The following is a 226,769-nucleotide window of genomic DNA, read 5'->3' as shown; positions in this document are numbered from 1 at the left end:
TTTCCGCCATGCACATCGCGTTGCTCGCCCTCGAGGGATTTTGGGACACCGGGCTGACCGTGACGCTCGATGCATTCACGATCGCCAACAATTTCGCGGCCGCCCAGGCGGGTGGTGCGCCCCATTTCGACGTGTCGATCGTCGGCGTGCGGAGAAAAGTCCGCTCCGGGCAGGGCTTTGCGCTCCCCGTCAAACCCGTGACGCCCGACCTGAAGCCGGACTGGGTCATCGTACCGGCGTTGAATACAAGTCGGCCGGAACAGTTGATTCCGGCGCTTGACCGCCGCGACGTCAGGCAGGCGGTGGAGCAGCTCCAGTCCTGGTACGCCAATGGCGCGCGCATCGCCGCGTCCTGCATCGGGACGTTCGTGCTTGCGGAGGCGGGGCTGCTCGATGGACAGGGAGCGACGACCACCTGGTGGCTGTCACCGCTGTTCCGTCAGCGCTATCCGAACGTCAGGCTCGATGAGAAACGCATGCTGGTGACGTCGGATCGCGTCGTCACGGCGGGCGCTGCCATGGGGCATCTCGATCTCGCGCTGTGGTTCATACGTCAGGCCAGTCCCGAGCTTGCCGCCGTGGTGTCGCGTTATTTGCTGGCCGACCTGCGCTCCCTGCAGGCGCCGTTCATCATTCCCAATCATCTGGCGCAGGCCGATCCGCTCATCCAGCGATTCGAACGCTGGGCCCGCGAGCATCTGAAGCAGGGTTTTTCGTTGCAGGAGGCCGCAAGCGCACTTGCGACCAGCGCGCGAACCTTGCAGCGCCGCTGCGAGGCGGTGCTCGGCAAGTCTCCGCTGTCCTACTTCCAGGACCTCAGGGTCGAGCGCGCGCAGTCGCTGCTCCATGGCAGCAGTCTCGATGTCGATGCGATCGCCGCCGAGGTCGGTTACGAGGATGGCGCGACGCTCCGGACGCTGTTGCGGGAGCGCCTCGGACGCGGCGTGCGCGAGCTTCGTGCGAACCTGCGCTGACGGTCCGCGCCTACGTCCGCGCTTCGATCACGATCGCCTGGATCTTGCCGTCAACCGCGCCGGAGCCGTGGCGCGACCGGAGTTCTGCGGCAACGAGATCCGTCGCGGCCTGCAGCTTGCTCGCATCCCTGGCCTCGATCTCGCTTCGCAGCGGCGTGCCCTGGCAGAGCGCGGTCGCGGCATATTCCGCCGACGGCGCGCGGCCGGTTTCAGTTCGCGTTTCGATCGAGATGTCGCGAAAGCCGGCACGCTCGAGGTCGGATCTGATGAGCGCCTTGTCGTGATAGCCGTGCGGCGTTCGGCTCATGAAACGGGGCGGGTCGTCGGGAAACATCCTGGCGAGCGCGGCCGTTGCTTCGTCGCTGAGCACATTGTCCTCGATGCGGTCCCACACGTTGAACACGAACGTGCCGTCGTCCTTCAGCACGCGCTTCACTTCGCCGTAGGCCTTGACGCGGTCCGGAAAGAACATCGCGCCGAACTGGCAGCAGACCACGTCGAACTCGGCATCGCCAAAGGGCAGCGCCATGCCGTCCGCCTGGCGCCAGGTGATGCGGTCATCGTCGCCTTGCCGCTTCGCCGCGACCGCGAGCATCAGCTCGTTCAGATCGGTCGCGACATAACGGATGCCGCGCGGCAGCGCCGCCGCGACTGCGCGCGTGACCGCACCGGTGCCCGCGGCGATCTCGAGCAGCACGGAGGGCGAGCGCGCCGCGACGCGTCTTGCGATGTCCTCCGCATAGACGGAGAAGATCATCGGGACCAGATATTCGTCGTAGATTTTTGGAATCGATCCGGCAAAAACCTTGTCAGTGCTGGACATGCTTGCCTCGCTGAAGGTTCGGACACGAGGCTGATGTACCACAGATTGCGCTCTACCGCGCCAGCAGCGAGGTGACCCCGCCGGCGAAAGCGCCTACGATCTTGCTACGACCTCGCGGATCGGCCGCGTACCGTCCCAGCTCAACGCCGCCTGCCGGACTTTTTCGAAGAACGGCCCTTTGGTGCCGCTGATGTCGGAGATCTCGATGATCGTTCCCGGATGGGCCTGCGTGTCGAAATAGGCAAAGTGTCCCTTGTCGCCGCCGATCTGACCCTCGTGGCCGATCCTGTAGCCGAGCCCGATCGCCTTGTCGTAGAGCGACTGATAGTCGTGACTCCAGTAGGACATGTGCTGGAGGCCTTCGTGGCCGGCGTCGAGGAATTCCTTGTAGAGCGAGGGCGCGTCGTTGCGCTGCTGGATCAGCTCGATCTGGAGATCGCCTGAGTTCGCCAGCGCAATGCTCATCTCCACCGCGGAATCCTGGCCGCGATGGCGGAACCAGTCGGTCTTGACGCGGTCCATGTAGTACCAGGGACCGACGCCCATCACCTCGATCCAGTGCTTCATCGCGGCCTGGATGTCCCGCACCACATATCCGTTCTGGCGCACCGCGCCAAAGATGCGGCTCATGCCCGCGCTCCTGTTCTCAACCTAGTCACTCTAGGCTATCGCATGTGACAGCGGGAGGCCGCTGGACGAGCGGGGCCTGCATGGTTCGAGACGCCCGCCTTGCGGGCTCCTCACCATGAGGGTCTGATATCCCGCCGCACAACGGGACCTCATCCTGAGGAGACCGCGTAGCGGTCGTCTCGAAGGATGGCCGCACGCGAGTCTCCCGTCACGTTTGTCTTCACATGCAATAGCTTTGCTATTCACTTCACCTCGATGCCGGCGTCCTTGGCAACCTGCTTCCAGGCCGCGATGTCGCGGGCGTTGATGTCGCGCTGTTCGTCGCCGGGCACGAATTGCGGCGTGATGCCGAGGCCCAAGAGCTTCTCCTTCACCTCGGCATCGCCGAGCGCGTCCTTGAGCGCCGCCGACAGCTTCGCGGCGATCGGCGGCGCAAGGCGCGCGGGCGCATACATCGCCCACGACAGGCTGCGGTCGAACGGTACGCCTTGCTCCTGGTAGGTTGCAACATCCGGCAGGCTCGGCGAGCGCTCGCCGCAGGCGGCCAGTGCCTTGATCGAGCCGTCCTTCACCAGCGGCGTTGCGGTCGCCATGTCGAGCGTCGCCAGCGAGATATGACCGCCGAGCAAATCGCCGGCGAGCTTGGCGATGCCGTTGAACGGCACGTGCTCCATCTTGATGCCGGTCTGCTGCATCAGGATCTCCGCGCAAAATTGCCCGGTCGATCCGATCCCCCAGCTACCGTACTGGATCGGCTCGCCCTTCTTCGCAAGGGCAATCAGCCCCTTGATGTCGTTGGCGGCAAAGTCCTTGGCCGCCACCAGCATGATCGAGGACGTACCGATGCGGCCGATGGTCGTAAAGTCCTTGATCGAATCGTAGGGCAGCTTTGGATAGATCGCCGGCGCCAGCACGTGCGTGGTCATGCCGCCGACGGTGATGGTGTAGCCGTCATTCGCTGATGTCGCGACCATCTGCGTGCCGAGCGTGCCGGCAGCACCGGTGTGGTTCTCGATATAGATGCTCTGCCCGAGCGTCTTGCCCATCTTGTCGGCGAGCAGCCGGCCGATCACGTCGCCGCCACCGCCGGCCGCGTAAGGCAGCAGCATGCGGATCTTGCGGGTGGGGTAGGCGGCAGGGTCTTCGGCATGCGACGGCAACGTCGCCGACAGCAATGCGAGAAACGAAAGCGTGACGGTGCGCAGCATCATAATGGCATTCCCTAATCCTCGAAACGAAATCTGTAGGCATCGCCGTGCCTGATCACACGGCCCGCGGTCGGGGCCGGAAAATGGCCGGTGAGCAGATAGCTCGGCGTGTCCGCAAGCTCTTCGAGCAGCGCCATCCGCGTCGCGACCGCGGCAGCCGGATCGACATCGGCGGCGTTCGACAGCCACGGCGCCGCGCACTGGATCGGATGATGGATGACGTCGCCGGACATCACCGCGTGATCATGGCCGCCATTGAGATGGATCTGCATATTGCCGGCGGTGTGGCCCGGCGCCGGCGCGAAGCGCAGGGCGGCGTCGCGATCCCCAAACAGGCGATGATCGGTCTCGACCAGCTCGGCAAGGCCTGCGGCGACCACCGGCAGCACGGAATCCTCGAACGAGCCATGGTTCACCGGGCTCTTCGGCGCGGCATTGTGCGCGGCCTCGAAATGCCGGTACTCCTCGCGGCCAATCAGGTAGCGCGCATTGGGGAAGGTCGGCACCCAGCGCCCGTCGAGGAGGCGCGTGTTCCAGCCGACGTGATCGACATGCAGATGCGTGCACATCACGAAGTCGACCTCTCCGGGCTTCACGCCCAGCGCCTGCATGTTCTCCAGGTAAGGCTGGTTCAGATTGTTCCACGCCGGCACGCGGGGCCGGTGCTTGTGATTGCCGCAGCAGGTGTCGACGATGGCGGTCCAGCGCGGCGTGCGCACGAGATAGGAGTGATGGCTGAGGATGAAGCGGCCGGTCTCCGGCTCGATATAGCGGTGGTCGAGCCAACTCCGGTTCTCGGCGATCACCTCGTCGGTGACGTTGGCGAACAGCCATGTCTTGTCGAAGGCGAGCGAAGGGATCTCGCTGACGAGATCCACCCGCATGCTGCCGATTGTCACCTGCCGCATCGGCTCAATTCTTCAGGAGGTCGCCGAACGGCACCCAGCGCGAGCCGTCGAAACGGATCAGCTGCAGGCTCGTCATCGGTGTATAGCGCTCCGGCGAGTTGTTCACGGCGGTGCCGTTGATCAGCATCGGCAGGTGCACGTCCTTGAGTGACGTCGCCTGCTTCATCACATTGGCGCGGGTGAGGTCGTTGCCGGAGGCCTTCAGCACCGTCACCAGCGTCTGGGCGATGGTGTAGCCATAGACATTGAGCCAGTCGCTCTTGTTGGCGTCCGGCAGGTACTTGTCCATGAACGCCAGCCATTCCCTGTAGCCGGGGTCATCCTTGTTTGCCGGATCGGTCGCGTCCTTCAGGTACTGGCTGGAGATGACACCGGTGGCATTGTCCTTGCCGGCCGGCTCCAGCACGCCGCTGATCGAGGCGGAGACGTTGGAGATGATGGTCGTGGGCTTCCAGCCGATCTCGCCGATCTTGCGGATCGCCTGCGCCGCAAATTTCGGCGTCGCCGCCACCAGCACCACATCGGCGCCCGCGGTCTTCAGTTGCAGGATCTGGGTGTCGACCGTCGGTGCCGAGGTCTCGTAAGCCGCGCGCGCGACGATGGCCTCGCCGCCGCCGAGCCCTTCTTCCAGCGCCTTCAGATAGTCCTTGCCGAGATCGTCGTTCTGGTAGAGCACGCCGATCTTCGCAGTGGCGTGGCTCGCCTTGATGTATCTGGCGTAGGCGATCGCCTCGTCGCGATAGGTCGGCTGCCAGCCGACGGTCCAGGGGAAATTCTTCGGGTCGTCCCACTTCGCCGCGCCCGAGCCGAGGAAGAGCTGCGGCACCTTGCGGTCGTTGAGATATTTGTGCACGGCGCTGTTGGTCGGCGTGCCGACGCCGCCGAAGATCAGCAGCACCTCGTCGCTCTCGACTAGCTTGCGCGTCTGCTCCACCGTCTTCGGCGGGCTGTAGGCATCATCCGCAATGATCATCTGGATGCGCCGCCCGTTGACGCCGCCGTCGTCGTTCACCTTGCGGAAATAGGCTTCGGCGGATTTTGCGATCTGGGCGAAGGCCGACACCGGGCCGCTCAGCGGTGCGGTGGTGCCGATCTTGATGGTCTTGTCGTCGGCGCCGGGATCGTATTTCGCGGTTTGAGCAGACGCGGTGCTGGCCGCGAGCAGCGGCAACAGGATGCAGGCCGCGGACAAGCGAAGGCGGGCAAAGCGCGCCATGACGTCGTCTCCCCAAATTTGCTCTCCGCCTCTCATTGGTGCGGAGTTGAAACGCGAGAACAGCGCCCGAAGTAGACTTGCGGGCCGCGACCGTTGCCGCCAGACTGGCGAAACGAACGATCGTTCGCACGGTTGACTAGCGAACGATCGTTCGTTAGTCAAGCCGTCATGGCTGTCCACACCTCCAGCGCGGCGGAAGCGGCTGCGCCCACGACCCGCGAGCGCATCCTGTCTGAAGCGCTGAATTTGTTCGCGCAGAGCGGCTATGGCGGCGCCTCGATGCGCGAGCTCGCCCGCCGCGTCGGCATCCGCGAGAGCAGCCTCTACAATCATTTTTCGGGCAAGGCCGCGATCCTGGAAGCGATCGTCAGCGAGCACGGCCCCGCAAGCTCAGCGAGCCGGCTGGAGGAGCCGCGCTACAAGCAGCTCGCGCGCCAGCCCGCTGCGTTCTGCCGGCAGTTCGCGCTCGACCTCGTCGAGCAATGGTCCGACCCGCGCGAGCACCAGTTCCAGAAGGTGATCACCGCCGAACGCAACCGCGTGCCCGGCATCCGCGCCAAATTCGCCGATCATTTCTACGCGCGCGAGCAGAGCATGATGACGGACTATTTTCGCGGCTTTGCGCTCGCCGGCCTGGTCTCGACCACCGATCCGCGCGAGACCGCACGGCTGTTCGCGGCCGGTCTCATCTACATCCGCCTCGAGCACTACGTGATGGGCGCAGCGCCGTCGCCGCGGTCGAAGGTGATCGAGGCGATCGACCGCTATCTCGCCTTCTTCCTGTCGCTGATTTCGGCGGACGGTGGCAACGACGACAACAAGAAACGAAAAACAAAGGGAGAGGCGCGTGGCAAGGCTGCCCCTGATTGATCCGGAGACGACGAGCGGCGACATCCGCGCCTCGTTCGACCGCATGCCGGTCAAGCTCAACATCTTCCGCATGATGGCCCATGCCGAGGCCAACATGATCCCGGCAATGCGGCTCGGCAATTCGATCCTGCACAAGCAGAAGCTCAGCGCGGTCAACCGCGAACTGCTGATCCTCCAGGCCGCGCAGCTCGAAGGCGGCGCCTATGAATGGCGCCAGCACGTGCCGATCGCGCTCGGCGTCGGCTGTACGCAGGCGCAGGTCGATGCGGTCGAGCGGAGCGACTACGACGCGGCCGCATTGAACGAGGCCGAGCGCGTGCTGCTGAAGTTTGGCCGCGAGGTGGTCGAGAATGTCCGCGTGCCCGAAGCGACCTTCGCGGCTGCTCGCGCGCATTTCAGTGACCAGGAGATCGTCGAAGCCATCGTCGCGCTCGGCTTCTACATGATGATGGCGCGGCTCACCGAGGCCACCGAAACCGATCTCGATCCCGCGGCCGGCATGAAGGTCTATGACGGCGGCAAGAAATAGGCGGCTGGGATGAGCGAGACCGAGAGCAAGCCGGAGCGCTACGTTCGTCCGCCGAGCGCGGAGTCGTTGGGCGAAGCGCCGGGCAGAGGCCGCCTGAAGAGCCGCCGCATCCTGATCGTCGGTGGCGGCCAGCGAGTGTTCGACGCGGCCACGGATCCGATCGGCAACGGCCGCGCCATGAGCATTCTGTGCGCGCGCGAGGGCGCGAAAGTCGCGGTTGCCGACCTCAACCGCACCTCCGCGCAGCAGACCGTCAAGCACATCACCGATGAAGGCGGCGAGGGCTTTGCCATCACGGCCGACGTCACGAGCGAAGCCGACGTGACGCGGATGATCGAGGAAGCGCACCGCGCCATGGGCGGCCTCGACGGCATGGTGCTGAACATCGGCACCTTCGGCAAAACGGGGCTCGATAATGTCAGCCCAGAGGAGTGGAACAGGATCTACGACGTCAACGTCCGCGGTCCCATGCTGTGCTGCCGCGCCGCGATGCCCAAGTTCGACAACGGCGGCTCGGTCGTCTTCATCTCCTCCATCGCCGCGCTGAAGGCGGGATCGCAGATGGCGGTCTACGATTCATCCAAAGCAGCGCTCGGCGGCCTCATGCGCAACATCGCCCATCTCGGCGCGCGCCGCGGCATCCGCGCCAATCTCGTCTATCCCGGCCTCGTTGACACCCCCAACGGCCGCGAAGCCGGCGCCGGGCGCCCCAACCGCGGCAAGGGCCACGTCCCGTTCGGCCGTCAGGCGACTGCCTGGGAGATCGCCTACGCCGTGCTGTTCTTCCTGTCGGACGAAAGCGTCTACGTCACCGCGCAGACGCTCGCGGTGGATAGCGGCCTGAGCGGGATGTAGCTCTTATCGTCATGGCCGGGCTTGACCCGGCCATCCACGACTTATTCGCAGCACCAAGAACGTGGATGCCCGGGTCAAGCCCGGGCATGACGAATTTCAATCGTCGCCACAATCACCCGACCTCATCCCGAGGTGCTCACCTTGCGATGCACCCGCATCGCAAGGTGAAGCCTCGAAGGATGGGCCACAGGCGCGCTCGCAGCCCATCCTTCGAGGCGCGCAAAAGCGCGCACCTCAAGATGACGTCGCTGGGTGTAGGTGCCGCGCCACCCCAGATTCACATTGCGCCTGCTAGCCATTCCCTCTAATTGTCTTGGACGAATGACCAAAGAAAATGGTCGCGTGACGAGGACGGGAAGCGCAGGCATGTCGCAGGATGGTTTTGGACTGGCAGGTGTGATCGGCATGCCGGTCGCGCACTCGCGCTCGCCGGTCATTCACAATTACTGGCTGAAGGCCCACGGCATCCGCGGCAGCTATGTGCCGCTCGCGGTCAAGCCGGAGCGGCTCGGGGATGCGCTCGATGGGCTGATTGCGCTCGGCTTCCGCGGCTGCAACGTCACCATGCCGCACAAGCAGACGGCGATGCCGCTGCTCGCCCGCGTCAACGAAACGGCAAAGCGCATCGGCGCGGTCAACACCATCGTGGTCGAGCAGGACGGCACGCTGTCCGGGTTCAACAATGACGGCAACGGCTTTGTGCAGAGCCTGCGCGATGCCAGGGCGGACTGGCGCGGCGATGCCGGGCCGATCCTGCTGCTGGGCGCGGGCGGCGCCTCGCGCGCGGTGGTCGTGGCACTGCTGGAGAACGGCGCGCGCGAGATCCGCATCGCCAATCGCACGGCCGAGAAGGCGGAGGCGATCGCCAGGGAATTCGGCGCCGCCGTCAGCACCATTGCGTGGGATGATCGCGCCGCCGCGCTCGGCGATGTCGCACTGCTCGTCAACTGCACCGACCGCGGCATGGTCGGCAAGAGCGCGCTCGAGATCGACCTGTCGCGCCTGAATCCTACGACACTCACCGCCGATCTCATTTACACCCCGCTCGAGACGCCGTTCCTGGCCGAGGCCCGCGCGCGCGGCTGCGTCACCGTGAACGGGCTCGGCCTCTTGCTCAACCAGGCCCGGCTCGCCTTCAAGGCCTGGTTCGGTGTCATGCCCGACGTGACGCCCGAGCTGATCAAGGCGATCGAGGCAACGTTCTAACCTGCGTGCCGGGGAGTTTTGCGCCATGACACTGCCGGCGTTCCCCAGGATCGATTGCCACATCCACGCCATCGATCCCGTCCGCTTTCCCTATTCGGACGACACGCCGTACCGGCCGAGCGGGCAGGAGATCGCACCCGCGGCGCAGCTTCTCCGCGTGTTCGATGCCTTTGATGTCAGGCACGCGCTGGTCGTCGCCACCAACACCGGCTACGGCAGCGACAGCCGCATCCTGCTCGACACCTTGAAGCAGGGCGGCGGCCGCTTCAAAGGCGTCGCCGTCGTCGAGAACGACGTCGATATCAAGGAGCTCGAACGGTTGAAGGCCGCCGGCGTCATCGGCATCGCCTTCAACGTGCCGTTCCACGGCGCCGACTATTATCTCAAGGCCGCGCCGCTGCTGGAGAAGTTGGTCAGCCTCGACCTGTTTCTTCAGATCCAGGTCGAGCACGACCAGTTGCTCGCCTTGCTGCCGCTCATTGAAAAGTCGAATGTGCGCCTGGTGTTCGACCATTGCGGGCGGCCCTCGGTCGCGCAAGGGTCACAAGGCAAGGCCTTCCAGACGCTGCTGGCGATCGGCCGCGAGCGCGACGCGCATGTGAAGCTGTCGGGCTATTACAAGTTCTCGCAGCTGCCGCATCCCTATGAGGACACCTGGCCGTTTATCGCTGCACTGGTCGAGGCCTTCACCCTCGACCGCTGCGTCTGGGGATCGGACTATCCGTTCCTGCGCGCAACCGAACGGCTCGATTACGGCCCGCTGCTCGCGGTGCTGCCAAGACTGTTTCCGGACGCGAGCGACCAGCATCGCCTGCTGTGGCGAACGCCGGCGAAACTGCTCGGCTTCGACGGATCATAAAAAGAAGGCGAAGGGGAGGAGAACATCATGAGGAATCTTTTAGGGACATTCGCCGTCGCGATCGCGGCGGCGCTGGGCACCGGTGCCGCGCAGGCACAGAGCACGGTCTACATCCCCGACGTCATCGAGCTCTCCGGCCCCGGCGCGGTCTCCGGCACCAACTGGCGCGACGGCGTCGCGCTCGCGATCGACGAGATCAACAATGCGGGCGGCATTCTCGGCCGCAAGATCCAGACCGAGCATTTGGACACCCAGAGCAATCCCGGCATCTCGCGCGCGCAGGTGCAGAAGGTCCTCGACAAGGACCCTTACATCGTGCTCGGGCCGATCTATTCCGGCTCGGTCAAGGTCAACATGGCGCTGACGCAACAAGCCGAGATCCCGCAGATCGTCGGTGCCGAGGCCGCCGACATCACCACGCAGGGCAACCCCTGGGTGTTCCGCACCGCTTTCGGCCAGCAATTCTCGATGCCGAAGATCGCCAACTATCTGCACGACAGGCTCAAGGTGAAGTCGGTGGCGCTGGTCTGGGTCAACAATGACTTCGGCAAGGGCGGCCGCGACAACTTTTTGAAGGAGATGAAGGCGCGCAATGTCGAGGTCGCGGCCGATATCTCGACCGAGCAGGGCCAGGTCGATTTCGGCTCCGACGTCATCAAGCTGAAGGGCGCCAAGGCGGATGCCGTGTTCGTCTACACCAACGAGGAGGAGAGCGCGCGCTTCCTGATCGAGGCCAAGCGGCAGGGTCTGTCGACGCCGCTGTTCGGCGAGACCACGCTGCTGAGCCAGAAGGTGGTCGAGCTCGCCGGTCCCGCCGCCAACGGCGTGCGCGGCCATGTCGGCCTGTCCGCCGACGCGCCGGTGCCGGCGATCGAGGAGTTCACCAAGAAATTCACCGAGCGCTTCAAATACCGGCCCGACCACAACGGCATCAAGGGCTACACCGCTGTCTATCTCGTCAAATACGTCACCGAGAAGATCGGCAAGTTCGACAGAAAGGCCTTTGGCGCTGCAATGAAGGGCCTGACGCTGACGCCCGACAAGGCGCCGGGCATGCTGATGGAGGCAAGCTGGGACCAGAACGGCGACATCGACCGCGCCAGCTTCCTCGCCGAGATCGTCGACGGCAAGCAGAAGATCGTCGAGACCCTGCCGAAGCTGAAGGGCGGGAAGGAGTGAGCCGCGCCCCGCACCTCGCGTGAATTCAGCGTGAAAGACCACCAAGCCACGTCTTGCCAGGGAGTCCATCCCGCGCGATAATGCCCCGCATATTGAAGCCTGAAGTTGAGCTACGCCGGTTAGCCGGCGATTGATTTCGTCAGAACCATCTGTTTTCCGGAGCGGTCATGCGCCAGCTGAAGGTGGACGGAAAGCCGCATGATGTGAATGTCGAGGGCGACATGCCGCTGTTGTGGTGGCTGCGCGACGAGCTCGGCAAAACCGGCCCGAAATATGGCTGCGGCATTGCGATGTGCGGCGCCTGCACGGTGCATGTCGGTGGCCGGCCGGTGCGGTCGTGCTCGCTCAGGGTCGGCGACGTCAAGGACGACGCCGAGATCACCACGATCGCCGGGCTGGACACGCAGGCCTTTCACGCGGTGCAGGCGGCGTGGATCGAGCATCAGGTGGCGCAATGCGGCTATTGCCAGCCCGGGCAGATCATGGCCGCGGCCGCCCTGCTGCAGGCCAGGCTGGTCGAAGGCAATCCGCCGCTCGCCGAAAAAGATTTCGACGTGACGGTCGATCACGTGATGTCGGCCAATCTGTGCCGCTGCGGCACCTACACGCGCATCCGCGCGGCGATCAGGACCGCTGCCGCTCGGCTGCAAGGACAAAAGTCGTGAAGCGCGCGCGCGGTACGATCTCGCGGCGCCTTGCACTGCTCGGAGCGGCCGGCGTGGCGGGCGGCCTCGTGTTCGGCTTCTACTATACCGAGCCATTCCGCGTGAACCGGCGCCTCACGAACGGCCTCAAAAAGGGCGAGCACATGCTGACGCCCTATGTGCGGATCGACCAGAGCGGCGTCACCCTCATCACGCCGCGCGCCGATCTCGGCCAAGGCGCCTATTCGGTGCAGGCGGCGCTGCTTGCCGAGGAGCTGGACATCGCCTGGAACGACATCAAGGTCGATCCGGGCGCGCCGAGCTCGGTCTACGCCAACACCACGGTCGTCCGGGAGGGCGTGCCGTTCTCGGTGCTCGGGCATTTCAATTCCGTTGCGGAGATCATTGGCCAGGGTGCCGGCAAGATCCTGGGTCTCGAACTGACGGGTGGCTCTTCCACCGTCGCCGACGCTTGTCAGAAGCTGCGTGTGGCCGGCGCGACCGCGCGCGAGGTGCTGCTGCTTGCGGCCGAGAAACAGACCGGCGTAGCGAGGAGCAAGCTCGTGACACGGGACAGCGCGGTGATCCTGCCGGACGGAAGCGCGCTCAGCTACGCGTCTCTCGCGGAGACGGCGGCGACGATCGAGGTGCCGTCCGGCATCGTACCGAAGGATCCGAAGGATTGGCGCTATCTTGGCAAGCCCACGCAGCGGATCGACATGATGGCCAAGTGCATGGGCACCGCGACCTTCGGTATCGACATCCGCCTGCCCGGCATGGTCTACGCCACGGTCTGCACCAATCCGCGCCTCGGCGGCGTCCTGCGCAGCTATGACGATTCGAAGGCCCTGAAGGCGAGGGGCGTGCTGAAGATCGTGCCGGTCAAGGGCGGCGTCGGCGTCATCGCCGACAACACCTGGCGCGCGTTCGAGGCCGCGAGGCAGATCGAATGCCGTTGGGGTAACGCGCCCTATCCGGCCAGCAGCGCGGCGATGTTCGATGCGGTGCGGGCGTCCTTCGTCCCGGAGTGCCGCCTGATCATCTCCAGGAACGACGGCAACGTCGATGCTGCTTTCGCCGCCGTCAAGCCGATCGAGGCCGAATACCGCGTGCCCTATCTCGCCCACGCCCCGCTCGAGCCGATGAATGCCGTGGTCCAGCTCAGGGACGGTCGCCTCGACATCTGGACGGGGACGCAGATTCCGGCGTTCCTGGTCAAGACCGCGCGGGAGATGACCGGGCTGCCGGAAGACGACATTCACGTTCACGCGCAGCTCTGCGGCGGCAGCTTCGGCCGCCGCCTCGAGGACGATTATGTGCGCCAGAGCATTGAGCTCGCGATGGCCTATCAGGGGCCGCCAATCAAGATGACATGGACGCGCGAGGAGGACATGACCCACGACCTCCCGCGGCCGCTCGCCGTCGCGCGCATGCGCGGGACGGTGAAGAATCGCCAGGTCGAGGCCTATGATCTCGCCATCGCCGCGCCGTCCGTGAACGCCTCGCAATTCAGCCGGCTGAACCTGCCGTTTCCTTTGCCCGATGCGGCGATCGTGGCGGGCGCCTGGGATCAGCCGTTCGCGATTCCGAATTACCGTGTGAGAGGCTATCGCGTGCCAGAGCTGGTGCCGGTCAGCTCCTGGCGCTCGGTCGGTGCCTCCGGCAACGCCTTCATGCACGAGTGCTTCCTCGACGAGCTGATCCATGCCGCGGGCGCTGATCCGCTGGAGGAGCGGCTGCGGCTGTGCGCGAACAATCCTGTGTACGAGCCATCCTACAAAGTGCTGAAGGCCGTCGGCGAGATGTCGAACTGGGGCAGCAATCCCGGCGCCAACCGCGCCCGCGGGCTCGCCTTCACGCTGTCCTTCGGCGTGCCCGTCGCCGAAGTGGTCGAGGTCGAGAAGGTTGGCGATGCCATCGCGATCAGGCGCGTCTTCGTCGCCGCCGAAGTCGGCAAGGTGCTCGACCCCGACAATCTGAAGAACCAGGTCGAGGGCGCCGTGATCTGGGCGCTCGGCCACGCCATGAATGCCGAGCTGACCTATGAGGACGGCCAGGCGATGCAGACGAACTACCACCAATATGAAGGCATGCGCCTCTATCAGGCGCCGCAGATCGAGGTCAGGCCGCTGGAAAACACCGGCCTCGAACACATCCGCGGCATCGGCGAGCCGGCCGTTCCGCCGGCTGCGCCCGCGCTCGCCAACGCCATCTTCGCCGCGACCAATAACCGGGCGTACGAGCTGCCGCTGATCAGGCATCCGAACATCAGGTTCGTCTGAGGGGAGGGGCCGATGATCCGCTATGCGCTCGCCATCCTGCTCGTTGCGGGTCCCGCGCAGGCGCTGGCCGAGGAGTCCGCGCCCGGCCTCGCGCTTTGGGGCAAGATCCACGAGGTCTTCTCGCACCCGCGCTGCGCCAATTGTCACGTCGGACCCGATCGTGTGCCGATGTGGTCCGGGCCTGAATACGGAGCCACGCCGCGGCCGCACGGCATGCGCATCAGTGCCGAAGGCGGCGACGACGGCATCAACTATCTCGCCTGCACGACGTGCCACTCGAAGCAAAACTCTTCGACGCCGCACGGTCCGCCGGGGGCCACGAGCCCAAAGGGCGAGGCGGAGTGGCAGCTCGCGCCGGTCAAGATGCAGTGGTTCGGCAAGTCGAGTGCCGAGATCTGCAAGCAATTCAAGGACCCCGAGAGCAACGGCCATCGCGAGACGATCGCCAAGCTCATTGATCACGTCACGACCGAGCCTCTGGTGCGCTGGGCATGGACGGTGGAGCGGGAGCGACGGCCGCCTTATTCGGCGGAGCAGCTCGGCAAGCTCATCGAGGAGTGGGGCAGCGCAGGCGCGCCTTGTCCGTAGAGCGAGTTGCGCCTATAGCGGGTTGAGAGTTTCACCGCGCATGGTGCGCGGATGACATCGGCTTACCCGCTTTTCCAAGACAGCTTCACCCCATGAAAACCACGCTGCTGACCTCCGAAGACTATACCCGCTCGCCCTGGAAGAACGGCGGCGGCATCTTCACCGACATCGCGGGGGCGCACCGCACCGACGCGCCGGTGAAGGATTGGAGCAGCCTGCTGTGGCGCTTCGCCTCGACGCCGATCGTGGCGCCCGGTCCCTTCTCCTACATGCCCGGCATCGACCGCTTGCAGATGGTGGTCGCCGGACGCGGCCTGGTGCTGAAAGCACCGGGGCAGGAGTTCGACGAGCGTGAACCCTTCACGACCGTGCGCTTCGCCGGTGAGCTCGAGATCGTCACCGCGCTCGAGGCAGGGCCCGTCGAAGTCGTCAATCTGATGGCGCGGCGCGGTGCGGCGGAGATCGCGCTTGTGGCGCTCAGGGAACCCGGCGAACGCGAGCTTGCCGCCGGCACGCATCTGGTTTACGCGGTTTCCGGCGATTGCGGCATTCGCCTCAATAGCGAGGATTTTGTCATCCCCGGCGGTTGCACGCTGAAGGTCGAGCTGACCGGGGCGGCCGGGCTGGCCTTCGTGTCGGGACTTGCGGTGCTGGCGTCGATCCAGCTCGTCGGCTGAACGGCCAGCCCCCGGCCGCTGCGTACAATCTACGCAACTGGCCAGGTTGACGCCGCGTCGCCGGAGCACGATATCTGCCCTGATGCAGGATCGCCGCGAAGGGCAGGATATGAGCGCGCCAGACACAAAACCCTCCGCCACGCTGTCCGACGGCGTCGTCGACTGGCTGATCAACGGCACGCGCGACCAGCGCTTTATCGACAACATCTTCGCCGAGATGTGCATCCGCCTGCAGCAGGCGGGCATTCCGCTCAAGCGGGCGACGATGCACGTCCGGATCCAGCATCCGCAATGGCTCGGCGCCGGCTTCCTGTGGTCGGACGGCATGCGTGAGGCGACGATCACGCGGGTGGACTTCGACGTCGTCGAGCGATCCGAGTTCATCGGTAGCCCCATCAATGAAATGATCGACGGCGCGACCGAGCTACGCGAAAGGCTCGAGGGCGATCCGTCGCTCGGCCGCAAGCATGCGATCTATGACGAGATGCGCGCGAAGGGCCTGACCGATTATGTCGTCTGGCCGCTCCATCACACCCTTGGCAAGCGACATTTCGTCACCTTCGCGACCGACCGGCCCGGCGGATTCGACGACGCGCATGTCGCGGCCTTGAAGAATGTGTTGCCGGTGCTGGCGCTGGTCAGCGAGATCCGCATCAAGAACCGCCTGGCGCGAACGCTGCTCGAGACCTATGTCGGTTCCCATGCCGGCGAGCTGATCCTTGCCGGTGCCACCAGGCGCGGCACCGGCACCACGGTGCGCGCCGCGATCATGATCTGCGACTTGCGGGATTTCACCAAGATCTCCGACAATTGGCCGCGCGACGACGTCATCGACCTCCTCAACGATTATTTCGACGCGATGTCCGAGCCGATCGCCAAGCACGGCGGCGAGATCCTGAAATTCATCGGCGACGGCCTGCTCGCGATCTTCCCGCTCAGCCAGCCTGGTGCCTGCGCCAACCTGCTGCATGCCGTCAACGAAGCCCGCGACGCCATGGCCGCGCTGAACGCGCGCAACAACGGCACCGGCCGCGCGCCGCTGAACTACGGTATCGGCGTCCATGTCGGCGATGTCATGTACGGCAATATCGGATCAATGAGCCGGCTCGACTTCACCGTGATCGGCCCCGCCGTCAACATGGCCTCGCGCCTGGAAGCGCTGACCAAGCAGATCGGGCGAAGCGTGCTGCTCTCGCGCGACTTCGCCGAGCTGGTCCAGCCGAAATTCGAGCTGGAGCGCGTCGGCAAATACGAGGTGCGCGGCTTCAGCGATCCGATCGAGCTGTTCGCGTTTCCCGGCTGACACGCGCGAGGTCGGGCCGGTCCTCGTTCACTTATCTTCATGTTCGGTCAGGGCCGGCTTGAATGCCTGCGCCCGCGATCAGGCCTGCCTTGTCGCGGCATTTTCCGAGATCGAACGAAAATCCGGACGCCGGGCGTTTTCTGCTCTGCCGGTTGCGCAAACGCACGCTTGCACGGCTCGCCCTTCATCAGCGAGGCGGCACGTCGTGCGGATGGGCAAATGGAGAGGCCCGGTTGAAAGAGATTGCCGCGCAGGACTCCTAAGGTGGTTTCGTTGGCGACATCCGGCGTGACAACAGAGGAGGCTTCAATGCCAACCTGCTCCGAAACCCTTCACAGTCGAACCGGGCGATGCGCAGTCTGCGACGGCAAATTCGGCCTCGTCCGGTACTACGCGTGGCACAGGCCTCTTTGCTCGAAGAGGTGCGTCGAACGTTTCGCGGCGCGCCGTCAGGATGATCGAAACTGGGTGGGCCGTTTCCCGATCGCCTTCGGCAGGCCTGCAGAAAACCCTATGAGGATCCCATGACGCTCCAGATGTCACGACGAGGCAAGGAATATATGGAAACGGCGCAGAGCCTGCTCCGCGCGGCCCGCAGCATGACTGACGATGCGGTTGCGGCACGGCTGAAGATGCTGGCCGAGGATTATCAGCGCCGCGCCGAAAAGGCTTCGACCGCCGATGCAGCGCGGCCGGTGACGCGCTCGGCCGCCAGAAGCGGGTACGACTGGTCGAAGGAGCTCGCGTGAGATGATCCGGATCATTGCCGTGCTCTGTCGTCTTGCCTCTCCGGCGGACTGCCATGAACAGATCGTCACGACCTCGGACTTCGCCGATGTGACGATGCAGTCCTGCCTGATGGGCGCGCCGCAGCTCGCCGAATGGATGGCGCAGCACCCGGCCGAACGCCTGGCCGCCTGGCGCTGCACGATCGGCGGGCGAGGCGACGGCAAGGGAGCCTAGGCTGCGGAGACCCGAGCAGCGTGCCGGCAAGCACCGTTGCCAACGCGGCAATGTCCGATTACGTTTTGGCCCAGGTCAGCCAGACGTTCCTGCGATCGGCCGCATGGTCATGCCAAAATTCCTTCGCATCGGTCTCCATCAGTCGAACGTCTCCGGGTACACGTCGAAGGCGTGGTGTGTCAGGCGCGTCGGCTCGATGATCTTCCTGAAATGGGGCGCGGTGGAGGTGGACGGCGCTGGCAAGGGGCGCAAGGTCTACTGGAGCCGTACGCCGCAGGAGAAGACGGTCCGTTGCGGCAGCGCAGAGCGCGCCCAGGATTACGCGAAATCCGCGATCGCGCGGCGCCGCAGCCATCGCTATGAGCCGCTCAGCGGGTCCATCACGAACCGTCCCCGATCGGCCGCGTCCAGCCCCGAGCTCAAGCAGGCGCTCGCCACCATCCTGATCGTCGACATCGTCGGCTCAACCGCGAAAGCAGCAAAGCTCGGCGATGCCCGCTGGACCAAGGTGATGGGCCACTATTACGCCGCGGTGCGCAAGGAGCTGAAGAGCTCGCGCGGCAAGGAGGTGACGACGACCGGAGACGGCGTGCTCGCGACCTTCAAGGCGCCGGCCGCCGGCATCAATTGCGCGACCGCGATCCAGAGGGCCGTGCGCACGCTGGGCCTCGAGATCAGGGTGGGGCTGCATGCCGGCGAGTACACCATCAGCGGCGGCGAGATGGTCGGTCTCGCCTTCCACATCGGCACGCGCGTCGCGGCCAAGGCGCGCGCCGGCGAAGTCCTGGTGTCGAGCGCGGTCAAGGACCTGATGAAGACGCCGTCCACGATCCGCTTCAGGGATCATGGCAGCCATCAGCTCAAGGGCGTGCCGGAGCGGTGGCGGCTGTACCGGGTGGAGGGCTGAGGGCTGCGCGTGCAGCCAGCCCTTCGTCGTTCGCTACGTCGCGGCTGCGCCACGCGGACGCCAGGTGCTCCAGTTCGCGCCGAACGCTGTCCACGACGCTGGCCCAGTCGTCTCGTTTCGGCTGCCGGAACAGCCGCATCGAGCGGTACCACGGGCTGTCGTCGCGGTGGAGCAGCCAGCGCCAGTCCGGGTTGAAAGGCAGCATGGTCCAGACCGGCGCGCCAAGCGCGCCGGCGAGGTGAGCGACGCTGGTGTCCACCGTAATCACCAGATCGAGACAGCCGATCAGCGCCGCCGTGTCACAAAAATCCGTGAGATGATCCGTGAGGTCGACGATATCAGGACGTTCGTCGAGGAAGGCCTTGTCCCGATCCCGGGGGCCCTTCTGCAAGCTGACGATCTGAACGTCGCAATCGAGGAGGGGAGCAAGCGTCTCGAGTGTGATCGATCGGTCGTGATCGTTCTTGTGCGCCGGATTGCCCGACCAGACGAGACCGACGCGAAAGCGGTCGCGCCCGCCAAGCCGGTCTTCCCACGCTTTCACGCGCGCCACGGGGGGCCCAGGAAGGTACGGCTCCGGGCTCGGGATCGTATCGAGCCGTGTCTTGAGCGCCAACGGCAGGGTTCCCAGGGGACAGTGGAGGTCGAACGGCAGCGACGCCGCGGACGGTCGGCCGACACACATTGCGACCCCGGAGACCTCGGCCAGCAGCTGCTGGATCGGAGCCTGGACCTCCAGGATGACCCGTGCTCCGAGCGCGGCCACCATGGGGACATAGCGCGCAAACTGGATTGCGTCGCCGAATCCCTCGTCGGCATGAAGCAATATGGTCTTGCCTTCGATCGGTTGGTCGCCAAGCCAAACAGGTTGGGAAAAACCACGATTGAGCAAACCGACAGGAAGTTTCCAGCGCGCTTCGCGTCCAAGCCAGCCTTGCTCGAAGTCCCCCGTCAGCAACTGTAGTGTCGCAAGATTGTAGGTCGCCACCGCATTGCCCGGGTCGACCGTCAGCGATCTGCCAAAGGTCGCGAAAGCTTCATCCAGCAATTGCAGATTCAGCAATACCAAGGCCCGGTTGGAAAGGGCTCCGGAAAAAGCCGGTTGAAGCTCGAGCGCCCGATCGAAACACGCCAAGGCCTGGTCCATTCGGCCGAGCTTCACATGAAGCACGCCAAATTTGTTGTGCGTGTCCGCCAGGCTGGGGTCGAGCGCAATGGACATCTCGTAGGCGGCCTCCGCTTCCTCGAACCGCTTCATCTCCTGGAGGCAATCGCCGCGAATTTGATGCAGGAGTGCGAAATTTGGGTCCGGCTTCCCGGCTACATCAAGGCATTCGAGCGCTTCCGCATACCGTCCGAGACTGAACAACAGGCGTCCGCAGCTGTTCGCCGCTTCCAGATATTGCGGATACAGCTGTAATGCCCGCTGGAAGTGCAGCACAGCCTCGTCCGTGCGCCCGTGTTGCCGGTGCATATGGCCGAGGTAGTTCGCGACGACTGCATCCAGCGGTTTGGCGATCGGGGCCTTGCTCTGGAGTTGCCGTGCTCCCGACCGCCATTCGGAAACCAGCCCATCGAGCTCGCGTCGAACGCAGTCCACGACGCTGGCCCAGTCGTCCCGCTTCGGCTGTCGGAACAGCCGCATCGACCGGTACCACGGGCTGTCGTCGCGATGGAGCAACCAGCGCCAGTCCGGGTTGAAGGGCAGCATAGTCCAGACCGGCGCGCCCAGCGCGCCGGCGAGGTGAGCGACGCTGGTGTCGACTGCGATCACCAGGTCGAGACAGCCGATCAGCGCCGCGGTTTCGCTGAAATCCGTGAGATGATCCGTCAGGTCAACGATATCACCGCGTTCGGCGAGGAAGGCCCGGTCCTGATCCCGGACGCCTTTTTGCAGCGAGACGAACTGGACGTCGCAGTCGAGCAGGGGCGCGAGCGTGTTGAACGCGATCGATCGATTGTGATCGTTGTTGTGATCCGGATTGCCCGACCAGACGAGGCCGACGCGGAGGCGATCGCGGGCGCCAAGCCGGTCTTCCCACGCCCTCACCCGCGCCGCCGGCGGGGCAGGAAGGTAACCGTCCGCGAACGGAACCGTGTCGAGCCGCGTTGCGAGCGCCAGCGGCAGGCTTCCAAGCGGACAGTGCAGGTCGAACGCGGTCGAAGCCGCGGCCGATCGGCCGATACATGCTGCGACACCGCTGATGCCTTGCAGAAGCGGCTGGATCGGCGGCGGCACCTCCAGGATGACCTGAGCCCCGAGTGCGGCCACCATCGGCGCATAGCGCGCGAACTGGATCGAATCGCCGAATCCCTCGTCGGCATGCAGCAGCATGGTCTTGCCTGCGATCGGCGTGTCACCAAGCCAGAGCGGTGCGGAAAAGCCGCGATCGACGAGGCCGAGCGAGGCTTTCCAGCGCGCCTCGCGTCCCAACAGGCCCCGCTCGAAATCTCCGGTCAGCATCTGGAGCAGCGCGAGATGCCAGATCGTGTGCGCATTGACCGGATCGGCCGAAAGCGCCGCGCCGAGTGCCGCGAAAGCTTCGTCCAGCAATTGCATGCTCCACAGCGCCCGCGCCTTTTCGGTCAGCGCTGCGGGGAAATTCGGACGAAGCGCGATTGCGCGATCGATGCAGGCAAAGGCCTGCTCCATTCGGCCCAGCCGCGAATGAAGAGTGCCGAGGTTCTTGTGCGTCTCCGCCTCGAGGGGGGCGAGCGCAATCGACCGCTCGAAATCGGCCTGCGCCTCCGCGAACCGGCCCAGCCGCTGCAGGCAAAGCCCGCGCGTCTGATACAGCGGCGCGATGCCAGGATTGTGCCGCTCGAACAGGTCGAAGCATTCCAGCGCTTCGGCGTAGCGGCCGAGATGAAACAGCGATTGGCCCTGCTTCAAGGCCTCAAAGTACTGCGGCAAGGCTCGTGGTGCGACCGTTTTGGACTGTTGCTTGGCCGCAGCCCGGCGCTCTTGGCGATTCATGTGGTGACCAGAAGGAACCAGGTAAAAATTGCTGACCGCGCTATGTGCGCGGAATCCACCGAGTACGGCCGTAGCGTCCCGTTGCGGCAGTTTCTGGCGCGAAGCTGGTGTGAAGCTGATGCGGGTTGAACGCTCCGTGATCGCCTGCAGCCCTGTTCGGAGCAGAGGTCACGAGCGGCCCGACTGAATTCTTGGTCACGTTCGATGCTGGGCCGTCGAATCCGCCTTCCGGCTCGCATTTGCGACGATTGCACGCGCCTCAGCCAAATCGAAAACGACTTCGTGAGTTGGGAATAAGCACCGGGCTACGCACGTCTAAAGCATGATCCGGAAAACTGCGCAGCGGTTTTCCGAAAAGATCATGCGCAAACAACAACCCCAAGCGCGATGATGATTCATCCTGATCTCATCGCGCTTTAGGGGTGGATTGGATCTCTTGCCTTGCGGGAGATCACCCAATCGAGAAGGAGTAGCCACGATGACATCATTCAAAAATCCCGTGGGGTCGGTGCTGTTCAAGGCCCTGTTGACCGGACTGGTCATCACCGCAATCTCTGGCACGCCGCTCCAGGCACGCGAGCACCGCGCCGGCGATCGACACGCCGAGCACAGCGTGGGGTCCGGCAGCTCTCGCATCGAGGGCGACCGGTCGATCGCGACGCCGGCCTACCACGCATTTGCGCCGGCGCCCTCGGAGCAGCCGGGCGGCGTTTGCGACCACGGGGATAATCCGATGATATGCTGAACGGCGGACGTAGTGGAGCGGGTTACGATGGCAGCGGACTCAATTCACGAGCCTTTGGAGCTGTGAAGACGGCCGAGCCGTTGAATGCACTGTCACCGTGATAGCGGCAGGACTCGAACCTGTGACCCGACCGTTATGAGCGGCCGAATGTTGGTCAGCTCCGTTGATCCCCGGCGATTCTGTTCGAGCCCAATTGCCTTCGTTGCGTCTCGTGCCTGAAGGCCCTAAGTCGGCGATCGACAGCGTTTGGTAGCGCAAACCTTCAGACAAACTCGCAAGTTGCAGAAGGGTCCAAGAGCGGACCAAATCGGCCATGATTGCTCTCACCATCGGCCTTTCTCGTCTGGAACCTGATCCAGTCCGGCCATCCGGACATGGGCCGGACAGCGGCGCGCTTAATGGGCGCTTAATGCTTTTGCGCAACAGATAGATCACCAGCGCGGAATTAGTCCTAGTTACGAGTGCGAGCCGAGCTCCCGAGGAGGGGAAATCGGATGGGACTGCTTTTTGTCGGAGTGCTGGCAGGAGTCCTGATCGGCTTTGGCTGGTTTGCGCCTTCCCGGGGGTATTTCCTCGGGTGCGCGTCACGCCCCTGTTTCGACAGGGTTGCTATCGCCCAATCCGCGCAGCCAATGCCGAAGGCGTTGGCGCCAGAGCCTGCGGTTGTCAGATCGAGTTCCGCAACGCCGGCAAAGCCCGGCAAGACATCAACTCCGAAGAAACGCGGATCGACCGAGGTTGCCAAAGCTTCGTCCCCGCGAACGAGGATCAGCGAACGGCCCGCGGAAATGCCGGATCCTGCTCTGGACAAGGCGAAGGTTGCGATCGCGACGCAGATGGGAACTCCGGAAACGCTCGAACTCAGCGACGTGAAGCGCGCAACGCGAAAGAACATGCTTGGACGCCCCGTGGATACGATTTGCGGGCGCGCGAAAGGAAGAAGCGCGTCAGGCGGCGAGACTGGAGAGAGGCCGTTTCTGTATCTCGTGAAGGAGGATGAAGCATATGTCGTCGACGGCAAGTCAGGGTCGGCGGCGTCAACGGCGTATCGAAATATCTGCAATTGAGGGAATGCGTCGACTGCGCCACGGCGTGGTGCGCGCCCAAATGTTTTGAGCGGAAAGAACTTCCACCCAGGTGTCAAGTGATCCCGCAGTGGATGCGGCACTAACGGCGGCACTGCGCCGCTCTCGTGTTGATGCATTCAGGATGAATGCGGGCAGCAGGGAGACGCAATACGGAATGGGAATATCGCGGAAGTTCTTTTCATCTCGAGGACATCATGCACGACATAACCAACCCGTCAAAACGGCTCAATGAATCGCTTCACTTGCCGGTTCTGGTGATCATCGAGCCGCTTCTGCTGCCTCGTACATGCATTCTGCAGATCCTCAGGAGGGAGTTGGACGAACTTGAGATCCTTGACATGGCAACGGCCCAAGGCCTGGACTGCACGTCGGCCCGCGATGTTCGTCTGGTGATGCTGAGTATCGCGGACAAGCCCATCGGCGATCCCTCGGTTGAGGACGATCTCGCCTTCGTTGCGGAGTGTTGTCCCAATGCCGCCACTGTGGTCCTGTCAAACCATGACGACGAGCCGACTGTACAGGCCGCGATGCAGCGAGGCGTGCGCGGCTTTCTTTCCTCCTCGCTGCCGATCGAGATCGCGATAGCTGGCCTGCGCCTTGTTCTTGTCGGCGGCGCCTACAGGCCGTTGCCCGTGGCCGGGATCAACAGGATACCGGATTTCGAGCCGCCTGATGCGCGCGGGCCCGCATATCTGATGAACGAGGGAGCCAGAGTGGCTATCGACAGGAGCGTGAACGATCTCACGCCTCGTGAGCAACAGGTTCTGGCGGAACTGGAGCTCGGCCTGCCCAACAAGCTGATCGCCGCCAAACTGGGCCTCTCGGAAAGCACAGTCAAAATGCACATTCAGCATATCATGAGGAAATGTGCCGCGCACAATCGCACGGAAGCCGTCCTCCGCTGGCGCGGCCGGTTGCCCGCGCACAGTCGCGATCACGACGGCGGCGCAGCTCCCATGCACGAGACCTAGTCTTCTCTGAATGCACCACGGAAGCTGTCGAGCAGGGGCCTGAGCGCGTAGAGAGCCACGGTGCCGCGCCCCGTCGTGATGAACACTTGAACCGGCATGCCGGGGACGATCTGGATGTCGTTCGCCGCGATCTGCCCGTCGTCGATCCGGATCTTGGTCGCGTAGTATGGTTGGTCGGTGCGCTTGTCGAGGAGCCGGTCTGCGGATACGTGCACGACGGTCCCCTTCAGGCGAGGTACGCGGCGCTGATTGTACGGTACGAGGTGAACCTCGGCGTGGAGGCCGGGATGAACCACATCGATGTCCTCGGGCCTCAGGCGCGCGGTTACGATGAGACGGTCTTGCCGGGGCACCAGGTCCATGAGCGGAGCACCCGCTCCGATGACGCCGCCGGCCGTATGAACCCGCAGATCGGTTATCACGCCGTCCTCGGGCGCCTTGACCTCCGTTCGCGATAGCTGGTCCCTTGCCGCAAGCAACCGCTCGCGGAGCTGGAATATCTGGTTCTGTGCTTCACGAAGCGACTGTGCGATCTCGTTCTGTCTCTCGCTCTCGAGCTTGAACAAGGTGGCCTGCTGTTCGCTGATGACCTGCCCGGCGCGGGCAATCTGCGCGGCGGTCTCGCCGCGGCGGCCCTCGACCTCGGCCAGCTCCCGCTGCAGGTTCAGAAGCCGCGGCCGCCGTTCGAGTCCCTTGTTGACGAGGGTCGCGACCATATCCAGTTCCTCCCGAACGATGTCGACCCGCTGCCCGGTGGCGGTTTCCTGAGCCTTGAGACCTTCGATCTCCTTCTCGACTTGACGCCTTCGTTCGCGAATGACCGCAATCTGCGACTCGTGAACCTGCAGGCGCGCCTGGAAAATGAATTGCTGCGCCGACACTGCAGCGGCGGCCACTCCGCTCTGCCTGCTGTCCTGTTCCAGCGCGTCCGGGATTGCGATCTTATCGAATCTCTGCTGCTCGGCTTGAAGCCGTGCGGCACGAGCAGCTGCATCCCAAAATTGGCCTTGAAGACTTTGCACCTCCGAGCTCGCCCTTGTGTCCTCCAGCGCGATCAGCGTTTGGCCGCTGCGCACGATATCGCCATCCGAAACCAGGATCTTGCTGACGATACCGCCTTCCAGATGCTGGATCGTCTTGCGACTCGATTCCGATTCCACGACGCCGGACGCGATCGCGGCGCTCTCGAGCGGCGCGAGGCTCGCCCATGTCCCGAGCCCCAGCATGAAGCAGAGCACCAGCAGATTGCCCGCAACGGTGATACCGCGAAGCCTTCCGCGCGGAGAGATCGGCGTGGGCGTCGAGCACCATGGAAATTCCAGAGGCTCGAAATCGTCGATCGCGGTCACCACGACGCCAGATCGTCGGGCGGGCGGGGGGCTTGTCGGCGCTCGCATGAGCTGGTCCCAGATCATGGGAAGTCTCGAGACGGTGGGATGCTTCCATATGGTGAGAGAATTCCAGATCATGGCGCAATCTGCGAAGTAACCTGGGGGCGGCTCAGGTGCCGTTCAAAGATGTCCTCGCTGTCGCCGAACGCGGCGACCGCACCGTCCTCCATGATGGCAATCTTGTCCGTGGCGGCGAGGAGACCCATCCGGTGAGTGACGACGACAAGGATGACGCCTGCGAGCTTCATGCGCTCGATCGCATCCAGGAGCATTCGCTCGCCCCCGTAGTCCAGGCTGGCGTTGGGTTCGTCGAGAACGACGAGGCGTGGACTGCCGAAGAAGGCGCGGGCGAGACCGAGGCGCTGCCGATACCCGCGCGAGAAGGTTGCTTCACTCTGAACCACCGTGTCGTAACCCAGCGGCAAGCGCATGATCGCCCCATGGATACCGACGAGCTTGGCCGCTTCGATGACCTTCCGCCGATCGGCATCTTCAAGGCGTGCGATGATGTCGTTGATCGTGTCGCCGAGGAGGTTGATGTCCTGGGGGAGATATCCGAGGCGGTCGCCGTTTCGGCCCTCGCGAAGCAGCAAGACGTCGGTATCGTCGAGGACGACACGGCCACGCGTTGGCATCGACAGCCCGGCGATCACCTGGCCGAGCAAGGATTTGCCCGACCCGGATGGACCGATAATGCCAAGGCATTCTCCGGGCATGAGGCTGAACGAGACGCCGTTCAGGAGAAGATGGTTGGTCCCCGCAAGCCGCACGTCGACATTGTCGACGACGAGGCCGCTTCGCGCCTGCAGTGGAGCATCCTCCGCGCTCTGCTGCCGGGCGACGGGGAATGCGGCAAGAAGAGCGCCGAGCCGCTGACAGGCGCTCACGGCCGACACGAGTGATTTCCAGCCTGCGACCGCGCTTTCGACCGGCGCGAGCGCCCGGCTGAACATCAGCGTGGCAGCAAAGATGATGGCCGGGCTCTTCCCGTGATCGAGGACGAGCCATGCGGCGGCGCCCATGATCAGGACCTGCGACAGCGCGCGAACCGGCTTGGCGGCCAGCGAGACGATCTCGCCGCGCCGGAGCGCCACGTCGTGCTCTCGGCGCGCGTGCTGCGCGTCACGGTGGATCATGCGCGCAGCGTTGTCGAACATCCCCATGGCGCGGATCATGTGGATGTTGCTCGCTGCAGTCTGGAGGCGGCCGCAGCTTCTGGACAGCGCGGCGCCGGATTTGAGCAGAACGTCTTCCGTGACCAGCTCTCCGGCAATCGTGAGCGCGAACAGGAAGGCGACGCAGCAGGCGCCCACCGCGCCAAGCAGGGGATGGATCAGAAAGAGGACAAGGAGGAACAAAGGCGCCCAGAGCGCGTCGAACAGCATCGGACATGCGCCGGACTCGACGAACTGGCGCAGCACGGTGAGATCCCGATATGCGCCCGACGCCTGGGTCCAATCGCTGCGAAGCGCCGATTCGAGGCCGGCCGAGAGCACGCAAGGACGAAGGCGATCGTCGAGCCAGGCGCCAAGGCGTCCAAGGACGGCGCGCCGCAATGCATCGAATACTCCGCCGACGACCACCGTGATCGCGACGATGAGCGTGAGCAGGAGCAACGTGTCGCCGCTCCGGCTCGACAACACCCGGTCGTAGATCTGAAGAAGATAGATGGAGGGCGCGAACAGAAGCAGGTTGTAGCTGCAGCTATACGCGAATACGAGACCGAGCGGTCCCGCGCAGGACCGCAGGGCCGCGTGCAGCGGCGTCCCGATCTGCGGCAGGATGGGCAACCGAATGGGCGGCATCAGCATGATCGTCACCGCCTGAAATCGAGGTCCGGCGCACTTGGCCGATGGCCAAAATCATCCGCCAACGAGTTCGGCGGGGTATTGGCTCGAACTTCAGGACCGGTGGCGGCGGCCACCGGTCCTGCCGGACGAGCCGGTGGTCAGAACGTATCGAGATGGAAGCTGACTTCGCCGCCGAGCGCGGCGTTGCCGTCTCCGCCATGGCCGCCGACGCCGGCCACGACTTCCTGATGCTGGTCCACCCAGAGCTTGTTGGTCTGGGTCGCATCCGTATTGGCGTAGACCTTGGAGGTATCGTAACCGCTGTAGGACTTCTGGCTTCCGTTCGACTCGGCGTCGCCGCCATGGGCCTTCGAAAAATACGAGGCCTTCGCGTTGGCGCCGCCGGCATCCCAATCTGCCGTCTGTTTGACGTGATCGCCGGTGTTCACGTGCACGTCGGCACCGACTGCCTTGTTGCTTGGATCGAAGTTGACCGTCGGCTTGCTGATGATGGCTCCCTTGAAGGTGCCGTCGCCACCATTTCCGACGTTCTGACCACCGGTGCTGATCGATTTGAATTCGATCGAGTCCGAGATGTTGATCGCTTTGGGCATCATGTGTGCCTCCCTCTGTTGGCTTTCGTGCATCATCCATCCCGATCAGGCGGACGCGCGCGGCAAGTCTGATCCGGCCACGCGCGATGGCGATAGATGTCAAATCGGACACCATCCGGCTTGGTCGATCTACGTACGAAAGTATGGACATTCGTCGCGCAACACCGGAGCTCGAGACATCCGGAGGGCCCCGCAGGGCGAGCTCGCATGTGCAGAGCATCGAGGCAGCTCGCGATCGGGCTTGCGCGAGCGGCACGATGTTCCGCTATCCCATCAGGTGAAGATCCGACAGAAGATGGGCGGCGAGATCGCCACCCAGCGCGAGATTGCCGTGGCCGCCGTCCCCGCCAACGCCGGCGATCTGGATCGCACTCTGGTCGATGTGCACGTTGTTGACCTGATCGGCTACGGCCGTCGAATGGGGACCTGCGATTGAGATATTGATGGGTGCATAGATCGCGACGCTGACATCGATCAGGCTGCCGGCAAAATATCCGTTGCCGCCATTGCCTGCGCCGTTCGAACCGGTCGCGATCGTGTCGGAGCCGCCCCAAAGGCCATGGGATAGGAGGTTTGCATGGCCGCCCGCCGCGGCGTTGGCGTTGCCGCCGTGCCCGCCAATGCCGGCGATCTGAATGATGGATTGATCGAAATAGGCGTCGTTGGTCTGGACCGAATGAGTGTTGGAGCCATAGCCCGCGACTGCGATGTTGATCGGGTCGTACACCACGACGGAGGAATGGACGAGCCCGCCGTAGAACGCGCCGTCGCCGCCATTGCCGGCCTGGCTTCCGCCCGTTTGAACGTCCCCGACGCTCCCGCCGTTGCTTGATCCCCAGCTGGGGTCGAGCGTCATGACGCTGCCGCCGGCGGCCACGTTGCCATTTCCGCCACTTCCGCCGACGCCCGCGATCTGGGTGGCCGACTGATCGATGTCCACCGTGTTCGATTGACTTGCATGCGCAGTGCCGCTCGAGGCCGCCACCGCAATATTGACCGGATGATAGATCACCACGGGAGCGTCCACGATCGCACCCGAGAAATGACCGCTGCCGCCGTTTCCGGCGCCGTTGTCGCCGCTCGCGATCAGGCCGGCGGCCAAGGACGTACTGACGCTGCCTCCCGATGCCATGTTGTCATTGCCGCCATGGCCGCCGACGCCGGCCATCTGAAAGGCGGATTGATCGACATTCAAATTGTTGGACTGGTTGGCCAGGGCGACCGAGCCGTATCCCAAACTCACCGAGATGTTGATCGGTTCATAGACCAACAGGGACGCGTGAATGAGACTTCCGTAAAAGTAACCGTCCCCGCCGCTCCCGGCCGTGTTGGCTCCGCTCCCGACCGCAGCAATGCCCATCCCGGGATGGGATGCGGGTGTGATGGACGAGACATCCACGCTCGCCGCGTGATTGCCGGCGTGGCCGCTTGTGTCGACCCCCGATGTGGGATGTTTGGATTGAATCGGGTCGGAGTCACGATACTGGGTATTCGCGCTCGCGGGGTGCGCTTCAGGACCTGCAGATTGACCTAAGAATTGACCTGCAGACGGGCCGGGATCATGGACCAGGGCGCCACCGCCGACTGCATCGGTCGGGAACGGCGCGCTCGGTGCCGGACCCGCTTCGTCGTCACCATCGTACCCATCGTGCCGATGAGAGGCGTGATGCAGCCGGATCCCATCCGACATCCGCGAAAAATCCATCCTAGCCTCCCTCATCGCAATCGCTCCACGCAATCGGACGGGTTCTGCACTCCGGACAGAATGTCATCCTGCGAAGGTCGAAAGCCCAGTCGTCAGTTCGGATGTAGCGCTTCGTCTGGCAGCCGGTACATCGGCTACATCCGTTCGGGTAAAGTTACCGCCTTTGCAACTATGCGTGCGCTGATGCTTGCAAGTGCGACCTTGAGGAGATGGCGAAAGGTCGCTTGCGTCTCGCCTGCGGCCAAAATGAATCCACCGCGTTGCCGGATTTAAGTCGCATTGCGACCCAGGTCACGGCCAAGACTCCCGTCCGGGCAGGGGGCGCAACACCGGGGTTTTTCATGTCCGGTCATTTGCGAATTTGTTACGCCGCTTTTGCACTTCTTGCGGGTCTGTCGACATCATCCGCGTTTTCGGCCTCCATTTCCGAACTCTTCAATGTCGGTCCCGCCTCAGCCCCTGCGCCCGCTCCCGCGGAAGCGGAGTGCTTGACGCGGCCCGGCAAGTCGACCGCCGATGGCCAGCACTGGGTCTATCGGTTGGAAGGCCGGCGCAGATGCTGGTTCCAGGCCGGCGAAGGAACAGAGAGGGTGAAGAAGCTGGTTCAGCAACGCGCCGCCAAACATCGTGTCGCTAGCGCCGAAGAGAACCAGACCGCGGCGCACAAGCGGAAGGTGGTGGTGGATGCGCGCGCGGAGCTGCCGCGCTCCGCAGCTGCGGATGCGTCCCGGCCGAGCCCGTCCGTGCTCGCGCAGGTGGTTGATGCCAGTCCCGTCCTCGCCGCCGGGATCGCAACCCGCGCGTTGCCGGTCCCCCTTTCCAAACGCGACCGGCTCACGGCTGACGAGATCGCGCTGCGCCAGGTCGACGTTGAGGCACTGCTGGCGGCGACGCCGGCCGCCAGTGACGTCATTGCCGCTGCGGCGATGCCGCTCGCACTTTCCGCCGCCGAGGCGGACGATGACGGATGGGTCTGGACCTGGCTTGGCATGCTGCTGATGGCTTTGGGGCTTGTCTCCGTCGTCAGCGCTGGTCGAATCATTCGATGGGATGTGCTGCTGCACCGGCTATCATTCGCTTGCCAGCGGCTGGCGGCTCGTTTCAACAGCCTCGGCGCATGATCTAGGATCGCAATTGCGGTGACAGTGTCGTTGATTCATGAGCCTTCGAATCCAGGAAACGGCCGGAGTCATTGAGTGCTCTGTCACCGTAATCCCGACTTCAGACATGCGCGGATGTGCGGGTCACGCAACGGTGAGCGTACCGATCTGCCGTTCGCGCAGCTGTGATTTTCCACTGCGTGTCATTTCTCGAGCGCGTACCTATCTAACTCCCATCAAAAAAATTCGAAGGAAACGCTTTCGACAGAGCAGCTGATTCTGCCAGCGCGAATGCTCCGCACGAAACTACAAACGTTCGGAGCACGATTATGGTTAGATTCAGGACTTCCATCATTGCAGCGATTATATCGATTGGCGCGATAAGCTCTGCAAGCGCCCAGTGCCCGACATGGGCGACTCAAAATCCAGCTTCGTTTCAGGCCCAGTATCCCAATAGGGATATTTTGAACGACTGTGAGTTAACGCCAGCAGGCAGAATGGGCCTCGAACTCCCCGGCGGGGCGGCTCCCTGGTTTGGGCCCAACAGGGCTTATGGGGCAATGCCTGGCGTTGCTCAGCACCACGGCTTTCAGCACCGATCGCGGTGAGTATCTGAAGATAAACCCGAATGGTCGGATTCCGGCCCGTCGATCGCGATATCGAGAAGTCCGAGACATGCGATGAACGCGACATTGCTCAAGATGGCCGTGATCGTGAGCTGGAGCATCGTCTTCATGCAAAACGTGGCGAAGACGAGAAGAGATGCGAGACAGCCGGCACCTTCAACCCAGGACTTCGAGCCGCAGAGCAAAACGTCTGAGCAGCGCATTTCCGCGTCCTTCTATCAACTTGCCCCTGAAGAGCGCGACGACCCCCGCACATGTGCTCAGCGGACCTGGATACCGAAGCAAACGCAAAAAATCAGATGCTGATCGGCTAAAGCATGATCCGGAAAAGTGCGAAGCGGTTTTCCGAAAAGATCATGCGCAAACAACAACCTAAAGCGCGATGACGATTCATCCCAATCTCATCGCGCTTTAGAAGAATCCGGCACTGAGATCCAGCCCATAGGTCATCGACAGCAGCCACACCAAGAGGGCGGCTCCACAGAACAACGCGGTCTGCTCGAGGACGTTTGCCTGCAATGACGATGCGGGGAACACCCGGACAAAAGCGTTTGCGATCGCAGCAGTTGCAACGGCGCGCATGATGATCTCCAGGAGTTGGCTAATGACTGGGCGTTAGCGAGCGTCGTGCTTCGCGCACGAGCTCACGATTCCATTCTCGGCGACGGCGGGCTTCTTCGATCTCCCAGAATGCCCAGACAAAGCAGGCCCCAAGGCAAACTGAAATCAGCATGAGCAAACATGCCCAATCGCTAGCGGTCTGGATCACACAATTTCCAATGCAAATGAAATCTCGGCTCCAGGCAAATGGTGCGTCAACAGCGCCCGATCAGGGAATGTTGATCGCCGGCAGCGGGCCGGTGGGTCGAATCAACGCTTTAGCGGGTTGCTCCTGCGCGAAGGCCGCGAGGGCAATCAAGACGGCGCAGAATAGGGCGATGAAAAAGCCGAGACGCCATCGCCGCTCCGTCCGGTCGTCGTCGGGCGTGTCAAGCCGGCGCGCGCCCGTTGCTGTGCGCATCGTTAATCTCCGAATATCGTGACGGTGAGAAGGCCAGTCTTCCCAACACCCGCACTGAATATCGCGCCACTTGATGCGTCCGGGAACTACCTAGAAAGGTGGTCCGGTGTCTCCTATGCTTGCTCGAAGGTCGGTGACCTGCGCACTCGTTTCGGGGGGGGGACATGTATCTATCCACGGATTCCACCAATCCGCAGAATCAAGATGTCTATGCACTTTGGGATCGGCTGGCCGAGTTCTCCGTCGGCGACGGCGACGCCGCACTGACACATCTGCTGGCCGCACTGCGCACCATGTTGTCGGCACGCAATGTGCTATGGGGTGTGGTCGTGCGATTGCCTTCGCCGAAGCGGGCCGATCCCTTGCTCGGCTGGCGTCCGCGCCTCGTCCGCGTGCTGGATCCGATACCGGCGGTGGCGGCATCCGTGCAGAAGCAGTACGATAAGCTGTGGTCCGACAACGTCGACCTGTCTCAGATCCTATCGATGTCGGGAGATGAGCCGTTCCGCGTCCGTCTGCTGTTCGAAGCACTGCCGCCGGAATGGTTTGAGGGCGAGCACTATCGCCGGCACTATCTGGACGTCGGCTTCGCCGACAGCATTTCCGTGCGCATCGCGCTCAACGCCGACGTGAGGATTCGCCTGTTCGTATTTCGCGACACACAGTCACCACGCTTCTCGGCGCAGGACGCCCAGCGTCTGGGCTTCGTGATGCGCGCCTTGCGATGGTTTTGCCGGCAGCAACTGCTCAGTCACGGTTTGCTCATCGCCGAGGCGCCCCTGACGCCTGCCGAACGCAGGGTGTTGCTCGCACTGCTCGACGGGGACACGGAAAAGCAGATCGCGCAGAGGCTCGACCAAAGTCCGAACACCACGCATTTCCACGTCAAGTCGATCTACGCCAAGTTCGGCGTGAGCAATCGCTCGGCGCTCACCGCGCTGTGGCTCGGCAAGCTGCGATAACGAACTTACACAGTTGATTTGCTGGTGGGCCCCGGCAGCATTATTTCGCGCTCGCGAAAACATCCGCTGCGTGGACCACCTTGCCGCCCACGACCGTCAGCAGCGACGTCGTGGCGCCGATTTGCTCGACGGGGACGGACATGAAATCCCGATCGAGAATCACGAAGTCGGCGAGCTTGCCGCTTTCGAGCGTGCCGCGCCGCGTCTCGTCGAAGCAGAACCAGGCGCTTCCCACCGTGTACAGGCGCAAGGCATCTTCGCGGCTGGGTGTTTCGTCCGGGCCGCGCGTCGATAGTCCGCCGACGGTCTGGCCGTCGAGCATCCATTGCAGCGCGACGAACGGATTGTAGGATGCGACCCGATGCGCGTCCGTGCCGGCTCCGACATGGACGCCCGTGCGCAACGCCGTGACGATGGGCGGCATGCTGCGCGCGGCTTCGCCCGCCTGCGCCACGATGCGGTCGCCTCCGAGGTACATGGCGTCCTGCATGGTCCAGCCGACACCGAGGGCCTTCATGCGCGCCAGCGTTTCGGACGAGGCGTTGTCGAGATGGGCGATCGACCAGCGCAGCGGCGCGATCGGCGTCTCCTTGTTGACCTCTTCATACAGGTCCAGGAGTTGGTGGACGGATTTGTCTTCCTGCCAGTGGATGGTGACGGTAAGCCCTTGTTTGGCTGCCCAGCGAACGATCTCGAGGAACTTGTCCCTGGCGGCCGCGTCGGGCGCGTTGTTGTTGTACATGGCGCCGGTGATCCGCTCGCCGATTCCGTTGAATCGCAGCATGTCGTCGCCGAATCCCATCGGCAGGAACGGCGTGAGACTCTTGTACTCCTCGAATTCCGCGCCGACATTCTGCGCGAACAGGCTGAAGGCGACTCGCACCGAAAGTGATTTCTCGCGCCAAAGCTTTTGCAAGGCGGCGTAGTGGCTGGGATAAATGCTGAAGCCGCCGGGATCCACGATACCGGTAATTCCGAGGCGATTGAGCTCGGTGAAGAACTGCCGGGTCCCGGCGACATTGTCTTCGAAATTCGGCCTCGGCAGGCGATCGAACAGCGCGGAAATGCTGACAATGGAGCCGTTGAACCAGCCCGTGGTCTCGCCCGATGCGGCGCGCTCGGCCGTGATTCCGGCCGGCAACTGATCCGCGGATATCCCGAGCGCTTGCTGCGCTTTCGGCGTCATCAGCACCGCCGAATAGAACAGCTGGATGTAAGCCGGATTGTCGGGAACTGCCGACATCACCTCGGCCAGGGTTGGCCGCCGCTTCTCCGCAAACTGCAGCTCGCTCCAGCCACCGGCCACGATGATCCAGGACGCCGGGCGCGCTTTTGCCGCCTGGCGCAAGCGTTCCATGGCCTCTCGAACCGTTTTTGCGCCGATCCAGTTGACCTCGGTTGCGTAGGTCAGGCCGGCGCGCACGGCGTGAATATGGGAATCGATCAATCCCGGAATGATCGTGCGTCCGCCTGCGTCGACGCGGCGCGTCGCGGGCCCGATCAGGCCTTCCATGGCATCGTTGCCGCCAACTGCAACGATCTTGCCTTCGCGGACCGCGAGAGCCTGCGCGATCGTCGATGCAGAATCCAGCGTCACGATTTTTGCGTTCGTGACAACGAGGTCGGCCTTTTGTGCGTAAGCCAAATTGGCCCAGCACGAGATCACCAAAATCGCCAGAACCTTGCGCATGTTCAGTCCCAAAATGAGAGAGCCAGGCGTGAGAGAGGCAAGAGAAGGTAGCCGCGGCGCCACACATCCGCCGCTGGATGCACGCGCGAATGTCGCGTGTCGCAACGGGGAGTGTGGTGATCTTGCTCATGTCTGGCTTCAACAAAATCAGCCAGTCCACCGGAAAATTCGGTAAGGGCCCAAGGAATTGATTTTACAGCCCGCCTTCGCCCGTTGGGCTTCGGCGCCTCAGCCTTCGCCCGTTTCGCAGCAGTTCGTCCGTCTTCGCTCTCACTTCGTCTAGGCTACGCCGCACACCACGCTCCGCCCCTCGTTCTCCGCGCGGCTGCGTCACGCGTAGCCCGTAGGGCGAAGCGTGGTGGGCCTGGCAGGACTCGAACCTGCAACCAGACCGTTATGAGTGACGGGATAAAGGGCGTGTTCGTTGATTTTCTTACGTTTTCATTCTGGTTTGATCGCGTTCGTCGCGTTTCGTCTACGCCGTTTCTGGTGCGAAACTGGTGCGTGGTCGCCAGCCAGCGATCAGGCAGTTGTCAAAACGTCTCGGTAATCTTGCTCAGGCGAGGGGGGCGATCCGGGTCAAATCCGCGGGCGCATGCCGCCTGCTCGATCATCCGATAGGCCGGAACGAGCATGGTGATCGCGTCGGTGACAGGGTCACCCTCGGCCAACCAGGGCAGCGAGCCATGCGGTCCGCCGCAGAGATGCAGCGCGATCTTTTGCTCACGCAATTCCTCCGCAAGTGCGTCAACCGTGGCCGCCGTTTCATCCATGAGGCGCATCATGACGACGGGCGTGCGCGACGACAGCGCCGCTCGTGGCCCATGCTGCAGCTCGGCGGCGCTCAGGCCGATGGAGGGCAGGCGCAGGATTTCCGAAAGCTTGAGCGCGATCTCCTTCGCCGAGCCCAGGGCCAGGCCCCGAGCCGCCACAAACACAGCTGACGCCTTGGCGAGATCATCAGCGATCTCGGACCAGTCGAGCGCCAGCGCGCGGTGCAGGCGCTCGGGCAGCCTGTCGAGGGCTGACCGCAGCGCACGATCTTGTGCCAGCTCGGCAACCAGTCCGGCACTGGCGGCCATCGAGCCGATGACGGTCTTTGTCGCCGCTACGGAGTGCTCTTGGCCGGCTTCGATCGGAACGACGAACTCCGCTTCGTCAGCCACCGGCGACGACGTCGTATTGACGATGGCAACGGTGTGGGCGCCCGAAGCGCGCGCCCACCTTGTCGCTGCGACGAGATCCGGGCTGCGCCCGGATTGCGAGATCACGATGAAAAGCGCATCGCGCAGCATCAAGGGCGTGCGAAATGCCGTGATCACCGAGGGAGCACTTGCTGAAACGGGAAGGCGAAGCCGCGTCTCGACAAGGTATCTCAGGAAAACCCCGGCATGTCCGGAGCTTCCCCGACCACACACGACGCACAAGGGGACGGAGCCAAGCTCAATTCGCTGCGCGATGTCGCGCGTGGCGGGACGGCTACGAATGATTTTCGCGACGGTATCGGCGCTTTCCCCGATTTCACTCGCCATCGCGGATGTTGTCATGACTCAACCGCTCCGCCTTGCTTGCGTGCCGCCGGCGCCTTGGGAGGCTGGTCACGATGCGAGTCCCGGTGCGAGTCCGGATTCCCGGCGAGCTCGGCAAACACGCGCCGGAGATTGCCGTCGCCGTCTTTCAGAATGGTCTCCGCATCAGTCCTGTCGACGCCCAGCGCCAGAAGGACCGCCGTCTTGACGTCTCCTTCGGCCTGCTCCAGCGAGCGTGCCGCGTGCGACGGATCGCAGTCGGCGATTTGCGCCACCATGGCCTCGGCGCGCCGCTTCAGCTTGGCATTGGTCGGCTGCATGTTCACCATCATGCCGCGATACACCCGGCCAAGACGCAGCATGATTCCCGAGGAGATCAGGTTGAGCACGACCTTCTGCGCGGTGCCCGCCTTCATCCGCGTGGAGCCGGCGATCAGCTCGCGGCCGGTCTCGATCAGGATCGGAAACCTGGCCGATGCCAGCAGTGCGGTGCCAGGGTTGTTGGCGACACCGACCGTCACTGCACCGCAGGAGCCTGCCTGCTGCAGCGCCGCGACCGTGAACGGCGTCGTCCCGCTGGCGGCTACCGCAATCACTACATCATGCGGCGTGAGCCGCGCGGCATTGATCTGTGCGACCGCATCATCGATGTCATCCTCCGCACCCTCGATGCTGGCGACGAAGGCACTGTCTCCGCCGGCGACGATGAAGCGGACGCGCTCTTTGGGCCAGGCGAAGGTCGGCGTCAGCTCGGCGCCGTCCTGGACCGCCACGCGTCCCGAGGTGCCGGCGCCGACGTAGACAAGGCGACCGTGATCGCCCAGCGCCGCTTGGGCCGCTTCGGTCGCCGCGGTGATCGAGGGGAGGGCATGACCGATCGCAGCGACCGCCGCAAGCTGACCCTCCCACATCGCTTCCATCGCTGACGTCAGCGGCCATGCATCAAGGTCGGCAAATCTTAGATCGACGTCTTCGGTGGCCATACTGTTGATCCAAGCGCCATCAAACGCGGAACTTCGGAGCCTGTTCATGGTCGGTTTCTCTCCCGGGCAGGGCCAGCGTGGGTAGGTCCAGCCGCCCTCGCGCGACCAGTAACGCTCCGGCTGTTGCGTCGGCGTCAGGACGCTTCAGGCGGGTACGCAGGTCGGGCGTCAGCCACGGCGTAATGGCATCCGCGAGCCCACCCACCAGCGAGAGCCGATAGGTTCCTCTCGCCAGGAATAGATCGAGCAGATCGCCAATGGCATCGGCGGCGCGTTCGACAATGCGGCGGCCGACCGGATCGCCCTGATTGGCGTGCCGCATCACGATCGGTGCGAATGCGGCGTAGTCCGTGGCTCTGGCTTGTTCGGACCAGGCCACCGCCTGATAGGGATCATGGTCGAATGCGCCCAGCACCTCTTCAAGCAATGGCGTCAACTCGCGGCGGCGATCCGCAGCCCGCAGCGCCAGTCGGACAACCTGTAGGCCGATGTCGGCGCCGCTGCCTTCGTCCGACACGGGAAAACCGTAACCGGCGAGACGGATCTCGCGGCCGTCGACCAGGCCGACACCGACCGAGCCCGTGCCGGCCACGACGATTGCCCCGTCCGCGCCGCTATGGGCGCCAAGACAGGCCGCGAGGCCGTCGCCGATGAAGTTAACGGACGCAAAGGGATGCGCGATTTTGCTGAGCGCCGCTTTCGCGCCCCGGCGGCCAATACCGGCAAGGCCAATACCGGCGTGCATTTGCGCGAAATCCTCGCGGCTCAGTCCGGCCTGTGTGGCCGCAGCTTCCGTGGCCTCCATGATGGACGGCCAGGCCTTGTCAACGCCAATCCGCGTCGTGGCCGGTCCCGAGTTCGCTTCTCCGAGCGCCGTGCCGTTTTCGTCTTCGATCCGGGCGCGACAGCGGGTTCCGCCCCCATCAATGCCGAGATACGTGGTACCTTTTGTTCCCATGGAACGTTAACGCGAAGGTTTCGCTTCGGGTCCGCACAAGGTCCCCGTGGCGTACATATGAACTCTTTTGGCAGAGACGCCTCACGAGTCCGTGACGGCCATTCCCGGATCGATACTGATGGGCCACGCTGGTTCTACCTCTCTCACGATTGCCGCACAGCACATCTTTGATGGGACCGACATGCACGGGCCGGGGTCGGTCACGATCTCGCAGGGACGGATTGAAAGCATCAGCTTCGAGGAGGCCGCGCCGGCGTCAATCCGCCTTCCCCACGATGCGATCCTTGCACCCGCATTCATCGACATCCAGGTGAACGGAGGCGGGGGCGTTCTTCTCAACGACCAGCCGACGGAGGCCGGCGTTCGACGCATCGTCGAGGCGCACCGCAAGGCCGGAACCACGGGCTGCTTGCCTACTCTCATCACCGATCGACCCGAGGTCGTCGAACGATTGGCCGTAGCAGCCGAGGGGTGCCTCGATATTCCCGGCGTGCTCGGCTTTCATCTGGAAGGTCCGGCGCTCAACAGGTCTCGCAAGGGCATTCATCCGGAAGCCGAGATACGCGTGCCCGATCGGCGCGACCTCGCCGCCATCAAAAGCTTCGGGGATCGCGGCCGCTCGATGGTGACCTTGGCCCCGGAATGCGTGCCCGCCTCCATGATCGATGAATTGGTCGGCGCCGGATTGCGTATCGCAGCTGGCCACAGCGATGCCAGCGCAGCCGAGATCCGGCAGGCGGTCGATCACGGTATCTCGGGGGTGACCCATTTGTTCAACGCCATGTCGCAGTTGAGCGCCCGGGAGCCGGGCCTGGTGGGCGCCGCGCTGGAGGATGACCGGCTGTTTGCCGGAATCATCTGCGACGGCATTCACGTTGACCGCGCCGCTTTGCGCGTTGCCTTCCGCTGCAAGGGACGCGATCGATTGATGCTGGTCAGCGATGCCATGCCGTTGGTAGGCACGGACGACCGGCAATTCCTGCTGCAAGGACGGCAGATCACGTTGCACGACAATCGCCTGACCGGCAGTGATGGCACACTCGCGGGCGCTCACCTCACCATGATCGAGGCGGTCCGCAACGCTGTTGCGCTCGTTGGAATCTCCCTCGTCGATGCCCTCATCATGTCGTCCCGGACGCCCGCGGCATTTCTGGGTCTTGGGTCCGCCCTTGGACGGATCGCGCCCGGATACCGCGCGGATCTTGTCGCCTTTAATCCGAACTTTGAGGTCGTCGGCACATGGATCGGCGGCGTCGGTTCGATGGGCGAGGCAGCCACGGCTTCCGAGCGAGGCTAGATGCGCAACCATCCCATCATCGTGCAGAAATATGGTGGTGTCTGCCTTGAAACACCGGCGAAGATTCGCGCGGTTGCGCGCAGTCTCGCCGACCTGCACGGCCGCGGTCATCGTGTCGTCGCGATCGTCTCCGCCATGGGCACGACCACCGACCAGTTGATCCAGATGGCTCATCAGGTCAGCCCGACTCCCAACCGCCGCGAGCTCGATATGCTGCTGACGACGGGTGAGCGCATCAGCATGTCCCTGATGAGCATGGCGCTTTCCGATCTCGGCGTGGCTGCAATCAGCTTCACCGGCAGCCAGGCTGGCGTGATGACAGACGACTCCCATTCCGCCGCACGCATTCTGGATGTTCGGCCCGTTCGCGTGCGTGAGGAGCTCGATCGCGGCCGCGTTGTCGTGCTGGCAGGATTTCAAGGTGTGAACCCGGCGACCAGGGAAATCACCACCCTCGGCCGGGGCGGCAGCGACACCACGGCGGTTGCGATGGCTGCGGCGCTGAAAGCCGAACGCTGTGAAATCATCAAGGAGGTCGACGGCATTTGTTCGGCGGATCCGCGCATCGTGAAGGACGCAAAGCCACTCCGGCAGGTCGATTTCGCATCGCTGTCGGAGATGTGTTTCTGGGGTGCAAAGATCCTGCATTTTCGCAGCGTCGAGCTGGCGCAAAGTCAGGACGTGCCTCTGGTCCTCAAGCAGTGGGGTGGCGTCGAGCACAGCACGCAAGTGATGAAAGAGGTTTTGGGCATGGAAAACGGGAAGGTTCTGGCCGTCAACTCGATAGCGCGCATCGAGCATGTGGAAATCGATTCCAGCGATCTCAATCACGGTTTCGAGAAACTCGCGCAGCATCTCAAGCAAAACAGCCTGTCCTGGCCGCAGCTCCTTGCATCACACTTCGCCGCAGGAAAAACCAGCATGACCCTGGCCTGCGATACGGAGTGGCTGGATGCCCTGCTGCGCACGCTGGAGCACGCCAACGACCTTCGCAGGCGGCGCGAGGCTTCGAGCTCGGTGAGTCTCACCTGCTTCGGCGGCGTTTCGTCGGAATTGCCGTTCAGGGCGTTGCAGGTTCTCAGGGGTCACGGGATTGTCCCCGACACCTACGTTTTGTCGCCGCATTCGGTCAGTCTGCTCATCCCCGCGGAGAGCCGGGAAGCCGCAGTGAAGGCGTTGCATTCGCTTGTTCAGCAGACATAGGCCGTTTGATTTCATTGGTGGGCCCGGCAGGACTCGAACCTGCAACCAGACCGTTATGAGCGCAGTGAGCTAACGGAAAGATCCAACGAAATCAGAGATCATCGTTTCCTTTCGTGCTCGTGCATGTTTGTTCGCGGGGTTTCTGTGGGATTTCTGGTATGCGGAACGCTGATCAGTGGGTTCTTGAAGGAACACAATACGGCAGCAGTATCTCACTGGGTAGGTCGCGCATGACCCGTGGCGGACGAAGTTCACCACTTGCGCGCACTTCATGGCCGGCCACTCGCTTGCCTTAGCAGGCCGTCGATTTGCTCGCGCCATAGCGGGTTGCGCGCCCTGAGGTGACCAATGATCGCGGCGGATTGAGCGGAGGTCTGCTCTGCAACGAGATATTGTCTTGCTTCGTCCATCCGGCCGCTTGCTGCCTCGCAGACCGCCATGACCTGAAGGGTCAACTGCGCCGCCGGCCGAATCTTCAGCGCCTGCGTTGCGGCTTCGACGGCCTGCGCGGTCTCGCCGGTAAACAGGTGCGCGAGAGCCAGCAGGTCGAACCAGACGAAATTGTGCGGGTCGTGCGAATTTAGCCGCAGTCCGTTCTTTAGGGCGGCCTTCGCCTCCGCGGCCTTGCCGAGGTAAAGCCTCGCCATCCCCTGCACGAGATACGCTAGCGCAAAACTCGGGCTGAGCTCGATCGCCTTCTCAGCGGCCCTTTCAGCTTGCTCTAGTCGGTTGGCCCCGCAGCTTGTGATCGCGAGGCCGTAGTGGGCGTAAGGGTTCTTCTCGTCGAGGTTGATCGCGGTGAGCGCCGCCGCCAGGCCCTCCTGGCACACGGGCTCGGGATCCTCGCTCCATCCCCATAGCGCGATTCCGCCGGACACACGCGCAAGCCAGATGTACGGATCGGGCGATCGCGGCTCAAGCTTCGCGGCAGCGCGGAAGAGATCGCGCGCCTCAGCATGAGTTTCCGGTGCGATGTGGTGGAAGTACCATACGCCGCGGCGCACAAGATCCCATGCCGTCATGCCGCCCGTCTGCATAGCGTGCTGACGCGACTCGGTCTTGAGCAGTTCCGGTTCGATCGCGCCGACGACGTTGTCGGCGATGGCGTCTTGGATCGCGAAGATGTCCGCGACGTCGCGCTCGTAGCGATCGGCCCAGATGTGGCTACCGCTCGTGGCGTCGATGAGTTGCGCCGTGATGCGCATGCGCTGGCCGGCTTGCCGGTGGCTTCCTTCGAGCACGTAGCGCACGCCGAGCCTGTTCGCGATCTCGCGCACGTCGATCGTTGAATCGCGGAATGCGAAGCTTGATTGCCGCGCGACGACAAAGAACCAGCGGAAGCGCGTTAGCGCCGTGATGATGTCGTTGGCGATCGCGTCGCCGAAATGCTGCTGATTGGGATTGCAGGAGAACTCCACGAACGGCAGCACCGCGATCGAAGGCTGATCGCCTGATGGACGGGTTGCGACCTGCGCAGCAGCAGCTGCCGCAAGACGTTCCGGCCCGTCCTCGACAGCGACCGACGGGCCGGCGAAGCGGTAACCACGACGGGGCAGTGTCTCGATCCAGGTCTCGCCGCCCGGCTCCTCAGCGAGCACCCGTCGCAGTGCCGCGATTTGCACCGGCAGATTGCTCTCCTCGACCGCAAGTCCGTTCCAGGCCGCCGCGATAAGCGCGTCCTTGGAGACCGGCGCGCCCGCTTGCTGCACCAGCACACGCAGCAGCGCAACGGGCCGGCGTCCAAGCCCGGTCACCTCCGTGCCGCGGAAGAGGGCTTCCGCGGCCTCATCAAGTCGAAATGAGCCAAACCGGTAGTTAGTCGTCATCATATGGCTCGATTCAAAATCATTTCCGAAATTCTTCAGCGCGGCTTCATGACTTCGCACCGACCGACCCGCAAGCTGGGGTCACAAGATAAGCATGGCCAAGGGAACGTTGCGATGACAAGCATGAAGGACCGTATCCACAAGACCAAGGACCTGCTCGGCGGATATCTGTGCGTGATCCCGTCCGCCGTCGTGACGCAGGCGCTCGCCGCGGCGGGGCCGGACTGGCTGGTGATCGACCAGGAGCATGCCCCGATTGGCATGGAAAATCTACATGCGATGATCGCGGCCACGGCGGGCACCGCCTGCTCACCATGGGTGCGCGTCGTCAAGGGCGATGAAGCGTGCGTGAAGCCTGCGCTCGACGCCGGTGCCGAGGGCATCATGTTTCCGCTGGTGCGCACCGCCGCGGAGGCCGCCGAATGCGTGGCATTGACGCGCTATCCGCCGCACGGGCGACGCGGCTGGGCTCCGTTCATCGCGCATTCGCGGTGGGGCGTCGAGCTGCACGACTATCTACCGAAGCGTGGGTCCGAGACGGTGTGCGGTCTCCTGATCGAAACCAAGGCCGCCGTCGACAATATCGAGGACATCTGCAAGGTGGAGGGCATCGACTACATGATCGTGGCGACGTTCGACCTTTCGACGGAGCTCGGCGTGCCCGGCAAGTTCGACGCGCCAATCCTGCTCGACGCTGTGAAGCACGTGGAGCAGGTGGTGCTGAACGCCGGTATCGCGCTCGGCGCATCCGCGCTCACGCGCGAGCAGGCGCAGGGCAACATCCGCCGCGGTCACCGCATCCTCGTCTACGGGTTCGACGTGCTCATGCTGAAGCAGTATGCGCGCCAGGCGGCGGAGTGGGCGAATAGCTAGGGATCGTCTTTCTTTCTGACCCGAGCATTTTCGACTGGAGTCTGCCTCGCCCTTTTGAGACCTGCCAACAGTATCGAGCAAGTCCGAGTTCGCGTTCAGGCGGAAATCGCGCGGACGCTCCGCGCCGTCCCTTTTCCGCACCTTATCGCTAACCTGGAAGCGTGCCGCTTCAGCGGCAATTGTTTCTGTGGGCACGCGCCGTGTAAAAAATGCGCCGTTGTAAGTTGTTGGTCTTATTTGGTGGGCCCGGCAGGACTCGAACCTGCAACCAGACCGTTATGAGCGGGAGAATATTGAACAGCGTTGTTGATTTTGCTGCGTTTTCGTTTGATTTCGTCCGCGTTCGTTGCGTTTCGATCAGGTTGCTTCTGGTGCGAAACTGGTGCGGCTGGTCTGAGCTTTCAGCTTCTGTTTTCCGTATCTTCCGCCTTAATTGAGCTGCGGGATGAGGCAAAACGCTAACCTAGGATTGGCGTTATCGACCGTTGCGGCGCGTTGCACGCCGCTTCTTGCGGGAGTCGGGCGGACTCGCCGCGGAGGCCCGCTGATCCTCCTGCAATTTGAGCGTAGCCTGCACATGTTCGGCCAGCTTCAACGCGCTATCAGCGTTTGACGCAAGCCGGGACAGCAGTTGGGCCAGCATTTTGAACTCCTCGCGCGTCAGCATTCCAAATAGCGCGTCGTTGACCGGTCGCTGCAAGGCGGCAAGACGGGTCAATAGGCTCATTCCGTGCTGGGTGAGGGCAAGCTGCACCCGCCGCCCGTCTTCGGGATGGGGGCTTTTCTCGAGCAGGCCGTCCGACACCAGTTTGTTGATCTCGTTGGTGACGAAGGCGCCGCTCAGATACAGCCGTTCGGCGACCTGATTCACGCCCATCGGTTCTTCCGCAGTCGAATTCTTGATCGCGATCAGGATCAGATACTGGGTGGGCGACAGGTCGACAAAGCCCGCAAATATTTCGCGGCAGGCTTCCAGACTGCGTCCGAACGCGAAATAGTCGTAGAGCAGCCCGCGAAGCGTGCGGTCTCCTTCCTTGTCGAGCAGCTCGGGTTTCGACGCCGTCAAGAGTGCATCGGTCACGCGGTCAATCTCCTCGCCAAATCATGGCATTGCGAGCTTGCTTAAAAAGCACGCATGCGCCCGCCCAGCAAGTAGGCTTGACATTCCTAAATAGCTTTGTCAGAAAGCTACCTGAGAATTATAAATCAGGTGCGAGGCGACGAGGCGGGAGTCCATGGAGGATCGTGCATTCAGGCGTGCTCTCGGCGAATTCGCCACCGGCGTGGCGGTGGTGACCGCGCGCGGCAAGGGCGAAGAGCTGATTGGCATGACCATGAGCTCGTTCAATTCGGTCTCGCTTGATCCGCCGCTCGTTCTCTTCAGTGTCGATCGCAAGGCGCGCAGCCTGCCCGCGATGCTGGATGCCAAGGGCTTTGCCGTGAACATCCTGGCGCGGGACCAGGAAGCCATCTCCAACCAGTTCGCGCGCGCTCTCTCGAACAAATGGGACCAGGTGAAGACGTCGGTCGGCCATGCCGAGGCGCCGCTGATCTCGGGCGCGATGGCGCATTTCGAGTGCGCGCCCTACGCCAATTATGACGGCGGCGACCACGTCATCTTCGTCGTCCGTGTCGTTCGACACGCGAGCCGCTCGGAGGCAGCCGCTCCCCTGATCTTCTTTCGCGGCCGATACCGCGATCTCATCGATGAAACCCAGCGCGAGCCGACTTGGCCGCTTCCCATTCACTACTAGTTTCGAACCGGAGAAACCGCGATGCGCAGCGCAAAGGAATATTTGTCAGGCCTGAAGGACGGCCGGACCATCTACATCAACGGCGCCTCGGTTGGCGATGTCACGACGCACCGTGCCTTCCGCAATCTCGCCAGCTCCATGGCTGGCTTGTTCGACTTCGCGAGCGCGCCCGAGAATGCGGAGCTGATGACGTTCGATACGGGGGCGGGCCGCGCCAACCGCATCTGGCAGCTGCCCTCGTCCTATGCCGAGCTCGTGACGCGGCGAAAGGCGCTCGAGGCGTGGGCCTCGCTGCATGCCGGCTTCATGGGCCGGGCCCCGGACCATGTCGCCTCCTGTATCTCCGGGCTCTACATGGGACTCGACGTCTTCCAGGCCCATGATCCCGCGCGCGCCGGCGCGCTCGAGAGCTACTACCGCTACGCCCGCGACAAGGACCTCTACCTCACCTACGTCATCATCAATCCCCAGGCGGATCGTTCGAAGGGTGCGGCCGAACAGGCCGATCCGTTCCTCACCGCCGGTGTCGTCGATCGCGACGCCGAAGGGATCACGATCCGCGGCGCCAAGATGCTCGCCACCGGAGGCGTGGTGGCCGACGAGGTCTTCGTCACGACCATCCAACCGATGCGTCCGGGCGAAGAGCGTTATGCGATGTCCTTCGCGATTCCGATGAACACGAAGGGCCTGAAGATGTTGTCGCGCAAGTCCTACGAGGATGCAGCGGGCGCCGTGTTCGACAATCCCTTGTCGAGCCGTTTCGACGAGAACGACTCGGTTCTCTATTTCGACGACGTGAAGGTTCCGTGGGACCGCGTCTTCATCGAAGGCAACGTCGAAATGTGCCAGAAGCAGTTTCACGCGACGCCTTGCCACGTCTATCAGAACTACCAGGCGATGGTGCGGTTGAGCGTGAAGCTCAAATTCCTGACCGGCCTTGCGCATCGCACCGCCGACATGAACGGCGTCACCCAGTTCCCGCAGGTACGCGAAATGCTCGGCCAGCTCGCGGCGGAGACCGGCATGGTCGACGCGCTGGTGGCGGCGATGGAGGCGAAGGGCGCGCAGGCCGGTCCCTATTTCATCCCCGACCGGCACACGCTGTATTCGGCGCAAGTGCTGACACAGCAGCTCTATGCTCATGTCATCAACACGCTTCGCGAGCTCGCCGGCGGCGGCATGATCATGCTGCCCTCGTCGGTCGCGGACTTCGACAACGCGGAGATCGCGGGCCTGATCGGCAAGACCCAGCAGTCGCCGAAGGCCAATTCGCATGACCGCGTGAAGTTCTACAAGCTTGCCTGGGATGCCGTGGGCTCCGAGTTCGGCTCTCGCCACCAGCAATACGAGATGTTCTACGCCGGCGCGACCTTCGTCACCAAGGGTCACTCCTATCGCACCTACGACTGGGCCGGCGCCGACCGTCTGGTCCAGACCATGCTCGATTCCTACGACCTCAACGGCGTCTCGACCGCCAGCAAAGCCGCCTGAATCAGGAGACAGCTCATGCCCGTCAACAAGAAGCACGACGAATTCTACACGCTCGACATGACCACCGGTTGGGAAGTGCCGGCAGGTTATCCAGCCGGCATCCAGCAGAAGATCATCTCGGGTGGCCTCGACGAGGAGAAACGCGGCGGGACGCGGACCCGGCTGCTTCGCTTCGCGCCGGGAGTCTACACCACGGCGCCGTTCTCCCACGAGTATTGGGAGGAGGTCTATCTCGTCTCGGGTGACCTGATCGTCGGCAACGATGCGAACGGCGAGGGCGGCAAGAGCTTCCCGCCGAATACCTACGCCTGCCGGCCGCCGCATGCGCCGCATGGGCCGTTCAAGTCCGTGAACGGCTGCCTGCTTCTGGAGATTCACTATTTCGATCCGGTGTGATTCCGGATCGCTGCTGCACAACATCATTCGACCGGCTTAGGGGAAGCGAAATCATGACGTTCAAAGGTGTCTCCATCGTCGTTGCGCGTTGGCTCTCGTCACTTGAGTTGCCGTTCCGGCTGGATCGAGGCTTGCCGCAGGCCAATCTTCGATTGGTGGTGGACGGTCTTGCCGGCGCGCTCGCACTCGGCGTCGTGGTCGCCTCGCCGGTCGCCGCACAGGAGAAGCCGAGCTCGTTGGGGCTCGGCATCTTCACGTTCACGTCGGGCCCCGCTGCGGCCTACGGCATGCCGGGCAAGAACGCGGCCGATCTCATGATCGACGAGATCAATGCTGCGGGCGGCATCGGGGGCGTGCCGGTCAGCGCGACCTATGTCGACGAGGCGCAGGGCGCGCAGGGCGTGATCGCGGAGTATCGGCGGCTCGCCGGGGACGCGAAGAACCAGGTCATGGTTGCCGCGTTGTCGAGCGCGAATTGCCTGGCGCTGGCGCCGCTCGCCGAGCAGCTCGAGGTTCCCACCGTGGGCTGGAACTGCGACACCCATCAGTTGCTGATCGACGGCAAGAGCAAATATGTGTTCCGCCCCAACGGCAACACGGTGCCTGAATTCATCGCCTACGCGATCTACCTGCTGGACCGCAAACCGGACGTGAAGACGATTGCGATCATCAATCCGGACTATGCGTTCGGCCATGACGCGGCCAAGATTTTCATCGCCGCGCTGAAGGCGTTGAAGCCGGACGTCGAGATCGTCGCCGAACTCTATCCGAAGCTCGGCTCGCCGAACTACCAGACCGAGATTTCCCGGCTCGCCACCGCGCGACCGGACGTCGTCTTCTCCAATCTCTGGGGCGCGGACCTCGAGAACTTCGTTCGCCAGGCTGCGCCGCGCGGTGTCTTCACGAGCAGTCAGGTGATCCTGGCACTCGGCGAGACCGTACTGCAACGCGTGCCGTTGCCCGACGGCGTGATCGTCGGCGTTCTCGGCGACGGCTGGTGGATGTCGCCGGACGCCAAGGCCAAGCCCGAGACGGTGAAGTTTGCCGACGCCTACAAGGCGCGCTTCGGCGAATATCCGGTATTCCCGTCGATCAAGATGGCCAACGCGCTGATCTACGTGAAGGCGGCCTACAACACTGCGATGCAGAAGAACGGCGGCAAATGGCCGACGCGCGCCGAGCTCGCCGACGCCATGAAGGGGAGCAAGGTCGGGACCTTGACCGGCACCGCGCAGACGCGCGCCGACAATGACGGTCTCGTCGACCAGATCGTCGGCGTCACCGCGAAGACGCCGGGGCAGCAGTTTCCCGTGATCGGCGACATGGTCCGCTACAAGGGCGACAGCCTGATGCCGCAGGCGGGCCAGGATCCGCTGGCCTGGATCGCGACGCTCAAGCCCGAGTTCGCAAAAGGTCTGCCGAAGCCTGGAAGCTACAAATAGGCCCGCGATCGCGTTTCACTCGACGCCAACAACGCAAGGCTCAGGCCGATGTTGAATGCAATCATCCCCTTGCTGCTGGACAGCCTCGCGAGCGCCGCGTTGATCTTCTTCGCGGCGGTCGGCCTGACGCTCGTCTTCAGCGTGCTGCGAGTCCTCAATGTTGCCCACGGCAGCCTCTATTCGATCGGCGGCTATGTCGCGGCCTCGATCTGCCTGTTCATCGCGAGCCGGCAGCTCAATCCTTATCTATCGTTCGCGGCGCTCCTGTTCAGCGCCGTGTGCGTTGCGGCGATCTTCGGTCCGTTGATCGAACGGGGGCTGGTCCGCTGGACCTATGGCAAGTCGGAGGCCGTGCAGATCCTGATCACGTTCGGGCTGTTCCTCATCCTGGAGGATCTGCAGCGCGTGATCTTTGGCGTGCAATCCTTCTACGAAGACGCGCCGATGCGATTGCTCGGGACCACCTCTATCGGTGGCGTCGTCTATCTCAACTACCAGATCCTCCTGGTTGGGATGGCGTTCCTCGTCGTCATCGGCCTGCGGCTCTTGATCAACCACACCCGGCTGGGGCGCCTGATCACGGCCGTGGTTACTGATCGCGAGATGGCGCAGTCGATTGGTATCGACACCAACCGGATCTTCATTCTGGCGCTCTCACTCGGCGTGTTCCTGGCAGCATTGGGCGGCGCGCTGGCGACGCCGACGTCCGGCATCGCCCCGGGGCTCGGAGCCGATACGATGGTGCTTGCTTTTGCCGTGGCGGCGATCGGCGGTCTCGGACAGATCGAGGGGGCCGCCCTGGCCTCGCTGATCGTCGGCCTGGCGCGCGTGCTCGCGATCTATCTGGCGCCGTCGCTGGATGCCGTCGCGCCCTATGCCGCGATGCTTGTCGTTCTCCTGATCCGTCCCTACGGGCTGTTCGGATCGGTGGCGGCGCGGAGGATATGATGCGAACGATCATTGCCGCCGCGGCGATCCTCGTCCTCGCGCTGTTGCCTGTGGCCGCGCCCTGGCTTCAATTCGTCCTGACTCTAGCGATCGCCAAGGGCTTTGCGGCGCTCGGCGTCGCCGTGCTGCTTCGCGCCGGGCTGATCTCGATCGGTCATGCGATGTTCTTCGCCGCGAGCGCCTATGGCGTTGCGTTCCTGGCGCGCGCCGGCATCAATGACCTTGCGCTGCTGCTGATCCTCTCGGTGTTGGCCGGGGCGCTCGTCGGCGTGGTCGCCGGATCGTTTCTCGTCCGCTATCGCGCGATCTTCTTCGCGATGTTGAATCTTGCGGTCTCCATGGTGTTCTACGCGCTGTGCGCCAAGCTGTATGGCGTCACCGGCGGCACCGACGGCATGCCTGTGCCAGTGCCGGCTGTGTTCGGCGTCGTCCTCGGCGAACCGGCGTTCAAGAACGTGCTGTTCTATCTCAGCCTGGGGCTGATGGTGCTCGTCGGCCTTGCCGTGCAGCGCTACCTGAACAGCCCGCTCGGGCATGCGCTTTCGGCCGTCCATACCAACGAGATTCGGCTCGAATATCTGGGCATCCCGGTCTGGGCGGTGCTGCTGATCGCCTATGTCGTCTCGGCGGCGCTCGCCGGCCTTGGCGGCGCGCTTGCCGGCTTTGCGATCGGTCGCGTGGTCCCCGATTTCGCGTTCTGGACCGCATCCGGTCACCTCGTTCTGATCGCCGTGCTTGGCGGTATCGGCGGTGTTCCGGGCGCGTTCATCGGCGCCTTGTTTCTGGAGTTGCTGCACAGTGGGGCTGTGACCGTCACGGATTCCTGGAATTTGATCGTGGGCATGACGCTGATCATCGTGATCATGTTCATGCCGCAAGGGATCTATGGATTGTTCACGCGCAAGGAGGCGGCGAGCCTATGACGCGTCCCATCCTGGAAGCCAGAGGTCTCCACGTCTCGTTCAACGGGGTCAAGGCTGCCGACGACGTCAGCATCGCGATCCACGAGGGCGAGTTCCTCGCGATCATCGGCCCGAACGGGGCAGGCAAGACGACTCTGCTCAACATCTGCACGGGCTATATCCGTCCGAGATCGGGCAGCGTGCTGCTCGACGGTCACGACATCACCCGCCTGTCGCCGCGCGCTATCGCGCGCCGTGGTGTCGCCCGCGCATTCCAGATCCCGCAGCTCTTCTCGGCACAGCGCGTGATCGACAACATGATGCTGGCGCTGGCGGCAACGGATGGCCTGTGGAGCGCGATCCGGCCGCTCGAGACCGCGAAGCGACGTGACGAGGCAACGGCGCTGCTCGACCTCGTCGGTCTCGCTGGCGATGCCGACCGGATCAGCAGCACGCTTCCCGAAGGCCATCGCAAGTTGCTCGACATTGCCGTTGCGCTGGCGCTGCGGCCGCGCCTCCTGCTGCTCGACGAGCCGACCAGTGGCGTAAGCGCACTCGAACGCTTCCCGCTGATGGAGGCCCTGATGGGCGCGCTGCGCCAGCGCCGCATCACCGCACTGTTCGTCGAGCACGACATGGACGTGGTCGCGCGCTACGCAAGCCGGGTCCTGGTGTGGAACGCCGGCAACATCATGGCTGAGGGGCGGCCCGACGAGGTGTTCAGCAACGCGCAAGTCCGCCGGCGCGTCGTGGGAGTTGCCTGATGCTCAGTCTCGACAAGGTCAGCGTCTCGATCGAGGGCGTCCGCGTGCTGCGCGCGGTCAGTTGCGAGATCGTCGCGCGCAAGACGACTGTGTTGATCGGCCGCAACGGTGCCGGCAAGACCACGACGCTGCGCGCGATCATGGGGCTCATCGCGCATGACGAGGGTTCGATCCGGCTCGATGCCGACGATCTCGGCCGCAGGCCTGCCCACACGCGCGCCCGTGCCGGCATCGGCTACGCGCCGGAGGACCGCCGCCTGATTCCGGAGTTGAGCGTCGAGGAGAACATCCGTCTGCCGGCGCTGGCGTTGAAGCTCGATCGTGCCGAGATCGCACGCAGGCTCGACGAAATCTATCAGCTGCTGCCCGAACTGCACGTGATGCGCGCCAGGCCCGCGGGCGGCGTGTCCGGCGGGCAGGGAAAGATGGTCGCGCTGGGCCGCGCGCTGACGGTGGCGCGCAAGGTTCTGCTGCTCGACGAACCCTTCCAGGGCCTGGCGCCGGCCCTCGCGCTGGACTATGCGCGCACGCTTGGCGAGCTGCGCAGGCATCGTCCGGACCTTTCCATGCTGATCACCGAATCCTCGCCGGCGCTGCTCGATCGGATCGCCGACACGACGCTGCAGATCGAGCGCGGTGAAATCCTGACCACATCGACCAAGAGTAGGCCCTCCCATGCTGCTGCAATTTGACCGCCTCGCAAACGACAGGACCGACCGCGTCAGCGTCGAGATCGACTCTCTCGTCATTGCCGGCTGGGCGGGCAGGGATGCCGCGGCGATCGAGCACCATATCGAGGAGCTCGCCGCGCTCGGCATTCCGCGCCCCTCGACGACGCCGCTTTATTACCGCGTCGCCGCACAAACGCTGACCCAGGATACCTGCCTCACCGTACTCGGCCCTGACAGTTCCGGCGAGGTCGAGCCCGTCATTGTCGCCATGGCTGACGGGCTCTGGGTCGGCATCGGATCTGACCATACCGATCGCAAGGCGGAGGCGTCGGGCATCGCTCTGTCGAAGCAGCTCTGTGGCAAGCTGGTCGGCTCGCGGCTCTGGTCTTATGCCGATGTCGAGGCGCATTGGGATGAAATGATGCTTCGCTCGTGGGCGACGATCGATGGCAAGCGGACGCTCTACCAGGAGAGCCCCGTTTCCTCGCTCAGGACGCCGCGCGATCTCATCCGCCGCCACACCGGTTCGGCCACCCTTCCGGCCGGCACGTTGATGTTTTGTGGGACGCCCGGTGCGATCGGTGGCATCCGGCCGGCGACGCGCTTTGAAATGGAGCTGGATGATCCCGTGCTCGGCCGCAGGTTGACGCACAGCTACGATGTCGATGTGCTGCCGGTCGTCTCCTGACTGTCGCACTCAGGTGCCGTTCTATGACAGCCACAAGCGATCGAGAAAATCCGTCTGCCGTTGCGCGGCTGGAGCAGGCAATTGCGCGGATCCAGTCGCCGCAAGCCGAGAACGTCTTCACGGCGGTGTTCGCGGATAGCGCCCGATGGGAGGCCGAGGCTGCCGACCGGCGCGCCGCGACAGGTCGCTCTCGCGGCCCGCTCGATGGCCGCATCGTTTCGGTGAAGGCGTTGTTCGACATTGCCGGCACGGTCACGAGCTCCGGATCGGCCGCGTTGCGCCGTCTGCCACCGGCTGTTGAGGACGCTGAAGCCGTGAGACGGCTGCGGGCTGCAGGTGCCATCGTCATCGGCAAGACCCAGATGACAGAATTTGCCTTCTCCGCGCTCGGCACGAACCCACATGATGGAACGGCAGGCAATCCGCGAGACCGCGAGCGCGTGCCGGGCGGCTCGTCATCAGGCGCCGTGGTGTCGGTGATCGATGGCATGGCCGACATCGCCATCGGCAGCGATACCGGCGGTTCTCTCCGAATCCCGGCCGCGTTGTCGGGCGCGGTCGGTTTCAAGCCGACCAGCGGTTTCGTGCCGACCGCCGGCGCATTCTCGCTATCCTCGAGCCTCGATACGATCGGCCCGATCGCCGCGAATGTCGCCGATTGCTTTGCGGCTGATCAGGTGCTTTCAGGTGAAGGCGCGCCATCGCGGCTGCGCCCGGCCCCTCCCGGCACGTTCCGCCTTATCGTTGCCCGCGGGCGGTTGTTTCATCGCTGCGAGCCCGACGTACTCGGCGCGTTCGAGGCCGCCATGGAGCGGCTTCGATCTGGTGGCTTGCGGATAGAGGAGGGATCGATCGAGTCTGCTCTCGATGATGTCGCGGAGATCGACAAGATCGGCACTTTTCCCTCAATCGAGGTTGGCGCGACGCTGCGCGGTCTGGGCCTGCCCGGGCTGGACGGTGTCGATCCCCGAACGCGGGTTCGCATCGAAGCCGGCGCTGGCATCCTCGGCACGGACTATGTGCGCATGGTGCGGCTGCGGCAGGCGGCGATCCGGTCCTTCGAACAGCTCTTCGGCAACAACGAGGTGTTCATCCTGCCGACGACGCCGACCCGTGCGCCGCTTCTCTCCTCCGTTGCGGAGGATGCGACATTTCACGAGCTCAACGGTCTCGTCCTGCGCAATCCACGCATCGCCAACTTGCTCGACTGCCCGTCGATTTCGCTGCCATTGCCGCTCGACGGTCTTCCCGTCGGCCTCATGCTGATCGGTCGCAGGAACGCCGACCGGCACTTGCTGGAGATCGCGGCCAGCGTAGAAACGCTGCTGCGAGGACATTTGCATACTGCATAGCCCTTTCGCGCGAAGGGCCGCCGAATCTGCGATCGCGTGGAGAGGCTGTGGCGATGCCGCCTGTGACCGGACTCAGGCGACGTGGCTTTAATCTTCACGTCCCGCTGCAACTACTTCAATTCCAGAGTCGTCAGGAGGCGTTCCGCCGCTTTCAGATCCGCCGTGTCTTGGCCTTTGAACCACGCGATCATTTGTTCCAGGAGGATCCGAGCGTCCTCGCGTCGTCCATGAGCGCTCATGAGCTTTGCCAGGTCGGCCGTGGCCCGCAGTTCGCTCGCCCGCGCGCCTTGTTGACGACTGAGTTCGAGCGAACGGTCGAAGAGCCTTTCCGCTTCCTCGACGTCAGGCTGCCGCATTGAGAGAAGAAGAACGCCTTTCACCCGCAACAACTCGGTCATATAAATGAGGTCGCCGTTCATCTCGACCAATTGGATGCCGTCATTGATCACGCTCATGGCTTCGTCAAATCGGCCGGTCGCGGCGAGCCCTTCCGTGAGCGAAAGATTGAATGGCGAAGCCATCATCCCGTACCGTGCAGCGCGAAGCTCCTGCACGCAATTCTGCAAGGTATCGACTCCGATTTGAGAATCGCCGCGGCTGATCGCCAGCAGCGCTTTGATACCACGCCCGACCAACACCTGTAGCGCCAGGGAATGGGCCCGGCCATTGGAGATATACCAATCCGTGACTTTCTCGGCAGTCTCCAGATCGCCCGTCCAGAGGAACAGCAAGACGGCGTGGATTAGAGTCAAGCTCAACGTGATCGAGTGCTTGATGTGACGGGCATCCTCAAGGATGAGGTGCGCTTGTTCGGTGGCCTGACGCGGATATCCCTGCAGGCATAGTGTGCTCGCCAAACCCATGGCGGCCGGGGCGGCAACGTCAAAGCCGAAGTAGACCTTGCTGGCGCGCTGTGCGCGTGACCGGTTTTCTATCGCTGTCTCAAATTCCGCTTGGGCGCCCCTGAGATCGCCAGTCAGGTAAAGTGAGTTCCCCAGCACGAAATGCGCCAACGCGAAGGCGGCCGGGTCGCCGAGGGCTTCGGCTACTGCCAGACTGCGCTTTGCGCATTGCAGTGTCAGCTCGCGATTGCCGCCTCGAAAGTGGAAGATGTTCAGCGCGCTGAGCAACCACATTTGATAAGTTAGATCGCCGCGAACTTCGGCGATGGAAAGGCTTCTATCCAGAGCCGCGCGCGCCTCGTTGCCGCCGCCGCGCGTGAACATCAGCGAATAGCCCAGGGCGGCCTGCAAACGCATTTCATCGGACGTTCCGCGCCTGGTGTCGTCGAGGACCAGCAGGGCCTGCTCCGACCAGCGATAGCATTCGGGCAGCATGGACGTTGCCAGCAGGACGGGCCCGGCGGCGACGGCAAGTCCGATTCCGATGTCGACTTTTTGCGAGTCGCGAGAGAATGCCCATTCCAGCGCCGTTCGCATATTGTCGATGTCTCGAACGTAACGGGGCAGATCATTGAGGTCCACGGATGGGCCCGCGGCGGCCAGTGCAAACAGATCGCGATAGAACTCAGCGTGCCGACGAGCAACCTGTTCGCCCTCACCACTCTCGGCCAGCTTGTCGAGCGCATAGGCCCGAATTGTCTCGAGCAGTCGCCAGCGGCCGAACGATGCCGATGCATCCAGGGATACGAGCGACTTGGCCACCAGGCTTGCGATCCCCTCGGCAACCATGGTGGCCGTCACGCCGAGATCGCCCATGACCGCGGTCGCCGCTTCGAGCGTGAACCCGCCGGCGCAAATTGCCAGCCGACTCAACAGGGCCCGTTCGGCCTCTGGCAGCAATTCGTAGCTCCAATCCAGCGCCGCACGCAGGGTCTGGTGTCTCGGCAGAGCCGTTCGGCGGCCGGCTGTCAGTAGACTGAAGCGATCATCTAGAAGGTCAGTCGTCTGTTGAAGTCCCAGCGTCGCGACTCGCGCCGCCGCAAACTCTATGGCGAGCGGAATGCCGTCGAGGTGCCGGCAGATCGCGGCAATGAATGGCAGGTTTCCAGGGCCCGCCGACGAGCCGGCATCGAGGGCGATCAGTCTGGCATTGAACAGCTGAATTGCGCTGTACCCGCGAATGACATCCTCGTCGTCCTGGCGCAAAGGTGGCACGTCGAGCGGTGGAACGCGATAGGCGTACTCGCCCTCGATTCTCAGGATTTCCCGGCTCGTCGCGAGCACGGACACATTCGGGCATAGACGGACGATCGTTTCCGCAAGCTTCGCTGCGGCATTGATGAGGTGGTCGCAATTGTCGAGCACGAGCAGCAGCCTCTCTCTGTCGAGAGCCCGGGCTACGGATTCGGCGGAAATCACGCTGCCCGCGAGCCTCAGTCCCAGCGCGACGGAAACCGCGGCCGGCACGAGTGCCGGGTCCGACAGCGAGGCCAGCTCGACGATCCAGCAATCGCCCTCAAGCGCCGGAAAGATGCTGCGCGCAACCTCGAGAGCGAGTACGCTTTTTCCGATTCCGCCTGGCCCGGTCAGCGTGACGACACGATAAGCCGACAGGACATCCAGCAGATGCTGGCGCGGTTCGCTTCGGCCGATCAGAGCCGATGCTGCAATCGGCACATTGGATCGAAATGGCGGTTTCGGGTTGCGTTCAGCGTTATCGAACCGATGTTCCGGCTCGGGCGCCTCCAGCACGTTCCAGCGTCCCAGCAGGCGATAGCCACGGCCGGCGACCGTCTTCAGCAGGCCGCGGTCGGCGCCAAACGCCTTTCGGATGGCCGAAATATGAAATTGGAGGGTGTTTTCCTCCACGACCGCGCCGGGCCATACGCGCTCCATCAGGTGGTACTTGCTGACGAGCTTGCCGCCCGATCGAGCCAGAATTTCGAGGATCTCGAATGCACGGCTCCCAATCGGCACGGAGGCACCTCGGGACCGCAACTCGCGCCGGGCCAGATCGACTTCCCATCCATTCGACGCGTGAACGGCCTTTGGGCTTTGCTCCGTCAAGTCGGCGACCCCAGTAGATCGAGTAATCCTCAGAACTTCTCAGCACACGCTCAGGGAATTCACGCGCGAAACGAGCTTAAACTTTGCGCGTGGCGGTGAGCATCGGACGGTCGAACAAGTCGTCAACACAGCGCGGAACTCGCTCGAAGTGCTCTGGATACGCGCTCGACCGTCGGAACGGCAGAGGTAACACATGCGACGCACCCTTCTTTTTTCAGCAATCCTTCTTGGAGTGACGGTTATGACGCAAACGACACAAGCCGCAACACCAGATCCCGCAACCGATCCTCGCATCGCCCCGCAGGTTCGTGCGTTTCTGAAAGAAATCAACAAGGACTCAAGTCCTTTCTGGGAGCTTCCTCAACCGAAGCCGCAGGACATCTTGACCGGCCTGCAGAATAAGACCCCGGTCGACATGTCGGGGGTGAGGACGACCGAGCAGACCATCACCCAGGATGGTCAAACCGTGAAAATCTACATCATGAAGCCCGAGCAGATCTCCGGTAAACCGGGTGTGCTGCTGTTTATTCATGGTGGCGTCTGGATTGTCGGAAATTTCCAGAACCACCAGCGCCTTTTGCGGGACCTGGTCGTCGGCTCGGGCCAGATCGGCGTGTTCGTTGAATACACCTCCTTGCCCGAGGCGCGGTTTCCCACCCAGCTCAATCAATCCTATGCTGTGTTGAAGTGGGTGGCGAGCCATGCCGAAGAGTTTGGCGCGGATGGCAGCCGGATCGCGGTGGCCGGCAATTCGGTCGGCGGCAACATGACCGCAGCGCTGACGCTCATGGCCAGGGACCGCGGCGGCCCCAAGATCAGTCACCAGGTGCTGATGATCCCGGCGACCGACGCCAGCGTGGACACTCAGTCCTACCATGAATTCGGCACCGGTCGGTTCTTGGCCCGCGCCTTCATGAAGTATGGCTGGGACTTGTACGCACCGGACGCCGCATCGCGCGACAACCCTTATGTTTCGCCATTGCGCGCCAGCCTTGAACAACTGCGCGGGCTTCCGCCGGCGCTGGTCATCACATCGGAGAACGATCCGCTGCGCGACGAAGGCGAAGCTTACGCCCGTAAGCTCAAGGAGGCCGGGGTTTCAGTGATCGCTACCCGCTACAACGGTATGATCCACGACTTCGTCTTGCTAAATGGCATTCTGACCGATCCCGAGCCGGAGGCTGCGATCCGTCAGATGTCAGCTGAGATCAAGGCTCAGCTCGCGCGTTAGTCCCGATCAGTGAGGAGGGGCGACGTGGTCGCTCCCTCCTGGCTGTTGACCCGTGAGTGGCAACGAGAAACGTCTTTGGTGCGGTGACCAATAATCGGTGAAATGAAAGTCTCTGCTCATAATGATTAATTCCACTGGTGGGCCCGGCAGGACTCGAACCTGCAACCAGACCGTTATGAGCGGCGGGATAGCGATTGGCTTCGTTGATTTTGCTAACTTTTTGTTTGAATTTGGTCGCGTTCGTTACGCTTCGGTTGGGTCGTTTCTGGTGCGAAACTGGTGCGGTAACGCCTGCTTATGCGAGCCGAGCCTGATATCCGAAAGGTCTCCATCGAAGGACTCTCAACGATGATCATCGATCGACTTTACCCTCTCAAGGCTGAAACAGGGGTTCGATTCCCCTAGGGAGCGCCAATGATTTCAACGACTTAAAGCTTACCTCGAAAAGTCGTCGAATATCCGTTGAATAAGCGCCGACGAACGTTGGCGAACTCCGCCACACAAATTCTGTGGTCCCATCACCTAGCTCTCTCTGTCTTAGTTGATACCTAACGTGACGCGCGAAGCGGATGGGACGCCACTATACCTCGGTTGCGCTTGGCGCGAGACGGACGCCGAAAGCGCTGTTGGCAAGCTCGTAGCCTACGCACTTATGTGCGTACTTCGCACGTCTGAATAGGAAGCGCTTGTTCTTTTCCTGGGCACCAAATAACTCAAGCAGAAAGCGTCGGTGTTCAGCTCCGCGTGTCAAAAGACAAACATCGGCCCGCTCATCTCCGAGTATCGCAAAATGAACCTTCGCCGGATCTAACGCATCAAATGCTGTTTGGAGTTCGGCTTCTTCACGATCCATGCGCCTTGCAGCTGCTCGGCTGAATTCCGTGGCAGAAAGGTCGTCGTCCTAAGAACGAGATAGACAAGGTAGAAAACGCCGCAGGATACTGGATCTGATCGCTACATGGCTCCAGCTAGTGGCTGGCATACGGCAAGGCTGCTAGGTGGTAGTCAGGCGCTTAAGGTTGGCCGCGATCACACCGGTGAGTTCCGCGGTTGGCATTGAACGTAAGCGCGCGAGTTCTTCGACGGTCATGGCTACGTCGCCTGAACGGGCATCGCGGCCGTCTATTTTGGCAAACGGACCGTCCGTCTCGGTTAGGAGCCGATCTAGAGGCAGCGACATCACCGTCGATCGGTGTCGCTCGTTGCGCAGCATTTCGCGGTTGATCGAGAAGTACATCCCTAGCTTGGCCGCGCGGGCTGCGTCGGATTTGCTTCCCGTAAACCAGTGGAGGACCGGTACTCCACGTGTTGGAGGAAGCAACGCTTCGATCATGTCGATGACTACTTTTGCGGCCCTTACGCTGTGGATCGTCAGAATCTTCCCGCCTTGGTCGGCGCAATCGCGGAGGACGGTTTCAAAAACCTTTCTCTGACTTTCGAATGAAGCATAGAAGGCTGGTCCCGCGTCGAGGCCGACTTCGCCGACGTAACGGGCTCGTGCCAGGTATTCCCGCCAGATGGGAAGTTCATGCGCGCGTTCTTTCACCAATTGGGGGTGGAGACCGAGCGCTGCACGGACGTACTTGGTCGGGGCGGCAAGTTCTTGATTACGTGGCCACGCACGTGGCGTGGTCGTCACCGCAAGCGTGAATATCTTCAGGCGTTCACTCTCGGCGACAGCGGCAGCGTGATTGCGATAGAGATCGAGATGGCAGTGGAAGTCGACGAGATTGGAAATCACGAGGTCCTCAAGAGGGACGAGTTCGAACGCCGGCCAACAGCGACCCGACTTCTTCAAGGCCGCGTTTGTAGACCGCGGCCAGTTCGCGGAGTGCCGCGGGATTGTCGTTCAATGGACCCGGTTTGTGAATGAGGAATTTTTCGACGCCGGGGCGCGCGGTCAACCGGTCAAAAGCATATTGGAAGGAGCGAATTTGCTCGCCAGCCGCCGTCAGGGGATCCCACTCCTGCGCCCGAAGGTCGGGGACGGTGTAGGTCGTCTTGTCCTTGATGGATGCGACCGATGCCCGCCGTATCAGGCATGGCAGGCAATAGCCGCAATGCTGGGTCGGGTATCCCTGCCATCGTCCCTTCGTCGGTGACGCGCATGACAGCGTCTCGGGTACGAGCTCTTCCAATAGCTTTGGATTACTACAACCGCGGACCATCTCACCCTTGGTCTTGTTCCAATATGGGTTCTCGATCCGTCCTTGAATGCCCAAGATGCCGAGCAGCTCATTCCAGCGAGCGATGTAGAACGGGTGGGTCGTTCGGGTGCTCAAGGCGCCAAGACGGAGGGTGTCGAGTGGAACATTGAGAGCGATGAGCCCGTTCTCGGGCGCATGCATCACGAAATTGGTGCGCAAGCCGGTACCGGCGAAGACACCGAGCGCGAAGAAAAGAAAGGATCGGCCGCGCGTGCTGTCCTCGGACCCGACGTTTCGAACGAGCTGTTTCGGGAACGCCATCCAGGTACGGAGCCGCTCGAAAGGAAGCGACTTGTATTGCTTCTTCAGGCGATCGAAGCAGTCATCTTGCGCCTTGCTGACAGCAGGCTCGCCTGCATGACTGACGAGCAGCGGGATGCGCTTGGCCTCGAGTTGATCTATGGCCCCGATCAAGCTGTCCAGTCCGCCTGAGAAGAGGCTCACACCCGTGAACGGCGGCACGATTAGGTCGGCTTGCGGGACGATTTGCGCGAAGCTCGACGGGCGCGGCCGAAATTGAATCGTCCAGCGATCGCCTGTGAGGAAACTCAGCATGCGTTGCAGGACCGGGACGGCGGCATTCCAGCGCGTGACGTCGCTTACGGGGACGACGACGCGGATTTCGCGCGTCCAAGCATCCTGAGATTCAGTTGCGCGGGAGATGCGCGTATCCGCAGCATGAATCTGCGCGGCGAGGACTGCGAGATCCAGTGCGACCTCGCTCGGGAAGACATGCTTTGCCTTCAGATCCGTGAGCGCCGCGCCAATCCCGAAATCGAGGACTTTGTCGTAGGCCACGAGATCGAAACGTGTCGGTTTCTCACCCAGCTCGGCGGCCGCCAGATTTGCCCGATCTCCCGGACCAAAATGCCCTTGGATGAGATGCCGGGTCATCGTTCGCTCTCCGCATCGCCAAGTGTTTGCAGGAAGTCGTAGGCAGCTTCATAGACGGCATCGACGTGTTGGAGGGCTTGCTGCGGTGTCAGAGCGCTAGCCGTCGGGCGGGCCGCACCCAATGCATCGCTCACGGCGCGTTGCACGAAATCATACAATTGCGCCTGAACCCGTTCGACGGCGGCGGTGTCTGTCGGCAGTTTGATGCTGTTGTTGCCGATGTCGTTGCAGATGCGCGCCTCGATGGCATGGGCGGCGAACATCTCAAAAACAGTCTGCATCTGATCCGGTGTCAAGGCGTTAAAATCGGTGATGCCTTGGTCCGCGAGATCGGCGATCGTGTCGATGAAAGCGTCACGCGCGATTCCTTCATCGACGGAGCCGCCGGGTGGACAGATATATTCGGCGAGCCCGAGGAAGACATCTTCGATGGGGCGGCCCGCGAGTGCCTGAAGATTCAAGGCGCGTAACGCCTCGACCGGACCGCGCGCTTGTGCGTCGGCGAGGAATGAGTAGAGACGCGCGCCAGCTTGTCGCGATGACCCCATGCGACGGGCGGCTTGGCGCGCGCCCCCGGCTGCAGTCGACACGTAACCTGAAACGGCGCGACCGAGAGCCGCGCGATCGGTCCCACCCGAGCGCGCAAATCTGGAAAAATTGGTGCGTGGTGCCGTGAAACGTGATGGCATCGGCGCCTGCTGCGGTGGTACGTTCGGTACGGTCAGCGGCAGCGCGGGCAGTGCTCCCGGTGCGGCCCCCGGCGCGGCAGCGGGAGCTGGCGCGGGTATGACCGGTGCAGTTGCTGCCGCCGGATCGTTCAGCCAGCTCGGCACGAGGGGCGAGCCGTTGCCTGCGCCGCCATAGGAACCGGAAGTCCCCATCAGGCGCTCCGGCTCTTCATCTTGCGCGCTGCGATAGCTGCATTAGCCAAGGGCGATTTCTTCCCGCTGGTCGCCCACTCTTCGATGAGATTGGTGAGCCGCGTGGCCGCTGCCTGATCGGTCACCACACCTTGCCATCCCGACACGGGCCAGGCGCCGCACCGCTCGACGGGAAGCGCGCCGAGGAAGTCGAGCAGGTTTGTCTGAAGCACGGGATGGGTCTTGACAAGGACGCTGAGCCCATCGATCCCGAGCGGGGCGGTCATGAACGAGTCCTCGCCCATGATCCGGCTGCGCAGCGCCTCGAAGACTTGGGCCGCTTCCGGCTCTTTCAGAAGCTTCAGGTCGGCATCGAGGCTCTGGACGGCCAGTTTCGGTCCGAGCAGCTTTTCGACCACGCCAGCGAGATGGCCGAGCGCTGACGCCGCGCCGAAATAATCCTTCCGGTCCTTGGTCACGAACAGATAGGGACGCAGATCGACGTTGGCCAACGGAGGAGGAACCTGCGACCAAGCCTTGATCTGCGGTGACGCGAGCCATTCGGTGACGAGGGCGCTTTCTGCCACATCGCCGCTTTCCTTGGCCTTGCCTACCTTCGTATCGGCCGTAGCTTTCTCGCCGGTCGCTGCCTCCAGCGCGACGAGGTCGTCGCAATAGCCTTTCGGGTGAGCGGCGGCGGCGAATGCGATCTGATCGAAAAGGCGCGGGATGAAGCGCTCCGCGAGCATCAATCGGGCAAGCACCGGCAGCTTGACGTCATTGCCGTAGCCACGGGCGGTGGCGGTTTGCTGCCGTAGCAGCAGGGTGTTGAGAAAGCGTTTGATCTGGCGCGGATTGCCCTTGGCACCGCTGGCGAGGATAGGTCCGATCTGGTCACTTAGCGTGACCGCGTTCTGGACGGCAGGCTTTACGTCGCCGAGCGCGGCCTTGATGGCGGCAAAATCGAGCGGCGCGCTTTCCCAGGGGCGTTTTAACCGCTCGCGCGCTACCGCGATCAGCTTTGCGTATTGTTCATCGGCTTCGCCCAGTTCCGCGCCGATCAGGAGCAGCGTCACGTAGATGCGGGTCTCGGTCTCGCCGAGCGCCGGGATACGAAAGGGAATCTGGATCAGCTTCTCGAGATAGTTGCGCGCGTAATCGCGAGGCCCAGTGGTTTCCGGCAATTCGGGGAAATGCTTACGGACCGAATACTCGATCATCGCTTCGTCGGCCGCGACGACGAAGGCGGTTCCGGAAGTGAAGACGAACAAGCGGATGGCTTCGAGCGTCTCGATCGCGGTATCGGGCAGGCAGCGATCGAGATCGTCGACGAGGACGACGAGCTGCTTGATCCCGGCATCCTTCAGCAGTTTGTCGAACGCTTTACGGAACTCGGCGATCTCCTCGGGGACATTCTTCGCTTCTGCGGGCTTGATGACGGATTTCACGCCCTCGATAGCCGCGGAAATGTTTTCCTTCGTTGCCAGTTTGGCGGGATCGGCGAGGATGTGCTGAAGACCGTTGGTGATGGCCGAGATCTGATCGGGTGTCGGCATGCCGGTAAAGGCAGTGAACGCAAGGCCGCCGGCATGCTTGGCTACTTTCAGCCAATCGATCCGCGCGAACAGGTCCTTGACCCCTTCCGTGGCGCGCGTGAGCACAGGACGTTTTTCGAGAAGGCCTGTGACGACGCCTTCGATCAACGCGATCTTGGCATCCTCGAAGCCCTGGAAGCGCCAGCTGTTGAACTTGAGACACAACACATCGCCGCTGCCGCCGAGCCCGGCCTCGATCATCTCGAGGATGCTGGATTTACCCGCGCCCCAGTCGCCATGAACCCCAACGGTTACGGGATGTGCGCGTTGCGCCTGCAGCAACGCGATGATCGTCGCCGCGATGGCCTCGTTGTTGAGCAGGTCTATCCGCGTCTCATTGTCGGGAAGGATCATCCTTGGCCCTGAAAAAATGGTCAAAGGGAAATATGGAGTCCCGCTCTTCTGTCGAATGAAGAGGCGGCGCCTTCTCATGGAGGCTGAAAGCCAAAGCCGACGCAACGAGAAGATGCTACATGGCGAGGAAGTGAGCCATAAGTAATTGGTATAATAGCATTAATTGGTGGTCTGGGTGGCGATACGATCTGACTCCCGCGAGGCTGTCCGGTCCGATTTTTCTGCGACTCAGGGACCGATCCGCTCGATGAGCGGACCGTCTTCGCCGATGGCGCGGAAACGGTAGAAGCGGACGCCGTCCTGCAGATAGTTGAATTTCTGGCGTGCGAGCTGGAAGAATTTCTCGTCACACGTCGAGACGATGAATTGGCGGGTGCCGAAGTCCGACTTCAGCAGACCCATGATCAGGTCCAGCAGCGCATAGATGTTGAGATCGTCGAAATGCGTGACGGGATCATCGAGAAAGACCGGCGCCAGCGCCGACCAGTTTTGTCCGCTGCAGGCCGTCAGGAAGAGACCGAGCTGCAATGTTTGCTTTTGAGACTCGCTGAAATAGTCGACGGGCCGCAGCTCCACACCATGCCGCTTGACCGTGACCGAAATCTCGGACTTGCGGTGTATGATCTCGACGTCGTCGAAGCCGTAGACCGATCGAAGCCGTCGCTGAATGACCGACGTCCGCGGGCCGTATTGGCGCGTGAAGTTGGCGATGGCCGCGGCCTGTTCTTCGGACAGAATCTTCTCAATCGCTGCGAAGTATTCCCGCCAGGGCTTGCGCGTGTCCCGCGATGCTTTCTTCTCGGCGACGAGTTTTTCTTTCGCCGCAATGGTTGCTTCAAGTCGGGCGAGCGCGGCGGCGGTCGTTGCTGCATCAAGGCCGATTTCGGCACTTGCAACACGTTGATGTAGCGCGCGCAGGCGGGCAAGCGCCTGCGTCTCTTCACCCAGTTTTCCCATCAATTCCTGTTCGTCGGAATCTTCCGGCAAATCGGCGTCGGCAAGCCGCGCTACGATGGCCTTGCGTGCTTGTTCGTTCTCGTTGGCGCGCGTGCGAAGGATTGGGAGCTGGCCTGTGAGTTCCGCGATGATGCGTGCCTCCGCATCGAGCAGTCCCTGTAGCCTGGTCTGCTCCTTTGTTGCGGTATCGTGAGATTGGCGAAGCTCGTCGAGCAGTCCCGAGCGATCTTGCTCCGCCTCATTCAACTCATCATCGCTCGAATCCAGCGTCACGCCGCTCAAGCGCGGGTCGCTACGCAATGTCGTCAGCCCTCTGCGTATTCGCTCCAGTTCAGTATTCACCGTGGTCCTCGCCGACTCTTGCTGGGCGACTGACTTGGTGAGTGCGTCGAGGGCGGCCTTCGCCGCGTCGGCGGCATCCGCGGCCGCCTTCACGGCAGCATTGCTGTCTTCGATATCCTTGCGTGCTTCGGTGGAATTGGCCGCGATCTGTCGGGTTAGCTCAGTCAAACCTGCAGATGCATTCAAGCCGAGGCCATCTGCAGTGTTCGTCCAGGCATTGATCTCGCGATCACGCGTGATGCGATCGTTCGCGAGTTGCGTCAATTGCGCTTGAGCGGACTTTTGGGCCTCACGATTTCCTGCCAGCTTGCGGGTGATTTCCCGGATACGCTGCCGCAGCTCGGCAAGTTCGGTGCGTGCCGTCCCCGCGCTATCGAGCGTCATCTGATCCTGGATGTGACGGACCAGCTCATCTTGGCTTCCGTGATCGAAGCCGCACAGAGGGCAGTTGCCGTCCGCGATATGTTTTTGCAGCTGGGAAAGTAATTGCCGAAGCTCGGACTGGCTGCGATCGGCATCAGCGATCACCCGTTCGAGCGCTGCCTGCTGCGGGGCGTTCGAATCCAATTGCGCTTGAAGCGCTGGCTCTGCTGCGCGCAGCCCCCGCAAAGTCTCGTTCAGGGTCGCTTCCTGCCGCCTGATTTCGGCGAGACGGTCGGTGCTCGCCTTCCACGGCCCCAAAGCGGCACGAAGTGCTTCCAGATCGACGAAACGTTTTCTCGCCGCAGCCTGCCATTCAACGGACGTCGCGAGCTGATTGGATTTTTGCTGCAGTTCGGTTGAGGCGGTTGCCGACCGGTTGCGGTCAGCGGCGATTGCAATCGTCGCCTGATTGAGCCGTCCGGTTTGTGCATTGAGCGAGTTGAGCGCGCTCGCGTAGCCCGGGCGCTGATCGCGCACCCATTTGAGATTGTCGAGCGCAGATTGTGCTTGCCGGATCTGGGCGGCTAAACGAACGGTCGATCGACCGCGAACGAGCGGTGTGCTGCACCGGCAACCACGGTGTCGGGGTTGATCTGGACGAACGAGTGAATGCACGCGCCCCTCTCGCGGAAATACGTGTCGCGGAAAGGGTTCAACAGCTGGCTGCCCCGGAACTGTTGACCGCCCTTCGCGACCGTCGGCCGCGAAGCCAATTCCTTAAACAGCGTTTGTTGTGTGAAGACCACGCTGGTGCCGCCGTAGTCTGCGGATCGGCCGGGGACGGGCTTGCCTGCGCTATTGGCGAACACGAGGCATGTGCGGTCTCGCCGGACATTCGGAACGATCGTTCCGTCGAAGAAAGACGCTACTTCTCCCATGAACGTTGGGTGCGACGGCGCCGTGTTGCATTGAATCACGAACATCCATGAAAGCGACAGCTCGCCCTCGCCAGCTTGCAGGCCGAGATCATCGAGCGCCCATCGCCACGACCGCTTGGCGCCGATCGTGGCGATCCAGTCGAAGCAGATCAGCGATGAAAAGCGGTACTTCTGGCCATTGGACAAACTTCCCTTGAAGGAAAAGATTGATTTGCCGCGGTACATACTTTGATAGGAGATAGTCTGCTCTTGCCAGGCTGGCCAAAGCTTTGGCTGCAGCCAGCGCTCGACCGTTCCATCTTGGGCCTTCGTCCAGATGACCGCGCAGTTGATCCATTCGCCGTCGCCGATTTGGTCTAGCGCGTTATGCGCGGTGTCGAGGTGGCTATCCGCGCGACCGGCCAGGCTTGCGAAATCGGCCTTCAAGAGCGCATCTACCCCGCCGATGACGATCGTTCCGGTAGGCCACTGCTGGTCCGCGAGCGCGGCGTCGATCAGGTCGACGCCATCGATGCCTGGGATGCTGTATTCCGGGAAGATCGTGAAATGTGTTTTCTCGGCGTGATGCGGGGCGGCCCGCGAGACGTTCAGCGTCGCGGTCAGGTTGGCCAGGAGTTCGGGTTTGCGGGCGGCGACGGTCCTGTAGGGTTCCTGTTGCGTCAACGTCAGATGAGGTTGGGCGATCACCATGCCCACACGATCATGCGGCAGCAGGATGCCCCGCTCGGTTAGGTCTACGCGTGAGACGTGGATCATGGCGGAACGAACTTGCAGGAAGGCGTCGAAGTGTTGGATTTCGACTTGGTTGGACCACGAGAATTGGCTCCGCCAGCAAGCTGTGGCCGCCGCTCCTACAACTTATAAGCTAGGCGGTAACCCGCACAAGAGCGTTGCTTAGGGTGCCGCGCACCCCCGTCACGGGTGGCCGACGAACGCCACCCTCGATCGATGCCTGCCTGATTCCCGAGACCTGCTACATCTAGGGAGGAAACAATCGAACGGAAGAGCGACCGGACCCAAGTCTTGCTGCGTCGGGTTGGAGTTGCGCCCCTAACTAGCCGAAATATTGAATATTTTGGTGATTTGGCTGGCGCAAAGGTTTGCTTAGCGAACCCTTCGGACGTGATCATACTGGTCCGAGCGCGGCGGCGGCGGAGCCGTTGGCGGGGATTGGGCTGACGGCGGCGAGTTTGAGGTGCTGCTTCCGCAGCGAGATTTCGAGGAGGTGTGGCAAGCCCTGATAGTGAACCTTGAACTTGGCGCGGAGCACTTGCGCCTGCCGTCGTCCGTGGCCGAGGCTACCGAGGAAATAGCCGCTGGAGTTTCCGCTTTGGCGACCTCCGGATCAACGACGGGGCGTTTGCGGCAGACCACGGGCGTGAATACTGGCGTCGCGAGAGGTAGCGCCCCTTCGCAAGCGCGTACGGCAAGCGCGGTGAAATGCCGCATTAGGATCGAGGCCCTCTTGGGCCGGGACGCGGCTTCGCGGCCCGGTGCACGAGAACCCCGACACGCGCCAGCGGACGCGCCTTGAAGCCAATCGCAGGAAACGTACTTAATGTGCGATCCGGTTCGCAGAATCGAAGGAGTGGTGTTGCGTGATAATTTTCTGATCGTGGCAGTCGGGCATCCCAAGGGAGATCGGCCGCTTCTTCGTGCGCGACGCGTTGCGCGAAGCTTTTCAAGCGCTAAGGACCGACCAGGAACTGCTGGAGCCCGTCGAGCGCGATGCCGCGTCGCGCCTTGCGATGGACTCAGACCGGCAGGGCGTGCCGGGAAGCCCGGATCTTGCGGCAACAATCTTCGAGAAGAGCGAGCAGGCCGAGGTGTTCCTGGCCGACGTGACCCTTGTCGGCGAAACACCCGACGGCAAGAAGCTCATCAATTCCAACGTCGCGATCGAATACGGGCATGCGAACCGCGCGCTCGGTGCGCGGCGCGTGCTGATGGTGCAGAACCTTTATTACGGCGATGGTGACGCGTTGCCGTTCGATCTGCGGCAAAAATCCTGGCCGTTGAACTATACGCTCGCGCCCGGTGCCTCGAAGGCGGAGATCAAGGCGGAGCGCGACAAGCTGAAGGCCCAGTTCGTCGCGGCGCTCCGCCCCTATCTCGCCATGGCCGCGGCCGCGGCGCCGGAGCATGTCCCGACGCCCACGAGCCTCACCAAGGCCGTGTTCTTCCAGCCGGGCGAGATCCTCGCAGAGAACCATGCGCCGGCGCCGGATGCGATCGATTACCGGTTCAGCCAGCGGCACGCACTCTATCTGCGCCTGATGCCGGTACGGGCACGCGCGGCAGACCTCAAACTCCCCCGGCTTTACGATGATGTCCTGAACCGGCGCGTCGATCTGCTCCTGCGCAATCTCTATATGGGCGTCGGCGACCGCAACGCGTATGGCGCGATCATCTACGAGCCACACGGCACGGCGACCGAGCCCCGCGCCTTCACGCAAGTTTTTCCAACCGGCGAGTTCTGGGCCGTGACCACGGAGATGTTCGTCCATCACCAGGGCGACGATCTGATCCCGACCACAAATGTGCAGAACATCTTTGGTCGCGTGCTGGAGAATTTCGTGGGACTGTCCAATAGCTACGGCAACGGCACGCGGCTGCGCGTGATCATGGGCGGCGTCGGCTTGCGCGGAAAACGCCTCGGCATCGGCCGGCATCAGATCAGCCAGCCGATCCAGGTCGATGAACGGCAGGTCGCGGTGGAGTTGCCGACGGGATCACAGGACGAACGCGACGCTGCCATCGCGGCGTGGTTGGCCGAGCTTTATGACATTGCCGCCGTGCGTCACGGAGACGAGGAATAGCCGGCACGAACCCGCGACCGGTTGACGCCCGACAGGGCTCTAACTTGTCGCGGCGAAGCCTGATCCATGCGATGATGTGAAGATTCGTCCCCTGTCTTCGTGATGCCATGGATTTTTCTGCCGCGCTCGAACGCATCCACGACCACATCGAGAATGACCGCGTTGAAAACGCGGTCATGGCTTGCCTGCGCGTCGCGCGCGCAAGCAAGGATTCCTTGTTCGCCTCCATTTTCCTTCGCGAGCTTTACCCCAGCAAGAACGAGATCGCGCGGGCGCTCTTCACGGAGACGCAGCACCTCAACGATGAGGCCAAGAAATTCATCTTCGAGCGGTCGCTGGAGCGTTTTCTCGAGTTGCACACGATCGAGGGCGTCGATCCAGATACAAGCAAGGCTGAGGGCGACCGCGCCAACGTCCTGATGGCCGCGGCGGGCGAGATCGAGTCCGAGATCAAGCGTTGGCAGGACACGCTGGCCGACCTCGTTCCACCACCCGGCCTGTCGCAGTACGACATGGCGGAGTTCACGGCCAGCGCCATGGAGCAGAAAGGGATCGTGCGCACGCGGCTTGCCGGGCTGCATACGATCAAGGCCCGTCTCAAGACCCGCTGCCTCAACTACGCGCTGGAGATCGAACGCCAGCTCGAAGCAGGACGGCAACAGGACAACTTCCTGCACAGCGTACAGGGGGAAGTGCACAATTACTTCAAGGGCCGGTCCGACGACGTCGTGCAGAAGTTGATCAAGGCGAGCCAACTGGCCGCCTCGAAGGATGGCGAGGATTGTGCGCTGGTGCTGACCGAGGTGCGCCGCGCGATGAAGGGGGCAGCCGATCTATTCTGGCCGGTCACGAGCGAGGAGCCGGTCACTTGTGCGGATGGGCAACAGCGCAAGCTCGGCGATCAGCAATACCTCAACCGGCTGCAGGAATTCATGCGGGTCAAGCTGCGCAATTCCAGCGCGCGGGATCTGCTGATGGCCGAGCTCGACCATCTGGACGTCTTCTTCCGTCGGCTCAACGACCTAGCCTCCAAGGGGGTCCATGCCGAGGTCACTGTGGCCGAAGCGCGCCAAGGCCTGGTCAGTCTTTATTTCTTCCTGTCGAACGTGATCCGGCACCTCGTCTCGGCCGAGCCGCAGACAGCCTGAGGGCTTCCCCGCGGGGCAGGGCTCGCCCTACTATCTTAAGGCATGGGCATGTGGAACTGGCTGACCGGATCTAAGGATGCGCCGCGTGGCGATGCGGACGAAGAGGATTTCGACTTCGGCAATACGATCCATATCGCCTCGCATGATTTCATCGGTCTGCGTGCGCGCTCGCCGAACGGGCGGTTCACGCTCGCCTGGGCCGATGGCGGTCCCGATCAATCGCGTTTCGGGCGTTATCTCCTGCTCGATGGCAAACGGGTGATTGTCGAGGGCCGGATGCCGCGCCCCAATGATGGGGTGGTGACCGATGCCGGCGTCTTCATTCTAAATGACTGGGGCGGGTTGGAGACACTTAGCGGGACCTTCCATGCGTTCGGCGCCGATGGGAACACATTGGTGTCACGCCATTTCATGGCCAACCTCTTCAACAACGGCATCTCGGCCGACGGTCGCTTCGCGGCCTGCCAGACCGCCAACGCACCGGGCACTGATGGCAACCGGCTCACCGTGTTCGATCTTGAAGCTGGTCGGGAGATTGGCGGCTTCCAGCCGGAATCGGGATGGGCCAAGGACTATGCGTTCTTTCCCGAGACCCGGCGTATCCGCCTTCTCTACCACGACGGTGGCGCGTTCGATTACGACTTCGAGGGCGCGTTCGTTGACCGGACGAAGTGGCTGGCATTCGGTCTCACGCAAGGCAACATCTTCGTCATCGAGACCCTGATCGCGGAGATGGATGGCAAGCCGAGCCCCGAACTTGCCAGCCAGGTGTTGCCCGCGATCGACATCGCGCTCGGCAAACTTCGCGTCGACGATAATCGCACTCGGGCGCGGCTGCTGCGATCGCGCGGCACCTGCCTCGAGGCGCTCGCCGACCTCAGGGAGGCACTGGCCTGCTACGACGAAGCGCTATCACTCGATCCCAAGGTCGGCGTGAAACGCAGGGCCGACGCTTTGCGCAAGGTCGTTTAGCAACAGCCCGCCTTAGATCCAGTTCAGTGTGGGTAATCGCAGTCGGGCTCGGCCACACGGCGTGATTATGTTGGCGGCCGGATCGAGTCTTCCTTGACGCCGCGGGCGACGACTCGGAGGCTCCTGTCCGGAAGCGGCCGCTGCAGCTTCAGGGCCTCGTCTGGAGAAGCCGTCATCCAGGCCTCTACCTCGTCCGGCGTCGTCAGGATCACCGGCATTGCCTTCGGGTGGATGGCACCGACCTCAGCGTTCGCCTCTGTTGTGAGGAACGCGAAGAGGTCGTTGGTCGTCTCACCTTCCTTGACCTTCCGAACGGACGTCCAGTTGGTCCAAATACCGGCGAAGCAGGCGAGGGGACGGGTCTCATCGAGCGCGAACCAGATGTCGCCGCCCTCGGCCTTGTTGAACTCGCTGAACGAGTTGAACGGCACCACACAGCGGTTTTCAGTTCCCAGCCATCTCATCCAGTGCTTGCTTTTCACGTTGCGGACGTTGGTCGTTCCGCCGTCCGGCTCCATTCTGAGCAATTCCTTGAAATCGACTGTCTTGCCTTTGGCCTGCAGTTTCTCGGCTCGCTTCTTCGTGGCGTCCATCAGCGCCTTTGATGACGATGGCATCCCCCATCGCGCCATAGCGAGCTCGCGGCCGTCGGCTCCGTTGCGCACGATCGGCGCCTTGTAGTCGGGAAACACCCCGGGCATCGGCGCCAGATTGCCGACGTATCGGTTCACGACACGGAACAGCGCGCTGATCGCGGCTTGGTTTGTCGTGATCGAATAAAGATTGCAGATGTGGACGGCCCCCCACTTGTCAGGATGGTAGCAGACTTTTGACCTGATCGCTTGCTATCAGATGTCCGGCCTGTTTGCGCGGACAAAGTCCGCTGGCCAAGATGGTGTTCGCTACGCACGCTCCAAGCACATAGGCGACCTTGATGATGCCAGTGTAATCTACGGAAGCTCGCGCGTATCGACCGATCGGTCCTTCCATCTACTGCGTCCTGCAAGTTCGTGGGCTATCCGCCGAGCAACCTCGCTCGCGGTGCCGATTTCAGATCAGACGGGCATGGCGGCTACCGGTCGGTTGTATACTCCGCCCGATATCATCAATCGCCAGGCGATACGGGCGAACTTGTTAGCCAAGGCCACCGCCACCAATTTCGGCGGCTTTCGCTCCAGTAGCGATGCAAGCCAGGGTGTCGGCTTATGACGGCCCTTTCGAATGTGCCTTAGCAGCGCGGTCGCTCCGACAATCAACGTCGATCGGAGCACTGAATCTCCGGCCTTTGTGATACCGCCATGTCTTTGCCGGCCGCCAGTTGAATGATCCTTGGGCGTCAGTCCAAGCCAAGCCGCAAAGTCACGGCCTGACCTGAACGTCTCCGGCGGCGGCGCCTTCATGCTTAGCATGGACGACCCAATCGGACCGACGCCGGGAATCGTCGCGATACGCCTGCTGACGTCATCTTCGCGATGCCACTTCATCAGCTTGGCCTCGATCTTTGCCAGGCGAGCTTCGACTGCGGCATATTCCTCCGCCTGGAGGCGGAAGAGATCCCGCGCCATTTCCGGCAGGCTGTCATCCTCGAGCACCCGCTTGATAAGTGCGGTGACGTTCTGCCGACCGGCGGGGCCGACGATGCCAAACTCAGCTGCATAGCTCCTGAAAGCATTGGAGAGCTGCGACTTCACGCTGACTAGGCGTTCCCTCACGGTCATCAACATGCAGGCCGCTTGCCGTTCCTTCGATTTCACCGGTACAAACCGCATACTCGGCCGGGTGACCGCCTCGCACAAGGCCTCGGCGTCAGCCGCGTCGTTCTTGCCGCGCTTCACGTAAGCCTTCACATATTGAGGTGGGATTAGCTTCACCTCGTGACCGAATGACTGCAGCAGTCGCGCCCAATGGTGCGAGCTGCCGCAGGACTCGATGGCGACGAGAACCGGCGGAAGCCGCTCGAAGTAGCGGATCATCTCGGCTCGCCGAAACTGGCGGCGGACAACCACCACCTCGTTCTCGTCAACACCGTGAAGCTGGAAAACCGACTTAGAAGTATCCATGCCGATACGAACGGGAATGTTCATCAGACTTCCTCTCATCTAGCTGTGACGCCGAGAGCGCCATAGAACCGTGGGGATGAGAGGCCGTCCACACCAGCACATCGGTCAGGATTCGGTTCGAGGGTGGCGCGGCTGCCAAGCCAGTTGTAGCAGAGTCGCGGAAGGACGCCGGCCCGCCTTGGCGCATTTGAGGCAGCGCAGCCGGCTGGCGAGATCGTGCACGAAGGTGGTCGGCGGGTGCTTCATCGCCGCGAGATCCACGTCGCTCGGCGTCTTGCAGCGCGCGCACCTGATCTCCAGCCAGGGGAAGCCTCCGTTCACGGCTTGATCGATGGTCGGCGACGGATCGATCGGTTCACCGTCACTCCACATCCGCTCGTTCCAGCTTTCGCAAAGCAGTCTGTCGGCTTGCTGGATCATCGCCTCGCCTTTGGCCCGCATCTCCGCCGATTGGGTGGCCAGGATGTTAGCCATCGCCCGTGCCTTGCCGAGCTCTTTTGCCAGAGCCTTGCGATCGCCGCCCGACAGGGGCGTAGGGTGATACTTCGGGGCCATCCGGACATCCAGGCGCAAAGAGATCGGATCGGCAAATCCAGAGCGACTACGGCGTCTCGAACGCTGGCCAGCATCCGTCTTCTTCATGCCTGCCGGTGCGCTGCTAGCAGGTGTTGTCGAGCAGCCGCTGCGCAACGTCCTTCCAGAGCGCGTTGGCGCCATACAATCGGACAGCATCGGCCGTCTGGATTTCCACGGTCCGTTGGCAACGGCGGCAGGAGATGCGGAGCACGTGGCGCTGAATTTCGGAGAGACGTCGCTGCCGTATCTGGGCCTCGGTCGTGCCGGCGCGAGGGTCTTTGAGGACGGAGTCCCAGTATCCGGCTGGAAGCGGCGCATCCGGAGCCGCAGGGGAGGGGCTCGGCCTACGGACGGCTTCAGCGGCCAGCTTTTCCATCTGCTTCGGGGTCGGCATGCGCCAGCTCGCAGGTCGGTCGGTCATTTCTCGATTAGAACATAAAGTGAACAAAAGTCGAGTCCGTCCAAGGGCCTAGGTGAGAAAAATCGGCCTGTTGGATCGGTCGCGGTGTCGGAACCAAGGCGCTTCGTTCGTCTTGAATCCGGCATCAGTAATGGAGTTCCCCCGCGATGGCCCCCCGCGCCAACTGGAAAGGCTTCCTTCGTCTTTCCCTCGTCACCTGTCCGGTCGCGCTCTATCCGGCCACCTCGGAATCCGAAAAGGTCTCGTTCAACCAGCTGAACCGGAAGACTGGCCATCGGATCAAGTACGCCAAGGTCGACGCCGACACCGGCGAGGAGGTCGACAACGAGGACATCGTCAAGGGCTACAAGGTTGATACCGATACCTTCATCGAGGTGACCAAGGAGGAGCTTGAGAACGTCGCGCTGGAATCGACGCGCACCATCGAGATCGACGAGTTCGTCGACCGCAGCGAGATCGATCCGCGATATCTCATACGCCCCTACTACCTGCGTCCCGATGGCAAAGTCGGGCACGATGCCTTTGCCGTCATTCGGGAAACCATCCGCGAGATGAACAAGGTCGCAATCGGCCGTGTGGTGCTGACCAATCGCGAGCACATCATCGCGCTCGAGCCTCTCGACAAGGGGCTGATGGGGACGCTGCTGCGCTATCCCTACGAAGTCCGTTCCGCGGATGAATATTTCGACGATATCCAGGACGTCAAAGTCACCAAGGACATGCTTGATCTCGCCAAGCACATCGTCAATCAGAAGGCGGGCCATTTCGAGCCGGACAAGTTCGAAGACCAGTACGAAACCGCCCTCATCGATCTCATTAATCAGAAGCGCGCCGGCAAGCCCATCACAGCGAAAGCGCGTCCTCGAGGTGAGAACGTCGTGGACCTGATGGACGCGCTGCGCAAGAGCATCGGACGAGACGCGACGGGCCCGACAGAGGCGCCGAAGAAGACAGCCAAGAAGCCGCGCAAGGCGGCGGCCGGGCAGAAGGAAATGCTGATGCCAATCACCGGGAAAAAAACGGCGAAGGAGAGCGCGGCGAAAAAGCCCGCCGCAAAGCCGCAGCGAAAGTCGGCCTAGGCTATGGTGAAGCACCGGTCACGCCAGACGGTCACTCCTTCGCCATCCGCGCAGGCTCTGGCGGATGGTAAATCCCATCTCGACGAGGTCGCGTGAGACTATCGCGCTGACCGGCAGAAAGGCGACAGCCGCGAGGCCGAACCAACGGCGCATAGAGCCGTCAACCTCGCGATTTGCAATGAGAAGGGACACTTTGCGCGCTGCAGGCCGCGCCACTGCGGAAGTTTATCAAGTTGCGTGATTTGCTGGGGAGAGTGTTTGGGCAGCGTAGTCTTTCAGCCTAATCAGTTCGGTTTTGGGGGCTTCGGCCAGAGAGGCGATCCATTGGGGGCGAGACGCAGCTATGGGTGCAGTGCACCGTCCGCAAAGTTTAACATGCTTGAATCCCCAACCGGGCGAAACCGCGGTAGAATTAGATTTTCCCTTAAGGGGGCAGCTTATGTTCGACACGGCAACCACCGCGCTTTTGCGCGCGGTTTTGGATGAAGTCTGTGAAAGCGTCTCGCACCGCGAGATCGGGGCACGTACCCACGTCGCGTCGAAAATCCTAGAGGCTGCGACGAGAGGCGAGATTTCTCCCGAAGGTCTCAAACAGATTGGTCGCGACGCCCTCTCGCACGCGCCGACGATGTGGCGCTGATCGCGGAGCGGACGTGAACTTTCAAGTCACCGTCCTGAAGATTTTGGTAGCTTATCCGGACGGCTTTGCCGTGATGGAGGACCTCAAGAGGGATATGGCCATCCTGGCAACGAGTGGCCGCGACTGGGCGGACCGGACCAGGCGCCTCGCGGCCAGAGTGCCCGACCTCGACATCTTCTCACAAGGACTGGTCGAACGGATAAGCGGAGGATGGAAGATCACGTCCAAAGGACGGGCGTTGCTCGAATTGATGGAAGCGCGGCCAACGGCCTTGGAAAGGGCCGAGGCGCCTCCAGTTGTGGAGACGAGTGCGACCTCGCCGGCGCCTGTTCCTCCGCTGCGGCAGCCCACCGATCGTGCCAAGCGACGGCGCGAAAGACGTGAACGTCGACGCGAGGCGCGCGAACGGGCAAGAGCAAACGCCTCTTGAGGTAGCGACTGAGGGAAGAAAGATCCGCCATATGGGAGCAGCGGTTTGATAGTCCCGGACTGTCGATTTGCCTCCCCAGCCCCAAGCGTACCGCCGTTACCTTGTTTGCGGCCATGCCGGCCCCGATCTACTCGGGACGGCGACTGAGCACGGGGTCCTTCTACCGAGCCTGCGAGCGACAATATAGCGAGCAAATGGAGGCCGAACCCGCGCGAGAGAGCTGGCCGGGGTCCTTTTGAGAGGCCGTTGCGCGGTCGGTGAGGCGGTATAGCTAGTTCAGACAATCGCCATAAAGTTCACTGACATGCTCCCCAACAGTCAATCTTCACGAAGGCCGTAATGTCCCAGTACTCACTCGATGTATTGCGTCAGCGCTACGTCGTCGAGAAAAGGCCGCTCGAGGCCAGCGTCGAGCAGATCTTGCGGGCCGACATCCGCGCCGGAGCGCGTGCCATCCTGGCTTCAATCGACAAGAGGCGATTCGACAATAGGTCCGAAGGGCAGCGCCTCCGCAAGATGCTCCGCTTCGAGACCTCTCTGTGGGAAACAGGCCATCATGCCGTGGCAGGGGTGGATGAGGCCGGAATGAGCCCTCTCGCCGGGCCGGTCTCCGCAGGTGCCGTGATCCTGAAACTCGGCACGCGAATAGTCGGGATTGACGACTCGAAAAAACTCGACGCCGCGGCTCGCGAAGAACTCGCGAAGGAAATCAAGGAAAAGGCGGAGAGTTGGTATGTGGCGTTCGTCGAGGTCGAGGAGATCGACGCGATCAATATCTATTGGGCGGGCATCCAGGCTATGCAGCGTGCGGTCCGGGGGCTGGGACTGCCACCGCAGCACTTGCTGATCGATGCGAAACGGTTGAAGGAAATTGACATCCCTCAGCAGGCCATCATCAAGGGTGACGCCAAGTCCGCCAGCATCGCCGCCGCCTCCATCCTCGCGAAAGTCGAGCGCGACAAAATCATGCGGACGCTCGACGTGCGTCACCCAGGCTACGGATTCGCGGATCACAAGGGCTACCCCGTGCCGGCTCATTATGAGGCGCTCGCCAGACTTGGCGCATGCGCGGCTCACCGGCGGTCGTTCGGACCGGTGCGTAAGGCTCTCGGGTTGCCGCCCTTGCCGCCATGGCCTTCGGCATCCGAGCGCGACGCCGTCTGAACAGGTCTACGCTTCGTCTCGGCGGCGCTATTTTCGCGACAACTTCTTTTCGCGTACGACGTCCTTCGCGTTTTTGTCCGACCGCAGCCCGAGATAGACCGGTTGGCGCAGCTCTCCCTTGCTGGTCCACTCCGCGAACTTCACTTCTGCGACCAACGCAGGACGCACCCAGGTCGTGACCTGCTCATCCTTCACCTTGGCGGGAAAGGGCGACTTGGCCGTCTTGAGCTTCAGGAGCTTGCCGTGAAGCTGTTCGAGAACCTGGTGGCTGAAACCGGTGCCGACATGGCCGATGTATCGCCATGCGTCGTCCTCTCGTACGGCCAGAACTAGGGCGCCGAAGAAGGGCCGGGTCCGCCTCGGTGCCGTGAACCCGGCGATCACGACCTCCTGCCGCTGCGCGGTCTTGACCTTCAGCCAATCGGCGGTCCGGCGTCCGGACGCGTAGGGGCTGTCGGCGCGCTTGGCCATGATGCCTTCGAGATGCCTTCGCTCAGCTTCTGCGAAGAACTCGGATCCCTTGCCTTTGCGGTGCTTGCTGAACGCAATCAGCTTGTGGCGCGGCAGGATGCTCTTTAGCCGCTTCTTGCGCTCGAGAAGCGGCAGCGCGCGCAGATCCTCACCGTCCGCGAACATGAGGTCGAACGCGCAGTACAAGAGCTTGGCTTCATGGCGCAGGGCGTTCTGGAGCAGTTGGAAATGGGAGACGCCGTCTTTGCCGATCGCGACGAGCTCGCCATCGATCACGGCGTCCGCCTTCACGCCCTCTAGCGCCTTCGCGACCTCGATATAGGAGTGGCTGATGATCTTCCCGTTACGGCTGTAGAGCGCAACCTTGCCTCGCCGGATTTCCGCGATCATCCGGAAACCATCGAATTTGTCCTCGAAAACCCAGCCGGGATCGTCGAACGGCGCGTCGGTGAGCGTAGCGAGCGTCGGCTGCAGGCGCTTGGGCAGGGTCGACGTCCGGCTCATTCGAGGCCAATCCTTAAGAGCACGTTGCGAAATGCATGGACGTCCTTCAAGGATTAGGGAACGCTTCGGGGCCGCGTCGTGTTCCGCAGGCTCCGTGGCATGCGACGTTGACGCTCGATTAAGGAGGGCAGATCAGACCGATGGCGAGAAAACTGAAAACCTTTCAGACTTCGCTGGGCTTCTTCGATCTTGCGATTGCCGCTCCCTCCATGAAGGCGGCCCTCGAAGCCTGGGGCGCCGACAGCAATCTCTTTCATCAGGGCGCGGCGAAGGAAAGCGACGATCCGGACGTCATCGAGGCGACTATGGATGCGCCGGGCGTCGTTCTGAAGAGACCCGTCGGCTCCAACGGGCCATTCAGGGAGCATGCGGAGTTACCTACCGACCTTGCCAGCGGCAGCTCAAAGAAGACAGGCCGCCGTCAACCACGGAAGCCTTCCAAGCGGGCCCACAACGATGCGGCCGACCGGAAGGCTGCACTTGCTTTCGAGAAGGAGCAGCAGCGGCGGGAGCGCGAACGTGCCAAGGAAGAGGCCGCCCGGCAGAAGGAACGCGAGCGACGGCAGCTCGCCGTCGACAAGGCGCAAGGTGTCTTGGACGCGGCCCGTCGCAAGCACGAAGAAAAGGCGGCTGACATCCAACAACAGCTCAAGGTTCTTGAGGAGCTCGCGCAGGACGAGGAAGCACGTTGGGAAAAGGAGAAGGCCCGGTTGGAAGCCGCGTTACGACGAGCGCGAGGTTAGTTCTCGAAGTGTGACCATCCCGAGTCTCAGGAAATGCGCCTGCTTTGCCGCCGAGATCGGAAATCGCCATTCTAAACTGCCAGGTATCCAGTCTTAGCCGTTGCGCTCTTCCCGCAAGATGCGTTTAAGATCATCCTCGAAGATCTTCTGCGTTGTTTCGAAGAGAGCCAGGAGCTTCAGAGCTTCTGCGGGGTTTGCACCGCCATTGCTGACCATCCGTTGCTGCCTTTCGACGATCTGACGTCCTTTGGCAACATGGTGACGGGCAAGGATGACACGTTCAGGATCATGGGACATTGGTGGCTCCTGCTGCAGGCGGGAGCGCGATTGGTCTCCTCAGCCACCGGTGCCCGCGGCCACTGCCTTTTCCGGTGATGACCAGATCATACTCCGTTTCGCGAATTCGGACACTGTCCAATTCGAGCTGGACAATGTTGAATGGCGCGTCTCGAGCAGGCATGCTCAGACTGGGCAATCGCTTGTAACTATCGGTCGGAAGCCGCCCGCGCTGCGGACTCATTGACCTTCGCGCGGTCCCGCCTGTTCTCCGGAGACAGCTCCATCACCGCTCGATGGAGCTCCGCAGGGATCGTTAGCGGACTATCGAGCGGCTTTTCCGCCCACTCCCAGAAGCGGTCAAAGGCGTCCATTACAGATCCTCCCGAAGCCCCCTGAAAAACGGGTGGCGAACCTTTCCCTCGGCCGACTTCGCCCGATACTCGATCTCGGCCAGAAGCTTGGGTTCGACCCAGATGCCCTTGTGACCGATGCGCTTCGTATAAGGCTGGGTCTTTCGGACGAGGGGTTTAAGCCGTTTCTGCAGATCGGCGGCGGAGGCCTTGTCGAAGCCATGGTCGACTTTGCCGGCGTAGACCAGATCGTCGCCCTTGCGCCGGCCGACGTAGATGCCGTCCCACTTCGTCCCATCGAGTGCGAAGCCGGCAATGGTCAACGTCTCACGCTGTACGCAGGTCTTTTTGACCCAATCATTCGTGCGTCCCGTTGGATAGGCGCTGCCCCGGACCTTCGAGACGACGCCTTCGAGGCCGAGCTTGCAGGCGTGCGCGAACATCTCGCGGCCGTCCATCTCGAAGCTTTCGCTGAACTGGATGTCGGTGCCGCTTAGAATCTTCTTGAGTTCGGCTTTGCGCTGAAAGAGCGGCAGCTTCCGGATATCTCGGCCGTTCAGATAGAGCAGATCGAACGCGACGAGCACGATGCTCTTCGACTTGCCCTTGAGCTCGTTCTGCAGCACCGAGAAGTCGGTCGTGCCGTCGGCGGCCGGTACCACGATCTCGCCATCCACTACTGCCGAGTTCGCCTTGATCCGCCAGGCGTCATGAGCGACCTTCTTGAAGCGATGCGTCCAATCGTGGCCGCGCCGGGTGAAGATCTTCGCCGTCTCGTTGGCCAGATGGACCTGAACTCGGTAGCCGTCGAACTTGATCTCGTGAATCCAGCGCTCTCCGGACGGCACCTTTTCGATGGAGGTGGCCAGGCCCGGTTCGATGAAGCCGGGGAGAGGCGCCTTGACGCCGATGGCTGCCGGCTTTTTGCGCTGAAACGCCACTGAAGAACTCCACGCTACAGCCGATTCAAATTGGCACAGTTCGAATCGTTCCGGAACCTGCGAATCCTTGTCGCGTTGCTTCGATGTCACAACAGGAGGCACCCATGGCGGTAGCGAAGAAGAGCAAAACGGCGCGCGGACGAAAGCAGGACCGGGCACGGGTGGCCGGCGGGCAGGACTACGAGGTGCAGTACGAGGTGAAGAAGACCGGAAGGTCGGCACCGGCGGTGAAAAAGGCTGTCAAGAAGGTCGGCAACGCGCGCAAGCGCGTGGAGAAACGGCTAGGCCGCTGACTCGGAGACGGGCTGGCGTCGATGTTTAGCGTCGGTCCTCCTCGTCAGGACGGCATTCTGGGCAGGTATCACCAATCGAGTCCAGCATGTCGCGAACCGCGGCCTCCGCTGCTTGAGGGGAGACGTCTGCTGGCGGGTCCTGACGGGCGATATTGAAGGCGCGCTCCCGTGCATGCGGATCGGCGCGGTCTTGCATCCAACCGTGCTCCTCGCACTCGCGGATGGCGCCGGCTTCGTTCAGCACGTTGATCGCCCAACCGCGCAGGGTGCGGATCGCCGGCCATCTATGCTTGGTCATCAGCATTGAAAGGTTCTCCCACGCTGAGACGAATCGTTTTGTGCCGCAGGCGTTCCCCATCGCTAACACACGACTGGGATTCGGGATCGTGGGATCTCGTGGTTTTTCGAAGGCTGAATTTTCAGCTTGGCGAGGTGCTAGGGTGGGCAAGAACGAACTGAAGAAACCATTTTTCCAATACTTCAGACGTCCGAGCTCAGGTGGTTGCTCCTTATCCGATTAGCGCGTGCGGCTATCGCCGCACCGGGCTCTCGTGTTGGGGTGGACGGCCCCCTTCCGCCGGTGTGCGTGGCAGGATGGGGTCGTCGATGACCTCAAAACGAAGGAGCCGTCCGTGGCAATTGTTCGAATCGGTTTGGACACGTCAAAAAGCGTATTTCAGCTACACGGCGTTGACGGGATGGAGCAACCAGTCTTGCGGCGCAAGTTGAGGCGCGGCCAGGTTCTGGAATTCTTCCGTCGTTTGCCGCCAGCGTTTGTCGCGATGGAAGCTTGTGGCGCGTCGCATTATTGGGCGCGGGAGCTACGATCGCTCGGACATGAGGTCGCGATGATCCCGCCACAATATGTCAAGCCGTATGTGCAGCGAGGGAAATCCGACGCTGCGGACGCGGAGGCGATTTGCGAGGCGGCAAGCCGACCAAAACTGCGCAAGAACTTCGTGCCGGTCAAAAGTCCTGAGCAGCAGGGCGCGCAGATGCTGACGCGCGTGCGGGCTCAGTTCATCAGTAGGCGCACCCAGCTCGCCAATTCGATCCGCGGCTACGCCGCTGAGTTCGGCTTTACCGCGCCCAAGGGGCTTTCGAGGCTTCCGCAATTGCTGATCGATATCAAGGCTGATGCGACAGTCCCGGACCTGGCGATAGAGTTGATAGAGGCGTTGGCTGCAGAACTGGCGCGCGTCGATGATCAGGTCGTTACTCTCGATAAGAAACTCGCGCAAATCCATCGGAGCAACGAGATGAGCCGAAGACTGGCAACCATTCCAGGAATTGGGCCAATCGGTGCGACGCTGCTGTCAATCAAGGTCGTGGATGCCCGCGGGTTCAAATCGGCAAGAAACTTTGCTGCTTGGCTTGGCCTGACGCCAAAAAATCATTCCACGGCCGGCAAGAATCGACTCGGTGTCATCACGCGCGCCGGTGACGGCATGTTGCGAACCGTCTTGGTAGCTGGCGCGACAGCCGTGATCGCGGATGTGCGACGACGCGGGAGCCGCTCTTGGCCCTGGCTGACAGACATCATCACGCGCAAGCCGCCGAAGCTGGTGGCGATAGCGTTAGCAAACAAGCTGGCGCGGATAGCTTGGAAACTGATGGTTACCGGCGAACGGTACCGGGCTGCGAGCGCGGTGCCGATCCCATCGCCGACATAGACTTTGAACGACAAGCAGAGCTTTGCGCCAGACGGCTAGATCTGACGCTGAGGCCGGAACTTGCAGGAAAGGAAGAGGTGGTACGTTCGGCGCGAGCCGGTCATGTGAGACACTCCGCTCGGTTTACCGGCAGCAAATGCCGCTCTCGTGTTTGGAACTCACTGTCCGCGAAGCCCATCTTGGCCAAGGGTCGTAAGATCCGAAAACAGGCCGGACATATGAGCGCAAGCGATCCGAACATGCTGACCGATCCAATCCTTGCAAGTCGGGGGCCGTCCACATATGAACCGAGCCGCGCAGCGTCTCGGCCTTGCGGCTTCGATCCCTCGCGCTAGAGCTTTGGTGCTCCTCGCCGGGGGCACTCGGGAAAGGGGCTCGCCTGCGGCGATCGCTATCACTGCCCCGTTCCCGGGTGCCGCTATTGAACCGGTCTCGTCGCTGCACTCGGACCGCGTGCCCCTTCGGGTCGCTATGCTCACGCTCTCCGGGTGCCATTTTCCGTTGCGGCGATGCGCCCTTGGGCGCACGCCTGATCGCGAATGAGGCCCTCGGTAGATGGCGCAAGGGCTGAGAGTAAGAGTGCAGGCTGGTTCTTTCCGTGACGGGTTAGAAGTTGCGAGAGAGGCTCGCGGCGCCCGTCGCGGAGACCCGCGATGTCAAACACTACTGCTCGGGCGCGCGCCGGCCAGGACCGGGCAACCCTCTATAACGAAATTACCGACAAGATCATTGCCGAGCTTGAGGCCGGACGCGTCCCCTGGGTTCAGCCCTGGGGTACGTCCGCGGCGAAAGCGCCGCTGGCCATGCCGAAAAACGCGTTGGCCAACCGGCAATACAGCGGCGTTAACATCCTCATACTCTGGGGCGCCGTGATTGAGCGCGGATTTTCCGGTCAAAGTTGGCTCACCTTCCGCCAGGCGCTCTCGCTTGGCGGCCACGTTCGAAAGGGAGAGCTCGGCACCACAGTTGTCTACGCGGATCGTTTCGTGCCGAATGACGAAAGACGACGCGCCGCTGAAACTGGCGAAGACGCGCAGGCGATTCCATTCCTCAAACGATTTACCGTTTTCAACTCCGATCAGTGCGAAGATCTGCCCGACGGCATTGCCACCGCTGCGCCGCCACCGCCGGCTGGCCTCATCGAACCCACGGTCGACGCCCTGATCAAGGCCAGCGGAATTCCGTTTCGGATCGGTGGAGATCGCGCATTCTACGCAACAGCCGAAGACTATGTTCAGGTCCCACCGCCGCAGGCCTACTTCGAACCCATCAATTGGCACCGCACGGCGTTGCATGAGCTCGGTCATGCGACCGGGCATCCCTCGCGTCTCAACCGCGACCAGAGCGGATCCTACGGTACGAAGAAATATGCCTTCGAAGAACTGGTTGCCGAGTTGAGCTCCGCATTCAGCTGCGCCTCGCTCGGGATCGTCCCGACCGTGCGCCATGCCGACTATATCGGCTCCTGGCTTGAAGTTCTGCGCGAAGACGTCAGGGCCATCGTGCGGGCCGCCTCGCAGGCGAGCAAGGCTGCGGACTATTTGCTCGGCTTCGTACCCGGGTCCATTGAGCCCGCGTCGCTGGATTCCGCTGTGGCCGATCATGAGGCGGCGTGATGCTCCGCCTCGTGGCCGCGCGAGAGTGAGAGGAGGGAAGGCTGTTCGCGACGGGTTGGAAGCCGAGAGAGAGTCTCACGGCCGCCCGTCGTGGAGAGCCAAAATGACGAAAGCCGTACAAAAGATCACGCTGTCGCCTTCCCGGGACATTCCCTTCAATAAGCTCGTGCTCAGCCAGTCGAACGTTCGCCGCGTCAAGGCCGGTGTCTCGATCGAGCAGCTAGCCGAGAGCATCGCGCAGCGTACGCTTCTGCAAAGTCTGAGCGTCCGGGCCGTCGTTGATGCAGATGGCCACGAGACCGGCATGTTCGAGGTGCCGGCAGGCGGCAGGCGCTATCGGGCTCTCGAGCTCCTGGTGAAACAGAAGCGGATGTCCAAGACGCAGGCGGTGCCGTGCGTCGTCCGTGAAGGGGGCATCGCCGCGGACGATTCGGTGGCGGAGAACGACGAGCGGGTCGGTCTGCACCCGCTCGATCAGTTTCGGGCTTTCCAGACCCTCCGCGACCTCGGCATGAGCGAGGAAGACATCGCCGCGCGCCATTTCGTGAACCCGGCGATCGTGAAGCAGCGCCTGCGCCTGGCGTCGATCTCGCCGAAATTGCATGACGTCTATGCCGAAGACGGCATGACGCTCGAGCAGCTCATGGCGTTCTCGGTCACGGCCGATCACGCCCGCCAGGAGCAAGTCTGGGAGAACGTCAGCCGTTCCGGTTATGACGAGCCATACCAGATCCGCCGACTGCTCACTGAGAACACCGTGCGCGGGTCCGATCGCCGGGCGCAGTTTGTGGGCCTCGATGCCTATCAGCACGCGGGCGGCGGAGTTCTGCGGGATTTGTTCGAGCACGACGACGGCGGCTGGCTTCAGGACGTCGTGTTGCTCGACCGCCTCGTGACCGAAAAGCTCAAAGCCGAAGCTGAGACGATCGCGGCCGAAGGCTGGAAGTGGATCTCGGTCGCCGTAGAGTTCTCTTACGGTCACACTCAAGGGCTACGAGAAATCGAGGGCAAACCTGTCGATCTCTCGCCTGAGGAGCAGGCCACCATCGATGCCCTGAACGCCGAGCAAGCCAAGCTGGAAACCGATTATCAGGATCCAGACGAGCTGCCCGACGAAATCGACCAGCGTCTCGGCGAAATCGAGGCGGCACTGTCGGCATTCGAAAACCGGCCGATGCTCTACGATCCGATCGAGATCGCCCGCGCTGGCGTCTTCATCAGCATCGATTCCGAGGGGCGCCTCTCCGTGGACCGAGGTTACGTCCGGCCAGAGGACGATGTGCCGGCAACTGATTGTGACTTCGGGCAGGACGCCGGTGCGTTGTCGACCGAAGGTCAAGAAGAGGGCGCTTCCGTCCAGCGCAGGGTGATCGCTGTCGCGGGAAGTGCTCCCGATGCTGAAGAAGATGATGAGGATGCGGCCAGGCCTCTGCCGGATCGGCTCATCAACGAGCTGACAGCGCATCGCACGCTTGCATTGCGGGATGCGTTGGCAGAAAATCCTGCGATCGCGTTCCAGGCGGTGCTGCATAATTTCGTGCTGTCGGCTTTTTACCGGTTCGCGTCATCCGGAAGCTGTCTCGAGATCGGCCTTCGCACGCCGAACTTTCCAACTCAAGCTCCGGGGCTGAGAGAAAGCGTCTCCGCCAAGGCCGTCGAGGCGCGGCATGAGGCCTGGAAGGCACGGTTGCCGAAGAGCGAGAACGATCTCTGGGATGCGCTGACGGCTCTCGATGGTGGTTCACAGGCGTCGCTGTTCGCCCATTGTGCATCATTTGCGGTCAATGCCGTCTATGAGCCGGCCAACCGCTACAATCAGGGCCGTGTCTCCGCTCACGGTGTCCGCACGCGTCTCGACCAAGCGGATGTGCTGGCGCGCGCGGTCGGGCTTAACATGGTGCAGGCTGGCTGGCGGCCGACCGTCGACAACTATCTCGGGCGGGTCACCAAGCCGCGCATTCTGGAGGCCGTGCGGGAAGCCAAGGGCGAGCCGTCGGCGCAACTGATCGACCATCTGAAGAAGGCTGCCATGGCCAAGGAGGCCGAGCGCCTTCTGGACGGCTCAGGCTGGTTGCCGGAGCCGCTACGTCTCGTTGATCCCGATGCAGCGCCGGTGGGGCAGGAGGGCGAAGCAGGTCCGCTGCCGGAATTCCTCGCCGACGATGAGGATCTGGAGAACGCCGGCGATGATGACCCGCAACAGCTCGACGCGGCTGAGTGACACAAAGCGGGATGGCTTCGGCCATCCCGCAGTTGCCTGGGGACCGGTGTGCAGCGCCGGTCCCCATTTTTATGGGCGAGGGCTGAGAGGGAGAGCAGGGCCGGGAGGGGTTTGAGCCGTCGGGTCAAAGGAGAGCGCCTGATGGTTCGCCCCGCTCCTGCTCTCTCGAGAAATCCAGTCATGACCGAATCTCTCGCGGGCGGCGCTGCCGCCGCGCCGCTCTCAATGCGTGCCGCTGCTACTCTCACCTCCGCCGCCGTCAGGGCGGCCCGACACCTCTTGACTGATCTCGAACGCGGCCGTCGCATCGATGCCGCCGTCCTGCGTAGCGCCATGGAGGCGGCATTCGGCGCCTCGGACGCGGACGGCGCCTGGAACTGGAAGACCGCCTATGACGTCTGCGAGGCGGCAACAGTTCTATTTCTTCGCAAGTTCGGTCCGGCCATGCGCGCCAAGGCTGGCTCGACGGCTGCCATGCTGCCAATGCTCGCGAGAATCGCGAGCTGTCTGCCGACCCATACGCGGCGTTCCGAAGACAGTCAGGCGTTTCAGCAATTCTCGACGCCGATTTCGCTTGGACTGGCGGCATGCACCGCTGCCTCTATTACGCCTGCCGACCGCGTTCTGGAGCCGTCCGCGGGCACAGGCCTGCTCGCAGTCTTTGCAGAGCTCGCCGGCGGCGCCTTGGTGTTGAACGAGTTGGCCGAGGCCCGCGCGGAGCTGCTCGATCAGCTATTCGCGGGCGTTAAGGTCACGCGGTTCGATGCCGCGCAAATCGATGATCACCTCGATGCGAGTGTCACACCTAGCGTCGTCCTGATGAACCCGCCGTTCTCCGCGGTAGCGAATGTCGATCGACGGATGGCGGATGCGGCTCTCCGCCACATCGCTTCGGCGCTGGCGCGTCTCTGCGACGGTGGGCGCCTCGTCGCCATCGCTGGTGCAAGCTTCGCGCCGGATAACCCGACATGGCGAGATGCCTTTGTTCGCCTCCAGGAACGCGGGCGCGTGGTGTTTTCTGCCGCCATTGACGGGACCGTTTACGCCAAGCACGGCACTCAGACGGATACTAGGCTGCTTGTGATCGACAAGCTGCCCGCTGCCGATCCGACGGCTTTTCCTGCCTCGCCAGGCATGGCGGCCGATGTCGCTACCTTGCTTGGCTGGGTGAATCTGCATGTGCCTCCAAGGCTGCCCGTCACCACGCCATCGGAGATCGCTGCTATCGGGCGGCCAGCGATGTCGCAATTGGTCGGCGCCGTCGCACCACGCCCATCGTCCACTTCGAGAGACACCGCGCCAGTAGGCGCAGAACTGATCTACGAGACGGTCGAATGGTCCCCGCCGGAAGGCGCCCGGCTGACCGATGCGCTTTATGAGGAATACGGACTACAGTCGATCTGCATTCCCGGATCATGCGCACATCCGACCAAGCTCGTGCAGTCTGCCGCGATGGCGTCCGTTGCGCCACCGAAGCCATCCTATCGTCCGCACCTGCCCGCCAATGTCATGGACGACGGAGTTCTGTCGGATGCTCAGCTGGAGAGCATCATCTATGCCGGCGAGGCGCATTCCGAATTCCTGGCAGGCGCTTGGACGGTCGACACGACCTTTGACCTTGTGGCCGCCGCGCGCGACGACACCGAAAATGCCGTCCGCTTTCGCCGCGGCTGGTTTTTGGGCGATGGCACCGGGGCGGGCAAGGGGCGGCAGGTCGCCGGGATTTTGCTCGACAACTGGTTCAAGGGCCGCCGCCGTGCGGTCTGGATCAGCAAGTCCGACAAGCTGATCGAGGATGCGCAGCGCGATTGGTCCGCGCTCGGCATGGAGCGGCTGCTTGTTACGCCACTCTCGCGCTTCCGCCAAGGCACGCCGATCCGGCTCGCGGAAGGCGTCCTTTTTACCACCTACGCCACGCTACGGACCGACGAGCGCGGTGAGAAGCTTTCGCGTGTCAGGCAGATCGTCGAATGGTTGGGTTCGGACTTCGACGGAGTGATCGTCTTCGACGAGAGCCACGCCATGCAGAATGCGGTCGGGGGCAAGGGCGAGCGCGCCGACCAGGCTGCATCTCAGCAGGGGCGCGCCGGCCTGAGGCTCCAGCACGCCTTTCCAAATGCTCGTGTGGTCTACGTATCGGCGACGGGCGCAACCACGGTCCACAACCTCGCTTATGCCCAGCGCCTTGGCCTTTGGGGCGGCGCCGACTTCTCGTTTGCCACGCGTGCCGAGTTCGTCGAAGCCATCGAGGAGGGCGGCGTCGCGGCGATGGAGGTGCTTGCGCGGGACCTCAAGGCGCTCGGTCTCTATGCGGCTCGCTCATTGTCCTACGAGGGTGTCGCGTACGACCTCGTTGAGCACCAGCTTACGCCGGAGCAGGTTCGCATCTACGATGCCTATGCCGGTGCGTTCAGCGTCATCCATAACAATCTCGATGCGGCGATGCGGGCCGCCAACATCACCGGTGCAACTGGAACGTTGAACGGGCAGGCCAAGTCTGCGGCACGCTCCGCTTTCGAAAGCGCGAAGCAGCGCTTCTTCGGCCACCTCCTGACTTCGATGAAGACTCCATCGCTGGTCCGATCGATCGAGCACGATCTTGAGGCTGGACACGCCGCGGTCATCCAGATCGTGTCGACAGGCGAAGCGCTGATGGAGCGCCGGCTCGCCCAGATCCCGACTGAAGAGTGGGGCGACGTCCAGGTCGACATCACGCCGCGCGAGTATGTCCTCGACTATCTCGCCCACTCCTTTCCGGTCCAGCTCTATGAGCCCTTTACCGACTCTGAAGGTAACCTCTGTTCCCGGCCTGTCTACCGCGACGGCCAGCCGGTCGAGAGTCGGGAAGCCGTCGCACGACGCGAGCGCCTCATCGAGAAGCTTGCATCACTACCGCCGGTACCTGGGGCACTGGATCAAGTCATCCAGCGCTTCGGCACCGAACTGGTTGCCGAGGTGACGGGCCGCTCGCGCCGCATCGTTCGCAAGGGCGACCGGCTGGTGGTCGAAAATCGAGCCGGTTCGGCAAACCTCGCTGAGACATCGGCTTTCATGGACGACGTCAAGCGCATCCTCGTGTTCTCCGACGCCGGCGGCACAGGGAGGAGCTACCATGCCGAACTGTCGGCCCGGAATTACCGCCTGCGAGTCCATTACCTGCTCGAGCCCGGCTGGAAGGCCGATGCCGCGATCCAGGGCCTCGGCCGCACAAACCGGACCAATCAAGCGCAGCCACCGTTGTTTCGTCCCATCGCGACCGATGTGAAGGCCGAAAAGCGCTTTCTCAGCACCATTGCCCGCCGGCTAGACACGTTGGGTGCCATTACGCGCGGCCAGCGCCAGACGGGCGGGCAGGGCCTATTCCGGCCCGAGGATAACCTCGAAAGCCAGCATGGGCGCGATGCATTGCGCCAACTCTACATCTTGCTCGCGCGAGGGAAGGTCGACGGCTGCTCGCTTTGGAGGTTCGAGGATGCGACCGGTCTGAAGCTCATGGATGCGAATGGGCTCAGGGACGAGCTGCCGCCGATCACGACGTTCCTGAACAGGTTGTTGGCGCTCACCATCGACCTCCAGAATGTGCTGTTCACCGCCTTTGAGCAGCTCTTGACCGCTCGGATCGAGGGCGCGGTCGCGTCGGGTACCTACGACGTCGGGCTGGAAACGCTCCGTGCCGAAAGCTTTGTCGTCACTGACCGGCGGACGATCTACGCCTATCCGGGCACCGGCGCCGAGACCCGGCTGCTCACGATCACGCAGCGCCAGCGCAACCATCCTGTGGGTCTGGATGATGCTCTTGCTCATGTTTCCGATCGTCAGGCTGTCCTGCTAATCAATGAGCGCTCGGGACGAGCCGCCGTGCAGGTCCCGACGGCGAGCGTCATGCTCGACGACGGCGAGATCGAGCGGCGCGTCCGCCTGATCCGGCCGATGGATCAGCACACGGTCCCCTTGGACATGATGGCGGAGAGCTACTGGCTCGAAGCGGATCGTGAACGCTTCGCTGCGGCCTGGCTGGCGGAGCTTGCTGAGGTGTCTGAGTTCACGGAATCTACGATCAACGTTGTGGCGGGCTTGCTGCTACCAATCTGGAAGCGGCTGCCGAACGAATCGACCCGGGTCTATCGCCTTCAGACCGATGCGGGCGAACGCATCATTGGACGCAAGGTTTCGGCCGCGTGGGTCGCAAGCGTCCTTGCGACGGACGCGCCTGCGCTGACACCAGGCGCTGCCTTTGCCGCGCTGATGGAGGGACGGACCGTCCTCGAACTCGCGGAAGAACTCCAGCTTCGCCGCGTTCGGGTGATGGGGGCTTACCGCATCGAGCTGTCGGGCTTCAACGACACGATGCGCGATCGCCTGCGGGCTTACGGTCTCTTTGGGGAGATCATCTCCTGGAAGCTCCGTATGTTCGTGCCCACGGACACGAGCGGTGTCGAGATCCTGTCGAGAGTGCTCGACACCTATCCGGTGGCGCGCATCGGCGAGCGGGAGGCCGCCTGATGTCCCGCGATGCTTCCGAACTGGCACGCCGCCTCTCGCGCGAGGCTGAGGCGGTGTGTCGACACTATCTCTCCAATGGCAGGCGGGCGGGGCGGTACTGGCTGGTCGGCGACGTTCACAACACGCCGGGCCGCTCGTTGTTCGTGCGGCTGCACGAATCGCTGAAGGGACCCGCTGGGAAATGGACCGACGCCGCAACGGGCGAACATGGTGATCTCCTCGACATCATCCGCGAAAGTCTGGCCTTGCGAGACTTTCGCGAGGTCGCCGAGGAGGCGAGGCGGTTTCTAAAGCTGCCTCGTTCAGAGCCGCAATTCGCTCCGAAAACCATTCGTCCAGTCGTGCCGGCCGGATCGCAGGAAGCCGCTCGTCGGCTCTTTGCGATATCCAGCCCGATTGAAGCGACACTAGCTGAGGCGTACTTGCAGCGCCGCAGAATTACTTGCATCAACCATGGTGGCAGCTTGCGCTTCCATCCTCGTTGCTACTATCGACCAGACGAGCATTCGTCGATCGAAACCTGGCCGGCGATGATAGCCTGTGTCACCGACCTCGATGGACGGATCACAGGCGTACACCGCACTTGGCTCGATCCAGACGGTTTTGATCGCGTGCGGCTCGGCAAGGCTCCGATCGACACGCCGCGACGCGCCATGGGTGACCTTCTCGGCAACGCCGTTCGCTTCGGCGTGGTCGATGATGTGCTCGCTGCCGGCGAGGGAATCGAGACCATGCTGTCACTGCGTTACGCACTGCCAGCCCTGCCCATGGCCGCCGCGCTTTCGGCCAATCATCTCGCAGCCATGTTGCTGCCGTCTGGCCTGCGTCGGCTCTATATCGCCCGCGATGACGATGCTGCCGGAGATGCCGTACAGGCTATTCTTACGCAGCGCGCGGAAGAGGTCGGCATTGAAGCGATTGCGCTGTCGCCTCGGGTGGGCGACTTCAACGAAGATCTGCACATCTTCGGCCTCGAGGCCCTCCGGGCAGCGTTGCGGCTTCAACTCGTACCAGAGGACGTCGTCCGATTCCTGCATTCTCCGGCAGTAGCCGCGGAATAGCCGCGACGTGTCGCTCGGCGTCAGCAGGTCGGTCATAGCGAGGCCACTGCCGGAAGAGGACGCGACCACGGGCCTTCTAGAGGGCGATCGGACGGCAAGCGGTTCGGGCCGGCAATGGCTGCGACCGGCTATTTTCCGCCGCGCGTCGGCGATGGGAAGACACATTATTTATCTGCCCGGCGCGCTTTGCATCGCGAAGCAAAATAGCCGGCCTCCGCCATCCTCCGCTGCGCTTCGGCCCTCCGCTCTGCTCCGGGTTCTGGCCCGTTCCGCCTGCCGTCTGAGTGATCGCCACGAAGGCCGCGATGGTCGCGGCCGATCCGGCAAAGGATCGCCTTAATGACCGATCACGATGACATCGAACCGCCGCACGCCGCATCTGCGACCGAACACGTTCTTACCGAATTGCAGCTCTTCGGTTACCGCCCCTTCGACGACCAGCCTGATCCACGGCCGCTTCCCGAGGGCAGGATCATTACCGGTGCCGTCGCTGACATCTTCGATGCCCTGGTCGCCACGTTGAGCGACACGCGGCTCGAGCCGGACCTCGACGATCTGCTCTGGTCGACCGTCAACCTGTTCCATCGTGCCGTCGACCGCATCGGTCGCCAACTCGACGACAACGAACAGGCGCAACGCAAGAGTCAGCGCGAGCAGGACGGCTCCGAAGTTCGATCGGTCGAACTCGAGCGCGTGACGGCGGAAGGCATCACATTGATCGAGCGTCGCGACTGCCTGGAGCTCTTCCGCGACCAGGCCATCGAGCGCTTTGAGACACACACCGGTTCATTCTGGCGCCCTCGATCGGGATCGCTGGTCAACCACCGTACGCTGACCGCAGCGATGATCGACTCCCGCGACTTCATCGCGGCCAAGCGCCGCGCCGAGACCGAGGTCATGTTGCCGCCAGGACCGAAGATCGCACTCACCGGAGGGCTCGACTTCAAAGACCATCATCTGATCTGGGATCGCCTCGACAAGGTTCACGCCAAGCATCCCGACATGGTCCTGCTCCACGGCGGCTCCCGGAAGGGGGCCGAATTGATCGCCTCCAAATGGGCGACTACCCGTAAGGTGCCTCAGATCGCCTTCAAGCCCGACTGGACGAAACATGCCAAGGCAGCGCCGTTCAAGCGCAATGACGCCATGCTTGAACTCCTGCCGATCGGCGTCATGCACTTCCCGGGCACAGGAATCCAGGACAACTTGGCCGATAAGGCGAAGCGGCTTGGCATCCCGGTCTGGATGTTCGGCGGCGCGTGAGCGCCGCCTTCTCAACTGAAGCCTTCGAGGCGAAATTGCTCACGCCGCAACTCCGCCTCGTTTCGGTCTCATATCCAGAGTTGCGCCGTGGTGGTGGTGGAAGGCGCAACTCGTACATCTATGCACATGGAGCCACCACCATGCTCGCTATTGGGCTTGTTCTCAATACACTCGGCATCGGCCTATTCTGCTGGGCGATTTTCGCGCTCGCAGTGTATGCCCTGCCGTTTTTCGTCGCACTGAGTATCGGGATGACCGCGTTTCAGAGCGGTGCCGGCCTCATCGGCGCGCTGCTTCTTGGAACGACCGGCGGTGCGCTGACGCTTGTCCTCGGCCAGATCGCCTTTGCTGTTACTCGGTCCTTGGCCTTGCGCATCGCAATCGCGACAGCATTCGCTGTTCCCGCCGCCGTCGCCGGCTATCATGTGGTGTTCGCCGTGTCCCATATCGGGGTGCCTTCGCTGGCCTGGCGTGAAGTCTTCGCTTGCCTGGGCGCGGTTTGCATTGGCGTTACGTCATGGACGCGCTTGATTGTTTTGGCGAAGACCGGCCCGTTCGAGCCGGATGGGGTGGTGGAGAACCCGTCCTAACCAGTTCTTACGGCCACATGGCCCGAGCGGACGACCCTTTTCCGGCTTCATCGTCGAACAGGTGCGCGTAAATCGGCGCGATGAACGGGGGATGATCGAAACCTGAGCGCGGAGAGGCCGTCCTGCTCGGAACTCCTCGATCAAGCTGCCGACATTCGGTCTGGCCCACGCAGCCGCGGCAGAGCGATCCTACCTCGATCGATTCTTGGGAGACGATGCCGCCCTTTGCAGGAAATTGTTTCTCTTTCTGCCCTGAATGGTTCCGACCTCTTGTTCATCAAAACCGAGATAGCCACGCTTCTCCAGAGATTGTGGTTCAGCACGCGGACGCACGTGGCCTCGTTGATGGCTTGATCTGGCCGAAGACCGGCTTCGCCTCGATCGTCTGAGCCGCAACGCCGTTGATGCGACTTTCTTCCCCTGGGCTTCGCCCATTCCTCGCGAGACAAGAAAGTCGCCACAACGACGTCCTTCGCTGCGCTCCGGCCCGAGCGGGTGCGTCGCCGATCGTCCTCGGCCCTAGATCGCCATCGAGGCCGCGATGGTCGCGGGCTCGAAACACAACAGGAGAAGTGACATGGCTAACATCGGTTCTTTCAAGAAGGTCGGCAACGAATTCCAGGGCGAGATCGTGACCCTGAGCCTGAAGGCCAAGGGCGTCCGCATCGTCGCCGAGACCAACCGGTCCAACGAAAACGCTCCCAGCCACCGCATCTATGTGGGCCGGGCGGAGATCGGCGCAGCCTGGTCGAAGCGTTCCGAGGAGGGCCGCGATTACCTCTCACTCAAGCTCGACGACCCCTCGTTCAACGCGCCGATCTACGCGAACCTGTTCGACGACGAAGGCGGTGAAGGCTACACCCTGCTCTGGTCGCGGCCGCGCAAGACCGGCGAGTAAGAGCGCCCCACCAAGCCCCGTCCGGTCCGCCGGGCGGGGCGCTTCGCGGTCGGCCTGAAGGGGCTTACGATTTGCTAAGCCGCGGAGCCTTTTTGAGCAGGTCCCCCGGTTCGACCCCCAATGCTTCAGCAATTTGTCCGAGCACGGTGACGCTTGCTGATACATCGCCGCGCTCGATGGCGCCGACGTAACGGGCGCTTAAACCCGCGCGCTCGGCCAGCTCCTCCTGCGTCATTTGTAGATCGTGGCGTTTCCGACGCAGATTCACAGCCATGATCTCTTTGAGATCCATGGCGATATGGGAACTGAGCCGGAACGATCGTTCTAGGAACGATCGTTCCTATTCGTGTCCGAACATGCTATCGAGGGTGGCGGCGTTACGTGCGCGACCGAACTCGGCCACCGATCTACCAAACGAATATTCAGGATTCGAACGGGGGGCGGAGGTCTGGATTGCGACCAAACCATGGCGTAGCCTATAGGCGTTCTAAAAGCGGGTATGATGCAGAAGCCATCCCTAGATCCAGACGTAGCTGACAGTGCGCCGAACGAGCCGCTGCTGACTGCCTATGACGAACAGCATGTCGTTACGTACATGCGCCTCCTGCAGGCGCAGGGCGAGGGGGCGGACTGGCGCGAAGTTGCTCGAGTGGTACGAAGCGATGATCGAAAGCAGCCCAGATGGTGAAGTGACCGAGGAATTCAGGAGGAAAGGGGGTATCTGCTTTCGCCCATGACCCACAGAGGTCCTTCGACGAGCAGACGATCTTTTGGGCGCCTGAGGTTCTAGCGGCGGTCGTTCCGGTCAAGGTTGCCGGGGCTGCCGATCGCAGTTCAGCGTCTCAACCGCTGCTTGACCTTGCAGGAGGTCAGGTGCGCCGCGCCGCCGACGGCTGGCACGCCGTGCTGCGCATCGGTTCGGCGGACCACCGTGTCTGGTCCAAGGGCCCGCCGGTGCTCGGCGCGTCATATGCAGCCGACTTGCCGTTCGACGGCGATTTCGGCGCGCGTGCCTATGCAGCCCGGCGGCTGTGGCGCGCGATGAATGGACGCGCGCCGGGGCCTGCATTTCATCAACTATCGAAACATCGACGCGAACGCTTGAGCGCAGCGATCCGTGCGCTTGATGCTCACAGCGCCGGCGGTAGCTATCGCACGATCGCCGAGGCGCTGTTCGGCAAAAAGCGCATCCCCGATCGCGCCTGGAAGACGCATGATCTGCGCAATCGAACAATCCGCTTGGTGCAGGGCGGCCTCGCGTTGATGCGTGGTGGTTACCGGAAACTCCTGCGTCCCGGGCGCAAAGACCAGTAGCGCAGTCCCTCAGGGGTGCCGAAAATCGCCCCTTCCATATTCGGCATCCCTCTCCGAGATCCTGCTCCTCCATGATGACCGCACACACGCCGGTCTAGCCAGTCGTAGTGCGCTGTCCTCCTGGAGTTCTTAAATGCCCGATCCGATGGCCGGTCTTCCCCCGCGATTCCTGCGTACACCTGAGGCCGCGCGCTATCTTGGCCTGTCCGGTCGCACGCTCGAGAAACATCGCACGTACGGTACTGGACCGACGTATCGGAAGATCGGCGGACGTGTTGTCTACGCCGTCGATGACCTGAAAGCGTGGGCCGACCGCGGCGTCAAGACATCGACGTCCGACCCCGGAAAGGGGACCGTGCTGCCGGCCAAGAAGCATCCCGCGCTGCGCCCGTATGCGGGTCAAGAACGCCGCTGATTGCCGCGTAAGAGCAGTGACCATGCGGCGCAAGCACCATTCCGAGCGCGACCAGCTTGAGCTCTTTCGGGCGCTGCCCGGTGATCTCGCGCCCCGCGATGCGCAGGATCTGATGGCATATCCGTTCTTTTCGTTGGCAAAGACCAAACGCACTGTGCCGATCGATTTCCGTGCCGGAGCGGTCGCAATTCGTGTCGAAGCCGTGCCTGAGCACGGCATGGCGACCATCTGGGATGCAGACGTTCTGATCTGGGCTGCGTCCCAGATCGTCGAAGCCCGTGACGCCGGCTTGAAGACGTCGCGCCTGATGGCAGCAACGCCATACGAGATTTTGACGTTCGTCGGCCGCGGCACCAGCGCGCGCGACTATGACCGGCTGAAGGCTGGTCTCGATAGACTTCAGTCAACGACCGTGCTGACGTCGATCCGCCAGCCGATGGAACGTCGACGGCATCGCTTCTCCTGGATCAACGAGTGGAAGGAAACGGCCGATGCAAATGGCCGTCCATTTGGGCTCGAGCTGATCCTGCCTGATTGGTTCTACGCCGGCGTCATCGATGAAGCGCTCGTGCTGACGATCGATCGCGCTTATTTCGATCTGACGGGCGGGCTCGAGCGCTGGCTTTATCGCCTCGTGCGCAAGCATGGTGGACGCCAGGATGTCGGCTGGAGTTTTGATCTTCTGCACCTCCATGCCAAGTCCGGCATCCTCTCGCCACTCAAGCATTTTGCTTACGACGTTCGTCAGATCGTCCAGCGCCAGACCTTGCCCGGCTATCAGCTCGTGCTCACGCGCGATCCAGATGGCACCGAGCGGCTGAACTTCACGCCTACGCCTGTCGATCCCTTAACGGCCCGCTTGCGCCGCCGCGGTCTCATTCCAAATTCGGAGGACAACCTGTGAATCAGCTCGTGCTATCGGGGACCGCAACCCTCGTGCTATCGGGGACCCGAACCTCGTGCTATCGAGGACCGGAATCGAGCTTAAGAGCTTGTTTCTCCGCGCTTTCCCGCTCCTCTAACTTTACTAACATACTGACACTAACTTCTTGTTGTGAATCAGTATGTTGTGAACAAGTCGGCCGCGCGTGCAACGAAAATGCCTCAGGCATTCACTCTCTCACGCGCAAGGCTTCGCTGCAATGCGATTCTTGTCGCCAACACACGCGCGCCAACGCGATCGCGCGCAAATCTGCGCGATCACCAGCACCGGCATCACCGCATGACGTTCGTCGCTTTCCTTTGCGGCCACTCGCTCGTCGAGGAGAACTCGCTAACATCCGTGGTTGGCACGACGGCCACCACAAGCCGGAATCTGGAGAATGGGCGGTCAGGCTAACCAGCGCCGTGCTTGATGGCTTCAAACGTCGTCATGAAGCCGCCGGCAAGAAAAGTTGCGATCTCACCCAAATCCCCGTCCCCTCGGGAGACGCTGCTCCGCTTTGGCGGAAGGAAAAGGCGCGCGTGGAAGCGGCCGGGTCGCGGAGGCCCTTACATCACCGCAGCGACCCGGCCGCGCTTGCCGCCGGCGCCAAACCGGAAGGTGGTGCCATCGACCCAGATCTTGTGCAGCAGCACGGCGAGCGCGCGCGCCACGGCGGTTGCCGCGCGCTTCAGACCCTTCTTCCTGGCCAGCCGCAGGCCCCACAGCCGCAGCTTGAAGTTCTTCGGAATGCGGGTGAGAATCGCGACCGCCGCCTCGTACAGCATCGCCCGTGTCAGCTCGTCGCCGCATTTGGAGATGCCGCCGATCCTGTCGGTCTGTCCGGATTGGTAGCGCCGCGGCGTCAGGCCGAAATGCGCACCGACATTGGTCGACTTCTTGAATCGCGCCGGATCGTCAACGGTGGCGCGGAACGTCAACGCCACGAGCGCGCCGACACCGGGCACGCTCATCAACCGCCGCACCGCACTGTCGCTGCGCGCCGCCGCCAGGGCGAGGCGGTGCAGTTTTGCCAGCTGCAGCCGCATCGCGCTTCTAGCGTCCAGCAATGGCGTGACGATCGCCTCCAGCTCCTTCTTCCCGGCCATGATCTCGCGCACCCGTGCGTCAAAGCGGCCGACCGAGATCTCGCCGACTTTCAGGCCGAACGGGCGCAACAGGCCGCGGATCATGTTCTCCATGTCGAGCACCTTGCCGAGCAGCGCCTTGCGTCTCACGAGCAGCGCGCGCAGCGTCTGCGCGCCTTCCGATTTGACATGGACCGCACGGAACCAGCCGGTCCGCATCATCTGGGCGATGCCTTTGGCGTCGTTGCGATCGGTCTTGTTCAGCATGGCGTTCAGCGCCGCCTTGGCATGCCGGGTCTCGATGCAGATCACGGGCAGGCCCTTTTCACTGAGCGCCGTGAACAGCCAGGCCGAGTACGAGAAGGCTTCCAGCCCGACGCGCTTCAGGTGGATGCTCCATTCCGCCAGGAACAGCTCGATTGCGTCCGGATCGGTGTCGAGTTTCGTCTCCCGGACGACCTTGCCGTCGCCGTCCACCACGCAAATATTCGTCGCCTCCAGCGACACGTCGAGCCCTGCATAAAAGTCCATCATGCGCCTCCGCCGCCGATCGCCGGAACACACCATGCATTCCGTTCGCGAATCGTTGCGAGGCATTTTCGCAGCGGCACGGCCGGCGAGGGGGCACCGGTCAGTACCCCGGCTAACAGGAAATCCTTCGGATTTCTTCTAACGGAACAGGCCGAAAGCCGCATTGGCGGCGCCCCGCAACGGCAGCCCGACAGGCCAGCCTGCCTTTGCAGGCCATACACACTCTCGACCAAGCCCAAGCTCACGACCGCCAACTCCAGCGTCGGGGAGCCGTGGCATGAGTGATCTCACGGAAGTGGAAGTGTTGTGGCTCGAGAAGCGCATCGAAAACCGCGTTCGGTTCGGTCGCATCGTCGAGGAACGGAAGCTTGATCGCCATCGGCGTGTCCTGTCATTCGCGCCGGGTAGCACCTTTGCCTTCGTCCGTTGGACCTCGAACGACTTCGGCACGGCCATTTCGCGGATCGACATTTTGCGCGCAATCGCTCCGCGACAGCGCTGCTCGACCGTCCCTTATGTGACACCCGGCGGGGAGATTTTGCTGCGCCTGTCTGGCTGGCCGAAGGTCGAGCGAGTGCTGCAAATGATCGATGCCGTTGAGGCACTCGGCATCGATCCAGCTGATGTCGCGCCTGATCATTGGCATCACGTTCATAACCGTCTTTCCGTCAACGAAAACCCGCGCCCATATACAAAAGCGCGCCATCAGGCCTGGCTTCATCGCCAAAAGGTGATGCGATGACGGGCCGCCTAATGATGCTGGCTGTGACGACTGGGGTCGCTGCTGCGCTCATCGCGACGATCGTCCTGGAGCCGCTTCCGCTTTACATCTGGAACGTATCCGCAAGCGTGCCGATCGGTCTCTACCGCGTGCGACCGGCGGACCAATTTCAAGTCACTGAATTGGTCGCCGTGCAGCCGCCGGAACCGCTCGCGACATTCCTCGACTTTAACGGCTATTTGCCCATTGGCGTCCCGATGCTGAAACGCGTGCTCGCCCTTCCGGGGCAGAGTGTTTGCAGAACCGGCCTCACGATTTCGGTCGACGACATAGCAGTCGGCGAGGCAAAGGATCGCGACGGACGCGGCAGGCCGCTGCCGAGATGGCAGGGCTGCCGCGTCGTCGGAGACGGCGAGCTGTTTCTGATGAATTGGCAGTCTGACGATTCTCTTGATGGCCGGTATTTTGGATTCTTGCCGGCGTCGGCGGTGATCGGCCGTGCGATGCCGGTGTGGACGTGGGACGAGTGATTGTGCGTATTCGATGTGTTCTCCCTGTCATTCCCTTGTTCGATCGATTGCGGGACCATTCCTCCGCCTCGATCGATGTCTGCAAGGCTGGCGCGAGTCCGATCGCATGCTGGGGTCAGTTGGGCACGCGCGCTTGTGCTGTGGTTCCCCTGATGCTTCTTCTGACCGCGTGTGGCAGTGTTGCTTTGGCCCAGAGCGGATCAACCGCCCAGCCGGGGATCAGCCGGAGTGCTCACTCATTTGCCGGCTTCATCAATGAAGCCTCACAACGCTTTGCGATCGCGCCGAACTGGATCCGATCAGTCCAAAGCATCGAGAGTGCTGGTGACGTGCACGCCAGATCGCCAAAAGGCGCAATGGGCCTGATGCAAATCATGCCGGCGACCTGGGCGGAACTTCGAGAGCGCTACCATTTCGGGAACGACCCCTACGACCCGCACGACAACATTCTGGCCGGCACGGCCTATCTGCGCGAATTGCTCGATCGGTATGGCTCGCCTGGCGTGTTTGCCGCGTACAACGCGGGACCATCTCGCTATGAAGAGCATCTCGCAGGCGGCTCTCTGCCTGACGAGACGCGAGCATACGTCGCAAAGCTTGCAAATCTGCTTGCCATCGACCTGCCGCCGAAATGGACTTCCAGCGGACAGTCATCAGCAGCTGCGACGCTATTCGTCACGCGATCCGATCTCATGAAAACGCGCGATCAGATGCTGGCGCTCATGCCGTCGAGCGGTGTCAGGACCGCATTCTCGGCTTCCGATGTTTCGCGCATGGTTCCCCGGCCTATTGGCGTGTTCGTCCCTCGATCGGATTCGGGAGTATCGCAATGACCAGGAGTGCTAGTTCGCAAGCTGATGGCGTATGGGCGATGCCTTCGGCCCGCGCTCTACTCGTCGCTTCGCTCCTCACCGAGCCACCCTTCGGGTGTCTCGGCCCTTCGGGTAACGATCGCTATCGCAAGCGCTCGGAAGCCGTGGGGCCCTTGCGAGTTGGCTGCCAAGTTGCGGCGGCTATTTCGGGAACCGGCGAGAGACCACGACGCCACGACGGCAGGGCGGCTCTTCAAATCGGGCTTCGAGAGATCGGTGCACGGGAATAAGACGGCCGTGGCCGAATCCGGAGCCTGGTGCAACGACTTGGAAGGTCGTTGCCACACAGGAGAGCTCCGATGAAACTGTACGTTGGATTGGACGTCGGCCTTGAAGAAACCAGCGTTTGCATCGTCGATAGCGAGGGTCTTACGATCCGCGAAGTTAAGGTCAGCACGGAGCCAGAGGCGATCCGCTCCGCTGTGGAGGGTTACGCGGATCGCCTCGATAGGGTCGGGGTCGAGGCGTCATCGCTGGGTATCTGGCTGTATCGCGAACTGCAGTCAGCCGGGCTTCCAATCATTGTCGTGGAGGCGCGCCACATGCGCGTTTCGCTATCGACAATGCGCAACAAAACCGACCGAAACGATGCGCGCGGCATCGCGCAAATGATGCGGTTGGGCTGGTACCGCGCCGTGCATGTCAAGAATATCGACATGCAAAAAATGCGCACGCTGCTGACGAACCGGAAGCTGCTCAAGCGCAAATTGATCGACCTCGAGAACCATGTTCGGGGCGCACTGCGGGCCTATGGATTGCTCGTCGGAGCGGTCGCGAGAGGTGCCTTTGAGGCCCGCATCCGCGAGCTGATCGAGCACAGCGACCCGATTTTTGTGATGTCGATCCAGGTCATGCTGGACGTGCGTCGCGCCCTCCTCGAAGGTTACGATCGGCTGCATCGTGTGCTCCTGCAGGTGGTCCAGCATGATCCTGTTTGCCGGCGTCTGATGACGGTTCCAGGCGTCGGTCCGGTCGTTGCCTTGTCATTCAAAGTCGGCGTTGATGACCCTCATCGCTTTGCCCGATCCCGCACGGTGGGCGCCCATTTTGGCCTGACGCCGAAGCGCCACCAGTCCGGGACGTCGATCGATTTTGAGGGGCGCATCAGCAAACAAGGCGATATCTCCGTGAGGGAGGCGCTGTGTGAAGCTGCCGCAAGTCTGCTGCTACGGGTCAGAAAATGGTCGGCATTGCGGGCGTGGGGCCTGCGAATTGCCAAGCGGTCGAGCATGCTGTGTGCGATAGCCGCGGTCGCGCGAAAGCTCGCGGGTATTCTCCACCGGATGTGGGTCAGCGAGACCGATTTCCACGTCGGATTCGGTGCCAAGATCACGCAACGGCTGCGCCTAAAGCCGGCGCAGTAGCAGCTACATAGACGAGCATAGGAAGGCGCTGGGACTACTCCCAGCATGTTGAGGAGGGAACGAAATTAGAGATCCGCGCGCGCGGTGAGCGTCCCCTGGCGGGGCCGCGAAACGGGGAATGTCCGCTATCTCTTGCCTGCTGCCGCCCTTCGGGGACGAGAGCGCCGGACTGCTTGGACAGCCCTGTTCACGAACCTGATGAAGAGCATGCGACGGCCGAAGTGCTGAACGCGAAGGAACGCATGGACCCCGCCTGGTGAAGGCCACTGCAACGCGGTGTGGTGACGTTTGTGCGTCGTAGATGGAGGGAAGCAGCGATGCTTATTTTGCGAGGACTCGAGGAAAAACCTAGGAATGAGTTGACTTTGCCCGCCCGATTAGGAAGGCGAGATAAAAGGGGCTCGCCGGTCGAACCGCAAGCCATTGGCATGGCTTGGGTTCTGGCGTGCCGGTCGGTCGGGGCGCGTGCCGCGCTTTGCATTTTGACGAATGCAATCAAAGGCGTTTTCGGCACCGTGTGCACTTTTGATCGTTTGGAGGCCCTGCCGTGAGCGTGGGCGACAGCGACCTGCGTATTCGGCCTGGGCGCATCCGCAGTACCCGAGCGCCTAAGCCGAAGAGCTTCATCAACCAGGTGCTGAGGGCGGCGAAGAAAGCAGGACACACCTCGGGTCAGACCGTAGCTGGCAGGCGTTCGGCGGCCTATGGGCGCTCCACGTTTGGCCGCGGGCGCCTCGCGTTTAGCCGCGCCAGATTGTTCAGCCCGACGCGGCGCGTCGTGGTGAAGGCGCGCGTGGTTCGTCACAAAGGGCGAGCCTTCCGTTCAGCGCCACTGACCGCCCACCTCTCATATCTGAAGCGCGACGGCGTGACCCGAATGTATGGTCCGGCCGTGGGGTGCAAGAAGATTTCGACGATCCGGTAGATGCGGTCTTGCATCAATGTATCCGGCCTCTGTTTGGAGCGCAGTGCTCCGGGCCATCATGGATATCAGCGCGCATGTGATCTGGTTAGCGGACAGGCCTCGACCGGGCCATTTGGGTCACCAGGGTTCACATGTGCCGGGAAGACCGATTCTCCATCGTCGTCTCATCCTCTCGCAGACCTCGGCGGGTAAGGGTTGTTACGTCATCGATAGCTCCTCACTTCGCGCTGTTCCTTCGTTCGTGCCTGGCGGCCGTTCCTTCGTCCCGGCCTGCGCGCGCAGACGCGCCGCGCGCAAGGGGCCGTCAAAGCCGGCCGTCGTGCTGTCCTGACGTCTTGCTCTCCTGCTGCCAGGCTGCGCCTTGACGGCCCCGCGCACGGCGCGAGGATCAAGCAGGTCGGGACACCGTCTCCTCCATCTTGACGCACGCGAAGGCGCGTCCCTTGTTGAGGACCGCCCAGGCGATCCGGGCGAGCTTGTTGGCGAGCGCAATCGCCAGCACGTTGTGGTGCAATCGCTTCTTGGCGGCTTCGATCCAAGAGTTGAGGCCATAGCGCTCCCAGCACTTGACCTTTACCAGAACAACCCACGCGGCTTGCACGAACAGCGCGCGCAGGTAGCGATTACCGCGCCTTGATATACTGCCGAGGATCGTGCGGTCGCCGGTCGATATCTGCTTCGGAACAAGTCCAAGCCAGGCGCCGAAGTCGCGGCCTTTCGAGAACACGTCTCCGGTGCCGATCGCAGCCACCATTGCGCTCGAGATGATTGGGCCAATGCCAGGCACCGTCATCAGTCGCTGGCAGGCCCTATCTTGACGGGCTAGTGTTTCGATCTCGCCAGATAGACCCTCGATACGCTCATCCAGCCGGCGCCAGTCTTCCGCCAGACCCTCGATGATGGGCAACATGCGAGGCGAGAGCACATCAGTGCGTGTTGCCAAGATACCTGGCAACTCGAACCGCAGGGAATGCGGGCCTTGCCGCACGGCGATGCCCCGTTCCAGCAGGAACGCACGGATCTGATTGATCGCGCCGGTACGCTGACCGACCAATCGATCGCGGACGCGGTGCAGTGCCTGAAGGTCGAGCTGATCGGCGGTCTTGGTCGCGACGAACTTCATGGTCGGGCGTTGGACAGCCTCGGCGATGGCTTCCGCATCTCGGAAGTCATTCTTCTGTCCCTTCGAATACGGGCGCACGTATTTCGCTGGCATCAGGCGGGCGTCGTGGCCAAGTACTTGGAGTTTGCGGCTGAGATGATGGGCGCCTACGCAGGCCTCCATACCGATCAAGCACGGCGGCAGGTTGGCGAGCCGCGTTTCCACCTGGCCGCGCGACCACTTCTGCCGCAGCACGATGGCACCGCGGTGATCCTGACCCACGATGTGGAACGAGTTTTTGCCGATGTCGATGCCGATCACGGCGATCGCCGCGTTGAGTTTCTGAGACATGGCGTGCTCCTTGTCTTGAGCGCCCCTTGCCAGCTTCTCGTGCTGGCAGGGCCGGAGCACGGCCGGACCATCCCATTAGCGGGGAGCGAGCCGAGATGTTCGACGCCGGCAGTGACCGTGCCGATGGCGTGGCCTTCGCGCAACGGTGCCAGGACGATCGCCATCATTTCAGGTTCATCGTATCACCGGAGGATGCGGGCGACATGACCGATCTGAAGGCCTTCACCCGTGATCTTGCCAAGCAGATGGAGACCGATCTCGGCACGCGGCTCGATTGGGTAGCTGTCGATCATTGGAACACCGACAACCCTCACGTCCACCTTCTCGTTCGGGGAGTAGATCAGGACGCGGCGGACCTCGTGATCTCCCGCGACTACATCAGCCAGGGCCTGCGCTCACGCGCCGAGGAACTGGTCGCCATCGAGCTGGGTCCAAAGCCGGAGCGCGAAATCCGCAATTCGCTGGAGCGGGAAGTCAGGGCGGAACGATGGACGCGGCTCGATCGGGAGATCCGGCTTGCGGCAGATGAGGCTGGCTACATCGATCTCCGGCCCGAAAATCCGGGCACGCTCGATCCCGAGATCCGGAGATTGATGGTTGGCCGCCTTCAGTACCTTGAGAGGATGGGCCTTTCTGCATCCGCTGCACCAGGGGAATGGATGGTCGGGCTCGAGGCCGAGCGTAGCTTGCGCGACCTCGGTATGCGGGGCGACATCATCAAGACCATGCACCGCGCCTTTACCGAGCGTGGAGAACCCCGCGGCGTTGCCGACTTCGTCATCGAGGGTGGACAGCCGACGTCCCAGATTATCGGACGCCTAGTCGACCGTGGACTGCATGACGAGCTGACTGGCGAGGCCTATGCCCTGATCGACGGAACAGACGGACGGGCGCACCATGTGCGCTTTCGAGGGCTCGAGGCTTTCGAACATGTTCCGCCGGCCGGCGGCATCGTCGAAGTCCGACGCTTCGGTCAAGCCGGCGATCCGCGGCCGACCGTGGTGCTGGCGACCCGCTCCGATCTCGATCTTGCCGAGCAGGTCACTGCTAAAGGGGCCACTTGGCTCGACCACAGGCTGGTCGAACGCGACCCGATGCCACTTGCCATGGGCGGATTCGGCCGCGAGACCCGCGACGCCATGGAAGCCCGAACCGAGCATCTGATCCAGCAGGGCCTGGCGCGGCGGCAGGGCCAACGCATCATCCTGCAACGCGACCTCCTGGACACGTTGCGTCGACGCGAGCTGGACGAGGTGGCCGCAAAAGTCTCAGCCGACACCGGCTTGCCTCATGTGAACGCCGCCTCTGGGGAGCATGTGGCGGGCACGTATCGCCAGCGGCTGACGCTCGCCTCGGGACGCTTCGCCATGATCGATAATGGGCTCGGCTTCCAGCTCGTGCCCTGGTCGCGCGAACTCGAGAAGAGGCTCGGCCAACACGTCACCGGTGTCGTGAAGGACGGCGGTGGTATCGAATGGGGCTTTGGTCGCAAGCGCGACCTCGGCCTCTAGCAATCTCGCCAATTCAGTTGCGGAAGGACGCTCGGAATGTCCGGAACCAAAATCCTCTGGGGACAGGTGATCGTTGTCGGCCTGATCGTCTTGCTGGCCATCTGGGGAGCAACCGAGTGGACGGCCTGGCGACTTGCCTACCAGCCCGAGCTTGGCCGGCCCTGGTTCGAACTGTTGGGCTTCAAGATCTATTATCCGCCGATCTTCTTCTGGTGGTGGTTCGTCTACGATGCCTACGCGCCTCAGGTCTTTGTCGAGGGAGCCTTCATCGCGTCGTCGGGGACCTTTGTTTCGATCGCTGTGGCGATCGGCATGTCGGTCTGGCGGGCGCGCGAGGCCAAGAATGTCGAGACCTATGGGTCGGCGCGCTGGGCTAATGCGGAAGAGGTTCGAGCGGCCGGACTTCTCGGTCCGGATGGTGTGGTACTGGGCAAGCTCGATCGCGACTACCTCCGCCATGAGGGGCCGGAGCACGTGCTGTGTTTTGCTCCCACCCGGTCCGGCAAGGGCGTCGGACTCGTCGTTCCCTCGCTGCTGGCTTGGCCGGGTTCGGCCATCGTGCACGATATCAAGGGGGAGAACTGGCAACTGACCGCGGGTTTCCGCGCGCGGCATGGCCGTGTCCTGTTGTTCGACCCGACCAACCCGAAATCCTCGGCTTACAATCCGCTTCTCGAGGTCCGGCGCGGGGAATGGGAGGTTCGCGATGTGCAGAACGTCGCCGACGTCCTGGTCGACCCCGAAGGCTCTCTCGACAAGCGGAATCATTGGGAGAAGACCAGTCATTCGCTCCTGGTCGGCGCTATCCTCCATGTCCTCTATGCCGAGGTGGACAAGACCCTGGCCGGTGTCGCCGCCTTCCTGTCCGATCCGAAGCGGCCGATCGAGGCGACGCTGAAGGCAATGATGACCACCGCGCACCTTGGCGAGCAGGGCGCCCATCCCGTCGTCGCCTCGACTGCACGCGAACTCCTCAACAAATCGGAGAATGAGCGCTCTGGCGTCCTGTCCACCGCGATGTCGTTTCTCGGGCTCTACCGCGATCCCGTGGTGGCCCGGGTGACCTGCCGCTGCGACTGGCGGATTGCCGATCTGATCGCCGATCGCCGCCCGACGACGCTTTACCTCGTGGTGCCGCCCTCCGATATCTCGCGGACCAAGCCGTTGATCCGCCTGGTGCTGAACCAGATCGGCCGGCGCCTGACCGAAGATCTGCACGCCCGCGACCGCCGGCATCGTGTGCTGATGATGCTTGACGAGTTCCCAGCCCTTGGGCGGCTCGATTTCTTCGAGTCCGCGCTCGCCTTCATGGCTGGGTACGGCATCAAGAGTTTCCTGATCGCGCAGTCGCTCAATCAAATCGAAAAGGCCTACGGCCCTAACAACGCGATCCTGGACAACTGCCATATCCGCGTCAGTTTCGCGACCAACGACGAGCGGACAGCCAAGCGGGTGTCCGATGCACTCGGTACAGCGACTGAGATGAGGGCGATGAAGAACTACGCCGGGCACAGGTTAAATCCCTGGCTGGGGCACCTGATGGTCTCTCGGCAGGAGACGGCGAGGCCGCTGCTGACGCCAGGCGAGGTCATGCAGCTTCCGCCGATGGACGAGATCGTCATGGTGGCAGGGACGGCACCGATCCGGGCGAAGAAAGTCCGCTACTACGAAGATCGCCGGTTCACCGAGCGGGTTTTGTCACCGCCCGATCCGGCGAGCGCCGGCCGATCGCCGCGAACGGACGGATGGTCAGCGCTCGGAACGCTGAAGCCGACGGGAGGTCCAACTAACAGGGCCGCCGAGGCCGAGGAAGACACGGCGAACAGCGGCCTTCGTCGGGAGCCCGAACTCCCCGATCACGTCGCTATCGTCAGGGAAACAATCGAATCGACACCGGCAGAAGAATTTGCCGTCGTTCTTGACGACGATGAGGACGCGGTCCGCCAATCTCGACTGCTTCGTCAGCAGATGCGTGGCGTCGTCCGCCAGGTTGCCATGGACCCGAATGACGGTATGGAACTCTGAGGCATGCGCGACAGGATGAACGTTTACTTTCCGCCAGAGCTTCTGAAACAGATCTCGGAGCTCGCCGATCGCAAGAAGCTTTCACGGTCTGCCATCGTGGAAGCGGCTGTCGCATCGTTCCTGTCACCGGACGGAGCGGATAGACGGGAGGCAGCATTCACCCGTCGCCTGGACCGGCTATCGCGCCAGATGCAGAGGCTGGAGCGTGACGTCGGTCTGACGGCTGAGACCTTGGCCCTTTTCATACGGTTCTGGCTGACGATCACGCCGCCATTACCCAATGAAGTCCAGGCGGTCGCGCAGGCAAAAGGTCGGGAGCGCTTTGAAGGATTTGTCGAGGCGCTCGGGCGCCGTTTGCAAAAGGGACAGAGCTTCCTGCGCGAGATTCCAGAAGATATCCGCCATCAGGAACCGGCCGAAGATGCTTAATTGAACCCGTAGAAAGACCCTTTCGCCGGTCCCTTCTTTTTCTACGCCAGCCTACGACTGCAGCGATTTAGCCGAACCGACAAAAGCTGGACGCGCTATCGGCTCGAGTGAGCTGAGAGCAAAGGGGGCCAGCATGCAAATCTCAACAGCATGGCGTCGAATCGCGCGCGTTTTTCTCCCTTTTGTAGCTGGGTACTATCTCTCTTATCTGTTCCGAACGATCAATGCCTTGATGGCTAGCCATCTCAGCTCGGATACTGGGGTTGGGGCTGCCGATCTCGGGTTGCTTACGGCAGTGTATTTTCTTGTTTTCGCGGTCGCTCAGATACCCATCGGTATATTGTTGGATCGCTTTGGTCCGCGTCGCGTCCAGAGCATTCTGCTCTTGCTTGCCGCAGCAGGCGCCGGCCTCTTCGCGATATCGACTGACTTCCTCTCGCTTTTGATCGCGCGTGCAATGATCGGGCTTGGCGTGGCCGCGGCGTTGACCGCAGGGCTGAAGTCGATCGTCCTTTGGTTCCCCAGGGAGCGTGTCGCCTTGCTTAACGGCTACATGGTCATGCTGGGATCGTTAGGAGCGGTGACTGCCACGGTCCCCCTCGAATACCTGCTCGCCTGGATGGGCTGGCGGCAACTCTTTGAGGTCCTGGCGGCCGCTACCGGTGCGACGGCCATTCTCATCTATACCGTCGTGCCTGAGCGAGGCATTGTCCCATCAACGGCGCGCGTCACTCTTAGCTCCGTTTTCAGCGATCGAAGGTTCTGGCGAATGGCCCCGTTATCGGCGACTTGCATTGGATCATCCTGGTCCCTGCAGGGTTTGTGGGCGTCGCCGTGGTTGATAGACGTAGAGGGGTTTGATCGCGACAGTCTGGTCCGACAGCTGTTCATAATGTCGATCGTATTGAGCGGTGGTGCCTGGTTGTTCGGTATGGCGGTCCACTACACCAAACGAAGAGGAATCGGGGCGGAGGCGATATTGGCCATGGTAGCAGTGCTGTTCATCGCAGCGGAGTTAGCCTTGATCCTGCGAGCGCCTCTGCCGTCCATTTGGCCCTGGTCTGTTGTCGCAATTGTCGGAACAGCAACCGTGGTCAGCTTCGCGGTCATAGCGGATTACTTTCCGCCGGAGCTGGCCGGTCGCGCCAACGGCGCCTTGAACGTCTTGCACTTTGGTTGGGCGTTTCTGGCACAATACGTGACAGGTCTTATCCTGGAGCAATGGTCTGCGAATGATGGCCATAGGCCCGTCCAGGCCTATCAAGTCGCGTTCGGTCTCAACGTGGCACTGCAGATCGCGACGTTTGTCTTGTTCGCGCTGCCCTGGTGCCGATCCATCGTTTCATGGACGAGTTCAATCCTCTTCTTCAAGCCGGCTGATGTTTCCTACGGTGTCGAGTCAATTGGGTTATATGAGGATTCGGTCATCCTTCTGCCCGCGGATGACGATGCGGAGTGGTGAGCAGCAACCCGTGGCGAACTGATCCGATTGAGTAGGCCTAGAGACCAGTTCTCTGTCTTTCTTTTACTACGCCAATCTACGATCACTGAAAGCCATTGTTGCACCAAGTCCATTGGTGCCTTTTTTAATCATTCCCATCTGAGGGGCGCCTGTGGACGCTCTCATTCGGTGGGGGCGAACGGTGGCAATCCATACGATTCAATCGGAAGCGAGTTCGCGCGGCGCACGAATGCTGCGCAGCGCGCTCAGCCCGGCGATTGCCAGTTACCTCGAAGATGAAGCGATCATCGAGGTGATGCTCAACCCAGATGGGCGGCTGTGGATCGACCGGTTGTCGAATGGCCTGATCGACACAGGCGAAACGCTCTCCGCAGCGGACGGTGAGCGCATTGTTCGCCTGGTCGCGCATCATGTCGGCGCTGAGGTGCATGCCGGCTCCCCACGGGTTTCGGCCGAATTGCCTGGGACCGGCGAGCGCTTCGAAGGTCTGTTGCCCCCGGTCGTTGCGGCACCGGCCTTTGCGATCCGCAAGCCCGCAGTCGCTGTGTTTACGCTCGACGACTACGTCGGCAGTGGGATCTTGACCTCGGAGCAGGCCAAGATCCTGCAGAACGCGGTCGCCGCACGGAAGAACATCCTCGTCGCCGGCGGGACATCGACCGGCAAGACGACCTTGACGAACGCCCTCTTGGCGGAGGTGGCGAAGACCTCCGATCGGGTCGTTCTGATCGAAGATACACGCGAACTCCAATGCAAAGCGCCCAATCTCGTGGCTTTGCGGACCAAAGATGGCGTGGCCACGCTATCGGACCTCGTTCGCTCCTCGCTGCGACTGCGTCCAGACCGTATTCCGGTCGGCGAAGTTCGCGGTGCCGAAGCGCTCGATCTACTCAAGGCATGGGGCACAGGCCACCCCGGCGGCATTGGGACCATTCACGCGGGCAGTGCGCTTGGTGCGCTGCGGCGGCTCGAGCAACTCATCCAGGAAGCCGTCATCACGGTTCCGCGCGCCTTGATCGCCGAGACCATCAACCTCGTTGCCGTGCTTGCGGGGCGCGGCGCCGACCGTCGCCTCGCTGAGCTCGCCCTCGTCACGGGGCTTGGTGCCACCGGCGACTACAACCTTTCATCAGCAGGAGACTGACATGCGTCAGCAATTTCGCTTTTTTAGAGGTGCATCGTTGGCCGCCTTCGGCGCGGTGCTTTTGGCGTCGGCGCCGGCGTGGGCGGCTGGCTCGAACATGCCGTGGGAGCAGCCACTTAATCAGATCTTGCAGTCGGTCGAAGGCCCGGTCGCGAAGATCATCGCCGTCATCATCATCGTCGTGACCGGGCTCACGCTCGCGTTCGGTGACTCGTCAGGTGGTTTCCGCAGGCTGATCCAGATCGTGTTCGGTCTGTCGATCGCATTTGCCGCCTCGAGCTTCTTCCTGTCGTTCTTCTCCTTCGGCGGCGGCGTGGTGATCTGATGGATGAACTGGTCACAGGCTTTGTCGTGCCCGTTCACCGCGCGCTCACCGAGCCAATTCTGATGGGCGGCGCGCCGCGGTCGGTTGCGATCGTGAACGGCACGCTTGCGGCAGCCCTTGGGCTGGGATTGCGGCTCTGGATCGCGGGTCTTGTCCTCTGGTTCATCGGCCACATGGCCGCCGTCTGGGCCGCCAAGCGCGATCCAGCCTTTGTCGACGTCGCGCGCCGACATCTGCGTATTCCCGGCCATCTCAACACCTGAGCTCGATAATATGATGAACCTTGCCGAATACCGCCATTCCAACGCGCGTCTTGCCGACTTCCTGCCGTGGGCCGCCTTGGTCGACGAGGGGATCATCCTGAACAAGGACGGCTCGTTCCAACGGACGGCGAAGTTCCGGGGACCTGACCTGGATAGCGCAGTGCCGGCTGAACTCGTCGCCGTCGCGGGTCGCCTGAATAACGCCCTGCGCCGCCTGGGATCTGGTTGGGCAGTCTTCGTTGAGGCGCAACGCCATTTTGCGGGTGCTTATCCGCCGAACACCTTTCCGGATGTCGCGTCCGCACTGGTCGACGCTGAGCGCCGAGCTCAGTTTGAAGAGGCGGACGCTCACTATGAATCCAGTTACTTCCTCACCTTTCTTTACCTGCCCCCCGAGGAGGGGGCCGCCAGGGCGGAGCGACTACTCTATGAGGGACGCGATCGGAGCGTTGGAGCCGACGCGCACGAGGTGCTGCGCGGGTTTGTCGGTCAAACCAACCGCGTACTGCAACTCGTCGAAGGCTTCATGCCCGAATGCGCCTGGCTCGACGATCAGGACACACTGACCTACCTGCACTCGACGATCTCGACCAAGCGTCACCGCGTTCGGGTGCCCGAAATTCCCATGTACATCGATGCGCTCTTGGCCGACCAGCCGTTGACCGGCGGGCTAGAGCCAATGTTGGGCTCAGCCAATCTTCGGGTCCTGACGATTGTCGGCTTTCCGGGCGCTACGACCCCGGGGATCCTGGACGACCTGAATCGTCTGCCATTCTCGTATCGGTGGTCGACCCGGGCAATCATGCTCGACAAGATCGATGCCACCAAGCTTCTGACCAAGATTCGACGGCAGTGGTTCGCCAAGCGAAAGTCGATTGGCGCCATTCTCAAGGAGGTCATGACGAACGAGGCGTCGACGCTGCTCGATACCGACGCCCACAACAAGGCAATAGATGCCGACGCGGCTTTGCAGGAACTGGGGTCGGATCAGATCGGGCAAGCCTTTGTCACTGCAACAATTACCGTCTGGGATCGCGATCCCAATGCTGCCGACGAAAAGCTGAGGTTGGTCGAGAAGGTCATCCAGGGCCGCGATTTCACCTGTATGATCGAGACGGTGAACGCCGTTGAAGCGTGGCTCGGCAGTCTGCCCGGGCACGTCTACGCCAATGTGCGGCAGCCGCCGGTATCGACCCTCAACCTCGCCCATATGATTCCGATGTCGGCCGTGTGGGCCGGCGAGGCGAGGGATCTGCACTTCAAGGGTCCGCCGCTTCTGTTCGGCAAGACCGAGGGATCAACGCCGTTCCGATTCTCACTCCACGTCGGCGATGTCGGTCATACCCTCGTGGTGGGGCCGACAGGCGCTGGCAAGTCAGTGCTACTCGCGCTGATGGCGCTACAGTTCCGCCGCTATCCGAACTCTCAGGTTTTTGCGTTTGACTTCGGCGGTTCAATCCGGGCGGCCGCGCTCGCCATGAATGGCGACTGGCATGATCTCGGCGGTGCGCTGTCTGCCGGAGACGAGAACCCCGTCGCCCTGCAACCGCTGGCCTGGATCGACGATTCCGTCGAGCGGGGGTGGGCGACGGAATGGATCGGCGCGATCCTGGCGCGAGAAAAGCTTGAGATCACCCCGGAGGTCAAGGATCACCTGTGGTCGGCGCTGACGTCTCTTGCCTCGGCGCCGAGGGAGGAGCGCACCCTCACGGGCCTGTCGGTTCTGCTGCAATCGAACTCCCTGAAACGCGCCTTGCAACCTTATTGCCTCGGCGGTCCATCCGGGCGCTTGCTCGATGCTGAATTCGAGCGCCTTGGCGAGGCCTCGGTGCAGGCATTCGAGACCGAAGGCTTGATCGGAACGAGTGCTGCGCCGGCCGTGCTGGGGTACCTCTTCCATCGCATTGGTGATCGTCTCGACGGCCGGCCAACACTCCTGATTGTCGACGAAGGCTGGCTTGCCCTCGATGACGAGGATTTTGCAGGGCAACTCCGGGAATGGCTGAAGACGCTTCGGAAAAAGAACGCGTCCGTTATCTTCGCCACCCAGTCGCTTTCGGACATTGATGGATCTGCGATCGCGCCGGCCATCATCGAAAGCTGCCCAACGCGATTGTTGCTGCCGAACGAACGGGCGATCGAGCCGCAGATCACTGCCATCTACCGCCGCTTCGGCCTCAATGACCGCCAGATCGAGCTTCTGAGCCGGGCAACGCCAAAGCGCGACTACTATTGCCAGTCTCGTCGCGGCAACCGGATGTTCGAACTTGGTCTTGGCGAGATTGCGCTCACATTTACCGCAGCCTCTTCCAAGACAGACCAGGCTGTCATCACGCAACTCATCGCCGAACATGGAGCCGACGGCTTCGTGCCCGCCTGGCTCCAGCACCGTGGCGTCGCCTGGGCCCTCGACCTGATCCCCAATCTCGTCAATCTGGAGAAACCGCTATGAAGCGTCTTGGTCTGTTGGCGGCCGCTGGCACTGTCGCGCTAGTGCTTGGCGTCGCGGTGCCCGCACGGGCGCTGATTGTCTTCGATCCCAACAACTATGTTCAGAACGTCCTGACCGCCGCGCGGGAGCTCCAGCAGATCAACAATCAGATCATCTCGTTGCAGAACGAGGCGCAGATGCTCATCAATCAGGCGAAGAACCTGGCAAACCTTCCGTATTCATCGTTGCAGCAACTGCAATCCTCGATTCAGCGGACCCAGCAATTACTGGGCCAGGCGCAGCGCATTGCCTACGACGTCCAGCAGATCGATCGCGCGTTCTCGACGAACTACGCGCCGGCCGCTGGAAACCAATCCAGCCAGTTGCTCGTCACCAACGCTCAATCGCGGTGGCAAAATACTTACGCGGCAACACAAGACGCGCTTCGCGTCCAAGCCGGCATCGTTGACAATCTCGACACTAACCGCATCCAGACGTCCGCGCTCGTAACGTCAAGCCAAGGCGCTAGCGGCGCTCTGCAGGCAACGCAAGCTGGCAATCAGATCCTTGCGCTGAACGCGCAGCAGCTCGGCGACCTCACCGCTGTCGTGACGGCGCAAGGCCGGGCGCAGAGTCTTGAATCAGCTCAGCGCGCCTCGGCCCAGGATCAGGGACGAGAACAACTTCGGCGCTTCCTGACACCTGGGCAGGGCTATCAATCATCCAACGTGCAGATGTTCCACTAATGACCGACTTAAAGGCATTCAAGGCTTTGTCGCTGCTTACGACAATCGGCCTAGTAGCCGTCGCTGCCTGCACGATTCAGCTGCGTGGCGGAGACAATTCTCCGCCGACACCGAAGGCGGAGCAGACGACCGATGCAACCAGCTCAGACCTCGCGCGCTGCCGCGGCGTCACTCCGGAAGAAACAGCGGATTATCGGCAATGTAAGGGCGTTTGGGCCGAAAACCGGCGACGCTTCTTGGGCAAGAAAGCCGGTGCCGCTGTTCCAGGCCAAGAGGAACCGCCCGTAACGTTGGCGCCCGCCCCAAAAGACCAGAGCCGGATCCCGCAAGGATATCCGCAACCGGTGACGCCCGAGGCGAGCAAGCCATGACGGGTACGGGGATCATCGACCAGTTCTTGGAAACGTTCACGCGTTATATCGATAACGGCTTCGGGCTGCTGCGAAGTGACGTCGGATATCTCGCCACGACTCTTGCCGCGATCGACATTACGCTTGCTGCGTTGTTCTGGAGTTGGGGGCCGGACGAGGATATCATCGCCCGTCTCGTCAAGAAGACGCTCTTCGTGGGCGTCTTTGCCTACCTCATCGGCAACTGGAACAGCTTGGCGCGCATCGTCTTCGAGAGCTTTGCCGGTCTTGGCTTGAAGGCATCTGGCACAAGTCTCTCCGCGTCGGACTTCCTGCGGCCGGGAAAGATCGCTCAAGTCGGACTCGACGCCGGCCGTCCGCTCCTCGACTCGATCTCCAACCTGATGGGCTACATCAGCTTCTTCGAGAATTTCGTCCAGATCGTCGTTCTCCTGTTCGCCTGGGTCGTGGTGTTGCTCGCCTTCTTCATTCTGGCGATCCAGCTCTTTGTCACCCTGATCGAGTTCAAGCTCACGACGCTTGCCGGCTTCGTGCTCATTCCGTTTGGCTTGTTTGGCAAGACCGCCTTCGCAGCAGAGCGGGTCCTGGGCAATGTCATATCCTCCGGAATCAAAGTCTTGGTCCTGGCCGTCATCGTCGGGATCGGATCGACCCTGTTCTCGCAGTTCACCGCTGGCTTTGGCGGCAATCAGCCAACCATCGAGGACGCGATGACACTGGTGCTCGCGGCGCTCTCCTTGCTGGGCCTCGGTATCTTCGGTCCGGGTATTGCAAACGGCCTGGTGTCGGGCGGACCTCAGCTCGGTGCCGGTGCCGCGGTTGGAACGGGCCTTGCTGCCGGTGGCATTGTTGCGGCGGGCGCGGGTCTTGCCGCCGGCGGTGTTGGTCTCGCTGGCGCCGCAATTGCTGGGGCCGCGCGCGGCGGGGGCGCCGTCTGGAGCGGAGCGTCCGCCGCCTATCGAAGCGGAGGCATTGCTGGCGTTGCCGAGGCTGGCGCCTCGGCTGCCATGAGCCCGTTGCGTCGTGCAGCCGCCGCACTCGGCGGAGGTGGGGAAACCGGTGCGTCGGCCGCGAGCACTTCGGCCGAAGGGCAACCCGATTGGGCGCGACGCATGAAGCGTGCCGAGACTATTCGGCACGGTGCATCAACAGCCGGCCAAGCGGTCCGCTCAGGCGATCATAGTGGCAGCGGCTCATCCGTCGATTTGTCTGAAGGAGAGCGCTGACACCTCACCCTACAGCGCCTCAAAATCCGAGCCACCGCACGACTTGAAACCGATCACTCGATACCAGGGGCAACCATCGATGTTCAAACGATCATCAGTACACTACGGGCGAATGCCCGAGCCGACTACGCCTTATCAAAAGGCAGCTCAGGTTTGGGACGAACGCATCGGATCGGCGCGAGTGCAAGCGAAGAACTGGCGCCTGATGGCATTCGGTTGCTTGATGCTTTCAGTCGGTCTCGCGGGTGGACTTGTCTGGCAATCAAATCAAGGCTCGATCACGCCGTGGGTGGTTGAGGTCGATCATCTTGGAAAGGCCCAAAGGGTTGCGCCAGCTAACATCGACTATCAGCCGACTGATGCGCAGATTGCCTACCATCTGGCGCGCTTTATCGAGGATGTCAGGAGCCTACCTGCCGACGGAATCGTTCTGCGCCAAAACTGGCTTCGGGCCTATGATTTTACAACCGATCGCGGCGCGGCTGCGCTCAACGACTTCGCGCGCAACAACGACCCGTTCGCAAAGCTGGGTAAGGCACAAATCTCCGTCGAGGTCTCGAGCGTCATTCGCGCCTCTTCGGAGAGCTTTCGGGCGGCTTGGACCCAGCGCACCTACGACAACGGTTCGTTGAGCTCGACTGAGCGCTGGACTGCAATTCTCTCGATCGTCATCGAGACGCCCCGCGACGCCGAACGCCTGCGCAAGAATCCGCTTGGCGTTTACGTCCGCGCGATCAACTGGTCAAAGGAGTTGAGTCAGTGACCAAGACGCAATTTGACGTCAATTCGAAGCGCAGCAAGCTCAATTCGGCTTGGACCGTGTTCGTGAACTCGAAGCGTGCAGTTCTGTCCGCTATTCTGCTTTGTCCGTCGGCGCTCGGTGGGTGCGCGACCTACATTCCGCCGGAGATCAGCTATGACACCGAAGTGCCTCCGCTATCGGCGACGCCGGTGGCTGTCAACGACAGATCGCGATCGCTTCACGTTCCACCCCTCTGGAAGCCCGCTCTCGGCGGCAAGTCGGGAGAGAAGGAAGATGCTGAACCCGTGAGCCGGGTTGAGACAGCAAATAGCGCAGCCCGGGTCGAACCGCGCAAGCGGGGCTATTTCAACGCGGCGCAAATCTACGCCTACAGTCCCGGCGCGCTCTATCAGATTTACGCCGCGCCGGGGCAGATCACGGATATCGCGCTCGAGGAGGGAGAACAGTTGACGGGATCAGGGCCGATCGCGGCCGGAGATACCGTACGCTGGGTCGTGGGCGATACCGAGAGCGGGAGCGGGGACACACGGCGTGTCCACATCCTGGTCAAGCCGACCCGAGCTTCGATCGAGACCAACCTGGTGGTCAATACTGACCGGCGCACCTACCTGATCGAGCTACGCTCCCGCGAGCGGCCATACATGCCATCCGTTGCCTGGTACTATCCTGAGACGGTACGCGAACGGTCGCGTTCAGCTGCTCTGAAGCCCGTCCTTCCGGATCCGGCGCAGCGAATCTCCCGCTATGCCATCGAAGGCGACAGTCCTCCCTGGCGGCCGCTCGCCGCATATGACGATGGCCGCAAGGTCTATGTCGAATTCCCGCAAGGCATCGTGCAGGGCGAGATGCCTCCGCTCTTCGCCATCGGTCCAGACGGCAAGACTGAACTCGTCAACTACCGCGCTTACGGCAACGTATTGATCGTCGATCGGCTATTTGCTGCCGCGGAACTGCGGCTTGGCGGCGAGCACCAGCAGAAGGTCCGCATTGTTCGGACCGACGGGAGGCCGTCGTCATGAACACCCGGAATGGAAACGATCAGGAACAAGCCGCTCCGCCTGAGACACAAGAGGATCAGTCCAGGAGCTTCCGCTTGAGAGCAGAGCATCCGCGCGTGACGCGATTGTCGCGGAAGATCCTGGCCGGCGGGAGCGCAGTTGCATTACTTGTCATCGGCGGAGCGGTGCTGTGGTCGCTGCAGAGCAATCATCCACGCAATCAAGCGGCCGATGAGCTTTACAGTACCGACCATCACAATGTTGCCGACGGAATTACGATGCTGCCGAAGGACTATGCCGGCGTTCCGCGCCAGCCAATCCCGCAGCTTGGTCCGCCGCTCCCCGGCGATCTTGGTCGGCCGATCCTTGCCGCTCAGGGCCAGTCACCGGCGATCGGCGCCGATCCGGAGCAGCAGCGCCGGGAACAAGAGACCGAGGCAGCCCGCACCAGCCATTTGTTCGCTGCGATCAATGGCGGAGCGCGTCCGCCCGCTGCGGCGGTTGAAAACGACCGAGTCACGCCACCGAATGCAACGAGCACTGGCGATGATGGATCTGCGCAGAACGGCCAGGACCGCAAGCTTGCCTTCGTGAACGCCTCTGTGGACCGCCGAGCGGTAAGCCCTGACCGTATTGCCAAACCCTCTTCACCATACATCGTGCAGGCTGGGACGGTGATTTCAGGGGCGCTTATCACCGGGATCCGATCGGACCTTCCAGGCCAAGTGACCGCGCAGGTCATGGAGAACCTTTTTGACTCACCGACCGGCCGCTTTCTGCTTGTGCCCCAGGGAGCGCGTCTGATCGGGGTCTACGATAGCCAGGTCGCTTTCGGCCAGTCCCGTGTCCTGCTCGTCTGGACCCGGTTGATCATGCCGAATGGACGTTCTATCGTTCTCGAGCGGCAGCCTGGCGCTGATGCCGCAGGATATGCAGGCCTCGAAGACCAGGTCGACAATCACTGGGGTGAGCTGTTTAAGGCTGCGGCACTGTCCACGTTTCTGGCGGTCGGGACCGAACTGGGAGCCGGCTCTGATACCAACAGCAACGACAGCGCAATCATCCAAGCATTGCGGCACGGCGCCTCGGACTCACTGAACCAGACCGGACAGCAGGTAGTTCGGCGCAGTCTCAACATCCAGCCCACGCTGACCGTGCGACCTGGTTTCCCGGTTCGTGTTCTCGTCAATCGCGACCTCATACTTGCGCCATATGGAGGATAGGGATGCCCAAGCTTAGAATAGGAGAGCTTCCAGACGACAAGCCGGTCAAAGTGAGTGCGGAGCTGCCCGCGGCCGTGCATCGTGATCTCATTGCATATGCAGAAGTGCTTACGCGTCAATGTGGTCAACTGGTCGATCCAACTAAACTCATCGCCCCAATGTTGGCGCGCTTTATGGCCACTGACCGAGAATTTTCTAAACTGAAACGTGAAGGCCACGTACCGGCCACCGGCGAAGGACAGTGATGCTCGTGGTTTCCTCGAAGCCGTTGCCCACGCTAAATAGTTGCCAGCACAGCGAAACGTTGCCGAGTTGGCATCAAGAGCTGAGATATGGCGTCGCAAAGTGCTTTCGAGTTTGCCCCGAAACAGCTCCGATTGCCAATTTCTCCCAGTTTTCAGCGCGGGGCGCGGGGGCGTCGACGTGCAGTTATTCGGTCATCTTTCGCGTTACACTGCTCCGGCCATCGACACTGACAGGCACGTCACCCTCGATCGTGGCCCGACGTACGACGCGATGCTGGTCCCCGTAATCGTTGACCGCGTAATGCTGCGTTGCGCGGTTATCCCACAGCGCAATATCGCCCTCTAACCAATTCCAACGCACAGTGTTTTCGGGCGCGGTGATGTGAGACTGGAGCAGATCGAATAGCTTTTGTCCGTCGTATTTGCGGATTCCAATAAAGTGCTTCACCAAGGCGCCGAGCACTAGCGTCCGCTCGCCCGTTTCGGGATGGACGCGTACGACGGGATGCTCGGTCTCAAAAACCGTTCTGGTGAACACCTCGTCAAAATGTTTCTTGTCGACCTCACGGACCCGCGCGATCCCGGCGTAATCGAAGACGTTGCTGTGAACGGCCCATAGGGCCTCGGCAAGCCGTTGTAGCGGCGGCGGCAGACCAAGATAAGCGGCAGCTGTGTTCGACCATACGGTGTCGCCTCCGAACATTGGCATTACAACGGCCCGCAGGACCAAAATCTTGGGATAGGCGTCGGCGAAGGTCCCATCCGCATGCCAAACGTCGGCACGACCGCCGCCGCGAGTGGAGTCCAGTTCGAGGAGCGACGCCATCCCTTTGGTAGCACCGAGCATCGGATGTGGCACTAGCTTTCCGAGACGAGCGGCAAAGCGCTCATGCTCAGCGTCATTGAGATGTCCTTGATTGCGGAAGAAGATCACCTTGTGCTCGAGCAATAAGCTGTTGATCGCGGCGATCGTGTGGTCCGGTAAGTCGCCTGATAGCTTGATATTTTTGACTTCGGCACCGATGCGCGCTGCACGTTTCGCAACATCGGTGCTCGGAATGGCGCCTCCGATCAAAGCGTTTGTGCTCATCTTTGCTTTTCCAAGCCTTTGCAGTTCTTCCTCACCCCTTGGGACAAATGATCTTCAGCAAGCATCGTGCCAAGCAAAACGCAAGTATGTACTCGATCATGGGCAGTAAACGAATCGTGGCATTTGGCACGAGTCACTCGAACTGAGCCAGTGGTTGGGCCGAGTGACGAAAGAACTCGCTCACCGAGCCACCCCTTCGAATGTCGAATCGCGAAGCGACACCAGGAGCGAGCAAACGGCAGGTCTTGAATGGCAATAGATTATGGTGGTCATGAATTATGTAGTCCGGCCCTGCCGCGCGGAAGCGCCCCTCGAAAACAAATCATCCCACGATTGATCCGTTGACGAGACCGAGATTGCGGGCAAGTTCCGTCCCAACTGGCATATCGCTCACTATGACGATGACGGTTCTTTCTGGGGACAAATCATTGGCCTGCATATACAAGCGTCGCGGCTCTTGCTTGCTCATGCTCCTAGACTGAGTTGCGCGGCCCGCAACTCGCTGAGGTGAGTCTCCATTCCAAGTCGTTGTCACTTGTGCGCGAATTGGTTCAACAATGTAATTGCTTCCGGGGGGCGAGATGGAGTTTGCAGAGCGTGAGCATTGCTGCCTCCGCGGCTCTTTTCTGGATTGCTTTGTTTTGAGCAATGGCCATCCCGGGCGGCGCAGGGAGCCGCAGAGTCGAATGGGCTTTCGAAAGTCTGGACGCTTACTATGCGCGTTGTACTGGACCTGACACAGATTGTGCCTCTGTCAGAATACGGACAAGTGTCTGCATAGTGCGGCAAGCCCGAGCTGACGTTTCCGTTCGTGAATTTCGCGAGTTAATTGATGGCCCGACCGCTGGGGTTCGTGAGAGCTGTAGATGTAAGATGGCTGCGGCGCTGCTGGTCATGCACATTTTCGTCTCAGTCCTGAACCAAGATAAGAGCTGCAACTTCCTGGTCCCGTGCCAGTTTGCTCGCCGCTAGGCCGGTGGCGATACCAATGCGATCAGGCGTGGGGCGGTTTTGGCTCATCTTGCGTTTGCCTTGGACCATGGTGATAGGGATGCGCACGCCGACGATTTCACGCAACTGGGCGCCGATGAAATCCGCCGGGGCATCGCTGACGGCCCAGGGCGTCGCACGTGATGTCTCATGGATATTCGTCAGACGCGTCACAACCTCAAGCAGGCGAGTGGGATCCTCGAAGAACTCAATCGGCCCATGGGCGTGGACCGCGATGTAATTCCATGTCGGAACCACATGTTCAGCTTGTCGCTTGCTAGGATACCAGGATGGCGTCACATAAGCCTCTGCGCCAGTAAAGATTGCCAGAGCTTCTCCGATCGGGGCCGTGCGCCATTGCGGATTGCCCTTCGCCAAGTGCCCGTATAGTGCGCCGTGTTCGCCTTCGCTCTCGTCGAGGAAGAGCGGAAGAGGCGTCGCAAGTGGCCCATCTGATGTCGCTGTGACTAGGTTGGCCAATCGGGCGCAGTGGATTGTCGCTCGAATATTCTCGATGTCGTCATCTCGAAAGTGGGTTGGTATGTACATGAAGGCTCTCCGTTGCAGGTCGTCGAGATAGACGCAAGTCGATATGCGAAAAAACTGCCAGTTTTAGTCGCTCCCGTAGAGCTTCTCCGCTTCCTCTTTCGACGTGACGGCTTCGGATTTATTTGGGACACGGGCAATTCCACTCAGCCGCTTCAGTGCGTGAAGCTGCCGTTGGGTTGGTGTTTCCGTAGCTATTTTCCTGCGGGCTGAGCCAGGCATCCATGGACCTTCAGAGCTCGTACCCCGGCTCGCCTGTATGAAGCGATCCGGCAGCTGTCCCTCGACCCGTACCGAGTCGGGTTAGGCGAACCAGTCCTTGATCTTGGCAAGATCGACACCGAGCTCTAAAGCCGTCTTCATCGTCTGAACGCGTCGGTGGGTAGAAGTCGAAGGTGATCGCAACCAACCGGTCATTAAAACACGAGAGTTCCCGTCTATGGACGCCTCGCCCGAGGGCAATCGGCCGAGGAGATTGTCGATTCCATCGCTGACGCGCGATCAGGTTGAGGCCGCGACCGAATACGCCGTAGCGAGGGTGCCCCTATCTCCCGCGGAAGCGGGCGCTGGCAGAGCTAGCCGGCCTCGGGTTCGATGATGAAGCCGAGGCGGGCGAGGTTGCGCCGCGCCGGATTCCGCAACCGCGTATTTCATCGACGAGAACGCGGTTCTTGAGTTTGGCAATGGTGCCAACGCGAACGTGCGCAAGTGGCTTGCAACATGGTCCTAGATTAAAGCGCGCTCTGCGCGAGCGCGGCGCCCCCGGAACAGGAATTCGCCCGAGGGCATCGCCGTGTGCAGGTTCTCGGTCAGCGAGTGGAACGCACCCAATTGTCCTTCGAGCGAGGTCACGATGGCGAGCCGAGCAGCGCATCCCGCTGCAGGCCCGTGTTCTGAGACGCGCATGAGGCCAACCAACATAGGCGGATACCCATCTAAAATAGGTTTCCGTATGGTAGCGCATGGCGACAGAGTTTCCGCATATGTTTTGCGGCACCAGGCGCTTAGCCTAGGAGGCTACTACAAGATTCGGTAGCTGGCTAAAGCCAACTTGACGCCCTACGGTTCGGTTGCCTTCCCCGCCGCATCATCGACCAACAGAAGTGAACGCAAGCGCACGTAAAGTCGGTGACCGCAGCGCCTGTGGGCACCTTGCGCCCCTCCATCGCTTAGAGAGTGAAGTGCTACCGTGTCCGAACAACCCCTGCCGATGCTGCCGATGTGGCGCGTCGATCACATCGAGCCCTCGCCCGAGATGTTGGCGCTGCGCGCCAACGGTCCGATACACCGCGTGCGTTTCCCGTCTGGGCACGAAGGCTGGTGGGTGACAGGCTACGACGAGGCCAAGGCGGCGCTGTCGGACGCGGCGTTCCGGCCGGCGGGAATGCCGCCGACGGCGTTCACCCCGGATTCGGTGATTCTTGGTTCGCCGGGGTGGCTCGTGTCGCACGAGGGGGGCGACCATGTCCGGTTACGCACGCTCGTCGCGCCGGCCTTCAGCAGCCGCAGGGTGAAGCTGCTGACGCCGCATGTCGAGGCGATCGCTGCGCAGTTGTTCGAGAACCTGGCGGCCCAGCGCCAGCCCGCCGACTTGCGGCGCCACCTCTCGTTTCCGCTTCCGGCGATGGTCATCAGCGCCCTGATGGGCCTGCTCTATGAGGATCACGCCTTTTTCGCTCGGCTGTCCGACGAGGTGATGACGCACCAGCATGAAAGCGGCCCGCGCAGGGCGTCGCGCTTGGCCTGGGAAGAACTGCGCGCCTACATTCGCGACAAGATGCGGGACAAGCGCCAGAATCCGGGCGACAACCTGCTGACGGATCTGCTCGCGGCGGTCGACCAGGGCAAGGCGACCGAGGAAGAAGCAATCGGCCTGGCGGCAGGCATGCTAGTGGCGGGGCACGAGAGCACCGTCGCGCAGATCGAATGCGGCCTGCTGGCCATGTTCCGCCATCCGCAACAGCGCGAACGCCTGGTCGGCGATCCATCCCTGGTGGACAAGGCCGTGGAGGAAATCCTGCGCATGTATCCGCCGGGCGCGGGCTGGGACGGCATCATGCGCTATCCGAAAACCGACGTGACCATCGCGGGCGTGCATATTCCCGCCGAGAGCAAGGTGCTGGTCGGCCTGCCGGCAACGTCGTTCGATCCTCGCCATTTCGACGCGCCGGAAATCTTCGACATCGGGCGCCAGGAAAAGCCGCACCTGGCGTTCTCTTACGGTCCGCACTCCTGTATCGGCGGAGAGCTGGCCAGGCTGGAACTCAAGGCGGTGTTCGGTTCGATCTTCAAGCGCTTTCCCGCGCTGCGCTTGGCCGTCGCGCCCGAACAATTGAAGTTGCGCAAGGAGATCATCACTGGCGGGTTCGAGGAGTTCCCGGTTTTCTGGTGATGTGCGGACGCCGCTGGGGACGCAATCGTGTCCGCGGTTTGCCGGCGCACCTGCCTGCATCGCTCAGATCAGCCAGCCAACAGGTAACGAAGATGGACGTGCAAGAAACCACGGCAGCATGCCGGGACGCGTTCGCCGAACTGGCGTCGCCAGCGTGGATCCACGACCCGTATCCGTTCATGCGGTGGTTGCGCGAGCACGACCCGGTGCATCGCGCGGCGTCGGGCCTTTTTCTGTTGAGCCGCCACGCCGACATCTGCTGGGCCCTCAAGGCCACGGGCGATGCGTTTCGGGGACCGCCGCCGGGCGAACTGGCGCGCTATTTTCCGCATGCGGCGACCAGCCTGTCGCTCAATCTGCTGGCCTCCACGCTAGCGATGAAGGACCCACCGACGCATACGCGTCTGCGGCGGCTGATCTCGCGCGATTTCACCATGGGCCAGATCGACAACCTGCGGCCGAGCATCGCGCGGATCGTCGAAGCGCGGCTGGACGGCATGACGCCCGCGCTGGAGCGCGGGGAGGCCGTGGACCTGCATCGGGAATTCGCGCTGGCCTTGCCCATACTGGTCTTCGCCGAACTGTTCGGGATGCCCCAGGACGACATGTTCGGGCTCGCCGCGGGCAACGGCGCCATTTTGGAGGGCCTGAGCCCACACGCCAGCGATTCCCGGCTCGCCGCGGCGGACGCGGCCAGTGCCAAAGTGAAGGCCTACTTCGGCGCTCTCATACAGCGTAAGCGCACCGATCCGTGCCACGACATCGTGTCGATGTTGGTCCTCGCACACGACGATGATGCCGACACGCTTTCAGATGCGGAGTTGATCAGCATGTTGTGGGGCATGCTGCTGGGTGGCTTCGTCACCACTGCTGCGACCATCGACCATGCGGTCCTGGCGATGCTGGCCTATCCCGAACAGCGGCACTGGCTGCAGGGAGACGCCATGCGGGTGAAGGCATTCGTCGAAGAGGTCCTGCGTTGCGACGCGCCCGCCATGTTCAGCTCCATTCCGCGTATCGCCCAGCACGACATCGAATTAGGCGGGGTGGTGATCCCGAAGAACGCGGACGTACGCGTGCTGATCGCGTCTGGGAATCGCGATTCCGACGCCTTCGCCGATCCCGACCGCTTCGATCCTTCCCGGTTCTACGGCACTAGTCCCGGCATGTCGACCAACGGGAAGATCATGCTGAGCTTCGGCCACGGCATCCACTTCTGCCTCGGTGCGCAACTGGCCCGGGTGCAGTTGGCCGAAAGTTTGCCGCGGATTCAGGCGCGCTTCCCCACGCTGGCATTGGCCGAGCTGCCGACCCGGGAGCCCTCCGCATTCCTAAGGACGTTCACCGCGCTGCCGGTGCGGCTGCGTGCGCAGGGGCTGCGATGCGAGTCTTAGTCGACCAGGATCTGTGCGGAACCAGCGGACAGTGCGCGCTGACGCTACCGGGTATTTTTCGCCAGCGCGAATCGGACGGCGTGGCCGAAGTGTGCGGGGCGACAGTTCCGCAGGCGCTGCACGCGGCCGTGCGTCTCGCAGCCAGCCAGTGCCCGGTCGCCGCCATTCGGGTCATCAGAAGCGAAGCTAGCCGTGAGGAGCGCGCCAGCGCCGACAGTGCGCCTTCTCCAGCGGACGCGGAGCGGCATGCCGCGAGAGACCAACGCAATCCAAGAGGACACGATGGGACGGTTTGAAGGCAAGGTGGCCGTGGTGACCGGCGCCGGCGCCGGGATCGGCAAGGCATGCGCCCTCGCAATCGCGCGCGAGGGCGGCAAAGTGGTGGTCGCCGACATCGATGGTTCGGCGGCCACGGCTTGTACCGCCCAAATCGCGGCCGAGGCGGGCCACGCGCTGGCTCTGGCCATCAACATTGCCGAGGCGCAGGCTGTGGCAGCGCTGTTCGATGCGGCGGAGCGGCACTTCAGTGCGGTCGATCTCCTGGTGAACAATGCGGGCGCCATGCATCTGACTCCGCGCGACCGCGCGATCCTCGACCTGGACCTGGCGGTCTGGGATGAGACCATGGCAACCAATCTGCGCGGCACATTGCTCTGCTGCCGGCGGGCCATCCCTGGGATGATCGCCCGCGGCGGTGGCGCGATTGTCAACATGTCGTCGTGCCAGGGGCTCAGCGGTGACACCACGCTGACGTCCTACGCCGCATCGAAGGCGGCGATGAACATGCTATCGGCCTCGCTCGCCACCCAGTACGGTCATGCGAAGATCCGCTGCAACGCGGTTGCGCCGGGTCTCATCATGACCGAGCGTCTCCTGGCCAAGCTGGACGAGTGCATGCAACGGCATCTGCGCCGGCACCAGCTCCTGCCGCGCGTCGGCCGCCCCGAGGACGTGGCCGCGCTGGTGGCGTTCCTACTCTCTGACGATGCTGCGTTCATCACCGGCCAAGTGGTGTGCATCGATGGCGGCATGCTGGCGCATGTGCCGACGTACGCCGACGGTGGAAACAGCCGCGCCGCGCCGCCTTCCGGCGAGACCGCCGAAGCGGCTGCGTCGCCGCGCTGGTGATGGACATGCTGCTCAACCCGCTGAACCGTCGAGATCGGCTGCGGCACGACATCCCGGTCGTGCCCGGCGCTTTCCCCTTGGTCGGGCACCTTCCCGCTATCGTCTGCGACCTGCCGCGCCTGCTGCGGCGTGCGGAACGGACGCTGGGCAGCCACTTCTGGCTGGACTTCGGCCCGGCCGGACACATGGTGACCTGTCTGGATCCGGATGCGATCGCACTGCTCCGCCACAAGGATGTGTCCTCGGCGCTGATCGAAGATATCGCGCCCGAATTGTTCGGTGGAACGTTGGTCGCCCAGGACGGCGGCGCGCACCGGCAGGCGCGCGGCGCGATCCAGGCGGCGTTCCTGCCCACGGCGCTGACCCAGGCGGGCATCGGCGAGCTGTTCGCGCCCGTCATCCGGGCGCGGGTGCAGAGGTGGCGCGACCGGGGCGACGTAACCATCCTGCGCGAAACCGGCGATCTAATGCTCAAACTCATCTTCAGCCTCATGGGAATCCCCGCGCAGGACCTGCCGGAATGGCGTCGCAAGTACCGGCAACTTCTGCAGTTGATCGTCGCGCCCCCGGTCGACCTGCCCGGACTGCCCTTGCGGCGCGGTCGGGCCGCCCGAGACTGGATCGATGCGCGGTTGCGCGAGTTCGTTCGCGACGCGCGCGAACATGCCGCGCCCACCGGGTTGATCAACGACATGGTGAGCGCCTTCGACCGGAGCGACGATGCGCTCTCCGATGAGGTCCTAGTCGCCAATATCCGCTTGCTGCTGCTCGGTGGTCACGACACCACGGCGTCGACTATGGCCTGGATAGTAATCGAGCTGGCACGGCAGCCTGGGCTGTGGGACGCTCTGGTCGAGGAGGCGCAACGGGTGGGCGCGGTGCCGACCCGGCACGCGGACTTGGCGCAGTGTCCGGTCGCCGAAGCGCTGTTCCGCGAGACGCTGCGCATGCATCCGCCGACGCCGCTCCTGGTGCGTCGCGCAGTGCGTGAATTGCGACTCGGCCAACGGCGCATTCCCGCGGGCACCGATCTATGCATCCCGGTGCTGCATTTCTCGACCTCGGCGCTGCTGTACGAGGCGCCTCATCAGTTTCGCCTGGCGCGGTGGCTGGAACGCACCGAGCCTATCCGGCCGGTGGACATGCTGCAGTTCGGGACCGGCCCACACGTCTGCATCGGCTACTACCTGGCATGTCTGGAACTGGTGCAGTTCTGCGTCGCCTTGGCGCTGACCATGCACGAGGGCGGGACGCGGCCGCGGTTGCTGAACGGCGTCGAAAAAGGCCGCCGCTATTACCCGACCGCACATCCGTCCATGACTATCCGCATCCGATTCTCATGAGCTGGGCATCACATGCCCCTATGGTGAGGCAGGGGCGCTGGCGAGGCGCGGGATTGCTGCACTCGGCGCGCGCTCGGTGCGACGCAGACAACACCGCGGCGGCTCGCCTGTCAGGGACAAGGACATGAACAACATGCAGCCCGGCTCTACGCCACAGGATGACAGAAGTGGTGATTCCGCGCTCGGCGGATTGGGCGCGCAGGCGCGGGGCGCATCCGGCGGGCTGCTGCCCGAGATCTGGATGCATGAGGGCGCAAACCGGATCGAACAGGTGCTGGCGCGTCTTCTCTGCGCCCAACACGACGGTGAGACCGAGCTGATGGCGGCGATGCGCTACGCCACCTTGCATGGCGGGAAGCGCACCCGCGGCTTGCTATGTCTGGCTGCCGGCACACTGGCCGACGCGCCGGCGCACATGCTCGATGACGTTGGCGCCGCCATCGAGATGATACACGCCTGCACCCTGGTCCACGACGATCTGCCCGCGATGGACGACGACGTGCTTCGCCGCGGCCTTCCGACCGTGCACGTCAAGTTCGGCGAAGCTACAGCGATCCTGGTCGGGGATGCGCTGCAAGCGCACGCCTTCCTGACCCTGGCGAGCCTGGACGCGCCGGGCGACAACCGTATCGCGCTCGTGCGCGAACTGGCGCAGGCGGTGTCAGCCGAGGGTGCCGCCGGCGGGCAGGCCTTGGATCTGTCTCTGGTGGGAAAGCACGTCGAGCTGGACAGGATCGTGGCGATGCACCGGATGAAGAGCGGAGCGCTAGTGCGCGCGTCCGTTCGCATGGGCGCCCTATGCGCTCTAGCGGAGAATGCCGCGCACGCTGCGCTGTACTGTGCGCTCGATCACTACAGCGCCTGTTTCGGCCTGGCGTTGCAGGTGATCGATGACATTCTCGACGTGACAGCGGATGCCGCGACGCTGGGCAAGACCCCCGGCAAGGACGCGGCGGCGCAGAAGCCGACCTGCGCGTCGATCATGGGACTGCAGGCAGCACGCCAGTTCGCGCTGGATCTGTTGCGCGATGCCGGGGAGGCCATCGCGCCGCTGGGACCGCGTGCGGAACGGTTGGCGCAACTCCTAGAGCGGGCCAACGCGTATCTTTTCAAGCACGCGCCATGCGCATGAGCGCGCCCGTCCGGATGAAGACGCCCTCGTGCCGCTGCGATCGACGGCGAGAGATGCTGCACTTTGTCCGAGTCGCCGTGCCGATCGCAGCGGTTGCCCGCCCCGGCGCACGCGGCGCCCCGCGCGCAAGCCTACGCGGCGGACCGGCGCGAGCATCGGGGACCTCGCCACGCCGGAGCAGGGCGGCCGTCCGGCGCTGCCTACGCGACGAGCATGCGGGCGACATGGGCTGCGTCTGCCCGATCCCGGTTCTCTTCAATCGTCTGCATAAGGAACATCCATCGTGAACGCGCTGTCCGAACAGATTCTTTCCGAATTGCGCGGCCTGCTGAGCGAAATGAGCGATGGCGGCAGCGTCGGTCCGTCCGTCTACGACACGGCGCGGGTGCTGCGCTTCCACGGCAACGTCACCGGTCGGCAGGACGCATACGCGTGGCTCATCGCGCAGCAACAGGCCGACGGCGGATGGGGAAGCGCGGACTTCCCGCTGTTCCGGCATGCGCCCACCTGGGCAGCGTTATTGGCATTGCAGCGCGCCGATCCTCTTCCCGGTGCTGCCGACGCTGTCGGGGCTGCAATCCGGTTCCTCCAGGTCCAACCCGATCCCTACGCGCATGCGGTGCCGGAAGACGCGCCGATCGGCGCGGAGTTGATCCTGCCGCAGTTTTGCGGTGAGGCCGCATCCTTGCTGGGTGACGCGGCGTTTCCGCGCCATCCAGCGCTGTTGCCGTTGCGACAAGCGTGCCTGGACAAGCTGCGGGCATTGGCGATGTTGCCGAGCGGTCATCCGTTGCTGCACTCCTGGGAAGCCTGGGGGACGTCGCCGACGACCGCATACCCGGATGACGAGGGCAGCATCGGCATCAGTCCGGCGGCCACCGCCGCGTGGCGTGCGTACGCCGTGACGCGGGGAAGCACGCCACAGGTCGGGCGCGCGGATGCGTATCTCCAGATGGCATCGCGGGCGACGCGCAGCGGCATCGAAGGCGTCGTTCCCAACGTGTGGCCGATCAATGTGTTCGAGCCATGCTGGTCGCTGTACACCCTTCATCTGGCCGGGCTGTTCGCGCATCCCGCGCTCGCCGAGCCGGTCCGCGTGATTGTCACGCAGCTCGACGCCCGCCTGAGCGTGCGCGGTCTGGGTCCGGCCTTGCATTTCGCGGCTGATGCGGACGACACGGCCGTTGCGTTATGCGTCTTGCACCTTGCAGGCCGCGACGCGGCGGTCAATGCGTTGCGCCATTTTGAAATCGGCGAGCTGTTCGTCACCTTCCCCGGCGAGCGCAATGCCTCGGTGTCGACCAACATCCACGCCCTGCATGCGTTGCGACTGTTGGGAAAGCCGGCCGCCGGCACCAGCGCCTACGTCGAGGCCAATCGCAACCCGCACGGTCTATGGGACAACGAAAAATGGCACGTTTCGTGGCTGTATCCCACCGCGCATGCGGTCGCTGCGCTGGCGCAAGGCAAGCCCCAGTGGCGGGACGAGCGCGCGCTGGCGGCGCTGCTGCAGGCGCAGCGCGGCGACGGCGGCTGGGGCGCCGGTCGCGCGTCCACATTCGAGGAAACCGCCTATGCGTTGTTCGCATTACGCGTGATGGACGAGAGAGAAAACACCACAGGGCGCCGGCGCATCGCACAGGTGGTGGCGCGTGCGCTAGAGTGGATGCTCGCCCGCCATGCGGCGCATGCACTGCCGAAAACGCCATTGTGGATCGGCAAGGAACTGTATTGCCCCACTCGGGTCGTGCGCGTGGCCGAACTCGCCGGCTTGTGGCTGGCGCTTCGTTGGGGGCGGCCCGTCCTGACCGAAAGAGCAGGAGCGACCCCATGATCCCGGCAGAACGCGCGCTGCATCAGGTGCTGGAGTGGGGGCGTTCCCTGACCGGGTTCGCTGACGAGCATGCCGTGGAAGCGGTCAGCGGTGGCCAGTACATTCTGCAGCGTATCCGCTCGAGCCTGCGTGACATCAGCGCCCGCACCGGTCGCGATCCGCAGGACGAAACACTTATCGTGGCGTTCTATCGCGAACTGGCGCTGCTGTTCTGGCTCGACGATTGCAACGACCTTGGCCTGATCGTGCCGGAGCAGCTCGCCGCGGTGGAGCTGGCGCTGGGGCAGGGCGAGCCGTGCGCGCTCCCCGGATTCGAGGGCTGCGCTGTGCTGCGCGCTTCGCTGGCCGCGCTAGCCTACGATCATCGCGACTATGCTCAGCTTCTCGCCGATACTAGGCGCTACTGCGCGGCGCTCCGCGCCGGACACGCGCGGGCGGCAGGGCCGGAACGCTGGTCCTACGCCGAGTACCTGCATAACGGCATCGATTCGATAGCCTACGCCAACGTGTTCTGTTGCCTGTCGTTGCTGTGGGGGCTGGACATGGCGACCTTGCGCGCGCGTCCGGCGTTTCGCCAGGTCCTGCGACTCATCTCTGTGATAGGGCGCCTGCAGAACGATCTGCACGGACGCGACAAGGACACGTTGGCCGGCGAGGCCGACAACGCGGCGATCCTGCTGCTTCAGCGCTATCCAGCTATGCCTGCGGTGGAGTTCCTCAACGACGAGCTGGCCGGCTATACGCGCATGCTGTACCGGGTGACGGCGGAAGAGTGCTTTCCGGCGCCGTGGGGATCGTTAATCGAGGCCATGGCGGCCATGTCCACGCGGTACTACCAGACCTCGGCCACCCGCTACCGAAGCGACCCTCAGGGGCGAGACCAGCGTTCGCCGGCCTGAAGTCGCAGGAGGCGCGCCGTGCGCGCGCTGCCGCGGTCCGGTCCGACGCAACGCCGTGGCCCGATGCGACGGATCGGAGCGAGCATGAGCAATACCGCTCTGTGCCGGCGCAAGGACGACGATCTGGAGATCGTGTTGGATCCGCGACACGACGTGACCTTTGCTGGTTTCGGTCTGCGCATCTTCACTTCCGGCCAAGCGTAGCTGCGTCATCCAATACAGATTACTAGGCCGCTCGCGCCGCTATACCATTGGCTTGCATGGCGTCTGGACCGGCCAAAAGCCGAGGCAGGAGGCGAAGGTCCAATTGGGGCGTATCGCACAGAGCGACAATCCCGCGGAGGAACGCCAGCTCTCGCAAGGCGATCACCGTCAAGGAGCTCTGCGCTCTTTACCTCAACTATCTGAACGCCGGCCCTATCCTAGGAAAGGGTGGACGGCCGAAGAAGCCCAGTACCATCATCACCGATACCCGCCGCATTCGAGCGCCATATCATCCCGCTTCTTAGCAAGCGGCGCGTGAGACAAACCAAGCAGACATCAAAGGTACTGAAGGATATCATGGCCGGCAAGACGCGAGCCTCGGTCAAGACAAAAAAGCTACGCGGGAAAGTCATTGTTCGCAGTGGCAACGCGGACGGCCGGGCTTCTTGGCGGCATTCTCACGTACGCCGTCGAGGCGGGAATCATCGCCATCAATCCCTGGTCTGAGAAAAGCGGACAACGTGCGGAGCCGCCGGCTCAGAGAAGCCGAAATATCGGATAATTGGCGAGATACTGCGAAATAGCAGCAAGAAGGACGGGAAGTACGTCACGACGGCCGACATCATCCGCCAGATAACCGGCTGCCGGAGGAGCTAGGTGATCGGTCTGATGTGGACCGAGGCCGATAGACGGCTAAGGCGGCGACCTTAGAGTCCCCCTTCGATCACACGGAAACGAGGGCGCCCATTTTTGTACGGCGAAACGGCACCGGCGTGCGTTGTATCGGTCACGCTGAGCGCGCCTGCAATTTGGGCAGACAAAAAGGTGGGCAATTATCGATTCCGGAGTGTCTCGCACCAACTCCGACCGAAACCATCTCATGGTGATCCGACAATTCGGACAGCCCGGGAGTTCGAGGTGCCCGAGCGCGTTCTCTCCCGCGCGTACTACACGCGGAAAATGCCCCAGCGGGACACTCGGGTAAAGAGCAGACAGCGCCTGCAGACGGGCTCGATTGATAAAAAATGATCGCGGCCCTTCTTGGCTCCGCGGTTCTCCGAGGCAGACAGCGCCTCGTCGATCGAATTGCTGACGTGGTCGCCCTCGAACATGACGTTCGATGACATGACGTCCTCGCTGACCAGGCGCTGCTAGTGTCCTGAACCAGAAGTTCGCAACATCGCCTCGTGTTGTACCGGGGCATTGTAACGGCAGAAGCGTTCGATGGAAGCAAGGATGTCATCGGCTGACTTTGTCCATCGGAACGGCTTGGGATCTGCGTTATGTCGTTCGATGAACGAGGCGATGTCCGCCCGAAGGGCGGCTACGCTCCGATAGACACCGCGCCTGATCTTCTTATCGGTAAGAAGCGCGAAGAAGCGCTCGACCTGATTGAGCCATGACGAACTGGTCGGGGTCAGGTGCACATGCCAACGCGGCCGTTTAGCCAGCCATTTCCGGATCAGCGGGGTCTTGTGGGTAGCGTAGTTATCCATGACGAGATGGACGTCGAGTTGGCGCGGCACAGCGGCCTCGATCTCGTCCAAGAACTTGCGGAACTCGGCGGCACGGTGCCGTCCGTAGCACTTGCCAATAACCCGTCCGGTCGCAATGTCGAGGGCGGCGAACAGCGATGTGGTGCCGTGCCTTTTGCAATCGTGGCTCCTTCGGGCCGGCTGGCCGGGACGCATCGGCAACATCGGCTGACTGCGGTCCAGCGCCTGGATTTGCGACTTTTCGTCTACACACAGAACGATGGCGTGTGCCGGCGGCGAGACGTAAAGGCCGACGACGTCGCGTACCTTGGCCACGAAGTTCGGATCGGTCGAGAGCTTGAATGTCTCCAGCCGGTGCGGCTGGAGCCCGAAGGCCCGCCAGATACGTTGCACCGTCGACACCGAAAGGCCGCTGGCCTTTGCCATGCCGCGGGAACTCCAATGAGTGGCATTCTCTGGGCAGCTTTCCAGCGTCCTCACGATCACGGCTTCGATGCGACCATCGTCAATGGTGCGCGGCGCCCCCGAGCGCGGCTCATCGTGCAGCCCGGCCACGCGCTGCTCCACAAACCGCCGCCGCCATTTGCCTACCGTTCCCCGCTCTAGGCCCAGCTTGGCCGCCACTTCCTTGTTCTGACCGCCTTCCGCGCAGGTCAGCACGATCCGGGCTCTCAGAGCCAGCGCCTGCGCCGTCTTTCGCCGCATTGTCAGCGACTGAAGCTCAGCACGCTCATCATCGCTCAATATCAAGGGGACAAGTCGCTGGGCCGCCATCATATCCTCCGTCGCTGTTGAAGCCGCCATCTCTGGCACAGCGACGCGAACCTAACGCGAATCTACGATTGCGAACTTGTGACTCGGGACACTAGAGCCGAAAGGTCAGCCCCTTGCACTTCTTCCCCAGGTTGTCCTTGGCCTGGAGCAAGAACCGCCGCTCGTCGTCATCGAGATCTTCAATCACGGCAAACGCAGCTCGAGCTGCAGCCACGAACGCAACCGACCCGGCGAACCGGTTCAGGGCGCTCCGTTTGCTCCCACCTCCAGCTTTGTTGAGGTGCGTCACGGCGACTACGGCGATGCCCAGGCGGTTAGCCATGTCGGCCAACGAGCCAACGGCTCCAGGACTTCCCGGGTCTCGACGTTGCCGTTGCCATCGCTGCCGCCCATATACGCCGAGATCGGATCGACGATGATCACACTGACAGCGCTTGGCTGCGCAGAAAACCAGCGCCCACCGAGTCATGTGCGCCGACTTTAGTCATGACAGCGCTGCTAACGTCGCGGCTGCGTCGGTTGACTCCGTATGGGTGTCTGCAACACGACCGACGGCTTTGGTGAGATTTAGCCTGTTTGGATTCTTCGACGATTTCGGGCGCCTTCAATTTTCCCGTTCAAAGGATTGGCATGGCGGCCCTCACGCTCGATCTGAAGTTACGTGTAGTGCCTGCGGACGGTCAAACATTCATAGCCTTCCCCCGTAAGGGCTACGGGCCCCTCATATTTGCTCGGGGCCAACATTGTCATCGCAAGAAATTTACACGCCTTCGGTTGCTGCAGCCGATCGGGATCTGATCTTCGTAGTAATCGAGCGCCACCGCGAGCTGTCCGCGCACTACGATGCGGCGGCGTCGCTTTCGGCTGATGGTGCCGAATTTGCTGCCGCCGACGAAGTCACCGGCCAAACGAACCTGGCTCTCACGGAGCATGCAAATGTGCTCATTCGGTCGAAGCCAGCCACGATCACGGGCGTGATCGCTCTGACCAGATACGTCGCCGGACTGCGGGAATGGGAGCTGCCCGATGATGATGCGTGGTACCCGCAATTCTGATGGCGCGGACGCAATGACGCTCGCGCATGCCATAGGCAATCCGCTTCTCCCGCCCGGGCCAAAGTCGAAAACCCCGGTTGGAAGCCGGGATTTTCTTTTTTGCTGTTACAGGCACCAACTCTCCTAAACCGCCGCGGTGCGGTCAGTAGCGCACCTCCGGATTGAGCCGAATTTGACTTCGGCTTCGTTCCGTCCAACGCTCGATCGTAAGCCGCAGGTGTCGGTTGGTCTGCGCTCCTGCTCCACCTCAATCGATTGGTGGAGATCTCACGTCACATAAAGTCTCCATCCGAATCGGACTCTGGTGAAGGTTCATCATCACTCGGCGTTTTGATTTTGGAGAGATACATCGGAGAATTGGTTGCACGTTGCCATTCACCATCCCTGTATCTCCACTGTCTGGACTGGGTGGGATCGAGTACCATATCATTGTGATCTACATGAACGAAGCCCATTTGTTCTGCACGGGCTCTCGCTTCATCATTGGCAGGACGCCAGTTCACCAGCGGCCGTTCGCCGTCTTGCTGTAGTTGGTGCTCAAGCAGAATATCGCCGGCGTTGCCGACGAGCGGATGAGCAACCTGAAAATCCACGATTGATGTGACGTCAGTTCGTCCGGGGAACTGTTCTCCCCACCGTTGGCTGGTGAACTCAGCCGCCATAGGAAATCCGGCTTCCGTTCGTTGGAGGCCGACGCTCCTATTTCCCAGTTGGTAGCTGTAATATCGCGCGGCATCAGAATCCCTTCGGATCGCGTAACTGCTAGCGACATCCGCGGTGCGCCTGGCTCTTTCGGATACAAATTCTGAGTATTCCTGCGGATTGTTGGCGATATGATTGATCTCGTCACCATGAAAACTCCTCACCCGTTCCCGGAATTCGGCTTGGTCGATCTCAACAACGGGAGATCTTGAAGTGAGGTAATAACTCGGCTGCGAGGATGAGCTGGCACCCGAATCCTGCAATCCCATTCTACCGAACGCGTCCGCGAAATAGTCAGCATTCCTGTGCTCCGGGGAGCTCGCGTAATGATACTCATCAGCGGATGGAGCATCCGACCAATTGTTAATTCGACCGCCCATGGCGACCACACTCCTATGGCTGTTGCATTGTGTTCAGGTCATTAGACCTGACGCCGCCGATAAGCAGCTTAGCTGTCCGTAAGCTGACGCCGACAATAAACGGCAGGCAAAATTCTCTGATCGGCTTTGTAGCAACCGGCTTGCAGGACGCCGGCGAAGACCGCCAGATGCATCTGGGGATGTTCGCTTCGTGGGTCGCTCGAGGCCTAATCACCGCTGCCGGCGGCGGGAACCCGGCGAAGGGCCGGTCGTCGCGCTTATGTAAATCTCACATAAGCGGGATTAGGCACACCCCCGTGATTGTGCGCAGCTCGCAGGAAAAGGAGCCTGTATCTATGGGATTCTCGGACGACGTCCGGCTGGCGAATTGAGCATGATTTCGGTCTTTCCTATGGAGCCTAATCAGCTCGATAGGAGATCAGCATGCAAACCGCCACGGCCGCGTGCTTGGGGAGGAGGAGTATTCTTCAACGTTTCGCAATACCAGGAACACTTGCGGCCAGGGCGATATGCGCCGAACACTCAGTGCGACTACCCGCCTCGCCGGTTTCCTTTGGCGAACGCCACCGCGCCGTGCTCCCGCTCGCGCCTTCGTCATCGGAGTACGCTCGCTGGGCTCACTCCAAAAGCTCGGCAGCCCGCCATTGTGAAGCGCGCCCTCAATACAGACGACCTTGTCCATTCCCAATTCCTGTTTCGGCAGATGGTCGCGGCCCCGCTCCTCCTTCAGCACGCGCATAGTAGTTCCTCAGCGCCCCTCCGACGAACAGCGCTCGCTCAGCCTCAATCTTCCACACATCGATCCAGCTATTCGATACCTGCTGCATTGAGCTGCTCCGCGATGCTTTGAAACGACGTCTCAGAGCTAGCGCCCTCGCGGCGCTCGCTACCAATCGTACGATTTTGCACGCCAATCTACGATCTTCCGCCACCCCGATGGTGGCACCTCGGATAATGGGCACGACTGATACGATTGTGAGGATTTATGGAGGCCCGTTTGCTTGGGCGCCGACTTCGATGCGCTGAAGACGCGACCATCGGAGCTCGAGACGCAAAACAGCCGCACGCTTGGTTGGTTGCGGGCTGCTCGGCTTGACTTCGATATTAGAGCGAGGAACCCACGGTCGCGCCAGCGAGTTGCGCCACGAGCCAATCCGCGAAGGCTCGTACCGCAGATCTCTGTCGGCTGGCGCGCGGGTAGATCAGACGATGGCCGACGTAGCGGATATCGTTGGCTCGCGCTGCGAGCGGCGCAACTAGTCGCCCGCTCGCCAGTTCGCGTTCGGCCAGGAGCGTTGATTCCAACGCTACTCCCAATCCCTCCGCAGCCGTTGCGATTGCAAGAAAGCTGCGATCGAACCTCATCCCGTGGAGCGCAGGTGCTTCCAATCCGTTCGCAGTGAACCATTGGTGCCACTGAACCTGCTTCACGTCGGAACGGATAAGGGTTCGATCGAGGAGATCGGCAGCATTCCTGATTGACTTTGCAAGCGCCGGGGAGCAGAGCGGGGTGACCGTCTCCTCGGGGAGAGGAACAATTTCGACGCCCTCAGCACGCGGCGGACCATAGACAATGTCGATATCAAAATCGTCATTGCTGAAACGCACGTAGTCCGTGTTTGCAGCCAGTCGAACCTCGAGCTTCGGATAGGCGGCGAGAAATTGTGCAAGCCGCGGTGCCAACCATTGCGCGGCAAAGCTCGGAGCTGAGTGGACGCGCACCAGTTGCGGTCCGCGCGCGGCGACTTCCTCGAGACCGCGGCGGAGTTGGTCGAAAGCCGCTCCGGTGTGGCGCATCAGATTCTCGCCGGCTGGCGTGAGCCGCACGGATCGCGCGCTGCGCTCAAACAATACGGTCCGAAGCGTGTCCTCCAACTTGCGGATGGCATGACTGACTGCACTCGGTGTCAAGTGAAGTTCATTCGCCGCATCGCGAAACGATCCCGTGCGAGCAGCGGCTTCAAACGCGCGAATTGCCGATATCGGGACATTCGACAGCATTCCATAAGTGAACCAAATTCATCGATCCGTGACAACTGTGCGTTTGTCTGTTGCGTGTCCGCGGGGCATTCCTAGCCTTGCCAAGGAAAAACAATCTACGGGAGGGACTGATGCTGCTCAGCGCTAAGACGGCCATCATTTCGGGCGCGGCATCGCCGCACGGCATCGGGCTGGCCACGGCACGGCGGTTCGCCGCCGAGGGCGCTCGGGTCGCCATTCTCGACATTGACGCGAGCACGGCGGCGGACGCCGCGGCATCGCTTGGCAGGTCCCACATTGGGCTGCGATGCGACGTCGCCGACAAATCATCCTGCGAGCAGGCCGTCGCTCGCGTGATCGAATCCTTCGGAAGCATCGATATTCTCATCAACAACGCCGGCATCACCCAGCCGGTGAAGTTCCTGGATATCTCGCCGGCTGATTGGGATCGCATCCAGGACGTCAATCTGAAGGGCATTCTGTTCCTCTCCCAAGCGGTGATCCCGCACATGCGCGCGCGCAAGTCCGGATCGATCGCCTGCATGTCCTCGGTTTCGGCCCAGCGCGGCGGCGGAATCTTTGGCGGCCCGCATTATTCGGCGGCCAAGGCTGGCGTGCTCGGTCTCGCCAAGGCGATGGCCCGTGAGTTCGGTCCGGACGGCATCCGCGTCAATTGCGTGACGCCCGGTCTGATCGGCACCGACATCACCGCGGGCAAGCTGACCGACGAGATGAGGGCGAAGATCCTGGAAGGCATTCCGCTCAATCGTCTTGGCACGGCGGACGACGTCGCCGGCATCTACACCTTCCTGGCCTCGGATCTCTCCGCCTACGTGACTGGTGCCGTGATCGACGTCAACGGCGGCATGCTGATCCACTGAGCCGGCAAGACGAGGTCCAGATTGATGGAAACGCTGACCAACACGCCCAAGCTGGCGGACCGCGCCTACAACATTCGCCGCAATGCGCTGCGCATGGGCGAGGTCCAGGGCCAGGGCTATATCGCCCAGGCGCTGGACATCTCGGACGTCCTCGCCGTGGCCTATTTTCACGCGATGTGCTACCGGCCTGAAGATCCGTCATGGGAGGGGCGGGACCGCTTCCTGCTCTCCAACGGGCACTACGCCATCGCGCTCTACGCGGCCTTGATCGAGGCGGGCATCGTCCCCGAGGAAGAACTCGAAACCTATGGCAGCGACGAGAGCCGCCTGCCGATGTCGGGCATGGCCTCCTACACGCCCGGAATGGAAATGTCGGGCGGCTCGCTCGGGCTTGGGCTCAGCATCGCCGTCGGCATGGGCCTCGGGCTCAAGCGCAAGAAGTCCGAGGCGCGGGTGTACACGTTGTTCTCGGACGGCGAGCTCGACGAGGGCTCGGTCTGGGAAGCCATCCAGTCGGCGGGCCATTACAAGCTCGACAATCTGATCGGCATCGTCGACGTCAACAATCAGCAGGCGGACGGTCCTTCGACGCACGTGATGGCCTTCGAGCCGCTGGTCGAGAAGCTTCAGGCTTTCGGCTGGTTCGTGCAGCGGATCGACGGCAATGATCTCGATGCCGTGGTTGCCGCGTTCGATGCCGCCAAGTCTCATCCTGCGCCGAAGCCGGGGATGATTATCGCCGACACGCTGATGGGCAAGGGCGTTCCCTTCCTGGAGCAGCGCGAGAAGAACCATTTCATGCGCGTCGAGCAGCACGAATGGCAGCTCGCGCTGGCCGCGCTGGAAGCCGGGAGGCAGGCATGAAGACCGTCAGATCAGCGCCCCAACCGGGCAAGCCGCGCCTGACCACCTCAGCCATGATCGCCTCGATCGCGGTCGAGGGACAGAAAGCGAAGCCGACGCCGTTTGGACACGCGCTCGTCGAGCTCGCGCGCAGCCGCCCCGATGTGGTCGGCATGACGGCCGATCTCGGCAAATACACTGACCTGCACATCTTTGCGAAGGAATTTCCGGACCGCTATTACCAGATGGGCATGGCGGAGCAGCTGCTGTTCGGCGCGGCCTCAGGCCTTGCCGCCGAAGGCTTCATGCCATTCGCAACCACCTACGCGGTGTTTGCATCGCGGCGCGCTTACGACTTCATCCACCAGACCATCGCGGAGGAAGACCGCAACGTGAAGATCGTCTGCGCATTGCCCGGGCTGACCTCGGGCTACGGACCGAGCCATCAGGCCGCGGAGGATCTCGCGCTGTTTCGCGCCATGCCGAACATGACCGTCATCGACCCCTGCGATGCGCATGAAATCGAGCAACTGGTGCCCGCGATCGCGGCGCATCAGGGGCCGGTCTACATGCGTCTGCTGCGTGGCCAGGTGCCGGTCGTGCTGGACGAATACGACTACAAGTTCGAGCTCGGCAAAGCCAAGTTGATCAGTGACGGGAAGGACGTTCTGATCATCTCATCCGGCATCATGACCATGCGTGCGCTCGAGGCATTGCAAACTCTGAAGAACGACCGTGTCGATGCTGCGGTGCTCCACGTTCCGACCATCAAGCCGCTCGACGCCGAGACGATACTGCGTGAAGCCGGCAAGTCAGGCCGCCTGGTCGTCGTTGCCGAAAACCACACGACGATTGGCGGTCTCGGCGAGGCGGTCGCCGTTCTCCTGATGCGTTCAGGCGTCCATCCGCCTTTCCGCCAGATTGCATTGCCGGACGAATTTCTTGACGCCGGCGCACTTCCGACGCTGCACGACCGCTACGGCATTTCCAGCGCCGAAGTCGCAAGGCAGATCAAGCAGTGGCTTTAGCGCACCGGCACTAACCGTCAGTCAGGCCAAATCCGAGTGAAGAGTTCCGCCCGCTGCATGTTGCGGCGGACGAGCGATGGCTGTTGCGCGAATGCGGGCGGTCGAAGAGCCCGGACAGCTGAAAACCAGCGCCGGCTCATGCAGCCGGCACAACGTCAATACAGGATCAGGAGGAAAAACATGACTGTCTCGAAGCCCGGACGCATCAGCCGCCGTTCGATGTTGCTCGCGGCCAGTGCCGTACCTCTCTGCGGGATTCTGACCCGCCCGATATCTGCCGCCGAGTTCGTCTACAAGTTCGCGACCGGACAGGATCCCACTCATCCGGTGAATATAAGGGCGCATCGACCGCATCCGCGAAGCGACCAGCGGCCGGCTGGAGATCAGACTGTTCCCGGCCAATCAGCTCGGCTCCGACACCGAGCTGCTGACCCAAGTTCGCAGCGGCGGCGTCGAGTTCTTCAACCAATCGTCCTCGATCCTCGCCACCCTGGTGCCAAGCGCCGGCATCGTGAACACCGGCTTCGCATTCACCGACTACGACAGCGTATGGAAGGCGATGGACGGCGACCTCGGCACCTACATCCGGGCGCAGATCGCCAAGACACCGATCATGGCGGTGTCGAAGGCCTGGGACAACGGCTTCCGACAGGTGACCTCGTCCGGTCGTGAGGTGCGGACGCCGGATGATCTGAAGAATTTCCAGATCCGCGTTCCGCCCGCGCCGCTGCTCACCTCGCTCTTTAAGGCGCTCGGCGCCGGGCCGACGCCGGTCAACTTCAACGAGGTCTATTCCGCGTTGCAGACCAAGGTTGTTGACGGGCAGGAGAATCCGTTGCCAATCATCCCGACCGCCCGTATCTATGAAGTGCAGAGCACCTGCAGCCTGACGGGGCACGTCTGGGACGGCTACTGGATCCTTGGCAACAAGCGCGCCTTCGAGCGCCTGCCGAAGGACGTGCAGGAGATCGTGACGCGGTCGCGTTCGCATTTGGTCTTGCGACGGTCGGCTATCTCGCCTTGACGACCAGCACGCCCGACGTGGTGATGATCGGACGGATGGACGAGGGCATGAGCCACCTGTTCCTGCTCGCCGTGCCGCTCTTCGTCTTTCTCGGCCTCCTGATCGAGATGACGGGCATGGCGCGCGCCATGGTTAGTTGCCTCCTGGGCCACGTGCGCGGCGGATTGCACTACGTGCTGGTCGGAGCGATGTATCTGGTCTCGGGCATTCCGGCTCCAAGGCAGCGGACATGGCTGCGGTGGCTCCTGTCCTGTTTCCCGAGATGCGGCAGCGCGGGGCCAAACCGGGAGACCTCGTTGCGCTTCTCGCGGCGACTGGCGCCCAGACCGAGACGATCCCGCCCTCGCTGGTCCCGATCACGATCGGCTCGGTGACGGGCGTGTCAATCTCGGCGCTGTTCACCGGCGGCTTGCTTCCCGGCGTGGTGCTCGCGGTCATGCTCGCGGCCGTGGTGTGGTGGCGATACCGCCGCGAGGACCTGTCTCACGTCAAGCGGGCGACGGGGCGGCAGATCGGCCACGCTTTTGTCATTGCGATACCAGCCATCGCGCTGCCATTCGTGATCCGGACCGCCGTCGTCGAAGGCGTCGCGACGGCAACGGAGGTCTCACCATCGGCATCCTGTACTCGGCCTGCGCGGGTCTCTTCATCTACCGCCAGTTCGACTGGCGCCGCATCTATCCGATGCTGGTCGAGACAGCCTCTCTGTCAGGGGCGATTCTGCTCATCATCGGAGCGGCGCCAGGCATGGCCTGGGCGCTGACCCAATCGGGATTTTCTGCCTCTCCGGCCAGGTTCATGACCACCCTTCCGGGCGGAGTTCCGGTCTTCCTTGTCGTGACGATCGTGACCTTCGTGATCCTGGGCAGTGTGCTGGAAGGGATTCCTGCCATCGTCCTGTTCGGTCCGCTCCTGTTCCCGATCGCGCGGCAGGTCGGGTTGCACGATGTCCACTACGCGATGGTCGTCGTTCTCGCCATGGGCATCGGACTGTTCGCGCCCCCGTTCGGTGTCGGCTATTACGCGGCCTGCGCCATCAGCCGCATCAATCCGGACGAAGGCATGAAGCCCATCGTGGGCTACATGGTCGCACTCCTGATCGGCACACTGATTGTTGCCGCCGTGCCCTGGCTGTCGATCGGCTTCCGTTGACAACACGGCCGCGCGCCAGCCGCTCGGCGTGGCTCGCCGGTATCACGCCCTTCAATTTCCCGGTCATGGTCCTGATGTGGATGTTTCCGGTCGCTCTCGCCTGCGGAAATGCGTTCATTCTGAAGCCTTCTGAGCGCGACCCTTCGGCGTCGCTCATCATGGCGGAGTGGTTGAAGGAAGCAGGTTTGCCGGACGGCGTGTTCAACGTGGTGCAAGGCGACAAGGAAGCGGTGGATGCGCTGCTGCATCACCCGGATATTTCGGCGATCAGCTTCGTGAGCTCCACGCCGATCGCGCAGTACATCTATTCGACGGCCGCGGACACCGGCAAGCGCTGCCAGGCGCTCGGTGGCGCCAAGAACCATATGATCGTGATGCCCGATGCCGACATGGATCAGGCGGTGGATGCGCTGATGGGGGCCGCCTACGGCTCCGCCGGCGAACGCTGCATGGCGATCTCGGTTGCTGTGCCCGTCGGCGAGGAGACTGCGGACAGGCTGATCTCCGTGATTCGACTGGGGCCAGGCGAAGGAAGCCTGATCCGATTTTGTAAAGTTCCTGGTCCGGCCTGCCGGACTGGCGATGTCCCGCTGGGACGGTGTTGTGGCGACCTCGTTCATTCGGCTGGTGGCGGCTTGACTGTACTCCGCTGCAGACGTTGAGGCGTCCGACCCGGACTCATCATGAGGCGCTGGGCGACCTCGGAAAGGACCATGACCCCAGCGAAGACATCAACCAGCCCGTACGATTCATGCCTGGCCAGCAGAGCATGTATCAGCCGCGCCCGCGCCGTCTCCGCAACCCCGACCAGCTCCGATGGCGCGGGCGCTACCACCGCGCCATGGGCGAGTTCAGAAATGCAAGCTTGACAACAAACCGCAATTAAAGGGCCGAATGACACCGCGTAGTGTCGACTGCCCGCGGGGCGGCAAATCTCTTCCTGCCGCATGGTTGTCGCGACACGGCGGCCTTTTTGGTTACCGGCGCCCGAAGCATCAGTACGAGACCAGCACGAGGGTGGCGACGAACATGCGCCACGGTTCGAGTTGTGGCGAATTCAGCCGCTTTAGTCGGATACTGGGGTTCGTGGCGCTTCAAAGTAGTCTTCAAGGCTATAAAACTTAGCGCGCTGCACCTCACAGAGTGCCTCATGCCAAAGATTGGATAAGATATCGCAGGTTCAGCTGGTGTGGGGAAAGGCGGTAGCGCTCCCCCGCTACCAAATCTACGATTTTGCACGCCAACCTACGATTTTCTGCGATCCCATACGCGCGTTGATCTTCGAATCAAGGCGAGCGTCATGGACTTTGCGATGGCCAGGCGGACGCGCTCGGCGCAGATCATCGCCGCTAGCGTTGAGGCATGCCGGCCGGAACGATCGTTTGAACGATCGATGAATCGAGAGCTTCGTAGTCGTGCAGAGCGATTGTCGCGTAGAGCTCAGCGCGCGTCTGCATCCGCTCGACCACCTTGTGCGTGCCGCCGTCACGCGCAATCGCCGCGTAAAGTTCGGCCTGCGCCTTGTTCGCCACGCGCAATGAAGAGACCGGCCAGATCACCATTGCGTAGCCCATGGCCTCGAACTCGGCGGCCGTGAAGAACGGCGTCTTTCCAAACTCCGTCATGTTCGCGAGCAGGGGGACGCCGGGCATGCGCTCCGCAAAGGCGCGGAACATCTCGGCGGTGTTGAGCGCTTCCGGAAAGATCGCATCGGCACCCGCTTCCACGTAGAGCTTTGCGCGGGCGACTGCCCCGTCGAGGCCTTCGCTTGCGGCGGCGTCGGTCCTGGCAATGATCACCAGATCGCGACGTGCTTTTGATGCAGCCGCAACCTTGGCCGCCATGTCGTGCGCGTCGGCGATCTTCTTGTCATTGAGATGGCCGCACTTCTTGGGCAGTATCTGATCTTCAAGGTGAAGCGCGCCAGCGCCGGCGTCCTCGAAGACGCGGGTTGCATGCATCACGTTCAAGGCCTCGCCATAGCCGGTGTCGGCGTCGACGAGGAGGGGCAATCCCGCCGCGCGGACGATCTGGCGGACGAAGAAGGCGACCTCATCCACGGTGATGATGCCGAGATCGGGCAGGCCCATCGACGCCGTCATCGCGGCGCCCGAAAGATAAAGCGCGTCGAAGCCGGCTGCTTTGGCCTGCAGCGCCGCCATGCCGTTGTGAGCACCCGGCAGCTGCAGGATGCCGGGCCGCTTCAACAGCTCGCGGAAGCGGCGGCCGGCGGATTCGCGGGGAAGGTCGGCGGCAACGAGATAGGTCATCTTAAGAGAGCTCCGGGATCGTTACGCGCTGCGTCGTGCCTGCGCGGTAGATTTCGCTGTTCGATAGAACACGCTTCCTTCGAACAGCCGTCTGGCGGTGCGGTACACCGCGCCATGAATGGCCCGCGCCTTTACGGGATCATCGGCATGTTCCACGGCTGCATCGACCACGGTCGTACCGGAGGGATGTGCGATGGTGATCGGGCCGTCGCCGGCACGGGCCATCCGGTTCGGAAGCGTGCGTTCGATGCGCACCGCAATGGCAAGGCAGGTGGCGCCTGTGATCGGGACCGCGCGGTGCGGCTGACCGATCGAAATCATCCTGATGCCCAGTGACATGTCGGAAGCCTCAAGCCGCCGACCGGACAACGTCGTCATCTGGCGCGGCGCGACGATCATCGCGACCTTGGGCACGCTTGGGATCTTGGCTGCTGCGGCGACATCAGGGGCAAGGCCCATCGCCACGGACGCCGCGCAGCGAATCGCCTCCATCCGTTCGAGAAACACCGGATCGCTTTCGAGAGCCTCGGGCATCTCGCTGCCGTCCTTGCCGACCGAACTCGCGGCGACGAAGACGCAAGGATTGGCGGCATCGACGAGTGACGCCTCGATCGAACCGAGACCGGGGATATCGAAATGATCGCAGGCGCGACCGGTCGGCAGCAGGCGCCCGGTTCGGGTGCCGCCCGGATCAACGAATTCGAGCCGGACCGGTGCTCCCTGTCCGCCGACGCCATCGATCGTCATCTCGCCGTCGGTCTCGACATCCCCGTCCGCCATTGGGAAACGTGCAACGATGATCTTGCCGGTGTTGGTGTTGTGAATGCGCACCAGGGCCTCGCCGTTCGCTGGCGCCTTCACCAGGCCTTCGCTGACGGCGAACGGGCCCATCGCCGAAGACATGTTGCCGCAATTTGCGCTGTAGTCGACGTCGGCGCTCTTCACGGAAATCTGCGCGAACGTATAGTCGATGTCGGCATCCGGCCGCGTCGGCGAGCCGACGACGCAAACCTTCGAAAGAGACGACAGCCCGCCGCCCATCCCGTCGAGTTGGCGGCCGTTGGGATCGGGCGATCCCATGATCGCCAGGAAGATCGGATCCCATTGTGCGGGATCCGCCGGCAGATCCTGTCTGTTGAACACGACGGCTTTCGACGTGCCCCCGCGCATGAAAGCGGCCTTAAGCTTGTTCTGCGGCATTAAACCTACCCTCTGCATACGTATGTATACTTTGGATACCACTGTATACATTCGTGGAGCGGACTGCTACCCTTATTCTATTCGGTGGACGCTGAGGGCCTCGTTCCAGACAGGCGGCGCTACGCCGAATATCTTGCGCCGTTCACGTGCCGTGTACGGTCGGATGAATCGGACGCAGATCATTGATGGACGGTTTGGCGCGTCTCGCTCGCATGAGCAGCTCACGCCGAATGAGATCAGGAAGACCTCATGAACGACGACATGGTGTTGCCGGACCGCACGAAGTTCGCATCTGCTGCCGACTATGCTTACGCGGCGCTACGGCGTGAGATCGTCGAAGGGCGCTTTGCTCCGGGGCGGCGCATGCGCGAAGTTGAATTGGCGGAACATCTCGGCATCAGCCGAACGCCAACCCGCCAGGCGCTGACGCGGCTCGAACTCGAGGGCCTGCTCGATCTTCGCCCGCGAACCGGGCTTGTCGTGTCCGTTCTCGACATGGATGCGGTCGAAGAGCTCTACGAGATGCGCGCGGCACTCGAAGGCACCGCGGCCGCGATGGCCGCAAAGCACGCGAGTCCGAAAGATTTTGCCGCGCTGGCCAGACTTGTCGCCGAAGGTGAAAAGCTCGATCGCGATCCGCTCAAGCTCTATCGGCACAACAGGGAATTGCACGACGCCATTCAGGTCGCTGCTCACAATCGCTATCTTGAAAAGAGCTTGTCGGCTCTGCAGGATGCGATCGCGCTTCTGGGGCCGACGACGTTGGCCGACAAGGGCCGCTTTGCGGTCGCTCAGGCCGAGCATGCAGCCATCGTGCAGGCGATTTCGCAGAGAGACGGCGAGAAGGCTGACCGCCTGGCGCGCACCCACGTTCTGAATGCGCTCGAGACCCGTCGAGCGATCCTGGCGAAAGAGCGTGAGCTGGAAGCGCGCCGCGAGCAGGACGGTGTCTGAACTGATCCGCGAGCGCTGCTGATCTTTTTGCTTCCAACGGCGCTTCGTTTAGCCTCCTGACCTTATCACTTTCCGTATCAGACTGTTTTCATGGGGTTTTTCCTCGGAAATGGTGCCGTCTGAATTATCTTGCATTCGAATGTATACATTGGTATTCACGAGCATACATAAGCCCAGAAGGCGCAGGCGGGAAGGAACGGAAATGCACGAAGAGTTCGATGTGATCGTCGTTGGCGCGGGAAATGCCGCTCTGGCTGCGGCAGTCTCAGCGAAAGAAAACGGCGCCGATCGTGTCGTCGTTCTCGAGAAAGCCCCCCGCGAAATGCGAGGCGGAAACACGCACTGGAGCGGCGGTGTTCTGCGCTTCGCCTATGACGAGCCGCGCGAGATCGGCGCCCTGCTGCCGGGCATCGAAGACGAGTTCGAGAATTTCTACGACGGCATTTCTCCTTACACGCAGGAAGATTTTCACGGCGATCTCGTGCGCGTCACCAACGGACGCACCGATCCGGCCTTGTCGCGTCTGCTCGTGTCGAATTCGCAGGCGACCGTTCGCTGGATGAAGGACACCGGCGGCATCAAGATGGAGCCGGCGATCAGCCTGTCCGCCGTCAAGAAAGACAACGTCATGGTCTGGGCGCGCGGCCTCGTCGTGCGCGCGGCGCATGAGGGCGTCGGCCTTTCGCGCAGCTGGTTCGCGACCTGCGAACGCATGGGGATCGAGGTTCGGTACGGCAACGCCGTCTCGGAGTTGCTCGTCGATGGCAACGGCTGCGTCGTCGGTGTCAAGACCAAGGACGACGAAGGCGTTCGTTCGCTCGGCGCGAAAGCCGTCGTGCTCGGCTGCGGTGGGTTCGAGGCGAACGTTCAGATGCGCACGCAGCACATCGGTCCCTTGGTCGGCGCCGCAAAGGTTCGCGGCACGCCGCACAACCAGGGCGACGGCCTGCGGATGGCGCTCGCCATCGGCGCCATGCCGTGGGGGCAGTGGAGCGGCTGCCATGCAACGCCGATCAGCGCGGATTGGGGCGACTTCGCGCCGCGCGAAATGACCGATCGCAGCAATCGTCTGTCCTACGTCTATTCGGTGATGATCAATCGCAAGGGCAAGCGCTTCGTCGATGAAGGCGAAGACGGCGCGCTCTTCACCTACGCCAAATTCGGCCGCGCCATCCTGGCCGAGCCGGGCGCCAAGGCATATCAGCTGTTCGACAGCAAGGTGGTCCACCTGCTTGAGCCGCGCTATTCGACCAGCGATCCGATCAAGGCGAACTCGCTGGCAGATCTGATTGAGCAACTCGATATCGATGACAAGGCGCAGGCACTCAGGACCGTCCAGCAATTCAACGATCATGCACGCGCGCCGGACGAGGGCTTCGATCCCACGAAGAAGGACGGCCTCTCGACCAAGGGCCTCGATCTCGAAAAGACCAATTGGGCACTCAAGCTCGACAAGCCGCCTTATTATGCCTACAGCGCGACGGGCGGAATCACCTTCACGTTCGGCGGCCTGAAGATCAACGAGAACGCCGAGGTGATCGGCACCGACTGGCGCCCGATCAAGGGGCTCTACTGCTGCGGCGAACTCGTCGGCGGTCTGTTCTATGACAACTATCCGGCTGGCACCGGCCTTGTCTCGGGTGCCACCTTCGGCAGGATCGCGGGCCGAAACGCTGCGGCCCAGCAGAGCGTCGCGCGAGCCCAGGCGGTGGCATCGTGACCAGCGCCACGATGGCAAGACCAGGCGGATGGGCCGAAAGCCTGGCGGAGCGGATCGGCTCTTACGATTCACGGCGGCGAGATGCCAAAGCTGCAGCAAAGGCCAAGGCGGCGATCATCACAGCGTTCGGCCTGGCGCTGTCCGGCGCGCCAGCCGCCATCACGAAAGCGCTGCTGGGTACTTCCGGCGTCGCGACAAGCGGGCCGGCGCTTGTCTTTGGGACCGAGCGGCGCACAAGCGCCGTCGATGCCGCGTTGATCAACGCCACAGCTGCAGTCGCCGGAGCCGAAGCTTCACGCGATGCAGCGAATGCGGCGTGTATCGTGACGCTGTTCGGGCTCTGCGAGGAGCGTGGAAAGACGGGGCAGCATTTCCTCGATGCGTTGATGTCGGCCGCTGAGATCTCTCCTCTTCTCGCGCCGATGCTGTCGCCCGCGGGCGGCCAGCTCGGATATGCCTTGTTCGGTGAGGTCGCGGCGGCCGCCCGTGTGCTCGAATTGAGCCGCCCGAAGATTGCAGCCGCGCTGCTCATGGCAGGGATGGCGAACGTCGACAGTTCTCCTGCCGGACCGGTCGGAGCGAGGTCGCTTATGATTGGTCTGAGCCTTCGCAGCGGATTGCTGGCCGCTCTGCTCGCCGAAGCCTTGGACGAGGTGTCCTGCGCCGAGATGATCGGGAGCGAAGCAAACACGATCCCGAGTCTGGCCACAGACAGCGGAGCGCCGGGAAAGGCCGCTTTCGATCTTCTCGCAGTTCAATCGCCGCCAGCAGCCGATCTCTGGGATCAGTTCGAGCAGTGGGCTGGCGCCGTTCTGCCGCGCGATCACATCGCTCCGCTATTCGAACGGCTCGAGACGATCGACAAGGTGAGCGACCTCGCGACGGTGTCGCGTCTGTTGCAAGGCCGCGGAGCGCAGGAGGAGGCGCCAAAGAAGGTCGTCTTTGCCGCGCGAGGAACGCACGAGCCGGAGGAGACGACTTGGGTTCCCTGAACCCGCAAATGAATGCGAGGCGGCCAAGCCGCGTCGCAACGACAAGCCTTACCTGACACAACAAGAGCAAGGCCGACAAAAATATCATCTGGGGAGAGATTGGAATGAAGCGTCTTGAGTTGGTTGCCGTACTCGCCGCATCCGTCATGTGTTCTGCGGCTCAGGCCGAAGACAGTGTCACGATCGGCGTGCACGCCAGTTTTTCCGGTGCCGGTGCCGCGTTTGCGGAGGGCATGCTCGCCGCCACCGACTTTGCTGCCGAGGATGTCAACAAGGGCGGCGGGCTCGAAGTTGGCGGCAAGCGCTACAAGATCCTGATCAAGCAATATGACGACCGCTATCGCGCCGCCGACGCGGTCACCGCGATGGATCGCCTGATGATCCAGGACGGAATCCGCTTCGTGGTCGGTCCGATGGGCTCGGCGGCGGCCGTGGCGACCAAGGATCAGACCACCTCCGGAAAAGTCATCACCATGACGCTGGCTTTCACGCCCCGCGCGCTCGGGGCCGATGCGCCGTTTGCTTACCGGCCCGTGATCACCACCGGCGAATTTTCCGATCCGCAGGTGGCCTGGCTGATGAAGAACACGTCGGCCAAGCAGGTCGTGTCGCTGTTGCCCAATGACGAAACCGGACAGCAAATCGGTGTGGCGAACTTCAACTCCTACGCCAAGGCCGGCGCGAAGCTGCAGGTCGAGTATTTCGAGCGCGAGCGCGTCGACTTCGTGCCCATTCTGACCCGCCTTCTGACCAAGGCCGACGGGCTCGAGCTTGGCGGCAACTCTCCGACCACCGCGGGACTCATTCTCAAGCAGGCCCGCGAACTCGGCTACCGCGGTCCGGTGTTCGTCACGGGCGGCGATGTTGCCGCCGAGATGCTGAAGGTGGCGGGCAAGGACGCGGCTGAAGGCGTCTACGTGCACCTGCCCATCGATACCGGCCTGCCGGATACGGCAGCCTATGTCGCCCGCTTCAAGGCCAAGTATGGGCCGAACATGAACGGGTTCAGTCCCTTCTTTTATGCCGGTCTGCAGATGCTGTTTACTGCGATGAAGAAGGCCGGGACCGTTGACGATACGACCAAGATCGCGACGACGCTCGATGGACTGTCCGACGTTCCGACCGCGATGGGCAACGCGGGCTGGACGGGCGAGCAAAAGTACGGGATCAAGCACCAGATCGATCTTCCGTTCTATGTCGGGCAGATGAAAGACGGCGTCGTGACCAAGGTGGCAACCTGCGACGTCAACGCCTGCAAATAAGCGACCGCTGGAACAGGTGGGGCGCGCCTGCGCCTCACTGATACGATTGGAGTCGTCATCCCGTGAGCATGGATATCATTCTGGTCCAGACCGTCGTGAACGGCCTCATGGTCGGCATGATCTATGTGCTGATGGCCATCGGCTTCACCATGGTGTTCGGCATCATGCGCATCGTGAATTTTGCGCATGGCGAGTTCTACATGGCCGGCGCGTTCCTGTTCGCGATCCTTTACGGCAGCAACGGCTTGCCGTTCTCCATCAGCGTCCTGCTGGCCATTGGCGCCACGGCCTTGCTGGGACTGCTGATGGAGCGGATCGTCTTCCGCAAGTTTCGCGGCAACGAGCTGAACGGCATGATCGCATCCGTCGGCGTCGCTCTCATCCTCCAGAACAGTGCGCTTCTGATGTGGGGATCCTCGGCACGCACCGTGCCGCCGGTCGTATCGGGGGTGCTATCGGTCGGCGGCATCGTATTCCCCTGGTCGCGGCTGGTGGTCATCATCGGAGCGATCGTGGCCGTCGTGTCGCTCAACCTCCTGATCGGCCACACAAGGATCGGCCGGGCCATGCGCGCCGTGGCGCAGGACGCCGAGATTGCGCAGGTGCAGGGCATTCGCGTCGACGTCATCTTTCCCGTCGCGTTCGTGCTGGGTGTGAGCCTTGCGGGATTCGCCGGCGTTCTGATGGCCCCGGTGCTGTCGGTCTCGCCGTTTATCGGCCTGGCGCCGACGCTGAAGGCCTTCGTGATCGTCGTCATCGGCGGGCTCGGCAGCGTTCCCGGCGCCGTGGCGGGGGGATTGCTCATCGGCTTGATCGAGAGCTTCGCCGGCACCTTCGTCAGTGCTTCATTGTCCGAGATCCTTCAATTCCTGGTCGTGATCGCCGTCGTGTTGCTGCGTCCGCAGGGCCTGTTGGGCCGAAAGGAGCGTGAGGCGTGAATCCTCCCACAACCAAGCCGATGTCTTATGTCGGGATCGCAGTGGCCGTCGGTCTCGCCGTGCTGCTGCCCTGGTTCGCACCGAACCAGTTCTACGTCCATCTGGCGACAGTCGGCTGCATCAACCTGATGCTCGTGCTCGGCCTTGCCATCATCGCCCGGGCGGGACAGCTGTCCATGGGGCACGGCGGTTTTGCGCTGGTCGGCGGATATGTCTCGGCGTTGTTGTCGATGAAGGGCTGGCCGCCGCTGCTGACCCTGTTCATCGCTGCGGTGGTCGCGGCCGTCATCGCGGCCGCGCTTGGCTGGATCATCCTGCGTTTGCGCGGCGTCTATTTCGTGCTGGTCGCCTTTGCATTCAGCCAGATCGCGGTGCTGCTGGCGCTGGACATGAGCTCGATCACCGGCGGCGCAAACGGCCTCGTCGGCGTGCCCCCGATTTCGATCTTCGGCTACGTGCTTCGCGCCAAGCCGCAATTCTATCCGTTCGCGCTCGTGTGTGCGCTGACGACGCTACTGTTGACCTGGCTACTCTATCGCTCGCCGCTCGGCACGATGATGGCGGCCACTGCCGAGAACCAGCGGCTCACGGAATCGAGCGGCATCGATACGCATCGCGTCCAGGTGATTGCCTTCACGGTCGGATCGGGCATCGCCGGCTTCGCGGGCGCGTTGTCGACGCACTATCTCCGTTTCATTTCGCCGGACTCATATACGTTCTGGGAGTCGGTTTCCTACCTGACCATGCTGGTCGTCGGCGGACGGGACGGGGTGCTGGGGCCCGTGGTCGGTGTTGTCGTGCTGACGCCTCTGCCAGAGCTCCTCCGCTCCACCGAAGGATTGCAGCACATCATCTACGGGGCCGTGCTCGTGCTCTGCCTGATGTTCGTTCCGAACGGCCTCGCAAGCCTCATTCAGACCTGGCGTTCGCGCCAACGGGTTGCGACAACCGGCGCCGCGCGCGTGGCCGAGGAAGTGCCATGAGCATGCTCCAAGTCGAAAGCCTGAAGCGCTCCTTCGGCGGGCTTGTCGCCGTTCGAAACGTATCCTTCGAGGTCAACGAGGGCGACTTTCTCGGCCTTATCGGACCGAACGGCGCCGGCAAGACCACGCTGTTCAACGTGATTTCGGGCGTTCTCAGTCCATCGGCTGGCACTGTGCGGTTCCTGGGACGAGACATTTCCGGCCAGCCAGCCAATCAAACGGTTCGCCAGGGGCTTTCACGGACCTTCCAGGCCGCAACCATCTATCCGGAAGCGACTGTCATTGAAAATGTCGCGCGCGGCACGCTGGCTTCGAACGTGAGCGGCCTGTGGGGAGGGTTTCTCTCGAGCAAATGGCGGGTGGCAGCGAAAGACAAGGCGTCTGGTGTGCTCGATCTGTTCGGGCTGACGCGCCGTGCCGGCCTGAAGGCACGCGAATTGTCCTATGGCGAGCAGCGGCGCCTCGGCGTTGCAATCGCGCTTGCCAGCGAGCCCAGGCTCTTGATGCTCGATGAGCCGGTCGCCGGCCTCAACCCGGAGGAGGCGGCTGAGCTCGCCTCGGTTCTCCGCCGGGTCAAGTCGGAACGCGGCGTGACCATGGTGATGGTCGAGCACCACATGCGCACGGTCATGGGCCTCTGCAATCGCGTCGTGGTGCTGGATCACGGGACGCTGATCGCGCAGGGAACGCCGGCGGAAGTCGTGTCGAACCCAGTCGTCATCGAGGCGTATCTCGGCAAGGAAGCGATCCATGCTTGATGTCCGCGGGATCAGCGTCGCCTACGGTCCGCTCACGGCGGTCCGCAACTTGAGCCTCTCCGTCGCTGACGGAGCGATCGTCTCTCTCATCGGTTCAAATGGTGCGGGCAAGACCACCACGATGAAGGCCATTATCGGCCTCAAGCCTGTGAGCGGCGGAGAAATCTATTTCGACGGCGAGCGCATCGATGGCGCATCGGCTCCTCGGCGCGTCGGGCGCGGGATCGCGCTGTCACCCGAAGGACGCCGTGTCTTCCCGCAGATGAGCGTGCTCGACAATCTGCTGGTAGGTAGCTACTCGCAGAGGGATAAGGCGCACCAGAGAAAGACGCTGGACCAGATCTACGGATATTTTCCCCGTCTCGTGGAACGAAGGAGCCAGATGGCCGGTTCGCTGTCGGGCGGCGAGCAGCAAATGGTGGCCATCGGCCGCGCACTCATGGCGAGGCCCCGCCTGTTGCTGCTGGATGAGCCGTCGCTCGGGCTTGCTCCGATCATCGTCGATGAGATCGCGCGCATCATCGTCGAGATCAACCGCGATATCGGCATGTCGATCATCCTGGTTGAGCAGAATGCAAAGCTTGCATTGAATCTCTGCAACGAGGCGTATGTGCTGGAAACCGGCGCGGTCGCGCTGAGCGGGAAGGGCAAGGACCTCCTGGCCAGCGACTACGTCCGGCGTGCCTATCTCGGCATCTGAATGTATCTGTCCAAAAATTCCGGAGTTTTGTTATGACTGGCTCTTCGACTTTCGGCTTCATCGGTTTGGGCGTCATGGGCGAACCCATGTGCCGGCACCTCGTGCAGAAGACGAAGCAGAGGATCCTGATTCACGACATCAACCCCGAGCCCGTAGCGCGCCTGGTTCAAGCCGGCGCAGTCGATGCCAGCTCGATCGCGGGGCTCGCGAAAGCCGATGTCGTCTTCATTTCCATGCCCAGCGGCGAGCACCTGAAGAAGATTTGCGAGATGCCCGGCGGGATCCTCGAATTCGCGCGCGCGGGCCAGACCATCGTCGATCTCTCGACCAGCCCGTTGAAACTGACCCGCGAGCTGGCCGGCGCCTTCGCCGCAAAGGGAGCCGACTATGCCGATGCGCCCGTGGCCCGGACGCGGGCGGCGGCCGAGGCGGGGACGCTTGCAATTTCGGTCGGAGCAAACGCGGACGTGTTCGCGCGCATCGAGCCGCTGCTGCGTTGCTTCGCGAGCGAGGTGACTCATTGTGGCGACGTCGGATCGGGCCAGGTGGTCAAGATCCTCAACAACATGGTCGTGGTCGGGACCGTGACCGCGCTGTGCGAAGCCGCCGCGATCGCAAATTCGGCGGGTGTGTCGACCGCGACCCTGTTCGACGCCTTCTCCAAGGGCTCCGCGGACAGTTTTGCTTTGCGCAATCACGGCTACAAGGCGGTCTTGGCGCAGGAGTTTCCCGAGCGGGTGTTTTCGACCGACTACATGCACAAGGACGTGTCTTACGCGCTCGATATGGCAAGGGACGCCGGGATCGAAGCGAGGGAAGCCGCACTCGGCGCCAGGCTTCTGACTGAGGCCTCTCAGGCCGGCTTTGGAGCCAACTACTGGCCGGTCATCGTGAAGATCATCGAACGCTCTTCGAAGAAGTCATGATCGATGCGTGAGGGCGATCGAGCCTCGCCTTTCGAGATCAGGAAATTGCAAAAACGATCAATGGGAGGGTTCTGTGCGGGTGTTGTTGTTGACGATCACGCTGCTCCTTTCACACTGGAGCCCGGCGGCAGCAGCGGATGGCTATCCCTCGCAGCGAATTACGGTCATCGCCCCGTTTGCGCCTGGCAGCGGAACAGACGGAGTTGCGCGCATCGTGTTTCAGCGGCTGTCGGAATTGCTGAAGACAACGATCATCATCGATAACCGTGTCGGTGCAAATGGCGCGCTAGGGGCGACGGCAGCTGCGCGCTCTGCGCCCGACGGATACACGTTGCTTGTCGGCGGAACGTCGACGCACGCCGCCAATCCAAGTCTGCTGAAATCGATCCAATATGATCCCATCGCCGATTTCGCTCCGATTTCGCAATTCGGCCTGTTTCCGTATTTCCTGATCGTCGATCCCGGCCTGCCCGTGAAAAGTGTGGCCGACCTCGTGGCTCTCGCGAAGAGCAAGCCGGGCACGCTGACGTTTGGTTATGCCAATGCGCTTGGCCAACTGTCCGGCGAAGCTTTCAAGCGGCGGGCAGGGATCGACATTGCCGCCGTGCCTTATCGAAACAGCCCGCAGGTCGTCACCGATATCATCGCGCAGCGTGTCTCCATGACATTCATGGACATGGCGCCTGCGGTCTCTCAGGTCGAGGCCGGCCAGGCACGCGCACTCGCGACCACGAATCCGGACCGCGCCTCGCTTTTCCCCGATATCCCGACCATGAAGGAGGGAGGGCTCGCGTTCATCAACATTTCCGCGTGGTCGGGACTGTTCGGACCCAAGGACACGCCGCCCGAGATCGTTGCCAGGCTCGCCGAAGGCGTGCGCGAGGTGCTGGCAGAACCGGAGATACGCAAACGCCTCGCCGATATCGGCTTCGAGGCTCAGTGGATCGGGCCGGCAGAGTTCGCCAAGCATGTCAAGGACGACATGGATCTATGGGCGACGACAACGAGGGAAGCCGGCATCGAGCGCCAGTGAGTGATGACATGTCCGAGTATGAAATCTATGCGATCCGGTACGCCAGGAAGGACGAGCGCCGCTCATCGGAGAACTTCATCGAGCACGATGCGCCGGACAGCCCGATGCCGATGGACTTCTTCGTCTGGGCACTGGTCGGCCGGGACCGCACGGTGATCGTCGATACTGGCTTCGACGAGAAGGCCGGCAAGGCGCGCAACTATGCCGTCACGCGACCGGTCGCTGAGGGGCTGAAGCAGATCGGGATCAATCCCGACACCGTGAAAGACGTCATCCTGACCCATATGCACTGGGACCATGCCGGCAACCACGATCTGTTTCCTCAAGCCCGGTATCACGTGCAGGAGCGCGAGATGCATTTCTGCACGGGCCGCTGCATGTGCGATGTCGAGCAGAAGAAGGCCTATAATGCGGAAGACGTCAGTCACATCGTCAGGCGGAACTTCGAAGGGCGCGTGGCGCTCCACGATGCGAATTCCGATTTCGACGACGGAATCTCCCTGCACTGGCTGGGCGGGCATACCGCGGGACTGCAGGTCGTGAGGGTGAAGACGCGGCGAGGTCACGTGGTGCTGGCCTCGGATGCTTCGCACTACTACGCCAACATCCTGCAGCGGCGACCATTCCCGGTGTTGTTCGACACCAAGCAGATGTTGAACGGCTTCGCTGTCATCCAGCAGCTCGCCGATGGTCCGTCCCACATCATTCCAGGCCACGACCGGCAGGTGCTGTCCCTCTTTCCTGCCGCGTGCGCGGGGCTCGACGGAATCGCGCGGCTGGACGCCGACGCTTGCGGAAAGCCGGCCTAAGCCTCAGCCGGAAGAAGGCCGGCGCAGGACACACTCTTTAGATAAGACACACAACGGTTCGCCAGTCGCGGAGACCATCGATCATGCCGAAGAAGTACGGAATTGCCATCGCCAATGAGATCGTGAGCGCACCGAACCAGGAATGGTTGTCCGCCATAAACCCCTATACCCGCGAGGAATGGGCGCTGGTGCCGCAGGCGACCCCGGCGCAAGTCGCCGATGCAATCGCGGCGGCCAGGAGAGCGTATGACTCCGTCTGGAGTAAAACGACCGGGCTTGCTCGGGCGAATTTGTTGAACCGTCTGGCCGACCTGCTCGATGCGCAGGCTGAGCGCATAGCCATCATGGAGAGCTCCGACAACGGCAAGATCATCCGCGAGACGCACGGTCAGATGCATTTTGCCGCGCGCGCCTACCGGTTTTTCGCGGGCTGCGCCGACAAGATTTTCGGTGACACCATTCCGCTGGACCAGCGCGACGTCTTCGACTTCACGCGTCGGGAGCCGATCGGTGTCGCGGTTCTGATCACGGCGTGGAATTCCCCGATGGGCCTGCTCGCCAACAAGCTCGCTCCGGCGCTCGCGGCAGGCAATTGCGTCGTCATCAAGCCATCCGAGCATGCATCCGTGACGACGCTGGAGTTCGCCGAACTGGTCCGGGAGGCCGGGTTTCCGGCGGGCGTCGTCAACGTGGTGACCGGCGACTACAGGACCGGGCAGGCGCTGCTCACGAGCGGCCGAATTGACCGTGTCAGTTTCACGGGGAGTCCGAATGTCGGTCGACAGATTGCAGCGGAGGCGGGCCGCTCGCTAGTCCCGGTGACGCTTGAGCTGGGGGGAAAGTCGCCCAACGTGATCTTCGAGGATGCGGACCTCGATAAGGCGACGGTTGGTGCTCTCGCCGGCATTTTCGGCGCAACCGGACAAACCTGCATCGCGGGCTCGCGGCTGCTTGTTCAGCGTTCGATTCATGATGAGATCGTGAAGCGGCTCGTCGGCCGCGCTCAAAAGATCAGGTTGGGCAATCCGTTGCACAAGACAACAGATATGGGAACGGTGGCGAACGAGCCGCAGTTCGATCGGATTCTCAAATGCATCGGTGATGCCCAGAAGGAGGGCGCGGTCCTCGCTTGCGGCGGCAAGCCCGCGACAGGCGATGGCCTGGGCAAAGGTCTTTTCATCGAGCCGACCATCTTCACCGGCGTTGAGAACAGGATGACGATTGCCCAGGAAGAGGTGTTCGGGCCCGTGCTCTCGATCATTCCCTTCGACTCGGAGGAACAGGCGATCAGCATCGCGAACGATAGCAAATACGGGCTGGCGTCCGGAATTTGGACCACGAACCTGTCGCGCGCGTTGCGCGTCTCGCGGGCGGTCCACGCTGGAACGGTTTGGGTGAACACCTACCGTGCTTCCAGTGCGATGGCTCCGTTCGGCGGGTTCAAGGAGTCGGGATTCGGTAAAGAGCGCGGGGTGGCGGCGTTGGACGAATTCCTGCAGACCAAGAACGTCATGATCGATTTCTCAAACGAAGAGCGTGATCCCTTTGCCCTCAAGACGTAAGGCGAGCATCGCTCGTCGGCTGAAAGGCAAGCGCAACGCATCCCGCCAACAGAGCGGCGCGAATGTACTGCTCCTTGGGATCCCCGGAGACGGGGTTGGTCTTTCCGGAGACTGGCGGGCAAATACGTCAACCCATGCAAAATTGGCGTAACGTATTTGCTGAAATCGATGCCGACGAATTTCGAGCAGCTCGCTCGATGGACCGAAGCTCATTGATTCTGCTGGGTTAGCGCCTTGAAGCCCAAATGATATGGCGCCCGTAACTTGGGAGCTCTCTAACTTATTGATGTTGCGTGAGCGCTTCGAGGACCAGCTGCAATTGGTCGATCATTCGAGACGACGAGAAACGCGCACGAACGGCGGCCATGGTGGCGATGCTTGTACGTTCAGATATGAATTGCATGTCCCAGCGACTTCAGCGCGGCCTCGTGCAAGGCTTCGCTTTGAGTTGGATGCGCGTGGATGGTCATCGCGATGTCCTCGAGGCGTGCACCCATTTCCAGCGCGAGGCTGAAGGCTGCTGACAGTTCTGCTATGCCGGCTCCGACACCCTGGATTCCAAGCAGCAAATGGTTGTCCGCCCGCGCCACGGTCCGGATGAAGCCGTCCTCCCGCTCCAGCGTCAGTGCGCGACCGTTGGCCTTGAACGGAAAGAGATCTGTCTTGATCTCAAAAGCCTTTCCGGCCGCCTCGCTCGGGGACAGGCCGACGGTGACGATCTCGGGATCGGTGAAGCAGATCGCCGGGATCGAAACCCGGTCCCAGGCGCGGCGATGACCGGCAACGATCTCGGCCACCATCTCGCCTTGCGCCATGGCGCGATGCGCCAGCATCGGTTCTCCCGTGACGTCGCCGATCGCGAAGATGCCGTGCATCGAAGTGCGGCATCGATCGTCAATTCGGATGAACGGTCCGTCCATATCGAGATCGAGGTTCTCGAGGCCAAAACCGTTCGTCGCGGGCTCGCGACCGACGGTAACGAGGATCCTATCGGCTTCAAGTGATGTCTGCTCGCCGCTAGCAGTCTCGATCGCGAGTGCCGTGCCATCCGCAACCAGCGCCGTCGCCTTCGCGCCTGTCAAAACGGTGACTCCGAGCGCACCAAGGCGTCTGGCGATGGGTTCGCTCAGGTCGCCATCATATTGCGGGAGAATACGTGGCGCGGCCTCGATGACGGTGACGGTCGAACCCATTTTCGCGAACGCCGTGCCCAGCTCCAGGCCAATGTAGCCGCCGCCGACCACGACGAGCTTGTTCGGGATTTCGGTGAGCGCCAATGCCTCGGTCGACGAGATCACGCGGCTCCCGAAGGGAAGCAATGGCAACGCGACCGGTGCGGAGCCTGTCGCGATCACCACCGTTGCGGCATGGATCACCTGCCGGCCGGATTGCGTTTCGACCTCGATGGTCTTGCCGTCGCGGAAGCGGGCGTACCCGGCCGCGAGCCTGACCCCGGCCTTCTTCAAGAGACCGGCCACGCCGCTGTTCAGACGCCGGACGATGCTGTCCTTCCAGGCGATGGTCCTGGCGAAGTCGAGCGATGGCTTTGCAGTGGAAATACCGAGCGGGCTGTTCTCGGCGGCGCGTGCAATCGTCTCATACTCGCCGGCTGCATGGATCAAGGCCTTCGACGGAATGCAGCCGACATTGAGACAGGTTCCCCCGGGCTTCTGGGCGTCGACGACGATCGTATCGATGCCGAGCTGGCCAGCGCGGATCGCGCAGGTATATCCGCCGGGGCCAGCGCCGATGACGAGAAGCTTGCAGGAAAGTTCGTTCACAGGCTTAGCCTTCGATGAAGATCATGGCCGGCGTTTCCAACAGCAGCTTGATGCGCTGCACGAACCGGGCGGCATCGAACCCATCGATCACCCGGTGATCGAAGCTGGACGACAGGTTCATCATCTGACGCGGCACGAAGGCAGCGCCATCCCAATGCGGACGGATAGCGATCCGGTTGACACCGATGATCGCGACCTCCGGGTGATTGATGATGGGCGTCGTGGCAAGCCCGCCCAGCGCGCCGAGCGAGGTGATCGTGATGGTCGAACCGGAGAGTTCGTCGCGGCTGGCGTTGCCGTTCCGAGCCGCTTCGGCGAGCCGCGCGACCTCGGCGGCGCAACTCCAGAGGTCGAGCGCTTCCACATGTCGAACGACGGGGACCACCAGGCCGGTCGGCGTCTGCGTGGCGATCCCGATATGAACGCCTGCGTGCTGGTGAACGACCCCTGCTTCGTCGTCGAAATGGGCATTGAGATGAGGCTGCTCGGCGATCGCGCGCGCCATGGCGCGCATCAGGAACGGCAACAATGTCAGTCTGGGCTTGCCCGGCTGCTTTTGGCTGTTGATCTTCGCGCGCAAATCCTCGAGCGCGGTGACATCGACCTCTTCTACATAGGTAATGTGCGGAATGCGCGAGCTCGCAATCGACATCTTCTCGGCGATCTTGCGGCGCAAGCCGACGATCTTGATGTCGGTTACCGCGGTTTGCGTCCGATACTGCGCCGCTGTCGTTCCGGTAAGGCCGCGCGCGATATGGGCGTCAAGATCATCGTGGGTGACCCGCCCAGCGGGGCCCGTGCCGCGGATCTGGCGCAAGTCGACGCCGGCTTCGCGCGCGCGAAGCCGGACCGCGGGAGCAGCCAGAGGCCGATCACTGGCGTGGTGGAGCGGCGCCGTGGAGGACCGCGACCTCAATGCGTTGGGCGGCTCGCTCGCCGGCAGGCTCGCGGTGCTTGCGGCATCGTCAGGCTTTTGGGGCGGCGAGCTTGCCGCGCGCGGCGCCGGCTGCGTTTCCGCCGTCGCCGGCTCACTCTTGCCGTCCACCTCCAGCCGAACGAAATCCGAGCCGATGGCGAGCACGTCACCCACCGTGCCGGCGAGCCAGACGACACGTCCGTCCGCCGGCGAGGGGATTTCCACTGTCGCCTTGTCGGTCATGACGGCACCGAGCACGGCGTCCTCGCGCACGATGTCGCCCACTTTAACGTGCCATTCCACGAGCTCGGCTTCCGCAATGCCTTCGCCGACGTCGGGCAGCCTGACCACGCGCTCGGCCATCTCAGGCCTCCAGCGTTTCGATCAATGCACGGCTGACGCGCGATGGGCCCGGAAAGTAGTCCCACTCCTGCGCATGCGGGTAGGGCGTGTCCCAGCCGGCGACACGCGCAATGGGCGCTTCCAGATGGTAGAAGCATCGCGTTTGGACCAGTGCGCAGAGCTCAGCACCGAATCCAGAGGTCAACGTCGCCTCGTGCACGATCACGCAGCGTCCGGTCTTCCTGACCGAGGCTTCGATGGTGTCGAGATCTAGCGGCAACAGCGAACGGAGATCGATGATTTCGGCATCGACGCCGGTCTCGGTCACGGCGGTCTCGGCGACGTGAACCATCGTGCCGTAGGCCAGGATGGTGACGGCGTTGCCCTGCCTGCGGATCGCGGCGCTGCCGAGCGGAATTGCAAAATGTCCGTCGTCGACCTCGCCGAGATCATGCTTCGACCACGGCGTCACCGGTCGGTCATGATGGCCATCGAACGGACCGTTATAGAGTCGTTTGGGTTCGAGGAAGATCACGGGATCGGGGTCCTCGATGGCCGAGATCAGCAGACCCTTGGCGTCGCGCGGGTTTGACGGCACCACCGTCTTGATACCGCAGACATGGGTGAACAGCGCCTCCGGGCTCTGGCTGTGCGTCTGTCCGCCAAAAATGCCGCCGCCGGTCGGCATGCGCACCACCAGCGGGCAGGTGAACTGGCCGTTGGAGCGGTAGCGTAGCCGCGCGGCTTCGGAAACGATCTGGTCATAGGCCGGATACATGTAGTCGGCGAACTGGATTTCGACGCAGGGCTTCAGGCCATAGGCCGCCATGCCCACCGCGATGCCGACGATGCCGAGTTCGCTGATCGGGGTATCGAAGCAGCGACTCGTTCCGTATTTCGCCTGCAGTCCCTGGCTTGCGCGAAACACGCCGCCGAAATAGCCGACGTCCTCGCCGAACACGACGACACCGTCGTCGCGCGACATCATCACGTCCATGGCGTCCCGAATGGCCTCGATCATGGTCCGCCGTGTCATGGTTCAGACTCCGGCTTCCTGGCGCTGGCGGCGCAGATGCGCCGGCATCTCGGCGAACACGCCCTCGAACATGTCGCGTGCCGTAGGCCGCTGCTCGGAATGGAGCGTGCCGTAGCTTTCGGCTTCCTTTTGTGCCGAAACCACGGAGTCGAGGATCTCCGCCTCAGCCTGCTTGTGCCGCTCCTCCGACCAGGCGCCGCGGACGATCAAATGGTTCTTCAGCCTGATCACGGGATCTCCGAGCGGCCACGCTTCGGATTCTGTCTTCGGCCGATAGCCCGCGGGGTCATCCGAGGTAGAATGCGCACCGACGCGATAGGTCACGTGCTCGATCAGGGTCGGGCCGAGATTGCGGCGTGCGCGCTCGCAGGCCCATTTCGCGACCGCATGGACTGCAAGGTAGTCGTTGCCGTCGACGCGTAGCGCCGGAATGCCGAAGCCGAGACCGCGCGCCGCAAACGTGCCGGAGCCGCCGCGTGCGATGCCCTGGAAGGTCGAGATGGCCCATTGATTGTTGACGATGTTGAGCACGACCGGCGCGCGATAGGTCGAGGCGAACACCAGCGCGGCATGGAAGTCGGATTCGGCAGTTGCGCCATCGCCGATCCAAGCGACAGCGATCTTGGTGTCGTTCTTGATCGCGGAGGCCATCGCCCAGCCGACCGCCTGGATGTATTGGGTGGCGAGATTGCCGGAGATCGAGAAGAAGCCGTGCTCCCTGGAGGAATACATCACCGGTAGCTGGCGCCCCTTCAGGGGATCATGCGTGTTGGAGTAGATCTGACAGGCCATCTCGACCAGCGAGTAGCCGCCGGCGATCAAAAGCCCCGCCTGGCGATAGGTCGGAAAATTCATGTCGCCCGGAAGAAGCGCCTTGCGGAAGGCGCAACTCACGGCCTCTTCGCCCATATGCTGCATATAGAACGACGTCTTGCCCTGACGCTGTGCTGTCTGCATGCGCGCGTCAAACGCGCGCAGCGTCATCATGTGGCGCAAGCCTTCGAGCAAATCGCTGTCCGAGAGCGCGCCGGCCCAGGGGCCGACCGCCTCGCCATCGCGATTGAGCACGCGGATGACGGAGAAGGCGAGATCACGAATCGTTTCGGCGTCCACGTCGACGTCGGGACGATCGACCTGGCCTGCACGGGGAATGCGGATGTTCGAGAAATCAGGCGTGCCGCCCGGGCGCACCGCCGGCTCCGGTACGTGGAGCTTGAGCGGCGCATGTTCCGCGGACGGCGCCGCGCCGCTTTGGGGGCTCACAGCGTCACGCATGAGGTTGGGGTCGCGCATTGACTTTCACCTCTCACCTCGATCGCATCGATGCAAAACAACGCGCCGACGCGGCGAGCGAGCCGGTCAACGAGGTCGCGATCATCGATGTCTATGGAAGCCGAGATGCGGCATTCGTTCGCGTCCACCTGCGCGCTGACGGCAGCGAGCCGAAGCCCCGCAACTCGCGTCTGGTCGAGCAGGCGGCCGAGTGCAGCGTGCATATCGCTGGTCTGGAGTTCGAGAAGAAACACCGCAGTGGTCTCATTTTGTTGGTATAGCTTACTGGCAAGATTGAGGATTGTTGTTCTTTTCTTCTGGGTATAGGCTGGAAAAGCGATAAAGGGGTTCTGCATTATAGCTTCAAGTCGAGAATGAGGTTCTTAGTATGTCGCCGGTCGGACGTGCCACGACGCCAGTCAAGGCTCCGCGCAAGGACGCGCTTCGGCTCGACGAGATCGATCGCAAGATTCTGCGCGCCTTGCAGCAGGACGCGCGCCTGACGACGGCGCAACTCGCCGACAGGATCGGCCTCTCCACGACGCCATGCTGGAACAGGCTGAAGCGTTTGGAGACGCAGGGCTATATCGATGGCTACGTCGCGCTTCTTAATCAGGACAAGCTCGGTCTGCCTGAAACAGTCATCATCGAGCTGACGCTCGATCGCCACGACGAGGAGATGCTCGAACGTTTCGGCCAGCTGCTCACGAACTTGCCCGAGGTGATCGAAGCCTATCTCACCACGGGTGACTATGATTACGTCGTGAAGGTCGCGGTCGAAAGCACCGCCGGTTACGAACGCTTCCTGCGCGAAAAGCTCTACCGCATTCCGGGCATCCGCCACAGCCGGTCATCGTTCGCGCTGCGCTGCCTGAAGAAGCTGACCTCGGTGCAGGTCTAGGCAAAATGCGTTCGTGGCGACGAGAAGACGTCACCCGGTGGGACGTCCTCTCGTGTTCGAGTTGAAGGTGCGGCGCGTCAGAAGGCGGTCTTCTTGCCGATGATGCCGACATAGCTCGATCGCACCAAGGCACCCCAGCGCCCGTCCTTCTTAACGATCACATAGAGGGAATCGGCCGACAATATCGGCTTGTCGTTGGCGTCATAGCGCGTGAAGCGCGTGACAAAGTGGAGCTTGTCGTCGGATTTCTGAACGAGCTTGCGATAAGTCCAGGCCGAACGCGCCCATGTCGATGCCTCCGCCAACTGCCTCGCGTCGTTCGATTGCGCATATTCTTCCGGCGTGTTCCAGATCTGCACCTGCCCGCCGGCGATCCGAATATGCGGATAATGGACGGTCTTGGCCCAGGCTACTGCATCGCGCGAGTTGAACGCCTTCATGAACTCGTCGAGATAGGCGCATCCCTGCTTCAACAGCTCGTCGTTTCCGGGATTTACGCACTCGTCGTCTGCCGGGCTTTGAGCGAACGCAACGGTGCTCATGCCAAAGAACGCACCCCCAAGCAGCAGCAATTTGCGAATTTTCACGATTAGACCTCCCTGATTGGCCAAGTCGACTTGGCTTCGTTGTGATTAATACCGCGCCTGTACAACTCGACGTTGATCTACGACGCGCTCCTTGTCGTCGTGCTCGGCGGAATCGGCCTCGGCGGCGGGCAGGGCAGCGTCCGCCACGTGATCGTCGGCACGATCCTGGTTGGCGCTCTCACCAACGGCATGACGAAGGCCTATTTCGCGATTTGGCGTCATAGGGGGCTATGGCTGCGATGCTCATCGCAGCAACCGGCCGGCTGCTTGTCCCGACTACCGCGAGGCTGAGCGAGCGAACCGCGCCCCAACGACGCCCATTGCAACGCTACGCGCAATGCATCCCGCAATAATAATGCATTATCGTTGGCAGGGGCGCGGCGAAAAAGTTGAGAAATCCCATCGCCAGATCGACTTTTCTGCTCCATTTCTCGCCAAATCGACGCCGATCTTCAAACAATAGCCATTGACCGCTCGAAAATAGAATGCATTATGCATTTCATGTTGGTCACCGAAGCTCAGGGCAAGGCGCTGCTCCGCGCCGCTGCCGTTCCCACTCCCTCAAGCTGCGAATTGCATTCGCTCGAGGAGGTTCGCGGTTGCCAGGTCGGCTTTCCTGTTGCGGTCAAGGCGCAGGTGGCCGCCGGCGGCCGAGGCAAATCCGGCGGCATCCGCAAGGCGGCTTCGGCCACAGAACTCGAAGCGGCCTTCGACGCGATCATGGCGATGCGCTTCGCCGGAGAGGCGCCGGCGTCCGTGCTCGTCGAGTCCTGGCTCGACATCGAGCGCGAGCTGTATCTCGCCGTGGCGATCGACAGCCGCGTCGGCGGCTTCAACGTGCTTTATTCGCCGCACGGTGGCGTCAACATCGAGGACGGTCCGCCGCCGCTGAGCTATCCGGTCGGACTCGCCCGCAATTTTCGCGCTCACGTCTTTCGCGCGCTGCTCGAACCGGTCGAGAGTGATCCGAAGGTGCGCGAGCGCGTGATCTCCACGGCGCGCCGGCTGCTCGAGATCGCGCAGGCGAACGAATGCACGACGGTCGAGATCAATCCACTGGTCGTTGCCAAGGGTGGCGCGCTGATGGCTGCCGACGCCAAGATTGTCCTGGACGAAGCCGCGGCCTTTCGCAGAGCCGCCACAGCGTCGGCCATTGCGAGCTCGCGCGACAAGGCGGAACGCGAGATCAGGCTGTGTGAAGAGGCCAATCTGATGCTGGTCTGGCTCGATGGCGAGATCGGCCTGATCTCGGGCGGCGCCGGCATGACGATGGCCGCGATGGATGCGATCGACGGCGCCGGCGCGCAGCCGGCCTGCTTTCTCGACGTCAGCGGTAATCCGACGCCCGCAGGCTTCGGGCTCGCCTTCGATCTCCTCGACCGCGCACCGAACGTGAAGGGCATTCTGGTCAGCATGTTCGGCGGCGGGCTGCACACGGATCGTGTGGCTAAAACGCTCGTTGAGCTCTTGGCGAAGCGAGCGTCCCCGAAGCCGGTAACCGTCCGCCTCAATGGCACGCGCAGCGACCTGGCGACAACCATTCTCGGCGAGGCCGGCCATCGCAACCATGCGACTCTGGAGCTGGCCGTCGCCGACATCGTGCAGAAGGTTGCAGGAGCGCGGTCATGAGCATTCTCCTCGACTCCGACGTGCGCGTGCTGATCGTCGGCATCACCGGCAAGTTCGGGACCTTCTCGGTCAAGGATCTCGCGCAGAGCCACACCCGCGTTGTGGCCGGCGTCGCGCCGGGGCGCGGCGGCCAGGCCATCGAGGGCATTCCGGTGTTCTCGAGCGTCGCGGCCGCGATGCAGGAAACGCACGCCAATGCGGCGCTGATCTACGTGCCGGCCATGGTCGCACTCGATGCGGTGCTGGAGACGATCGAGGCCGGCTGCCCGCTGATCGCCTATCCAGGCGACGGCCTGCCTGTGCTCGATGCGATGGAGATGCGCGCGGCGGCGATCGAGCACGGCGCGCACCTGGTCGGACCGAATTCGCCGGGCCTGATTTCGCCGGGCAAGGCCAAGCTCGGCTTCATGCCGTCGTTCTGCTACACGCCGGGTCCGATCGGTGTGATCTCGCGCAGCGGCTCGCTGTCCTATGAGGCCTGCTTCCGCCTCTCGCAGGCCGGCCTCGGCCAAACCAGCGTCGTCGGCATCGGCGGTGATCCCGTGCGCGGCGTCAATGCCGCCGAGGCCATCGCGCTGTTCCACGATGATCCGGAGACGCGCGCCATCATCTATCTCGGTGAGATCGGTGGCTCGGAAGAATACGCGCTCGCCGAATATGCCAAGCGACCCGATGCAAAGCCTTCGGCGGCGCTTCTGGTTGGTCGGACCGCGCCCGCCGGCAAGAAGATGGGACATGCGGCCGCGATGATCGGCTCCTACGCCGAGAGTTGGGCCGCCAAGGTCGAGGCACTCGATCGCGCGGGCGTCGTGATCGCGCGCGACCTCGATGGCCTTGCGGCTGCGGCCGCATCGGCACTGGCCCGCGCCATGAAACCCGCAGCCTAGAAAAACCTCAACTCATACAGGGAACGGAGACCACAATGGCAGACGTCATGGAAAAAGAGGTCGGTCACGCGCCGGCGGAAGGAAAGATCACCGACGAGGCGATCGCGCAGGCGCGCAGCATGATCGGTCTGCAGCTTCGCCCCGAAGGGCCGTATCTCCAGGACGCGACCGAAGACACCATCCGCAATTTCTGCAACGGCATCGGCGATCTCAATCCGCTCTATCGCGATGCCGAGCACGGCCGCCAGAGCCGTTACGGCACCAATGTCGCCCATCCCATGTTTCCGATGGCGTTCGGCTGGATCGGCCGCACCCGCTGGGGCTTGCCCGGTGTGCACGGCTTCTACGCCGGCAACGACTGGGAGCTGTTCCGCCACATCCGTCCGGGCGACCGCATCACCGCGATCGAGCGCGTCGTCGGCATCGAGGAGAAGGAGAGCAAGTTCTCCGGACGCCTCGTGCTGCAATATGTCGAGGCGACCTATTCCAACCAGCGCGGCGACCTCGTGGCCCGCGCGCTCGGCACCTGCACACGTCACGAGCGCAAGGCCGCGCGCGACGCCGGAAAGTACAAGGACGTCAAGCCCTACGAATACACCGCGGACGAATTCGCGGCGCTCGATGAAGCGATCCTGAAGGAAGACGAGCGGATGCGGGGGACCGCTGTTCGCTACTTCGAGGATGTCAATGTCGGCGACGAATTGCCGCCGATCGTCCGTGGCCCGCTCTCGCTGATGGACACGATGGGCTTCCTGGTCGGCTGCGGCCGCGGCCACACTCACGGCATCGTGCTGAAATCCGCGGTCAAGCATCCCGGCCATTTCTTCCGAAATCCGGAGGCCGGCGGCGGCATCGAATATACCGGCATCGGCCATCACCGCGAGTCGGTTGCGAAGGAGGTCGGCGTTCCCGGCACCTATGATTACGGCCCGCAGCGCTCGTCGTGGCTCGCGAGCCTCGTCACCAACTGGATGGGCGACGCGGCGTTCCTGAAGCGCGTGCGCACCGAGATGCGACGCTTCAACACCATGGGTGATTCCACCTGGTGCAAGGGCAAGGTCAGCAAGAAATACGTCAAGGACGGTTTTGCGCTGGTCGATCTCGAGATCTGGGGTGAGAACCAGCGCGGTGAATTGACCACGCCGGGCCTCGCCACCGTGATGCTGCCATCGCGCAACGTGGACAATCGCGTGTTCTTCGACGGATCGGCGCTCGAGCTGGAATTGCCGACGATCCGCTAACGGCCGGCCCGAGCTAACAACCGAGGCGTGGTGCGCGTCCGCTCACCACGCTTCGGACGAGACCAAGAACAATAAGGGGAAGCGTTGCCATGATGGACGGGGCCGTTGCGCCGCTGCTGGCGGGAGTGACCGTCGTCGAGATCTCGCGCGGTGTTGCGGCGAGCCATGCCGGCCGGCTTCTCTCCACCCTCGGTGCCGAGACGGTTCTCGTCGAGCCGCCGGATGGCAATCCGCTTCGCCGTGAGCCGCCATTCCTTCCGCCGTCAGCCGAGGCCAGCGCGCTGTTCGCTTTCCTGGCGGCCGGCAAGAAAAGCGTCACATGCGATGTCGAGACGGCGTCGGGGCGGGCGGGATTGTCCGTGCTGCTGGCGGCCGCCGACATCTTGATCCACGACCTTCGCACTGACGAACGCGCGAGCCTCGATCTGGACGAGCAGACTCTGAGCTTGCGCTATCCGAAACTGATTGATGTCTCGGTGCTGCCCTTCGGCGCGGTCGGACCGAAGGCCGGCTGGCAGGGCGAGGAGATCAACCTGATCCACGCATCCGGCGAAGGCTTCCTGCTGCCGAATGGCCTTGCCGCCGAGCTCTTTCCCGATCGTCCGCCGATCAAGGTCTACGGGCACTTCGCCGAATATCAGGGCGGCGTGGTAGCTGCGCTCGGCGCGTTGTCGGCGCTGATCGGACGTGAGCAAGGTGGTGCCGAAAGCGTCGACGTCTCGGTGCAGGATGCCGCGCTTGCGGTGGGTGCATTCGCGCTGCAGCGCCTTGGCGACGGCTCGCTCGAGCATCGCCACACCCGCTCGTTCAAATATGGTGGCGTGCTCGAATGCGCCGACGGCTATGTCGAGCTGCTGACTCTCGAGGAGCGGCAATGGCGCGGCCTGGTCGAACTGATGGGCCGCCCGGACTGGATGCTCGATCCCGCGCTCGCGGATTCGCTGGAGCGTAGCCGCCGCGGTGCCGAGATCAATCGCGCCATTCGCGCCTGGGCGCTCGAACAGCAGACGGCGGACGTCGTCGCGCGCGCGCAGGCCTTGGGCGTCCCCATGGCGAAATATGTGAGCCCCGCCGAGGTGCTGGCCGGCGCGCATGAACGCGCGCGGGAGCTGTTTCAGCCGGTCGAGATCCCCGGCCGCGGCTCCTTGCCGGTGCTGTCGGCGCCGCTTCATGTCGATGGCGCGGCATTGCGCTTGCGAGCCGGGCCGCCGCGGCTCGGCGAACATCAGCACCTGCTCACGGCCAGGCGCATCCGCGACCAGCCGCTCGTCGCCGCGGAGGCCTCATGAAACCGCTTGCCGGAGTTCGCATCGCCGATTTCACGCTGCATGCGGCGGGTCCGTTCTGCACCCACATCCTGTCGCAGCTCGGCGCCGAGTGCATCAAGGTCGAGAGCGCGGCGCGCCCCGACATCTTCCGCAAGCCGCATCCGGTCTATGGCCGGATGGGACCTGCGAGCTTCGACCAGGTTGCCTCCAACAAGCTCTCGGTGCGCATCAACCTGAAGGACGCCAAGGGCATTGCGCTGGCCAGGAAGCTGGTCGGGGTGAGCGACCTCGTCTGCGAGAGCTTTCGGCCCGGCGTGATGGAGCGGCTCGGCCTCGGCTATGCCGCGCTCGCCGCGTTGAAGCCGTCGGTGGTGATGGTGTCGGTGTCCTCGTCGGGCCAGAGCGGGCCGGATTCGCATTTCGCCGGCTATGCGCCGCTGTTCGGCGCCTGGGGCGCGCTCGGCTATCTCACCGGTTACGAAGACGGACCGCCGGTCGAGATGCGCCATGTGATGGATCACAGCGTCGGCATGAATGCGGCGATGGCGGCGGTGGCCGCGGTGTATCGCCTGCGCCGCACCGGACGCGGAGGACATGTCGATGTCAGCGCGCGCGAGGTCGCCTGCTCGCTGGTCGGCGAGGCGCTGCTGTTCGCCGCGGCGGGCGGAAGTCCGGCGCGGATCGGCAATGATCATCTGCGCATGGCACCGCATGGCGTGTTCCGGACCCGCGAGGTGGATCGCTGGCTGACCATCGCGGTGCGCTCCGACGACGAATGGCGGAGCTTGGCGAAGCTGATCGGTGCACCGCATCTCCTGGCGGATCCGCGGTTTCAGACCGCTGCAAGCCGGCATCAGCATCGGCGGCCGCTGTACGGAGAGATCGAGCACTGGACGATGTCCTGCGAGGCCGGTGAGGCCGAACGTATGCTGCAGGCTGCCGGGATCGCGGCGCATGTGTCCTGCAACATGGAAGACATTGCGCACGACCGGCATCTGCGCGCGCGCGGAACCGTCGTCGACGTCGAAGACACGACGGGCCGCAGTCGTGCCGCGCTGAAGGCGCCGATCCGGTTCTCGCGATCCGAGGTCGGCATGGCACGCGGCACGCCGCGGCTTGGCGAGGACGAGGATTATGTGTTCAGCGAGCTGCTGGGCTTGAGCCACGCGGAACGCGACAGCCTGATCGAGCAGCGCGTGATTTACTGACCGTTTCAAGTGGAGTTGCCGCCATGAGCGAGAGTGCAGCATCGGTCGAACAGGACTGGCACGCCTGGGTCGGCCGCAAGGAAACGATCCGGGAGCTGATCGCACCGGACCGTGTCGCCGCGCTCGGCGCCACGCTCGGCATCGCGGGAAACCATGCATTCGGCGCGCCGCTGCCGCCGGGATGGCACTGGATCTTCTTCAACCGCTTCGTGCCGCGCCATGAGCTCGGGACCGACGGGCATCCCAAGCGTGGCGGCTTCCTGCCGCCGGTGTCGCTGCCGCGCCGCATGTGGGCCGGCGGGCGGCTCACCTATCACGCACCACTGACCATCGGCGGAGAAGGCGTGCGCGAAAGCACCATTCTCAAGGTTGAGGCCAAGTCCGGCCGCGCCGGCAAGCTCGTCTTCGTGACCGTCAGCCACAGCGTCACGTGCAATGGAACGGCCTGCATCACCGAGGAGCAGGACATCGTCTATCGCGAGGCGGCAGCGCCCGGATCGCCCGCGCCGCCGGCCTCGCCCGCTCCGCAGGATGCGGCGTGGTCGGAAGAATTCCGGCCCGACACGGTGCTGCTGTTCCGCTATTCGGCGCTGACGTCGAACGGGCATCGCATCCATTACGACCAGGCCTACGCGCGGGCCGAGGAAAACTATCCCGATCTCGTCGTGCATGGTCCCCTGACGGCGACGCTGCTGCAAGGCTTTGCGGAGAGGCGCGCCGGCCAGCCGCTCAAGTCTTTCGAATTCAGGGGCGTCTCGCCGCTGTTCGTGAGCTCGGCGCTCAAGCTGGAAGGAAAGGGCGATGCACAGTCGCTCGACCTCTGGGCCAGCGGTGCCAACGGCGCGCTCGCGATGCGCGCGGCGGCGCAGGTCTGAGGACGCCAGGACAGGATTGAGACCAGGGCGGGATCGAGAACAAGAAGAATACAGGGGAGGCGAAGGCGATGAGATCGGCGCACCTGTCTGTTGTCCCTGCGCAGGATTGCGAGGCGCCGCACGCGCCTGCGGTCGAGCTGCGCGGCGTCGGCAAGACCTTTAGCTCGCGCAGCGGCCGGGTCGATGTCCTCAGCGGATTGGATTTCTCGCTAGAGAACGGCGAGTTTCTCGCCATCGTCGGCCCGAGCGGCTCGGGCAAGTCGACGGTGCTGAACCTGCTCGCTGGTCTCGATCAGCCGAGCGCAGGCTCGGTCTTGTGCCAGGGCGAGCCGGTTGCTGCGGTCAACACCGGGATCGGCTATCTCACCCAGCACGACAGCCTGCTGCCGTGGCGGACCGTGGAGCAGAACATCGCAGTGCCGCTGGAGCTGCGCAATTTCGACCGCGCCGAGATTGCGGCGCGCGTGCATGAGCAGATCGCGCAGGTCGGCCTCGACGGCTTCGAGCGGCACTATCCGAGCCAGCTCTCCGGCGGCATGCGCAAGCGCGCGATGCTGGCCCGCACGCTGATCTACGATCCGCCGGTGCTGCTGATGGATGAGCCGTTCGGGCCGCTCGACGCCCAGCTCAAGCTGGTGCTGCAGGCCGAGCTGCTGAAATTGTGGTCGGCGCGGCGCAAGACCGTGGTGTTCGTGACCCACGACATCGTCGAGGCGATCACGCTCGCCGATCGCGTTCTGGTGTTCTCGCCGCGTCCCTGCCGGATCAGGCTCGACGAGCCGATCACCATTCCGCGGCCGCGCGAGGTGCACGAGGTGCGCTTCCATCCGGCGTTCGAAGAACACTACCGGCGGCTTTGGGCCGCGCTCGAATCCCCCGTGAGGCGACCGTCATGAGCACGCAGGCGCTGTCGGAGACGCGGGCCGAGCCGGCCTTAAGTCCATCCAGTCGTGTTTGGCTCTATCGCGCGATCTTCGCGGTTGCGATGCTGGCGGCCTGGCAGGCTGCGACCGGCCCGCTGCTCGATCCGTTCTGGGTGAGCAGCCCGGTCGCCGTATTCAAGACGCTGGTCGCGTGGACGGCGAGCGGGCAGCTCGCCTATCATCTGCTCATCACCTTCAAGGAAACGTTCGCCGGCTTCGTGCTGGGCGCAACCGCGGGCGTTGCGTTCGCATTGCTGGTCGGCGCGAACGACACCCTGCATCGCACCGTCGATCCGTTCGTCACGGCGGTCTACGGCGTGCCCAAGGTCGCGCTCGCGCCGCTCTTCATCATGTGGTTCGGCATCGGGCTCGCGCCGAAAATCGTGCTCGCGGCGATCAGCGTGTTCTTCCTGGTGTTCTTCTCGACCTTGCGTGGCGTGCGGGAGGTCGACCTCAAGATGGTCGATGCGCTTCGGACGATGGGCGCGGGCAAATTCGCGGTTCAGCGCATGGTGATCTTCCCGTCTGCGCTGCCATGGCTGTTCACGGGATTGAAGCTCGGTCTGCCCTACGGCTTCGTCGGCGCGGTCGCGGCCGAGATGATGGCCTCCAATGCCGGCATCGGCTACCTCACGCAGAACTCGGCGGGCCAGCTCGACACCGCCGGCGTGTTCGCCGCGCTGTTCGCGCTGATGGTCGTCACCACCCTGCTGAACGAAGCGCTCGGACGGCTGGAGAGCTGGATCTTCCGCTGGCGCTAACGGAGACCATGTCAAAACAAGAATAAAGGGAGGACATCATGATCACGCGTCGAACGATGTTGGGCGGTATGGCGGCAGGAGCATTCACCGGCTCGGTCACGCCGACCCTGGCGCAGGGTGCGGGCGGCAAGCCGGTCACCATCGCGATCGGCGGCTACACCTTCGCCTACCTGCCGCTGCTGGTGGCGACGGCTGCCGGATTCATGAAGGACGCAGGCCTCGACGTCTCGCTGATCGACACCGGCAGCGGGACCAACAGCATGGCCGCGATCCTCGGCGGCAGTGTCGATGTCGCCGGCCTCGTGATGAGCGACGCGATCCTGGCGGTCGCCAAGGGCCAGAAGATCAACGCCTTCGCGCCGCTGATGTCGCAATATGCGAGCGACGCCGTGATCAACCGGAAGACGGCGGAGAAGATCGGTCTTGTGCCGGAGATGCCCTTGAAGGAGCGCATGGCCCGCATGAAGGGCCTGACGCTCGCGATCTCCGGCCGCGGCAGCGGTACCGACAAGATCTGGCGTTATCTGCTGTCGCTCGGCGGGCTCGATCCGGAGAAGGATGTCAGCCTCACGGTGGTCAAGCTCGACAAGATGTATCTGGCGCTGCGCTCCGGCCAGATCGACGGCTTCAACACCACCGCGCCCGCGAACAACCAGGCGGTGGAGGACGGTCTTGCGGTCTGGGCGGCGCGCCCGTCGCATGGCGAGGTGCCCGGCATCGAGAACTTCCTCTACACGGTGCTGTGCGGACGGCCGGATTTCCTCGACAAGAATCCGGAGGTCGCCGCCGCGCTCGTCCGCGGCATGACCCGGGCGTCGGAGCTGATCCGGAGCGATCCCGATGCTGCCGGCCAGATCCTGCATGACCGGTATTTCCAGCAGACGTCGACCGAGCTGATCAAACACACGGTGTCGGATCAGCGCATGACCGTCTCGGTGCCGCCAACGCTGTCGGAGCAGCAATTCGCGCACAACATGGAGTTCGAGCTGAAGTTCAGCGAAGCCGTGCGCGGCGTCACCTATCAGCAAGCGATCAATCCGCGCTGGCTGGGGGCGTAGAGCTCATCCTTACCTTGCAGACGGTGCACCTTCTCCCACAAGGGAGAAGGAAGAAAGCGCTAGGCGAAGCTCACATCGGCACTGTTCTTGATCGCAGCGAAGCGGGCGAGGCAGCGCAGTGCGCTGTCGTGCTCGTCGCTCGTCCCGCCCGCGCAGCAATCCTCCAGCACCGTGCAGGCATAGTCGCGGTCGTGCGCCTCGCGCGCGCCGGTGTGCACCACGCCGTTGGTGGAGACGCCGGACAGGAACAGGTCGGTCACGCCGTGGGCGCGCAGGATCGGCTCGAGCGAGGTGCCGTAGAACGGGCTCACCCGATGCTTGACGATGTCGAAATCACCCGCTTCCGGGGTGAGGTCGGGATGCACTTCGGTGCCCCAGGTGCCGAGCTTGAACAGGCCGGCGCCCTTGGCGCGGGAGAAGATCGGCGAGTTCGGCGGGCATTCGCGGTAGTCGGGCGAGAACCCGACGCGGACGTAGCCGACCAGCACGCCGGCCGCGCGCGCTTTGGCGATGACAGCCTTGGTGCGGCCGAGCACGTCGCGCTCCTTCATCAGCGGGACGTAGGTCTTGGCCCCGCTGCCGTTCTCGTGGACGAGATCGTTCAGCATGTCCATGACGAGCAGCATCGGCTTCATAGCGTCTCCTTCTCAGAGCTCTTCGATTTGACGGGATCCTCAGCCTTGGCCGGCATGCTGTTGCGCAGCTCGGTCCAGCCGGTCTCGATGTGCTGACGCATCGTCAGCATCGCGCTTGCGGCATCGCCCTCGATCACGTTCTTCAGCAGCTCGCTGTGCTCCCTGGCGGCGCGCAGCGCGCGGCCGCCGATGCGGTTGATGACGTCGAACGGATATTGCGCCCACAGCACCTGGACGAAATGCAGCGTCTTCGGAAGCCGCGCGAAATCGTACATGCGGCGGTGGAAGCGGTAGTTGATGCCGCGCGCGGCCGTGCTGTCGTTGGCGAGCGCGGCCTCCTCGAACTGCCGCGCCAGCTCGCGCAGTTCCGCGATCTCCTCGGCGGTGATGTTGCGCACGGCGCTTTCGACCAGCTGGGTCTCGAGTGTGATCCGCAGCTTCAGGATCTCGGTGGAGGCTTCGACGTCAAACGGCGCCACGGTCGCGCCGCGATAGGAGTCGCTGGCGAGATAGCCTTCGGCCTCGAGCAGCTTCAGCGCCTCGCGCACCGGCGTGATGCTGATCTTGAGCTCCTGCGCGATCTCGGTCTGCTTCAACCGGGCGCCGCGCGGCAACCGCCCCGAGATGATGCCCTCGCGGAGATAGTCGGCGACCTGCTCCTCTTTCGTCCGGTATTCCATGTCGATGCCGCTGCCCCCGACCGATTTGCCCGCGACTACCATAGACGTGGCCCATCGGGGAGGATAGAAGTACAAACGATAATGCATCGTGCATAATCGAGGTCAGCGCCGCATGTCCAGCCCTTTGTCTCGCTCCTTCCTGTTCGTTCCCGCCAGCCGGCCCGAGCGTTTCGACAAGGCGGCGACGTCGGGCGCCCACCAGGTCATCCTCGATCTCGAAGACGCGGTGGCCCCGGCCGACAAGAATGCGGCGCGCGGCTCGATCGCGCAGTGGAGCGGGCGGACGGACGCGGTCGTGCGCGTCAATGGTGCGGACAGTCCGTTCTTCGCCGCCGACATGGACATGATCCGCCGCGCCGGCGTGACCAGACTGATGCTGCCGAAGGCCGAGCCCGGAGCGCTCAATCGTGTGGTGGGGTTGCTGGACCGGCCGTGCCAGATCATCGCGTTGATCGAAACCGTCAGGGGATATGCCGAGCTGCGCAGCATCGGCAAAAGCGGTCTGGTTTCGCAGTTGGCGTTCGGCAATCTCGACTTCGGCATCGATGCCGGCGTGACCGAGACCGCCCAGGAGCTTGATCCGGTCCGTCTGCAAATCGTTCTGGAATCGCGGCTGGCCGGATTGGCGCCGCCGATCGATGGGGTGACGACGTCGTGGACGGATGCTGCGGCCTTCGGTGCGGCGGTCGGCCGCGCAAAGGCGCTGGGTTTCGGCGCCAAGCTCTGCATCCATCCGGCGCAGGTCAAGCCGGTCAACGATGCCTTCCTGCCCACGGCCGACGAGCTCGACTGGGCCCGCCGGGTGATGGAGGTCGCCAAGGCCGGCGCGGCGGTGGCGCTGGACGGCAAGATGATCGATGCTCCTGTCATCCGTCGCGCCGAGCTGATCCTGGCGGGAGAGGTTCATATTGCCACATAATGCATAATGCATTTTTTCTTGACCAAGTCAGTTCCGCCCTCTAAAGATTGTCGGAGAAAAACAAATATCGGGGAGGGCCTATGAAGAGGCGCGACTTTCTCAAGCTATCGGGCGCCGCCGCGCTCGCATCGGCCTATCCCGGCACAGCGCTCCGCGCCGACGAGATCGGCGTCGACGCCGCCGCGAAGACCATCACCATCGGCGGGTTCACCCCGATCACGGGACCGGTCCCGTTCTACGCCATCCTGACCCACGCGGCGGACGCTTATTTCAAGAGCGTCAACGAGGCCGGCGGCATCAAGGGCTGGAAGATCAATTACGTGACGCTCGACGACGGCTACGATCCGGCCCGCAGCGTCGCCGCGGTGCGGCGCCTCGTCGAGGACAACCACATTTTTGCGCTCGTCGCCGCAGTCGGCACCGCGACCAATGTCGCCGTCATTCCCTATGCCAAGGAGAACGGCCTGGCGATGATCGGACCGATCGGCGGCGCCAGCGCCTTCTTCGCCGAGCCGAATATCTTTCCGCTGTTGCCCGACTACGGCTGGTCGGCGGCCTCGAATGCCGAGTTCGCCGTCAACGATCTCAAGCTGAAGAAGATTGCGCTGTTGTGGGAGAACGACGAGCTCGGCCGTTCCGCCAAGCGCGGCTTCGATCTCTTCATGGAGGCGAACAAGCTCACGCCGGCGGAGTCGGTCCCGTTCGAGGTGAAGACCACCGACTTCACGCCGCACATCCGCCGCGTCGCCAATTCGGAGGCGCAGGCCGCGATCCTGTTCGGCTCCAACGCCAACCTCGCGGCGGCGCTGAAGGCCGCCGACCGCCAGGGCGTCAAGCTGACCTGGTTTGCGCCGTTCTTCACCGCCGATCCCGCGACCTACAAGCTGACCGGCGATCTCCTCAACGGCGTTTACTTCTCCTCTTGGCTGCTGCCGGTCGACAGCGCCGAGCCGGAGATCAAGGCCTACCGCGAGGCCGTGTCGAAATACTATCCGAACGATCCGGTCGGCGTGTTCGGCCTCAACGGCTGGAGCAACGCCGCCCTGTTCGGCAGCATTTTGGGCGCGCTGATCGACAGCGGCAAGCCGATCACGCGCGCCAATCTGATCGAGGCAGGTAACACGTTGAGCAATGCTTCCGTCGGCGGCGCACGCAAGGTGACCTTCACCGGCGCCGATCACCGCGGCACGCGCCAGGAGGCGATCCTCCAGGCGCAGGGCTCCTTCGTGATGGTGCGCGACTTCAAGCCCTATCCGGCGGTGGCCTTCGACGCCAAGCCGGCCTGAGCCGATCCCTTCAGCGGGTGATTGCAAGACGCGATCGCCCGCTGTTCATGTTAATTGCCGACGCCAACAAGAAAACTGAAGAAGAACAAGGAATCTACGACATGGCTGGATCGCCCCTGAGCGGCCCCTCGCGCCTCGACGGACAAACTGCCCTCATCACCGGAGCTGCCGGCGGCATCGGCCGCGCCGTGGTCGCCGCGTTCTGTGAAGCCGGTGCCGACGTTATCGCCACCGATATTGTCGAAGACGGCGGCAAGTTTCCCGCAAAGGCCAGCTATCGCCGCTGCGACGTGACGGATCGTGTGGCGACCGAGAAGCTGATCGACGACGAGCTGAAGGCACGCGGCAAGATCGACATCCTCGTGCTCTGTGCCGGCACGATCGCCAACACGCCGCTGCCGCAATCGACCGACGAGGAGTGGGAGAAGATCCTCGCCGTCAACCTGATGGGCACAGTCAATCCTGTCCGCAAGCTCTATCCCGTCATGGCCGAGCGCGGCTTCGGCAAGATCGTGGCTCTCGGCTCGATCGCCGCCAAGATCGGCGGCGTCGCTTCGGGGCCCGCCTATGTCGCGGCGAAATCCGCCGTGCATGGCCTGATGAAATGGGTCGCCAAGAACGGCGCGGCCAAGGGCGTCTACGCCAACATTATCGCACCCGGCCCGGTCGAGACGCCGATGTGGGCCACCGTCACCGATCGCGCCGCGCCGTCGGCGAACGGCAACGTGCCGCTGGGACGGTTCGGCCAGCCCGAGGACATCGCGCAGAGCATTCTCTTCCTCTGCTCGCCGGCGTCGAACTGGATCACCGGCACGGTGCTCGACGTCAACGGCGGCATGTTGATGGATTGATGCCATGAGCGCAGCAGAAACCATCGGCTTCATCGGTCTCGGCGTCATGGGCGGCCCGATGTGCCGCAACATGGCGAAGAAGCATGGCGGCCGCGTCCTGATGCTCGATCGCGATCCGGCCGCGATCGCCGCGCTGTCCGACACCAGGGCGGAAGCGGCAGGGTCGCTCGAAGCGCTCGCTGCCGCCACCGACGTGATCTTCCTGTCGCTACCCGGCGGGCCGCAGGTGGAGGCGGTCTCGACCGCGATCGCGCAGGCCGCGCGGTCGGGCACGACGATTGTCGATCTCAGCACCACGCCCGTCGATCTGGCGCGCAGCGTCGCCGAACGGCTGAAAGCGAAAGGTTTCCACTTCGCCGACGCGCCTGTGGCGCGCACGCGCGAGGCCGCGCAGCGCGGCGAGCTCAGCATCATGGTCGGCGCGGACGCGGCGGTGTTCGCGAAGGTCAAGCCGCTGCTCGACCATATCGGCTCCGACGTCACCCATTGCGGCGAGGTCGGCTGCGGCCAGGTCGTCAAGCTGATCAACAACGCGCTGGTGTTCGAGCATACGCTGGCGCTGGCCGAGATGATGGTGGTCGGCGAACGTGCCGGCGTGAAACCCGAGACACTGCTGAGCGCGGTGTCGAAAGGTTCGGGCGACAGTTTCGTGCTGCGCAATCACGGCACCAAGGCGATGCTGCCGCGCAATTTCCCGGACAAGGCGTTCCCGCCCGAATACGTGCTGAAGGATCTCGACTACGTGCTCCAGCTCGCCGCCGATACCGGCGTTCGCCCTGGCGTCGCCGAGCTTGCGCGCCGCTACTACGACGCTGCGTGCCGGCACGGGCTCTCGGGGCGCTATTTCCCGGGCGTGATCGAGTTCATCGAGCAGGGCGGCGTGCCCGACGACGGGCAGACAAAGGCGTGAGCGTGGCGGGATTCATCAGGGACATCCTGCCGCTGCTGTGGTCCGGCATCATCTCCGGCTGTCTCTACGGCGTCGGCGCGCTCGGGCTCGTCATGGTGTTCAAGAGCTCGCGCGTGGTGAATTTCTCGCACGGCAATCTCGCCTGTCTCGGCGCCTTCGTGGTCTACGGCTTCTCCAGCGGCAGCCTGCTCAGCCTGTCCTGGGGCAGCGCAGTGGCGCTGGCGCTCGGCATCGCCTGCGCCGTCGCGGTGATCAGCTATGTCCTGATCGCGCCGATCGTCTTCAAGTCCGATCTCGCCTCGACGATCGCAACCCTTGGGGTCGGGCTGATCCTGCAAGGCGCCGTGCAGCTCGTCTTCGGTGCCGACATCGTCAATCTCGACTTGCCTGTGCCACGCCTCAGCTTCAGTCTCGGCGCAATCCGCATCTCCTCCTACGATCTCGCCGTCCTCACTGTCACGCTTGCGATCGTCGGCGGACTGTTCGTGATCATCGAGCGCACCAGGCTCGGTGTCGCCTTCCGCGCAGTGTCGACCAATCCGTTCGCCTGCGAGGTCTGTGGGCTGAACCTGCGCTCGGTTCACCTGTTCTCCTGGCTTGCCGGCGCCGTGCTTGGCCTCGTCGCCGCCTTGCTGATCGTGCCGACAACGTTCCTGAGCTCGACGACCGTGCCGTCCTTCATGCTGCAGGCTTTCACGGCGGCCGTGGTCGGTGGTTTCTCGAGCCTGCCGGGCGCCGCGGTCGGCGGCATCCTGGTCGGCATCGCCATGAACCTGTTCTCGTTCTACGTCTCGCCGGAGTTCATGAACACGTTCCTGCTCGGCGTCATCCTGCTGACGCTGAACTTCTTCCCCAACGGGCTGCTGGAAAGGGCGATCGGTGGCCGTGTCTGATCTCGCGCACCCGTCCAAGGCCGGCCTGTCCGCCCGCGGCGGTCACCTCGATCTTGTGCGCCTGTCCATGCTTGGGCTGGTCGTGGCCCTGTCGCTGCTGCCGATCATCGCCGGCGGCTTCCTGCTCTACAGCCTGTCGCTGTGTTTTGCGAACGCGCTGGCCGTGCTCTCGGTCAGCCTGCTCGTGCGCTACGGCGGCGAGGTGTCGATCGGGCACAGCTTCTTCGTGGCGCTCGGGGCCTATGCCGTGGCGATCGTCGAGCACCGCCTTGGCCTGTCGATTGTGGTGAGCTTGCCGCTGGCGATCTTGCTCGGCGCCGGTGCCGGCTTCGTCTTTGCATTCCCCTCGCGGCGGCTGTCCGGAATCTACCTCGCGGTCGCGACCATGGCGCTTGCGCTGGCGCTGCCGGAAATCCTGATTGGATTCGAGAAATTCACCGGCGGTTTCGAAGGGCTCTACATCGCGCAGGACGTGATCCCCGGCATCCCCAAGGCGCTGCAGCGCTATTACATCGCGCTGCTCGTGCTCGTGCTCGTCTGCCTTGCGCTCGCGCATTTCCGCAAGTCGTCGCAGGGCCTAGCGCTCTTGATGGCGCGGGCGCAGCCGCGCGCGGCCGAAGCGATGGGGATCACGCGAAGCTGGGCGCGGATCTCGATCTTCACCTTGAGTGCAGCGCTGGCCGCGCTTGCCGGCGCGCTGACCGGCTTTGCCTCCTCGACCGTCTCGCCCAACAGTTTCACCTTCTTCAGCGGCGTCTTCCTGCTGGTCGGCTCGGTCGTCAGTCTCAACAGGCTGTCGCTGCCCGCCGCGCTCGTTGGCGGCGCCTTCATCACCCTGGTGCCGACCTATCTCGCCCAGGCTGGTGACTGGGTTCCGATCCTCTATGGCGTCGCGCTCGTCGTCGTGACGCTCATAGCCAATGCCGGCGATCTGCGCCGCTTCCGGCCGCGCAGGAGAGGACGATGATGCAAGCCGCAGGCAGTCACGGGCTCGTCGCGGAAGGCATCTCGCTCGGCTTCGGCGGACTCCAGGTATTGAGCGACGTCTCGATGACGTTGCGGCCCGGCGTCATCACCGGCCTGATCGGGCCGAACGGCGCCGGCAAGACCAGCCTGTTCAACTGCCTGACCGGGCTCTACCACGGCCAGCGCGGCATCAGCAGCTTTGACGGCATGCCGTTGAATGGCCTCGGCCCGGCACAGCGCGCCGCGTGCGGCATCACGCGTAGCTTCCAGAACCTGGCGATGTGCCCGGATCTGTCGCTGTTGGAAAACGTTCTGGTTGGTCTCACCCTGAAGCGGCGCTCCGGCTGGTTCAGCGCCTTCGTGCCGACCCCGGCGCAGTGGATGGAGCAGCAGGAGGCGGAACGCCGCGCCATGGCGGCGCTGAACGAGCTCGGCATTGCCTCCGCCGCTCACGAGACGCCGTCCGATCTGCCGCCGGGAACGCTGCGCCTCGCCGAGATCGCACGCGCCATCGTCAGCGAGCCCAGGGCAATCCTGCTCGACGAGCCGGCGGCGGGACTGAATGCGGTCGAGACGCGCGACTTGATGCGCGCGCTGAAGCGCCTGATGCGGTCCGATCTCGTGCTGCTCGTCGTCGAGCACGACATGGACCTGATCATGGAGCTGTGCGAGCAGATCTACGTGCTCAACTTCGGCAAGATGATCGCGAACGGTACGCCGGCGGAAATTCGCGCGCATCCGGACGTGATCCGCGTCTATCTCGGAGACGATGCCGATGACTGAGCTGTTTTCCGCGCGCGGTCTCTGCGTCAGCTACGGTGCGGCGCGCGCGGTCGAAAACGTCGATCTCTCGGTGCCTGAGAGAGGTGTCGTCGCCTTGCTGGGTGCCAACGGCGCGGGGAAGTCCTCGGTGCTCAAGGCCGTCGCGGGCCTGGTGCCGGCGGAAGGCGAGATGCGCTTTGCCGGTGAGGACGTCAGCGCGCTTGCCGCACGGCAGCGCGTCCGGCGCGGCATCGTCTATGTCCCCGAGGGCCGTCAGGTCGTCGGCTCGCTCACGGTCGCCGAAAATCTCCTGCTCGGCGGCTATTTCCTCGACGCGCGCACGCAGCGGCAGCGGCGCGACCTCATGCTGGAACTGTTCCCGGAGATCGCGGGTCGGCTCAAATCGCCGGCCTGGATGCTGAGCGGCGGCGAACAGCAGATGCTGGCGATCGGCCGCGGCCTGATGAGCGCGCCGCGGCTGTTGCTTCTGGACGAGCCGTCGCTCGGGCTGGCGCCGCTTCTGATCCGGCGCGTGTTCGAGCGACTCGTCACGATCAAGCAGGACACCGGGCTTGCCATCATGCTCGTCGAACAAAATTTCCGCATGACGATGAAGGTGGCCGACGAGCTCTATTTCGTCCGCAACGGCGCAATCGTGGGCCATCGCAGCGCGGCGGACCTTGCGACCGCGGCAAGCCGGGCCGAGGTCGTGGACGCCTATCTCGGTGCGGGCCAGCCGGCACCGGCATGAGGGAGTGATGACATGCGCCTCGAAGGCAGGGAAATCGCGAACGGACTGGCCTTTCCGGAAGGGCCGATTGCGCTCGCCGATGGCAGCGTGATCGTTGTCGAGATCGAGGGCGGCCGGCTGACGCGGGTGCTGCCATCCGGCAAGAAAGAGGTGATCGCGAAGCTCGGCGGCGGTCCGAACGGCGCGGCCATCGGCCCGGACGGCAAATGCTATGTCTGCAACAATGGCGGCTTCTCCTGGCACAGGGACGCAAGCAACTTTGCCCGCCCGACCGGCCGGGCCGAGGACTACACCACGGGCCGCATCGAGCAGGTCGACCTCGACACCGGCGCCTTCAAGACCCTCTACGACAGTTGCGGCGGGATCAGCCTGAAGGGACCGAACGACATCGTGTTCGACGCCAAGGGCGGCTTCTGGTTCACCGATCTCGGCAAGACCTATGGCCGCCTGATGGACCGCGGCGCGGTCTATTACGCGCGCACCGACGGCTCGATGATCAAGGAAGCGATCTTTCCGATCATGACGCCGAACGGCGTCGGACTTTCGCCGGACGGACGCACGCTCTACGTCTCGGAAACTGAAACCAGCCGGATCTGGAGTTATCCGGTCATCGGCGAAGGGGAGGTTGCGAAGGAGCCATGGCCGTCGCCCAACGGCGGCAAGCTGCTGCACGGACTGCCCGGCTATCAGCGTTTCGACTCGCTTGCCGTCGAGGCCGGCGGCAACATCTGTGTCGCTACGCTCGTGCGCGGCGGGATCAGCGTGTTCTCACCGGACGGACAGCTCGTGGAATCCCACGAAGCCGACGAGGTCTATTGCACCAACATCTGCTTCGGCGGTGCGGACATGCGCACTGCCTTCATCACGCTCTCCGGCACCGGACGGTTGATCGCCGTGGAATGGCCGCGGCCAGGCCTTGCGCTGAACGATTCTCGAACCGCGCGCAGATAGCTGCGCCGACCCCGCCGACAAACGCCGCCGCCTCCTATGCAAATGACTGGATAAGAAATCGTAGGTTTGATTCGCGTGGGGGCGACCTTTTCTCGCTCTCGTCAAGAGGGCGAGGGGGATCCTAGTCTGATGCCCGTCGGGCAACACACCTCTTACCCCGTCAACCCCTCTCCACAAGAATATTCCACTTTACCGAAATTCGGAAATATCGTATGTGTCGCCCATCCCGGCTCATCCTTGAGGGGCGATCGTGAGGTCGTCACGTTTCGCGAGCGGGGGTTGCGGTGGACGCGGCAGCGTCGGGCGCGAGGGGTTGAGGGCAGGGCGGATTGCTCTCCGTGAGCCCGAAACCGCGCGTGACGAACGGCGCTGACAGGTTCGTCTCGCCTGTAAGTTTCCGGCTCTGTCGACAGGGCTGGGAAAACTGCGGTGAACAAGCGAGCCGTGCGTACGGCAAAACCGTGTGGTGCTGGCCGTCGTTGCTACGGTCAAGCTCTTGCGGATGCGGCGCTTGCGTCAACCGGCGCGGTGCCGGCGACTTCCGCGGGAGTGAGGGAGGCCAAAGGGAACTCGGCTCCCGGGAGAGCACGGCATAAGCCGTCCAACCATTGCGCAGGGAAGGCCGAGTGATTGGCTCCACCTGTATGCTGCTGTGCGGTTCTCTTGCGCACCATCTTCGCGCAGCGGACCGCGGGTGCGAGGTCAGCACCCGGTCTTCCCTGCGCCCTCTTGGCTTCGAGGGTGGAGCGATGAAGCAAAGCTCGGGCGGATTGCGCTGCGAGAGCGCGAAGGCGTGTCTGCTGTTCGAAAGTGTCTACCGCTTGAAAAGAGTCTGCTGTCGCGCGATCGCCTCGTCGACGCCAACACGCCTACTGCGGCTCGATTCCGGCCGCCTTGATAATCCGTCCCCACTTGCCAATCTCGGACTTCAAGAAGGCTTCAAGGGCTTCCGGCGTCGCGCGGCTGGATTCGACCGGCGCCATGCTGAGTTCGGCAAAGCGGCTGATCAGGGCAGGATCCTTCAGTGCCGTCTGCAGCGCGCCGACGAGATGGTCGACCACCGGCTTCGGTGTGCCGCGCGGGGCGTAGAGACCGTACCAGGTCGTGACGTCGAATTCGGGAACGCCGGCCTCTGCCGAGGTCGGCACGTCAGGCAGGGTCGCGACACGCGCTTTGCTGGTGATCGCGTAGCCCTTGATCGTCTTTGACTGGATATACGGCGTCGGTCCGGTCGCGGGATCGCAATAGACATCGATATGGCCGGCGATGACGTCGTTCAGCGCTGGTCCGCCCCCCTTGTAATAGATCTGCGAGAGCTTTGTATTGGTGGCGCTCATGAACATCAGGCCGCAGAGCTGCGAGGCCGAGCCGAGGCCGACATTGCCGAAGGTCATCTTGTCGCCCTCGCCGCGGATGCGTGCGATCATCTCGCTCAAATCCTTGGCCGGAAAGTTCGGCCGGGCCACCAGAATCATTGGCACGTCGGTCACGAGCCCGATCATGGCGAAGTCGCCGACCGGGTCGAACGGCAATTTTGCGTAGAGCGCGGGCGCTGTGGCCTGGCCGACATGCATGAGCAGCAGCGTATAGCCATCGGGCGCGGCCTTGGCGACGCGGTTGGTACCCAGCGTACCGCCGGCGCCGACGACATTCTCGATGACGATGGACTGTTTCAGCGTCGCACTCATGGCGTTGCCGAGGATGCGCGCGATGACGTCGCCAGGACCGCCAGCCGAGAACGGCACGATCATCGTGACCGGGCGGGAAGGGTAGTCGTCCGCGATCGCGGTGCCGCAAGGGGAGAATAGGAGAAACAGGATCAGCGATCGTACGAGATACGTCATCGAACACTCCCTGGCGGCGTTTTTCAGTCGTCGGAAGGCGCCGCCTCCTTGGCCGCCGACGATTTTTCAATCATGTCCAGCGCGGCCACTGCGGCCGCGTTGATGTGGTCGACACAGCAGCGCTCGGCGAGATCCGCATCGCCGCTCTGGATCGCGCGCCAGATCGCGGTGACCTCGCGCAGGCTCTTGTTGATCCGCTTCGGCTGCGACATCGACGTAATGCGCAACAGCTGGATGCGGTCGTGGAGCGGCTTGAGCATGCGCTCGATAAACGCATTGCGGCAGCCGGCGATCAGCGCGGCGTAGAAATCGGTCTTGGCTTCCAGGCAGCCGACCAGATCCTGCTTGGCCGCGGCCGCCTTCAGCCGCGTCAGGGCCTCCCCGATCCGGCGTGCCACTTCGGGGTCATGCAGCCTGGCGCATTCGCGGCCCGCGAAGCCTTCGAGGACCGCACGCGCCGCATAGAGCTGCCGGGCCTCCTCCAGGCTGATCGTGGAGACCACGGGGCCACGGTGCGGGACGGTATTGACCAGCCCGTCGGCCTCCAGCGCGCGCAGCGCTTCGCGGATCGACGGGCGGCTGACGCCCATCATCTCGCAGAGCTCGCGCTCGACCAGGCGCTGGCCGGGTTTCAGCGTTCCCGACATGATCGCCTCGCGCAGCTTTTGCGCGACCATCGCCCGGACGGTCGGGACGTCCTCGATGCGGAGTGTCGACTGCAATTCGCTACGTCTTTCCATGTCCGGGTCCTGTTCGGGAAAAGTCAGTACCGGTTTACAGGCAGAATCATCATTTCGGCAATTTGAACGTGGGGCGGCTGGTCGAGCGCAAAGACGATGGAGCGGGCGATATCGGCCGGATCGAGCGCCATCCTGAACTGGTCGAAATAGTCCTTTTCCTTCCGCGTATCGCCGCGGTAGCGGGTCAGGATGATATTGGTCCGGGTCAGGCCGGGCTGGAGCTCGGTCACCCTGATTGCGGTTTCCGCGAGCTCACCCCGGAGGGTCTCGGTGAACATGTGCACGCCCGCCTTGCTGGTGCTGTAGGCGGCCATGTCAGGGACGATACGGACGGCGTTGATCGAGCTGATGTTGACGACATGGCCGGCATTGCGCAGGACCATGCCGGGGAGGATCGCGCGGGTAACCCGCATCAGGCCGATCAGATTGGTCTGGATGATGTTGGACCAGTCGTCGGCGGAGCCGATGTCGAAGCGGGTCCGTCCACCGATATCGTGTCCGGCATTGTTGATGAGGACGTCGACCGGCTTGAAATGACCGGGAATCGCATCCGGCAGGCCGTCCACAGCCTTTGCGTCGCTGATGTCGAGCTGGATCGGAAACACCGCGTCCCCGCCCGTCGTCGCCAGTTCCTGCAGCGCCTTGGCATCGCGGTCGACCAGCACGACGCGGCGGCCGCTCTCCAGCAGCGCCTTGGTGATGGCGCGACCCATGCCGCCGGCGGCGCCCGTCAGCACGACGCTCTGGCCCGATTGTTCAGTCATCGCAGCACTCCCATTCGAAGGTCCTCATGCGACCGACCAGCCGCCGTCGATGGGCAAGCTGGCTCCGGTGATGTCGTTTGCGGCCGGACTACAGAGAAAAACGACCATGGCGGCGACCGCGTCCATTCCGATGAAGCGCTGCGTCGGCTGGCGCTCGCCGAGATATTCGCGCGTGACGTCATCGACCGGACGGCCGCTATTCGCGGCAATGCCGGCGATCTTGTTGAGAATGGCGGGCGTCGGCAGCGTGCCGGGGCAGATCGTGTTGCAGGTGATCCCGCTGCGGGCCGTCTCCATGGCGACGGCACGGGTGATACCCAGGATCGCGGTCTTGGTGGTGACGTAATCGATACGGTCCTCGACCGCGCGGCTCGAATAGATCGAGCCCAAATTGATGATCCGCCCAAAGCCGCGCTGCTTCATCGCCGGCAGCACCAGGCGTATCAGGTGAAACGGTGCCGACAGGTTCACGGCCAGCGCCTGTTCCCATTTCTCGGGCGGAAACTGCTCGATGGCAGAGAAATGCCTGATGACGGCGTTGTTGACGAGAATATCGATGGCGCCGCAGCGGTCGAGCAAATCGGCCATCATGGTCTCGATCGCCTCGCGCTGGGCGAGATCGGCGCCAGCCGCGATGACCTCCACGCCGAAGCGGTCGCGGAGCTCGTCCGCGGCCTGCTTCGGCGCGACGAGATCGTGAAGGACAATGTTGGCGCCCGCGCCGGCAAGGCCGTCCGCCATCGCCCGTCCGAGGCCTGCGGTCGCGCCGGTCACGAGTGCCCATTTGCCCTTCATCGCAGCCATCGCTCCGCTACTTCTTGTCGAGCTCGGCGAAGACTTCCTTGGCGTTCCGGAACGCATCCACGCCCGCCGGCACGCCGCAATAGATCGCGACCTGCATGAACACCTCGCGAATTTCTTCCTTGGTGGCGCCGTTGGCGAGCGCGCCGCGGACGTGGGTCTTCAGCTCGTGCGGGCGATTGAGCGCGCAGAGCATCGCCAGGTTCAGGAAGCTGCGGGTCTTGCGTGTCAGGCCCTCGCGGCCCCAGACGTAGCCCCAGCAATATTCCGTGGTGAGGTCCTGCATCGGGCGGTTGAACTCGTCCGCCGATGCGATCGCCTTGTCGACGAACTCGCTGCCAAGCACGCTCTTGCGGATTTCGAGGCCGCGGTCATAGGTCGCCTTGTCCATGTTGCTCTCCGTTTCTTGTTGGTGTCGTCAGCACTCAGGTCAGTTCTTGGGCCAGAACGGCTTTGCCAGCGCGAGCTCGGGCGGGAATACTGTCACCGGCACGCCGGACTGCCACTGCACGATGGTCATGCCGGCGCCGACCCGGCGGCCTTTCTCGTCGAACTTGATCTCGCCCAGCGGGTAATATTTGGAGGGACCGCCATCCATCGTGCGCAACGCCTCGCCGACGGCGACGCGGTCAGCCTTGCCGGCCTTCTCCAGGGCGTCCTTGATCACCCACATGTCGCCATAGGTGGAGATCGCGTTCTGCGTCATCCACGGCTCCTTGTAGCGGGTCTTCAATTCGGCGATCAGCGCCTCATGTCCCTTGGCGCCCCAGCTCGCGACGCAGGTCAAGACGCCCTGAAGCAGTTCGGGGCTGACGGTCTGCAGCATATCCGGCTCGGCGATCGCGATGCCGAACGAGATCGTCGGAACCTTTCCTTGGCCGAGGCCGAACTCGTTCATCTTCTCGAGCAGCAGCTTTGCGTCCGAGATCACCGTCGGCAGGAAGAAGAGCAGATCGGGTTTCGCCGAGCGGATCTTCTGCACCAGCGATGTCGCGTCCGCCAAGGGCGGCGTGAACGTCTCGTCGACGATCAGTTGCAGCTGGTTCTCCGCCAGCAGACCTTCGCGCATCGCCTTTGCGGAGGCGATCGAGGCGCCCGTGTTGTCGGTCAGGATCGCGACCGTCTTCGGCCGCTTGCCGGAGGCCGTCTCCGCCAGCTTGATCAGCTGCGGCAACGCCTGCTTCGCCTGCGAACCCGCGGTGGCCGCGGTCTGGAACACGTATTTGAAGCCGCGCTCGGTGATGAGATCGGAGTAGGAGAGGGTGAGCATGGGCAGATTGGCGCGCTCGGTCACCTCGGTCACCGCGAGGGTGAACGAAGACAAATAGGCGCCGCTGGCCGCAACCAGATCGGTCTCCTGCGCCACCATGCGCTGGGCCGCGTTCTTGGCCTTTTCCGTGGTGTCGCCGGAATCGAGCACGACGAGCTTCAGCTTGGCGCCGCCGAGCGCCTTGATGCCGCCTTGGGCGTTGATGTGGTCAATCGCCATCTCGGCGCCTTCGCGCATCACCGTGCCCGGACGGGCATAGAGCCCGGAGATCGGCACCAGCAGGCCGACCTTCACTTCGGAAGGCTGCTGCGCCCAGCCGGCGCGGGATGCGATCAGCGTGCCGGAGGCGCCGGCAAGCAATGTTCGCCGCGATATCGTGAACTTGTTCTTTGCAGTCATGACAATTCTCCTCCCTGAAAAATCGCGCGACGCTGTTAGGATTTCTTCGGCCAGAACGGCTCTGCCTGCGCGAGCTCGGGCGGATAAACGGTGACCGGCACGCCCGATTGCCATTGCACGATGACGACGCCGGCGCCGACGCGGCGGCCCTTCTCGTCGAATTTGAGCTGACCGCCCGGATAATATTTCGAATCTCCGGCATCCAGCGTCCGCAGGGCCTGTGCGACTGCATTGCGGTCGGCCTTGCCGGCCTTCTCAAGCGCTTCCTTCATCACCCACATGTCGCCATAGGTCGAGATGACGTTCTGCGTCGCCCAAGGCTCCCTGTACTTGGCCTTGAGCTCAGCGATCAGCGCTTCGTGACCCTTGGCGCCCCAGCTGGCGACGATGGTCATGATGCCCTGTACGATCTCCGGGCTCACGCTCTGGAGCATGTCCGGTTCGGCGATGGTGATGCTGAAGGACACGGTCGGGATCTTGCCCTGGCCGAGGCCGAACTCGCTGATCTTCTCCAGCCCGAGCTTGGCGTCCGACACCGCGTTCGGCATGAACAGCAGCAGGTCGGGCTTGGCCGAACGAACCTTCTGGATCAGCGGCGTCGCATCCGAGAGGGGTGGGGTCCAGACTTCTTCGACGACGAGCTGGAGGCCCTCCTGCGCGAACAGTCTCTCCTTCAGCGCCTTGGCGGTGGCGACCGAGGTTGCGGTGTTGTCCATCAGCATCGCCACGGTCTTCGGCCTTTTGCCGGACGCTTTCTCGGCGAGCTTCATCAATGTCGGCAGGCCCAGCTCGGATTGACGGCTCGCGGTCGCGGCGGTCTGAAAGATGTATTTGAAGCCCCGGTCGGTCAAAAGGTCCGAATAAGAGAGCGTCAGCATCGGCAGTTCGGCACGCTCGGTGACCTCAGTGACCGCAAGCGTGAAGGACGAGAGATAGGAGCCGGTAGCGGCGACGAGATCCGGCTCCTGCGCGACCATGCGCTGTGCCGCGTTCTTGGCCTTCTCGGTGGTGTCGCCGCAATCGATCACGACCAGCTTCAGCTTGGCGCCGCCGAGCGCCTTGATGCCGCCTTGCGCGTTGATGTGCTCGATGCCCATCTCGGCGCCCATCTTCATCACCTGGCCGGGGCGGGTGTAGATGCCCGACAGCGGGACGATCAGCCCGACCTTCACTTCGGCGGGTCCTTGCGCGCGTGCCACGCCGGCAAGGCTGACGGCGGCGGCCCCGGACAGCACGGTCCGGCGCGAAAGTCCCTTCGCTGTCTTGTTCATTGTGTTCTCTCCCTTGTCCTTGTTCTTATGTTGGTCACATGCCGAGATAGGCCTTGCGCACGCGGTCGTCCGCGCGCAGCGTGTCATTGTTGCCTTCGAGCACGACGCGTCCGGCTTCGAGGACGTAGCCGTGGTCGGCCGATTCCAGCGCTTCCGCGACGCGTTGCTCGACCAGCAGCATGGTCAGCCCGGACTGGCGGCGGATCTCGATCAGACGATCGAAGATGAAGTCCGCGGTCGATGGCGCGAGGCCCATCGACGGCTCGTCCAGCATCAGCAGCTTCGGCGAGGAGGCGAGGCCGCGGCCGATCGCGAGCATCTGCTGCTGGCCGCCGGACATCGTGCCCGCGAACTGATCGCGGCGCTCCTTCAGTACCGGCAGCCATTCGAAGATGCGCTCGATATTGGCCCGCCAGTCGCGCCGGCCGCTCTCGGTCATCGCACCCATCTCCAGGTTCTCCATCACGGTCAGTGACGGGAACACCTGGCGGCCCTCGGGGACGTGGGCGATGCCGAGATGGGCGCGCTGCGGCGGCGGTACGGCGAGGAGATCGACGCCATCGAAGGTGATTGCCCCGCCGCTCGGCTTCACGATGCCGGAGATCGTCTTGAACAGGGTGGTCTTGCCGGCGCCGTTGGGCCCGACGATCGCGACGAACTCGCCGGCGCCGACATTGATCGAGACGTTATTCAGGACGGGTTTTGCGGAATAGCCCGCGCTCAATCCTTCAATTCGCAGCATGGCCCACCCACTTCTTGCCGAGATAGGCCTCGATCACACGGTCGTCGCGCGTCACCACTTCGGGCAGGCCCTCGGTGATGACGGCGCCGTGGTCGAGCACGAGGAAGCGATCGACCAGGCGGACCATCGCCTGCATGGTGTGCTCGATGATCGCGATGGTCATGCCGTCGCGCGCGAGCTGCTGGATCACGGCGACGACCTCGTCCGCCTCGCCATGGCCGAGGCCCGCGAGCGTCTCGTCCAGCAGCAGGATGCGCGGCTGGCCGGCGATCGCGCGAGCCAGTTCCATCAGCCGCAGCTCCTTGGTCGAGAGTTCGCCGGCGACACGATCGGCAACCGCAGAGAGTCCGACACGCGCAACCGCGTCGGCGGCCAGCTTGCGGGCTTCGTCGTCGGAGCGTGCGCGGACATAGGCACCCACCACGACGTTGTCGAGGATCGACATGCGCAGGAATGGCCGCATCACCTGGAAGGTGCGGCCGATGCCGGCCTCGCAGATCACGTGCGGCCGCTGCCCGGACATGTTGCGGCCATCGATCAGGACCTCGCCCTGGCTCGGCTTCAGGAAGCCGTTGAGGAGGTTGAACAGCGTCGTCTTGCCGGCGCCATTGGGGCCGATGATGCCGAGGATCTCGTTCTGGTGCAGCTTGAAGCTGACATCCTGCACGGCCTTGAGGCCGCCGAACGAGCGCGAGAGATTGCGGACCTCGAGCACGACCTCGCCGGTCGCGGTGCGCTGCCGCGCGGCAGGCTTCAGCGGTGTGACGTTGGTGCTCGTTGCCTCCGTCGCGTCACTGACGGCTGCCTTCGATGCGTTCCGCTTGCGCAGGACATCGCGCAATTTCCAGAACAGTCCCTCCGGCGCCAGCAGGATGACGCAGACGATGGCGATCCCGAAGATGACGCCCTGAATGCCGGGAATACGCGCGCCGGCCTCGGCGTGCAAAATCTCGGCAAGCGGGATCAGGATCACCGAGCCGATGACTGGACCCCAGACCGTGCCGACGCCGCCGAACATCGCGACTGTCAGCGCCTGCGCCGACACCAGCATGCCGAACACCGATTGCGGTGTCACGACCAGCAGCACCTGCGCGTAGAAACCGCCGATGGCGGCGGCGATGGCGCCGCTCAGGGTGATCGCGCGCAGCTTCCAGGCCAGCGTATTGATGCCGGCCGCTTCGGCCGCAGCCTCGTTCTGCTTGATCGCGAGCAGCGCCATGCCGAAGCGCGAACGCTCGATCACCTGGGTCAGCACGATGGTCGCCAGCATGATGGCGAGCCCCAGCAGCGTGTAGATGTGGGGATCGGTGAACTGCATGAAGGCGATCGGCGCGTCGCGCTTGATCGGAAGCGTCACCTCCTGGAAGCCGAGCCACTCGAACACGTAGAGAATGGCGAGCGGGTAGGCGAGCATCGCCAGCGCGAAGTAGTGGCCCTGCAGGCGGAAGGTCGGGAAGCCGATCAGGAGCCCGGCGATGCCGCCGAGCATCGCGGCGATCGGAATCAGCAGCCAGGGCGAGATGTTGAAATAGATCTGCCCGAGCGCGGTCGCATAGGCGCCGATCCCGAAGAAGGCGGCATGGCCGAACGAGATGAGCCCGGTGTAGCCGCTGAGCAGATTCCAGGACAGGCCGAACACCGCCCAAACCGGCACCAGCGTTAGGATCAGCTGGTAGTAGGAGTTGGTGACGCCGAGCGAAATCCCGGCATAAGCGAGCGTGAACAGCAGGGGCGGCAGGAAGGAACGCATCCGGAGCATGGTCACGTCCTCTCGACCATGCGCCCGAAGAAGCCTTGCGGACGGAAGAAGATGATGAGGAGGAAGACGGCGAAGATCGCGGCATTCTGCAATTGCGTCGGCAGGATCAGCGTCGACATCTGCTGCACGAGGCCGATCGTCATGCCGCCCCAGAACGCGCCGATGATGCTGCCCATGCCGCCGAGCACGACGCCGGCATACATCACGATGACGTATTCGAGGCCGACGAAGGGATGGAACGGATAGTTCGTCGCGAGCAGGCCGCCGGCGATCGCGGTGATGCCGCAGCCGAGCGCGAAGGCGGTGCTGTGCGCGCGGTCGACGTCGATGCCCATATAGGTCGCGGCGGTCGGATTGTCGGCGGCCGCTCGGAGCGACTTGCCGATCCGCGTGCGCGTGATCAGCAGCGAGAGCAGGATCATCATCGCGAGCGACACGACCGCGTCGATGCTGCGGGCCTTGTTGAGGAAGATGCTCATGTCGAAGAACGGGCCGAGCTCCCAGGCCGAGCTCGACAGCGGCGTGCGGATCGAGGCCAGCACCGAGCCGAACACGATGAGGCCGCCGTTCTGCAGGATCAGCGCGATGCCGAGCGTGAGGATGAGCTGGGCGTAATGGCCTTCGCCTTCCAGCGATGCTGTGCGCGTGCCTGAGACGTGCGAGATCAGCGTCCGATGGACGAAATAACCGAACACGGCAAGCACGGGCCCGGCCAGCAGGATGGAGACGAACGGCCCGACGGTATTGCCGAACATCGCCTGCACACCGGCGGCGGTGAAGAGATAGAAGGCCGTGTACATGCCGAGCATCATGAAATCGCCGTGGGCGAAGTTGATGACACGCATGACGCCGAAGATCAGGCCGAGCCCGACGCACATCAGGCCGTAAACGGCGCCAATCAGCAGGCCCGCGGCGAGCGCTTGCAGAAATCCTTCCATCAGCCACGCCTCCGCGCTGCCGACGATGCTAGACTGGCCTCCAAGCCGACCATGTTTCCCCCGTACTCTCCGGCATTTCTTATGATGCCGATCGTAAAACCCGTTCCGTCTCCAGGCGGCATTGCGCCGCAATGGCGCCGGCATTGCCGAGCTGCTCGCTATCGTCGATGAGTTGCTCGAGCCGATGCGCGCGATCCTCGCCAAGAATTTTGGCAGCGGCAGCGCGAAAGCGGCCGCGAATTTCTGAAGGCGTTGCTGCGATGACGTCGGGCAGCGCGTGCTGGATCGCCCGGCCATTGCGCAGATGCACAGTCACGTCCGCGCCCTGCTTGGCGGGGAAGGCAGCGGTGAAGCCCGGATCGGCCTCGAGATCCGTGATCGCGACGAGGCGAATGATGTCGGCATCGTCGGGCTCAGAGTAATTCTCTTCCTCGATCTCGCCCCGCGCCAGCGTCGCGGCGACGCTGAAGGGAATGCTCATCTTGGCCTGGAGCGCGTTGCGGTAGGGTCCCATCGAATCGCAGCCGGGATAACGCACGGCCGCATCCGGCGCGCGAATGACGACGCGGTCGATCTCATCAGCGCTGGCGAGCTCAAGCGAAACGCGAAGCGCGGCCTGTGCTGCGGTCTGCGCGAAGTTGCAGGCGGGAACAGGCTTGTTGTAGACGGCCATGATCTCGCACTCGCCATCAGGGAAGAGCGCGATGCTGTCCGGCGCGGCCTGGCGGCGATACGCGGCGAACAGGCCGGCCTCGCCTTCGAGGATCGTTTCGGAGCCGAACGCGCCGGCCGCGGCCAGGCCGATCGCCTTGATCGCGTTGCCGGCTGCAAAGCCCGGATGGAAATACATGTCCGAGCCGCCGGCATGCGGCCACTCGTTCAGCCCGCTGGACGTGTTGGCCGCGATCGCGATAGCACTGGTTGCTGCGTCCTCGGAGAGGCCAAGCGCAAAACTTCCGGCGAGCGCCGCGCCCGGAGGGGCCACGAGCCCGGTCGGACGATAGAGGCGGGCGAGATCGGAGGTCAGCAACGCGCGGCCGATCCGTGCGCCGGTCTCATAGCCGATGATGGCCGCGGCGAGCAGCCTTGCGCCGTGCAGCGGCGCCTGTTCCGACAGCGCGAGTAATGTCGGCCAGATCACGACGCCGTGGTGCGCGATGCTGGCCGCGTGCATGTCTTCACGGACGAGGCCGTGCCCCATCACCGCATTGGCGAAGGCGGCATCGGCCGGCGAGGAGAGTTGCGACGTTCCGATGATGGTCGCGTTGCCGCCGCCTTGTGCAACCGCAACGGCCTGGCGGCTCCAGGGATGCTGGCCGGCCTCGAACGCGCAGGAGAGGAAATCGAGCAGGCAGAGCTTTGCCTTGGCGACGACGTCAGGCCCGAAATCACCGAGGTCCAGCGCAAGCACGCTCCGCGCCATCTGGCGCGCGAGCGAGACCTTGCCTGATCCGGTCGGGCCGATCGTCATCGCAATCGCTCTCCCTCGAGGCTTGCGCGATCAGCCGCGCATTTTCACGCCGGCCCACTCCTCGAGCACCTTTGCGATCGAGGTGAAGTCGGACGAGGCGCCATATTTGGCGTTGGTGATTGCGAGCATCTGCCGCACCACCGCGCCGCAGACCATCGGCACGCCCATCGCCTCGGCCTCGTCCACGCAGAGCCGGACGTCCTTGTAGGAAAGTCCGGTGGCGAAGCCGAAATCGAACGTGCCGGGCAGCACCGCGCGGGGGAATTTGTCTTCGGAGGCGCTGTTGCGGCCGCTGCTGGCGTTGATGATGTCGATCAGCACCTTGGCGTTGACGCCGCCCTTGACGCCCATCGCGACCGCTTCCGAGGTGATGACGAGCGCGGCAGCCGCCATCAGATTGTTGGCGAGCTTGGCGGTCTGCGCCACGCCGGGCTTGTCGCCGGTGTAGAACAGCTTGCCGAAATTCTTCAGGATCGGCTGCACGGTGTCGTAGGTCGCTTGCGGACATGACACCATCACGGCCAGCGTGCCGTTGACGGCGCCCTTGATGCCGCCACTCACGGGCGCATCGACCAGCGTCATGCCCTTGGCCTTCAGGCCTTCCGCAACGAGCTTCGCTGCGCCGGGACCGGACGTCGAGAGATCAATGACGATCTTGGCGCGGTTACCGCTGCTGATGCCGTCCTGGCCGAGTGTGACCGCCTTGACGATGTCGGGCGTCGGCAGGCTGACGAGCACGATGTCGGCGCGCGAGGCGACGTCGGCCGGCGACTTTGCGAGTTGCGCGCCGCGCTTGACCAGCGGCTGCACTGCGTCGGCCTGGGTGTCGTAGACGACGAGCGAATAGCCCGCGTCGATCAATCGCCCCGCCATGGGGCCGCCCATGCGGCCCGTGCCGATTACGCCGAGGATCTCTCCCGCCATCGTCTACTCCCTGTCGCGCGATCCCGTACCGGATGCGCCTTCTTGATCTCGTTGGTCGAACGCTCTCGCCGGCTGGCCTTGTCGGCGGCCGTCGTCGTGGCAGCGGGATCCCGCGCCAGCGGCCGGATTGTTATGATTGTCAGACAAGCTGTCAAGCATAACATTTGGGATCGACAGTTTGCCGCGGATCGTCCTATGGTCCGGGAAAACGAGGAAGACGCCCCGCGTGCCGCAAGATCCAATTCCGAGTGTGAGCTGGACGCTCGCCGATTTCGTCGCGACCTCGTCATGGGCGGACGTGCAGGCGCAGAGCGTCGAGGCACGGCGATCGATCCTCAATTTCTTTGCGACCGCGCTCGGCTCCGCGCGCGATCCGGTGGTCGTCGCCGCGATGCGGACCTTGTCGCCGTTCAGCGGTGCCGCGACATCGACGGTCATCGGTCACTCCGAGCCGATGGACGCGCTATGCGCGTCGTTTCTCAATGCCATCTCGGCCAATTTGCTCGACTTCGACGACACCCATCCCGAGACGATCATTCATCCGGCCGCCCCGGTCGCAGCTAGCATCTTCGCGCTTGCCGAGACGCGAAAACTGTCGGGGCGCAAGGTGTTGACCGCGTTCATTCTCGGCGTGGACGTGGAATGCCGCATCGGCAATTCAGTCTCGCCGCGCCATTATGCGCGCGGCTGGCATATCACCTCCACCTGCGGGATCTTTGGTGCTGCCGCAGCAAGCGCGAAGCTGTTGGGCCTGCCTGCGGAAGGCATTGCGAACGCGATCGGAGTTGCGGCGAGCCAGTCGGCCGGCAATGTCGAGAACCTGCCGAGCGCCGCCAAGAATGTCAGCGTCGGCAATGCCGCACGTAACGGATTGTTCGCGGCGCTGCTGGCCCAGCAGGGCTATGAGGCCGCGCCGCGCGCCATCGAAGGCCCGCTCGGCTGGGCGCGCACCATGGGCGACGAGCCGGATCTTGCGCGTTTGCTCGATGGCCTCGGCAAGACCTGGGAAATCGCAAAAAACACCTACAAGCCCTATCCCGCCGGCATCGTGTTCCATTCGGTCATCGATGCCTGCCTCATGTTGCGCGAGCGGATCGGCCGCAACGTCGATCAGATCGAGTCTGTGACAGTGCAGGGCTCGGCGCTGCTGCTCGCGCGCGGCGATCGTCCCGTCAACAACGAGCGCGATGCGCGCGTCAGCATCCATCATTGTGTGGCCTGCGGACTGCTGTTCGGCACGGCGGGCGTGGCCGAGTTCGCGCACGAGACCGTGGTCCGGCCCGATATCGTGCGAATGCGGCAGAAAGTGAGGGCGGAGCTCGATGCTCAGATGCCGGACGGCGCTGCGCGCGTCGCCTTGCGCCTGTCGTCCGGCGAGGTGCTCACCGAGACCGTGACGTCGCCGCGCGGCAGCCAGGCTGCGCCGCTGTCGGACCGCGACATCGAAGAGAAGCTGCGCGAAGGCGTACGGACTGGTCGAAGCGATTGGGATCCGGACCGCGTCATCGACGCTGTCTGGCGGCTCGATGCGGTTGGTGACGTCGGTGAACTCCTGCAATCGCTGCGCCCGCCGCCGGCGACGCGTCAAACAACTTCCAACTAGACTCTCTCAAGACCTGAAAGGGACGATCATGAGCAAGACCGAACTGTTCGAAAAAGGCCTCAAGGTTCGCAAGGAGGTGCTCGGCGAGGACTACGTCAACAAGTCGATCGCCGGTGCTGACGAGTTTACGCGCACCATGGCGGAATGGTCGACCGAGTTCTGCTGGGGGGCCTTGTGGACGCGGCCTGGCGTCGACCGGCGCACGCGCTCGATCGTCAATCTGGCGATGCTCGGCGCGTTGAACCGTCCGCACGAATTGAAGCTGCACGTGAAGGGCGCGCTGAAAAACGGCCTGACCAAGGAGGAGATCAAGGAGATTTTGCTTCAGGTCGCCGTCTATTGCGGCGTGCCCGCCGGCATCGACGCCTTCCGCAACGCGCGCGAGGCCTTTAACGAGGTCGACGCGGCCGGTTCCTGAGCGAGAGCCCCATGGCTGACCCGGAATACGAGCTCTTCGCCATCCGCTATGCTACCCGCGATGCGCAGCGGAGCGAGCACTTCATCGGCGGCGACCCGCATGACGGGCCGATGCCGATGGACTATTTCATGTGGCTGGCCAAGGGCGGCGGGCGCACCTTCGTCATCGACACCGGGTTCAACAGCGAAATCGCAAAGCAGCGCAGGCGGACATTCCTGCGCTGCCCCGTGGAGACGCTGGCCGCGTTCGATGTCGATGTCGCCGACGTCAAGGACGTCATCCTCACGCATCTGCACTACGACCACGCCGGCAATTTCGACCGGTTTCCGAATGCGCACTTTCATCTCCAGGAGCGCGAGCTTGCCTACGCCACCGGGCGCTATATGCACTACCCGCGTCTGTCGCATTCCTTCGAGGTCGAGGATATCTGCGGGATCGTGCGGCTGAACTACGCGCGGCGGGTGCTGTTCTACGACGGGGACGCCGAAATCGCGCCCGGACTGAGCGTTCATGCCGCCGGCGGCCATTCCGCCGGTCTTCAGTTTGTCCGCGTCACCACGCGACGTGGGCCCGTCGTGCTCGCCTCCGACGTCAGTCATTTCTACGAGAACATGACCAGCGAGCGTCCGTTCACGACGGCGTTTCATGTCGGCGACATGCTGGTGGGATTCGACAAGCTGCGCGCCGCCGCACCCAGCGCGGACCACATCATCCCCGGCCACGATCCGCTGGTCATGAAGCTTTACCCGGCACCCAGCCCTGAGCTGAACGGTGTCGCCGTTCGCCTCGACGTCGCGCCGTCTGGAGTTGCTCATTCCTAGGACGTCGAGCACGCGATAGCGGAATGACCAAAAAAATCGATTTTCGATTTTCTATTGACCCGCACGCCCTCCCTTGCAATCATCCCGGCATGGGTCCGCTTCAGTTCCAGTTGTCCGGAAGCCCCGGGGATGGTCCGCGCAGCCTGACGTCGGCGCTGCACGAACGCCTGCGCGCCGACATCCTGGCGACGCGGCTGCTGCCGGGGCAGAAGCTGCATATCGCAGGCCTCGCAAAGCAGTTTTCCGTGAGCCTTGCCGCCGTGCGTGAGGCATTGTCGCGTCTCGTCGCCGACGGTCTCGTGCAGGCATCCGACCAGCGCGGTTTTCGCGTCAGCCCGGTCTCGCTCGCCGATCTCGCCGACGTGACGCAGACGCGCATCGACATCGAGGGCCTTGCGCTCCGCCGCTCCATCGAGCGCGGCGATGAGGCCTGGCTCGCATCGGTGAAATCCGCCTGGGCGGATCTCAAGGCCGTTCCCTATCATTATCCTGATGATCCCACCGTGCACTACGAGGAATGGGTGATCCGTCACCGCATCTTCCATCGTGCGCTGGTCAATGCCTGCGGCTCGCCGTGGCTGCTCGGCTTCCGTGACGTGCTGCATGAACAGAGCGAGCGCTATCGCCGGCTCTCGATCCGTCGCGAGCTCGGCAGTAAGCCGCGCGACGTCGAGGCCGAGCACAAGGCGATCGTCGCCGCCGTGGTGAAGCGCGACGCGGATGCGGCAGTTCGCGCCTTGTCGAAGCATTTTGGCATCACCAGAGAATTCGTCGAGCTCGCCGCCTCGCGCATTGCGGAGGTGAGCCGCACGACCTGACGATCCCTAGAAATTAGGCACAAAAAAATACAGTCCGGGAGGAAACAATGAAGATCAATCGCCGTCATGCGTTCATGTCGCTCGTTGCCGCTGCAATGCTGGCAGGCCCTGCGAGCGCCGCCGACACCATTCGCGTCGGTCTGCCCACCAAGACATACTGGCCGACGACGATCGCCGAGACGGCCGTGCGGCAAAAGCTGTTCGAGAAGGAAGGCATCCAGGCCGAGCTGACCATCTATCGTAGCGGCGCCGAGACCTTCGAAGGCATGGCCGCGGGCGCTGCCGACATCATCCTCGATCCGCCGTCGCTGGTCTCCGCCGGCCGCAAGAAGGGCGTGATGTCGCGCATCGTCGCCAATGCCGCGATGGGCAATTTCGGCTGGCAGCTGATGGTCCCGACCAAATCGACGCTCCACGTCAAGGATCTCAACGGCAAGAAGGTGGCGATCACCGCGGCCGGCTCCGGATCCGACCTGCTCGCGCTGTGGACCATCCAGGACAAGAAGATCGATTTCACCCGCGTTCCCGTCGGCGGCGGTGGCCTCGTGCCGAACCTGCTGGCCGGCAACGTCGAGGCGGCCGTGGTCTATTCGCCGCTCAGCTTTCAGATCTCGAAGTCCGGCGAAGCCAGGACCATCCTCGATTACGCGACCGCGGTTCCGCCGAACCTCACGGCGGGGTGGATCGTGCTCGACAAATTCGCGGATGCAAAGCCGCAGATGGTGCAGAAGGCGGTGAACGCGCTCTATGGCGCGGTCGCGTTCATGCGTGCCAACCGCGACGTCACGGTCAAGCTGATCGCCGAGCTCTACGAAATGCCGCCGGAGATCGCCGGCCTCGAATACGACAACACCATCATGAAGCTCGAGACCAGCGGCGACATGGGCGCGGCCAACGTGAACGCGGCCGTGCAGCTCTCGCTCGATCTCGCCAAGCTCGGTGGCCTCAAGGACATCGTGCCGGTCGAGGACGTCATCTCGACCAAGTTCAAACCCGTCCCGACCAAGTAGCAGGCGATGCAGGGCTCGCTCGCCATCAACCTCGCGCGGATCGCGATCATCGTCGCGATCCTGGCGCTATGGGAAATGCTGTCGCGCACCGGCATCGTCAATCCGCGCCTGCTGCCGTCGGCGTCCGACACGTTCGTGACGCTCGGCGATCTCCTGCAGCGCGCGGCTGTCCAGAAGGATCTGATGGTGACCGCGACCGAGGTGCTGGCCGCGTTCGCGCTGGCCGTGCCCTTCGGGGCAGTGATCGGCTTCCTGGTCGCCGAGAACCGCTACTTCGCGGATGTCGCCAAGCCGCTGCTGTTCTTTGCCTTCAGCATCCCGAAGTCGATCTTCCTGCCGATGTTCATCCTGGTGTTCGGCGTCGGCTTTGCCTAGAAGGTCGGCTTCGGCTTCTTCTCGACTATTTTCATCGTGATCATGTCGACGACGACGGCGGTGGAGTCGGTCAAGGTGGAGCATCTGACGGTGGCGCGCTCCTACGGTGCCACGCCATGGCAGACGGCGTTTCGTGTCTATCTGCCGAGCATGCTGCCGGTGCTGCTGGAGGCCTTGCGGATCTCCATGATCTTCAACCTGACGGGGGTGATCCTTGCCGAGATGTACGCCTCGCGCGACGGCATTGGCCACCAGATCGCGACCTGGGGTGAGAATTTCCAGATGAAGCAGCTCCTCGCCGGCGTGGTGATGGTGGCGGCGATTGCCATGACCTTCAACGAACTTGTCAGATAGGTGGAAACGCGATGCAGCCATTGGCGAACGTGACCCCATTGAAACCCGCCGCGCGGGCCGGCGCGATCGAGGTGAAGAATGTCGGCCAGGTGTTCAAGACCCGGTCGCAGGACGTCGTCGCGCTCGACGACGTCTCGCTGGAGACCAAGCCGGGACGGTTCGTCGTGCTGGTCGGGCCGAGCGGTTGCGGCAAGTCGACCCTCCTGATGATGATGGCCGGCCTGCGCCAGCAAACGTCAGGCACCATCACCATCAGCGGCGCGCCGATTCCGCAGCCCGACCCCGACCGGGTCGGCGTGGTATTCCAGGAGGCCAGCCTGTTTCCGTGGCTCACGGCGGAAGACAATGTCGAGTTTCCGCTGGCGCTGCGCGGCGTGCCCAAGGCGGAGCGTCGGGCCAAGGCGCAAGATGCGCTCAAGCTGGTCGGGCTCGAAGGTTTCGGCAAACGCCATCCGCATGAACTCTCCGGCGGCATGAAGCAGCGCGTCTCGATCGCGCGCGGGCTGGTGCAGGATCCGCCGGTGCTGTTGATGGATGAGCCCTTCGCCGCCCTCGACGAGCAGACCCGCATGACCATGGGCGACGAGTTGCTGCGCATCTGGGCGGCGACCGGCAAGACCGTCGTGTTCGTCACGCACAGCCTCACCGAAGCCGTCTATCTCGCCGACGAGGTGATCGTGATGTCGGCGCGGCCCGGCCGCATCGTCGACCATCTCCAGGTCCAGCTCCCGCGGCCCCGCACCTACGAGATGCTGAGTGGCGATGCCTTCGGTGCGTTGCGTGATCGCATCTGGCGGCACATCCGCAAATCGGCGTGAGGCGGAGATGAGCGCCAAAACGCTGCGATATCTGATCGTGATCGGCCTGATTGCGCTGTGGGAGCTGTTGCCGCGCACCGGTCTCATTCCCGAACTGTTTCTGCCGTCGCTGTCGTCGACGCTGATGGCGGGATGGACGGACGCGGCCGAATATGGTCACGCGCTCGCAGTGACGCTCTACGAGGTCGTCGTTTCGATGGCGTTCGCCTGCGGCGGCGGCATCCTGCTCGGCGCCATCGTCGGCAGCCTGCCGCGCCCGCGCGTGCTGATCATGCCGATGGTGTCGAGCCTCTATGCGGTGCCGCTCGTGATCCTCTACCCCGTCTTCACGGTCTGGCTTGGCATCGGCTCGGAATCCAAGATCGCGTTCGCCTCGATCTACGGATTCCTGCCGACGATGCTCGCCACCGCCGCCGGCATCCAGACCATTGATCCGCAGTTGCTGCTCGCCGCGCGCAGCATGGGCGCAACGCTGAGCCAGCGGCTGGTCCGTGTCATCATTCCCGCGGCGATCCCGACGGTGCTGTCGGGCCTGCGTGTCGGCGGAGCGCTCGTCATCGTCGGCGTCGTCGTCTCGGAGATGCTGATCTCCTCGGCCGGCATCGGCTATCTGATCTCGCGCTACCGCACCATCCTCGACAGCCCGCACGTATTCGCGGGCGTGTTGCTCGTGCTGTTCCTCGCCATCGCCTTCAACGCCGCGATCCGCTGGATCGAGCGCAAGGCGGCGATCTGGCAGACCGGCACCCGTGCCGGTCAGGCCAATGACGAGATTGCGTCGGGCGCGATGCAGCCGGCGACCTGAGGTATCCGCGTGTACGATTTGACCCTGACATTCGACAACGGCCCCGATCCCGAGGTGACGCCGCGCGTGCTCGACATCCTCGCCGAGCGCGGGATCAAGGCCACCTTCTTCGTCATCGGTGAGAAGCTCGCCGATCCCGCACGGCGCGCGCTCGCGAGCCGTGCGCACGGGGAGGGGCATTGGATCGGCAATCACACCTTTACGCACAGCGTTCCGCTCGGTGAGCAGAAGGACAGCGACACGGCAGAGAACGAGATCGGCCGGACGCAAGTTGCGATCGGCGATCTCGCGCATCCGCAGCGCTGGTTCCGGCCCTTCGGCGGTGGCGGGAATCTCGATACGCGACTGCTGAAGCCGTCCGTCGTCGACTATCTCGCCCGCAACAAGCATAGCTGCGTGCTCTGGAATGCGATCCCGCGCGACTGGGATGATCCTGACGGCTGGATCGTGCGCGCGCTCGACCAGTGTAGCCGGCAGCCCTGGACGCTGATGGTGCTGCATGATCTGCCGACCGGCGCGATGGATCATCTCGAGCGGTTCCTCGATCGCGCCGAGGCGGCCGGCGGCCGCTTTCGCCAGGACTTCCCGCCGCAATGCGTTCCGATCCGCAGCGGCGAGATCGCGCTTCCGATCAACGACTATGTATCCTCCATCGAAGAGAGTGTTTGACTGATGAAAGTTGCAAGCTTCACGATCGACGGCAGCCCGAGCTATGGCATCGTCACCGACAACGGTGTCATCGATGCCGGCAAGCGCCTGAAGGTCTATCCGACGCTGAAGACGCTGCTGGCGAAGGGATCGCTCGACGAGCTGAAGAAGTTGTCAGGCGAGAAGCCCGACTATGCGCTGCAGGATGTGGCGTTGCTGCCGACCATTCCCGATCCCGACAAGATCTTCTGCATCGGCGTCAACTACGCTACGCATCTGGCCGAAAGCGGTCACCCGACGCCGGCGCATCCGATGATCTTCACCCGCTTTGCCAACAGCCAGGTCGGCCATGGCCAGCCGATGATCCGGCCGCTGGAGTCGGAGCGCTTCGACTATGAAGGCGAGATGGCCGTCGTCATCAGCAAGGCCGGCCGCCGCATCTCGCGTGAAGCCGCGCTGAGCCACGTCGCCGGCTACGCCTGCTATAATGACGGCAGCATCCGCGACTGGCAGCGCCACACCTCGCAATTCGCGCCGGGCAAGAACTTTGCCGGCACCGGCGGCTTCGGCCCCTGGATGGTCACGACCGACGAATTGACCGATGTCACCAAGCAGACGCTCATCACGCGCCTCAATGGCGTCGAGGTGCAGAAGGCGCCGATCTCCGACCTCGTCTTCGACGTCCAGGCCCTGATCGCCTATTGCTCGACCTTCACCGAGCTGGCGCCGGGCGACGTCATCGTCACCGGCACGACCGGCGGCGTCGGCGCCTATCGCACACCGCCGCTGTGGATGAAGGGTGGCGACACCGTCGAGATCGAGATCTCCGGCATCGGCATCCTGCGCAATCCTGTCAAGGACGAGGGGCGCGCGGCCTGAACAAGCGCGTTCAACAACAATAATAAGGAGACCCCCATGCCTATGCCAACGCATATCCTGCCGACCACCGTGGTCGGCAGCTACCCGCAGCCGGAATGGCTGGTGAATCGCGCGATGCTGTCGAAGGTGGTGCCGCGCACCCGCCTGCACGACATGTGGCGGTTGCCGGCGGAGCACCTGGAGGAGGCGCAGGACGATGCCACCATCGTCGCGATCCGCGACATGGAGCGCGCCGGCATCGACATCGTGACCGATGGCGAGATCCGTCGCGAGAGCTACTCCAATCGCTTCGCTACCGCGCTCGACGGCATCGATGGCGATAATCCCGCGATGATCGTGGCGCGCACCGGCAACACCCAGACCCCGGTGCCGCGCGTCGTCGGTCCGGTGAAGCGTAAGGGACCGGTCGAGCTGCACGACATGCAGTTCCTGCGCAAGAACACGGAGCACGCCGCCAAGATCACGCTTCCCGGTCCGTTCACCATGAGCCAGCAGGCCAAGAACGAGTTCTACAAGGACGAGGAGGAGCTCGCGATGGCGCTCGCCGAGGCCGTCAATGCCGAGGCGCTCGATCTGCAAAAGGCCGGCGCCGACGTGATCCAGCTCGACGAGCCCTGGGTGCGCAACAATCCCGAGCTCGCCAAACGCTACGCCGTCAAGGCGATCAACCGCGCCTTGCACGGCATCACCGTGCCGACCGTCGTGCATCTCTGCTTCGGCTATGCCGCGGTCGTGCCGGGCTCGAACAAGCCGGCCGGCTATTCCTTCCTCGCCGAGCTCGACGATACCATTGCCGACCAGATCTCGATCGAGGCGGCGCAGCCGAAGCTCGACCTCGGCGTGCTCAGGGATCTCTCGTCGAAGAAGATCATGCTCGGCGTGCTCGACCTCGCGGACCCCGCGATCGAGAGCGTCGATACCGTCGCGGACCGCATCCGCAACGGCCTCAAATATGTGTCGCCGGACCGCCTGGTTCCCGCGCCCGATTGCGGCATGAAGTATATGCCGCGCGCAATTGCGTTCGGGAAGCTGAAGGCGATGTGCGACGCCGCCGCCAGGGTACGGCAGGAGATCAGCTGACAGGACCTCGAGATGCTTGAGCCGGAGGCGGGTTGGACGGGACGGGAATTTTTGCCGCGATCGAGCGACCAAAATTGTCGAGCGCTCGTTGCTTGCGCACCAATCGCCGCGTGCGCGCGTCTCAATTACTGACCAAAAAGCTTCGGCATCGTCGACTTCGCGCCGTCCATGAAGGTCTGGACGGCGTCGCTGACGATGGCGTCGAGATCGGACGGGATCGGCGTCTCGTAGACGAACTTGCGGATGGCGAGATAGAAGATGCGGCCGTGCAGGCCCCAGAACAGCTCGGTCTCGCGCTCGCTCAGCGGACGGGCCTTTGCATCCGGCAGGTTCAGATCGTGGCGTAGCTCCGCTGCGGCGGGCTCGATGATCTCGCGGCGGACGATGTCGAGATAGCGGCCGGTGATGCCGAACGACTTCATGCCCGATGAGACGAAGATCCGAACCCAATTGTATTCGAACACACGTTCGACATAGTCGAGATAGAAGCGCGTCAACCGCGCCTCCAGCGAGAGCGAGCGATCCCGGATCATCGGGCCCCAATCGGGCGACCAGCGGCTGAGATAGACGTCCTGGTACACGCGCTCGATCAGCGCCTCCTTGCTCGGGAAGTGGCGATAGATCGCCGAATGCGTGATGCCCATGCGTTTTGCCAGTTCGCGGGTCTGGCCCTCGAAGCCATGCTCGGCGAAGAAGCGGATCGCCTCGTCTACGATCGCGCGCTCGCGGTCGGCCGCGCGCATGTTGCGGCGCTTTGGCGCGGACTTGCTGCCGGTGTCGGTCCGCTTCCGGACCGTTCGCTTTGCCGTTTTCTGCGCTTTTCGGGCCATTTCGTCGCTGAATCGCACGTCTCAAAGCCTTCATAGCCCAAGGTGCATTTGTGACCAAATGGTCATTTCCTGTTGACCGGCCTTCGGCGGCGTGTCAGGATTTTGAGACCAGATGGTTACAAATCTGGCATCCCGGCTGATGAGCCGATGGATATCGAGGAAACGGCGGTGAAGGCGAGGGCTTTCAGCTATTTTCGTGCTGCGACGATCGACCAGGCGCTGGATGCTCATGCGCGCGCCGGCGATGACGCGCGCTTCATCGCCGGGGGGCAGAGCCTCGTACCGGCGCTGTCACTGCGGCTGCAGGCGCCGCGGCTGCTGATCGACATCACCCACATCGACGAGCTGCGCGGCGTCAGGCGCGACGGCGGTTACTTGCGCATCGGCGCGCTGACACGCCATTGCGAGATGCTGAGCGAGCCGTTGATTGCCGAGTTCGCGCCACTCTTGCATGCCGCGGCACCGTTCGTGGCCCATCCCGCGATCCGCAACCGCGGCACTTTTGGCGGCAGCGTCGCGCTGGCCGACCCAGCGTCGGAATTTCCGGCCATGACCTTGGCACTCGATGCCGAGATCGAGATCGCAGGCCCGTCCGGCAGCTGCCGCGTCAAGGCCGACGACTTCTTCCTCGATCTGTTCGAGACCGCCTTGCAGCCCGGCGAGCTGATCACTGCGGTCTACGTCCCGCTGTTCAAGGCCGATCAGCGCTTTGCGTTCGACGAGCTGGCGCGACGGCGCGGCGACTATGCGCTGGTCGGCTGCGGCATGCTTGCGACTTTCACCGGCGAACGCGTTGACGACATCCGTATCTCCTTCTTCTCGGTCGGCAATACACCAACGCGGGTGAAGGGCGCCGAGGCGACCTTGATCGGATCGAGCCTGGAGGCGGAGCGTATCGCCGCAGCCCAAGCCGCGCTCGAAGGCGATCTCGCGCCACCTGACAGCGACGAGGTGCCGCCGGCGATGCGGCTGCATCTCGCCCGCGTGCTGCTCGGCCGCATGCTCGGACGTCTCGGTGAGGGCGCATGAGCGGCTTCGACCAAACCTTGCTGGATGATGCGGACGAGACCGTGCGGGTTCAATTGACCGTCAACGGCCGTAGGGTCGCCTGTGAGGTCGCGCCGCGTGAGACGCTGGTTGACTGCCTGCGCAACGAACTGGAATTGACGGGCACGCATGCCGGCTGCGAGATGGGCGCCTGCGGAGCCTGTCTGGTGCAGCTCGACGGCCGCGCAGTGCATTCCTGCCTGATGTTCGCCGTGCAAGCCGATGGCGCGACAATCAACACCATCGAGGGCCTTTCCGAGACCGGCGTGATCGCCGACCTCCAGGCCGAATTCCATCGTCGCAACGCACTGCAATGCGGCTTCTGCACACCGGGCATGCTGGTCAATGCCCATGAGCTGTTGTCGCAGGTAGCGCAGCCGAGCCGCGAGGAGATTCGCGACGCGCTGTCAGGCAACTACTGCCGCTGCACCGGCTATGAAGCGATCGTCGACGCCATCGAGGCCGTTGCGCAAGCGCGTGACCAAGGTGGAGGCACGAAATGAGCGCGCCGCTGACCTCGCTCGATCGTCCGAACTCCTATATCGGCCGGTCGGTACCGCGCCCGAACGCCAAGAGGCTGCTGGCCGGACGTGGGCGCTATATCAGCGACCTCAAGCTGCCGCGCATGCTCCATGCCGCGTTCCTGCGCAGCCCGCATGCGCATGCGAAGATCGTCGCGATCAATGCCGAGCAGGCCCTCGCGCTCGAAGGCGTGCATCTCGTGGCGACGGGCGCCGATCTCGCAAAGATTTGCACGCCCTGGACCGGCACGCTCGACCATTTCAAGGGCATGATTTCGGCACCGCAATTGCCGCTGCCGCTGGACCGCGTGGTCTGGGCCGGGCAGGCGGTTGTGGCCGTCGTTGCCGAGAGCCGGGCGATCGCGGAAGACGCGCTGGAACTGATCGAGGTCGACTACGAGGACCTTCCGCTCGTCGTCGACATCGACGGCGCGCGCGAAGCCGGCGGCCCGGTGATCAATCCCGGCAGTGCCAATAATACCTGCTTCCGTGCCCACCTCGACAACGGAACAGTCGATGAGGTCTTTGCGCATGCGGCGCATGTGGTGGAAGAGGAAATCACATTCGGCCGCCACACTGCGGTGACGCTGGAGCCGCGCGCCATCGTCGCGGACTACGATCCGTCCGCTGGCATGCTCACTGTGCATCACGCGACGCAGACGCCGTATCAGTTTCAGGACCTCTATTCGCGGCATTACGGCATCCCCGAGGCACGTGTCCGCGTGATCGCGACCGACATCGGCGGCTCCTTCGGGATGAAGCTGCATGTCTATCACGAGGACATGGCAGTGGTCGGCCTGTCGATCCTGCTCGGCCGTCCGGTCAAATATGTTGCGGACCGCATCGAGTCCTTTGTCTCCGATATCCATGCGCGCGATCACCGCGTTCGCGCCCGCATGGCGCTCGATGCCAAAGGCGAGATCCTGGCGATGGACGTGCTTGACCTGACGGCGATCGGGGCCTTCTCGACCTATCCGCGCACCAGCGTGGTCGAGGGCAATCAGGTGATCCGCCTGATCGGCGCGCCTTATCAGTTCAAGAATTACCGCGCCACGCTGGAGGTGATCTTCCAGAACAAGGTGCAGACCAGCCAGTATCGCGCCGTCGGCCATCCCATCGCCTGCGCCGTGACCGAGCGGCTGGTCGATATGGCAGCAAGCAAGCTCGGCCTCGACCCCTTCGCCATCCGCGCGCAGAACGTCATCGCGGACGATGCCTATCCGCAGACATCGCCGACCGGCTACCGCTTCGAGGCGCTGTCGCACCAGGCCTGCTTGAAGCGCCTGCGCGAGATCATGGGCTATGATGCATTGCGGGCCGAGCAGGTCGAGTTGCGCAAACGCGGCGTCTATCGCGGCATCGGGATTGCGACCTTCGTCGAGATCACCAATCCGAGCCCCGCCTTCTATGGCGTTGGTGGCGCGCGCATCTCCTCGCAAGACGGCGCCATTCTCAGCCTGACGCCCTCGGGCGAGGTGCGCTGCCTGATCTCCGTCACCGAGCAGGGGCAGGGCACGGAAGCGATCATCAGCCAGATCGTCGCCGATCAGCTCGGCCTCGCGCAGGAGCACGTCAAGGTGATCACCGGCGATACCGAGGTGACACCGCATGGCGGCGCCACCTGGGCCTGCCGCGGTGCCGGCATTGGCGGAGAGACCGCGCTCCAGGCGACGCGCGCGCTCAAGCGCAACATCCTGGAGATCGCCGCACTCATTCTCCAGGAGCAACCCTCGGCGCTCGACATCATCGATGGGCAGGTGGTTGACGCGGCGACCCGGAACCAGCGGATGCCGATCGCCGAGATCGCACGCATCGCTTATTTCCGCTCCGACACGCTGCCGCCGGGTACCCAGGCGCAGCTCACCGTGAGCCATCACTTCGCGCCGCAAGGTTATCCTTTCGCCTTCACCAATGGCATCCAGGGCTGCTCGCTGGAGGTCGATGTCGAGACCGGCTTCATCAAGGTGCTGAAGCATTTCATCGTCGAGGATTGCGGCCGCATCATCAATCCGATGCTGGTGGACGAGCAGCTCCGCGGCGGCATCGTGCAGGGGCTGGGCGCCGCGCTGTTCGAGGAATGCCGCTACAGCGAGACCGGCCAGCTGATGAACGGCTCGCTCGCCGATTATCTCGTTCCGATGCCGATGGAGATGCCCGACATCGTCATCGCCCATGTCGAGACGCCGACCGCCGACACGGTGCTCGGCGCCAAGGGGGTCGGCGAGGCCGGCACGGCGGCGGCGTCCGCCTGCGTGCTCAACGCCGTCAACGATGCGCTCGCGCCATTCGATGCCACCATCAATTCGATTCCGATCACGCCCACCAAGGTCCTGAAAGCCCTGAAGCGATTCTAGAAAAAGACAGTTGGAGGAAATCATGCCCAAATCCGGTCCGACCCCAAAGATAATCCGCCGCACCGCGCTCGTTGGCCTCTCGGCCGGCGCGGCACTGCTCGCCATGCCCCGGCTCGGCCGCGCTGCGGACGAGACGATCCGCATCGGTTTTCCGACGCCGCTCACGGGGCCGTTCGCCGCCGAAGCGCGCGACCAGGTCAAATGCGCCGAGCTCGCCGTCAAGCTCGTCAACGACAAGGGCGGCATCGGCGGCCGCAAGGTCGAGCTGCTGGTCCGTGACGACAAGCTCAACGCCGGCGAAGCCGCGACCCGCACGCTGGAGCTGATCGAGAAGGACAAGGTGCATGCCGTGGTCGGCGCGCTCTCCAGCGCCGTGCAGCTTGCAGTCAACGAGGTCACGCGCGCCCGCGGCGTGATCTACGTGTCGATCAGCCAGTCCGACACCATCAACGAAGCCAAGGACTTCAGCAAATACACCTTCCACGAGGCGCTGAACCCGCACATGACGACAGCGGCCGTGGCTCGGCAGACGCTGAAGAAGGGCATGAAGGTCGCGCACCTTGTGGCGGATTACGCCTATGGCCACGAGATGCTGCGCGGCTTCAAGCGCGCGCAGGCCGCGATCGGGGCCGACAATGTCGGCGAGATCCTGCATCCGTTCGGTGCTGCCGACTACTCCACCTTCATGCCGCGCCTGATGTCGATGCGGCCGGACGTGCTCTGCATCTCAAATTTTGGCCGCGACCAGGCCAATGCGATCAAGCAGGCGGTGGATTTCGGCGTGAAGCAGCAGATGAAGATCGTCGTCCCCGTGATCCTGCACAATCAGCGGCTCGCCGTTGGCCCCGACGTGTTCGAGGGCGTGGTCGGCGGCGCCAACTACTATTGGGGCCTGGAGACGCAAAGCAAGACGGCTGCTGCCTTCAATGCGGCATTCAAGGCCGCCAATGGCGGTGCGATTCCGACCGATTACGGCGCCTATGGCTATTCCGGCGTCGGATCGCTGCTGGCTGCCATGCAGGCCGCCGGCGGCACTGACACCGACAAGGTGGTCGATGCCCTTGAGAAACTGCAATACGATCTGACCAAGGGCCTGCAGCACTATCGCAAATGCGACCATCAGTCGGTGCAGTCGGTGCTGGTGCTGGAGTCCAAGAAGAAATCGGCCATGGCGGGCGACAACGATCTGTTTGCCATTCTCGCCAATGACGCGGGTTCCGACGACATGCTGCGGACCTGCAGCGAGCTCGGCCATGCCACCTAAGACATAGACGATGGACCTGTCGCTGATCATCATGCAGCTTCTCTCCGGGATCGCCCTTGGGGCGGTCCTGGTGATCACTGCGCTTGGACTGACGATCGTGTTCGGCATGCTCGGGGTGGTGAACTTCGCCCACGGCGCGCTGTTCATGATCGGGGCCTATGCGGGGCTGTATCTGGCGTCGCTGACCGGGAGCTTCTGGTGGGGGTTGCTGCTTGCGCCCATCCTGATCGGCGCCTTCGGCATGCTGATCGAGTTCGTCCTGATCCGCAGGCTCTATGGACGCTCGATCGACGATCCGCTGCTGCTGACCTTCGGCCTCAGCTACATCCTGGTCGAAGGCGTGCGCATCGTGTTCGGCAGCGACGGCATTCCGTTCCCGACTCCGCCGCAGCTGATCGGCGTGGTCGATCTCGGCATCGGCTTCTTCCCGCGTTACCGCCTGTTCGTCATCGCGCTGGTGGCGGTCGTTTTGCTGGTGCTCTGGCTGACGCTGGAGAAGACCCGCGTCGGCCTGATCGTGCGCGCCGGCGCCCGCGATCCCACCATCATGCAGGTGCTCGGCGTCGATATCGGCCGGGTGTGGCTTGCGATCTTCGGCCTCGGCGTCGGCCTCGCTGCGCTCGGCGGCGTGCTCGCCGGGCCCATGCGCAGCGTCAATCCGGAGATGGGTTCGCTGGTGCTGGCGGAGGCGTTCGTGGTCACCGTGATCGGCGGGCTCGGCTCGATCGTCGGCGCCGTCGTTGCCGGCCTCATGGTCGGCATCTCCATCAGCATGGTGGCGCTGTTCGCGCCCGAGATGGCGACCATCGTCATGTTCGCGCTGATGGCGGTGGTGCTGCTGATCCGCCCGCAAGGCCTGTTCGGCGTGAGAGGGAGGACCGCGTGACGCACCCTTCGAGCGGCGAAGCGGTCGCCAAACCCTCGTCCAGCGGCCTCGGCTGGCTGCTTGAGCAGCGTGTGCTGCTCTCGATCGCAGTGCTGGCCGTGCTGCCCTGGCTGCTGCCGTCGCAAGCGCTGGCCGTCAACGTCCTGATCTACGGCGTCGTGGTGATGGGCTATAATCTCTTGTTCGGCTACACCGGGCTGCTGTCGTTCGGCCAGGCCGCGTTCTTTGGTGCCGGCGCCTATTTCACCGGCATCGCGATCGGCCGCTATGGCGTGCCGTGGTTTGCGGCCGTGCCGATCGCGGTCTTGCTGAGCACCTGTCTTGCGGCCGCGATCGGTATCGTCTCGACGCGCACGCGCGGCATTTACTTCTCCATGGTGACGCTGGCGCTGGCCCAGCTGGTCTATTACGTCGCGCTGCAGGCTTCGTCCTTCACCGGCGGCGAAAATGGCCTGCGCGGCTTCACGGTCGACCGCATCAGCCTGTTCGGCTTTCAGGTCAACTTCCTCGACCCCGTCAACAAATATTACGTGCTGATGGCCTTCGCGGCGCTGGCGATGTGGTTCCAGTCGCGCATTCTCAACTCGCCGTTCGGGGCCGTGATCGAGGCCATCCGCGAGAACGAGCAGCGTGCTCGGGCTTGCGGCTATGACGTCGAGCGCAGCAAGCTGATCGTGTTCATGCTGTCGGGCGCGATCTCCTCGCTCGGCGGCTGCATGCTGGCGCTGCATCTGTCGATCGTGCCGCTGGACATCCTGCACTACCAGACCTCCGGTATGATCGTGATGATGGTGCTGCTCGGCGGCGCCCGCAGCTTCTTCGGGCCCTTCGTCGGCGCCGCGAGCTTCCTGATCCTGGAGGACGTCATCTCGCTCTGGACGCCGCATTGGCAGATCTTTGTCGGCGCGATCTTCGTGCTGTTCGTGTTGTTCCTGCCGAAGGGCATCTGGGGCACGCTGCTCGATACGCTTCGTATCGGAAAGGCGCGGCCATGAGCGGGGAACTGCTTCGCGCCGACGGGATCGGCAAGCGCTTTGGCGGCTTCGTCGCGCTCGAAGGCATCACCGTGTCCTTTGCAGCCGGACAGCTCACCTCGATCATCGGGCCGAACGGCGCCGGCAAGAGCACGTTCTTCAACATTCTCTCGGGCGCGTTGACGCCGACCTCGGGCAAGCTGCACTTCAGGGACCGCGAGCTCAACGGCCTATCGCAACACCGCTTCGTGCATCGGGGCATCTCGCGCTCCTACCAGATCACCAACATTTTTCCCGATCTGTCCGTGCACGAGAATGTGCGCGTGGCGGCACAGGCACTGACCGTGAGCTATGACATCTGGCGCAATCGGGCCCGGCTGACCGAGCTGAACGCGCGCGCCGATACGGCGCTGGAAGCGGTGGGACTGCTTGGTCAGCGCAACGAAATGGCAAAATTCCTGTCGCACGGACAGCAGCGCGCGCTGGAGATCGCGATCGCACTGGTCTCCGAGCCGGAGTTGCTTCTGCTGGACGAGCCGACCGCCGGCATGGGGCCGGAGGAGACCAAGGACATGGTGGCGTTGCTCGAACGGCTCGCCGAGAAGCGCACCGTGCTGCTGGTCGAGCACAAGATGAAGATGGTGCTGGGCCTGTCCAAGCGCGTCGTGGTGCTGCATCACGGCCGCCTGCTGGCGGACGGTGCGCCTGACGAGATCAGGAGGAATCCGGAAGTCCGCCGGGTCTATCTCGGACAGAGTGAAGGCTATGGCTGAGACAGCGCTGCTCGAAATCAACGACCTCCACGCCTGGTATGGCGCGAGCCATATCCTGCACGGCATCTCGCTGCATGTGGCCCCGGGCGAGGTCGTTGCTCTCGTCGGCCGCAACGGTGCCGGCAAGACCACGACCTTGCGGGCGATGATGGGCCTGATGCCGAAGGCGACGGGCAGTGTGCGCTTTGCGGGCCGGGAGCTGCTGCCTCTGCGCCCCCATCAGCGCTTCCATCTCGGCCTGGCTTACGTGCCGGAGGAGCGCCGCATCGTCCCGGGCCTGTCCGTGCGCGAGAACCTGCGGCTCGGTCTGGTCGCGGCGGGCGGCGACATCGATGAAGGTACCGCGATCGACGAGATCGCCGAAACCTTCCCTCGCCTCAAGGAGCGCCTCGATCAGGAGGGTGTGACGCTCTCCGGCGGCGAGCAGCAGATGCTCGCCATTGCCCGCGCCTTGATCGGTGAGCCCAAGATGATCCTGCTCGACGAGCCCTCGGAGGGCATCATGCCTGTCCTGGTCGAGGAGATGGGCGTGCTGTTCCGCCGCCTGCGCGACGAGGGCAAGACGCTGCTGCTGGTCGAGCAGAACGTCGAATGGGCCCTGCGCCTCGCCGACCGCGCCGTCATCATCGACCAGGGCGAGGTGGTGCATCAAAGCAGCGCCGCGGCGCTGCTGGCGGACAAGGACATCCAGGAGCGTTACTGCGCGGTGTGACCGACCTCAGACTTGCCGGTCGAAATGGAATCAGTCTGGCGGCGCCAGACGCAAAGGAACTCTTCAACGTGATCGAAGCTTGAATCGGCGGGCCGGCATCGCCGCCGATGGCTGGCCTGCGCGGCCCCGCCTCCCAGCCCCCCATACCCCCCGAGGGCGGGGCTGCGCTTCATCCCGAGATACGGGTCGTGATCGTCGAGGCAGACACGATCCGGCATTAGGCCTCGCGTGAAGAAAAAGCCGCCGGGTTCTGCACCCTGGCGGCTTCGAGAAGTCCCAAGCTGTTGATCGCCTCCCCAGCCTCATGCGTACCGCCGTTACCTTGTTTGCGGCCATGCCCGGGGAGTCTAGGCGAGGGCGCCTGATTCTGCTGTGACCTGAAGCACACAACACGCGGAATGTCGCAAAGCCCGCGGGCCTTGCGTTCGCCGCTCCTTCGCGTGCGTCCTCAGACCCGATACCAGCCCGCCAGATTCCACGTGATGGTGTCCCAGCCCGAGATGTCGGCCATCAGGCTGTTGACGCTGGAATTGACGATGTGGCGCGAGAGCAGCGGCAGGAAGACGTGGGCCTCGCAGAAGGTCTCGTCGACCTTGATCAGCAGCGCGGCGCGTTTGACCGGGTCGAGCTCGTTCTGGGCGGCCTTGTAGGCCTTGTCGACTTCGGGATCGGAATAGCGCGAATTGTTGCGGCCGAGCCATTTGTTGTCCTTGGTCGCGATCTCCCAGGACACGCATTGGTTCAGCAAGCGCTCCGGATCGGGCTGCGGCTGCGTCGTGTTGTACATCTCGATGTCGGCGTAGAATTTCGAGTAGGTGTCGGGATTGCCGACATCCGAGGAGAAGAACACCGATGCGGTGACCGCCTTGATCTCGATCTCGATGCCGGCCTTCAGGCAGGCCTGCTTGATGATAGCCTGCGTCTTCTGGCGCGGCGCGTTGGTCGAGGTCTGGAACACGTATTTGAGCTTCTTGCCGTCCTTCTCGCGGATGCCGTCTGCACCCTTGGCCCAGCCGGCCTCGTCGAGGATCTTGCTCGCCTTGTCGATGTCGAACTCGTAGTTCAGCTTGGGGGACTTGAACTGCTTGGGCGCGTTGACGAAGCTCGCAGTTGCGACGGCGCCGCGTCCGTAGATGAACTTCTGGATCGAATCGCGGTCGATCAAGAGATTGATCGCGCGGCGAACGGCGGGATCGGACAGCGTCGGGTGCTTGGTCTTGACGCTCGACCGCTCGCCGTCGACCTCGGTCCAGGGATCCGTCGTGTTGAGGATGATGAACTCGACATTGCCGGAAGGCGTGATGTCGAGCTTGCCTTTGCCGCCCGCCTCCATGCGCTTGAGGACCTCCTCCTCCACCTGCATGTTCCAGGCAAAATCGTATTCGCCGGTCTGCAGGACGGCGCGCGCCGCGGAGACCGCATCGCCGCCGCCCTTGATCTCGATCGTGTCGAAATGCGGCTGATTCTTGATGTGATAGTCGGGATTGCGTTCGGCGCGGATCAGGTCGCCCGGCTTGAACTCGACGAACTTGTACGGCCCGGTGCCGACCGGCTTCAGATTGCCGGGCGCCTCGCGCGACTTCGCGCCGACATAGTCGGCGAAATGATGTTTTGGCAGGATCTGGCCGACCGAGCCGACGAAGGGATCGGCCCAGAACGGCGTCGGGGCCCTGAAGTTCACCTTGACGGTATGGTCATCGATTTTCTCGACCTTGATGTCTTTGTAGGATCCCGTGGTGTAGGCCGCGGTCGCAAGATCGGCGGCATAGGCCCACGTGAAGACGACGTCGTCGGCGGTGAAGGGCTTGCCGTCATGCCACCGCACGCCCTGCTTCAGCTTCCAGATCACGCTCATGCCGTCCGCCGCAAGGCCGCCATTGGCCTTGGTCGGCGCCTCGGCGGCAAGGCAGGGGATGAGGTTGCCCTCCTTGTCCCAGCCCGCGAGCGGCTCGAAGAAGATGCGCGAGGCGATCTGGTCCTTGGTGCCGAGCGCGAAATGCGGATTGAGCAGAGTGGGAGCCTGCCAGAGCAGGAGCTTCAGCGGGCCGCCGCCGCCGGCCTTGGTCGGCTTGTAGGGCAGCGTGGCGTCCGCCATCGCCACGTCATTCCAGAGCAGGATCTGGCTTGCGATCGGCGCCGCGATCCCGACCGCGGCCATGGTCTGGATGAACCCGCGCCGCGACAACGTGCCTTGCTTCACCTCCGCGATTGCCTTGCGGATGTCGTTCTCGTCCATCAGATGGCCTCCACTTGGAACATTCGTCGCCAGCGTCCCATCATGTTTCATCACGGACGAGGCGGCAATGCCGGCAAGGGGCGGCAAGAGCGGAAAACCCTGCGGCGAAATGGCGGAGGCGCGCGGCGGATAAGCATGGTCGATCGCCGGCCACGCCTGCTTTCACGGGGATGGTTGTGGAACGCCGCAGCGCGACGGCCGTTCCATCTTTTTAGGCGGGATCAGGAGGCTCCGATGGGCGAGGGAGAGGACCATTTTGCGCGTCTGCTCGGGCGGGCGGCGATGGACGTGTGGGGAGATATGCCCCGCGACATCCAGGAGGCGCTGTTCGAGACCGCGATGAAGCAGCGCGACGGCGAGCGCGAAGACCTCGCACGGCTGCTGCACGCGCGCCACCCGCGCACGCAGCATCCGTCAAAGCCGGCTTGAAGCGCCGGGCCGTTCGTCCCCAGGAGGAACGTTCGCAAGCGAACCTCGTTTTCCAGACGGGCGTTGCGTCAGATGCAGCGGGCGAGAGAGGCACGCGAATTTGTTCGGCGAGGTGATCTTCGTGAGCGACCTGTTTATCGGAATGTCGATCGGAAAATGGTACGATCCGATCTCGGAGCGATGGATCACGCCGCCTGAGGCCAAGCCGGCCGGTAGCCGCTCACGCTCGGAGCCGGAGACAAGCCCCGATGTCCGCAAAAGGTGCGAAACCCAGCGAATCTGGAATCTGCTGGTCGACAGCGCGCGAGGATGACGTCGAGAGAGCGCGCGAGAGAGCGCGGCTGGCCGTGATGCGCCGGCCGCTTGTCGCGGGCGCAATCGCTGCCGCCAATTCGTTTCACGTTCGGTGGTGAATCGAGAAGGCGCAGCCCACGACTTGCCGCCAATATGGATATTCATTTCATTGATTTCGCCCGGCGGAGAAGCGAATACGGTTCCCATCATTGCCGCAGACTGCCGGAGACCAAGATGTCGTTTCGCCTTCCCCTGATCCTTGCAACCGTGCTCGCCGCCTGGTCCGCTGCTGCGAGCGCCGAGACCATCAAGATCGGCGTGACGCCGGGACCGCATGCGCAGATCCTCGAAGCGGTGAAGCCGGTCGCCGCCAAGCAGGGCCTCGACATCCAGCTGATCGAGTTCTCCGACTACGTCGTGCCGAACGCAGCGCTCGATGCCGGCGAGATCCAGGCCAATTCGTTCCAGAACCAGCCTTATCTCGACAACCAGAAAGCCGATCGCGGCTACAAGATCGAGTCCGTCGCGCTGACCGTGAACTTCCCGATCGGCGTCTATTCGAAGAAGCACAAGGCCTTTGCCGATATCCCCGAGGGCGGCAAGGTCTCGATCCCGAACGATCCGACCAATGGCGGCCGCGTGCTGCTGCTGCTGCGCGACAAGGGCGTGATCAAGCTGAAGGAGGGCACCGGCTTCAAGCCGACGGTGCTCGACATCACCGAGAATCCGAAGAAGCTGAAGTTCATCGAGGTGGATGCGGCGCAGGCGCCGCGCGCGCTCGACGACGTCGACGCCGCCGCGATCAACACCAATTATGCAACCCAGGCGGGGCTCGATCCGGTCAAGGATCCGATCCTGCGCGAGGATCCGAAGGGGCCCTATGTCAACCTGATCGCGGTCCGCACCGCCGACAAGGACAAGCCCTGGGTCAAGACCCTCGTGGACAGCTACCACACGCCGGAGGTCAAGGAGTTCGTCCTGACCAAGTTCAAGGGCGCGGTGCTGCCGAGCTGGTAGGCAGACTGCCTGGCTTCAGCGCAGGGCCGTCCCGGCGGGCAGCCTTGCGCAATGCCCGCTTGTCTGGAGCTGCGGCAACCGACATCATCGGGGCCCATCCTCGCCCGGCAGGGGTCGTAATGAAACGCTTCGCAAACCTGAAACGACTGGGATTCTTCACGCGCCTCCTCGACGAGGCGCCGCCCGCCGAGCGCTATCGCTTCGCCGCCGAGCAGATAGTGCGCGCCGAAAAGGCGGGCCTCGATTCCGCGTGGATCGCGCAGCATCATTTCCACGAACGCGAAGGCGGCCTGCCGTCGCCCTTCACCTTCCTGGGCTATGTCGCCGCCCAAACCTCGCGCATCCGCCTCGGCACAGGCATCGTCACGCTGCCGCTCGAGAACGCGGTGCGGGTGGCCGAGGACGCTGCCGTCCTCGATCTCATCTGCAACGGCCGCTTCGAGCTCGGCGTCGGCACCGGCGGCAACCCGTCGGCCTTTGCTGCCTTCGGCCTCGACAGCACCCAGCGCAACGAGATATTTGCCCGCAATCTGGCGATCGTCCGCGCCGCGCTGACCGGCAAGGTGCTCGAAGGTGGCGACACGCTCTATCCGCTCCGGCCGCAACTGGACGGTCGGATCTGGCAGGCGACGTTCTCGGTCGCTGGCGGTGCCCGCGCCGGCAAGGCGGGCGATGGCCTCCTGCTGTCGCGCACCCAGCCGCGGACCAAGGACGCGCCGAAGGCGATGCTTGCCGAGATCCAGAACCCGATCATCGATGCCTATCTCGAAGCACTGCCGCCGGGCTGCGAGCCGCGCATCATGGCCTCACGCAGCGTCTTCGTCGCCGACGACCACGCCGAGGCGATGCGCCTCGCCGACATCGGACTGCGGCGCGCGCTGCCGCAATTCATGAAGGGCGGGCACTTGCCTCCCGGCGAGACGCTGGAAGAGATGATCACGGCGTTCGACACCCATGTCGGCGCGGTCGACGACGTCATCGCCTCGCTCCGCACGGATGCTACGCTGGAGCGGGTGACCGATCTGGTCTTCCAGGCCCATTCGGTCGATGCGCCGCATCCCTATGTCCTCCGCTCGATCGAGCTGGTCGCGGAGAGGGTCGCGCCGGCGCTGGGCTGGGTCCGGACGGCGGCGACCGACGGGCATCAACGTGTTGCACGAGGCTGAATGATGGGCACGACGGATATCATCGACACGCTCGCCGGGATCGAGCCGGGCTCGGCCCTGGACGCCATCCGCGCCCGCCGCCTTCAGGCGCGCGAGAACGCGCAGAAGAGCTATCTCTCTCTGTTCGAGCCGATCGACGCCAGCGAGTTCTCGCTTGTGGAACGCGCGGCAATCGCGCTCTTCGTCATCGGCCTGCACCGCGAGCCCAATGTCACCGCCTTCTACCGGGCGAAGCTAGCGGCGGCCGCCGATGGCGCGCGCCTGGTGGAGGTTGTCGAAGCCGAAATCGGGCGCGGCGAAACCTCAGGGCCGTACGGCGCGTATCCGGCCGGGCCGTTGTCAGCCGAGAACACGGCCGGCTTGATCTACCGCGTGAGTGCAGAGGGCAAGTCCGCCCTTGGCGGCAGACTAGCCGCGGCGTTCGAGCACGCGCATCTGCTGGTGTTCCGTCCGCGCGATGCCGCGTCCGCCGACATGAAGGCACTGCTCGCCGCCGGCTGGTCGACCAGCGGCATCGTCACGTTCTCCCAGCTCGTCGCATTCCTGTCGTTCCAGGTGCGCGTCGTCACCGGCTTGCGCACGCTCGCTGCCGTGAACGCATAAGAGGAGGCAGCAATCATGAGCGCCACCGTCACTCCGCCCGTCGTCTTCACCCAGGATGAGCTCGGCTGGGTCTCCTGGATCGATCCGCTGCCCGAGGCCGAGCTGACCGAACGGCATTTCAATGGCCTGGTCGATCGCGCCCGCGCCAAGTCGGAATATTTCCGCCTGCTGGTGCGCGACCCTGAAGTCCTTGAAGCCCGCACCAAGACCGACAAGGACATTTTCTACAACGTGGCCGACGGCCTGCCGCGCGCCGAGCGTGAACTCGCGGCTGCCGCGACCTCGCGCTACAACGGCTGTATCTACTGCGCTTCCGTGCATGCGCGCTTCGCCAGCACTTACTCAAAGCGCCGCGAGGACGTGCAGCGCCTGCTCGACGAAGGCGTCAAGGCCGATCTCGGCGAGCGCTGGAATGCCGTGGTCAAGGCCTCGGTGGCGCTGGCGGCGACGCCGATCGCGTTCGGTCCTGAAAATATCGAGGAGCTGCGCCGGGCCGGGCTCGACGATGCCGAGATCGTCGACGTCATCAACGGCGCCTCGTTCTTCAATTGGGCGAACCGGCTGATGCTGTCGCTCGGCGAGCCCTCCAAATAGGCAGTCTCGCCGGCACAAGAATTGCTGCTTGTTTCAACATTGAGTGGATGGAGCCGTGCATGAGCAACATCGATCGCCGTACCCTGGTCAAAGGCTCGCTTGCCGCCATGGTGGCGGGAGCCGCCTTCTCGCGCAGCGCGTTTGCGCAATCCTCCGAGCCGATCCTGCTCGGCGTCAGCGGTCCTCTGACCGGGCCGAATGCGCAATATGGCACGCAGTGGAAGCAGGGATTTGATCTCGCACTCGACGAGATCCAGGCGGCCGGCGGCATCAACGGCCGCAAGCTCGCTTATCAATTCGAGGACAGCCAGAGCGATCCCCGCCAGTCGGTCGCAATCGCGCAAAAATTCGTCTCCGATCCCCGCATCGTCATGGAGCTCGGCGACTTCTCCAGTCCCGCCTCGATGGCGGCATCGCCGATCTATCAGCGCGGCGGCCTGGTGCAGTTCGGCTTCACCAATTCGCATCCTGACTTCACCAAGGGCGGCGACTTCATGTGGAGCACATCGGTCAGCCAGGCCGACGAGCAGCCGCTGTTGGCGCGCTATGCGGTGAAGCGCCTCGGCCTGAAGAAGCTTGCGGTGCTGCACCTCAACACCGATTGGGGCCGCACCAGCCGCGACTATTTCGTCAACGCCGCGAAGGAATATGGCGCGGAGATCGCGGTCACCGAAGGCTACATCGCGGAGGAACGCGACTTCCGCTCCACCCTGGTGCGCGTGCGCGATGCCAATCCGGACGGACTGATCCTGAT

The 226,769-nt window shown here is 63.2% G+C and carries 210 protein-coding genes and 7 pseudogenes (1 of these 217 cut by a window edge); 149 read left to right on the top strand and 68 right to left on the bottom strand.

Features of this window, described 5'->3' with window-relative positions; all coding sequences use genetic code 11:
* The first annotated feature begins 8 nt into the window (after positions 1 to 8).
* Positions 9 to 974, top strand: coding sequence for a GlxA family transcriptional regulator (locus WN72_RS40090; RefSeq protein WP_092217633.1), 966 nt, complete (start codon positions 9 to 11; stop codon positions 972 to 974).
* A gap of 10 nt (positions 975 to 984) precedes the next feature.
* On the opposite strand, the gene WN72_RS40085 is transcribed toward WN72_RS40090, so the two are convergent.
* From WN72_RS40085 to WN72_RS40065, 5 genes are all read right to left on the bottom strand, one after another.
* Positions 985 to 1,797 carry a class I SAM-dependent methyltransferase gene (locus tag WN72_RS40085; protein ID WP_092217634.1) on the bottom strand — a complete coding sequence of 271 codons (813 nt, stop codon included), beginning with the start codon at positions 1,795 to 1,797 and terminating at the stop codon, positions 985 to 987.
* 93 nt (positions 1,798 to 1,890) lie between these two features.
* Positions 1,891 to 2,427 (bottom strand): VOC family protein, encoded by a 537-nt coding sequence (locus WN72_RS40080; protein ID WP_092217635.1) that lies wholly within the window; start codon positions 2,425 to 2,427, stop codon positions 1,891 to 1,893.
* A gap of 242 nt (positions 2,428 to 2,669) precedes the next feature.
* Positions 2,670 to 3,638 carry a Bug family tripartite tricarboxylate transporter substrate binding protein gene (locus WN72_RS40075; protein ID WP_167380983.1) on the bottom strand — a complete coding sequence of 323 codons (969 nt, stop codon included), beginning with the start codon at positions 3,636 to 3,638 and terminating at the stop codon, positions 2,670 to 2,672.
* A gap of 11 nt (positions 3,639 to 3,649) precedes the next feature.
* Positions 3,650 to 4,543, bottom strand: a complete 894-nt coding sequence (locus WN72_RS40070) for an MBL fold metallo-hydrolase (protein WP_092217636.1) — start codon at positions 4,541 to 4,543, stop codon at positions 3,650 to 3,652.
* A gap of 4 nt (positions 4,544 to 4,547) precedes the next feature.
* Positions 4,548 to 5,759, bottom strand: a complete 1,212-nt coding sequence (locus WN72_RS40065; protein ID WP_027562603.1) for an ABC transporter substrate-binding protein — start codon at positions 5,757 to 5,759, stop codon at positions 4,548 to 4,550.
* A 168-nt stretch (positions 5,760 to 5,927) separates the two neighbouring features.
* Between WN72_RS40065 and WN72_RS40060 the strand changes: the two genes are divergently transcribed.
* The 14 genes from WN72_RS40060 to WN72_RS39995 all read left to right on the top strand — a co-directional run bounded on the left by WN72_RS40060 (position 5,928) and on the right by WN72_RS39995 (position 18,621).
* Positions 5,928 to 6,629, top strand: a complete 702-nt coding sequence (locus WN72_RS40060) for a TetR/AcrR family transcriptional regulator (protein ID WP_027562698.1) — start codon at positions 5,928 to 5,930, stop codon at positions 6,627 to 6,629.
* Complete coding sequence (locus tag WN72_RS40055) at positions 6,607 to 7,158, top strand: carboxymuconolactone decarboxylase family protein (protein ID WP_027562604.1); 552 nt, start codon at positions 6,607 to 6,609, stop codon at positions 7,156 to 7,158. Before WN72_RS40060 ends, WN72_RS40055 begins: the two co-directional genes overlap by 23 nt.
* Positions 7,159 to 7,167: 9 nt before the next feature.
* On the top strand, positions 7,168 to 8,013 hold the full coding sequence (locus tag WN72_RS40050) for an SDR family NAD(P)-dependent oxidoreductase (RefSeq protein ID WP_027562605.1): 846 nt from the start codon (positions 7,168 to 7,170) through the stop codon (positions 8,011 to 8,013).
* Between the two features lie 366 nt (positions 8,014 to 8,379).
* A complete protein-coding gene (locus WN72_RS40045; protein WP_092217704.1) occupies positions 8,380 to 9,219 on the top strand; it encodes a shikimate dehydrogenase in 840 nt (279 codons plus the stop codon).
* Positions 9,220 to 9,244: 25 nt separating this feature from the next.
* Positions 9,245 to 10,078, top strand: coding sequence for an amidohydrolase family protein (locus tag WN72_RS40040; RefSeq protein ID WP_092217637.1), 834 nt, complete (start codon positions 9,245 to 9,247; stop codon positions 10,076 to 10,078).
* A gap of 27 nt (positions 10,079 to 10,105) precedes the next feature.
* Positions 10,106 to 11,257, top strand: a complete 1,152-nt coding sequence (locus WN72_RS40035; RefSeq protein ID WP_092217638.1) for an ABC transporter substrate-binding protein — start codon at positions 10,106 to 10,108, stop codon at positions 11,255 to 11,257.
* Between the two features lie 167 nt (positions 11,258 to 11,424).
* Entirely contained in the window at positions 11,425 to 11,922 is a 498-nt protein-coding gene (locus tag WN72_RS40030) for a (2Fe-2S)-binding protein (RefSeq protein ID WP_092217639.1), read from the top strand.
* Positions 11,919 to 14,183, top strand: a complete 2,265-nt coding sequence (locus WN72_RS40025; protein WP_092217640.1) for a xanthine dehydrogenase family protein molybdopterin-binding subunit — start codon at positions 11,919 to 11,921, stop codon at positions 14,181 to 14,183. Before WN72_RS40030 ends, WN72_RS40025 begins: the two co-directional genes overlap by 4 nt.
* Positions 14,184 to 14,195: 12 nt before the next feature.
* The gene (locus tag WN72_RS40020) at positions 14,196 to 14,771 is read left to right on the top strand and encodes a hypothetical protein (RefSeq protein ID WP_092217641.1); all 576 of its coding nucleotides are present in this window, start codon (positions 14,196 to 14,198) and stop codon (positions 14,769 to 14,771) included.
* Positions 14,772 to 14,863: 92 nt separating this feature from the next.
* Positions 14,864 to 15,448 (top strand): HutD/Ves family protein, encoded by a 585-nt coding sequence (locus WN72_RS40015; RefSeq protein WP_092217642.1) that lies wholly within the window; start codon positions 14,864 to 14,866, stop codon positions 15,446 to 15,448.
* A 109-nt stretch (positions 15,449 to 15,557) separates the two neighbouring features.
* Complete coding sequence (locus WN72_RS40010; RefSeq protein WP_027562613.1) at positions 15,558 to 16,751, top strand: adenylate/guanylate cyclase domain-containing protein; 1,194 nt, start codon at positions 15,558 to 15,560, stop codon at positions 16,749 to 16,751.
* Between the two features lie 524 nt (positions 16,752 to 17,275).
* Positions 17,276 to 17,500 (top strand): hypothetical protein, encoded by a 225-nt coding sequence (locus WN72_RS40005; protein WP_051378372.1) that lies wholly within the window; start codon positions 17,276 to 17,278, stop codon positions 17,498 to 17,500.
* A 1-nt stretch (position 17,501) separates the two neighbouring features.
* The gene (locus WN72_RS40000; RefSeq protein ID WP_027562614.1) at positions 17,502 to 17,714 is read left to right on the top strand and encodes a hypothetical protein; all 213 of its coding nucleotides are present in this window, start codon (positions 17,502 to 17,504) and stop codon (positions 17,712 to 17,714) included.
* A 109-nt stretch (positions 17,715 to 17,823) separates the two neighbouring features.
* Entirely contained in the window at positions 17,824 to 18,621 is a 798-nt protein-coding gene (locus tag WN72_RS39995) for an adenylate/guanylate cyclase domain-containing protein (RefSeq protein WP_027562615.1), read from the top strand.
* Here the strand turns inward: WN72_RS39995 and WN72_RS39990 are convergent.
* Positions 18,575 to 21,598: a tetratricopeptide repeat protein gene (locus WN72_RS39990; protein ID WP_092217644.1), complete on the bottom strand. Its 3,024-nt coding sequence runs from the start codon at positions 21,596 to 21,598 to the stop codon at positions 18,575 to 18,577. The genes WN72_RS39995 and WN72_RS39990 overlap by 47 nt on opposite strands.
* 478 nt (positions 21,599 to 22,076) lie before the next feature.
* Here WN72_RS39990 and WN72_RS39985 point away from each other — a divergent pair, with 478 nt between their 5' ends.
* From WN72_RS39985 to WN72_RS39975, 3 genes are all read left to right on the top strand, one after another.
* Complete coding sequence (locus WN72_RS39985) at positions 22,077 to 22,343, top strand: hypothetical protein (protein WP_092217645.1); 267 nt, start codon at positions 22,077 to 22,079, stop codon at positions 22,341 to 22,343.
* 494 nt (positions 22,344 to 22,837) lie between these two features.
* Positions 22,838 to 23,410, top strand: a complete 573-nt coding sequence (locus WN72_RS47330; protein ID WP_244553837.1) for a hypothetical protein — start codon at positions 22,838 to 22,840, stop codon at positions 23,408 to 23,410.
* 215 nt (positions 23,411 to 23,625) lie between these two features.
* Positions 23,626 to 24,402, top strand: coding sequence for a response regulator transcription factor (locus WN72_RS39975; protein ID WP_092217646.1), 777 nt, complete (start codon positions 23,626 to 23,628; stop codon positions 24,400 to 24,402).
* Here the strand turns inward: WN72_RS39975 and WN72_RS39970 are convergent.
* The 4 genes from WN72_RS39970 to WN72_RS39955 form a co-directional block, all read right to left on the bottom strand.
* A complete protein-coding gene (locus WN72_RS39970; RefSeq protein ID WP_244553838.1) occupies positions 24,399 to 25,751 on the bottom strand; it encodes an HlyD family type I secretion periplasmic adaptor subunit in 1,353 nt (450 codons plus the stop codon). The two genes, WN72_RS39975 and WN72_RS39970, sit on opposite strands and share 4 nt — an antisense overlap.
* 116 nt (positions 25,752 to 25,867) lie before the next feature.
* On the bottom strand, positions 25,868 to 27,604 hold the full coding sequence (locus WN72_RS39965; RefSeq protein ID WP_092217648.1) for a type I secretion system permease/ATPase: 1,737 nt from the start codon (positions 27,602 to 27,604) through the stop codon (positions 25,868 to 25,870).
* Positions 27,605 to 27,741: 137 nt separating this feature from the next.
* Complete coding sequence (locus WN72_RS39960) at positions 27,742 to 28,200, bottom strand: hypothetical protein (protein ID WP_027562621.1); 459 nt, start codon at positions 28,198 to 28,200, stop codon at positions 27,742 to 27,744.
* 262 nt (positions 28,201 to 28,462) lie between these two features.
* The gene (locus WN72_RS39955) at positions 28,463 to 29,902 is read right to left on the bottom strand and encodes a hypothetical protein (RefSeq protein WP_244553839.1); all 1,440 of its coding nucleotides are present in this window, start codon (positions 29,900 to 29,902) and stop codon (positions 28,463 to 28,465) included.
* A 341-nt stretch (positions 29,903 to 30,243) separates the two neighbouring features.
* On the opposite strand from WN72_RS39955, the gene WN72_RS39950 reads away from it, so the two are divergent.
* Both WN72_RS39950 and WN72_RS39945 read left to right on the top strand, forming a co-directional pair.
* On the top strand, positions 30,244 to 31,023 hold the full coding sequence (locus WN72_RS39950; protein ID WP_027562623.1) for a hypothetical protein: 780 nt from the start codon (positions 30,244 to 30,246) through the stop codon (positions 31,021 to 31,023).
* A gap of 659 nt (positions 31,024 to 31,682) precedes the next feature.
* On the top strand, positions 31,683 to 31,934 hold the full coding sequence (locus WN72_RS39945; protein ID WP_092217651.1) for a hypothetical protein: 252 nt from the start codon (positions 31,683 to 31,685) through the stop codon (positions 31,932 to 31,934).
* Between the two features lie 105 nt (positions 31,935 to 32,039).
* On the opposite strand, the gene WN72_RS39940 is transcribed toward WN72_RS39945, so the two are convergent.
* Together WN72_RS39940 and WN72_RS39935 are read right to left on the bottom strand one after the other, a co-directional pair.
* Positions 32,040 to 32,210 (bottom strand): hypothetical protein, encoded by a 171-nt coding sequence (locus WN72_RS39940; RefSeq protein WP_167336560.1) that lies wholly within the window; start codon positions 32,208 to 32,210, stop codon positions 32,040 to 32,042.
* A 247-nt stretch (positions 32,211 to 32,457) separates the two neighbouring features.
* Positions 32,458 to 32,649, bottom strand: a complete 192-nt coding sequence (locus tag WN72_RS39935) for a hypothetical protein (protein WP_027562625.1) — start codon at positions 32,647 to 32,649, stop codon at positions 32,458 to 32,460.
* A gap of 164 nt (positions 32,650 to 32,813) precedes the next feature.
* Here WN72_RS39935 and WN72_RS39930 point away from each other — a divergent pair, with 164 nt between their 5' ends.
* Positions 32,814 to 33,611 carry a helix-turn-helix transcriptional regulator gene (locus WN72_RS39930; RefSeq protein ID WP_092217652.1) on the top strand — a complete coding sequence of 266 codons (798 nt, stop codon included), beginning with the start codon at positions 32,814 to 32,816 and terminating at the stop codon, positions 33,609 to 33,611.
* 40 nt (positions 33,612 to 33,651) lie between these two features.
* Here WN72_RS39930 and WN72_RS39925 read toward each other — a convergent pair whose 3' ends face one another.
* The 4 genes from WN72_RS39925 to WN72_RS39910 all read right to left on the bottom strand — a co-directional run bounded on the left by WN72_RS39925 (position 33,652) and on the right by WN72_RS39910 (position 38,771).
* Positions 33,652 to 35,301: an amidohydrolase gene (locus WN72_RS39925; RefSeq protein ID WP_092217653.1), complete on the bottom strand. Its 1,650-nt coding sequence runs from the start codon at positions 35,299 to 35,301 to the stop codon at positions 33,652 to 33,654.
* Between the two features lie 533 nt (positions 35,302 to 35,834).
* Positions 35,835 to 36,848, bottom strand: coding sequence for an SIS domain-containing protein (locus tag WN72_RS39920; RefSeq protein ID WP_027562628.1), 1,014 nt, complete (start codon positions 36,846 to 36,848; stop codon positions 35,835 to 35,837).
* Positions 36,845 to 37,813 carry an N-acetylmuramic acid 6-phosphate etherase gene (locus WN72_RS39915; RefSeq protein ID WP_092217655.1) on the bottom strand — a complete coding sequence of 323 codons (969 nt, stop codon included), beginning with the start codon at positions 37,811 to 37,813 and terminating at the stop codon, positions 36,845 to 36,847. Before WN72_RS39915 ends, WN72_RS39920 begins: the two co-directional genes overlap by 4 nt.
* 19 nt (positions 37,814 to 37,832) lie before the next feature.
* On the bottom strand, positions 37,833 to 38,771 hold the full coding sequence (locus tag WN72_RS39910) for a glucosamine kinase nucleotide-binding domain-containing protein (protein WP_027562630.1): 939 nt from the start codon (positions 38,769 to 38,771) through the stop codon (positions 37,833 to 37,835).
* A gap of 118 nt (positions 38,772 to 38,889) precedes the next feature.
* On the opposite strand from WN72_RS39910, the gene nagA reads away from it, so the two are divergent.
* Both nagA and WN72_RS39900 read left to right on the top strand, forming a co-directional pair.
* Positions 38,890 to 40,068, top strand: a complete 1,179-nt coding sequence (gene nagA, locus WN72_RS39905) for an N-acetylglucosamine-6-phosphate deacetylase (RefSeq protein ID WP_092217658.1) — start codon at positions 38,890 to 38,892, stop codon at positions 40,066 to 40,068.
* Complete coding sequence (locus tag WN72_RS39900) at positions 40,069 to 41,271, top strand: aspartate kinase (RefSeq protein ID WP_092217659.1); 1,203 nt, start codon at positions 40,069 to 40,071, stop codon at positions 41,269 to 41,271.
* 269 nt (positions 41,272 to 41,540) lie between these two features.
* Here the strand turns inward: WN72_RS39900 and WN72_RS39895 are convergent, their stop codons facing one another.
* Positions 41,541 to 43,097 (bottom strand): winged helix-turn-helix domain-containing protein, encoded by a 1,557-nt coding sequence (locus tag WN72_RS39895; RefSeq protein WP_167380984.1) that lies wholly within the window; start codon positions 43,095 to 43,097, stop codon positions 41,541 to 41,543.
* Between the two features lie 114 nt (positions 43,098 to 43,211).
* Between WN72_RS39895 and WN72_RS39890 the strand changes: the two genes are divergently transcribed.
* The gene (locus WN72_RS39890) at positions 43,212 to 43,970 is read left to right on the top strand and encodes an HpcH/HpaI aldolase family protein (protein WP_028146533.1); all 759 of its coding nucleotides are present in this window, start codon (positions 43,212 to 43,214) and stop codon (positions 43,968 to 43,970) included.
* Positions 43,971 to 44,445: 475 nt separating this feature from the next.
* Here WN72_RS39890 and WN72_RS39885 read toward each other — a convergent pair whose 3' ends face one another.
* Positions 44,446 to 45,051: a MarR family winged helix-turn-helix transcriptional regulator gene (locus WN72_RS39885; RefSeq protein ID WP_027562634.1), complete on the bottom strand. Its 606-nt coding sequence runs from the start codon at positions 45,049 to 45,051 to the stop codon at positions 44,446 to 44,448.
* A 154-nt stretch (positions 45,052 to 45,205) separates the two neighbouring features.
* On the opposite strand from WN72_RS39885, the gene WN72_RS39880 reads away from it, so the two are divergent.
* The 10 genes from WN72_RS39880 to WN72_RS39835 are packed head-to-tail and all read left to right on the top strand — an operon-like array spanning position 45,206 to position 54,378.
* A complete protein-coding gene (locus WN72_RS39880) occupies positions 45,206 to 45,724 on the top strand; it encodes a flavin reductase family protein (protein ID WP_027562635.1) in 519 nt (172 codons plus the stop codon).
* 21 nt (positions 45,725 to 45,745) lie between these two features.
* Complete coding sequence (locus tag WN72_RS39875) at positions 45,746 to 47,215, top strand: 4-hydroxyphenylacetate 3-hydroxylase family protein (protein WP_092217667.1); 1,470 nt, start codon at positions 45,746 to 45,748, stop codon at positions 47,213 to 47,215.
* Positions 47,216 to 47,230: 15 nt separating this feature from the next.
* On the top strand, positions 47,231 to 47,611 hold the full coding sequence (locus WN72_RS39870; RefSeq protein ID WP_027562637.1) for a cupin domain-containing protein: 381 nt from the start codon (positions 47,231 to 47,233) through the stop codon (positions 47,609 to 47,611).
* Between the two features lie 53 nt (positions 47,612 to 47,664).
* The gene (locus WN72_RS39865; protein WP_244553840.1) at positions 47,665 to 49,053 is read left to right on the top strand and encodes an ABC transporter substrate-binding protein; all 1,389 of its coding nucleotides are present in this window, start codon (positions 47,665 to 47,667) and stop codon (positions 49,051 to 49,053) included.
* Between the two features lie 48 nt (positions 49,054 to 49,101).
* A complete protein-coding gene (locus WN72_RS39860) occupies positions 49,102 to 50,001 on the top strand; it encodes a branched-chain amino acid ABC transporter permease (RefSeq protein ID WP_092217668.1) in 900 nt (299 codons plus the stop codon).
* Positions 50,001 to 50,924 (top strand): branched-chain amino acid ABC transporter permease, encoded by a 924-nt coding sequence (locus WN72_RS39855; RefSeq protein WP_092217706.1) that lies wholly within the window; start codon positions 50,001 to 50,003, stop codon positions 50,922 to 50,924. The genes WN72_RS39860 and WN72_RS39855 overlap by 1 nt, the downstream gene beginning before the upstream one ends.
* Complete coding sequence (locus tag WN72_RS39850) at positions 50,921 to 51,667, top strand: ABC transporter ATP-binding protein (protein ID WP_092217669.1); 747 nt, start codon at positions 50,921 to 50,923, stop codon at positions 51,665 to 51,667. Before WN72_RS39855 ends, WN72_RS39850 begins: the two co-directional genes overlap by 4 nt.
* A complete protein-coding gene (locus WN72_RS39845) occupies positions 51,667 to 52,359 on the top strand; it encodes an ABC transporter ATP-binding protein (RefSeq protein WP_027562642.1) in 693 nt (230 codons plus the stop codon). Before WN72_RS39850 ends, WN72_RS39845 begins: the two co-directional genes overlap by 1 nt.
* Positions 52,343 to 53,026: a DUF2848 domain-containing protein gene (locus WN72_RS39840; RefSeq protein ID WP_092217670.1), complete on the top strand. Its 684-nt coding sequence runs from the start codon at positions 52,343 to 52,345 to the stop codon at positions 53,024 to 53,026. Before WN72_RS39845 ends, WN72_RS39840 begins: the two co-directional genes overlap by 17 nt.
* 23 nt (positions 53,027 to 53,049) lie before the next feature.
* Entirely contained in the window at positions 53,050 to 54,378 is a 1,329-nt protein-coding gene (locus WN72_RS39835) for an amidase family protein (RefSeq protein WP_092217672.1), read from the top strand.
* A 110-nt stretch (positions 54,379 to 54,488) separates the two neighbouring features.
* Here the strand turns inward: WN72_RS39835 and WN72_RS39830 are convergent, their stop codons facing one another.
* Entirely contained in the window at positions 54,489 to 57,347 is a 2,859-nt protein-coding gene (locus WN72_RS39830) for an ATP-binding protein (protein ID WP_167380985.1), read from the bottom strand.
* 193 nt (positions 57,348 to 57,540) lie between these two features.
* Between WN72_RS39830 and WN72_RS39825 the strand changes: the two genes are divergently transcribed.
* Positions 57,541 to 58,578 (top strand): alpha/beta hydrolase, encoded by a 1,038-nt coding sequence (locus WN72_RS39825; protein WP_208617504.1) that lies wholly within the window; start codon positions 57,541 to 57,543, stop codon positions 58,576 to 58,578.
* A 580-nt stretch (positions 58,579 to 59,158) separates the two neighbouring features.
* Here WN72_RS39825 and WN72_RS39820 read toward each other — a convergent pair.
* The 7 genes from WN72_RS39820 to WN72_RS39790 all read right to left on the bottom strand — a co-directional run bounded on the left by WN72_RS39820 (position 59,159) and on the right by WN72_RS39790 (position 67,844).
* Positions 59,159 to 59,431 carry a hypothetical protein gene (locus WN72_RS39820; RefSeq protein WP_143130691.1) on the bottom strand — a complete coding sequence of 91 codons (273 nt, stop codon included), beginning with the start codon at positions 59,429 to 59,431 and terminating at the stop codon, positions 59,159 to 59,161.
* 141 nt (positions 59,432 to 59,572) lie between these two features.
* The gene (qatD, locus tag WN72_RS39815; protein WP_092217680.1) at positions 59,573 to 60,319 is read right to left on the bottom strand and encodes a Qat anti-phage system TatD family nuclease QatD; all 747 of its coding nucleotides are present in this window, start codon (positions 60,317 to 60,319) and stop codon (positions 59,573 to 59,575) included.
* Positions 60,320 to 60,326: 7 nt separating this feature from the next.
* Complete coding sequence (gene qatC / locus WN72_RS39810; RefSeq protein WP_092217681.1) at positions 60,327 to 61,679, bottom strand: Qat anti-phage system QueC-like protein QatC; 1,353 nt, start codon at positions 61,677 to 61,679, stop codon at positions 60,327 to 60,329.
* On the bottom strand, positions 61,676 to 62,560 hold the full coding sequence (gene qatB, locus WN72_RS39805) for a Qat anti-phage system associated protein QatB (RefSeq protein ID WP_092217683.1): 885 nt from the start codon (positions 62,558 to 62,560) through the stop codon (positions 61,676 to 61,678). The genes qatC and qatB overlap by 4 nt, the downstream gene beginning before the upstream one ends.
* Positions 62,560 to 64,488 carry a Qat anti-phage system ATPase QatA gene (gene qatA, locus WN72_RS39800; RefSeq protein WP_092217685.1) on the bottom strand — a complete coding sequence of 643 codons (1,929 nt, stop codon included), beginning with the start codon at positions 64,486 to 64,488 and terminating at the stop codon, positions 62,560 to 62,562. Before qatA ends, qatB begins: the two co-directional genes overlap by 1 nt.
* Before the next feature lie 228 nt (positions 64,489 to 64,716).
* A complete protein-coding gene (locus WN72_RS39795; RefSeq protein ID WP_092217687.1) occupies positions 64,717 to 66,687 on the bottom strand; it encodes a hypothetical protein in 1,971 nt (656 codons plus the stop codon).
* 47 nt (positions 66,688 to 66,734) lie between these two features.
* Positions 66,735 to 67,844 (bottom strand): hypothetical protein, encoded by a 1,110-nt coding sequence (locus WN72_RS39790; RefSeq protein ID WP_143130692.1) that lies wholly within the window; start codon positions 67,842 to 67,844, stop codon positions 66,735 to 66,737.
* Between the two features lie 899 nt (positions 67,845 to 68,743).
* On the opposite strand from WN72_RS39790, the gene WN72_RS39785 reads away from it, so the two are divergent.
* From WN72_RS39785 to WN72_RS39775, 3 genes are all read left to right on the top strand, one after another.
* Positions 68,744 to 69,907, top strand: coding sequence for a hypothetical protein (locus WN72_RS39785; RefSeq protein ID WP_092217691.1), 1,164 nt, complete (start codon positions 68,744 to 68,746; stop codon positions 69,905 to 69,907).
* A gap of 107 nt (positions 69,908 to 70,014) precedes the next feature.
* On the top strand, positions 70,015 to 71,055 hold the full coding sequence (locus WN72_RS39780) for a hypothetical protein (RefSeq protein WP_092217693.1): 1,041 nt from the start codon (positions 70,015 to 70,017) through the stop codon (positions 71,053 to 71,055).
* A gap of 48 nt (positions 71,056 to 71,103) precedes the next feature.
* Positions 71,104 to 72,027, top strand: a complete 924-nt coding sequence (locus WN72_RS39775) for a tetratricopeptide repeat protein (protein WP_244553841.1) — start codon at positions 71,104 to 71,106, stop codon at positions 72,025 to 72,027.
* A 65-nt stretch (positions 72,028 to 72,092) separates the two neighbouring features.
* Here the strand turns inward: WN72_RS39775 and WN72_RS39770 are convergent, their stop codons facing one another.
* From WN72_RS39770 to WN72_RS39755, 4 genes are all read right to left on the bottom strand, one after another.
* Entirely contained in the window at positions 72,093 to 72,818 is a 726-nt protein-coding gene (locus tag WN72_RS39770) for an SOS response-associated peptidase (RefSeq protein ID WP_092217696.1), read from the bottom strand.
* A 264-nt stretch (positions 72,819 to 73,082) separates the two neighbouring features.
* Positions 73,083 to 74,111 carry an IS110 family RNA-guided transposase gene (locus WN72_RS39765; protein ID WP_092217707.1) on the bottom strand — a complete coding sequence of 343 codons (1,029 nt, stop codon included), beginning with the start codon at positions 74,109 to 74,111 and terminating at the stop codon, positions 73,083 to 73,085.
* Positions 74,112 to 74,192: 81 nt separating this feature from the next.
* On the bottom strand, positions 74,193 to 74,642 hold the full coding sequence (locus tag WN72_RS39760; RefSeq protein ID WP_092220497.1) for a hypothetical protein: 450 nt from the start codon (positions 74,640 to 74,642) through the stop codon (positions 74,193 to 74,195).
* Between the two features lie 103 nt (positions 74,643 to 74,745).
* Positions 74,746 to 75,057 carry a hypothetical protein gene (locus WN72_RS39755; protein WP_092220499.1) on the bottom strand — a complete coding sequence of 104 codons (312 nt, stop codon included), beginning with the start codon at positions 75,055 to 75,057 and terminating at the stop codon, positions 74,746 to 74,748.
* 173 nt (positions 75,058 to 75,230) lie between these two features.
* Between WN72_RS39755 and ku the strand changes: the two genes are divergently transcribed.
* The 4 genes from ku (at position 75,231) to rnhB (ending at position 78,397) form a co-directional block, all read left to right on the top strand.
* Positions 75,231 to 76,163, top strand: a complete 933-nt coding sequence (gene ku, locus WN72_RS39750) for a non-homologous end joining protein Ku (protein ID WP_092220502.1) — start codon at positions 75,231 to 75,233, stop codon at positions 76,161 to 76,163.
* Positions 76,164 to 76,602: 439 nt separating this feature from the next.
* On the top strand, positions 76,603 to 76,803 hold the full coding sequence (locus tag WN72_RS39745; protein ID WP_092220504.1) for a hypothetical protein: 201 nt from the start codon (positions 76,603 to 76,605) through the stop codon (positions 76,801 to 76,803).
* Positions 76,804 to 76,816: 13 nt separating this feature from the next.
* Entirely contained in the window at positions 76,817 to 77,233 is a 417-nt protein-coding gene (locus WN72_RS39740; RefSeq protein ID WP_092220506.1) for a hypothetical protein, read from the top strand.
* 339 nt (positions 77,234 to 77,572) lie between these two features.
* Positions 77,573 to 78,397, top strand: coding sequence for a ribonuclease HII (gene rnhB / locus WN72_RS39735; RefSeq protein WP_092220508.1), 825 nt, complete (start codon positions 77,573 to 77,575; stop codon positions 78,395 to 78,397).
* Positions 78,398 to 78,424: 27 nt separating this feature from the next.
* Here the strand turns inward: rnhB and ligD (WN72_RS39730) are convergent, their stop codons facing one another.
* Entirely contained in the window at positions 78,425 to 79,372 is a 948-nt protein-coding gene (ligD, locus tag WN72_RS39730) for a non-homologous end-joining DNA ligase (protein ID WP_092220510.1), read from the bottom strand.
* 140 nt (positions 79,373 to 79,512) lie between these two features.
* On the opposite strand from ligD (WN72_RS39730), the gene WN72_RS39725 reads away from it, so the two are divergent.
* Complete coding sequence (locus WN72_RS39725) at positions 79,513 to 80,115, top strand: cell envelope biogenesis protein TolA (RefSeq protein WP_092220513.1); 603 nt, start codon at positions 79,513 to 79,515, stop codon at positions 80,113 to 80,115.
* Between the two features lie 93 nt (positions 80,116 to 80,208).
* Here the strand turns inward: WN72_RS39725 and WN72_RS39720 are convergent, their stop codons facing one another.
* Entirely contained in the window at positions 80,209 to 80,412 is a 204-nt protein-coding gene (locus WN72_RS39720; RefSeq protein WP_143130851.1) for a hypothetical protein, read from the bottom strand.
* Positions 80,413 to 80,764: 352 nt separating this feature from the next.
* On the bottom strand, positions 80,765 to 81,685 hold the full coding sequence (gene ligD, locus WN72_RS39715) for a non-homologous end-joining DNA ligase (RefSeq protein ID WP_092220515.1): 921 nt from the start codon (positions 81,683 to 81,685) through the stop codon (positions 80,765 to 80,767).
* Between the two features lie 104 nt (positions 81,686 to 81,789).
* On the opposite strand from ligD (WN72_RS39715), the gene WN72_RS39710 reads away from it, so the two are divergent.
* The gene (locus WN72_RS39710; protein WP_092220517.1) at positions 81,790 to 81,978 is read left to right on the top strand and encodes a DUF3606 domain-containing protein; all 189 of its coding nucleotides are present in this window, start codon (positions 81,790 to 81,792) and stop codon (positions 81,976 to 81,978) included.
* A gap of 25 nt (positions 81,979 to 82,003) precedes the next feature.
* Here the strand turns inward: WN72_RS39710 and WN72_RS39705 are convergent, their stop codons facing one another.
* Positions 82,004 to 82,282, bottom strand: a complete 279-nt coding sequence (locus WN72_RS39705; RefSeq protein WP_092220519.1) for a hypothetical protein — start codon at positions 82,280 to 82,282, stop codon at positions 82,004 to 82,006.
* A 328-nt stretch (positions 82,283 to 82,610) separates the two neighbouring features.
* Here WN72_RS39705 and WN72_RS39700 point away from each other — a divergent pair, with 328 nt between their 5' ends.
* The 8 genes from WN72_RS39700 (at position 82,611) to WN72_RS39665 (ending at position 95,803) form a co-directional block, all read left to right on the top strand.
* A complete protein-coding gene (locus WN72_RS39700; protein WP_092220551.1) occupies positions 82,611 to 83,651 on the top strand; it encodes an IS110 family RNA-guided transposase in 1,041 nt (346 codons plus the stop codon).
* 653 nt (positions 83,652 to 84,304) lie between these two features.
* On the top strand, positions 84,305 to 85,267 hold the full coding sequence (locus WN72_RS39695; protein ID WP_092220521.1) for an ArdC family protein: 963 nt from the start codon (positions 84,305 to 84,307) through the stop codon (positions 85,265 to 85,267).
* Between the two features lie 103 nt (positions 85,268 to 85,370).
* Positions 85,371 to 87,488 carry a ParB/RepB/Spo0J family partition protein gene (locus WN72_RS39690; RefSeq protein WP_092220523.1) on the top strand — a complete coding sequence of 706 codons (2,118 nt, stop codon included), beginning with the start codon at positions 85,371 to 85,373 and terminating at the stop codon, positions 87,486 to 87,488.
* 180 nt (positions 87,489 to 87,668) lie between these two features.
* Positions 87,669 to 91,991, top strand: coding sequence for a bifunctional class I SAM-dependent methyltransferase/DEAD/DEAH box helicase (locus WN72_RS39685; RefSeq protein WP_143130852.1), 4,323 nt, complete (start codon positions 87,669 to 87,671; stop codon positions 91,989 to 91,991).
* Positions 91,991 to 93,052: a DUF7146 domain-containing protein gene (locus WN72_RS39680; RefSeq protein ID WP_092220527.1), complete on the top strand. Its 1,062-nt coding sequence runs from the start codon at positions 91,991 to 91,993 to the stop codon at positions 93,050 to 93,052. Before WN72_RS39685 ends, WN72_RS39680 begins: the two co-directional genes overlap by 1 nt.
* A gap of 339 nt (positions 93,053 to 93,391) precedes the next feature.
* Entirely contained in the window at positions 93,392 to 94,315 is a 924-nt protein-coding gene (locus WN72_RS39675; RefSeq protein WP_092220529.1) for a DUF2493 domain-containing protein, read from the top strand.
* Complete coding sequence (locus WN72_RS39670) at positions 94,312 to 94,905, top strand: hypothetical protein (protein WP_347337505.1); 594 nt, start codon at positions 94,312 to 94,314, stop codon at positions 94,903 to 94,905. The genes WN72_RS39675 and WN72_RS39670 overlap by 4 nt, the downstream gene beginning before the upstream one ends.
* A 577-nt stretch (positions 94,906 to 95,482) precedes the next feature.
* The gene (locus WN72_RS39665; RefSeq protein ID WP_092220534.1) at positions 95,483 to 95,803 is read left to right on the top strand and encodes a DUF736 domain-containing protein; all 321 of its coding nucleotides are present in this window, start codon (positions 95,483 to 95,485) and stop codon (positions 95,801 to 95,803) included.
* A gap of 64 nt (positions 95,804 to 95,867) precedes the next feature.
* Here WN72_RS39665 and WN72_RS39660 read toward each other — a convergent pair whose 3' ends face one another.
* A complete protein-coding gene (locus tag WN72_RS39660) occupies positions 95,868 to 96,095 on the bottom strand; it encodes a helix-turn-helix domain-containing protein (protein ID WP_092220538.1) in 228 nt (75 codons plus the stop codon).
* Positions 96,096 to 96,676: 581 nt separating this feature from the next.
* On the opposite strand from WN72_RS39660, the gene WN72_RS39655 reads away from it, so the two are divergent.
* The 3 genes from WN72_RS39655 (at position 96,677) to WN72_RS39645 (ending at position 98,436) form a co-directional block, all read left to right on the top strand.
* Positions 96,677 to 97,117: a DUF2285 domain-containing protein gene (locus WN72_RS39655; protein ID WP_347337506.1), complete on the top strand. Its 441-nt coding sequence runs from the start codon at positions 96,677 to 96,679 to the stop codon at positions 97,115 to 97,117.
* A 133-nt stretch (positions 97,118 to 97,250) separates the two neighbouring features.
* Complete coding sequence (locus tag WN72_RS39650) at positions 97,251 to 97,532, top strand: helix-turn-helix transcriptional regulator (RefSeq protein WP_092220543.1); 282 nt, start codon at positions 97,251 to 97,253, stop codon at positions 97,530 to 97,532.
* A 22-nt stretch (positions 97,533 to 97,554) separates the two neighbouring features.
* On the top strand, positions 97,555 to 98,436 hold the full coding sequence (locus WN72_RS39645; protein ID WP_092220545.1) for a replication initiator protein A: 882 nt from the start codon (positions 97,555 to 97,557) through the stop codon (positions 98,434 to 98,436).
* 587 nt (positions 98,437 to 99,023) lie between these two features.
* Here WN72_RS39645 and WN72_RS39640 read toward each other — a convergent pair.
* Positions 99,024 to 100,073 (bottom strand): IS110 family RNA-guided transposase, encoded by a 1,050-nt coding sequence (locus WN72_RS39640; protein ID WP_092220555.1) that lies wholly within the window; start codon positions 100,071 to 100,073, stop codon positions 99,024 to 99,026.
* Positions 100,074 to 100,350: 277 nt separating this feature from the next.
* Here WN72_RS39640 and WN72_RS39635 point away from each other — a divergent pair, with 277 nt between their 5' ends.
* The 5 genes and pseudogenes from WN72_RS39635 to WN72_RS47320 form a co-directional block, all read left to right on the top strand.
* Complete coding sequence (locus WN72_RS39635; protein WP_092220547.1) at positions 100,351 to 100,815, top strand: DUF2840 domain-containing protein; 465 nt, start codon at positions 100,351 to 100,353, stop codon at positions 100,813 to 100,815.
* Entirely contained in the window at positions 100,812 to 101,324 is a 513-nt protein-coding gene (locus WN72_RS39630) for a S26 family signal peptidase (protein WP_092220549.1), read from the top strand. Before WN72_RS39635 ends, WN72_RS39630 begins: the two co-directional genes overlap by 4 nt.
* Positions 101,325 to 101,326: 2 nt before the next feature.
* Positions 101,327 to 102,157: a lytic transglycosylase domain-containing protein gene (locus WN72_RS39625; protein ID WP_092220557.1), complete on the top strand. Its 831-nt coding sequence runs from the start codon at positions 101,327 to 101,329 to the stop codon at positions 102,155 to 102,157.
* Between the two features lie 338 nt (positions 102,158 to 102,495).
* Positions 102,496 to 103,560 (top strand): IS110 family RNA-guided transposase, encoded by a 1,065-nt coding sequence (locus tag WN72_RS39620; RefSeq protein ID WP_092221147.1) that lies wholly within the window; start codon positions 102,496 to 102,498, stop codon positions 103,558 to 103,560.
* A 547-nt stretch (positions 103,561 to 104,107) separates the two neighbouring features.
* Positions 104,108 to 104,437, top strand: a pseudogene (locus WN72_RS47320) (type VI secretion protein); the annotation flags it as partial.
* A 436-nt stretch (positions 104,438 to 104,873) separates the two neighbouring features.
* Here WN72_RS47320 and WN72_RS39610 read toward each other — a convergent pair.
* Positions 104,874 to 105,938 (bottom strand): IS110 family RNA-guided transposase, encoded by a 1,065-nt coding sequence (locus WN72_RS39610; protein WP_194482925.1) that lies wholly within the window; start codon positions 105,936 to 105,938, stop codon positions 104,874 to 104,876.
* Between the two features lie 80 nt (positions 105,939 to 106,018).
* On the opposite strand from WN72_RS39610, the pseudogene WN72_RS39605 reads away from it, so the two are divergent.
* The 15 genes and pseudogenes from WN72_RS39605 to WN72_RS39535 all read left to right on the top strand — a co-directional run.
* Positions 106,019 to 107,449: pseudogene (locus tag WN72_RS39605) on the top strand (relaxase/mobilization nuclease domain-containing protein); the annotation flags it as partial.
* 36 nt (positions 107,450 to 107,485) lie between these two features.
* Complete coding sequence (locus WN72_RS39600; protein ID WP_092220448.1) at positions 107,486 to 109,474, top strand: conjugal transfer protein TraG; 1,989 nt, start codon at positions 107,486 to 107,488, stop codon at positions 109,472 to 109,474.
* A gap of 3 nt (positions 109,475 to 109,477) precedes the next feature.
* The gene (locus WN72_RS39595; RefSeq protein ID WP_092220450.1) at positions 109,478 to 109,903 is read left to right on the top strand and encodes a ribbon-helix-helix domain-containing protein; all 426 of its coding nucleotides are present in this window, start codon (positions 109,478 to 109,480) and stop codon (positions 109,901 to 109,903) included.
* A 133-nt stretch (positions 109,904 to 110,036) separates the two neighbouring features.
* Positions 110,037 to 111,365, top strand: coding sequence for an MFS transporter (locus WN72_RS39590; protein WP_092220452.1), 1,329 nt, complete (start codon positions 110,037 to 110,039; stop codon positions 111,363 to 111,365).
* A 229-nt stretch (positions 111,366 to 111,594) separates the two neighbouring features.
* On the top strand, positions 111,595 to 112,509 hold the full coding sequence (trbB, locus tag WN72_RS39585; protein ID WP_194394073.1) for a P-type conjugative transfer ATPase TrbB: 915 nt from the start codon (positions 111,595 to 111,597) through the stop codon (positions 112,507 to 112,509).
* A gap of 1 nt (position 112,510) precedes the next feature.
* Positions 112,511 to 112,834: a TrbC/VirB2 family type IV secretion system protein gene (locus WN72_RS39580; protein WP_092220456.1), complete on the top strand. Its 324-nt coding sequence runs from the start codon at positions 112,511 to 112,513 to the stop codon at positions 112,832 to 112,834.
* Positions 112,834 to 113,097, top strand: a complete 264-nt coding sequence (locus WN72_RS39575) for a VirB3 family type IV secretion system protein (protein ID WP_092220458.1) — start codon at positions 112,834 to 112,836, stop codon at positions 113,095 to 113,097. Before WN72_RS39580 ends, WN72_RS39575 begins: the two co-directional genes overlap by 1 nt.
* A gap of 10 nt (positions 113,098 to 113,107) precedes the next feature.
* Positions 113,108 to 115,549, top strand: a complete 2,442-nt coding sequence (trbE, locus tag WN72_RS39570; protein WP_092220460.1) for a conjugal transfer protein TrbE — start codon at positions 113,108 to 113,110, stop codon at positions 115,547 to 115,549.
* Complete coding sequence (gene trbJ, locus WN72_RS39565; protein WP_092220461.1) at positions 115,546 to 116,274, top strand: P-type conjugative transfer protein TrbJ; 729 nt, start codon at positions 115,546 to 115,548, stop codon at positions 116,272 to 116,274. The genes trbE and trbJ overlap by 4 nt, the downstream gene beginning before the upstream one ends.
* The gene (trbK-alt, locus tag WN72_RS39560) at positions 116,274 to 116,645 is read left to right on the top strand and encodes a putative entry exclusion protein TrbK-alt (protein WP_092220464.1); all 372 of its coding nucleotides are present in this window, start codon (positions 116,274 to 116,276) and stop codon (positions 116,643 to 116,645) included. The genes trbJ and trbK-alt overlap by 1 nt, the downstream gene beginning before the upstream one ends.
* The gene (trbL, locus tag WN72_RS39555) at positions 116,642 to 117,871 is read left to right on the top strand and encodes a P-type conjugative transfer protein TrbL (protein ID WP_092220466.1); all 1,230 of its coding nucleotides are present in this window, start codon (positions 116,642 to 116,644) and stop codon (positions 117,869 to 117,871) included. The genes trbK-alt and trbL overlap by 4 nt, the downstream gene beginning before the upstream one ends.
* A 79-nt stretch (positions 117,872 to 117,950) precedes the next feature.
* Entirely contained in the window at positions 117,951 to 118,634 is a 684-nt protein-coding gene (gene trbF, locus WN72_RS39550; protein ID WP_092220468.1) for a conjugal transfer protein TrbF, read from the top strand.
* Positions 118,631 to 119,653 carry a P-type conjugative transfer protein TrbG gene (gene trbG, locus WN72_RS39545; protein WP_167381183.1) on the top strand — a complete coding sequence of 341 codons (1,023 nt, stop codon included), beginning with the start codon at positions 118,631 to 118,633 and terminating at the stop codon, positions 119,651 to 119,653. The genes trbF and trbG overlap by 4 nt, the downstream gene beginning before the upstream one ends.
* Entirely contained in the window at positions 119,650 to 120,855 is a 1,206-nt protein-coding gene (locus WN72_RS39540; protein WP_092220470.1) for a TraB/TrbI/VirB10 family type IV secretion system protein, read from the top strand. The genes trbG and WN72_RS39540 overlap by 4 nt, the downstream gene beginning before the upstream one ends.
* A gap of 2 nt (positions 120,856 to 120,857) precedes the next feature.
* On the top strand, positions 120,858 to 121,100 hold the full coding sequence (locus WN72_RS39535) for a DUF2274 domain-containing protein (RefSeq protein ID WP_092220472.1): 243 nt from the start codon (positions 120,858 to 120,860) through the stop codon (positions 121,098 to 121,100).
* A gap of 184 nt (positions 121,101 to 121,284) precedes the next feature.
* Here the strand turns inward: WN72_RS39535 and WN72_RS39530 are convergent, their stop codons facing one another.
* The gene (locus WN72_RS39530) at positions 121,285 to 122,190 is read right to left on the bottom strand and encodes a TauD/TfdA dioxygenase family protein (RefSeq protein WP_092220473.1); all 906 of its coding nucleotides are present in this window, start codon (positions 122,188 to 122,190) and stop codon (positions 121,285 to 121,287) included.
* Between the two features lie 909 nt (positions 122,191 to 123,099).
* On the bottom strand, positions 123,100 to 123,729 hold the full coding sequence (locus WN72_RS39525; RefSeq protein WP_092220475.1) for an FMN-binding negative transcriptional regulator: 630 nt from the start codon (positions 123,727 to 123,729) through the stop codon (positions 123,100 to 123,102).
* A 1,186-nt stretch (positions 123,730 to 124,915) separates the two neighbouring features.
* Here WN72_RS39525 and WN72_RS39520 point away from each other — a divergent pair.
* The 9 genes and pseudogenes from WN72_RS39520 to WN72_RS39475 all read left to right on the top strand — a co-directional run.
* Positions 124,916 to 126,118 carry a cytochrome P450 gene (locus WN72_RS39520; protein WP_092220479.1) on the top strand — a complete coding sequence of 401 codons (1,203 nt, stop codon included), beginning with the start codon at positions 124,916 to 124,918 and terminating at the stop codon, positions 126,116 to 126,118.
* Between the two features lie 92 nt (positions 126,119 to 126,210).
* Positions 126,211 to 127,512, top strand: a complete 1,302-nt coding sequence (locus WN72_RS39515; RefSeq protein ID WP_092220481.1) for a cytochrome P450 — start codon at positions 126,211 to 126,213, stop codon at positions 127,510 to 127,512.
* Positions 127,500 to 127,808, top strand: coding sequence for a ferredoxin (locus WN72_RS39510; RefSeq protein WP_092220483.1), 309 nt, complete (start codon positions 127,500 to 127,502; stop codon positions 127,806 to 127,808). Before WN72_RS39515 ends, WN72_RS39510 begins: the two co-directional genes overlap by 13 nt.
* On the top strand, positions 127,795 to 128,640 hold the full coding sequence (locus tag WN72_RS39505; protein WP_092220485.1) for an SDR family oxidoreductase: 846 nt from the start codon (positions 127,795 to 127,797) through the stop codon (positions 128,638 to 128,640). Before WN72_RS39510 ends, WN72_RS39505 begins: the two co-directional genes overlap by 14 nt.
* Positions 128,640 to 129,983: a cytochrome P450 gene (locus WN72_RS39500; RefSeq protein WP_092220486.1), complete on the top strand. Its 1,344-nt coding sequence runs from the start codon at positions 128,640 to 128,642 to the stop codon at positions 129,981 to 129,983. The genes WN72_RS39505 and WN72_RS39500 overlap by 1 nt, the downstream gene beginning before the upstream one ends.
* Positions 129,984 to 130,116: 133 nt before the next feature.
* A complete protein-coding gene (locus WN72_RS39495; protein WP_092220495.1) occupies positions 130,117 to 131,115 on the top strand; it encodes a polyprenyl synthetase family protein in 999 nt (332 codons plus the stop codon).
* A gap of 283 nt (positions 131,116 to 131,398) precedes the next feature.
* On the top strand, positions 131,399 to 132,949 hold the full coding sequence (locus WN72_RS39490) for a hypothetical protein (protein WP_092220489.1): 1,551 nt from the start codon (positions 131,399 to 131,401) through the stop codon (positions 132,947 to 132,949).
* Complete coding sequence (locus WN72_RS39485; protein WP_092220491.1) at positions 132,946 to 133,848, top strand: terpene synthase family protein; 903 nt, start codon at positions 132,946 to 132,948, stop codon at positions 133,846 to 133,848. The genes WN72_RS39490 and WN72_RS39485 overlap by 4 nt, the downstream gene beginning before the upstream one ends.
* A gap of 63 nt (positions 133,849 to 133,911) precedes the next feature.
* A pseudogene (locus WN72_RS39475) lies at positions 133,912 to 134,706 on the top strand (integrase arm-type DNA-binding domain-containing protein); the annotation flags it as partial.
* Between the two features lie 293 nt (positions 134,707 to 134,999).
* Here the strand turns inward: WN72_RS39475 and WN72_RS39470 are convergent.
* The 3 genes from WN72_RS39470 to WN72_RS39460 all read right to left on the bottom strand — a co-directional run bounded on the left by WN72_RS39470 (position 135,000) and on the right by WN72_RS39460 (position 136,653).
* Entirely contained in the window at positions 135,000 to 135,179 is a 180-nt protein-coding gene (locus WN72_RS39470; RefSeq protein ID WP_143130849.1) for a hypothetical protein, read from the bottom strand.
* A 24-nt stretch (positions 135,180 to 135,203) separates the two neighbouring features.
* The gene (locus WN72_RS39465) at positions 135,204 to 136,322 is read right to left on the bottom strand and encodes an IS630 family transposase (RefSeq protein WP_194394074.1); all 1,119 of its coding nucleotides are present in this window, start codon (positions 136,320 to 136,322) and stop codon (positions 135,204 to 135,206) included.
* 91 nt (positions 136,323 to 136,413) lie between these two features.
* A complete protein-coding gene (locus tag WN72_RS39460) occupies positions 136,414 to 136,653 on the bottom strand; it encodes a hypothetical protein (protein ID WP_143130773.1) in 240 nt (79 codons plus the stop codon).
* A gap of 412 nt (positions 136,654 to 137,065) precedes the next feature.
* Here WN72_RS39460 and WN72_RS39455 point away from each other — a divergent pair, with 412 nt between their 5' ends.
* Positions 137,066 to 137,377: a hypothetical protein gene (locus WN72_RS39455; protein WP_092218467.1), complete on the top strand. Its 312-nt coding sequence runs from the start codon at positions 137,066 to 137,068 to the stop codon at positions 137,375 to 137,377.
* A gap of 272 nt (positions 137,378 to 137,649) precedes the next feature.
* Here WN72_RS39455 and WN72_RS47315 read toward each other — a convergent pair whose 3' ends face one another.
* Together WN72_RS47315 and WN72_RS39445 are read right to left on the bottom strand one after the other, a co-directional pair.
* Positions 137,650 to 138,459 carry an effector protein NopP gene (locus WN72_RS47315; protein WP_283807159.1) on the bottom strand — a complete coding sequence of 270 codons (810 nt, stop codon included), beginning with the start codon at positions 138,457 to 138,459 and terminating at the stop codon, positions 137,650 to 137,652.
* A 1,104-nt stretch (positions 138,460 to 139,563) separates the two neighbouring features.
* On the bottom strand, positions 139,564 to 140,460 hold the full coding sequence (locus WN72_RS39445; RefSeq protein ID WP_092218465.1) for a LysR substrate-binding domain-containing protein: 897 nt from the start codon (positions 140,458 to 140,460) through the stop codon (positions 139,564 to 139,566).
* Positions 140,461 to 140,570: 110 nt separating this feature from the next.
* On the opposite strand from WN72_RS39445, the gene WN72_RS39440 reads away from it, so the two are divergent.
* From WN72_RS39440 to WN72_RS39415, 6 genes and pseudogenes are all read left to right on the top strand, one after another.
* Entirely contained in the window at positions 140,571 to 141,320 is a 750-nt protein-coding gene (locus WN72_RS39440; RefSeq protein ID WP_092218464.1) for an SDR family NAD(P)-dependent oxidoreductase, read from the top strand.
* 24 nt (positions 141,321 to 141,344) lie between these two features.
* The gene (locus WN72_RS39435) at positions 141,345 to 142,184 is read left to right on the top strand and encodes a transketolase (protein ID WP_092218463.1); all 840 of its coding nucleotides are present in this window, start codon (positions 141,345 to 141,347) and stop codon (positions 142,182 to 142,184) included.
* Positions 142,181 to 143,191, top strand: a complete 1,011-nt coding sequence (locus WN72_RS39430; protein ID WP_194482957.1) for a transketolase family protein — start codon at positions 142,181 to 142,183, stop codon at positions 143,189 to 143,191. Before WN72_RS39435 ends, WN72_RS39430 begins: the two co-directional genes overlap by 4 nt.
* Before the next feature lie 180 nt (positions 143,192 to 143,371).
* Positions 143,372 to 144,170, top strand: a pseudogene (locus WN72_RS39425) (TRAP transporter substrate-binding protein); the annotation flags it as partial.
* A pseudogene (locus tag WN72_RS39420) lies at positions 144,170 to 145,367 on the top strand (TRAP transporter large permease); the annotation flags it as partial. The pseudogenes WN72_RS39425 and WN72_RS39420, both read left to right, overlap by 1 nt.
* Positions 145,363 to 145,894: pseudogene (locus WN72_RS39415) on the top strand (aldehyde dehydrogenase family protein); the annotation flags it as partial. The pseudogenes WN72_RS39420 and WN72_RS39415, both read left to right, overlap by 5 nt.
* 822 nt (positions 145,895 to 146,716) lie before the next feature.
* Here the strand turns inward: WN72_RS39415 and prpB are convergent.
* Complete coding sequence (gene prpB / locus WN72_RS39410) at positions 146,717 to 147,637, bottom strand: methylisocitrate lyase (protein WP_092218461.1); 921 nt, start codon at positions 147,635 to 147,637, stop codon at positions 146,717 to 146,719.
* A gap of 21 nt (positions 147,638 to 147,658) precedes the next feature.
* On the bottom strand, positions 147,659 to 148,837 hold the full coding sequence (locus WN72_RS39405; protein WP_092218460.1) for a 2-methylaconitate cis-trans isomerase PrpF family protein: 1,179 nt from the start codon (positions 148,835 to 148,837) through the stop codon (positions 147,659 to 147,661).
* Positions 148,838 to 149,086: 249 nt separating this feature from the next.
* Here WN72_RS39405 and WN72_RS39400 point away from each other — a divergent pair, with 249 nt between their 5' ends.
* The 12 genes from WN72_RS39400 to WN72_RS39345 all read left to right on the top strand — a co-directional run bounded on the left by WN72_RS39400 (position 149,087) and on the right by WN72_RS39345 (position 161,474).
* The gene (locus WN72_RS39400) at positions 149,087 to 149,791 is read left to right on the top strand and encodes a GntR family transcriptional regulator (protein ID WP_051377652.1); all 705 of its coding nucleotides are present in this window, start codon (positions 149,087 to 149,089) and stop codon (positions 149,789 to 149,791) included.
* A 202-nt stretch (positions 149,792 to 149,993) separates the two neighbouring features.
* Positions 149,994 to 151,511: an FAD-dependent tricarballylate dehydrogenase TcuA gene (gene tcuA, locus WN72_RS39395; RefSeq protein WP_092218459.1), complete on the top strand. Its 1,518-nt coding sequence runs from the start codon at positions 149,994 to 149,996 to the stop codon at positions 151,509 to 151,511.
* Complete coding sequence (locus WN72_RS39390; RefSeq protein ID WP_143130772.1) at positions 151,508 to 152,503, top strand: MmgE/PrpD family protein; 996 nt, start codon at positions 151,508 to 151,510, stop codon at positions 152,501 to 152,503. Before tcuA ends, WN72_RS39390 begins: the two co-directional genes overlap by 4 nt.
* A gap of 104 nt (positions 152,504 to 152,607) precedes the next feature.
* On the top strand, positions 152,608 to 153,765 hold the full coding sequence (locus WN72_RS39385; protein WP_092218457.1) for an ABC transporter substrate-binding protein: 1,158 nt from the start codon (positions 152,608 to 152,610) through the stop codon (positions 153,763 to 153,765).
* A gap of 68 nt (positions 153,766 to 153,833) precedes the next feature.
* The gene (locus tag WN72_RS39380; protein ID WP_027564039.1) at positions 153,834 to 154,703 is read left to right on the top strand and encodes a branched-chain amino acid ABC transporter permease; all 870 of its coding nucleotides are present in this window, start codon (positions 153,834 to 153,836) and stop codon (positions 154,701 to 154,703) included.
* Entirely contained in the window at positions 154,700 to 155,686 is a 987-nt protein-coding gene (locus WN72_RS39375) for a branched-chain amino acid ABC transporter permease (RefSeq protein ID WP_143130771.1), read from the top strand. Before WN72_RS39380 ends, WN72_RS39375 begins: the two co-directional genes overlap by 4 nt.
* Entirely contained in the window at positions 155,683 to 156,444 is a 762-nt protein-coding gene (locus WN72_RS39370) for an ABC transporter ATP-binding protein (protein ID WP_092218454.1), read from the top strand. Before WN72_RS39375 ends, WN72_RS39370 begins: the two co-directional genes overlap by 4 nt.
* Entirely contained in the window at positions 156,437 to 157,144 is a 708-nt protein-coding gene (locus WN72_RS39365; protein ID WP_027564041.1) for an ABC transporter ATP-binding protein, read from the top strand. The genes WN72_RS39370 and WN72_RS39365 overlap by 8 nt, the downstream gene beginning before the upstream one ends.
* 32 nt (positions 157,145 to 157,176) lie before the next feature.
* Positions 157,177 to 158,070, top strand: coding sequence for an NAD(P)-dependent oxidoreductase (locus WN72_RS39360; protein WP_092218453.1), 894 nt, complete (start codon positions 157,177 to 157,179; stop codon positions 158,068 to 158,070).
* 7 nt (positions 158,071 to 158,077) lie between these two features.
* Positions 158,078 to 159,103: a Bug family tripartite tricarboxylate transporter substrate binding protein gene (locus tag WN72_RS39355; RefSeq protein WP_092218452.1), complete on the top strand. Its 1,026-nt coding sequence runs from the start codon at positions 158,078 to 158,080 to the stop codon at positions 159,101 to 159,103.
* A gap of 8 nt (positions 159,104 to 159,111) precedes the next feature.
* A complete protein-coding gene (locus tag WN72_RS39350; RefSeq protein WP_092218451.1) occupies positions 159,112 to 159,912 on the top strand; it encodes an N-acyl homoserine lactonase family protein in 801 nt (266 codons plus the stop codon).
* 83 nt (positions 159,913 to 159,995) lie between these two features.
* Positions 159,996 to 161,474 carry an aldehyde dehydrogenase gene (locus WN72_RS39345; protein ID WP_027564045.1) on the top strand — a complete coding sequence of 493 codons (1,479 nt, stop codon included), beginning with the start codon at positions 159,996 to 159,998 and terminating at the stop codon, positions 161,472 to 161,474.
* A gap of 386 nt (positions 161,475 to 161,860) precedes the next feature.
* Here WN72_RS39345 and lpdA read toward each other — a convergent pair whose 3' ends face one another.
* From lpdA to WN72_RS39320, 5 genes are read right to left on the bottom strand one after another with little or no spacing between them, the layout of a single operon-like run.
* Positions 161,861 to 163,255 carry a dihydrolipoyl dehydrogenase gene (gene lpdA / locus WN72_RS39340; protein ID WP_092218450.1) on the bottom strand — a complete coding sequence of 465 codons (1,395 nt, stop codon included), beginning with the start codon at positions 163,253 to 163,255 and terminating at the stop codon, positions 161,861 to 161,863.
* A gap of 4 nt (positions 163,256 to 163,259) precedes the next feature.
* The gene (locus tag WN72_RS39335; protein ID WP_092218449.1) at positions 163,260 to 164,534 is read right to left on the bottom strand and encodes a dihydrolipoamide acetyltransferase family protein; all 1,275 of its coding nucleotides are present in this window, start codon (positions 164,532 to 164,534) and stop codon (positions 163,260 to 163,262) included.
* 1 nt (position 164,535) lies between these two features.
* Entirely contained in the window at positions 164,536 to 165,549 is a 1,014-nt protein-coding gene (locus WN72_RS39330; protein ID WP_027564048.1) for an alpha-ketoacid dehydrogenase subunit beta, read from the bottom strand.
* Between the two features lie 3 nt (positions 165,550 to 165,552).
* On the bottom strand, positions 165,553 to 166,824 hold the full coding sequence (locus WN72_RS39325; protein ID WP_092218473.1) for a 3-methyl-2-oxobutanoate dehydrogenase (2-methylpropanoyl-transferring) subunit alpha: 1,272 nt from the start codon (positions 166,822 to 166,824) through the stop codon (positions 165,553 to 165,555).
* Positions 166,809 to 167,177 (bottom strand): hypothetical protein, encoded by a 369-nt coding sequence (locus WN72_RS39320; protein WP_143130770.1) that lies wholly within the window; start codon positions 167,175 to 167,177, stop codon positions 166,809 to 166,811. Before WN72_RS39320 ends, WN72_RS39325 begins: the two co-directional genes overlap by 16 nt.
* A gap of 32 nt (positions 167,178 to 167,209) precedes the next feature.
* Here WN72_RS39320 and WN72_RS39315 point away from each other — a divergent pair, with 32 nt between their 5' ends.
* Entirely contained in the window at positions 167,210 to 167,722 is a 513-nt protein-coding gene (locus tag WN72_RS39315) for an Lrp/AsnC family transcriptional regulator (protein ID WP_051377655.1), read from the top strand.
* A 77-nt stretch (positions 167,723 to 167,799) separates the two neighbouring features.
* Here WN72_RS39315 and WN72_RS39310 read toward each other — a convergent pair whose 3' ends face one another.
* Positions 167,800 to 168,309, bottom strand: coding sequence for a hypothetical protein (locus WN72_RS39310; protein WP_027564052.1), 510 nt, complete (start codon positions 168,307 to 168,309; stop codon positions 167,800 to 167,802).
* Positions 168,310 to 168,363: 54 nt separating this feature from the next.
* Between WN72_RS39310 and WN72_RS47310 the strand changes: the two are divergent.
* The 10 genes and pseudogenes from WN72_RS47310 to WN72_RS39265 form a co-directional block, all read left to right on the top strand.
* Positions 168,364 to 168,504: pseudogene (locus WN72_RS47310) on the top strand (ABC transporter permease); the annotation flags it as partial.
* 297 nt (positions 168,505 to 168,801) lie between these two features.
* Positions 168,802 to 169,938, top strand: coding sequence for an ATP-grasp domain-containing protein (locus tag WN72_RS39305; RefSeq protein WP_092218446.1), 1,137 nt, complete (start codon positions 168,802 to 168,804; stop codon positions 169,936 to 169,938).
* Positions 169,935 to 170,825 (top strand): succinate--CoA ligase subunit alpha, encoded by an 891-nt coding sequence (locus WN72_RS39300; RefSeq protein ID WP_092218445.1) that lies wholly within the window; start codon positions 169,935 to 169,937, stop codon positions 170,823 to 170,825. Before WN72_RS39305 ends, WN72_RS39300 begins: the two co-directional genes overlap by 4 nt.
* Before the next feature lie 35 nt (positions 170,826 to 170,860).
* Complete coding sequence (locus tag WN72_RS39295) at positions 170,861 to 172,066, top strand: FAS1-like dehydratase domain-containing protein (protein ID WP_092218444.1); 1,206 nt, start codon at positions 170,861 to 170,863, stop codon at positions 172,064 to 172,066.
* An 89-nt stretch (positions 172,067 to 172,155) separates the two neighbouring features.
* Positions 172,156 to 173,355, top strand: a complete 1,200-nt coding sequence (locus WN72_RS39290; RefSeq protein ID WP_092218443.1) for a CaiB/BaiF CoA transferase family protein — start codon at positions 172,156 to 172,158, stop codon at positions 173,353 to 173,355.
* Positions 173,352 to 174,542 carry a CaiB/BaiF CoA transferase family protein gene (locus WN72_RS39285; RefSeq protein WP_027564058.1) on the top strand — a complete coding sequence of 397 codons (1,191 nt, stop codon included), beginning with the start codon at positions 173,352 to 173,354 and terminating at the stop codon, positions 174,540 to 174,542. Before WN72_RS39290 ends, WN72_RS39285 begins: the two co-directional genes overlap by 4 nt.
* 23 nt (positions 174,543 to 174,565) lie before the next feature.
* Positions 174,566 to 175,417 (top strand): HTD2 family dehydratase, encoded by an 852-nt coding sequence (locus WN72_RS39280; protein WP_092218442.1) that lies wholly within the window; start codon positions 174,566 to 174,568, stop codon positions 175,415 to 175,417.
* A gap of 68 nt (positions 175,418 to 175,485) precedes the next feature.
* Positions 175,486 to 176,313, top strand: coding sequence for an ABC transporter ATP-binding protein (locus WN72_RS39275; RefSeq protein WP_092218441.1), 828 nt, complete (start codon positions 175,486 to 175,488; stop codon positions 176,311 to 176,313).
* Positions 176,310 to 177,101: an ABC transporter permease gene (locus WN72_RS39270; protein ID WP_092218440.1), complete on the top strand. Its 792-nt coding sequence runs from the start codon at positions 176,310 to 176,312 to the stop codon at positions 177,099 to 177,101. Before WN72_RS39275 ends, WN72_RS39270 begins: the two co-directional genes overlap by 4 nt.
* A gap of 38 nt (positions 177,102 to 177,139) precedes the next feature.
* Positions 177,140 to 178,159 carry an ABC transporter substrate-binding protein gene (locus tag WN72_RS39265; protein ID WP_092218439.1) on the top strand — a complete coding sequence of 340 codons (1,020 nt, stop codon included), beginning with the start codon at positions 177,140 to 177,142 and terminating at the stop codon, positions 178,157 to 178,159.
* Between the two features lie 59 nt (positions 178,160 to 178,218).
* Here the strand turns inward: WN72_RS39265 and WN72_RS39260 are convergent, their stop codons facing one another.
* Together WN72_RS39260 and WN72_RS39255 are read right to left on the bottom strand one after the other, a co-directional pair.
* Positions 178,219 to 178,794: a cysteine hydrolase family protein gene (locus tag WN72_RS39260; RefSeq protein ID WP_027564063.1), complete on the bottom strand. Its 576-nt coding sequence runs from the start codon at positions 178,792 to 178,794 to the stop codon at positions 178,219 to 178,221.
* The gene (locus tag WN72_RS39255; RefSeq protein WP_244553913.1) at positions 178,791 to 179,516 is read right to left on the bottom strand and encodes a GntR family transcriptional regulator; all 726 of its coding nucleotides are present in this window, start codon (positions 179,514 to 179,516) and stop codon (positions 178,791 to 178,793) included. The genes WN72_RS39260 and WN72_RS39255 overlap by 4 nt, the downstream gene beginning before the upstream one ends.
* A 70-nt stretch (positions 179,517 to 179,586) precedes the next feature.
* On the opposite strand from WN72_RS39255, the gene WN72_RS39250 reads away from it, so the two are divergent.
* From WN72_RS39250 to WN72_RS39210, 9 genes are all read left to right on the top strand, one after another.
* Entirely contained in the window at positions 179,587 to 180,393 is an 807-nt protein-coding gene (locus tag WN72_RS39250; RefSeq protein WP_092218438.1) for an HpcH/HpaI aldolase/citrate lyase family protein, read from the top strand.
* An 80-nt stretch (positions 180,394 to 180,473) separates the two neighbouring features.
* Complete coding sequence (locus WN72_RS39245; RefSeq protein WP_027564065.1) at positions 180,474 to 181,679, top strand: ABC transporter substrate-binding protein; 1,206 nt, start codon at positions 180,474 to 180,476, stop codon at positions 181,677 to 181,679.
* 101 nt (positions 181,680 to 181,780) lie between these two features.
* Complete coding sequence (locus WN72_RS39240; protein WP_027564066.1) at positions 181,781 to 182,530, top strand: SDR family NAD(P)-dependent oxidoreductase; 750 nt, start codon at positions 181,781 to 181,783, stop codon at positions 182,528 to 182,530.
* Between the two features lie 4 nt (positions 182,531 to 182,534).
* Positions 182,535 to 183,440, top strand: a complete 906-nt coding sequence (locus WN72_RS39235) for an NAD(P)-dependent oxidoreductase (RefSeq protein ID WP_092218437.1) — start codon at positions 182,535 to 182,537, stop codon at positions 183,438 to 183,440.
* Positions 183,437 to 184,333 carry a branched-chain amino acid ABC transporter permease gene (locus tag WN72_RS39230; protein WP_027564067.1) on the top strand — a complete coding sequence of 299 codons (897 nt, stop codon included), beginning with the start codon at positions 183,437 to 183,439 and terminating at the stop codon, positions 184,331 to 184,333. Before WN72_RS39235 ends, WN72_RS39230 begins: the two co-directional genes overlap by 4 nt.
* Complete coding sequence (locus WN72_RS39225; protein WP_244553912.1) at positions 184,326 to 185,300, top strand: branched-chain amino acid ABC transporter permease; 975 nt, start codon at positions 184,326 to 184,328, stop codon at positions 185,298 to 185,300. The genes WN72_RS39230 and WN72_RS39225 overlap by 8 nt, the downstream gene beginning before the upstream one ends.
* Complete coding sequence (locus WN72_RS39220; protein ID WP_092218435.1) at positions 185,297 to 186,082, top strand: ABC transporter ATP-binding protein; 786 nt, start codon at positions 185,297 to 185,299, stop codon at positions 186,080 to 186,082. The genes WN72_RS39225 and WN72_RS39220 overlap by 4 nt, the downstream gene beginning before the upstream one ends.
* Entirely contained in the window at positions 186,075 to 186,812 is a 738-nt protein-coding gene (locus tag WN72_RS39215; RefSeq protein ID WP_092218472.1) for an ABC transporter ATP-binding protein, read from the top strand. The genes WN72_RS39220 and WN72_RS39215 overlap by 8 nt, the downstream gene beginning before the upstream one ends.
* Positions 186,813 to 186,824: 12 nt before the next feature.
* Positions 186,825 to 187,763: an SMP-30/gluconolactonase/LRE family protein gene (locus tag WN72_RS39210; protein ID WP_092218434.1), complete on the top strand. Its 939-nt coding sequence runs from the start codon at positions 186,825 to 186,827 to the stop codon at positions 187,761 to 187,763.
* Between the two features lie 869 nt (positions 187,764 to 188,632).
* Here WN72_RS39210 and WN72_RS39205 read toward each other — a convergent pair.
* The 12 genes from WN72_RS39205 to WN72_RS39150 form a co-directional block, all read right to left on the bottom strand.
* Positions 188,633 to 189,607 carry a tripartite tricarboxylate transporter substrate-binding protein gene (locus WN72_RS39205; RefSeq protein WP_092218433.1) on the bottom strand — a complete coding sequence of 325 codons (975 nt, stop codon included), beginning with the start codon at positions 189,605 to 189,607 and terminating at the stop codon, positions 188,633 to 188,635.
* Positions 189,608 to 189,630: 23 nt separating this feature from the next.
* On the bottom strand, positions 189,631 to 190,347 hold the full coding sequence (locus WN72_RS39200; protein WP_051377659.1) for a GntR family transcriptional regulator: 717 nt from the start codon (positions 190,345 to 190,347) through the stop codon (positions 189,631 to 189,633).
* A 23-nt stretch (positions 190,348 to 190,370) separates the two neighbouring features.
* Entirely contained in the window at positions 190,371 to 191,111 is a 741-nt protein-coding gene (locus tag WN72_RS39195) for an SDR family oxidoreductase (RefSeq protein WP_027564074.1), read from the bottom strand.
* A 24-nt stretch (positions 191,112 to 191,135) separates the two neighbouring features.
* The gene (locus WN72_RS39190) at positions 191,136 to 191,915 is read right to left on the bottom strand and encodes an SDR family oxidoreductase (protein WP_244553911.1); all 780 of its coding nucleotides are present in this window, start codon (positions 191,913 to 191,915) and stop codon (positions 191,136 to 191,138) included.
* A gap of 7 nt (positions 191,916 to 191,922) precedes the next feature.
* A complete protein-coding gene (locus WN72_RS39185; RefSeq protein ID WP_036011548.1) occupies positions 191,923 to 192,303 on the bottom strand; it encodes a carboxymuconolactone decarboxylase family protein in 381 nt (126 codons plus the stop codon).
* 39 nt (positions 192,304 to 192,342) lie between these two features.
* A complete protein-coding gene (locus WN72_RS39180; RefSeq protein ID WP_092218432.1) occupies positions 192,343 to 193,581 on the bottom strand; it encodes an ABC transporter substrate-binding protein in 1,239 nt (412 codons plus the stop codon).
* Between the two features lie 35 nt (positions 193,582 to 193,616).
* Positions 193,617 to 194,852, bottom strand: a complete 1,236-nt coding sequence (locus tag WN72_RS39175) for an ABC transporter substrate-binding protein (RefSeq protein WP_092218431.1) — start codon at positions 194,850 to 194,852, stop codon at positions 193,617 to 193,619.
* Positions 194,853 to 194,886: 34 nt separating this feature from the next.
* Positions 194,887 to 195,594, bottom strand: coding sequence for an ABC transporter ATP-binding protein (locus WN72_RS39170; protein WP_092218430.1), 708 nt, complete (start codon positions 195,592 to 195,594; stop codon positions 194,887 to 194,889).
* Complete coding sequence (locus WN72_RS39165) at positions 195,581 to 197,353, bottom strand: branched-chain amino acid ABC transporter ATP-binding protein/permease (protein ID WP_194482956.1); 1,773 nt, start codon at positions 197,351 to 197,353, stop codon at positions 195,581 to 195,583. Before WN72_RS39165 ends, WN72_RS39170 begins: the two co-directional genes overlap by 14 nt.
* Positions 197,354 to 197,355: 2 nt before the next feature.
* A complete protein-coding gene (locus WN72_RS39160) occupies positions 197,356 to 198,291 on the bottom strand; it encodes a branched-chain amino acid ABC transporter permease (protein WP_092218428.1) in 936 nt (311 codons plus the stop codon).
* A gap of 79 nt (positions 198,292 to 198,370) precedes the next feature.
* A complete protein-coding gene (locus WN72_RS39155) occupies positions 198,371 to 199,762 on the bottom strand; it encodes an MmgE/PrpD family protein (protein WP_092218427.1) in 1,392 nt (463 codons plus the stop codon).
* A 30-nt stretch (positions 199,763 to 199,792) separates the two neighbouring features.
* Complete coding sequence (locus WN72_RS39150; protein WP_092218426.1) at positions 199,793 to 200,686, bottom strand: NAD(P)-dependent oxidoreductase; 894 nt, start codon at positions 200,684 to 200,686, stop codon at positions 199,793 to 199,795.
* Between the two features lie 226 nt (positions 200,687 to 200,912).
* Here WN72_RS39150 and WN72_RS39145 point away from each other — a divergent pair, with 226 nt between their 5' ends.
* The 12 genes from WN72_RS39145 to WN72_RS39095 all read left to right on the top strand — a co-directional run bounded on the left by WN72_RS39145 (position 200,913) and on the right by WN72_RS39095 (position 210,315).
* A complete protein-coding gene (locus WN72_RS39145) occupies positions 200,913 to 202,289 on the top strand; it encodes an MmgE/PrpD family protein (RefSeq protein WP_092218425.1) in 1,377 nt (458 codons plus the stop codon).
* 28 nt (positions 202,290 to 202,317) lie between these two features.
* Positions 202,318 to 202,707, top strand: a complete 390-nt coding sequence (locus WN72_RS39140; RefSeq protein ID WP_008557256.1) for a carboxymuconolactone decarboxylase family protein — start codon at positions 202,318 to 202,320, stop codon at positions 202,705 to 202,707.
* Positions 202,708 to 202,718: 11 nt separating this feature from the next.
* The gene (locus WN72_RS39135; protein ID WP_092218424.1) at positions 202,719 to 203,528 is read left to right on the top strand and encodes an N-acyl homoserine lactonase family protein; all 810 of its coding nucleotides are present in this window, start codon (positions 202,719 to 202,721) and stop codon (positions 203,526 to 203,528) included.
* 89 nt (positions 203,529 to 203,617) lie between these two features.
* A complete protein-coding gene (locus WN72_RS39130) occupies positions 203,618 to 204,346 on the top strand; it encodes a GntR family transcriptional regulator (RefSeq protein WP_092218423.1) in 729 nt (242 codons plus the stop codon).
* Positions 204,347 to 204,393: 47 nt separating this feature from the next.
* Positions 204,394 to 205,356, top strand: coding sequence for an ABC transporter substrate-binding protein (locus WN72_RS39125; protein WP_092218422.1), 963 nt, complete (start codon positions 204,394 to 204,396; stop codon positions 205,354 to 205,356).
* A gap of 6 nt (positions 205,357 to 205,362) precedes the next feature.
* A complete protein-coding gene (locus WN72_RS47305) occupies positions 205,363 to 205,731 on the top strand; it encodes an ABC transporter permease (protein WP_244553910.1) in 369 nt (122 codons plus the stop codon).
* Positions 205,732 to 205,773: 42 nt separating this feature from the next.
* Complete coding sequence (locus WN72_RS47300; RefSeq protein WP_244553909.1) at positions 205,774 to 206,085, top strand: ABC transporter permease; 312 nt, start codon at positions 205,774 to 205,776, stop codon at positions 206,083 to 206,085.
* 11 nt (positions 206,086 to 206,096) lie between these two features.
* On the top strand, positions 206,097 to 206,903 hold the full coding sequence (locus tag WN72_RS39115; protein WP_167381058.1) for an ABC transporter ATP-binding protein: 807 nt from the start codon (positions 206,097 to 206,099) through the stop codon (positions 206,901 to 206,903).
* Positions 206,904 to 206,910: 7 nt separating this feature from the next.
* Positions 206,911 to 207,708, top strand: a complete 798-nt coding sequence (locus WN72_RS39110; RefSeq protein WP_092218420.1) for an ABC transporter permease — start codon at positions 206,911 to 206,913, stop codon at positions 207,706 to 207,708.
* 9 nt (positions 207,709 to 207,717) lie between these two features.
* A complete protein-coding gene (locus tag WN72_RS39105; protein ID WP_092218419.1) occupies positions 207,718 to 208,377 on the top strand; it encodes a polysaccharide deacetylase family protein in 660 nt (219 codons plus the stop codon).
* Positions 208,378 to 208,380: 3 nt separating this feature from the next.
* Entirely contained in the window at positions 208,381 to 209,235 is an 855-nt protein-coding gene (locus WN72_RS39100) for a fumarylacetoacetate hydrolase family protein (protein ID WP_092218418.1), read from the top strand.
* Positions 209,236 to 209,271: 36 nt separating this feature from the next.
* Positions 209,272 to 210,315, top strand: a complete 1,044-nt coding sequence (locus WN72_RS39095) for a cobalamin-independent methionine synthase II family protein (RefSeq protein ID WP_208617515.1) — start codon at positions 209,272 to 209,274, stop codon at positions 210,313 to 210,315.
* Between the two features lie 125 nt (positions 210,316 to 210,440).
* On the opposite strand, the gene WN72_RS39090 is transcribed toward WN72_RS39095, so the two are convergent.
* Entirely contained in the window at positions 210,441 to 211,058 is a 618-nt protein-coding gene (locus tag WN72_RS39090; RefSeq protein ID WP_167381060.1) for a TetR/AcrR family transcriptional regulator, read from the bottom strand.
* 255 nt (positions 211,059 to 211,313) lie between these two features.
* Between WN72_RS39090 and WN72_RS39085 the strand changes: the two genes are divergently transcribed.
* Genes WN72_RS39085 through WN72_RS39050 form a run of 8 tightly spaced genes read left to right on the top strand, consistent with a single transcriptional unit; the run spans position 211,314 to position 219,676 of the window.
* Positions 211,314 to 212,174: an FAD binding domain-containing protein gene (locus WN72_RS39085; RefSeq protein ID WP_092218470.1), complete on the top strand. Its 861-nt coding sequence runs from the start codon at positions 211,314 to 211,316 to the stop codon at positions 212,172 to 212,174.
* Positions 212,171 to 212,695: a (2Fe-2S)-binding protein gene (locus WN72_RS39080; protein WP_027564096.1), complete on the top strand. Its 525-nt coding sequence runs from the start codon at positions 212,171 to 212,173 to the stop codon at positions 212,693 to 212,695. Before WN72_RS39085 ends, WN72_RS39080 begins: the two co-directional genes overlap by 4 nt.
* Entirely contained in the window at positions 212,692 to 215,067 is a 2,376-nt protein-coding gene (locus WN72_RS39075) for a xanthine dehydrogenase family protein molybdopterin-binding subunit (RefSeq protein WP_092218415.1), read from the top strand. The genes WN72_RS39080 and WN72_RS39075 overlap by 4 nt, the downstream gene beginning before the upstream one ends.
* Positions 215,068 to 215,089: 22 nt before the next feature.
* Complete coding sequence (locus WN72_RS39070) at positions 215,090 to 216,331, top strand: ABC transporter substrate-binding protein (protein ID WP_092218469.1); 1,242 nt, start codon at positions 215,090 to 215,092, stop codon at positions 216,329 to 216,331.
* Between the two features lie 10 nt (positions 216,332 to 216,341).
* Positions 216,342 to 217,217 (top strand): branched-chain amino acid ABC transporter permease, encoded by an 876-nt coding sequence (locus tag WN72_RS39065; RefSeq protein ID WP_027564099.1) that lies wholly within the window; start codon positions 216,342 to 216,344, stop codon positions 217,215 to 217,217.
* The gene (locus WN72_RS39060) at positions 217,214 to 218,212 is read left to right on the top strand and encodes a branched-chain amino acid ABC transporter permease (protein ID WP_027564100.1); all 999 of its coding nucleotides are present in this window, start codon (positions 217,214 to 217,216) and stop codon (positions 218,210 to 218,212) included. Before WN72_RS39065 ends, WN72_RS39060 begins: the two co-directional genes overlap by 4 nt.
* Positions 218,209 to 218,964, top strand: coding sequence for an ABC transporter ATP-binding protein (locus WN72_RS39055; RefSeq protein WP_027564101.1), 756 nt, complete (start codon positions 218,209 to 218,211; stop codon positions 218,962 to 218,964). Before WN72_RS39060 ends, WN72_RS39055 begins: the two co-directional genes overlap by 4 nt.
* Positions 218,957 to 219,676, top strand: coding sequence for an ABC transporter ATP-binding protein (locus WN72_RS39050; RefSeq protein WP_092218414.1), 720 nt, complete (start codon positions 218,957 to 218,959; stop codon positions 219,674 to 219,676). The genes WN72_RS39055 and WN72_RS39050 overlap by 8 nt, the downstream gene beginning before the upstream one ends.
* 448 nt (positions 219,677 to 220,124) lie before the next feature.
* Here the strand turns inward: WN72_RS39050 and WN72_RS39045 are convergent, their stop codons facing one another.
* On the bottom strand, positions 220,125 to 221,912 hold the full coding sequence (locus WN72_RS39045; protein ID WP_027564104.1) for a peptide ABC transporter substrate-binding protein: 1,788 nt from the start codon (positions 221,910 to 221,912) through the stop codon (positions 220,125 to 220,127).
* Positions 221,913 to 222,146: 234 nt separating this feature from the next.
* Between WN72_RS39045 and WN72_RS39040 the strand changes: the two genes are divergently transcribed.
* From WN72_RS39040 to WN72_RS39015, 6 genes are all read left to right on the top strand, one after another.
* On the top strand, positions 222,147 to 222,341 hold the full coding sequence (locus WN72_RS39040) for a hypothetical protein (RefSeq protein WP_027564105.1): 195 nt from the start codon (positions 222,147 to 222,149) through the stop codon (positions 222,339 to 222,341).
* 528 nt (positions 222,342 to 222,869) lie between these two features.
* On the top strand, positions 222,870 to 223,652 hold the full coding sequence (locus tag WN72_RS39035; RefSeq protein WP_027564106.1) for a MetQ/NlpA family ABC transporter substrate-binding protein: 783 nt from the start codon (positions 222,870 to 222,872) through the stop codon (positions 223,650 to 223,652).
* Between the two features lie 119 nt (positions 223,653 to 223,771).
* Positions 223,772 to 224,818 carry a putative FMN-dependent luciferase-like monooxygenase gene (locus WN72_RS39030; RefSeq protein WP_092218412.1) on the top strand — a complete coding sequence of 349 codons (1,047 nt, stop codon included), beginning with the start codon at positions 223,772 to 223,774 and terminating at the stop codon, positions 224,816 to 224,818.
* A 3-nt stretch (positions 224,819 to 224,821) separates the two neighbouring features.
* On the top strand, positions 224,822 to 225,421 hold the full coding sequence (locus WN72_RS39025) for a CMD domain protein (RefSeq protein ID WP_167381059.1): 600 nt from the start codon (positions 224,822 to 224,824) through the stop codon (positions 225,419 to 225,421).
* A 15-nt stretch (positions 225,422 to 225,436) separates the two neighbouring features.
* Entirely contained in the window at positions 225,437 to 226,015 is a 579-nt protein-coding gene (locus WN72_RS39020; RefSeq protein ID WP_092218410.1) for an alkylhydroperoxidase domain protein, read from the top strand.
* Positions 226,016 to 226,074: 59 nt separating this feature from the next.
* On the top strand, positions 226,075 to 226,769 hold the 5' portion of the coding sequence (locus WN72_RS39015; RefSeq protein ID WP_092218409.1) for an ABC transporter substrate-binding protein. Its footprint extends 463 nt past the window's final position; 695 of the gene's 1,158 nt are visible here — the first part of the coding sequence; the start codon lies at positions 226,075 to 226,077; its stop codon lies beyond the right edge, outside the window.

Source organism: Bradyrhizobium arachidis, from assembly GCF_015291705.1.
Classification (GTDB): Bacteria; Pseudomonadota; Alphaproteobacteria; order Rhizobiales; family Xanthobacteraceae; genus Bradyrhizobium; species Bradyrhizobium arachidis.
This window is presented reverse-complemented; position numbering and strand designations above follow the sequence as displayed.

What these genes read in the sequence shown, in the direction of transcription:
- WN72_RS39630 (WP_092220549.1), top strand. Translation starts at nt 100,812, where the DNA reads ATGACGGGCCGCCTAATGATGCTGGCTGTGACGACTGGGGTCGCTGCT.
- WN72_RS39910 (WP_027562630.1), bottom strand. Translation starts at nt 38,771, where the DNA reads ATGGGAACAAAAGGTACCACGTATCTCGGCATTGATGGGGGCGGAACC.
- WN72_RS40020 (WP_092217641.1), top strand. Translation starts at nt 14,196, where the DNA reads ATGATCCGCTATGCGCTCGCCATCCTGCTCGTTGCGGGTCCCGCGCAG.
- WN72_RS39115 (WP_167381058.1), top strand. Translation starts at nt 206,097, where the DNA reads ATGCAGCCATTGGCGAACGTGACCCCATTGAAACCCGCCGCGCGGGCC.
- WN72_RS39935 (WP_027562625.1), bottom strand. Translation starts at nt 32,649, where the DNA reads ATGCGCACAGCAACGGGCGCGCGCCGGCTTGACACGCCCGACGACGAC.
- WN72_RS39250 (WP_092218438.1), top strand. Translation starts at nt 179,587, where the DNA reads ATGTCCAGCCCTTTGTCTCGCTCCTTCCTGTTCGTTCCCGCCAGCCGG.
- WN72_RS39180 (WP_092218432.1), bottom strand. Translation starts at nt 193,581, where the DNA reads ATGACTGCAAAGAACAAGTTCACGATATCGCGGCGAACATTGCTTGCC.
- WN72_RS39525 (WP_092220475.1), bottom strand. Translation starts at nt 123,729, where the DNA reads ATGTACATACCAACCCACTTTCGAGATGACGACATCGAGAATATTCGA.
- WN72_RS39305 (WP_092218446.1), top strand. Translation starts at nt 168,802, where the DNA reads ATGCATTTCATGTTGGTCACCGAAGCTCAGGGCAAGGCGCTGCTCCGC.
- WN72_RS39995 (WP_027562615.1), top strand. Translation starts at nt 17,824, where the DNA reads ATGCCAAAATTCCTTCGCATCGGTCTCCATCAGTCGAACGTCTCCGGG.
- WN72_RS39515 (WP_092220481.1), top strand. Translation starts at nt 126,211, where the DNA reads ATGGACGTGCAAGAAACCACGGCAGCATGCCGGGACGCGTTCGCCGAA.
- WN72_RS39135 (WP_092218424.1), top strand. Translation starts at nt 202,719, where the DNA reads ATGGCTGACCCGGAATACGAGCTCTTCGCCATCCGCTATGCTACCCGC.
- WN72_RS39595 (WP_092220450.1), top strand. Translation starts at nt 109,478, where the DNA reads ATGCGCGACAGGATGAACGTTTACTTTCCGCCAGAGCTTCTGAAACAG.
- WN72_RS39205 (WP_092218433.1), bottom strand. Translation starts at nt 189,607, where the DNA reads ATGACGTATCTCGTACGATCGCTGATCCTGTTTCTCCTATTCTCCCCT.
- WN72_RS39680 (WP_092220527.1), top strand. Translation starts at nt 91,991, where the DNA reads ATGTCCCGCGATGCTTCCGAACTGGCACGCCGCCTCTCGCGCGAGGCT.
- WN72_RS39540 (WP_092220470.1), top strand. Translation starts at nt 119,650, where the DNA reads ATGAACACCCGGAATGGAAACGATCAGGAACAAGCCGCTCCGCCTGAG.
- WN72_RS39575 (WP_092220458.1), top strand. Translation starts at nt 112,834, where the DNA reads ATGGATGAACTGGTCACAGGCTTTGTCGTGCCCGTTCACCGCGCGCTC.
- WN72_RS39950 (WP_027562623.1), top strand. Translation starts at nt 30,244, where the DNA reads ATGTCCGGTCATTTGCGAATTTGTTACGCCGCTTTTGCACTTCTTGCG.
- WN72_RS40040 (WP_092217637.1), top strand. Translation starts at nt 9,245, where the DNA reads ATGACACTGCCGGCGTTCCCCAGGATCGATTGCCACATCCACGCCATC.
- WN72_RS40015 (WP_092217642.1), top strand. Translation starts at nt 14,864, where the DNA reads ATGAAAACCACGCTGCTGACCTCCGAAGACTATACCCGCTCGCCCTGG.
- WN72_RS39760 (WP_092220497.1), bottom strand. Translation starts at nt 74,642, where the DNA reads ATGGCCCCGAAGTATCACCCTACGCCCCTGTCGGGCGGCGATCGCAAG.
- WN72_RS39880 (WP_027562635.1), top strand. Translation starts at nt 45,206, where the DNA reads ATGGAGGATCGTGCATTCAGGCGTGCTCTCGGCGAATTCGCCACCGGC.
- WN72_RS39405 (WP_092218460.1), bottom strand. Translation starts at nt 148,837, where the DNA reads ATGCCGCAGAACAAGCTTAAGGCCGCTTTCATGCGCGGGGGCACGTCG.
- WN72_RS39465 (WP_194394074.1), bottom strand. Translation starts at nt 136,322, where the DNA reads ATGGCGGCCCAGCGACTTGTCCCCTTGATATTGAGCGATGATGAGCGT.
- WN72_RS39850 (WP_092217669.1), top strand. Translation starts at nt 50,921, where the DNA reads ATGACGCGTCCCATCCTGGAAGCCAGAGGTCTCCACGTCTCGTTCAAC.
- ku (WP_092220502.1), top strand. Translation starts at nt 75,231, where the DNA reads ATGGCCCCCCGCGCCAACTGGAAAGGCTTCCTTCGTCTTTCCCTCGTC.
- WN72_RS39635 (WP_092220547.1), top strand. Translation starts at nt 100,351, where the DNA reads ATGAGTGATCTCACGGAAGTGGAAGTGTTGTGGCTCGAGAAGCGCATC.
- WN72_RS39845 (WP_027562642.1), top strand. Translation starts at nt 51,667, where the DNA reads ATGCTCAGTCTCGACAAGGTCAGCGTCTCGATCGAGGGCGTCCGCGTG.
- WN72_RS39065 (WP_027564099.1), top strand. Translation starts at nt 216,342, where the DNA reads ATGGACCTGTCGCTGATCATCATGCAGCTTCTCTCCGGGATCGCCCTT.
- WN72_RS39470 (WP_143130849.1), bottom strand. Translation starts at nt 135,179, where the DNA reads ATGTCATCGAACGTCATGTTCGAGGGCGACCACGTCAGCAATTCGATC.
- WN72_RS40065 (WP_027562603.1), bottom strand. Translation starts at nt 5,759, where the DNA reads ATGGCGCGCTTTGCCCGCCTTCGCTTGTCCGCGGCCTGCATCCTGTTG.
- ligD (WP_092220510.1), bottom strand. Translation starts at nt 79,372, where the DNA reads ATGAGCCGGACGTCGACCCTGCCCAAGCGCCTGCAGCCGACGCTCGCT.
- WN72_RS40080 (WP_092217635.1), bottom strand. Translation starts at nt 2,427, where the DNA reads ATGAGCCGCATCTTTGGCGCGGTGCGCCAGAACGGATATGTGGTGCGG.
- WN72_RS39580 (WP_092220456.1), top strand. Translation starts at nt 112,511, where the DNA reads ATGCGTCAGCAATTTCGCTTTTTTAGAGGTGCATCGTTGGCCGCCTTC.
- WN72_RS39990 (WP_092217644.1), bottom strand. Translation starts at nt 21,598, where the DNA reads ATGAATCGCCAAGAGCGCCGGGCTGCGGCCAAGCAACAGTCCAAAACG.
- WN72_RS39780 (WP_092217693.1), top strand. Translation starts at nt 70,015, where the DNA reads ATGGATTTTTCTGCCGCGCTCGAACGCATCCACGACCACATCGAGAAT.
- WN72_RS39705 (WP_092220519.1), bottom strand. Translation starts at nt 82,282, where the DNA reads ATGCTGATGACCAAGCATAGATGGCCGGCGATCCGCACCCTGCGCGGT.
- WN72_RS39140 (WP_008557256.1), top strand. Translation starts at nt 202,318, where the DNA reads ATGAGCAAGACCGAACTGTTCGAAAAAGGCCTCAAGGTTCGCAAGGAG.
- WN72_RS39040 (WP_027564105.1), top strand. Translation starts at nt 222,147, where the DNA reads ATGGGCGAGGGAGAGGACCATTTTGCGCGTCTGCTCGGGCGGGCGGCG.
- trbJ (WP_092220461.1), top strand. Translation starts at nt 115,546, where the DNA reads ATGAAGCGTCTTGGTCTGTTGGCGGCCGCTGGCACTGTCGCGCTAGTG.
- rnhB (WP_092220508.1), top strand. Translation starts at nt 77,573, where the DNA reads ATGTCCCAGTACTCACTCGATGTATTGCGTCAGCGCTACGTCGTCGAG.
- WN72_RS39710 (WP_092220517.1), top strand. Translation starts at nt 81,790, where the DNA reads ATGGCGGTAGCGAAGAAGAGCAAAACGGCGCGCGGACGAAAGCAGGAC.
- WN72_RS39295 (WP_092218444.1), top strand. Translation starts at nt 170,861, where the DNA reads ATGGCAGACGTCATGGAAAAAGAGGTCGGTCACGCGCCGGCGGAAGGA.
- trbF (WP_092220468.1), top strand. Translation starts at nt 117,951, where the DNA reads ATGTTCAAACGATCATCAGTACACTACGGGCGAATGCCCGAGCCGACT.
- WN72_RS39235 (WP_092218437.1), top strand. Translation starts at nt 182,535, where the DNA reads ATGAGCGCAGCAGAAACCATCGGCTTCATCGGTCTCGGCGTCATGGGC.
- WN72_RS39440 (WP_092218464.1), top strand. Translation starts at nt 140,571, where the DNA reads ATGCTGCTCAGCGCTAAGACGGCCATCATTTCGGGCGCGGCATCGCCG.
- WN72_RS39345 (WP_027564045.1), top strand. Translation starts at nt 159,996, where the DNA reads ATGCCGAAGAAGTACGGAATTGCCATCGCCAATGAGATCGTGAGCGCA.
- WN72_RS39505 (WP_092220485.1), top strand. Translation starts at nt 127,795, where the DNA reads ATGGGACGGTTTGAAGGCAAGGTGGCCGTGGTGACCGGCGCCGGCGCC.
- WN72_RS39290 (WP_092218443.1), top strand. Translation starts at nt 172,156, where the DNA reads ATGATGGACGGGGCCGTTGCGCCGCTGCTGGCGGGAGTGACCGTCGTC.
- WN72_RS39380 (WP_027564039.1), top strand. Translation starts at nt 153,834, where the DNA reads ATGGATATCATTCTGGTCCAGACCGTCGTGAACGGCCTCATGGTCGGC.
- WN72_RS40070 (WP_092217636.1), bottom strand. Translation starts at nt 4,543, where the DNA reads ATGCGGCAGGTGACAATCGGCAGCATGCGGGTGGATCTCGTCAGCGAG.
- WN72_RS39285 (WP_027564058.1), top strand. Translation starts at nt 173,352, where the DNA reads ATGAAACCGCTTGCCGGAGTTCGCATCGCCGATTTCACGCTGCATGCG.
- WN72_RS39985 (WP_092217645.1), top strand. Translation starts at nt 22,077, where the DNA reads ATGACATCATTCAAAAATCCCGTGGGGTCGGTGCTGTTCAAGGCCCTG.
- WN72_RS39720 (WP_143130851.1), bottom strand. Translation starts at nt 80,412, where the DNA reads ATGTCCCATGATCCTGAACGTGTCATCCTTGCCCGTCACCATGTTGCC.
- WN72_RS39370 (WP_092218454.1), top strand. Translation starts at nt 155,683, where the DNA reads ATGAGCATGCTCCAAGTCGAAAGCCTGAAGCGCTCCTTCGGCGGGCTT.
- WN72_RS39215 (WP_092218472.1), top strand. Translation starts at nt 186,075, where the DNA reads ATGACTGAGCTGTTTTCCGCGCGCGGTCTCTGCGTCAGCTACGGTGCG.
- trbB (WP_194394073.1), top strand. Translation starts at nt 111,595, where the DNA reads ATGCTGCGCAGCGCGCTCAGCCCGGCGATTGCCAGTTACCTCGAAGAT.
- WN72_RS40045 (WP_092217704.1), top strand. Translation starts at nt 8,380, where the DNA reads ATGTCGCAGGATGGTTTTGGACTGGCAGGTGTGATCGGCATGCCGGTC.
- WN72_RS39155 (WP_092218427.1), bottom strand. Translation starts at nt 199,762, where the DNA reads ATGACGATCGGCCCGACCGGATCAGGCAAGGTCTCGCTCGCGCGCCAG.
- WN72_RS39510 (WP_092220483.1), top strand. Translation starts at nt 127,500, where the DNA reads ATGCGAGTCTTAGTCGACCAGGATCTGTGCGGAACCAGCGGACAGTGC.
- WN72_RS39100 (WP_092218418.1), top strand. Translation starts at nt 208,381, where the DNA reads ATGAAAGTTGCAAGCTTCACGATCGACGGCAGCCCGAGCTATGGCATC.
- WN72_RS39265 (WP_092218439.1), top strand. Translation starts at nt 177,140, where the DNA reads ATGATCACGCGTCGAACGATGTTGGGCGGTATGGCGGCAGGAGCATTC.
- WN72_RS40090 (WP_092217633.1), top strand. Translation starts at nt 9, where the DNA reads ATGCACATCGCGTTGCTCGCCCTCGAGGGATTTTGGGACACCGGGCTG.
- WN72_RS39055 (WP_027564101.1), top strand. Translation starts at nt 218,209, where the DNA reads ATGAGCGGGGAACTGCTTCGCGCCGACGGGATCGGCAAGCGCTTTGGC.
- WN72_RS39865 (WP_244553840.1), top strand. Translation starts at nt 47,665, where the DNA reads ATGACGTTCAAAGGTGTCTCCATCGTCGTTGCGCGTTGGCTCTCGTCA.
- WN72_RS39325 (WP_092218473.1), bottom strand. Translation starts at nt 166,824, where the DNA reads ATGCGTGACGCTGTGAGCCCCCAAAGCGGCGCGGCGCCGTCCGCGGAA.
- WN72_RS39240 (WP_027564066.1), top strand. Translation starts at nt 181,781, where the DNA reads ATGGCTGGATCGCCCCTGAGCGGCCCCTCGCGCCTCGACGGACAAACT.
- WN72_RS39270 (WP_092218440.1), top strand. Translation starts at nt 176,310, where the DNA reads ATGAGCACGCAGGCGCTGTCGGAGACGCGGGCCGAGCCGGCCTTAAGT.
- WN72_RS39300 (WP_092218445.1), top strand. Translation starts at nt 169,935, where the DNA reads ATGAGCATTCTCCTCGACTCCGACGTGCGCGTGCTGATCGTCGGCATC.
- WN72_RS39185 (WP_036011548.1), bottom strand. Translation starts at nt 192,303, where the DNA reads ATGGACAAGGCGACCTATGACCGCGGCCTCGAAATCCGCAAGAGCGTG.
- WN72_RS39755 (WP_092220499.1), bottom strand. Translation starts at nt 75,057, where the DNA reads ATGCCGACCCCGAAGCAGATGGAAAAGCTGGCCGCTGAAGCCGTCCGT.
- WN72_RS39385 (WP_092218457.1), top strand. Translation starts at nt 152,608, where the DNA reads ATGAAGCGTCTTGAGTTGGTTGCCGTACTCGCCGCATCCGTCATGTGT.
- WN72_RS39645 (WP_092220545.1), top strand. Translation starts at nt 97,555, where the DNA reads ATGCGGCGCAAGCACCATTCCGAGCGCGACCAGCTTGAGCTCTTTCGG.
- WN72_RS39175 (WP_092218431.1), bottom strand. Translation starts at nt 194,852, where the DNA reads ATGAACAAGACAGCGAAGGGACTTTCGCGCCGGACCGTGCTGTCCGGG.
- WN72_RS39495 (WP_092220495.1), top strand. Translation starts at nt 130,117, where the DNA reads ATGCAGCCCGGCTCTACGCCACAGGATGACAGAAGTGGTGATTCCGCG.
- WN72_RS39280 (WP_092218442.1), top strand. Translation starts at nt 174,566, where the DNA reads ATGAGCGAGAGTGCAGCATCGGTCGAACAGGACTGGCACGCCTGGGTC.
- WN72_RS39485 (WP_092220491.1), top strand. Translation starts at nt 132,946, where the DNA reads ATGATCCCGGCAGAACGCGCGCTGCATCAGGTGCTGGAGTGGGGGCGT.
- WN72_RS47330 (WP_244553837.1), top strand. Translation starts at nt 22,838, where the DNA reads ATGGGACTGCTTTTTGTCGGAGTGCTGGCAGGAGTCCTGATCGGCTTT.
- WN72_RS39955 (WP_244553839.1), bottom strand. Translation starts at nt 29,902, where the DNA reads ATGGATTTTTCGCGGATGTCGGATGGGATCCGGCTGCATCACGCCTCT.
- WN72_RS39610 (WP_194482925.1), bottom strand. Translation starts at nt 105,938, where the DNA reads ATGTCTCAGAAACTCAACGCGGCGATCGCCGTGATCGGCATCGACATC.
- WN72_RS39725 (WP_092220513.1), top strand. Translation starts at nt 79,513, where the DNA reads ATGGCGAGAAAACTGAAAACCTTTCAGACTTCGCTGGGCTTCTTCGAT.
- WN72_RS40005 (WP_051378372.1), top strand. Translation starts at nt 17,276, where the DNA reads ATGACGCTCCAGATGTCACGACGAGGCAAGGAATATATGGAAACGGCG.
- trbK-alt (WP_092220464.1), top strand. Translation starts at nt 116,274, where the DNA reads ATGACCGACTTAAAGGCATTCAAGGCTTTGTCGCTGCTTACGACAATC.
- WN72_RS39855 (WP_092217706.1), top strand. Translation starts at nt 50,001, where the DNA reads ATGCGAACGATCATTGCCGCCGCGGCGATCCTCGTCCTCGCGCTGTTG.
- WN72_RS39925 (WP_092217653.1), bottom strand. Translation starts at nt 35,301, where the DNA reads ATGCGCAAGGTTCTGGCGATTTTGGTGATCTCGTGCTGGGCCAATTTG.
- WN72_RS39260 (WP_027564063.1), bottom strand. Translation starts at nt 178,794, where the DNA reads ATGAAGCCGATGCTGCTCGTCATGGACATGCTGAACGATCTCGTCCAC.
- WN72_RS39640 (WP_092220555.1), bottom strand. Translation starts at nt 100,073, where the DNA reads ATGGACTTTTATGCAGGGCTCGACGTGTCGCTGGAGGCGACGAATATT.
- WN72_RS39315 (WP_051377655.1), top strand. Translation starts at nt 167,210, where the DNA reads ATGTCGCCGGTCGGACGTGCCACGACGCCAGTCAAGGCTCCGCGCAAG.
- WN72_RS40000 (WP_027562614.1), top strand. Translation starts at nt 17,502, where the DNA reads ATGATCCGGATCATTGCCGTGCTCTGTCGTCTTGCCTCTCCGGCGGAC.
- WN72_RS39775 (WP_244553841.1), top strand. Translation starts at nt 71,104, where the DNA reads ATGTGGAACTGGCTGACCGGATCTAAGGATGCGCCGCGTGGCGATGCG.
- WN72_RS40035 (WP_092217638.1), top strand. Translation starts at nt 10,106, where the DNA reads ATGAGGAATCTTTTAGGGACATTCGCCGTCGCGATCGCGGCGGCGCTG.
- WN72_RS39080 (WP_027564096.1), top strand. Translation starts at nt 212,171, where the DNA reads ATGAGCGGCTTCGACCAAACCTTGCTGGATGATGCGGACGAGACCGTG.
- tcuA (WP_092218459.1), top strand. Translation starts at nt 149,994, where the DNA reads ATGCACGAAGAGTTCGATGTGATCGTCGTTGGCGCGGGAAATGCCGCT.
- WN72_RS39930 (WP_092217652.1), top strand. Translation starts at nt 32,814, where the DNA reads ATGTATCTATCCACGGATTCCACCAATCCGCAGAATCAAGATGTCTAT.
- WN72_RS47315 (WP_283807159.1), bottom strand. Translation starts at nt 138,459, where the DNA reads ATGGGCGGTCGAATTAACAATTGGTCGGATGCTCCATCCGCTGATGAG.
- WN72_RS47305 (WP_244553910.1), top strand. Translation starts at nt 205,363, where the DNA reads ATGCAGGGCTCGCTCGCCATCAACCTCGCGCGGATCGCGATCATCGTC.
- WN72_RS39090 (WP_167381060.1), bottom strand. Translation starts at nt 211,058, where the DNA reads ATGCGCGCGGCCGACCGCGAGCGCGCGATCGTAGACGAGGCGATCCGC.
- WN72_RS39675 (WP_092220529.1), top strand. Translation starts at nt 93,392, where the DNA reads ATGACCGATCACGATGACATCGAACCGCCGCACGCCGCATCTGCGACC.
- WN72_RS39965 (WP_092217648.1), bottom strand. Translation starts at nt 27,604, where the DNA reads ATGCTGATGCCGCCCATTCGGTTGCCCATCCTGCCGCAGATCGGGACG.
- WN72_RS39220 (WP_092218435.1), top strand. Translation starts at nt 185,297, where the DNA reads ATGATGCAAGCCGCAGGCAGTCACGGGCTCGTCGCGGAAGGCATCTCG.
- WN72_RS40010 (WP_027562613.1), top strand. Translation starts at nt 15,558, where the DNA reads ATGAGCGCGCCAGACACAAAACCCTCCGCCACGCTGTCCGACGGCGTC.
- WN72_RS39025 (WP_167381059.1), top strand. Translation starts at nt 224,822, where the DNA reads ATGGGCACGACGGATATCATCGACACGCTCGCCGGGATCGAGCCGGGC.
- WN72_RS39840 (WP_092217670.1), top strand. Translation starts at nt 52,343, where the DNA reads ATGCTGCTGCAATTTGACCGCCTCGCAAACGACAGGACCGACCGCGTC.
- WN72_RS39050 (WP_092218414.1), top strand. Translation starts at nt 218,957, where the DNA reads ATGGCTGAGACAGCGCTGCTCGAAATCAACGACCTCCACGCCTGGTAT.
- WN72_RS47300 (WP_244553909.1), top strand. Translation starts at nt 205,774, where the DNA reads ATGTCGACGACGACGGCGGTGGAGTCGGTCAAGGTGGAGCATCTGACG.
- WN72_RS39160 (WP_092218428.1), bottom strand. Translation starts at nt 198,291, where the DNA reads ATGGAAGGATTTCTGCAAGCGCTCGCCGCGGGCCTGCTGATTGGCGCC.
- WN72_RS39650 (WP_092220543.1), top strand. Translation starts at nt 97,251, where the DNA reads ATGCCCGATCCGATGGCCGGTCTTCCCCCGCGATTCCTGCGTACACCT.
- WN72_RS39095 (WP_208617515.1), top strand. Translation starts at nt 209,272, where the DNA reads ATGCCTATGCCAACGCATATCCTGCCGACCACCGTGGTCGGCAGCTAC.
- WN72_RS39165 (WP_194482956.1), bottom strand. Translation starts at nt 197,353, where the DNA reads ATGCTCCGGATGCGTTCCTTCCTGCCGCCCCTGCTGTTCACGCTCGCT.
- WN72_RS39940 (WP_167336560.1), bottom strand. Translation starts at nt 32,210, where the DNA reads ATGCGCGCCGTTGCAACTGCTGCGATCGCAAACGCTTTTGTCCGGGTG.
- WN72_RS39365 (WP_027564041.1), top strand. Translation starts at nt 156,437, where the DNA reads ATGCTTGATGTCCGCGGGATCAGCGTCGCCTACGGTCCGCTCACGGCG.
- WN72_RS39900 (WP_092217659.1), top strand. Translation starts at nt 40,069, where the DNA reads ATGCGCAACCATCCCATCATCGTGCAGAAATATGGTGGTGTCTGCCTT.
- WN72_RS40030 (WP_092217639.1), top strand. Translation starts at nt 11,425, where the DNA reads ATGCGCCAGCTGAAGGTGGACGGAAAGCCGCATGATGTGAATGTCGAG.
- WN72_RS39195 (WP_027564074.1), bottom strand. Translation starts at nt 191,111, where the DNA reads ATGACTGAACAATCGGGCCAGAGCGTCGTGCTGACGGGCGCCGCCGGC.
- WN72_RS39445 (WP_092218465.1), bottom strand. Translation starts at nt 140,460, where the DNA reads ATGCTGTCGAATGTCCCGATATCGGCAATTCGCGCGTTTGAAGCCGCT.
- nagA (WP_092217658.1), top strand. Translation starts at nt 38,890, where the DNA reads ATGGGCCACGCTGGTTCTACCTCTCTCACGATTGCCGCACAGCACATC.
- trbL (WP_092220466.1), top strand. Translation starts at nt 116,642, where the DNA reads ATGACGGGTACGGGGATCATCGACCAGTTCTTGGAAACGTTCACGCGT.
- WN72_RS39360 (WP_092218453.1), top strand. Translation starts at nt 157,177, where the DNA reads ATGACTGGCTCTTCGACTTTCGGCTTCATCGGTTTGGGCGTCATGGGC.
- WN72_RS39765 (WP_092217707.1), bottom strand. Translation starts at nt 74,111, where the DNA reads ATGAACATTCCCGTTCGTATCGGCATGGATACTTCTAAGTCGGTTTTC.
- WN72_RS39835 (WP_092217672.1), top strand. Translation starts at nt 53,050, where the DNA reads ATGACAGCCACAAGCGATCGAGAAAATCCGTCTGCCGTTGCGCGGCTG.
- WN72_RS39530 (WP_092220473.1), bottom strand. Translation starts at nt 122,190, where the DNA reads ATGAGCACAAACGCTTTGATCGGAGGCGCCATTCCGAGCACCGATGTT.
- WN72_RS39435 (WP_092218463.1), top strand. Translation starts at nt 141,345, where the DNA reads ATGGAAACGCTGACCAACACGCCCAAGCTGGCGGACCGCGCCTACAAC.
- WN72_RS39075 (WP_092218415.1), top strand. Translation starts at nt 212,692, where the DNA reads ATGAGCGCGCCGCTGACCTCGCTCGATCGTCCGAACTCCTATATCGGC.
- prpB (WP_092218461.1), bottom strand. Translation starts at nt 147,637, where the DNA reads ATGACCTATCTCGTTGCCGCCGACCTTCCCCGCGAATCCGCCGGCCGC.
- WN72_RS39500 (WP_092220486.1), top strand. Translation starts at nt 128,640, where the DNA reads ATGGACATGCTGCTCAACCCGCTGAACCGTCGAGATCGGCTGCGGCAC.
- qatA (WP_092217685.1), bottom strand. Translation starts at nt 64,488, where the DNA reads ATGATCCTTCCCGACAATGAGACGCGGATAGACCTGCTCAACAACGAG.
- WN72_RS39825 (WP_208617504.1), top strand. Translation starts at nt 57,541, where the DNA reads ATGCGACGCACCCTTCTTTTTTCAGCAATCCTTCTTGGAGTGACGGTT.
- WN72_RS39210 (WP_092218434.1), top strand. Translation starts at nt 186,825, where the DNA reads ATGCGCCTCGAAGGCAGGGAAATCGCGAACGGACTGGCCTTTCCGGAA.
- WN72_RS40050 (WP_027562605.1), top strand. Translation starts at nt 7,168, where the DNA reads ATGAGCGAGACCGAGAGCAAGCCGGAGCGCTACGTTCGTCCGCCGAGC.
- qatC (WP_092217681.1), bottom strand. Translation starts at nt 61,679, where the DNA reads ATGACCCGGCATCTCATCCAAGGGCATTTTGGTCCGGGAGATCGGGCA.
- WN72_RS39275 (WP_092218441.1), top strand. Translation starts at nt 175,486, where the DNA reads ATGAGATCGGCGCACCTGTCTGTTGTCCCTGCGCAGGATTGCGAGGCG.
- WN72_RS39035 (WP_027564106.1), top strand. Translation starts at nt 222,870, where the DNA reads ATGTCGTTTCGCCTTCCCCTGATCCTTGCAACCGTGCTCGCCGCCTGG.
- WN72_RS39245 (WP_027564065.1), top strand. Translation starts at nt 180,474, where the DNA reads ATGAAGAGGCGCGACTTTCTCAAGCTATCGGGCGCCGCCGCGCTCGCA.
- WN72_RS39860 (WP_092217668.1), top strand. Translation starts at nt 49,102, where the DNA reads ATGTTGAATGCAATCATCCCCTTGCTGCTGGACAGCCTCGCGAGCGCC.
- WN72_RS40075 (WP_167380983.1), bottom strand. Translation starts at nt 3,638, where the DNA reads ATGATGCTGCGCACCGTCACGCTTTCGTTTCTCGCATTGCTGTCGGCG.
- WN72_RS39920 (WP_027562628.1), bottom strand. Translation starts at nt 36,848, where the DNA reads ATGACAACATCCGCGATGGCGAGTGAAATCGGGGAAAGCGCCGATACC.
- WN72_RS39790 (WP_143130692.1), bottom strand. Translation starts at nt 67,844, where the DNA reads ATGATCCACGTCTCACGCGTAGACCTAACCGAGCGGGGCATCCTGCTG.
- WN72_RS39045 (WP_027564104.1), bottom strand. Translation starts at nt 221,912, where the DNA reads ATGGACGAGAACGACATCCGCAAGGCAATCGCGGAGGTGAAGCAAGGC.
- WN72_RS39255 (WP_244553913.1), bottom strand. Translation starts at nt 179,516, where the DNA reads ATGGTAGTCGCGGGCAAATCGGTCGGGGGCAGCGGCATCGACATGGAA.
- trbE (WP_092220460.1), top strand. Translation starts at nt 113,108, where the DNA reads ATGATGAACCTTGCCGAATACCGCCATTCCAACGCGCGTCTTGCCGAC.
- qatB (WP_092217683.1), bottom strand. Translation starts at nt 62,560, where the DNA reads ATGGGGACTTCCGGTTCCTATGGCGGCGCAGGCAACGGCTCGCCCCTC.
- WN72_RS39170 (WP_092218430.1), bottom strand. Translation starts at nt 195,594, where the DNA reads ATGCTGCGAATTGAAGGATTGAGCGCGGGCTATTCCGCAAAACCCGTC.
- WN72_RS39975 (WP_092217646.1), top strand. Translation starts at nt 23,626, where the DNA reads ATGCACGACATAACCAACCCGTCAAAACGGCTCAATGAATCGCTTCAC.
- WN72_RS39870 (WP_027562637.1), top strand. Translation starts at nt 47,231, where the DNA reads ATGCCCGTCAACAAGAAGCACGACGAATTCTACACGCTCGACATGACC.
- WN72_RS39745 (WP_092220504.1), top strand. Translation starts at nt 76,603, where the DNA reads ATGTTCGACACGGCAACCACCGCGCTTTTGCGCGCGGTTTTGGATGAA.
- WN72_RS39695 (WP_092220521.1), top strand. Translation starts at nt 84,305, where the DNA reads ATGTCAAACACTACTGCTCGGGCGCGCGCCGGCCAGGACCGGGCAACC.
- WN72_RS39915 (WP_092217655.1), bottom strand. Translation starts at nt 37,813, where the DNA reads ATGGCCACCGAAGACGTCGATCTAAGATTTGCCGACCTTGATGCATGG.
- WN72_RS39820 (WP_143130691.1), bottom strand. Translation starts at nt 59,431, where the DNA reads ATGGATCGTGAAGAAGCCGAACTCCAAACAGCATTTGATGCGTTAGAT.
- WN72_RS39665 (WP_092220534.1), top strand. Translation starts at nt 95,483, where the DNA reads ATGGCTAACATCGGTTCTTTCAAGAAGGTCGGCAACGAATTCCAGGGC.
- WN72_RS39960 (WP_027562621.1), bottom strand. Translation starts at nt 28,200, where the DNA reads ATGATGCCCAAAGCGATCAACATCTCGGACTCGATCGAATTCAAATCG.
- WN72_RS39620 (WP_092221147.1), top strand. Translation starts at nt 102,496, where the DNA reads ATGAAACTGTACGTTGGATTGGACGTCGGCCTTGAAGAAACCAGCGTT.
- WN72_RS39110 (WP_092218420.1), top strand. Translation starts at nt 206,911, where the DNA reads ATGAGCGCCAAAACGCTGCGATATCTGATCGTGATCGGCCTGATTGCG.
- WN72_RS39590 (WP_092220452.1), top strand. Translation starts at nt 110,037, where the DNA reads ATGCAAATCTCAACAGCATGGCGTCGAATCGCGCGCGTTTTTCTCCCT.
- WN72_RS39600 (WP_092220448.1), top strand. Translation starts at nt 107,486, where the DNA reads ATGTCCGGAACCAAAATCCTCTGGGGACAGGTGATCGTTGTCGGCCTG.
- WN72_RS39190 (WP_244553911.1), bottom strand. Translation starts at nt 191,915, where the DNA reads ATGGCTGCGATGAAGGGCAAATGGGCACTCGTGACCGGCGCGACCGCA.
- WN72_RS39030 (WP_092218412.1), top strand. Translation starts at nt 223,772, where the DNA reads ATGAAACGCTTCGCAAACCTGAAACGACTGGGATTCTTCACGCGCCTC.
- WN72_RS39685 (WP_143130852.1), top strand. Translation starts at nt 87,669, where the DNA reads ATGACCGAATCTCTCGCGGGCGGCGCTGCCGCCGCGCCGCTCTCAATG.
- WN72_RS39350 (WP_092218451.1), top strand. Translation starts at nt 159,112, where the DNA reads ATGTCCGAGTATGAAATCTATGCGATCCGGTACGCCAGGAAGGACGAG.
- WN72_RS39890 (WP_028146533.1), top strand. Translation starts at nt 43,212, where the DNA reads ATGACAAGCATGAAGGACCGTATCCACAAGACCAAGGACCTGCTCGGC.
- WN72_RS39150 (WP_092218426.1), bottom strand. Translation starts at nt 200,686, where the DNA reads ATGGCGGGAGAGATCCTCGGCGTAATCGGCACGGGCCGCATGGGCGGC.
- WN72_RS39200 (WP_051377659.1), bottom strand. Translation starts at nt 190,347, where the DNA reads ATGGAAAGACGTAGCGAATTGCAGTCGACACTCCGCATCGAGGACGTC.
- WN72_RS39020 (WP_092218410.1), top strand. Translation starts at nt 225,437, where the DNA reads ATGAGCGCCACCGTCACTCCGCCCGTCGTCTTCACCCAGGATGAGCTC.
- WN72_RS39130 (WP_092218423.1), top strand. Translation starts at nt 203,618, where the DNA reads ATGGGTCCGCTTCAGTTCCAGTTGTCCGGAAGCCCCGGGGATGGTCCG.
- WN72_RS40060 (WP_027562698.1), top strand. Translation starts at nt 5,928, where the DNA reads ATGGCTGTCCACACCTCCAGCGCGGCGGAAGCGGCTGCGCCCACGACC.
- WN72_RS39690 (WP_092220523.1), top strand. Translation starts at nt 85,371, where the DNA reads ATGACGAAAGCCGTACAAAAGATCACGCTGTCGCCTTCCCGGGACATT.
- WN72_RS39400 (WP_051377652.1), top strand. Translation starts at nt 149,087, where the DNA reads ATGAACGACGACATGGTGTTGCCGGACCGCACGAAGTTCGCATCTGCT.
- WN72_RS39070 (WP_092218469.1), top strand. Translation starts at nt 215,090, where the DNA reads ATGCCCAAATCCGGTCCGACCCCAAAGATAATCCGCCGCACCGCGCTC.
- WN72_RS39330 (WP_027564048.1), bottom strand. Translation starts at nt 165,549, where the DNA reads ATGACACGGCGGACCATGATCGAGGCCATTCGGGACGCCATGGACGTG.
- WN72_RS39875 (WP_092217667.1), top strand. Translation starts at nt 45,746, where the DNA reads ATGCGCAGCGCAAAGGAATATTTGTCAGGCCTGAAGGACGGCCGGACC.
- WN72_RS39430 (WP_194482957.1), top strand. Translation starts at nt 142,181, where the DNA reads ATGAAGACCGTCAGATCAGCGCCCCAACCGGGCAAGCCGCGCCTGACC.
- WN72_RS39335 (WP_092218449.1), bottom strand. Translation starts at nt 164,534, where the DNA reads ATGGCCGAGCGCGTGGTCAGGCTGCCCGACGTCGGCGAAGGCATTGCG.
- WN72_RS39895 (WP_167380984.1), bottom strand. Translation starts at nt 43,097, where the DNA reads ATGACGACTAACTACCGGTTTGGCTCATTTCGACTTGATGAGGCCGCG.
- WN72_RS39945 (WP_092217651.1), top strand. Translation starts at nt 31,683, where the DNA reads ATGAACGCGACATTGCTCAAGATGGCCGTGATCGTGAGCTGGAGCATC.
- WN72_RS39535 (WP_092220472.1), top strand. Translation starts at nt 120,858, where the DNA reads ATGCCCAAGCTTAGAATAGGAGAGCTTCCAGACGACAAGCCGGTCAAA.
- WN72_RS39320 (WP_143130770.1), bottom strand. Translation starts at nt 167,177, where the DNA reads ATGCAGAACCCCTTTATCGCTTTTCCAGCCTATACCCAGAAGAAAAGA.
- WN72_RS39125 (WP_092218422.1), top strand. Translation starts at nt 204,394, where the DNA reads ATGAAGATCAATCGCCGTCATGCGTTCATGTCGCTCGTTGCCGCTGCA.
- WN72_RS40085 (WP_092217634.1), bottom strand. Translation starts at nt 1,797, where the DNA reads ATGTCCAGCACTGACAAGGTTTTTGCCGGATCGATTCCAAAAATCTAC.
- WN72_RS39660 (WP_092220538.1), bottom strand. Translation starts at nt 96,095, where the DNA reads ATGGATCTCAAAGAGATCATGGCTGTGAATCTGCGTCGGAAACGCCAC.